Origin of the sequence: Polycladomyces subterraneus, assembly GCF_030433435.1 — a bacterium.
Classification (GTDB): domain Bacteria; phylum Bacillota; class Bacilli; order Thermoactinomycetales; family JIR-001; genus Polycladomyces; species Polycladomyces subterraneus.
The window spans coordinates 57,672-241,781 of record NZ_JANRHH010000047.1 but is presented as its reverse complement, the minus strand read 5'-3'; the positions used below and the strand labels follow the sequence as shown (position 1 = coordinate 241,781).

Annotated in this window: 196 protein-coding genes, 6 tRNA genes, 1 other RNA gene, 1 pseudogene, 1 riboswitch and 1 other annotated feature (1 of these 206 cut by a window edge); of the genes and pseudogenes, 34 read left to right on the top strand and 170 right to left on the bottom strand. The window is 53.1% G+C overall.

Features of this window, described 5'->3' with window-relative positions; genetic code table 11:
* Positions 1-237: 237 nt before the first annotated feature.
* The 23 genes from pyrE to spoIIGA all read right to left on the bottom strand — a co-directional run bounded on the left by pyrE (position 238) and on the right by spoIIGA (position 23,874).
* A complete protein-coding gene (gene pyrE, locus NWF35_RS14070) occupies positions 238-816 on the bottom strand; it encodes an orotate phosphoribosyltransferase (protein WP_301239929.1) in 579 nt (192 codons plus the stop codon).
* A gap of 2 nt (positions 817-818) precedes the next feature.
* A complete protein-coding gene (gene pyrF, locus NWF35_RS14065; RefSeq protein ID WP_301239928.1) occupies positions 819-1,562 on the bottom strand; it encodes an orotidine-5'-phosphate decarboxylase in 744 nt (247 codons plus the stop codon).
* A gap of 45 nt (positions 1,563-1,607) precedes the next feature.
* A complete protein-coding gene (gene carB / locus NWF35_RS14060) occupies positions 1,608-4,832 on the bottom strand; it encodes a carbamoyl-phosphate synthase large subunit (protein ID WP_301239926.1) in 3,225 nt (1,074 codons plus the stop codon).
* Positions 4,825-5,925: a glutamine-hydrolyzing carbamoyl-phosphate synthase small subunit gene (gene carA / locus NWF35_RS14055; protein WP_301239924.1), complete on the bottom strand. Its 1,101-nt coding sequence runs from the start codon at positions 5,923-5,925 to the stop codon at positions 4,825-4,827. The genes carB and carA overlap by 8 nt, the downstream gene beginning before the upstream one ends.
* A 23-nt stretch (positions 5,926-5,948) precedes the next feature.
* Entirely contained in the window at positions 5,949-7,253 is a 1,305-nt protein-coding gene (gene pyrC, locus NWF35_RS14050; RefSeq protein WP_301239923.1) for a dihydroorotase, read from the bottom strand.
* Positions 7,253-8,179 carry an aspartate carbamoyltransferase catalytic subunit gene (locus NWF35_RS14045; protein ID WP_301239921.1) on the bottom strand — a complete coding sequence of 309 codons (927 nt, stop codon included), beginning with the start codon at positions 8,177-8,179 and terminating at the stop codon, positions 7,253-7,255. The genes pyrC and NWF35_RS14045 overlap by 1 nt, the downstream gene beginning before the upstream one ends.
* Before the next feature lie 143 nt (positions 8,180-8,322).
* A complete protein-coding gene (gene uraA / locus NWF35_RS14040) occupies positions 8,323-9,714 on the bottom strand; it encodes a uracil permease (RefSeq protein ID WP_301239919.1) in 1,392 nt (463 codons plus the stop codon).
* A gap of 150 nt (positions 9,715-9,864) precedes the next feature.
* Positions 9,865-10,443 carry a bifunctional pyr operon transcriptional regulator/uracil phosphoribosyltransferase PyrR gene (pyrR, locus tag NWF35_RS14035; RefSeq protein WP_435873906.1) on the bottom strand — a complete coding sequence of 193 codons (579 nt, stop codon included), beginning with the start codon at positions 10,441-10,443 and terminating at the stop codon, positions 9,865-9,867.
* A gap of 164 nt (positions 10,444-10,607) precedes the next feature.
* A complete protein-coding gene (locus tag NWF35_RS14030; protein WP_301239972.1) occupies positions 10,608-11,540 on the bottom strand; it encodes an RluA family pseudouridine synthase in 933 nt (310 codons plus the stop codon).
* A complete protein-coding gene (gene lspA, locus NWF35_RS14025; protein WP_301239970.1) occupies positions 11,533-12,018 on the bottom strand; it encodes a signal peptidase II in 486 nt (161 codons plus the stop codon). The genes NWF35_RS14030 and lspA overlap by 8 nt, the downstream gene beginning before the upstream one ends.
* Before the next feature lie 184 nt (positions 12,019-12,202).
* Positions 12,203-12,901 carry a TraR/DksA C4-type zinc finger protein gene (locus NWF35_RS14020; RefSeq protein ID WP_301239918.1) on the bottom strand — a complete coding sequence of 233 codons (699 nt, stop codon included), beginning with the start codon at positions 12,899-12,901 and terminating at the stop codon, positions 12,203-12,205.
* A gap of 18 nt (positions 12,902-12,919) precedes the next feature.
* On the bottom strand, positions 12,920-13,243 hold the full coding sequence (locus NWF35_RS14015) for a DUF5665 domain-containing protein (protein ID WP_301239916.1): 324 nt from the start codon (positions 13,241-13,243) through the stop codon (positions 12,920-12,922).
* Positions 13,244-13,594: 351 nt separating this feature from the next.
* Positions 13,595-16,372, bottom strand: a complete 2,778-nt coding sequence (gene ileS / locus NWF35_RS14010; protein WP_301239914.1) for an isoleucine--tRNA ligase — start codon at positions 16,370-16,372, stop codon at positions 13,595-13,597.
* Between the two features lie 46 nt (positions 16,373-16,418).
* Positions 16,419-16,656: a binding site (T-box leader), on the bottom strand.
* A gap of 118 nt (positions 16,657-16,774) precedes the next feature.
* Positions 16,775-17,587 carry a DivIVA domain-containing protein gene (locus tag NWF35_RS14005; RefSeq protein ID WP_435873905.1) on the bottom strand — a complete coding sequence of 271 codons (813 nt, stop codon included), beginning with the start codon at positions 17,585-17,587 and terminating at the stop codon, positions 16,775-16,777.
* 133 nt (positions 17,588-17,720) lie between these two features.
* The gene (locus NWF35_RS14000) at positions 17,721-18,500 is read right to left on the bottom strand and encodes a YlmH family RNA-binding protein (protein WP_301239911.1); all 780 of its coding nucleotides are present in this window, start codon (positions 18,498-18,500) and stop codon (positions 17,721-17,723) included.
* Positions 18,497-18,772, bottom strand: coding sequence for a YggT family protein (locus tag NWF35_RS13995; RefSeq protein WP_435873904.1), 276 nt, complete (start codon positions 18,770-18,772; stop codon positions 18,497-18,499). Before NWF35_RS13995 ends, NWF35_RS14000 begins: the two co-directional genes overlap by 4 nt.
* Before the next feature lie 4 nt (positions 18,773-18,776).
* Entirely contained in the window at positions 18,777-19,190 is a 414-nt protein-coding gene (locus NWF35_RS13990) for a cell division protein SepF (RefSeq protein ID WP_301239910.1), read from the bottom strand.
* A gap of 26 nt (positions 19,191-19,216) precedes the next feature.
* Complete coding sequence (locus NWF35_RS13985; RefSeq protein ID WP_301239908.1) at positions 19,217-19,942, bottom strand: YggS family pyridoxal phosphate-dependent enzyme; 726 nt, start codon at positions 19,940-19,942, stop codon at positions 19,217-19,219.
* A complete protein-coding gene (gene pgeF, locus NWF35_RS13980; RefSeq protein WP_301239907.1) occupies positions 19,909-20,721 on the bottom strand; it encodes a peptidoglycan editing factor PgeF in 813 nt (270 codons plus the stop codon). Before pgeF ends, NWF35_RS13985 begins: the two co-directional genes overlap by 34 nt.
* Before the next feature lie 62 nt (positions 20,722-20,783).
* Positions 20,784-21,095: a YlmC/YmxH family sporulation protein gene (locus NWF35_RS13975; RefSeq protein ID WP_301239905.1), complete on the bottom strand. Its 312-nt coding sequence runs from the start codon at positions 21,093-21,095 to the stop codon at positions 20,784-20,786.
* A 223-nt stretch (positions 21,096-21,318) separates the two neighbouring features.
* Positions 21,319-22,095, bottom strand: coding sequence for an RNA polymerase sporulation sigma factor SigG (sigG, locus tag NWF35_RS13970; protein WP_301239903.1), 777 nt, complete (start codon positions 22,093-22,095; stop codon positions 21,319-21,321).
* Between the two features lie 82 nt (positions 22,096-22,177).
* Positions 22,178-22,900, bottom strand: a complete 723-nt coding sequence (gene sigE, locus NWF35_RS13965; RefSeq protein ID WP_301239966.1) for an RNA polymerase sporulation sigma factor SigE — start codon at positions 22,898-22,900, stop codon at positions 22,178-22,180.
* 65 nt (positions 22,901-22,965) lie between these two features.
* The gene (spoIIGA, locus tag NWF35_RS13960) at positions 22,966-23,874 is read right to left on the bottom strand and encodes a sigma-E processing peptidase SpoIIGA (RefSeq protein ID WP_301239901.1); all 909 of its coding nucleotides are present in this window, start codon (positions 23,872-23,874) and stop codon (positions 22,966-22,968) included.
* A gap of 201 nt (positions 23,875-24,075) precedes the next feature.
* Here spoIIGA and NWF35_RS13955 point away from each other — a divergent pair, with 201 nt between their 5' ends.
* Positions 24,076-24,834 (top strand): glucose 1-dehydrogenase, encoded by a 759-nt coding sequence (locus tag NWF35_RS13955; RefSeq protein ID WP_301239900.1) that lies wholly within the window; start codon positions 24,076-24,078, stop codon positions 24,832-24,834.
* A 103-nt stretch (positions 24,835-24,937) separates the two neighbouring features.
* On the opposite strand, the gene ftsZ is transcribed toward NWF35_RS13955, so the two are convergent.
* The 25 genes from ftsZ to NWF35_RS13830 form a co-directional block, all read right to left on the bottom strand.
* Positions 24,938-26,032, bottom strand: a complete 1,095-nt coding sequence (gene ftsZ, locus NWF35_RS13950) for a cell division protein FtsZ (RefSeq protein ID WP_301239899.1) — start codon at positions 26,030-26,032, stop codon at positions 24,938-24,940.
* Between the two features lie 46 nt (positions 26,033-26,078).
* Positions 26,079-27,317: a cell division protein FtsA gene (ftsA, locus tag NWF35_RS13945; protein ID WP_301239898.1), complete on the bottom strand. Its 1,239-nt coding sequence runs from the start codon at positions 27,315-27,317 to the stop codon at positions 26,079-26,081.
* 204 nt (positions 27,318-27,521) lie between these two features.
* On the bottom strand, positions 27,522-28,271 hold the full coding sequence (locus tag NWF35_RS13940) for a cell division protein FtsQ/DivIB (protein WP_301239897.1): 750 nt from the start codon (positions 28,269-28,271) through the stop codon (positions 27,522-27,524).
* Between the two features lie 165 nt (positions 28,272-28,436).
* On the bottom strand, positions 28,437-29,723 hold the full coding sequence (gene murA, locus NWF35_RS13935; RefSeq protein WP_301239895.1) for a UDP-N-acetylglucosamine 1-carboxyvinyltransferase: 1,287 nt from the start codon (positions 29,721-29,723) through the stop codon (positions 28,437-28,439).
* A 14-nt stretch (positions 29,724-29,737) separates the two neighbouring features.
* Positions 29,738-30,646, bottom strand: a complete 909-nt coding sequence (gene murB / locus NWF35_RS13930) for a UDP-N-acetylmuramate dehydrogenase (protein WP_301239894.1) — start codon at positions 30,644-30,646, stop codon at positions 29,738-29,740.
* 108 nt (positions 30,647-30,754) lie between these two features.
* Complete coding sequence (murG, locus tag NWF35_RS13925) at positions 30,755-31,870, bottom strand: undecaprenyldiphospho-muramoylpentapeptide beta-N-acetylglucosaminyltransferase (protein ID WP_363321622.1); 1,116 nt, start codon at positions 31,868-31,870, stop codon at positions 30,755-30,757.
* A gap of 27 nt (positions 31,871-31,897) precedes the next feature.
* A complete protein-coding gene (spoVE, locus tag NWF35_RS13920) occupies positions 31,898-32,995 on the bottom strand; it encodes a stage V sporulation protein E (RefSeq protein WP_301239892.1) in 1,098 nt (365 codons plus the stop codon).
* 41 nt (positions 32,996-33,036) lie between these two features.
* On the bottom strand, positions 33,037-34,407 hold the full coding sequence (murD, locus tag NWF35_RS13915; protein ID WP_435873903.1) for a UDP-N-acetylmuramoyl-L-alanine--D-glutamate ligase: 1,371 nt from the start codon (positions 34,405-34,407) through the stop codon (positions 33,037-33,039).
* A complete protein-coding gene (gene mraY, locus NWF35_RS13910) occupies positions 34,404-35,426 on the bottom strand; it encodes a phospho-N-acetylmuramoyl-pentapeptide-transferase (protein ID WP_301239963.1) in 1,023 nt (340 codons plus the stop codon). The genes murD and mraY overlap by 4 nt, the downstream gene beginning before the upstream one ends.
* 10 nt (positions 35,427-35,436) lie before the next feature.
* Positions 35,437-36,831, bottom strand: coding sequence for a UDP-N-acetylmuramoyl-tripeptide--D-alanyl-D-alanine ligase (locus NWF35_RS13905; protein ID WP_301239891.1), 1,395 nt, complete (start codon positions 36,829-36,831; stop codon positions 35,437-35,439).
* Positions 36,832-36,848: 17 nt separating this feature from the next.
* A complete protein-coding gene (locus tag NWF35_RS13900) occupies positions 36,849-38,321 on the bottom strand; it encodes a UDP-N-acetylmuramoyl-L-alanyl-D-glutamate--2,6-diaminopimelate ligase (RefSeq protein WP_301239890.1) in 1,473 nt (490 codons plus the stop codon).
* 114 nt (positions 38,322-38,435) lie between these two features.
* Positions 38,436-40,364, bottom strand: a complete 1,929-nt coding sequence (locus NWF35_RS13895; protein ID WP_301239888.1) for a stage V sporulation protein D — start codon at positions 40,362-40,364, stop codon at positions 38,436-38,438.
* A gap of 157 nt (positions 40,365-40,521) precedes the next feature.
* Positions 40,522-42,267, bottom strand: coding sequence for a peptidoglycan D,D-transpeptidase FtsI family protein (locus NWF35_RS13890; RefSeq protein ID WP_301239886.1), 1,746 nt, complete (start codon positions 42,265-42,267; stop codon positions 40,522-40,524).
* Between the two features lie 14 nt (positions 42,268-42,281).
* Entirely contained in the window at positions 42,282-42,695 is a 414-nt protein-coding gene (gene ftsL, locus NWF35_RS13885) for a cell division protein FtsL (protein WP_301239885.1), read from the bottom strand.
* Between the two features lie 11 nt (positions 42,696-42,706).
* The gene (gene rsmH / locus NWF35_RS13880; RefSeq protein WP_301239884.1) at positions 42,707-43,639 is read right to left on the bottom strand and encodes a 16S rRNA (cytosine(1402)-N(4))-methyltransferase RsmH; all 933 of its coding nucleotides are present in this window, start codon (positions 43,637-43,639) and stop codon (positions 42,707-42,709) included.
* 19 nt (positions 43,640-43,658) lie between these two features.
* A complete protein-coding gene (gene mraZ / locus NWF35_RS13875; RefSeq protein ID WP_301239883.1) occupies positions 43,659-44,096 on the bottom strand; it encodes a division/cell wall cluster transcriptional repressor MraZ in 438 nt (145 codons plus the stop codon).
* Between the two features lie 141 nt (positions 44,097-44,237).
* A complete protein-coding gene (locus tag NWF35_RS13870; protein ID WP_301239881.1) occupies positions 44,238-45,497 on the bottom strand; it encodes an adenosylhomocysteinase in 1,260 nt (419 codons plus the stop codon).
* A gap of 255 nt (positions 45,498-45,752) precedes the next feature.
* Complete coding sequence (gene bshC / locus NWF35_RS13865) at positions 45,753-47,387, bottom strand: bacillithiol biosynthesis cysteine-adding enzyme BshC (protein ID WP_301239880.1); 1,635 nt, start codon at positions 47,385-47,387, stop codon at positions 45,753-45,755.
* A gap of 75 nt (positions 47,388-47,462) precedes the next feature.
* A complete protein-coding gene (locus tag NWF35_RS13860) occupies positions 47,463-48,851 on the bottom strand; it encodes an MFS transporter (RefSeq protein WP_301239878.1) in 1,389 nt (462 codons plus the stop codon).
* Between the two features lie 243 nt (positions 48,852-49,094).
* Positions 49,095-50,027: a ketopantoate reductase family protein gene (locus tag NWF35_RS13855; protein ID WP_301239876.1), complete on the bottom strand. Its 933-nt coding sequence runs from the start codon at positions 50,025-50,027 to the stop codon at positions 49,095-49,097.
* Between the two features lie 391 nt (positions 50,028-50,418).
* Positions 50,419-51,954, bottom strand: a complete 1,536-nt coding sequence (locus tag NWF35_RS13850) for an acyl-CoA carboxylase subunit beta (RefSeq protein ID WP_301239875.1) — start codon at positions 51,952-51,954, stop codon at positions 50,419-50,421.
* A gap of 30 nt (positions 51,955-51,984) precedes the next feature.
* Positions 51,985-52,761 carry an enoyl-CoA hydratase gene (locus NWF35_RS13845; RefSeq protein WP_301239874.1) on the bottom strand — a complete coding sequence of 259 codons (777 nt, stop codon included), beginning with the start codon at positions 52,759-52,761 and terminating at the stop codon, positions 51,985-51,987.
* Entirely contained in the window at positions 52,761-53,678 is a 918-nt protein-coding gene (locus tag NWF35_RS13840) for a hydroxymethylglutaryl-CoA lyase (protein ID WP_301239872.1), read from the bottom strand. Before NWF35_RS13840 ends, NWF35_RS13845 begins: the two co-directional genes overlap by 1 nt.
* A gap of 211 nt (positions 53,679-53,889) precedes the next feature.
* Entirely contained in the window at positions 53,890-54,102 is a 213-nt protein-coding gene (locus NWF35_RS13835) for an acetyl-CoA carboxylase biotin carboxyl carrier protein subunit (RefSeq protein WP_301239870.1), read from the bottom strand.
* Positions 54,099-55,451: an acetyl-CoA carboxylase biotin carboxylase subunit gene (locus tag NWF35_RS13830; RefSeq protein ID WP_301239962.1), complete on the bottom strand. Its 1,353-nt coding sequence runs from the start codon at positions 55,449-55,451 to the stop codon at positions 54,099-54,101. The genes NWF35_RS13835 and NWF35_RS13830 overlap by 4 nt, the downstream gene beginning before the upstream one ends.
* Before the next feature lie 208 nt (positions 55,452-55,659).
* Here NWF35_RS13830 and NWF35_RS13825 point away from each other — a divergent pair, with 208 nt between their 5' ends.
* Positions 55,660-56,133, top strand: a complete 474-nt coding sequence (locus NWF35_RS13825) for an N-acetyltransferase (protein WP_301239868.1) — start codon at positions 55,660-55,662, stop codon at positions 56,131-56,133.
* Positions 56,134-56,454: 321 nt separating this feature from the next.
* Here the strand turns inward: NWF35_RS13825 and NWF35_RS13820 are convergent, their stop codons facing one another.
* Entirely contained in the window at positions 56,455-57,075 is a 621-nt protein-coding gene (locus NWF35_RS13820; RefSeq protein WP_301239867.1) for an RsfA family transcriptional regulator, read from the bottom strand.
* 550 nt (positions 57,076-57,625) lie between these two features.
* Positions 57,626-58,393 (bottom strand): enoyl-CoA hydratase/isomerase family protein, encoded by a 768-nt coding sequence (locus tag NWF35_RS13815; RefSeq protein WP_301239866.1) that lies wholly within the window; start codon positions 58,391-58,393, stop codon positions 57,626-57,628.
* A 194-nt stretch (positions 58,394-58,587) separates the two neighbouring features.
* On the opposite strand from NWF35_RS13815, the gene NWF35_RS13810 reads away from it, so the two are divergent.
* A complete protein-coding gene (locus tag NWF35_RS13810) occupies positions 58,588-58,821 on the top strand; it encodes a DUF2626 family protein (RefSeq protein ID WP_301239865.1) in 234 nt (77 codons plus the stop codon).
* Positions 58,822-58,863: 42 nt separating this feature from the next.
* On the opposite strand, the gene NWF35_RS13805 is transcribed toward NWF35_RS13810, so the two are convergent.
* The 4 genes from NWF35_RS13805 to resA are packed head-to-tail and all read right to left on the bottom strand — an operon-like array spanning position 58,864 to position 61,842.
* Complete coding sequence (locus NWF35_RS13805) at positions 58,864-59,994, bottom strand: class I SAM-dependent methyltransferase (protein ID WP_301239864.1); 1,131 nt, start codon at positions 59,992-59,994, stop codon at positions 58,864-58,866.
* 10 nt (positions 59,995-60,004) lie between these two features.
* Positions 60,005-60,979, bottom strand: a complete 975-nt coding sequence (gene cysK, locus NWF35_RS13800) for a cysteine synthase A (RefSeq protein ID WP_301239863.1) — start codon at positions 60,977-60,979, stop codon at positions 60,005-60,007.
* Positions 60,952-61,281, bottom strand: coding sequence for a rhodanese-like domain-containing protein (locus tag NWF35_RS13795; protein ID WP_301239862.1), 330 nt, complete (start codon positions 61,279-61,281; stop codon positions 60,952-60,954). The genes cysK and NWF35_RS13795 overlap by 28 nt, the downstream gene beginning before the upstream one ends.
* Before the next feature lie 24 nt (positions 61,282-61,305).
* Complete coding sequence (resA, locus tag NWF35_RS13790) at positions 61,306-61,842, bottom strand: thiol-disulfide oxidoreductase ResA (RefSeq protein WP_301239860.1); 537 nt, start codon at positions 61,840-61,842, stop codon at positions 61,306-61,308.
* 263 nt (positions 61,843-62,105) lie between these two features.
* On the opposite strand from resA, the gene NWF35_RS13785 reads away from it, so the two are divergent.
* Positions 62,106-62,417 (top strand): HesB/IscA family protein, encoded by a 312-nt coding sequence (locus NWF35_RS13785; protein ID WP_301239859.1) that lies wholly within the window; start codon positions 62,106-62,108, stop codon positions 62,415-62,417.
* A 28-nt stretch (positions 62,418-62,445) separates the two neighbouring features.
* Here the strand turns inward: NWF35_RS13785 and NWF35_RS13780 are convergent, their stop codons facing one another.
* The 8 genes from NWF35_RS13780 to NWF35_RS13745 all read right to left on the bottom strand — a co-directional run bounded on the left by NWF35_RS13780 (position 62,446) and on the right by NWF35_RS13745 (position 68,596).
* A complete protein-coding gene (locus NWF35_RS13780; RefSeq protein ID WP_301239856.1) occupies positions 62,446-62,712 on the bottom strand; it encodes a metal-sensitive transcriptional regulator in 267 nt (88 codons plus the stop codon).
* 30 nt (positions 62,713-62,742) lie between these two features.
* Entirely contained in the window at positions 62,743-63,123 is a 381-nt protein-coding gene (locus tag NWF35_RS13775; RefSeq protein WP_301239851.1) for a rhodanese-like domain-containing protein, read from the bottom strand.
* A 248-nt stretch (positions 63,124-63,371) separates the two neighbouring features.
* Positions 63,372-64,088 carry a cytochrome c biogenesis CcdA family protein gene (locus NWF35_RS13770; RefSeq protein ID WP_301239849.1) on the bottom strand — a complete coding sequence of 239 codons (717 nt, stop codon included), beginning with the start codon at positions 64,086-64,088 and terminating at the stop codon, positions 63,372-63,374.
* On the bottom strand, positions 64,085-64,702 hold the full coding sequence (locus NWF35_RS13765) for a redoxin family protein (protein ID WP_301239847.1): 618 nt from the start codon (positions 64,700-64,702) through the stop codon (positions 64,085-64,087). Before NWF35_RS13765 ends, NWF35_RS13770 begins: the two co-directional genes overlap by 4 nt.
* A 123-nt stretch (positions 64,703-64,825) precedes the next feature.
* Complete coding sequence (locus tag NWF35_RS13760; protein ID WP_301239846.1) at positions 64,826-64,987, bottom strand: hypothetical protein; 162 nt, start codon at positions 64,985-64,987, stop codon at positions 64,826-64,828.
* Positions 64,988-65,566: 579 nt separating this feature from the next.
* On the bottom strand, positions 65,567-65,773 hold the full coding sequence (gene copZ / locus NWF35_RS13755) for a copper chaperone CopZ (protein ID WP_301239844.1): 207 nt from the start codon (positions 65,771-65,773) through the stop codon (positions 65,567-65,569).
* 13 nt (positions 65,774-65,786) lie between these two features.
* Positions 65,787-66,113 (bottom strand): metal-sensitive transcriptional regulator, encoded by a 327-nt coding sequence (locus NWF35_RS13750; RefSeq protein WP_301239842.1) that lies wholly within the window; start codon positions 66,111-66,113, stop codon positions 65,787-65,789.
* A gap of 32 nt (positions 66,114-66,145) precedes the next feature.
* On the bottom strand, positions 66,146-68,596 hold the full coding sequence (locus NWF35_RS13745) for a heavy metal translocating P-type ATPase (protein WP_301239840.1): 2,451 nt from the start codon (positions 68,594-68,596) through the stop codon (positions 66,146-66,148).
* A gap of 243 nt (positions 68,597-68,839) precedes the next feature.
* Between NWF35_RS13745 and NWF35_RS13740 the strand changes: the two genes are divergently transcribed.
* On the top strand, positions 68,840-69,415 hold the full coding sequence (locus NWF35_RS13740) for a TVP38/TMEM64 family protein (protein WP_301239839.1): 576 nt from the start codon (positions 68,840-68,842) through the stop codon (positions 69,413-69,415).
* A 192-nt stretch (positions 69,416-69,607) separates the two neighbouring features.
* On the opposite strand, the gene NWF35_RS13735 is transcribed toward NWF35_RS13740, so the two are convergent.
* On the bottom strand, positions 69,608-70,240 hold the full coding sequence (locus NWF35_RS13735) for an MBL fold metallo-hydrolase (RefSeq protein WP_301239838.1): 633 nt from the start codon (positions 70,238-70,240) through the stop codon (positions 69,608-69,610).
* Between the two features lie 290 nt (positions 70,241-70,530).
* On the opposite strand from NWF35_RS13735, the gene NWF35_RS13730 reads away from it, so the two are divergent.
* On the top strand, positions 70,531-71,106 hold the full coding sequence (locus NWF35_RS13730) for a YhcN/YlaJ family sporulation lipoprotein (RefSeq protein ID WP_301239837.1): 576 nt from the start codon (positions 70,531-70,533) through the stop codon (positions 71,104-71,106).
* Positions 71,107-71,185: 79 nt separating this feature from the next.
* On the opposite strand, the gene NWF35_RS13725 is transcribed toward NWF35_RS13730, so the two are convergent.
* Positions 71,186-71,494, bottom strand: coding sequence for a hypothetical protein (locus NWF35_RS13725; RefSeq protein WP_301239835.1), 309 nt, complete (start codon positions 71,492-71,494; stop codon positions 71,186-71,188).
* A 16-nt stretch (positions 71,495-71,510) separates the two neighbouring features.
* On the bottom strand, positions 71,511-71,975 hold the full coding sequence (locus tag NWF35_RS13720; protein WP_301239834.1) for a pyridoxamine 5'-phosphate oxidase family protein: 465 nt from the start codon (positions 71,973-71,975) through the stop codon (positions 71,511-71,513).
* A gap of 471 nt (positions 71,976-72,446) precedes the next feature.
* Here NWF35_RS13720 and NWF35_RS13715 point away from each other — a divergent pair, with 471 nt between their 5' ends.
* Entirely contained in the window at positions 72,447-72,791 is a 345-nt protein-coding gene (locus tag NWF35_RS13715; RefSeq protein WP_301239832.1) for a DUF5665 domain-containing protein, read from the top strand.
* Positions 72,792-72,821: 30 nt separating this feature from the next.
* Positions 72,822-72,995 (top strand): DUF2197 domain-containing protein, encoded by a 174-nt coding sequence (locus NWF35_RS13710; protein ID WP_301239830.1) that lies wholly within the window; start codon positions 72,822-72,824, stop codon positions 72,993-72,995.
* Here the strand turns inward: NWF35_RS13710 and NWF35_RS13705 are convergent.
* From NWF35_RS13705 to NWF35_RS13665, 8 genes are all read right to left on the bottom strand, one after another.
* Complete coding sequence (locus NWF35_RS13705) at positions 72,985-73,257, bottom strand: hypothetical protein (protein ID WP_301239827.1); 273 nt, start codon at positions 73,255-73,257, stop codon at positions 72,985-72,987. The two genes, NWF35_RS13710 and NWF35_RS13705, sit on opposite strands and share 11 nt — an antisense overlap.
* Before the next feature lie 421 nt (positions 73,258-73,678).
* A complete protein-coding gene (locus NWF35_RS13695; RefSeq protein WP_301239825.1) occupies positions 73,679-73,975 on the bottom strand; it encodes a YlaH-like family protein in 297 nt (98 codons plus the stop codon).
* Positions 73,976-73,991: 16 nt separating this feature from the next.
* A complete protein-coding gene (locus NWF35_RS13690; RefSeq protein WP_301239824.1) occupies positions 73,992-74,837 on the bottom strand; it encodes a deoxyribonuclease IV in 846 nt (281 codons plus the stop codon).
* Positions 74,838-74,927: 90 nt separating this feature from the next.
* Positions 74,928-75,656: a glycerophosphodiester phosphodiesterase gene (locus tag NWF35_RS13685; protein ID WP_301239823.1), complete on the bottom strand. Its 729-nt coding sequence runs from the start codon at positions 75,654-75,656 to the stop codon at positions 74,928-74,930.
* A gap of 42 nt (positions 75,657-75,698) precedes the next feature.
* Positions 75,699-76,010, bottom strand: coding sequence for an iron-sulfur cluster biosynthesis family protein (locus NWF35_RS13680; RefSeq protein WP_301239821.1), 312 nt, complete (start codon positions 76,008-76,010; stop codon positions 75,699-75,701).
* A gap of 45 nt (positions 76,011-76,055) precedes the next feature.
* The gene (locus NWF35_RS13675; RefSeq protein ID WP_301239819.1) at positions 76,056-76,700 is read right to left on the bottom strand and encodes an endonuclease III domain-containing protein; all 645 of its coding nucleotides are present in this window, start codon (positions 76,698-76,700) and stop codon (positions 76,056-76,058) included.
* A 35-nt stretch (positions 76,701-76,735) separates the two neighbouring features.
* Entirely contained in the window at positions 76,736-77,512 is a 777-nt protein-coding gene (locus NWF35_RS13670; protein ID WP_301239817.1) for a fumarylacetoacetate hydrolase family protein, read from the bottom strand.
* Positions 77,513-77,616: 104 nt separating this feature from the next.
* Positions 77,617-77,847 carry a YkzI domain-containing protein gene (locus tag NWF35_RS13665; RefSeq protein WP_301239816.1) on the bottom strand — a complete coding sequence of 77 codons (231 nt, stop codon included), beginning with the start codon at positions 77,845-77,847 and terminating at the stop codon, positions 77,617-77,619.
* A 327-nt stretch (positions 77,848-78,174) separates the two neighbouring features.
* Between NWF35_RS13665 and NWF35_RS13660 the strand changes: the two genes are divergently transcribed.
* A complete protein-coding gene (locus tag NWF35_RS13660) occupies positions 78,175-78,807 on the top strand; it encodes a YktB family protein (protein WP_435873901.1) in 633 nt (210 codons plus the stop codon).
* Between the two features lie 319 nt (positions 78,808-79,126).
* Here NWF35_RS13660 and NWF35_RS13655 read toward each other — a convergent pair whose 3' ends face one another.
* Positions 79,127-79,990 carry a 2-oxoacid:ferredoxin oxidoreductase subunit beta gene (locus NWF35_RS13655; protein ID WP_301239813.1) on the bottom strand — a complete coding sequence of 288 codons (864 nt, stop codon included), beginning with the start codon at positions 79,988-79,990 and terminating at the stop codon, positions 79,127-79,129.
* A 1-nt stretch (position 79,991) separates the two neighbouring features.
* Positions 79,992-81,749, bottom strand: a complete 1,758-nt coding sequence (locus tag NWF35_RS13650; protein ID WP_301239812.1) for a 2-oxoacid:acceptor oxidoreductase subunit alpha — start codon at positions 81,747-81,749, stop codon at positions 79,992-79,994.
* A 443-nt stretch (positions 81,750-82,192) separates the two neighbouring features.
* Between NWF35_RS13650 and NWF35_RS13645 the strand changes: the two genes are divergently transcribed.
* The gene (locus tag NWF35_RS13645; protein WP_301239960.1) at positions 82,193-83,647 is read left to right on the top strand and encodes an aminotransferase class I/II-fold pyridoxal phosphate-dependent enzyme; all 1,455 of its coding nucleotides are present in this window, start codon (positions 82,193-82,195) and stop codon (positions 83,645-83,647) included.
* 295 nt (positions 83,648-83,942) lie between these two features.
* Here NWF35_RS13645 and NWF35_RS13640 read toward each other — a convergent pair whose 3' ends face one another.
* From NWF35_RS13640 to NWF35_RS13630, 3 genes are all read right to left on the bottom strand, one after another.
* Positions 83,943-84,083, bottom strand: coding sequence for a GapA-binding peptide SR1P (locus NWF35_RS13640; protein ID WP_212772656.1), 141 nt, complete (start codon positions 84,081-84,083; stop codon positions 83,943-83,945).
* A 240-nt stretch (positions 84,084-84,323) separates the two neighbouring features.
* A complete protein-coding gene (locus NWF35_RS13635) occupies positions 84,324-84,626 on the bottom strand; it encodes a DUF3055 domain-containing protein (protein ID WP_301239811.1) in 303 nt (100 codons plus the stop codon).
* 274 nt (positions 84,627-84,900) lie between these two features.
* A complete protein-coding gene (locus NWF35_RS13630; RefSeq protein ID WP_301239810.1) occupies positions 84,901-85,338 on the bottom strand; it encodes a hypothetical protein in 438 nt (145 codons plus the stop codon).
* 229 nt (positions 85,339-85,567) lie between these two features.
* Between NWF35_RS13630 and NWF35_RS13625 the strand changes: the two genes are divergently transcribed.
* Entirely contained in the window at positions 85,568-85,969 is a 402-nt protein-coding gene (locus tag NWF35_RS13625) for a DUF1885 family protein (protein ID WP_301239809.1), read from the top strand.
* 83 nt (positions 85,970-86,052) lie between these two features.
* Entirely contained in the window at positions 86,053-87,270 is a 1,218-nt protein-coding gene (gene dinB / locus NWF35_RS13620; RefSeq protein WP_301239807.1) for a DNA polymerase IV, read from the top strand.
* Positions 87,271-87,370: 100 nt separating this feature from the next.
* Here the strand turns inward: dinB and NWF35_RS13615 are convergent, their stop codons facing one another.
* The 8 genes from NWF35_RS13615 to NWF35_RS13580 form a co-directional block, all read right to left on the bottom strand.
* A complete protein-coding gene (locus NWF35_RS13615; protein ID WP_301239805.1) occupies positions 87,371-87,904 on the bottom strand; it encodes a phosphatase PAP2 family protein in 534 nt (177 codons plus the stop codon).
* A 96-nt stretch (positions 87,905-88,000) separates the two neighbouring features.
* On the bottom strand, positions 88,001-89,119 hold the full coding sequence (locus NWF35_RS13610; protein ID WP_301239803.1) for a M23 family metallopeptidase: 1,119 nt from the start codon (positions 89,117-89,119) through the stop codon (positions 88,001-88,003).
* A gap of 134 nt (positions 89,120-89,253) precedes the next feature.
* Positions 89,254-89,328: transfer RNA gene (locus NWF35_RS13605), tRNA-Val, on the bottom strand.
* Positions 89,329-89,346: 18 nt separating this feature from the next.
* Positions 89,347-89,422, bottom strand: a tRNA-Ile gene (locus NWF35_RS13600).
* 8 nt (positions 89,423-89,430) lie between these two features.
* Positions 89,431-89,507, bottom strand: a tRNA-Asp gene (locus NWF35_RS13595).
* A 5-nt stretch (positions 89,508-89,512) separates the two neighbouring features.
* Positions 89,513-89,588, bottom strand: a tRNA-Met gene (locus tag NWF35_RS13590).
* A gap of 79 nt (positions 89,589-89,667) precedes the next feature.
* Entirely contained in the window at positions 89,668-89,862 is a 195-nt protein-coding gene (locus tag NWF35_RS13585; protein ID WP_212772663.1) for a hypothetical protein, read from the bottom strand.
* A 282-nt stretch (positions 89,863-90,144) separates the two neighbouring features.
* On the bottom strand, positions 90,145-90,675 hold the full coding sequence (locus tag NWF35_RS13580; RefSeq protein WP_301239802.1) for a phosphatidylglycerophosphatase A family protein: 531 nt from the start codon (positions 90,673-90,675) through the stop codon (positions 90,145-90,147).
* Between the two features lie 246 nt (positions 90,676-90,921).
* Here NWF35_RS13580 and NWF35_RS13575 point away from each other — a divergent pair, with 246 nt between their 5' ends.
* From NWF35_RS13575 to NWF35_RS13560, 4 genes are all read left to right on the top strand, one after another.
* Positions 90,922-91,431, top strand: coding sequence for a YjcG family protein (locus tag NWF35_RS13575; protein ID WP_301239801.1), 510 nt, complete (start codon positions 90,922-90,924; stop codon positions 91,429-91,431).
* Between the two features lie 145 nt (positions 91,432-91,576).
* The gene (locus NWF35_RS13570) at positions 91,577-92,011 is read left to right on the top strand and encodes a GNAT family N-acetyltransferase (RefSeq protein WP_301239799.1); all 435 of its coding nucleotides are present in this window, start codon (positions 91,577-91,579) and stop codon (positions 92,009-92,011) included.
* A gap of 100 nt (positions 92,012-92,111) precedes the next feature.
* Positions 92,112-93,511, top strand: a protein-coding gene (locus NWF35_RS13565; protein WP_301239797.1) for an IS1182 family transposase whose coding sequence is annotated in 2 segments (ribosomal slippage) — positions 92,112-92,634 and positions 92,634-93,511 — 1,401 coding nt in all. Because the reading frame shifts where the segments join, the coding sequence is not laid out codon by codon here.
* 109 nt (positions 93,512-93,620) lie between these two features.
* Positions 93,621-94,064 (top strand): GNAT family N-acetyltransferase, encoded by a 444-nt coding sequence (locus NWF35_RS13560; RefSeq protein WP_301239795.1) that lies wholly within the window; start codon positions 93,621-93,623, stop codon positions 94,062-94,064.
* Positions 94,065-94,149: 85 nt separating this feature from the next.
* Here NWF35_RS13560 and NWF35_RS13555 read toward each other — a convergent pair whose 3' ends face one another.
* The 5 genes from NWF35_RS13555 to NWF35_RS13535 form a co-directional block, all read right to left on the bottom strand.
* Entirely contained in the window at positions 94,150-94,986 is an 837-nt protein-coding gene (locus NWF35_RS13555; RefSeq protein WP_301239793.1) for a PHP domain-containing protein, read from the bottom strand.
* A complete protein-coding gene (locus NWF35_RS13550; protein WP_301239791.1) occupies positions 94,983-95,684 on the bottom strand; it encodes a hypothetical protein in 702 nt (233 codons plus the stop codon). The genes NWF35_RS13555 and NWF35_RS13550 overlap by 4 nt, the downstream gene beginning before the upstream one ends.
* Positions 95,685-95,811: 127 nt before the next feature.
* The gene (locus tag NWF35_RS13545) at positions 95,812-97,254 is read right to left on the bottom strand and encodes a YecA family protein (RefSeq protein ID WP_301239790.1); all 1,443 of its coding nucleotides are present in this window, start codon (positions 97,252-97,254) and stop codon (positions 95,812-95,814) included.
* A gap of 178 nt (positions 97,255-97,432) precedes the next feature.
* On the bottom strand, positions 97,433-98,449 hold the full coding sequence (locus tag NWF35_RS13540; protein WP_301239789.1) for a 3D domain-containing protein: 1,017 nt from the start codon (positions 98,447-98,449) through the stop codon (positions 97,433-97,435).
* A gap of 536 nt (positions 98,450-98,985) precedes the next feature.
* Positions 98,986-100,068 (bottom strand): VanW family protein, encoded by a 1,083-nt coding sequence (locus NWF35_RS13535; RefSeq protein WP_301239788.1) that lies wholly within the window; start codon positions 100,066-100,068, stop codon positions 98,986-98,988.
* A gap of 176 nt (positions 100,069-100,244) precedes the next feature.
* Here NWF35_RS13535 and NWF35_RS13530 point away from each other — a divergent pair, with 176 nt between their 5' ends.
* Together NWF35_RS13530 and NWF35_RS13525 are read left to right on the top strand one after the other, a co-directional pair.
* On the top strand, positions 100,245-101,573 hold the full coding sequence (locus NWF35_RS13530; protein WP_301239787.1) for a cytochrome ubiquinol oxidase subunit I: 1,329 nt from the start codon (positions 100,245-100,247) through the stop codon (positions 101,571-101,573).
* Between the two features lie 18 nt (positions 101,574-101,591).
* A complete protein-coding gene (locus NWF35_RS13525; RefSeq protein WP_301239785.1) occupies positions 101,592-102,620 on the top strand; it encodes a cytochrome d ubiquinol oxidase subunit II in 1,029 nt (342 codons plus the stop codon).
* 192 nt (positions 102,621-102,812) lie between these two features.
* Here NWF35_RS13525 and NWF35_RS13520 read toward each other — a convergent pair whose 3' ends face one another.
* From NWF35_RS13520 to NWF35_RS13470, 11 genes and pseudogenes are all read right to left on the bottom strand, one after another.
* Complete coding sequence (locus NWF35_RS13520) at positions 102,813-103,529, bottom strand: gamma-glutamyl-gamma-aminobutyrate hydrolase family protein (RefSeq protein WP_301239784.1); 717 nt, start codon at positions 103,527-103,529, stop codon at positions 102,813-102,815.
* Between the two features lie 148 nt (positions 103,530-103,677).
* The gene (locus NWF35_RS13515; RefSeq protein WP_301239783.1) at positions 103,678-103,896 is read right to left on the bottom strand and encodes a DUF378 domain-containing protein; all 219 of its coding nucleotides are present in this window, start codon (positions 103,894-103,896) and stop codon (positions 103,678-103,680) included.
* Between the two features lie 99 nt (positions 103,897-103,995).
* A complete protein-coding gene (ispG, locus tag NWF35_RS13510) occupies positions 103,996-105,090 on the bottom strand; it encodes a flavodoxin-dependent (E)-4-hydroxy-3-methylbut-2-enyl-diphosphate synthase (protein ID WP_435873899.1) in 1,095 nt (364 codons plus the stop codon).
* A 319-nt stretch (positions 105,091-105,409) separates the two neighbouring features.
* The gene (locus NWF35_RS13505; RefSeq protein WP_301239781.1) at positions 105,410-105,658 is read right to left on the bottom strand and encodes a YkuS family protein; all 249 of its coding nucleotides are present in this window, start codon (positions 105,656-105,658) and stop codon (positions 105,410-105,412) included.
* A 79-nt stretch (positions 105,659-105,737) separates the two neighbouring features.
* Complete coding sequence (locus NWF35_RS13500; protein ID WP_301239779.1) at positions 105,738-105,896, bottom strand: hypothetical protein; 159 nt, start codon at positions 105,894-105,896, stop codon at positions 105,738-105,740.
* Positions 105,893-106,078, bottom strand: coding sequence for a YqzE family protein (locus NWF35_RS13495; protein WP_301239778.1), 186 nt, complete (start codon positions 106,076-106,078; stop codon positions 105,893-105,895). The genes NWF35_RS13500 and NWF35_RS13495 overlap by 4 nt, the downstream gene beginning before the upstream one ends.
* Before the next feature lie 20 nt (positions 106,079-106,098).
* Positions 106,099-106,644: a shikimate kinase gene (locus NWF35_RS13490; RefSeq protein ID WP_301239777.1), complete on the bottom strand. Its 546-nt coding sequence runs from the start codon at positions 106,642-106,644 to the stop codon at positions 106,099-106,101.
* A 111-nt stretch (positions 106,645-106,755) separates the two neighbouring features.
* Positions 106,756-107,184, bottom strand: coding sequence for a hypothetical protein (locus NWF35_RS13485; RefSeq protein WP_301239776.1), 429 nt, complete (start codon positions 107,182-107,184; stop codon positions 106,756-106,758).
* 319 nt (positions 107,185-107,503) lie between these two features.
* Positions 107,504-107,725, bottom strand: a complete 222-nt coding sequence (locus tag NWF35_RS13480) for a type II secretion system protein (protein WP_301239775.1) — start codon at positions 107,723-107,725, stop codon at positions 107,504-107,506.
* Positions 107,722-108,123, bottom strand: coding sequence for a hypothetical protein (locus NWF35_RS13475; RefSeq protein WP_301239774.1), 402 nt, complete (start codon positions 108,121-108,123; stop codon positions 107,722-107,724). The genes NWF35_RS13480 and NWF35_RS13475 overlap by 4 nt, the downstream gene beginning before the upstream one ends.
* A pseudogene (locus NWF35_RS13470) lies at positions 108,114-108,727 on the bottom strand (GspE/PulE family protein). Before NWF35_RS13470 ends, NWF35_RS13475 begins: the two are co-directional and overlap by 10 nt.
* Before the next feature lie 212 nt (positions 108,728-108,939).
* Between NWF35_RS13470 and NWF35_RS13460 the strand changes: the two are divergent.
* Together NWF35_RS13460 and NWF35_RS13455 are read left to right on the top strand one after the other, a co-directional pair.
* A tRNA-Gln gene (locus NWF35_RS13460) sits at positions 108,940-109,014 on the top strand.
* A 178-nt stretch (positions 109,015-109,192) separates the two neighbouring features.
* The gene (locus NWF35_RS13455) at positions 109,193-110,026 is read left to right on the top strand and encodes a metallophosphoesterase (RefSeq protein ID WP_301239769.1); all 834 of its coding nucleotides are present in this window, start codon (positions 109,193-109,195) and stop codon (positions 110,024-110,026) included.
* A gap of 55 nt (positions 110,027-110,081) precedes the next feature.
* Here NWF35_RS13455 and NWF35_RS13450 read toward each other — a convergent pair whose 3' ends face one another.
* The 3 genes from NWF35_RS13450 to NWF35_RS13440 all read right to left on the bottom strand — a co-directional run bounded on the left by NWF35_RS13450 (position 110,082) and on the right by NWF35_RS13440 (position 112,541).
* The gene (locus tag NWF35_RS13450) at positions 110,082-111,197 is read right to left on the bottom strand and encodes an MGDG synthase family glycosyltransferase (protein ID WP_301239768.1); all 1,116 of its coding nucleotides are present in this window, start codon (positions 111,195-111,197) and stop codon (positions 110,082-110,084) included.
* Positions 111,194-111,769 carry a YkoP family protein gene (locus NWF35_RS13445; protein WP_301239767.1) on the bottom strand — a complete coding sequence of 192 codons (576 nt, stop codon included), beginning with the start codon at positions 111,767-111,769 and terminating at the stop codon, positions 111,194-111,196. Before NWF35_RS13445 ends, NWF35_RS13450 begins: the two co-directional genes overlap by 4 nt.
* A gap of 112 nt (positions 111,770-111,881) precedes the next feature.
* Entirely contained in the window at positions 111,882-112,541 is a 660-nt protein-coding gene (locus tag NWF35_RS13440; protein WP_301239766.1) for a TerC family protein, read from the bottom strand.
* 118 nt (positions 112,542-112,659) lie between these two features.
* Here NWF35_RS13440 and NWF35_RS13435 point away from each other — a divergent pair, with 118 nt between their 5' ends.
* From NWF35_RS13435 to NWF35_RS13425, 3 genes are read left to right on the top strand one after another with little or no spacing between them, the layout of a single operon-like run.
* Positions 112,660-112,935: a 4a-hydroxytetrahydrobiopterin dehydratase gene (locus tag NWF35_RS13435; RefSeq protein ID WP_301239764.1), complete on the top strand. Its 276-nt coding sequence runs from the start codon at positions 112,660-112,662 to the stop codon at positions 112,933-112,935.
* Positions 112,936-112,950: 15 nt separating this feature from the next.
* Positions 112,951-113,268, top strand: coding sequence for a hypothetical protein (locus tag NWF35_RS13430; RefSeq protein ID WP_301239762.1), 318 nt, complete (start codon positions 112,951-112,953; stop codon positions 113,266-113,268).
* Positions 113,256-113,645: a 2-phosphosulfolactate phosphatase gene (locus NWF35_RS13425; protein ID WP_301239760.1), complete on the top strand. Its 390-nt coding sequence runs from the start codon at positions 113,256-113,258 to the stop codon at positions 113,643-113,645. Before NWF35_RS13430 ends, NWF35_RS13425 begins: the two co-directional genes overlap by 13 nt.
* 208 nt (positions 113,646-113,853) lie before the next feature.
* Here NWF35_RS13425 and thiI read toward each other — a convergent pair whose 3' ends face one another.
* From thiI to NWF35_RS13405, 4 genes are all read right to left on the bottom strand, one after another.
* On the bottom strand, positions 113,854-115,053 hold the full coding sequence (gene thiI / locus NWF35_RS13420) for a tRNA uracil 4-sulfurtransferase ThiI (protein ID WP_301239758.1): 1,200 nt from the start codon (positions 115,051-115,053) through the stop codon (positions 113,854-113,856).
* 13 nt (positions 115,054-115,066) lie between these two features.
* On the bottom strand, positions 115,067-116,218 hold the full coding sequence (locus NWF35_RS13415; protein ID WP_301239957.1) for a cysteine desulfurase family protein: 1,152 nt from the start codon (positions 116,216-116,218) through the stop codon (positions 115,067-115,069).
* Between the two features lie 117 nt (positions 116,219-116,335).
* Positions 116,336-117,358: a LacI family DNA-binding transcriptional regulator gene (locus NWF35_RS13410; protein WP_301239756.1), complete on the bottom strand. Its 1,023-nt coding sequence runs from the start codon at positions 117,356-117,358 to the stop codon at positions 116,336-116,338.
* Positions 117,359-117,668: 310 nt separating this feature from the next.
* Positions 117,669-117,980: a winged helix-turn-helix transcriptional regulator gene (locus tag NWF35_RS13405; protein ID WP_301239956.1), complete on the bottom strand. Its 312-nt coding sequence runs from the start codon at positions 117,978-117,980 to the stop codon at positions 117,669-117,671.
* A gap of 193 nt (positions 117,981-118,173) precedes the next feature.
* Here NWF35_RS13405 and NWF35_RS13400 point away from each other — a divergent pair, with 193 nt between their 5' ends.
* The 3 genes from NWF35_RS13400 to NWF35_RS13390 all read left to right on the top strand — a co-directional run bounded on the left by NWF35_RS13400 (position 118,174) and on the right by NWF35_RS13390 (position 120,751).
* Entirely contained in the window at positions 118,174-118,686 is a 513-nt protein-coding gene (locus tag NWF35_RS13400; protein ID WP_301239755.1) for a type 1 glutamine amidotransferase domain-containing protein, read from the top strand.
* 23 nt (positions 118,687-118,709) lie between these two features.
* Entirely contained in the window at positions 118,710-119,447 is a 738-nt protein-coding gene (locus NWF35_RS13395) for an NADPH-dependent oxidoreductase (protein ID WP_301239754.1), read from the top strand.
* A 401-nt stretch (positions 119,448-119,848) separates the two neighbouring features.
* Positions 119,849-120,751, top strand: coding sequence for a DMT family transporter (locus NWF35_RS13390; protein WP_301239753.1), 903 nt, complete (start codon positions 119,849-119,851; stop codon positions 120,749-120,751).
* A 256-nt stretch (positions 120,752-121,007) separates the two neighbouring features.
* Here the strand turns inward: NWF35_RS13390 and NWF35_RS13385 are convergent, their stop codons facing one another.
* The 7 genes from NWF35_RS13385 to NWF35_RS13355 form a co-directional block, all read right to left on the bottom strand.
* Positions 121,008-121,184: a hypothetical protein gene (locus NWF35_RS13385; RefSeq protein ID WP_301239752.1), complete on the bottom strand. Its 177-nt coding sequence runs from the start codon at positions 121,182-121,184 to the stop codon at positions 121,008-121,010.
* Between the two features lie 357 nt (positions 121,185-121,541).
* Positions 121,542-121,973, bottom strand: coding sequence for a preQ(1) synthase (queF, locus tag NWF35_RS13380; RefSeq protein ID WP_301239748.1), 432 nt, complete (start codon positions 121,971-121,973; stop codon positions 121,542-121,544).
* Positions 121,974-122,258: 285 nt separating this feature from the next.
* Complete coding sequence (locus tag NWF35_RS13375) at positions 122,259-122,399, bottom strand: hypothetical protein (protein ID WP_301239745.1); 141 nt, start codon at positions 122,397-122,399, stop codon at positions 122,259-122,261.
* 617 nt (positions 122,400-123,016) lie between these two features.
* On the bottom strand, positions 123,017-123,814 hold the full coding sequence (locus tag NWF35_RS13370; protein WP_301239743.1) for a DUF2935 domain-containing protein: 798 nt from the start codon (positions 123,812-123,814) through the stop codon (positions 123,017-123,019).
* A gap of 272 nt (positions 123,815-124,086) precedes the next feature.
* Entirely contained in the window at positions 124,087-124,458 is a 372-nt protein-coding gene (locus NWF35_RS13365; protein WP_301239742.1) for a hypothetical protein, read from the bottom strand.
* Between the two features lie 25 nt (positions 124,459-124,483).
* On the bottom strand, positions 124,484-124,699 hold the full coding sequence (locus NWF35_RS13360; protein WP_301239741.1) for a hypothetical protein: 216 nt from the start codon (positions 124,697-124,699) through the stop codon (positions 124,484-124,486).
* The gene (locus tag NWF35_RS13355) at positions 124,696-125,505 is read right to left on the bottom strand and encodes a ParM/StbA family protein (protein ID WP_301239740.1); all 810 of its coding nucleotides are present in this window, start codon (positions 125,503-125,505) and stop codon (positions 124,696-124,698) included. Before NWF35_RS13355 ends, NWF35_RS13360 begins: the two co-directional genes overlap by 4 nt.
* A gap of 140 nt (positions 125,506-125,645) precedes the next feature.
* On the opposite strand from NWF35_RS13355, the gene NWF35_RS13350 reads away from it, so the two are divergent.
* On the top strand, positions 125,646-125,978 hold the full coding sequence (locus tag NWF35_RS13350) for a hypothetical protein (protein ID WP_301239729.1): 333 nt from the start codon (positions 125,646-125,648) through the stop codon (positions 125,976-125,978).
* Between the two features lie 33 nt (positions 125,979-126,011).
* On the opposite strand, the gene NWF35_RS13345 is transcribed toward NWF35_RS13350, so the two are convergent.
* A complete protein-coding gene (locus NWF35_RS13345) occupies positions 126,012-126,458 on the bottom strand; it encodes a class I SAM-dependent methyltransferase (protein WP_301239727.1) in 447 nt (148 codons plus the stop codon).
* Positions 126,459-126,576: 118 nt separating this feature from the next.
* A complete protein-coding gene (locus NWF35_RS13340) occupies positions 126,577-126,804 on the bottom strand; it encodes a hypothetical protein (RefSeq protein WP_301239726.1) in 228 nt (75 codons plus the stop codon).
* A 110-nt stretch (positions 126,805-126,914) separates the two neighbouring features.
* Here NWF35_RS13340 and NWF35_RS13335 point away from each other — a divergent pair, with 110 nt between their 5' ends.
* Positions 126,915-127,166 carry a PGPGW domain-containing protein gene (locus NWF35_RS13335; protein WP_301239724.1) on the top strand — a complete coding sequence of 84 codons (252 nt, stop codon included), beginning with the start codon at positions 126,915-126,917 and terminating at the stop codon, positions 127,164-127,166.
* A 38-nt stretch (positions 127,167-127,204) separates the two neighbouring features.
* On the opposite strand, the gene NWF35_RS13330 is transcribed toward NWF35_RS13335, so the two are convergent.
* The 5 genes from NWF35_RS13330 to NWF35_RS13310 all read right to left on the bottom strand — a co-directional run bounded on the left by NWF35_RS13330 (position 127,205) and on the right by NWF35_RS13310 (position 131,256).
* Complete coding sequence (locus NWF35_RS13330; RefSeq protein WP_301239722.1) at positions 127,205-127,840, bottom strand: O-methyltransferase; 636 nt, start codon at positions 127,838-127,840, stop codon at positions 127,205-127,207.
* A 97-nt stretch (positions 127,841-127,937) separates the two neighbouring features.
* The gene (locus NWF35_RS13325; RefSeq protein WP_301239720.1) at positions 127,938-128,477 is read right to left on the bottom strand and encodes a GNAT family N-acetyltransferase; all 540 of its coding nucleotides are present in this window, start codon (positions 128,475-128,477) and stop codon (positions 127,938-127,940) included.
* 62 nt (positions 128,478-128,539) lie between these two features.
* Positions 128,540-128,613: transfer RNA gene (locus tag NWF35_RS13320), tRNA-Gly, on the bottom strand.
* Between the two features lie 291 nt (positions 128,614-128,904).
* Entirely contained in the window at positions 128,905-129,318 is a 414-nt protein-coding gene (locus tag NWF35_RS13315) for a DUF308 domain-containing protein (RefSeq protein ID WP_301239718.1), read from the bottom strand.
* Between the two features lie 324 nt (positions 129,319-129,642).
* Entirely contained in the window at positions 129,643-131,256 is a 1,614-nt protein-coding gene (locus NWF35_RS13310; RefSeq protein ID WP_301239717.1) for a peptide ABC transporter substrate-binding protein, read from the bottom strand.
* Positions 131,257-131,444: 188 nt separating this feature from the next.
* On the opposite strand from NWF35_RS13310, the gene NWF35_RS13305 reads away from it, so the two are divergent.
* Positions 131,445-132,410, top strand: a complete 966-nt coding sequence (locus NWF35_RS13305) for a C40 family peptidase (protein ID WP_301239716.1) — start codon at positions 131,445-131,447, stop codon at positions 132,408-132,410.
* Here the strand turns inward: NWF35_RS13305 and dacB are convergent.
* From dacB to rodA, 6 genes are all read right to left on the bottom strand, one after another.
* Positions 132,369-133,703, bottom strand: a complete 1,335-nt coding sequence (gene dacB / locus NWF35_RS13300; protein ID WP_301239715.1) for a D-alanyl-D-alanine carboxypeptidase/D-alanyl-D-alanine endopeptidase — start codon at positions 133,701-133,703, stop codon at positions 132,369-132,371. The genes NWF35_RS13305 and dacB overlap by 42 nt on opposite strands.
* Before the next feature lies 1 nt (position 133,704).
* Positions 133,705-134,085, bottom strand: a complete 381-nt coding sequence (locus NWF35_RS13295) for a hypothetical protein (protein ID WP_301239714.1) — start codon at positions 134,083-134,085, stop codon at positions 133,705-133,707.
* 24 nt (positions 134,086-134,109) lie between these two features.
* On the bottom strand, positions 134,110-134,406 hold the full coding sequence (locus tag NWF35_RS13290; protein ID WP_301239712.1) for a DivIVA domain-containing protein: 297 nt from the start codon (positions 134,404-134,406) through the stop codon (positions 134,110-134,112).
* 135 nt (positions 134,407-134,541) lie between these two features.
* Positions 134,542-135,039 carry a YhcN/YlaJ family sporulation lipoprotein gene (locus NWF35_RS13285; RefSeq protein ID WP_301239710.1) on the bottom strand — a complete coding sequence of 166 codons (498 nt, stop codon included), beginning with the start codon at positions 135,037-135,039 and terminating at the stop codon, positions 134,542-134,544.
* A 103-nt stretch (positions 135,040-135,142) separates the two neighbouring features.
* Positions 135,143-135,826, bottom strand: coding sequence for a zinc metallopeptidase (locus NWF35_RS13280; protein WP_301239708.1), 684 nt, complete (start codon positions 135,824-135,826; stop codon positions 135,143-135,145).
* An 874-nt stretch (positions 135,827-136,700) separates the two neighbouring features.
* The gene (gene rodA / locus NWF35_RS13275) at positions 136,701-137,855 is read right to left on the bottom strand and encodes a rod shape-determining protein RodA (protein ID WP_301239706.1); all 1,155 of its coding nucleotides are present in this window, start codon (positions 137,853-137,855) and stop codon (positions 136,701-136,703) included.
* A gap of 95 nt (positions 137,856-137,950) precedes the next feature.
* Here rodA and ftsW point away from each other — a divergent pair, with 95 nt between their 5' ends.
* Positions 137,951-139,093 (top strand): putative lipid II flippase FtsW, encoded by a 1,143-nt coding sequence (ftsW, locus tag NWF35_RS13270; RefSeq protein ID WP_301239704.1) that lies wholly within the window; start codon positions 137,951-137,953, stop codon positions 139,091-139,093.
* A gap of 112 nt (positions 139,094-139,205) precedes the next feature.
* Here the strand turns inward: ftsW and NWF35_RS13265 are convergent, their stop codons facing one another.
* The 15 genes from NWF35_RS13265 to NWF35_RS13195 form a co-directional block, all read right to left on the bottom strand.
* Complete coding sequence (locus NWF35_RS13265) at positions 139,206-139,973, bottom strand: thiazole synthase (RefSeq protein WP_301239703.1); 768 nt, start codon at positions 139,971-139,973, stop codon at positions 139,206-139,208.
* A gap of 4 nt (positions 139,974-139,977) precedes the next feature.
* On the bottom strand, positions 139,978-140,181 hold the full coding sequence (gene thiS, locus NWF35_RS13260; RefSeq protein WP_301239701.1) for a sulfur carrier protein ThiS: 204 nt from the start codon (positions 140,179-140,181) through the stop codon (positions 139,978-139,980).
* Positions 140,182-140,188: 7 nt separating this feature from the next.
* The gene (gene thiO, locus NWF35_RS13255; RefSeq protein WP_301239700.1) at positions 140,189-141,313 is read right to left on the bottom strand and encodes a glycine oxidase ThiO; all 1,125 of its coding nucleotides are present in this window, start codon (positions 141,311-141,313) and stop codon (positions 140,189-140,191) included.
* Positions 141,295-142,023, bottom strand: a complete 729-nt coding sequence (locus NWF35_RS13250) for a thiamine phosphate synthase (RefSeq protein WP_301239698.1) — start codon at positions 142,021-142,023, stop codon at positions 141,295-141,297. The genes thiO and NWF35_RS13250 overlap by 19 nt, the downstream gene beginning before the upstream one ends.
* Before the next feature lie 17 nt (positions 142,024-142,040).
* A riboswitch (TPP riboswitch) is annotated at positions 142,041-142,144 on the bottom strand.
* Positions 142,145-142,223: 79 nt separating this feature from the next.
* Positions 142,224-142,448 carry a hypothetical protein gene (locus NWF35_RS13245; RefSeq protein ID WP_301239697.1) on the bottom strand — a complete coding sequence of 75 codons (225 nt, stop codon included), beginning with the start codon at positions 142,446-142,448 and terminating at the stop codon, positions 142,224-142,226.
* A gap of 17 nt (positions 142,449-142,465) precedes the next feature.
* Positions 142,466-142,672, bottom strand: coding sequence for a hypothetical protein (locus NWF35_RS13240; protein ID WP_301239696.1), 207 nt, complete (start codon positions 142,670-142,672; stop codon positions 142,466-142,468).
* Positions 142,673-142,694: 22 nt separating this feature from the next.
* The gene (locus tag NWF35_RS13235) at positions 142,695-142,904 is read right to left on the bottom strand and encodes a hypothetical protein (RefSeq protein WP_301239694.1); all 210 of its coding nucleotides are present in this window, start codon (positions 142,902-142,904) and stop codon (positions 142,695-142,697) included.
* 137 nt (positions 142,905-143,041) lie between these two features.
* Positions 143,042-143,251 (bottom strand): spore germination protein, encoded by a 210-nt coding sequence (locus NWF35_RS13230; RefSeq protein WP_301239692.1) that lies wholly within the window; start codon positions 143,249-143,251, stop codon positions 143,042-143,044.
* Between the two features lie 204 nt (positions 143,252-143,455).
* Positions 143,456-144,064: a DedA family protein gene (locus NWF35_RS13225; RefSeq protein ID WP_301239691.1), complete on the bottom strand. Its 609-nt coding sequence runs from the start codon at positions 144,062-144,064 to the stop codon at positions 143,456-143,458.
* 477 nt (positions 144,065-144,541) lie between these two features.
* Complete coding sequence (locus tag NWF35_RS13220) at positions 144,542-145,474, bottom strand: 1-phosphofructokinase family hexose kinase (RefSeq protein ID WP_301239690.1); 933 nt, start codon at positions 145,472-145,474, stop codon at positions 144,542-144,544.
* On the bottom strand, positions 145,471-146,352 hold the full coding sequence (locus NWF35_RS13215) for a class II fructose-bisphosphate aldolase (RefSeq protein WP_301239687.1): 882 nt from the start codon (positions 146,350-146,352) through the stop codon (positions 145,471-145,473). Before NWF35_RS13215 ends, NWF35_RS13220 begins: the two co-directional genes overlap by 4 nt.
* Before the next feature lie 27 nt (positions 146,353-146,379).
* The gene (locus NWF35_RS13210) at positions 146,380-147,480 is read right to left on the bottom strand and encodes an NADH-quinone oxidoreductase subunit D (RefSeq protein WP_301239685.1); all 1,101 of its coding nucleotides are present in this window, start codon (positions 147,478-147,480) and stop codon (positions 146,380-146,382) included.
* A 112-nt stretch (positions 147,481-147,592) separates the two neighbouring features.
* Complete coding sequence (locus NWF35_RS13205; RefSeq protein ID WP_301239683.1) at positions 147,593-148,327, bottom strand: isochorismatase family protein; 735 nt, start codon at positions 148,325-148,327, stop codon at positions 147,593-147,595.
* Between the two features lie 315 nt (positions 148,328-148,642).
* The gene (locus tag NWF35_RS13200; protein ID WP_301239682.1) at positions 148,643-149,194 is read right to left on the bottom strand and encodes a DJ-1/PfpI family protein; all 552 of its coding nucleotides are present in this window, start codon (positions 149,192-149,194) and stop codon (positions 148,643-148,645) included.
* 92 nt (positions 149,195-149,286) lie between these two features.
* The gene (locus NWF35_RS13195; protein ID WP_301239680.1) at positions 149,287-150,357 is read right to left on the bottom strand and encodes a M42 family metallopeptidase; all 1,071 of its coding nucleotides are present in this window, start codon (positions 150,355-150,357) and stop codon (positions 149,287-149,289) included.
* 122 nt (positions 150,358-150,479) lie between these two features.
* Between NWF35_RS13195 and NWF35_RS13190 the strand changes: the two genes are divergently transcribed.
* Both NWF35_RS13190 and NWF35_RS13185 read left to right on the top strand, forming a co-directional pair.
* Positions 150,480-150,779, top strand: a complete 300-nt coding sequence (locus NWF35_RS13190) for an MTH1187 family thiamine-binding protein (RefSeq protein WP_301239679.1) — start codon at positions 150,480-150,482, stop codon at positions 150,777-150,779.
* Positions 150,780-152,483 carry a hypothetical protein gene (locus NWF35_RS13185; RefSeq protein ID WP_301239678.1) on the top strand — a complete coding sequence of 568 codons (1,704 nt, stop codon included), beginning with the start codon at positions 150,780-150,782 and terminating at the stop codon, positions 152,481-152,483.
* Between the two features lie 53 nt (positions 152,484-152,536).
* On the opposite strand, the gene NWF35_RS13180 is transcribed toward NWF35_RS13185, so the two are convergent.
* The 6 genes from NWF35_RS13180 to NWF35_RS13155 all read right to left on the bottom strand — a co-directional run bounded on the left by NWF35_RS13180 (position 152,537) and on the right by NWF35_RS13155 (position 157,293).
* A complete protein-coding gene (locus tag NWF35_RS13180; protein ID WP_301239676.1) occupies positions 152,537-152,815 on the bottom strand; it encodes a hypothetical protein in 279 nt (92 codons plus the stop codon).
* A 110-nt stretch (positions 152,816-152,925) separates the two neighbouring features.
* Positions 152,926-153,459 carry a hypothetical protein gene (locus NWF35_RS13175; RefSeq protein ID WP_301239674.1) on the bottom strand — a complete coding sequence of 178 codons (534 nt, stop codon included), beginning with the start codon at positions 153,457-153,459 and terminating at the stop codon, positions 152,926-152,928.
* A 237-nt stretch (positions 153,460-153,696) separates the two neighbouring features.
* Positions 153,697-154,527 carry a GDSL-type esterase/lipase family protein gene (locus tag NWF35_RS13170; protein WP_301239672.1) on the bottom strand — a complete coding sequence of 277 codons (831 nt, stop codon included), beginning with the start codon at positions 154,525-154,527 and terminating at the stop codon, positions 153,697-153,699.
* A gap of 252 nt (positions 154,528-154,779) precedes the next feature.
* Positions 154,780-155,202, bottom strand: an RNA gene (rnpB, locus tag NWF35_RS13165) — RNase P RNA component class A.
* An 88-nt stretch (positions 155,203-155,290) separates the two neighbouring features.
* On the bottom strand, positions 155,291-156,394 hold the full coding sequence (locus tag NWF35_RS13160; RefSeq protein ID WP_301239671.1) for a Nif3-like dinuclear metal center hexameric protein: 1,104 nt from the start codon (positions 156,392-156,394) through the stop codon (positions 155,291-155,293).
* Complete coding sequence (locus NWF35_RS13155; RefSeq protein WP_301239955.1) at positions 156,370-157,293, bottom strand: tRNA (adenine(22)-N(1))-methyltransferase; 924 nt, start codon at positions 157,291-157,293, stop codon at positions 156,370-156,372. The genes NWF35_RS13160 and NWF35_RS13155 overlap by 25 nt, the downstream gene beginning before the upstream one ends.
* Between NWF35_RS13155 and NWF35_RS13150 the strand changes: the two genes are divergently transcribed.
* Positions 157,286-157,504, top strand: a complete 219-nt coding sequence (locus NWF35_RS13150) for a spore germination protein (protein ID WP_301239669.1) — start codon at positions 157,286-157,288, stop codon at positions 157,502-157,504. The two genes, NWF35_RS13155 and NWF35_RS13150, sit on opposite strands and share 8 nt — an antisense overlap.
* Before the next feature lie 234 nt (positions 157,505-157,738).
* On the opposite strand, the gene NWF35_RS13145 is transcribed toward NWF35_RS13150, so the two are convergent.
* From NWF35_RS13145 to ccpN, 9 genes are all read right to left on the bottom strand, one after another.
* Complete coding sequence (locus tag NWF35_RS13145) at positions 157,739-159,178, bottom strand: M1 family metallopeptidase (protein ID WP_301239667.1); 1,440 nt, start codon at positions 159,176-159,178, stop codon at positions 157,739-157,741.
* A gap of 97 nt (positions 159,179-159,275) precedes the next feature.
* Positions 159,276-160,388 carry a 4-hydroxyphenylpyruvate dioxygenase gene (gene hppD / locus NWF35_RS13140; protein ID WP_301239665.1) on the bottom strand — a complete coding sequence of 371 codons (1,113 nt, stop codon included), beginning with the start codon at positions 160,386-160,388 and terminating at the stop codon, positions 159,276-159,278.
* Between the two features lie 484 nt (positions 160,389-160,872).
* Positions 160,873-162,516 (bottom strand): AMP-binding protein, encoded by a 1,644-nt coding sequence (locus tag NWF35_RS13135; RefSeq protein WP_301239663.1) that lies wholly within the window; start codon positions 162,514-162,516, stop codon positions 160,873-160,875.
* Positions 162,517-162,533: 17 nt separating this feature from the next.
* Complete coding sequence (locus NWF35_RS13130) at positions 162,534-163,673, bottom strand: acyl-CoA dehydrogenase (protein WP_301239662.1); 1,140 nt, start codon at positions 163,671-163,673, stop codon at positions 162,534-162,536.
* A gap of 211 nt (positions 163,674-163,884) precedes the next feature.
* Positions 163,885-164,976 (bottom strand): RNA polymerase sigma factor RpoD, encoded by a 1,092-nt coding sequence (rpoD, locus tag NWF35_RS13125; protein ID WP_419179836.1) that lies wholly within the window; start codon positions 164,974-164,976, stop codon positions 163,885-163,887.
* A 62-nt stretch (positions 164,977-165,038) separates the two neighbouring features.
* Positions 165,039-166,856: a DNA primase gene (gene dnaG, locus NWF35_RS13120; protein WP_301239660.1), complete on the bottom strand. Its 1,818-nt coding sequence runs from the start codon at positions 166,854-166,856 to the stop codon at positions 165,039-165,041.
* A 545-nt stretch (positions 166,857-167,401) separates the two neighbouring features.
* On the bottom strand, positions 167,402-170,053 hold the full coding sequence (gene ppdK / locus NWF35_RS13115; RefSeq protein WP_301239659.1) for a pyruvate, phosphate dikinase: 2,652 nt from the start codon (positions 170,051-170,053) through the stop codon (positions 167,402-167,404).
* The gene (locus NWF35_RS13110; protein ID WP_301239954.1) at positions 170,050-170,877 is read right to left on the bottom strand and encodes a pyruvate, water dikinase regulatory protein; all 828 of its coding nucleotides are present in this window, start codon (positions 170,875-170,877) and stop codon (positions 170,050-170,052) included. The genes ppdK and NWF35_RS13110 overlap by 4 nt, the downstream gene beginning before the upstream one ends.
* An 18-nt stretch (positions 170,878-170,895) precedes the next feature.
* Positions 170,896-171,531 (bottom strand): transcriptional regulator CcpN, encoded by a 636-nt coding sequence (ccpN, locus tag NWF35_RS13105; protein ID WP_301239953.1) that lies wholly within the window; start codon positions 171,529-171,531, stop codon positions 170,896-170,898.
* Positions 171,532-171,923: 392 nt separating this feature from the next.
* On the opposite strand from ccpN, the gene NWF35_RS13100 reads away from it, so the two are divergent.
* Positions 171,924-172,844 (top strand): apurinic/apyrimidinic endonuclease family protein, encoded by a 921-nt coding sequence (locus NWF35_RS13100; protein WP_301239658.1) that lies wholly within the window; start codon positions 171,924-171,926, stop codon positions 172,842-172,844.
* 35 nt (positions 172,845-172,879) lie between these two features.
* On the opposite strand, the gene glyS is transcribed toward NWF35_RS13100, so the two are convergent.
* From glyS to yqfD, 11 genes are all read right to left on the bottom strand, one after another.
* A complete protein-coding gene (gene glyS / locus NWF35_RS13095) occupies positions 172,880-174,970 on the bottom strand; it encodes a glycine--tRNA ligase subunit beta (RefSeq protein ID WP_301239657.1) in 2,091 nt (696 codons plus the stop codon).
* Positions 174,957-175,850: a glycine--tRNA ligase subunit alpha gene (gene glyQ / locus NWF35_RS13090; protein WP_301239656.1), complete on the bottom strand. Its 894-nt coding sequence runs from the start codon at positions 175,848-175,850 to the stop codon at positions 174,957-174,959. The genes glyS and glyQ overlap by 14 nt, the downstream gene beginning before the upstream one ends.
* A 392-nt stretch (positions 175,851-176,242) precedes the next feature.
* Positions 176,243-176,998 carry a DNA repair protein RecO gene (gene recO, locus NWF35_RS13085; protein WP_301239655.1) on the bottom strand — a complete coding sequence of 252 codons (756 nt, stop codon included), beginning with the start codon at positions 176,996-176,998 and terminating at the stop codon, positions 176,243-176,245.
* A gap of 15 nt (positions 176,999-177,013) precedes the next feature.
* Positions 177,014-177,151, bottom strand: coding sequence for a YqzL family protein (locus NWF35_RS13080; protein WP_301239654.1), 138 nt, complete (start codon positions 177,149-177,151; stop codon positions 177,014-177,016).
* Between the two features lie 103 nt (positions 177,152-177,254).
* On the bottom strand, positions 177,255-178,154 hold the full coding sequence (era, locus tag NWF35_RS13075) for a GTPase Era (RefSeq protein ID WP_301239653.1): 900 nt from the start codon (positions 178,152-178,154) through the stop codon (positions 177,255-177,257).
* Entirely contained in the window at positions 178,151-178,543 is a 393-nt protein-coding gene (locus NWF35_RS13070; RefSeq protein WP_435873896.1) for a cytidine deaminase, read from the bottom strand. Before NWF35_RS13070 ends, era begins: the two co-directional genes overlap by 4 nt.
* Positions 178,544-178,708: 165 nt before the next feature.
* Complete coding sequence (locus NWF35_RS13065; RefSeq protein ID WP_301239649.1) at positions 178,709-179,398, bottom strand: diacylglycerol kinase; 690 nt, start codon at positions 179,396-179,398, stop codon at positions 178,709-178,711.
* A gap of 10 nt (positions 179,399-179,408) precedes the next feature.
* Entirely contained in the window at positions 179,409-179,876 is a 468-nt protein-coding gene (gene ybeY, locus NWF35_RS13060) for an rRNA maturation RNase YbeY (protein ID WP_301239648.1), read from the bottom strand.
* Positions 179,873-182,005 (bottom strand): HD family phosphohydrolase, encoded by a 2,133-nt coding sequence (locus tag NWF35_RS13055; protein ID WP_301239647.1) that lies wholly within the window; start codon positions 182,003-182,005, stop codon positions 179,873-179,875. The genes ybeY and NWF35_RS13055 overlap by 4 nt, the downstream gene beginning before the upstream one ends.
* A gap of 28 nt (positions 182,006-182,033) precedes the next feature.
* Positions 182,034-182,972 carry a PhoH family protein gene (locus NWF35_RS13050; protein WP_435873908.1) on the bottom strand — a complete coding sequence of 313 codons (939 nt, stop codon included), beginning with the start codon at positions 182,970-182,972 and terminating at the stop codon, positions 182,034-182,036.
* A 26-nt stretch (positions 182,973-182,998) separates the two neighbouring features.
* Positions 182,999-184,110, bottom strand: partial view of a sporulation protein YqfD gene (gene yqfD, locus NWF35_RS13045; protein WP_301239645.1) — the 3' portion only. 100 nt of this gene lie beyond the right edge of the window; the window shows 1,112 of its 1,212 coding nt (coding positions 101-1,212); its start codon lies off the right edge, out of view — the gene reads right to left on this strand; it ends in the stop codon at positions 182,999-183,001.

The window sequence follows — 184,110 nt, the reverse complement described above, 5'->3', positions numbered from 1 at the left end:
TAGCTTGAGGGTTGCTCGAAACAGAAATGGACTGAGGGCTTTTACCACTCAAGAATCCCACGGCTTTAGCCGTGTGGAGTGTCAAGAAAAAGACTGCTGACAAAACCTCGTGGAAAGCCGTTTCCCGCCTTCGCTCTGTAACCTGGCGCTAATGCCGGGAAACGGTTTCCTACTCTTCATGACAGTTTTTAGTCAACACCCTGGGGAGAACATCCGTGTTCTCCCCCACTTTCCTTCTCACCCCGCCTTGACCATGCGACTGCCCGGTTTGATCGCGGGGATGCCTTCCTTGCACAACGGGCATGCCTCTGGATTGTAGCTGGGGATTTCATACGGCAGCAACGCCCGATACGGCACGTCAAACGGAGTGCTGCCGCCACTACGGTCGACGATGGAGCCGATCCCGACCACCCGTCCGCCCGCCGCTTGAACCAGACGCACCACTTCCATCACCGATCCGCCCGTGGTCACTACGTCTTCGACGATAAGAACACGCTCGCCGGGTTGGATTTTGAAGCCACGGCGCAGAGTCATTTCCCCGTTTTGTCGTTCGGCGAACAGACACCGTACCCCGAGTGCCCGCGCCACTTCGTGGGCGATGATCACACCGCCCAACGCCGGTCCGATCACCAAATCCACCTTTTCATCCCGAAACAGATTGGCCAGTGCCCTTCCAGCCTGCTCCGCCTCCTCCGGGTGTTGCAACAATTGTGCGCACTGCATGTATTGGGCGCTGTGCCGGCCGGAGGAGAGAAGGAAATGGCCTTCTTTCAACACGCCCGTCCGCTGAATGGCTTCACGTACATCCCACGCCATCGTCATATCCTCCTCGCTTTTGTGATATCCTGTTGGATCTGTTCGTATGCGCGCACCGGATCATCCGCTCGCAAAACAGCCCGGCCTACCACCAAATAATCAGCGCCGTTCTGTACTGCCTGCTCCGGTGTCATCACCCGTTTCTGGTCATCGGATGCTACCCCCTGTGGCCGGATGCCGGGCACCACCGCGATCCCTTCCACGCTCGCTTCCCGCATGGCTTGTTTGACCATCGGCACTTCCCAACCGGAACAAACCACCCCGTGCAGGCCCGCTTGGGCAGCCAGCCCCGCATATCGCCGGACGCAATCCCCCACTGTGCCCGGAATGCCGATCTCCTCGTTCATCGTCCGGCGATCAGTGGATGTGAGTTGGGTGACGCCGACCAACCGCATGGTGCCCGCTCCAGACGCCTCTGCCGCTTCCCGCGCCGCGGCCATCATGGAGACGCCGCCTCCCACATGGAGGGTGAGCATATCCACTCCCAGGTTGGCGACAGATTTCACGGCATGATAAACAGTATGGGGAATATCGTGCAATTTCAGATCGAGAAACACCGGATACCCCCGCTCTTTCAATCTGGCCACCCATGCGGGACCCGTGGCGTAAAACAACTGCATGCCCACTTTGAGAAACGGACGTTTCTCCCTGGGCCACCGTGACAGGAACGATTCGGCCGCATCCTGCGTCGGCAAGTCCAGTGCGATGATGATGGTGGGAACGGATTGGCCGGTTGAAGCTGTCATCGGATGTCTCCTTTCCGAATCTGATATTCTCCGGGTGTGCCGGATTTAGCCCACCAGCACACCCATTTTCTTCCGACCCGTCACCGGCTGACCGATCGGGTCCGCAGTCAGGTAGATCGACTCCAGCGTGGTGAGGAGCGCTTCCACCGTATCCAGCGACGTGAGGCAGGCAATGCCGTGTTCCACCGCTTCGCGCCGGATGCGGAACCCGTCACGTTGCGGCGTTTTGCCGCGCGTCCACGTGTTGACGACCAAATCGGCTTCGCCCCGACGGATCAGGTCGACGATGTGCGGTGAACCTTCCTTGATCTTGTTCACCCGTGTTACGGGCAAACCTTCCCGCTCCAGCATGTCCGCCGTGCCGTGTGTGGCCACCAATCGGTATCCTAGGTCGGAGAAACGGCGGATCAATGGGAGTGCCTCCTCCTTATCCTTATCGCTGATGGTGACGACGACGGTACCGAATTGTGGAAGCGAAATGCCAGCGGCCAACAATCCCTTGTAGATGGCTCGTGCCGCGTCGCGATCCCGTCCCATCACTTCGCCGGTCGATTTCATCTCAGGCCCCAGCGTCACATCAACGCGACGCAGTTTGGCGAAGGAGAAGACTGGCACCTTGACAGCCACCTCTCCGGTCTCCGGCCACAATCCGCTCGGGTATCCCTGATCAGCCAGTGATTCACCCAACATGACGCGCGTGGCTACCTGTGCCATCGGGATTCCCGTCACTTTGCTCAGGAACGGTACCGTCCGCGAAGCGCGCGGGTTGACTTCCAGCACGTAGAGATCGTCTTGGTGTAAAACAAACTGGATATTGACCAGTCCGCGAATCTGAAGGGCACGGGCAATCTGGGTGGTAATCTCGATCAGTCGCTCTTTTTGCGATGCGGTGATCGATTGGGCCGGATAGATGGCGATTGAATCACCTGAATGAACGCCCGCCCGCTCGATGTGCTCCATAATACCGGGGATCAAGACCGTTTCACCGTCGGCGATGGCGTCCACTTCCAGCTCTTTCCCCCTGAGGTAGCGGTCCATCAGTACCGGGTGTTCCGGGTTGACTTTGACCGCTTCCGACATGTAGGAAACGAGCTCCTTCTCGCTGTACACGATCTCCATCGCTCGACCACCCAACACATACGAGGGACGCACCAACATGGGGAAGCCGATTTCTTTCGCTTTTTCCATCGCTTCCTCCGTAGAGGTGACAGCATAGCCAGGCGGTTGCGGCACGCCGATCGACGCCAGCAATTGCTCACATTTTTCCCGGTCCTCAGCCCGGTCGATCTCCGCCAGCGGCGTCCCCAGAATCGGAACCCCCGCTTTTTCCAGATGACGCGCCAGGTTGAGTGCCGTTTGTCCGCCGAATTGTACGATGACGCCCATCGGTTGCTCTTTGTCGATGACATGTAACACGTCTTCGATGTGCAGCGGTTCAAAGTACAAGCGATCGGAGATGTTGAAGTCGGTAGAGACCGTTTCCGGGTTGTTGTTCAGAATCACCGCCTCTATCCCCGCTTCGCGCAATGCTTTGATGGCGTGCACCGTGGCGTAGTCAAACTCGACGCCTTGACCGATGCGGATCGGCCCGGAACCGAGTACCAGCACTGACCGTTTGCCGCTGAGCACCACTTCGTCTTCCTGCTCGTAGGTAGAGTAATAGTACGGCGTCTCGGCCGTAAATTCGGCCGCGCAGGTGTCCACCATCTTGTACACCGGCAGAATCCCCCACTTTTTGCGAAGCCTGCGCACTTCCTCTGCCTGCATCCCGCACCAGCGGGCCAATGTCCGGTCGGTCCAGCCCATCCGCTTGGCTTGCCGCAACATGTCCTCATCCAGCGAGCCACGCTCACGCACCTCCCGTTCGAAACGGACCAGGTTTTCGATCTTGTGCAGGAAGAACCGGTCGATGCGCGTCAGTTCCGCCGCTTGCTCCAACCCGTACCCGCGTCGCAACCATTCCGCCAGGAGGAACAATCGCTCATCATCCGGTTGGACCAATCGCTCTTCCAATTGTTCGCGGGTCAAGAGAGCCGCACTTGGCAACTCCAGGTCTTCCATGCCGATTTCCAGCGAACGGACTGCTTTGAGCAAAGACTCCTCCACTGTACGGCCGATGGCCATCACTTCGCCGGTCGCTTTCATCTGCGTGCCCAGCTTCCGGTTGGCAGAGGTGAATTTGTCAAACGGCCAACGCGGGATTTTGCAGACCACATAGTCCAGCGTCGGTTCGAAACACGCGTATGTTTGTCCAGTGACCGGGTTTTTCAACTCGTCCAGCGTGTAGCCGATGGCGATCTTGGCTGCGATCTGGGCGATGGGATAACCGGTCGCTTTGGACGCGAGTGCGCTGGAGCGGCTCACACGCGGGTTCACTTCGATCACGTAATATTGGAAGCTGTGCGGATCGAGTGCAAACTGCACGTTGCAGCCTCCGCGAATATCCAGCGCCCGGATGATCTTGAGCGCGGACGACCGCAACATCTGCACCTCGCGGTCGGCCAGCGTAAGCGTGGGCGCAAACACGATGCTGTCGCCAGTGTGGACGCCGACAGGATCGAAGTTTTCCATGTTGCAGACAACGATGCTGTGGTCGGCCGCGTCACGCATCACTTCATATTCGATCTCCTTGTAGCCGGCGATACTCTTTTCGATCAGGCACTGGTGAATAGGGCTGTAGCGCAGTCCATTTTCCACGATTTCTCGCAGTTCCGCTTCCGAATGGGCGATTCCGCCTCCCGTGCCGCCCAGTGTATACGCCGGCCGCACAATCACCGGGTAGCCGGTCTCACCGGCGAAACGGACCGCTTCTTCCACCGAGTGAACGATTTCACTTTCCGGCACCGGTTCGCCGATCTCCTTCATCAATGCCCGGAACTGCTCCCGGTCTTCCGCACACGTGATCGCGTGCAGTTCCGTTCCCAACAAGCGGACACCCTCTTTTTCCAACACGCCCCGCTTGGCCAGTTCAACCGCCATGTTCAGTCCGGTCTGTCCGCCCAGAGTCGGCAATAGCCCGTCCGGGCGCTCTTTGCGGATCACTTGAATCAAAAATTCAGGTGTAATCGGCTCGATGTACACCTTGTCCGCCATTTCCGTGTCGGTCATGATCGTCGCCGGGTTGGAATTGACCAACACCACTTCCAACCCTTCCTCTTTCAGCGCACGGCACGCTTGCGTTCCTGCGTAGTCGAATTCCGCCGCCTGACCGATGACGATAGGACCGGAACCGATGACGAGAATTTTTTTCAGGCTGGGATCTTTAGGCATGCTGTATTCCCTCCTTGCTCGCTCGTTGGCGGTGTGTCTCCATCAAGTCGAGAAACTGGTCGAACAGGTAGTTGGGATCGACCGGTCCGGGTGCTGCTTCCGGGTGGTATTGCACCGAAAATGCCGGGTATACCGTGTGACGCAACCCTTCCACCGTTCCGTCATTCAGCGCGATGTGCGTCACTTCCAGGCCGGTACCCGCCAACGATTCGGCGCGCACAGTGTAGCCGTGGTTTTGTGAGGTAATGACTGTTTTTCCGGTGGCCAGTTCCTTCACCGGATGGTTGCAACCCCGGTGACCAAACTTCATCTTGACCGTATCCGCACCGCAGGCCAACGCCAGCAGTTGGTGTCCCAGGCAGATGCCGAAGATCGGATAGCGACCTAACAGGCGTCGAACGGTCTCCACCGCCTCCGGCACATCTTTGGGGTCACCTGGGCCGTTGGAGAGCAAAATACCGTCCGGATGGAAACGGTCGATTTCCTCGGCCGTCGTGTTCCACGGAACTACAATCACATCGCAATTCCGCCGCACCAATTCCCGCTGGATGCCATATTTCGCACCGAAATCCATCAGCACGACCCGTTTACCATAACCTGGAGCCGTATAGATACTTTTGGTACTCACCTGGGCCACCTGGTCACGACGAAGCGGCACATTCAGCCGTTCCTGCAACACTTCGATCGGCTCATTCCCCGTGCTGATCAGTCCTTTCATCGTGCCGTGCACGCGGATCTTACGCGTTAGCATCCGGGTATCCACGCCAGCAATCCCGATGATGCCCCATTCTTTCAGCCAATCGTCAATCGCTGTCTCACACCGCCAGTTGCTGGGGTGTTCCGCGTATTCCCGCACGATGAACCCCCGGACAAACGGGCGCAGGGTTTCCATGTCGTCACGGTTGATCCCATAATTGCCGATCAACGGGAATGTCATTGTCACGATCTGCCCGCAGTACGAGGGATCGGTCAACACTTCCTGGTATCCGCTCATTCCAGTCGTAAACACCACTTCGCCCACTGTCTCGCCCGTGGCGCCGAAAGAGACCCCTTCCATCCACGTTCCATCTTCCAGCAACAATCGTGCCTTCATCTGTTTCCCTCCACTTCTTGAACTCACTGCCCGTTTCGCACCAAATCAACCGACTCGCGCCACGCCACACGTCCCTTCACCAAGGTCAAGACAGGCCATCCTTTGGCCCTCCACCCGGCAAACGGTGTGTTTTTCCCTTTGGAGACGAAGTTGTCCGGATCGATCGTCCTTTCTTCATCCAAGTCGATCACAGTGATGTCCGCGGTTTGTCCTTCAGCCAGCCTTCCCCAGGGCAAACCGAACAATTCCGCCGGACGGCGCGTCAATTTCTCCACCAGCTGTGCCAAGGTCAGATGACCAGTCAACACCAGTCGGGTATATAGCAGCGGAAACGCTGTTTCCAGCCCGACGATCCCGAACGGTGCCTGCCGGATGCCCATCGCCTTTTCTTCCGCCGTATGCGGAGCGTGGTCGGTGGCAATGATGTCGATCGTGCCGTCTTTCAGCGCTTCCAGCAATGCGGCCCGATCTTCGGCGGAGCGCAGAGGAGGATTCATTTTATACATCGGGTCCGGCCCCGGAATGTCTTCGTCGCTCAGGAGCAGATGATGCGGCGTCACTTCCGCCGTTACGCGCAACCCTTTTTGTTTGGCCATCCGGACGAGATCGACCGACGCTTTGGCACTGATATGGCACACGTGGTAATGGACCCCCGTATCCTCGGCCAAGACGATATCCCGGGCGACATGCACCGCTTCGGCCGATCCGAGAATACCGGGAAGATCGAGTTTGGCGGCGAAGATCCCGTCATGGACGCAACCACCCTTGGCCAGTGAATTGTCTTCGCAATGGGCGACGATGGGCAGGTCCAGCTCGCACGCCCACGCCATCGCTTGTTTCATCATGCGGGCGCTCTGCACACCCACACCGTCGTCGGACAAGGCGATCGCACCCGCTTCCTTCAAAGCGGCAAAATCGGTCAACTCTTCACCCAGCTCCCGTTTGGTAATTGCGGCGATGGGCAGGACACGCACCCGTCCCTCCCGGTGCGCCGTCTCGCGGATGCGACCGATCACTTCGGGGGAATCCGCCACCGGCCGTGTGTTGGGCATGCAGGCCACCGTCGTAAAGCCGCCTCTGGCCGCTGCAGCCGTTCCCGTCGCGATCGTTTCCTTATGTTCGAACCCCGGTTCGCGCAAATGGACATGCATATCGATCAATCCGGGCACAATCAGCCGTCCGGCCACATCGACCGTCTCCGCACCCGACTCCGGCAACTCCCGACCGACGGCCGCAATCACGCCGTTTTCAATCCGCACATCCGCCGGAGCCATTTCCCCCGTTTTCTCATCCAAGATCCGTCCGTTTTTCAGCAGGATGTGGTTCATCACAGATTTCCCCCTTCTAGAACACGTTCCAACACCGCCATGCGAACCCATACGCCATTCTTCATCTGCTCAAACACCTTGGAGCGCGGATGCTCCACCAGCTCGTCCGCCAACTCCACATCCCGGTTGACCGGTCCGGGGTGCAGGATCACCGCATGATCCCGCATGCGTGCAAACCGCTCCAACGTCAGTCCGTAATGCTGATGGTATGCTTCTCTAGTGGTAAACAACCGTTCGCGGTGCCGCTCCAGTTGCACCCGGAGCATCATCACGGCATCTGCCTGTGCAATCGCTTCGTCGATCGGCAGATACGGCGCGTGTTCTTCCAGATCCGGCGCCCGCATCGTTTCTGGTCCGCTGAACACCACCTCGGCTCCCATCGTGGTCAGCGACCACAGATTGGAACGCGCTACCCGGCTGTGGCGCAAGTCGCCGATGATGGCCACACGCAATCCGTTCAAATCTCCGAAGTGTTTGTGCAAAGTGTAGAGATCCAGCAGTGCCTGGGTCGGATGGGCATTGTGGCCGTCTCCGGCATTGACCAATCGGACACCGTTGTTTTGTTTGACCATTTCTTCTGCGATCCCGGACTGGCTATGACGGATCACCGCCACTTCCACTCCGATGGCAGCCAAGGTTTTCAACGTGTCGGCCAATGTTTCTCCCTTAACGGTGCTGGAAGTTTCCTCCGAGAAATTCAACACTTCCAAGCCCAGACGTTTCTCCGCTACCTCAAAGGAAAACCGCGTCCGCGTGCTCGGTTCGAAAAACAGGTTGGCGGCAAACCGCCCGAGATAACGCGGCGGTACCATCCCCTTTTGGTTTTCGTAAAAACGAGCCCGTTCCAAAATGTCCATCAACTCGCTTCGGGACAATCCGTTGGTGTCGATCAGATTGGTATCGTTGGATCGAACGGCGATGTTCATCCTGCTCCCCTCCTCATGTTATGTAAAAAGGCTCCACCCAAATGGATGGGAGGAGCCCCCACCAATCCGCACCCTGCCAAAAGGGTGCAGCTCGGCTGTGCCGCTCCTTCCCAGCCTCACGGGACTGGATTAAAGGAACCTTTTTATCCGGAAACCGGCCGGTTAACCGCCAGTTCACCTTGGGTATCATCCGATTCTTCTGTTCGCTCGCCGTTCTTTGGCAGCACCAGATTGAGAAACATCCCGACCAGCGTCGCCAACGCCATTCCTTCAATCTCCAGATGGATGCCCACCAATTTCAGTGCGGCACCGCCAACACCGATCACCAGCACCACCGAAGCGATCACCAGGTTGCGCCGATCATTGAAGTCAACACCGTTTTCCACCAGCATCCTCAAGCCGGCCGAAGCGATGATGCCGAACAGGAGGATGGAGACGCCACCCATCACCGCCGGCGGAACGGTGGAAATCAGCGCGGACAATTTTCCTATGAAGGAAAACGCCATCGCAAACACGGCCGCACCGCCGATCACCCAAACGCTGAAGATGCGCGTGATCGCCATCACCCCGATGTTTTCTCCATATGTGGTGCTCGGAGGCCCGCCGATCATTGCGGCGATCGAAGTGGCTACGCCGTCACCCAGCAGAGACCGGTGCAATCCCGGATTTTTCGCCAAATCCCGGTCCATGATGCTAGAGGTCACCATCAGGTGGCCGATATGCTCGGTCAGGGTAACCAGCGTGACCGGCACGATCACAAACGCCGCTTTCCACGAGACGGTCGGGGTGTGGAAATCCGGAAGCGCGAACCAGCTGGCTTGCTTAACGGGAGTCAAGTCAACAAGTCCGGCAAAATACGCTACGATATAGCCACCCACAATCCCCACCAACACCGGGATCAAATTGAGGAACCCCCGGAACACCAAGCTGGCCAAAATCGCGATCGCCAGCGTCGCCATCGCCACACCGAAGTGTTTGAGCGAGTACACTTTCAATGTCACCGTACCCGCTTGAGGGTCCACACTTTCCACTTTCCCTGGCAAGGCGGACAATGCCTGCGCGGTTTTGGGCACTTCCTGTACCACTTTCGTCGTGCTGGCCATATCAACGGCCACTCCGGCCAGGGCCAACCCGATCACGATGATGATCGAACCGATCACGACCGGGGGCAGCAAGCGGTCCAACCAGCCAACCCCGTATTTGGAAACGGCCAATGCGACCACACCGTACACCAGGCCAGAAAGAAAGCATCCGAACAGCGCTGCACCCACACCCTCGGCTTTGGACACAGTGATGATCGGAATGATGAAAGCGAAGGAAGAGCCGAGATAGGCGGGTATTTTTCCTTTCGTGACGATGAGGTAGGCGATCGTCCCGATCCCGCTCGACAAAAGTGCCACTGACGGTTCTAGTCCCGTCAACAACGGCACGAGAATGGTCGCGCCGAACATCGCAAACAAGTGTTGCAGACTGAGCGCCAGCCATTTGAGTGCCTGGGGACGTTCGTGTACATCCAACACCATGTTCCGTTTCATCCATTTCTCCTCCTTTTGACCGATAAAAAAACCTCTTTGCCCAAGCCGGCAAAGAGGTTTCGCGCCCCATGCGCACACGAATGGCACTGCCTCCCCTTGCCGGCCTCACGGGACCGTCTTTAAAGGGTGGATCCTGTTTTTTCAGATTCATTATTTTTTCGGTTGTTTCCGGATTTCCACCGCATCAAGTCCGTCTGATTCCTGAAGCAGAACCGCCACCAGTTCGTTCTGAGAAGTGGGGACGTTTTTGCCGACATAGTCCGGCCGTATCGGCAATTCGCGGTGACCGCGGTCGATCAGGACCGCCAGTTGGATCATGCGCGGCCGCCCCATATCGATCAAAGCATCCATCGCCGCGCGAACCGTCCGCCCGGTGTAGAGAACGTCATCGACGAGAATCACCTTTTTGCCGTGAATCTCTACCGGGATCTCAGAACCCCGCACTTCCGGTTGCTCCGCTTTTTCAGTCAAATCATCCCTGTACAGGGTGATGTCCAACTCTCCTACCGGAACGCTGACTCCTTCAATTTGCTGAATGCGCTCACTCAAACGCCGAGCCAGATAGATGCCCCGCGTTCGAATTCCGACAAGCACCGTATTTTCCACGCCTTTGTTCCGTTCCAGAATCTCGTGTGCGATACGGGTCAGTGCCCGCCGAATCGCCGCCTCATCCAAAATGGTTTTCGCTTCGATGACGAATCCCTCCTTGGCACAAAAAAAGCTTCTCACCCGGGCCGGGCAAGAAGCGCTGTTGGCGTTCCTTCACGAAACAGGAATCAGAAGTCCGATGATGGTTAGCCGCGCCCTTGCCAGCCTCACGGGACTGGATTTAAAAGGCCCTATTAGTGTTCCCCCGTATTATGAACGATCGGGTACCGAATGTCAATCCCATTTCAATGATTTTCCGCGCGAAATAAGCTAATTAATTTTTCCATATCCTCCGGCAGCTCCGCTTCCAAACGAATTCGTTGACCGGTACGGGGATGGTCAAAGCCCAGCACTTTAGCGTGCAGGGCCTGTCCCTGGATCGGATACCGGTTCTTTTTAGGTCCATAAACCGGATCACCGATCAACGGGTGGCCGATGGAGGCCATATGTACCCGGATTTGATGGGTACGCCCCGTCTCCAGCTTGCATTCGATCAAAGACGCTTGTTGCCAGTGCTCCAACACGGCAAAATGGGTGACGGCCGGCTTGCCGTTTTTGTGGTTGATCGCCATTTTTTTGCGGTCATGCGGGTCCCGTCCGATCGGTGCATCAACCGTTCCACGACTGTGCGGTATGTTGCCGTGCACAATGGCGAGATATATGCGATCCACACTGTGCTCCTTCAACTGCGCTGCCAGCGATTGATGGGCCATGTCGTTCTTGGCCACCATCAATAGTCCCGACGTATCTTTGTCGATGCGGTGAACGATGCCCGGACGCGCCACGCCACCAATTCCGGACAGGTCTTGGCAGTGGGCCAGCAACGCGTTCACAAGTGTGCCAGAGGTGTTACCCGGCGCCGGGTGAACCACCATGCCCCGCGGTTTGTTCACGACGATGACGTCTTCATCTTCATACCGCACGTCCAACGGAATCGGTTCCGGTTCCACCGCCAACTCCTCTACCGGCGGGACGGAGACGATCACCTCGTCCCCCGTCTCCAATCGGTAATTGGCTTTCACCGTTCGACCGTTGACCGTGACCCGTCCTTCTTTGATCCATGCTTGAACTGCAGAGCGGGACCAGTCGTCATCCAAAGAAGTAACCGCCTTGTCGATCCGCTCCCCTTCAGCCGATTCATCCGCCCGCCATACGATGCGGGTTTCTTCCTCAATCATCGGTCGCACTCGCTTTCGCCGCCGATTCTTCCGATTCGTTCCCTTGACGGAACGTGTCGATCACCAACAGAATGACACCGATGACAATGGCGGAATCAGCCACATTGAAGATGGGGTAATGGATCAACCGAAAGTCAAAAAAGTCGACGACTTCCCCGAGGCGTACCCGATCCAGCAAATTACCGACCGCTCCCCCCAAAATGAGGGCAAACGACCACGAAGCACCGGCTCGTTCCCTACCCAAGCGGTGCAAATACACCAGCAAAAAAGTGATGACAACCAACGTCACAGTGATAAACAACCACTGCTGATTTTGCAGGATGCCGAATGCCGCCCCGCGGTTACGATGAGATGTGATGTAAAACACCCCTTGAATCAGGGGGATGGACTCATATAGCGACATTTTGGTCGCAACCAACCATTTGGTCAGTTGGTCGATCACTAACACGGTTATTGCGATCAAATAATACCGTAACACCAAATGTTTTCCTCCTGTCCCTTCGCACGTCCATGCCTGCATCTTCCATTGATTGTAGCACAGTGGAATGGGCGGACACAATGACAGGGATTTGAACGAGTGCAGAGCAACAAGCGAAAAACCGAACCATCTCATAGAAAAACTTCAAATCAACAGGACGAATAGATGTCCGATCATGATGGAGTCATTTTTTCCGCCGTTTTTCCCATGACTCCTCTGCGCGTTCATAGGCTTCATTGTGCGTGATGTCCGTAATCTCTTCAGTATTGCCGTGTGCATCCGTAATCGTGAAACCTTCGAAGTCGTCAATATAACCCCGTTTTTCATCGTGATCGATTGTCAACTCATTGTAGCTCTCGCCATCGCGGAAATAGTCCGGCGGGTTGGATGTACCGTAACGCTCCACTTCCTGCCATGCATCCTCGGCATCATAAGCGCTTCTTTCCTCATTCCCGTCGTTAAAATGCTCACCGAAAGGTGGGTGAATCACTTGTTCTTCTACTGGCCGGCGGTGGGAGACATCTCCGCCCGGTTGGTGTTCCTTGCAATAGGCGGTGGCGGGTACCGCTTCTAGCCGCTCGTAGGGAATCGGGTCCCCGCATACGACGCATCGACCATACGTACCATCTTCCATGCGCAATAATGCCAGCTCGATCTCCTCCAACTGGTGTTCGGCGGCCTCATTCAACGCCAAATCCTTACCCCGTTCGTACAGCTCCGTGCCGATATCAGCGGGATGATTGTCATAGCCCGACAACTCACCGATGGAATCGTTCATCCCTTTTGACATTCCGAAATGATCATTGCTAGTAAGCCGCTCTTGCAAACGACGTTTTTCCTCCAGCAATTGCGCCCGCAACGCGGACTGTTGTGCTTCCGTCATGGAGAAGTTGCCTCCTTTTCAATATGTGGGCCGGTTTAAATCCAATTCTGCCTGGACGATCTTGGCGATTTCCGCGACAAAATTACCAATGACAGGGAGGTTGAGTGCCCCGATTCTTTGCAGGGCATACACGATGAATGCAGCGAACAGGGTAAATCCGATCGCAATCCCGATACCGCGTGCTATGCCGGTGAAGATGTTGATCAGGATCAGACGGAGCGGGTGATTTAACAACTGTACATATTCCGCAATCTCAGTCGCCTCCAGCCGACGAGCCAGGATCTTCAACTGTCTGTCGATCCGCCCGAACCAACGGCGGTTTCCCTGTACACGTTCCCCCACATCCATCCCTCCGAACCTTTTCCAATAGCTTCTCCATGACGTCGAACGTTGTTGCATACAAAAAAAGGCGATTCCAAAATAAAAAAGCTGTTTCCCGCTTAACGGGAAACAGCTTGAGAATGCCGCAGTGTTGGGACGTCGCTTAGCAGGAGACCTTGCCACTAGAAGCGTGTCTGGTGAATACTGTCCGTTCCGCTCCACGGAGCACAGGACAGAGCAAAGTACGCTTCGCTTATGCCTACGCTTTCGGGTCTTCGCTCGGCTGGGCTTAGGTTATTGCTCAACCGGAAAAACATGGTCCCCTTGCGGAAAAATGGCCAGACACACACCCTAGATTCTTTCCGCTCATGATCACGCTATGCCGGTATCCAACTTCCGCACGATTTCCGCACAACGGGCACAAATCGTCGGATGATCCGGATCCTGCCCCACTGTCGGTGTTACCACCCAACAACGCTCACATTTTTCGCCCGGCGCCACTTCCACCTTGACTGCGATTCCTTTCCCGACCACAGCACCCTCTGCCGGTTCGGTACCGGGTGCATGCAGTTCGGTGTGGGAGACGATGAACAAGGCGGATAGATCTTCAATCTCCGACAACAACCGATGCGTGCCTTCATCCGGATACAGGTGTACGGACGCACCTAGCGAATTACCGATCACCTTGTTTTGCCGCGCTTCCTCCAACGCTTTCAGCACAACGTCACGTACCTCGAGGAAGGCATTCCATTTTTTCTCCAATGTATCGTCCAAAACACTACGATCCACTTGCGGCAGATCGGTCAGATGAACACTTTCTTCCGTTTTGCCCGGTGTGTGTTGCCACACTTCCTCCGCCGTATGCGGCAGAATCGGGCTGATCAGCGGGTTGAGGGTGGTCAGCATACGATACAGCACAGTTTGCGAAGCCCGTCGTGTTTCGGCATCGGCAGGCAATGTGTACAGGCGATCCTTCAACACATCCAAATAGAACTGGCTCAAAAACACGGTGCAGAAATGATGGATCGCATAGTACACTTGATGGAACTCGTACGCCTCATAAGCCCGTGTGACTCGCTCGATCAGCCGTTGGAGCTGAATGTAGGCGAATCGATCCAACTCCGGCCATTTTTCAACAGGGACACTGTCCTTCGCCGGATCGAAATCGGCCAGGTTCCCCAGCAGGAAGCGGAATGTATTGCGGATTTTTCGATACGCCTCCGCGATTTGCTTCAAAATCTCATCGGAGACACGTACATCGGCCTGATAATCGACCGAAGCCACCCACAGACGCAGAATGTCCGCACCGTATTGTTGAATTACTTTTTGCGGCTCAATCGTATTGCCGAGTGACTTGGACATTTTCCGCCCTTCGCCATCCAACGTGAACCCGTGGCTCAACACTTCCCGGTACGGTGCCTGCCCGGTCGTGGCCACTGCCGTCGACAGCGACGAGTTAAACCATCCGCGATACTGGTCCGATCCTTCCAAATACATGTCGGCCGGCCACTGGAGTTCTTCCCGTTGTTTCAAAACAGCCCGGTGGCTCGAACCGGAATCGAACCATACATCCATCGTATCCGTTTCTTTGCGGAATGAAGTGTGGCCGCAGGATTCACAAGCCGCTTGATCCGGCAACAGCTCGTCGACATCTTTTGCATACCAAACAGAAGAGCCTTCCCGTGCAAACAGGGCAGCGATGTGCTCGATCGATTCTTCGGTGATATAAGGCTCTCCGCATTGTTCGCAATAGAAAATGGGCAGCGGAACGCCCCAAACGCGTTGCCGAGAAATGCACCAATCACCGCGGTCTGCGATCATGTTGTGCAAACGGTTTTCTCCCCAAGCAGGCGTCCATTTCACTTTCCGGATCGCTTCCAGCATCTGTTCGCGGAATCCGTTGATCGAAGCGAACCATTGATAGGTCGCCCGGAAGATCACCGGCTTTTTCGTCCGCCAATCATGGGGGTATTGGTGGGTGATAAACGACAATTTCAACAAGGCGCCCACTTCTTCCAGCTTCTGTGTCACCGCTTTGTTGGCGTCGTCGTAAAACAGTCCTTCAAATCCGGGGGCTTCCTCCGTCATCCGGCCTTTTTCATCCACGGGACACAATACGCCCAAATTGTATTTTTGCCCGAGGAGGAAGTCCTCTTCTCCGTGGCCAGGAGCCGTGTGAACGCAACCGGTACCCGCATCCAACGTCACGTGATCGCCCAGAACCACCGGGGATTTCCGGTCGTAGAAAGGATGACGGCATACAACGCCTTCCAGTTCGCTCCCCTTCCACGAACCTACCCGTTCGTAATCGGTGATGCCGCAAGTCTTCATCACTTGATCCACCAATTCATCTGCCATCAGCAATTGTCGGTCTCCCGCCTTGACCAGGGTGTACTGGAAATCGGGATGAATGGCAATACCCAGGTTGGCTGGGATCGTCCACGGGGTGGTGGTCCAGATGACGACCGCCGTGTTGGCTTCAGGCAACACGCCATTTCCGTCCTGCACCGGGAACGCCACATAGATGGAAGGCGAACGCTTGTCCTTGTATTCGATCTCCGCTTCCGCCAAAGCCGTTTCCGAAGAAGGAGACCAATATACCGCCTTCAGCCCGCGATAAATAAAGCCTTTGCGGACCATTTCACCGAAAACGCGCACCTGTTCCGCTTCATATTCCGGTTTCAAGGTAATGTACGGGTTTTCCCAATCCCCTTGCACGCCCAGGCGCTTAAATTGCGCTTTTTGTTTTTCCACAAACGACAGAGCGTATTCCTTGCACAACTCGCGGAATGTAACAGGATCCACCTCTTTGCGGTTGACCCCTTTTTTGGTGATGATGGCGTGCTCGATGGGCAGTCCGTGTGTGTCCCATCCTGGGACATACGGGGCATCATATCCTTGCAGGTTTTTAAACCGGACGATGATGTCCTTCAAGATTTTATTCAACGCATGGCCGATATGGATGTCGCCGTTGGCGTACGGCGGTCCGTCGTGCAGGATGAATTTCGGACGGCCTTTTCGTTTTTCACGTGTTTTCCGATACAGATCAATCTCATCCCACCATTTTTGCCAATCCGGTTCCCGTTTGGGCAGATTAGCCCGCATGGGGAAATCCGTTTTCGGCAGATGTAGCGTTTTGCTGTAATCCATATAGGTCACCTCACTCTTCTTCCAAAATAAAAAACCTTCTTCATCCGCTAGGGACGAGAAGGTTCCCGTGGTACCACCCTAATGAGCCGATTTTGTCGCCAAAAACGGCCCACTCTCTCATTCGTTAACGGGAATGACACGGTCCACCCTACTCTCGTCACTCGTGATTTCGGGCGACGGCTCCCGGGGGATTTTCGGAACGGAGGTCCGGATTAGGCTCGCACCATCCCTAATTCGCTGTCACACGGACACATCCGCCTACTCTTCCCGTTCTTCGCCGATGACAATGTTCGTTTATTCTAGAAAAATTCTCCTCACGAAGCAACACATCATCGCAGCCATAAGGAAGGCATATGTACTTCCTGAATCCTCCATGACCTATGATGTCTTGCTTCCTGACGATTAAAACATCGCTTTCTTCTTCAGCTTACGAGACGTGCGACGCAATTCACGACGCGGTTCGTCCTCTTCTTCCAGCTGATAAGAGGGTTCATGTTGATCCATCGGATCTTGGTACTCTTCATGATGGTTATGATGATATTCATCGAAATCGTGATGGAGCTCCTCTTCTTCCATATCCGGTTCAGACGGTTGGGCCAATTGCTCCAGTTGTTTGCCAGTTTCCTCCAGTCCTTCTTCCAGCTCCTCGAGAGACTCCCAATCGCTATTCTCCAGAATATCCAAATGAGATTGCACCAACGTACGGAAACGGGCGCGGTAAATCGTCGCTTTTTGCTTCAGGCCGACCAACTCGCTGTGGATGGCGCGCGCTTTTTGCAACGCTTCGTTGATGATGCGGTCGGCATTTTTCTCCGCTTCCTGCACGATCAGTTCCGCTTCCTTCTTCGCGTTCAACCGCACTTCTTCGGCCACTTCCTGGGCCACGCGGATCGATTTGTGGATACTTTGTTCCATCGAGGTCAACGCGGCCGCGGACGGCTGTTGGTACATCGGTTCGGGTTGATAACGCGGCTGCGGCGGCTGCGGCGATTGCGGCTGAGGAGCTTGGACCGGAGACATGGTTTGTTGTTCCATTAACCGCTCCAATTCTGCCTGCAATTCTTCCACTTGTTCTTCCAGCTGCTGCTTTTCGCGGATCAGGAATTCAAAGTCTTTAATGATCTGATCCAAAAAATCGTTTACTTCATCTACATCGTAACCACGGAAAGATCGGCTGAATTCCTTATTGTGTATATCATAAGGCGTAAGCGGCATAGCCGGCACCTCCTCAATAGATTGCTTCTCCTCTCTATTCGACAATACTAACAAAAATCCTTCCGGAAAGCTACCTCTACTTGTCACATTGGAGAAAAGTTTATTGCTAATAATGGGATTGTTTGTATATGGTTTATCTCATTTTCAGGACTTCGACCCAGAACCTCCCCTTTTTTGTCCTCCCATCTATCTTTTCCACAAGCAGGCGACCGAATCCCCGAAGCGAGATCATATCCTGTTCGGCAACCGTTTCGGCAGGGTTATCAACGACCTTCCAGTTCACTTTGCATTTGCCGCTCTTAATCGACTGTGCCGCTTTAGAGCGAGAGAGGCGGAAACCTTCGGCGCACACGGCATCCACACGAAGCGACGCTACCGTGATGGACTGAGCGATCGCCTCGCGTTCCGGGATCACCAAATCCTCCCGGCCGATCTCCTCGACGGATACCGTCTCCCTGCCGACACGGCTTAATTGTAATCTGATATAATCGGCCAATTCATCCGCTACGATCGCATGGCAGCCTTCCGAATGCAGAAGCAGATCCCCCAACTTCTCACGCTTGATCCCCAATCCCAGCAAGGAACCCAATACGTCTGGGTGCTTCAGCTCTTTTCCCGAAAGCGGGCGAATGGCAAGAAAAGCCAAACCGGACGGCAATTCGTCCGGTGGGAAATGAGGGGGATGCACCCACATGCGACACCGTTCCGCTCCTTCATACCCTCCGTCGGACCACACCCCGATATCCGGCTCCCGATTGACCAAGGACCGGACGATAAACTGCTGGCGAGGGTCCAAAAACGGTGTCTGCACAGGTTGATACTTCTCCGCAGCTCGGTAAACCCAATCCAGGACCCTCTCCGCGAATGGTCGTTCCTCCGGTCGAAAATGAGCGAACAACGCTTCGCGATTCATGTCAGCCAGCCGATCACCAAGCTCAGGATGTAGAAAACGCCGTACTCCATGAAATGGAGCGCGATCAGGGCCACGATCGGGGAGATGTCCAACATGCCAAAGGGAGGGATCAAATTTCTGAAAATGGACAGGTACGGCTCCACCAACCGTGCCAAAAAATAAGCGATCGGCGTCTCTCGCGCTTGGGGAACCCACGAGAGCAAAATATAAATGATGATCAGGATATAGTAGAGGTAAAAACCCCAATGAACCAACTCATACACTGCGTTCATTCGTTCACCTCAGCAGTTCTTTGGCGTCATCGGATACCAAATCCGATATGGTTCCTTGCACGTCTACATTGGCCGGTGTGCACATAAAGATGTTGGGGCCCAATTTTTGGATGTTCCCACCCAGTGCATACACCGTTCCGCTCAAAAAGTCCACAATCCGGACAGCTTGATCCTTGCTCACGCGCTGCAAATTGACGACGACCGGGCGATGGCTTTTGATATTGTCGGCGATTTCTTGAGCATCTTCGTAGGTGCGGGGTTCTATCAGCATCACACGGATGTTTTTCTGGGTGTGCAACGATACCACATGCCCGCCACGTTCCCTTGTCAATACCGACTCGGCGTCCTCCTCATGGTATTCCACCACATCATCCTCTGTGATCCCGAAAAAGTTCATCACCCGTTGGATGAAACTCAATCAAAATCGCCTCCTCACCGGCCGTCTTACTTCTGCCGCCCCACCAACACCGATCCCAGACGCAGGAATGTTGCGCCTTCTTCGACGGCGATGGGATAGTCCTGCGACATGCCCATGGACAAATGCGGGACCTTCAATCGGGTGTCCCCGAGCTTTTGCAACTCGACCTGTAACTGTTTCAATCGCCGGAAAAACGGACGGACCTCCTCGGGTTGATCCGTTTTAGGCGCCATTGTCATCAATCCCACAACTTGAATACGAGGACATGTCTCCACCACTTCGCGGGCGAAATCCGTCAACTCCTCAGGTGCGATACCGTGCTTGCTCTCTTCACCGGACACATTGACCTGGATGAAGCACTTCACCTGCTTGTCCGCTTTTTCTGCGCGGGACTGGATCTCCTTCGCCAGCGAATATCGGTCGAGGGAATGAATATATGTAAATCGACTGATGACGTCCTTCACCTTGTTCCGTTGCAGGTGACCGATGAAATGCCACACTCCCCGACCTTCAAGCGCTTCATATTTGGGTACGGCTTCCTGCGCCCGGCTTTCGCCGATGTCTTCGATTCCCGCATCCAATACTGCACGGGTGGTGTCCAAATCCACATATTTGGTGACCGCGACCACGCGCACTTCGTTGGGGTCACGACCAACCCGGGCGCAAGCGGTAGCAATGGTTTCCCTGATCTGTTCCCAACGTTGCCGCAACTCGTCCATCAGCCATCTCTCCCGTCCCGTTTCACGATCCATGCCACCATGCGTCCTGTTTTTCCTTTATCACGCCGGTACGAAAAAAAATATTCTGGATGACAGCTGGTGCACCAATGCGTCAATTCCACATGCTCCGGCAGAATTCCTTCCAAAAGCAACATTTCCCGATTGGCCAATCGCAAATCCAACTTCCATTTTCCGGATTGAGTCGGTTTCAAGATGTCATTGGACACGGATGGCAAAACTTCCAGCAAAGCATTGGCCACCCGATCCTCCACTTCGTAACAACACCCCCCGATCGACGGTGCAATCGCTGCGCGGATACGGCCGACATCGGCTCCCATCTGCACCATACGACGCACCATCCGCGGGCCGATCCCGCCCACTGTACCACGCCACCCCGCATGGGCGATGCCGATCACGTCGGCATCAGGGCTGTAGAAAATCAGTGGTACACAATCGGCATAAAAAGAAGTCAACCAAACACCGGACGACTTGGTCACCAAGCCATCCGTATCAGCGAAGGCCGTTTGGCGGGAATCACTTCCACGTCCCCGATCCTCTGCACGAACTTCCCGGATGGCCACGCCATGGACTTGTTCACCGCAGGTCCACCACGAAAACGGCAGATTCAACGCCTTCGCCAACGCTTTTCGATTGACGATGACACGATCGGGATCATCCTCCACGTGGAGAGCATAATTTTTGCCACTTCCTCTGGCGCTCATCCCTACCGACAGGTGAGGAAATTCCTTTTCCCACTTGGAAAGGAAAAAGCAGGGAACGCCAGCACCATCGTGAAACTGAAATGGTTCCATTCGCTCCCCTCCTCTCACCATATTACCACATTTCGGTGAAGAGACAAAGAGACTCTTATCTGTCAATCCTCAGGTGACGGTGGCAAAAACGGCGGCTGTGAAGAAGAGGGGTTGTCATAATATTCGTGGGGTGACGTGGTGGAATGTAATCGCACCAAGATGACGTCCGTTCCGATTTTCACGATTTGCCGCCATGGAATGACCCACTCTTTCCCTCCGGAAAAAAGACCGAACAGCCGGCTTTCCGCCGGCACCACAATCGCCTTAATCTGACCCATCTTCAAATCGATCTCCACATCGTGGATTTGCCCCAGTTTTTGTCCGTCCTGAACATTTACCACATCTTTGGCCTGCAACTCGGAGATTTTGATCACGGGGTGATCCCCCTTCATCGCAAAGTCAACGTTACTTTATATATATGAGACAGGGAGGCAATATGTACAGTGGTGTGTCTGCTTTCAACACCTCTTATGAAGGGTTGCCGTACTTTACGAACGGGAAAACAATGTCCCTTTATGAAATACAGACACTCCCTTGGTCTGGCCACACAAAAAACCGCCCTTTTCGGGCGGTAAGGTGGTGACGTCGGTCAGTGATTCATTGGACAAATTTTTGCATCTGATGAATAGCGGCTTTTTCCAGTCGAGAGACCTGTGCTTGGGAAATTCCGATCTCATCGGCCACTTCCATCTGGGTTTTCCCCTCAAAAAAACGCATGGACAAAATCAATTTTTCCCGTTCGTTCAACTTGTTCATCGCTTCGCGGAGGGCGATCTCCTCCACCCATTTGAAATCCTTCTCCTTGTCGTCACTCAACTGATCCATCACATAGATTGGATCTCCGCCGTCCTGATAAATAGGTTCAAACAATGACACCGGGTCCTGAATCGCATCAAGTGCAAATACCACGTCTTCCTTGGGTACGTTCAGCTCTTCCGCAATCTCCTGTACAGTAGGTTCACGGGAATGCCGGTTGGTGAGCGTATCCCTTACGTGCAGCGCTTTGAACGCGATATCCCGTAGAGAGCGCGACACGCGAATGGGATTATTGTCCCGCAAGTAGCGGCGAATTTCACCGATGATCATCGGAACGGCGTACGTGGAAAATTTGACGTTTTGTCCGAGATCGAAATTGTCAATGGCCTTCATCATGCCGATGCAACCGACCTGAAACAGATCATCCACATTTTCTCCCCGGTTGTTGAATCGTTGGATCACACTGAGTACCAAACGGAGATTGCCGTTTACCAACTTCTCCCTGGCGGATCGATCCCCAGCCTGTAACTGCCGAAACAGTACACGCATCTCCTGGTTGGTTAATACCGGTAGTTTGGATGTATCCACTCCGCAGATTTCTACCTTGTTCCGCGCCATGGGGTTCCCTCCTCAGGAAGCATGTATGAACAGTATCTCCTGAGAAAGGTTTTTTATAATCCATCCATCTTTGGCATATATTTCAAATCATTTTATTAAATTCTTTTCGTAGCCGCTTGATAATCCGCTTTTCCAGCCGTGAGATGTAAGATTGCGAAATACCCAAGAGATCGGCCACGTCCTTTTGCGTTTTCTCCTCTCCTCCATTGAGTCCAAAGCGGAGCTCCATGATCGTTCGTTCCCGTTCGGACAACTTGGCCAAGGCGGCACGCAAAATTTTCCTGTCCACTTGTTCTTCAATGTTTCGGTAGATCGTGTCATTCTCCGTTCCCATCACATCGGACAACAGCAACTCGTTGCCGTCCCAGTCCGTATTCAAAGGCTCGTCGAAGGATACTTCCGAACGGATCTTGTTGTTACGCCGCAAAAACATGAGAATCTCGTTCTCAATGCATCGTGAGGCATAGGTGGCCAGTTTGATCTTTTTTCCCGGATCGAATGTGTTGACTGCCTTGATCAAACCGATTGTGCCGATGGATACCAGATCCTCAATATGAATGCCTGTGTTCTCGAATTTGCGAGCAATGTAAACCACCAACCGGAGATTCCGCTCGATCAGCATGGCGCGGACGGCAGCATCTCCCCCTGGTAGACGCTCTAGCAGATGCTCTTCCTCTTCCCGTGTAAGCGGCGGTGGCAGTGCTTCACTTCCGCCGATATAATAGACTTCTTCCCCCTTTAGGCCAATCTGCATCAGCAACCGGTACCAAAACAGTTGCAATACCAGCTTCCACTTGACCCACATCCGATGTCGCTCCCCTGTCACGGCTCATCCTCCTTTGTATACTTGATGATGAAAGAATGAAAAACCTACCCTGCTTGCGGCAAACAGGAAGGATGGATGATGGCATGATACGTGCCGTCGGATGACAATCTGCCCGGATCCAGTCCGACCAACACTTTTCCGGCGGCAACCCAATCCTGTTGTTGACGGATTTCTACACGGTCCGGTTTCAGCGTCACCATCATCTCTCCTTCAGCTGTGACCCCACGAAAGGGCACCAACCGCACCCGGGTCACCCACTCTGCAGTCAGGCGATCCCAGTGTTGATGCCATGCCTTGGTCCGGACCATCTCCGTCAACGCTTCGGGAAGATATGTCTGGATCCGCTCCAGTTCCACCATCATCACAGGTGCACGGCTGATCGGATCCCGCAGTTGATTGCCGGTGTCGATCAAGCCGACGCACTCCAATCGGTGTTCGCCGATCCAGATTGCCACAGGTGTCAAATAAGAATGGATCGCTTGCCGATGTTGCAAAGAGCGGAACGATACGCGTGCATACAACCACACAAACGGAAAACTGACCAATACAAACAACCAGGAGACCGGTGACCCCCAGCCGGTGGATTGGGACAGAAAGATCCCACCGGCAACTGTTCCCTCTCCCGTCATCACATAGTGAAGCGCGAACATACCACCACCAATCACAAACGAGGTGGTGTAAAAAACCCCCAAACTACGTACAAACGCAACCGGGGTGGGATAACCAAATGTCACGCCCACCATGAGAATAGAAAACAGCACTTTTGCCGGAAAGGTGTAGGTAAAAGCAAATTGTGGCCACAAATGCAGGATGGAATACACCGCCCCGAGCAGGGCACCGCAACTCATCCTCCAAAACGGAACCCGTTGCCTGCGGATAGCCGAGGTCAACAGCAACAGTGTAAAGTCGATAAACAGGTTGAGGAGGAAGACCATGTCCGCATAGATGACCATGTCTTCATCCCCTCTCGTCCAATGTGAAAACAGTATATACTAATCCTTATTTCAAAGTCTGTTGAAACTTGCCGCCTGGGAATCACTTTTTTCGTCGAACGGACAAAGAAAAGCGGATCAGTCAATGGGAAGGAGCGAAAACTGTCGGAGGAATCCGCCATCGGATTGAGAATTCGTTCAGGGGAAAGGAAGGGAATTTTCATGCAGTCATTTGCCGGACGAGTTGCACTGGTTACAGGTGGTGGTTCAGGTATCGGCCGTGCTACTGCCTTGGCTTTTGCACGAAAAGGGGCCAAGGTGGTCGTGGTCGGCCGTACACATGAAACGATTGAAGAGACAAAAGAGATGATTGAGCATGGGGGCGGCGAAGCGATCGCAGTTCAAGCAGATGTCAGTGTGGATGGACAAGTGAGGAGCATGGTGCAGACTGCTGTGGACCGCTTCGGAAGACTGGATTTTGCTTGTAACGCCGCGGGGATCGGTGGCAAACTGGCACCCGTTGCTGAAATCACCGAGGATGAGTTTGATTCTATCGTGTCGATCAACCTCAAAGGGGTTTGGCTCTGCATGAAGCATCAAATTGGTCAGATGCAGATGCAGGGGGGCGGTGTGATCGTGAATATCGCTTCGGTCAATGGTTTGAGGGGAACACCCCAAGCGGCGGTTTACGCGGCGAGCAAATCCGGAGTGATCAGTCTCACCAGATCGGCCGCACTGGAATACGCCCAATCCAACATCCGCATCAATGCCGTTTGCCCCGGAGCTGTTCTCACCCCGATGCTGGGACAGGTATTTCATACAACTGGTATTACCAAACAACAGTATCGAACACGAATTCCGCAAGGTCGCATCGGGAAGCCCATCGATATTGCCCACACGGTCATCTGGATGTGTTCGGACGAAGCTTCCTACATCACCGGACACATCATGACAGTGGACGGTGGTGTGTCAGCCGGCTGAATCCCCAGTCGGTTGGGCGTATCTCGAAACTTGGGAACAAGAAAAGAGGGAGGCAATAGCCTCCTCTTTTCTATACTTACCGTTTGTATCCGGCAGATCGGTCTTATTTTTTCCGCCGATGACGCAGGAAGGTGGGGATATCCAAATTGTCCTCTTGTGAATTGTACGTCACGATATCCAATTTGGATGCAGCGGTTTCTTCTTCCAACCGGAATTGCGGTTTTCCAGGTGTTTTTTCCTGCTGTTTGTGATCGAATCCGGTGGCTATCACCGTGACGATGATCTCATCCTTCAGGTCTTCATTGATCACCGCACCAAAAATCATGTTCACTTCCGGATCGGAAGCGGAAGCCACGATGTCAGCCGCTTCATTTACTTCGTACAGGCTCAGGTTTGTTCCACCCGTGATGTTCATCAAAACGCCGCGCGCCCCATCGATCGAAGTTTCCAACAGCGGGCTGCAGATTGCTTTTTTGGCCGCTTCGGCCGCACGTCCTTCCCCGGCGGCCATCCCGATTCCCATGAGTGCGGAACCGCGTTCGGTCATAATCGTCTTCACGTCCGCAAAATCGAGGTTAATCAGGCCAGGAACCGCAATCAAATCCGAGATACCCTGCACCCCTTGACGCAACACATTGTCGGCTTCACGAAACGCTTCCAACATCGGGGTGTTTTTATCCACGATTTCCAGCAGACGATCATTGGGGATGACGATCAGCGTATCCACTTTTTCCTTCAAGGCAGCAATCCCTTGATCAGCCTGTAGGGAACGCTTGCGTCCCTCAAAGGTGAATGGACGGGTGACCACACCGACGGTCAACGCGCCTTGTTCACGGGCGATGGCAGCGATTTCGGGAGCCGCTCCCGTTCCGGTTCCGCCACCCATTCCAGCGGTAACGAACACCATGTCCGCGCCTTTCAACACGTTTTCCAAGCTCTCACGGCTTTCCTCCGCCGCCTTTTTACCGATCTCCGGATTGGCTCCGGCCCCCAGTCCCCGTGTCAGCTTTTCCCCGATCTGCATTTTGACCGGTGCCTTAGATCGGTTCAGTGCTTGAGCATCGGTGTTGACCGCGATAAATTCCACCCCTTGGACGCCGGCTTCGATCATGCGATTCACCGCGTTGCTGCCGCCGCCTCCTACTCCGACTACTTTTATCTGAGCAATTTGTTCAATTTCCATATCAAACTCCAACATGGCTTGTCCCTCCCGTTTTCTCTCTTTCCTGTATCCCTGCCGCGCTTTAAATGAACTCGCTCAACCAATTTTTCATCCGTTCCAGCGGTGATGGACCCTTTGGTTTCCTCGCACGTGTCGGGCTTTCGGTATCCGGTTCCACCAGGCGAACCATCCGCCGTTTCAACAGATAATGCACCATACCAATGCCGGCGGTATACGAAGGGTCCTGTACGCCGATATAGTCAGGAACAGCCACCCGGACCGCCTGACCCAGCTGATCCTGGGCCACGGTTAAGATATGGGGCAAGGACATCACACCGCCAGTCAACACATACCCGCCGACCGGATTCTTGGAAAAGCCGAGCTCTTCCACTTGTTGCTGGATAAGGTGAAACAACTCTTCGACACGCGGTTCGATGATCTGTGCGAGCTCCCACTGGGTCACGCTCTTTTCCCGCTGGCTGCCGATGGTCCGTATCTGAAACGTAACCTCTTTGGAAGCTTCCTGCACCGATGCGACACCATACTGTCGCTTGATCTTTTCGGCCGTTTCCGTATCCGTCTGCAAACCGATGGCGATATCGTTCGTAATGTTGTCCCCACCGACCGGGATGACGGCGGTGGCCGCCAAATGTCCGTGTTGGAACACGGAGATCGTGGTGGTTCCTCCACCGAGATCGGCCATAACCACTCCCAAGTTTTTCTCGTCCGCTGATAAACACAATTCACTCGTCGCCATCGGCAACAGCAGCATGCCGGCCACGCTCAACTCCGCTCTTTCCACACACCGCAACACATTGTGGATCACCGTCTTGGCCCCGGTGACGATCAAGGCATCCACTTCCAGGCGAACGCCGATCATCCCGTGCGGATCGCGGATTTCACCCAATCCGTCCACGATGAATTGTTTCGGCATCACTTCAATGATTTCCCGCTCCGGCGGCAATGCGATCACTCTGGCCGCTTGCAATACCCGTTCGATATCCTGAGAACCGATTTCCCGATCTTCGCTGGAAACCGCTACAACCCCGTGGCTGGGCTGCAACGAAACGTGGTTGCCGGAAATCCCCACAAACACTTCCGAAACCTCTATTCCCACCATTCGCTCCGCGTCATCCACCGCTTCCCGAATGGACTGCACGGCATGGTCAATATCGATGATGGCTCCCTTCTTCATCCCCCGCGAGACCGCCGAACCGACGCCGACAATATGGATGTTTCCGTTCGCATGCACTTCGGCGACGATCAATCGGACCCTGGATGTTCCAATATCTAAGGTGACGATGTATCCTCCGTTGCTCAATCTTGGGCACCTCCTTGCCCGGGAATCGATCTCTGTGTGGTGGAAAAACATTGGTACTTATTTCAAGACAGGGGGGAGTGAAGGGAAAAACATTACTCCAATAATTCAACACCCACCATGCTTTCCCCTTTTTCCTTCCCAATTTTTTCTGTTCACCATGTTTGTTTAAAAAGAGTTACAGAAGTTAGTAAATAACAACTCATTTTACCTTTTGTTATCGGTGGAACCATTCGCTTTCGGATAGGAAGGGATGAACCACGTGGTATCCATCAAGTACAAGGTGCCTCGGGGGTGATCTCGAAAAGCGGGGTATAGGGCCATTTTCTCCCGAAAATCCGACACTCTCACTTTGACCAAATGGCCTTCTCGCGTGACAACGCCAACCAGATCCGAATAGGTCGGATGCTCGACAGGTTTCACCAAAATGATGTCCTGATGAATGTCCGGGGGCAAACCGACCAACGCTTTGGCCAGCGTTGCCGCTGCACGATCGTCACGCCATCCGGTCAGCAACGGATGATGCTCCCTGGTTGCCGGGGCATGGGACCGGTGCAGGACCGTACCGTTGGCCAATACGGGAAACCGCGTTCGGCCCGCGTCCCACCAAGCTACTTGTGGATATTCCGTTACACGAATATGTACCGTTCCTGGAAAACGCTTGGAGACTTTCACCGAGCGAACCGCCTGGATCGAACGCAACCGCATTTCAACATCTTCGTTGCTCCATCCGAAAAAGGACATACCCTGCTTCAATCCCGATTGTTTCACCAAGTCCTTTTCGGAACACCACCGGTTCCCCTCGATTTGAATGCGTTCCACTTTTCCGAGTGGTGATTGCAAAAACAAGATCACCAATATCCCGGTGAAAAAACCCAATATCACCCAATTCGCCCATCGGGTAGACGGGCGATCGGAGCGGTGCGGCAGGCGGAAAGGCGGAATCCGCTGTTCCATCCAAAGTATCTCCTTTCCCGATTGGGACCCATTTGACCGCGTGGTTCTTTGGAGGTGGTGTCATTTATCTATGTTACCACAAAAAACCCGTGATCCCTGCCCTCAAAAATGAAAAAAGTTCCACATGCTCCCTTTTCGATGATGTCTCACAAAAACAGCGGCACATCACAAAGTGCCGCTTTCCATCGAAGGAATTTGGTCTGGAACCCGCTGAATCCTGCCTCCCAACCGTTGAAACATCTGGTCCAGCCTATCATATCCTCGTTCAATATGCTCAACACCATACACACTAGTCGTACCATGAGCGGCAAGACCCGCGATGACCAACGCCGCACCGGCGCGTAGGTCGGTGGCTTTCACCTGTGTGCCGCTGAGCGCACGCACCCCGCGGATTTGCACCGAATTGTCCACGACCTCAAGATCCGCCCCCATTTTCCGCAGTGCGTCAACATGTTTCAACCGTGCGTCAAAGATCCTCTCTCTGATGACGCTGATTCCTTCAGCCAGCGTCAAGAGTGACATCATCTGCGGTTGCAAGTCGGTCGGAAAGCCGGGATATGGCTCTGTATGGATTTCTCCCACGGCCTTCAGCTCTCTGCTGCCACGGACCCACAACGTGTCTCCATTCGTTTGGATCTCGGCACCCGCTTGTCGGAGCAATAACAACATGCAGTGCAGATGTTCCGGAATGGTGTGGGTGAGGGTGACTTCGCCGGATGTGGCCACGGCCGCTGCGACCAGTGTTCCCGTCACGATTCGATCCGGGATGATTTCGTAGGGAACCGGCCGCAACCGCTTCACCCCGCGGATAATGATCGTATTCGTTCCTGCGCCTTCAATGTCGGCGCCCATTTGATTCAGATAGCGTTGTAAATCCACAATCTCAGGCTCACGTGCGGCATTTTCGATCACGGTGATACCATCCGCCAATACCGCCGCCATCATCACGTTTTCGGTCGCACCTACGCTGGGGAGATCCAGACGGATCGTTGTGCCGACCAAGCGCTTGGCGGTACAACGGATCAGGTCACCCGTTTCTTCGATTTGCGCCCCCAGCATCTGCAGTCCTTTTAAATGCAAGTCAATGGGACGGGCACCGATCGCACAGCCGCCGGGCCGTGTGACGCTCACTTCCTGAAAACGGGATAACAACGGGCCCATCAAAAAGATGGACGAACGCATCCGCCGCATCAAGGTGTCGGGGATATGGGAGGTTCGAAGTGTGGTCGTATCCACCACAACACGGTTACCAAACCGTGTGACCTTCGCGCCGAGTGCTTCCAAGATGCAGCCCATCACATCGATGTCCGACAAACGAGGGACATCGTACAATTCATGTACACCGTCGGCCAGCACCGTGGCGGCCAAGATGGGAAGAGCCGCATTTTTGGCACCTTGGATGCGAACGGTTCCGCACAGAGGCTTTCCACCCTCGATGAGAAAATGCTCCAATGTTCCACCTCCGTTTACCCCTCGCCCACCACCTGAACTTCCGGCTCCAAGGTAGTTCCGAATTTCTCTTCCACCGTCCGGATGATGTGATGAATTAGGGTGAGAACATCTTTCGCCGTGGCTTGGCCCCGGTTGATGATAAAGTTCGCATGCAAGGTGGAGACTTCCGCGTCGCCCACGCGATACCCCTTTAATCCGGACGCTTCGATCAGTCGTCCGGCATGGTCTCCCGGCGGGTTGCGAAACACACTACCCGCACACGGATATTGCAGAGGTTGGGTTTTCCGACGTCGGTCTTTGTTGCGGGCCAGGATGGAGGCAATCTCCTTCCGGTCACCATATTGCAGTTGGAAAACGGCTTCGGTTACGATGCCCCGGTACTTGGTTTGCAAGGATGATGTGCGGTATTGGAATTCCAGTTGTTCATTGGTCAACGTGATCCACTCGCCCGTTTCCAATAACACCTCGGCCGACTCCAACACTCGCGACACTTCCGAGCCGTGCGCCCCCGCGTTCATGTATACGGCGCCCCCCACATTACCCGGAATGCCACCTGCAAATTCCAATCCCGTCAATCCATGTTTGGCGACCATCGATGTCAAACGGATGACGGAATAACCTCCACCGACGATCACACGGGTGCCTTCCACTTTCAAATCATCAAAACCGGCTCCCAGTTTGATCACCGCACCACGAATACCACCATCTCTGACCAGCAAATTGGACCCACGTCCGATCACGCGCCACGGCAGACCGTGTTTCCTCACAACAGCCATCGTCCGCTCCAATTCCGCCTTGTTGCGGGGAGAAATGAAGATGTCCGCAGGCCCGCCCACTTTCCATGTCGTGTGACGGGATAAAGGTTCGTTCAATGTCACATTTTGAACGCCAGCCAGTTCCAAATCGCGTACGACTTCCTTCATTCCTGTTTCCCCCCTCGACCAACCTTGCACAAAGCGTGAGCGGAGCGTGATATACGATATCTTATGCCCGCCTCCGTTTGATGTGACGACCGCCTATTAGGGATCCGTCTAATTTTTGTGATTGCGTACCAATTGTTCCAGTTCATCCACCAGCACCTCCGCTGCATCCGGTCGCCCCAGCTGACGGGCCGCCGTGCTCATCGATTGATGCCGCTCCCGATCTCCGAGAATCTCCTTGATCATGGCAAACAAGGTTTCGCCGCTGCACTCTTTTTCCAACAAGACCCGAGCCGCGCCCTTTTTCTCCAGCAGTCGGGCATTGGCTTCCTGATGGTTGTTGGTGACATAAGGTGACGGAATCAGGATCGACGGCAGTCCCAGAGCGGTCAACTCCGCCAATGTCGAAGCTCCGGCCCGACCCACGAACAGGGACGTGGCAGCTAAGACATCTGGCATGTTATACAAAAACGGGCGAATAATCAAGTTCCCGCTGGTCTGTTCACCCACTTTGGCCACGACGTCATCATAGTGAGCTTCCCCCGTGACATAAACGAATTGGATATCGGAGGCCGACGCCATCAGCGGCACCATCTGCAACACCGCCTCGTTGATCGGACGGGCACCCCGACTGCCACCGACGAACAGAACGATCGGCTTGTCCGAACCAGTGAGACCAAGCGACTCCCTACCGGCCACAGGGTCCGCATGCACCACCTCCGTCGCGCGGGGGTTTCCGGCATGAATTACCCGTTTGGCACTGTGGAGATGTTGCTCCGTTCCTTCAAAACTGATCGCCACTGTGTCGACAAAACGGGACAGAAACCGAATCGTTAAGCCCACGATGACGTTTTGTTCATGGATCAAGGTTGGAATACCCAACTGGTGGGCAGCATATACGGCCGGGCCGCACACATAACCTCCTGTACCCACCACCACGTCGGGTTGAAACTCCTTTATGTATTCTTTCGATTTTTTGACGGCACGGATAAATTTGGAAATGGTCTGCACGTTTTCCCACGTCAGTTTCCGCCGGAAGCCCTGGATTTCCACCGTAAAGAAGCGGATGTTCTCCTCTTTGGTGACGATGCGGGATTCCAATCCGTTTTCCGTACCGATATATCCCACTTCCACGTCGGGATAACGTTTGCGTACTTCCCGCATCACCGCCAAAGCTGGATAGATGTGTCCACCCGTACCACCGCCGGAAAGCAAAATCCGTTTCATATTCATCCCCCGCATTCTTTGGTGTCTTTACCTGGTGTAGCGGGACAGATTGAGCAAAATGCCCACAGCGGCAAGCGTCAGTGTCAGGGAAGAGCCACCGTAGCTTAAAAAGGGCAACGTAATCCCGGTGACGGGAAACGCCCCGGTGACGACGCCGATGTTGATGACGGCCTGAATGGTGATCATCGCCGTCACCCCCGTAGCCAGCAAACTGCTGAACAAATTGGGAGCCATAATAGCCACTCGAATCCCCCGCCACACCAGTATCGCAAACAACACAATCACCGTGCCTGCACCAATAAAACCCAGCTCTTCCGCCAAGATCGAAAAGATGAAGTCCGTATGTGGTTCCGGCAAATAAAGATGTTTTTGCCGGCTCATGCCGAGACCCAAGCCCATCAATCCGCCGGGACCGATCGCATAGAGTGATTGGATGAGATGATATCCGGCACCCAGCGGATCTTGCCACGGGTTGAGAAATGCTGTGATCCGCTTGATCCGGTAGGGTGCAGCCAACACCAACGCAGCAAACCCACCTACACCCAACAATCCCAAACCGCCCAGGTGGGAAAGACGGGCCCCCGCGGCATAGATCATGGCAATCCCCGTCCCCACCAATACGGTTCCTGTACCCAGGTCAGGCTGCATCATGATCAGGGCAAATGCCGCACCTACAATGGCCAATGGAGGGAGAAGACCCGTTATGAAGCGGTGCATACCATCAACGTGCTCAGAAAGATAGCGGGCCAAAAACGCAATCATCGCCAGTTTCATAAACTCCGACGGCTGAATGCTGAACGCACCGATCCCCAACCAACTGCGCGCACCGCCACGCAACAGGCCCACTCCGGGGACCAATACCACGATTAACAGGAGGAAACAGAGAATGATACCAGGCCTGGCCCACTCAGCAAACCGCCGGGGGTCCAGATTGGAAATCACAAACATCAGGAATACGCCCAAACCTGCGAACAACAACTGACGTTTTGCATAGAAAAACGCGTCGTCGTACCGATGATACGAATAGGCGGCACTGGCGCTGTACACCATGATGACCCCGATGGCCAGCAATAACAGAATCGCCGTGACGATCACGTAATCCGGGTTGGTTCGCATTTTGGACATGGGCGTTGTTCACCTCGTTCGTCGGATTGGGCAAGCCCTCTCTACAGCCTATGCACGGCTTGTTTAAAAATGCTTCCCCGCTCCTCAAACGAAGTGTACATATCCCAGCTGGCACATGCCGGCGACAACAGCACCACGTCGCCCGGTTGTGCAGCCCTGCTCGCTTCCGCGACCGCTTCCGCCACATCCTTCACGCCCCGACGAATGGGCACCCCGGCCTCTTCGGCACGCGCGAGCAAGATGGGAGCCGACTGTCCGTACGCCACCACTGCCTTCACTCGCTGGGCAAAAACCGGAACCAATTCGTGAAAATCCACTCCGCGATCCAAGCCGCCTCCGATCCACACGATCGGCTGCTCAAAGGATTCCAATGCCCGAATCGCGGCCTGGGCATTGGTAGCTTTGGAGTCATTATAATACGCGACACCGTCCACTGTCCCCACGTATTCCAACCGGTGCTCCACACCGCGGAAGGTACGGAGTACATTCACGATTGCATCCGTCGGACATCCGCAAAGATGGGCGATCACGGCGGCGGCGAGTGCGTTTTCCAGATGGTGTGCCCCCGGTAGTGCCACCTCTTTTACTGGAAGCAACGAGACTTCCCCTTTATCCGTCCGCAGACGAATCCACCCGTCTTCCACCATCGCACCGCGTGGGACCGGCTCCCGACGACTGAACCACCACACGCGGCTTTTCACCACCGACGCCGTTTCCCTGCATACCGGGTTATCCCAGTTGAACACAGCTACATCCTCCGACGTCTGATTCCGGAACAGACGCTGTTTGGAGGTGATGTAGTCTTCCATCGTCCCGTGATAATCCAAATGGGCTGGCACAACGTTGAGCAAGGCGGCCACATCTGGGTGGAAACGTTCCGTCCCTTTGAGCTGGAAACTGCTCAGCTCCACCACCAGCCATTCATCAGGCCGGGTTTCCTGCACCACATCCGATAACGCCATGCCGATGTTGCCGGCGACCCGGGATGGAATTCCCCCAGTCGAGAGCATCTGCCCCACTAAGGAAGTGGTGGTCGTTTTCCCGTTGGAACCAGTGATGCCGACCAACCGGGAAGCGGTTAATCCGCCCGCCACCTCCACTTCCGTGATAACGGGAATTCCCATCTCCTGTGCCTGACGAACCGGGGCAGCCGAGTAGGGAATCCCCGGGTTTTTGACGAGTATGTCCACACCATTCGTCAGCAAATCGTCAGGATGGTGACCGCAAATCACCTGAATCCCGAGCGTTTCCAGCTCATCTGCCTCGGGACATGCTTCCCGTGGCTTTTTGTCATTCACCACCACTTGCGCGCCCAAACGGTGGAGCAGCTTGGCCACTGCCGCACCGCTTTTGGCCAGACCGAGTACGACCACGGATCGGCCGGCCCATTCTTCGGCGTCGCGCAACATCATAGGAACACCTCCAGATAGATGCCCAAAAGCGCAAAGATGAACCCTGCAAACCAGAAGGTGGTAACCACACGCCATTCCGACCAGCCAGACAACTCAAAATGGTGGTGAAGCGGGCTCATACGGAAAATCCGTTTGCCGCGTAGCTTAAACGAGGCTACTTGCAACATCACGGACAATGTTTCCACGGCGAATACCGCCCCGATGACGGGCAACAACAATTCCGTCTTCGTGATGACGGAGAGCGCCGCCAAACCGCCTCCCAATGCCAATGAACCGGTATCGCCCATGAAAACCTTCGCAGGGTGCGCATTGAACACCAGGAATCCCAGCAAAGACCCCACCACGGCCATTGAGAAAATGGTGACGGTGATGTTGCTTTGCATCCAACCGATCACGGCAAAAGCGCCATAGGCGATCGCCGCTGTCCCTGCCACCAAGCCATCCAAACCGTCGGTCAAGTTGACCGCGTTGGATGTACCGATCATGATGAACAGCAGCAACGGGAGATACAACCAGTTCAGATGCCATTCCAGACCGGTTCCCGGAATGTGAACGGAAAAAATGTACCCGATGGTTCCTTCATGATACACACGAACCTCAAGCAATACCCAAAAGAGAACCAGGCCGATGAACAACTGCCCCAACAGCTTCTGTTTGGCGGTCAACCCCAGGTTCCGCTTCATCACGACCTTGATGTAGTCATCCAAAAAGCCGAGAATCCCGTATCCCAACGTGGCGAATACAAGGAAAAACAAGTCCGGATTAATTACATTCTCCACGATGTTGTTACCAAACGGGAGTGCTGCACTAAACGGAATGGCCGTCAACACGATTGCCGTCAAAAACATGATACCGCCCATGGTGGGGGTTCCCGCTTTTTTCATGTGTGCCTGCGGTCCTTCCTCGCGGATGCTCTGACCGAATTTCAACCGCCGCAAAACCGGAATCACCATTGGTCCGAGCAGGATTGTGATCCCTAGCGCCACTGCCAGCGGAATCAAAAAGAGGCGAATGTCCATCGTATCCATTTTAGTCTGTTTTCTCCCCTTTTGTTAAATCTTTCACAACCTCATCCAGTTTGACAGCCCGGGATGCTTTCGCCAATAGGATCACCTGCGGTTCCCCCTGTTCCTGCAAGGTTTGAGCCGCTTCTGATCGTGTCTTGAAATGGCGAACCGGGATGGTGGGATTGGCCGATGTCACCCCTTCACCTATCCACCGGGCTTTCTCTCCCAGCGTGTAGACGCGGGACACACCTTTTTCCGCGGCATACCGCCCGATTTCACGGTGATACGCCGCTTCTTGGGCACCAATTTCCATCATGTCGCCCAGGAGCACCCACTTCTCTTTTCCCTCATCCAGTTCCATAAGCAGGTCGATGGCGGCTCGCATGGAAGTGGGGCTGGCGTTGTATGTGTCATCGATGATTAGCATGCCCTTCGCCGTCTTCCTTAGCTCCAAGCGCATCCCTGTCAATTGTGCTTCAGACAATCCTCGGCCGATCTCTTCTTCACTCAAACCTAACAACCTGCCGACGGCGGCCGCCATCAGCGCATTGACAGCGTTGTGTCTACCCAGGAGCGGAATGGAAAAGCGCGCCCCCGTCTGTGCAGAAGTGAAAGAAATGCCGGACAACCCATCCAAGCTGATCGATTCTGGACGATCGTCATTATCGCCCCCCCAACCGATTTTCACCACTCTGCGTGATTCTCGCCTCACTCGCTCCAACAATAACGGTTCGTCCCCGTTAATCACCCAGGTGCCGTTCGGGGCCAATCCCTCGCCAATTTCGCATTTGGCATCGGCGATGGCGGAACGACTGCCCAGGTGTTCCAGGTGCGACTCACCGATGTTGGTGATGACGGCCACATCCGGTTTGGCAATCCGCGACAAGAGCGCAATTTCCCCCTTGTGGTTCATGCCCATTTCCACGACGGCTGCTTTCGCCTCCCTGGGCAAGGACAATAGAGTCAAAGGCACGCCGATGTGGTTGTTCAGATTGCCCTGTGTTTTGTGTACACGATAGCGTAGCGACAGTACGGATGCGATCAGGTCTTTGGTGGTCGTCTTCCCGTTGCTGCCTGTCACGGCGACGACCGGAATCGACCACGTGTCGCGATAGGCTGATGCCATCGCCTGCAACGCCTCCAGGGTATCCGACACCAGAATAAACGGCACTTTCGCCGTCTCGGGTACAGGCCGGTCCTGTTGCCACAAACAGGCGGCGGCTCCCTTGTCGACCGCATCCCGCCAAAAATCGTGCCCGTCAAAACGTTCTCCCACCAGCGGCACGTACAGCTGATTCGGCTGCATCGTGCGGGTGTCAGTCGACACACCCTTGAACACGAGACGACGGTCGGACACAGTCCCCACCAAACGACCGTTCGTCACCCTGGACGCCCATTCACACGTTTGTTCGATCATACTCGTTCCTCCCGCTCTCACGAACGCAGCGCTTCTCTGGCCACTTCCCGATCATCAAAATCATGGCGCACGCCGTTGATCTCCTGATACGTTTCGTGCCCTTTCCCTGCAATCAATACCACATCACCCGGACGCGCCCGACGGATCGCTTTGAAAATGGCCTCCCGACGGTCGACGATCACATCGTACCGGTCTTTCGGCACTTCTTTCACGCCCTCCACCATATCCGCGAGGATCGCCTCCGGATCTTCGGTGCGGGGGTTGTCCGACGTAAACAGGGCGACATCCGCGTAAGTTGCAGCGATCTTCGCCATGATGGGACGCTTGGTCCGGTCACGATCTCCACCGCACCCCACCACGCATAGTATGGTGCCTTCGGCAAATTCGCGAATCGTTTTCAGCACATTTTCCAAACTGTCCGGTGTGTGTGCGTAATCCACCAGCACGGTGAACGGTTGACCTTCATCCACTTTTTCAAACCGGCCGTTGACACCGGAAACCGATTCCAGGCTCCGCTTGATGTGTTCGAGTGGAATCCCCTCGGCCAATGCGGTTGCCGTAGCAGCAAGCGCGTTGTAGACGTTGAATTTGCCTACCAATTGCAAGTGGAGATCGACATCGCCGCGGAACGTGCGCAACACGAACCGCGTACCGTCCGCACCCTGGCGGATCTGTTCGGCCCGCACATCGGCGGCCTGTTCGATGCCGTATGTAATCACCTGTGCCGGGGTAATGCGGGCAAAATAAGCGGAAGCCTCGTCATCCGCATTCAAAATCGCGTACCGGTTGTCGGCCGGATCGTCTTCGTAACGATTGCCCAGCTGGCTGAACAGCAAGCCTTTAGCCGCCCGGTACTCTTCCATCGTTTTGTGATAGTCCAGATGATCCTGCGTCAGGTTGGTGAACACGGCGGAATGAAACTCGCATCCCCGGGTTCTCCCCAAATCCAAAGCATGTGACGATGCCTCGATCACCGCGTAAGCACATCCAGCGTCCCGCATCATGCGGAATCCTTTTTGCAGTTCAACGACATCCGGCGTTGTGTTTTGAACCGGGTAGGTGCGATCGCCGATCTGCATGTGGATGGTGCCGATCATGCCGGCCGGAGTGCCGGAATCGTTCAAAATACGCTGAATCAGATGCACGGTGGTTGTTTTTCCGTTGGTACCAGTCACCCCGATCAATTTCAATTCTCGGGTCGGATGGCGATAAAACGTGGCCGCCAGCACAGCCATCGCCCGCCGGGTATCCGGTACGTGTACGCTCGTAACGGGTACGTCGACGTCTTCTTCCACCAGCACAGCGACGGCACCCTGTTCGACCGCTTGGCGAACAAAGCGGTGACCATCCACGGTAAACCCGCGCAAGGCCACAAACAGGTGGCCGGGGCGTACCCTGCGGGAGTCCGTCTCGATCCCAGTAATCTCGATGTCGGCATTTCCGACCACTTTCGCGATGACGAGCGGCCGGAGCAACTCATTTAATTTCATCAAGCCGCTCCTCCTCCGATTTTTCCAGTTGAAATGAAACGACCCTGAAAAAAGAAAAAGACACGAGAAATGCCAGGTAGGTTCCTGGCATGATGATTTTTGCACATCCCTATTTTAATCCCCTTTTCCCGATTTGTCACCCAAGTAGATTCGAATCGGTGTTCCCTTTTTTACCCGTTGTCCCGGTTGCGGAAGTTGGTCCACCACATAAGATCCGCGCCCCGTCGCCAGAAGGGGGAAGGAATACAAGCTGTTGCGGATCTGGCTCACGTTTTCCCCGATCAAATCGGGAATCTCCACATAGGGAACTGAAGTAGGTGTATTTTCAGGAGGAACTTGGTTTTTCCGTTTAGGAACACCCAAATATCTCAAACTATCATCCAATATGCGCCCCACGATCGGAGCAGCGACCACCCCGCCGAACTGGATCCCTTTCGGATTGTCCACCGCCACATAGACGACCAACCTTGGATCGTCGGCAGGGGCAAACCCGATGAACGATACGATGTGATTGTTTTGCAGATATCGTCCGTCCGGTCCCACCTTTTGCGCTGTTCCCGTCTTTCCGCCGACACGGTAGCCGTCGACGAACGCTTTTCTCCCCGTTCCCTTGGCAACGACATATTCCAGTGCCTCTCTCACCTTGCGCGAGGTTTCTTCGGAGATAATCCGTTCTTTCTTCCCAGGATCCTCCTTTTCCACCACATGGCCCGTTTCCGGGTCCAACCATGCCTTGGCCAAATGGGGTACTACCCGATAACCGCCGTTAATCGCCGCCGAAACAGCCGCCACCTGCTGAATCGGCGTCACTGACACGCCTTGGCCAAATGCGGTGGTCGCCACTTCCACCGGTCCTGCTCGTTCGGGGGAGAAGAGGATCCCTTTGGCTTCCCCGTTCAGGTCAATGCCCGTTTTCCGACCGAATCCGAATTTACGGATGTAGGAAAAGAGTTTCTCTTCCCCCAGCCGTTGACTCATATTGACAAACCCAGGGTTGCAGGAGTTTTCCACCACTTCCAAAAAGGTTTGGTGCCCGTGCCCGCCATGCTTCCAGCAACGCAGCCGGGCACCGCTCACATTGATAAAACCGGGATCGGTGAACCCTTCCGTCAAGCTGATCTTTTTCTCTTCCAACGCCGCTGCCAGCGTGATGATTTTGAAGGTGGACCCAGGTTCAAAGGTTTTCCAGATCGGTAAGTTGCGGTTGTAAACCATTGGATCGGCATCCCGGTAATGATCGGGATTAAATGTGGGCCTGCTGGCCATGCCCAACACTTCTCCCGTACGCGGGTCCATCGCAATGGCCAGCACGTTTTCCGGTTGATATTGTACCATCGCCTGGTCCATTTCCCGCTCCAACACGCTCTGAATATATAAATCGATCGTTGTGACCAGATCCATTCCGTCTTTGGGTGGGGTGAACGATTCAACGCCGCCCGGCAGTTTTTCATGCCGTGCATTGGCCTTGAAGGAAACGTACCCTCTCACCCCGCGAAGACGTTTGTCGTATTCCAATTCCAAACCGGCCAGGCCCTGATTGTCGATACCGGCAAACCCCAGTACATGGGCGGCCATAGCACCATGGGGATAATAGCGTTTGCTGTCTTCCGTCACGGCAATCCCTGGCAGACGCAACGCCTGAATGTCTCTGGCCTCGTTTTCTGAGATTTTGCGCCCTTCTTTTATCCAAACGGTGAGCGAACGTTTGGTGATTTGCCGATAGATACTCTCCTCGGGAGCTTTCAGAATCCGCGCCAACAAGCGGGCGGTTTCCGCAGGATCCTTCACCTGAGCCGGAATCGCCATGACTGAAGGCGTGCTGATGTTGTATGCCAACACTTTCCCCTGACGATCCAAAATTCGCCCCCGCTTCGCCTCAAACGGAATATTACGGTTCCACAACTGTTCCGCTCGCTCCGTCAACCAATCTCCCTTGACGAGTTGTACGTAGGCCAAGCGACCCAACAATCCCGCAAACAAAACGATTACCACAATCAATGCCGCGAACAATCGACGGCGAACCATCGCGCTGGAGATGCGCAATCCGCTCCCCTCCCCGAACAGGATATCCTATGAGACAACCTATTCCCGGAATGGGAAGAACATGACAAGAAGCCACGTCAAAAAACTCCTTCAACATCATGTCCTGCTTCTTTTGAAGGAGATGACGCCCAATGGAAAAACCGCTCCCACCGATGCTTCAAGGAGCGGTTTCAGTACTCGTACGGGGCGGGATGTGCAGGACTTGAAACGCCTTTTGGAACAATTCCTTGGCGATCGGTGCCGCGACGGTGCCGCCCGTGGCACCACCTGAAACAGTTGGCGCATCAATCGCCACGTAAACCACTACTTTGGGATGATCAGCAGGTGCAAATCCGATGAAGGAAACGATGTATTCTCCCGGAATGTAACCGCCATGGGGAGATGTTTTTTGCGCCGTTCCTGTTTTCCCGGCAATGTCGTAGCCGGGCAGATCCGCTTCTTTGCCGGTGCCGTACAACACCACTCCGCGCAGCAGTTGCCTTACTTCTGCGGCAGTATTGTCGGAGATGACATTTCGGGTCCGCGGTCGAATCATTTGCATCCTTCCGTGTCGTTCGGGATCCTGGATCGCCCTGACCACATGTGGTTGGACCCATTTTCCGCCGTTGGCAATCGCCGATACCGCCGCCACCTGTTGGATTGGCGTCACTGCGATTCCCTGTCCGAAAGCGGTAGTGGCCAATTCCGACGGATACAACGGCCGGCCGTAGAAAACGCCGCGCGCTTCCGCCGGAAGGTCGATCCCCGTTTTCCGGCCGGCCTTAGCGGTGATGCGGCCGAATCCGAACCGGTCGATATACTTTTCCAACCGGTCTGCTCCCAATGCTTGCCCCAACATGACAAAGGCCACGTTGCTCGACAGATATACCCCTTGCCGGAACGGAATTACCCCCCATCCCGTCTCGTTCCAATCGTGTATCACCCGGTCTTTCACTTGAATCGAGCCGGAGGGATACGTTTCGTCCGGATGAAACACCCCTTCTTCGATTGCGGCCGCCAGCGTCACAATTTTAAACGTGGAACCGGGTTCGAATTGACTGCTGACGGCTAAATTGGTCGTGTTGATCCCTGGTTTCCATGTTTTGGCATAACGACTCGGATCAAATGTGGGACGATTGGCCATCGCCAAAATCTCGCCGGTGTCAGGATTCGCCACGATCGCGGTCGCCGCTTTGGCTTGATATCGTCGCATCGCTTGTTCCAAAATTCGCTCCACTTCATATTGCAAGCGATTGTCTATAGTGAGCATCAAATTTTTCCCGTCCCGTGGCGGTTGAAATGTTTCAACTCCACCTGAGAGCTTCCAACCGTTGGCGTCTTTTTGAAACGACCAGGAACCAGGCTGGCCGCGAAGTAATGAGTCATAACGCTGTTCAACGCCGCCAGTCGCTTGATTGTCCATATTAATGAACCCCAGTACGTGCGCCGCCAATGGACCTTCCAAATAGACGCGCATCGTTGCAGGATACGAATAGATCCCATCCAGATCCAACTTCATGATCCGATCGCGTGTTTGCGGGGAAACTTTGTAGTTATTGCCGTCCCGCAATTCGACCTGACCTTTTTTCTTAGACAGTTTGGCCACTAGTTTGTCCTCGGGAATACCCAACAGTGGAGATAATTTCTTGGCATAGGCGCGAGGATCTTTTACCAAGCTCACATCTGCGGCAATGACATAGGCGGGCATGGATTGAACCAGTACGTTGCCGTTGCGGTCCATGATGGTTCCGCGGCGAGGTTCAAGCACCTTGTTGATTCGCCAGTTGGCTTCCGCCTTTCTGCGAAGATCGGATGCGTCCACGGTCTGAATCCAGAACAGTCTACCGATTATCACCATGAACAAAAGGATAAAGAATACCCCGATCACCAGTGAACGCAACTGGCTGCTTTTGCTTTTTTCCATCTGTTTCTTCGTATTCACCCCTCATGGTTGGCTGGTTTCTGTTGCTGGGCGGCGGAAGATTGACCGGGAACGGGCAACATCTTGTAAGACTTCACCCGCTTCATCCCTTTCTGTTCCGCATATTCACGAATGCGCTCGTCGCTGGACAACTGTTTCTGTTGGATTTCCAGCTGTTGGTTTGTCTCCTGCAACTCCCGGATCTGGCGGTCCATTTGTTGGGAGGAGAGATTGAGCGCCGTCAGTTCGGCGTATTTGGAGAGGATAACAGAGGCAAGTGCGACGCAAACTACCACACTCAACAAATAGAGGAGCTTCTCGCCGGTGGTCAATCCGTGCGCCCGCTCCGTTCGGGGCTGTTTGGATTGCCGGGTGCCCCGCCGGCGCTCCTCCACAACAGCCATCGCGACGTTTCCCCGGTATTCTTTCATCTCTGACCCTCCTATAATTTCTCCGCGATGCGCAATTTGGCCGATCGGGCTCGCGGATTTTCTCTGATCTCTTCTTCTGACGGCAGGATGGGTTTTTTGGTGATCACACGCAAAACCGGTTGTTGATTGCAGACGCAAACCGGAAACTCCGGCGGGCAAGCGCAACGTTTTTCTTTCTCCTGGAACGTGCGTTTACAGATCCGGTCTTCCAATGAATGAAAGGTGATCACGGCCACCCTCCCTCCCGGGTTTAAGCCGTCAATCGCCTGCTCCAATGCCGATTGAAAGGCGTTTAGCTCGTCATTGACCGCGATGCGAATCGCCTGAAACGAACGACGCGCCGGATGAGGGCCCGTTCGACGTGCCGGTGCCGGGATGGCTACCTTGATGATCTCCGCCAACTCTCCCGTCGTCTCGATCGGGGAAACCCTTCGACGGTTGACGATCGTCCGGGCAATCCGCCGAGCAAACCGTTCCTCTCCATATTGAGATAAAATGCGCGCCAACTCCGCTTCGGGCCAAGTGTTAACCACTTCCCGGGCGGTTAGAGGCGCTTCGGGGTCCATCCGCATGTCCAACGGCGCGTCCCGGTGGTAGCTGAATCCTCGTTCGCCTTCGTCCAACTGCGGCGAAGACACGCCAAGGTCAAACAAGACACCGTCCACTCGTTCCAAACCCAGCGATGCCAATATTTCCTTCAACCGCCGGAAATTGCTTTTGATCAAGTGGACTCTGCATCCCACGTCGCGCAGTCGTTCATGCGCCGCTTGCAAAGCGGCATCATCCTGATCGATGCCAATCACGGTACCGGCTGGGCCGAGATGTTCCGCAATCAGGCGTGTATGACCCGCTCCCCCCAGCGTACAGTCGACATACACGCCGTCCGGCCGAACATTCAGCCCCTCCACCGCTTCATGTTTGAGCACGGTCTCATGTTGAAACACAGTTGTTCATCCTTTTCTCCTACAATTCCAGATTGAAATCTACGAGCTTTTCCGCGATTTCGTTGAACGAATCCTCAGAGGCCGCGTAGTAAGCTTCCCACGATTCTCCACTCCAGATTTCCACTCGGTTGGAAACGCCGATGACGACACACTCTTTTTCCAGTTTGGCATACTGACGAAGATTGGCAGGAAGGGTTACCCGCCCCTGCTTGTCCAACTCGGCTTCAATCGCGCCGGAGAAGAAAAAGCGGGTAAACGCGCGCGCATCCGCACGGGTAAACGGCAGCGACTTCAGTTTCTCCTCTAGTTGTTTCCACTCCGTTCGAGGGTATGCAAACAGACAGTTGTCCAAGCCACGGGTGATCACAAACGGCGCGCCCAACTCTTCGCGAAATTTCGACGGGATGATCAAACGACCTTTTTCGTCGATGGCATGCCGGTATTCACCCATGAACATGGAACTGCCCTCCCCTCGCTACCCCCTTCCCTCCACTTCCCCCCACTTTCCACCACATTGTAAATTATACCACGGGCATACTAAAAAATCCTGCGCATAGGCGCAGGATTTTTTGATAGGAATTCAATTTTTTGTCAACCCTTACACTTTCCAGCTAGCGAGGTACTCCTCTTGGTCTTCGGTCAGATCGTCGATTTGCACACCCAAGGACTCAAGTTTGTAACGAGCCACCTGTTCGTCCAGATGATACGGAACGTCGATGACGTGACGACCGATTTTTTCATGGTTGTCATGTACGTAAAGCAGGCACAGGGCTTGCAGGGCAAAGGTCATGTCCATGATCTCCGCCGGATGTCCGTCGCCTGCAACCAAGTTGACCAACCGGCCTTCTCCGAGCAGGTAGATCTTCCGCCCGTCTTGCATCACAAATTCCTCAATGTCCTTGCGTACAACGCGCTTACTGACCGCTTGCTCTTCCAACGCGAGTTTGTCGATCTCCACATCGAAGTGACCCGCATTGGCCAAGATGGCTCCACTTTTCATCAACGGATAATGATCACCGGTGATCACAGCGCGGTTGCCGGTTACGGTCACGAAAATGTCGCCATATTTGGCTGCTTCCATCATCGGCATCACGGTGAAACCATCCATGTGCGCTTCGGTCGCTTTGATCGCGTCCACCTCGGTGACGATCACACGTGCACCCAAACCTTTGGCACGCATGGCCACCCCTCGGCCGCACCAGCCGTACCCCACAACGACAACCGTTTTGCCGGCTACGACGAGGTTGGTCGTGCGCATGATACCGTCCCACACGGATTGTCCGGTACCGTACCGGTTGTCGAACAGGAATTTGGAGTAAGCGTCGTTGACCGCCACCATCGGGAATTTCAACTCACCCGCTTTTTCCAATGCGCGCAGGCGCAGGATACCGGTCGTCGTCTCTTCGCATCCGCCTTTGATTTGCTCGATCAAGTCTGGACGTTCGGCGTGCAGGATACCCACCAGATCCCCACCATCGTCGATGATCAGATCCGGACGGGTTTCCAGAGTGCGAATCAGATGCTCCTTGTACTCTTCCGGTGTCGGGTTGTATCTGGCAAACACTTGAATGCCCGATTCAACCAATGCCGCACACACGTCGTCCTGTGTCGACAACGGGTTGCTGCCGGTGATTGTCACTTCCGCACCAGCGTCCCGGATCACCTCCGCGAGATTGGCCGTCTTCGCTTCCAAATGAAGCGAGATCGCCACTTTCTGACCGGCCAGCGGCTTTTCAGCGATGAATTTTTCACGAATCCGGTTCAACACCGGCATGTGTTCGCGTGCCCAATCGATTTTGAGACGACCTTGGGGCGCCAAGCTCAAATCTTTCACCATGCTCGTTTCTCGTACGTTCATGAAACAGTCCTCCTTACATCATTTCGTTATGGATATCTATGTGTCATTCAGCCGTCCCGCCCCCCATTGACCGACTTCCAGTCCGCCGTATGGTAACAAGACGGTGAAAACCCTTTAGCTGAGGCTGATAGCAAAGATGCCGCGAATAGCCCGTCTTCTGCGTCTGCACAGTATCCCTATTCAGAATCGCTCAGCCGGGAGACGGCTGCTTTTCACAACTGTTCGGTCAACAGCGTGCTTTATCTGCATTACTTCTCACAAGTATACCAGCCAATGACGATCTGCTTCAGGAAGGGGTTGTTCCACCAACCACTCCAACCATTCCAAACCATATTGGTTCCAGAAGTAAACGATGTTATATACCCGTTCCTGCCATTTACCCCCGGGGAGCAACATTGTCCCCAAATGATCCCACTGACGCAGGTCAACGGCATGTCGCCGCTCAATCGCCTGGATTGTTTTCTTCTTCAGGTACTGGATCTGTTCGTGCACTTTTTCCCTGTTTTTCTCTCCCAGCGCAACCAAACCCTTTTCCACTGAAGCAATTTCTGCGATCAATGGCTCGTAGATCTGGTCGATGGCGGATTGCGCCTGAGCAAACAGCGACTCTACATCCACTGTTTGTTGCGCCTGCAACCATGCCCGCTTTTTCTCTTCCAGATGATCGACGACGTCGTCCCACGTCAGGGAGAAACGGGACAGATATTTGGCCGACGCCCGGTCCACCAATGTATAGTGCCTTCTGGGCACCAACGGCGGCATCTCCATCCCGTAACGCTCAAACAGCGGTTTGAGCAATCCCCAATAGGCGATTTCACCTGGTCCGACCACCACGGCCAATGTGGGGAACAAAAACTCCTGCATCAACGGGCGTGTGATCACGTTGTTGCTCAATCGCTCCGGATGCGTACAGGCGATATCCAATAACGCCTCTGCTGTCCATCGATGGGCACCATCCCTGGTGACAAACTGCCCGTTGTCCAGATAGAGCGCCTCCCGGTTTCCGTTCAAGTGCAAAAACAAATGAGCTTGATTGCTATTGACATCCACTTGCGATGGATACCCGGCTGCTTCAACGGCCTCCTTCTGCCGCCAGGTAGTGACGGCCAATCCCTCCCGGTCCCGAATCAACTCTTCAAAAAAAGGCACTTCCAATCGCCGGAGCCCGGGGTCAGCTGAATCGACGAGCAACAATCCCCACTGCCCGAACAGTTCATGCATCAACTGGGCAAAGTACCGGCTCCAGTTGACCCGGTTACCGCCCAGCCGCTGCAAACGGGATAACACCTCCCGTTTGTGCTCGGTGTCCGGCAGCAGGTGGGACAGTTGGTCCAACCATTCCCGCAATACGATACCCTCGATTTCGATCTGTCCGACGGACGGCCGCCCTTCGACAGAAACATGCAACCGGTGTTTGTGGATGGGATGGTGCTGATCCCCCGAAGGGAGGGTAATATGATCCACTTCATTCACATCATGGTCTTCTCCAGCTATCCAAAAAACAGGGATCACTGGTCGTCCCAGACGCGCTTCCTCACGTCGGGCCAGTTGAATCAACGTGACCGCCTTGTAAATCGTATACAACGGTCCCGTCAACAGGCCGGCCTGCTGGCCACCGATCACCACCAAGCTGTCAGGATCGGTCAACCGTTTCCAGTTTTGTTCCACAGCCGGATGGATCTCCTCATCCCTAAGATAAGACCGCAGGACATCGACCAACGCTTGCCGTGAGACCGACCGCGAACGGCTCAATATCCGTTCTGCCCTCACGCGAAATGATGATTCCGCGTACGGGTCATACCCATAGAAAGGGCGAACGGAAGGAGAACTTTTCATATAATCTGCCACCATTGGGTGGGCCGGCTTAAACTGGATGCCTTGCGTTCTCATTCGATACCCCTTTTCTCTCCTCTGACTGCTTCCAAGTATAACACGAATACTGCTGCCGGGAACAACCATCCGTGGTCAACCGGCCGATTTCGTCCGCTCTACCGACTTTCGAGGCAGTAGAAAGGTGGACAAAAAACCGATCGCCGAAACACCTGCCGCCAACTCCATCGCACGCGGATAGTGCGGATACATCGATCCGATATGGCGGTACCAGAGGTCCGGATCCACCGGTCCCAACACATACGCCAACGCAATCAATCCCAGTGCCCCACCCGCCGCACGTGACATACCGGCAGCGATCAATCCAACGCGGACTTGCCGCGAGGGGAGCCATTGCAACAACAATAGGTGAAGCGGCGCACTCAAAGTGAACCCCAGACCCGCCCCCCACAATCCCAATGCGACCCATACCGTCCAGGGCGCCTGGATTTGAGCCAGTAACCAATCAGCGATAAACAACAGCACAAATCCCAACGTAAAATTGGCATGGCACCCTTTACGGGAGGCCAACCAGCGCGACAACGGCACGGAACCACTGGCTGAGGCTGCGATCAGTGCTAAGCTCCACCCTTCTGCATTCCCGATTTCCGGCATCAAAAAACCTATCCATCCCGGAATCAGCACGACGGATGACCAACTGAAGCCGGTGAGGAAGACGAACACATGAAACAGCAACAATCGGCGATCCTGCCAGATCGTCGGTGTAAAAAACGGTGCCCCTACCAGTTTCTCCACCATAAACAGCGGGACTACCATCCCCAATGCCATGATCCACAGCGGCAACACTTGAGGCGCGATAACCGCTCTCCAACCTTCATCCGGATTCATCATCGCCATGGCCGCCATCGCAAAAAACAGCATTAAGCCGAAAAAGCTGACACCGATGATATCCAACGGTTGCGAACGTCGACCGTATCCTGATGTTGATCGCGGAACCACCCAAAACAATATGATCACCAACGGGATGGGCAGAATAAACAACCACCGCCAGTGAAAAAAGCTGGCCGTCCACCCAGAGAGCAGGGGCAGGACAACCAGCACACCCGCCAACAACAAAGTGAGCCCGATGCGGATATACGGACGGCTTGTTTGTATCCATCGACGGATCGCAACGGCAAACAGAGGGACCATTCCACCAGACCCCAGTGCTTGCAGCATACGTCCAGTCAAGAGCAAGGACCAGGAAGAACTTACGCTCACTACGAACGAACCGACTGCGTACAAAAACAGAGCCAGCAGCCACAGACGCTCCCGCGTCTGACGAACAGGCCACAGTTCCATCACCGGCAATGCAATGGAAAACACCGCCAAATATACAGCGACCATCCATACCGCCCACCGGGGTGTCAGATCAAAGTCGGCCGCGATAGAAGAAAGTATGGGCGTCACGATCTCAATGTCCAGGGTACTGAGAAAGATCGCGATCACATATGTATCCACGATGCGCGTTTTCACTGTCGGCATGGTGAAGATCGCCCCCTGTGTTGCCCCTGCCGATCCTTGACTTTCTTAATTGAAACGAGTGTTTCTCTCATTGATGACAAGATTATATCAGAATGGTTGTCAGTCTTATGGGATCGTTGCCCCCTGCACCCGACTCCGCGATCCTCCACACTTATACGGGTAGATTGAGGTAATTTGACTGCATTATCCATTTCTTATGATATCACACGGTGAATGGAAATGAAAAAGCGATATCGATTGTCGCTAACGACGGTTTCTTTTTTCTTTGATATGAATCAACCGAATCAGGGTTTCATGAATAGGGGTTGGGATCCCGTAAGCGCGTCCTTCCTTGACGATTCCCCCGTTGATCCAGTCTATCTCCGTCAATTGCCCTCGCATCAGATCTTGATACATCGAGGACCGGTTGGTGGCCGTCTTTTCACAAACCACTTTCACCTCATTGAAAATATCGTCAACCTCCAACCGAAACCCTTTCGCCCGCACAACCGCGACTCCCTCCTCCAGCGCTTCCCGGATCAATGCTACGGCGTCCGGCAGACGGAGCAGTTCGCCGTTTTCTATTTCCAACAATGCTGTCAACGGATTGATCACACTGTTGATGATCAATTTTCTCCATATCCGGGGTTGTATATCATCCTCTAACGCAACCGGGCACCACCGGCGATCCACCCGATCGATGAACGATCGCAATGAAGACGGATGATCCTCTCTTTTTCCGAGAAGCGGTCCCATCCACGTTTGCCCGGTACCGGTATGACGGACGGTTGTCATACTCTCCCGCCAAGCCCCTTCGGTGGTGACAGCTCCATATACTTCTTGAGTGTGATGAGTTTCCTTCGCGACGGCGTCGTGGCCCACACCGTTTTGCCAGCAAACAACCACCCCATCCGGTGTGCAGGTGGACAGCGCCTGATGAAATGCCGTGGTGAAATCACGTTGTTTTACCATCAACATGATGACATCAAACGAGTCGGTCACTTTGTTTGATTCCACCGCTTGCACCGGAATCTGCTCCACATCTCCGTCCTGCCCAATGACGTGGATCCCTTCATATTGGACGGCATCAGCCTGTTCCCGTGTTCGCGTCACCAATACCGTCTCCGGATATAACGTAGCCAGACGTGCAGCCCACAACAGCCCCAACGCCCCGCCACCCCACACGCCGATCCGCATGCACACCCCTCCTTTCGATCATCCGAATGATTCGGGAAGGACTACTGACGTATCGCCGTCCTTTTCCCGCATCCGTCAATCATTATTTTCTCATTTTACTATCAGCGGACATGCCTTGACCATCCTACTCAAAGTCTAATTTCTCCAGCTGTAATGGAAACAACAAAAAACCGCCCAGACTTAGGGCGGACTAGCGTAACAAAATCTGCGGGCTCCGATTTCCCGTCTCCGCTTCGTAGCAACACAGCTAAAATATGTCAGGTCAATCCGTTAGGGGCAACGTTTTCCAAGTGATCGACCTTTGAGCCTGACGACAGAGGAGCGAGAGGGAAAACGGCACACCCAGAGTTGTGAGTGGTTAAAATCGCTCTTATGGACGTATTCCAGACGTTTATACCGGATAAACCGGGTGCTTGCGGTCGCTGAACGTCATCACCTTATCCGCGTACGCTTCCAAACGGTCAATCAACTCCCCGCGCAACCGGTCCGGTTCGATAATACCGTCGATGATCAATTCGGAAGCCAAGCGGTAGATGTCGATATCCTTTTTGTACTCTTCCCTCTTCTGCATGATGAATTGGGTTCGCTCCGGCTCCTCCAATTCGGCGATCTTGTTGCTGTACACCGCATTAACCGCCGCTTCCGGACCCATCACCGCGATCTGTGCAGTGGGAAGGGCCAGACAGCAATCCGGTTCAAAAGCGGGACCCGCCATCGCGTACAAACCGGCACCGTAGGCTTTGCGCACGATGATTGAAATTTTAGGCACAGTTGCTTCCGACATCGCTGCGATCATTTTGGCTCCATGACGGATGATACCGGCCCGTTCCACATGTGTGCCGATCATGAAACCGGGGACATCAGCCAAAAAGATGAGCGGGATGTGAAACGCGTCGCACAGCGTGATGAACCGCGCGGCTTTGTCGGCCGAATCAACGAACAACACACCGCCTTTGACCTTGGATTGGTTGGCGATGATGCCCACAACACAGCCATTGATACGGGCAAATCCGGTGATCAACTCCCTGGCGAACAGCTTTTTCATCTCAAAAAACGAATCCTCGTCCACAATGGCTTCAATCAGCTCCATCATGTCAAACGGCGTATTTTGGTTGTCCGGTACGATCTCGGATACCGGCCGTGCTTTGACGGAAGGGGCTTTCGGACTGGCCGTGGGTGGCTTCTGCGCATAATTGGCCGGAAAATAGCTCAGGTAGCGACGCGCCGCCGCGATGGCTTCCTCTTCGTTGGCAGCCAATACATCTCCACATCCGCTGACGGTACAGTGCATCCGAGCACCACCCATTTCTTCCAGCGTCACTTTCTCTCCGATCACCATTTCGGCCATCCGTGGCGAACCCAGATACATGCTGGCATTCTGATCGACCATGATCACCACATCGCAAAATGCCGGGATGTACGCTCCCCCTGCGGCAGATGGACCAAACAGAACACAAACTTGCGGAATCTTGCCTGACAGTTTCACCTGGTTGTAAAAGATCCGGCCCGCTCCCCTTCTCCCCGGAAACATCTCGATCTGATCCGTGATCCGGGCGCCGGCGGAATCGACCAGGTAAATCATCGGGATGCGCAATCGTTCGGCAGTTTCCTGGATGCGGATGATTTTTTCCACCGTGCGGGCACCCCATGAACCAGCCTTCACTGTAGCATCATTGGCCATCACGCAAACCTTTTGCCCGTTTACCTTGCCGATTACCGTCACCACACCGTCGGCAGGAAGCGATTCGTCCAGGCAATTGGCAAACAAGCCGTCCTCCAGCTGAAAATCGTCGTCAAACAGCAACTCCAGCCGTTTGCGGACAAACAGTTTGTTTTGCTGGGCCAATCGGTCGTGATATTTGGGGGCGCCTCCCTGTTTGATCTTCTCTGCACGCTGTGCCAGTGTTTCCACTGTCGTTGTTTGCATCGTATGGTCCCTCCTCCCAATGATGAAACCTTACTCACCCAGATAGATGGGCTTTCTTTTTTCTCTGAAAGCCTGTAATCCCTCCAACCGGTCTTTGGTTGGAATCAGCACTTCGTACGCTTTGGTTTCGAAGGCCAATCCGGATGCCAAATCCATCTCGAAACCATAATCGATTGCCATTTTCGCCTGCGCCAGGGCCAGCGGTGCTTGTTGGTTGATTTTCTCGGCTATCTCCAATGCTGCCGACAACGCTTTCCCTTTTTCAACCACACGATTGACGAGTCCGATCGCATCCGCTTCCTTGGCCGAGATCCGGCTGGCCGTGAAGATCAACTCCTTGGCTTTGGCTTTGCCCACGATGCGCGGCAGACGCTGTGTCCCCCCCGCGCCCGGGATGATACCGAGAGAAGTCTCCGTCAAACCGAACACAGCCCTTTCGTCCGCCACACGGAGGTCACAAGCCAGTGCCAACTCCATTCCACCACCCAACGCCACTCCGTTTACTGCAGCGATCACCGGCTTGGGTAGCCGTTCCACCATCGTAAATGTCTCACGAATCAGATGGATGAAACGCCGAACTTGATCTTCTGACATCGTGCGCCGTTCCTTCAGATCCGCACCGGAACAGAAGGCCTTCTCACCCGCTCCGGTAATCACCACCACCCTGGTGGCTTTGGAATGATGCAACTCCTGGAGAATACGGTTCAGCTCCTGCAATGTCGGAAAGTTCAGCGCGTTGTACACTTCAGGTCGATTCAGCGTCAATACAGAGATGCCTTCTTTTCGTTCCCACTCTACCAGGCCCATCACGCTTCCCCCTTCCCTACCGACGACCACTCTGCGATCACGCTTTGCAACACCTTGGAGGACAACGGTCGACCAAGCTGCTTTTGCACTTCCACGCTGACCCGGCAGAGTGCTTCCAGGTCGATGCCCGTTTCGATCCCTTCTTGTTCCAAAAAATAAACCAGCTCTTCCGTGGCCACATTCCCCGACGCACCCGGCGCATACGGGCAGCCGCCCAGACCGCCGAACGCACCATCCAAGGTGCGGATCCCCATTTCCAGCGACACGTACGCATTGACCAGTGCTGTTCCCCGCGTATCGTGAAAATGACCTGCCAAGCGTTCCACCGGCATGTACCGGAGCAGCACTTCCAGCGTTTCTTTCACCTTTTTGGGCGTGGCCACGCCGATCGTATCTCCAAGGGAGATTTCATAGACACCCATTTCGAGCAGGCGTTCACATACCCGCACCACTTGAGAAACCGGGACGTCCCCCTCGTAAGGACACCCAAACACCGTCGACACATATCCGCGCACCCGCTTGCCCGCCGCTTGGGCTCGTTCCACCACTTCCGCCAGCACCGGGTAGGTTTCGTCAATTGATTTGTTGATGTTTTTCCGGTTATGGGTTTCACTAGCGGAAAGAAAAACGGCGTATTCGTCGATCGGGCTGGACAAAGCCCGTTCTAACCCTTTGGCGTTGGGAACTAGTGCGCGGTAACGAACACCTTGTCCTCTCGGCAATTGGGCCGCCAACTCCGCCGCATCAGCCAGTTGAGGAACCCAGCGAGGGTGAACGAATGAAGTAGCTTCAATCTCCTTGACCCCTGCCCGGATCAATCCCTCGGCGATACGTCGCTTCACATCGACGGGCAGAATGACCGATTCGTTTTGCAGTCCGTCCCGTAGTCCGACTTCCACGATGGTTACCCGAGTCAAGTTGTCACCTCCCGTTTCCCGGCCCCGGGACAAAAGTCAATCTCTCAGTAAAAAACACTATTCTCCAAGGCTGTTGACAACGCTCCGGGAACAATCTTCCCCACCTTCGCCCCGTCCTCTTATGGCTAGAGCGTGTCTGATCGATATTGTCCACGTCCCTTCTGTCAACAACCCAATTCCCCTTGGACGATGGTGGACCAACCACCCCCGATCACTCCAGCTCTACCAACACGTCTCCTTCGCCCACAAAGGATCCGATCTCCACCGGTACGGATTTCACTCTACCGTCGGCTTCGGCAGCGATCGGGATCTCCATCTTCATCGATTCCAGAATGACGACGTCCTGACCCGATTTCACTTCGTCACCCGGTTTTACCAACACCTGCAATACGGTCCCCGCCATATTCGACTGAATCGTTTTCATCGTTTGACGCCTCCATCTACTCGGAAATGTTGCAGCAACTGCGTATCGTACTGCCCGTCGACAAATTCAGGGTGATCCAGTAACGCACGTAACAAGGGCAAATTGGTGCGGATCCCTTCCACCTGAAATTGTTCCAATGCCGCGCGGCTTTTTTCCAACACCGTTTCTCGCGTCGGGCCGCTGACGATCAGTTTGGCGATCATTGGATCGTAAAACGGGGTCACCTGATTTCCGGCTTCCACACCCGCATCCACGCGAATACCCTCTCCTTCCGGTACCGTTATCGCATGGATTGTTCCCGGCGACGGCAGGAAGGTCGTCGGATCCTCGGCATAAATCCGATATTCCACTGCATGACCCCGGGCCTTGATTTCGTGTTGCCTCAATGGGAGCGGTTTTCCTTCTGCAATATCCAGTTGCCAATCCACCAGATCCTGACCCGTCACCATCTCGGTCACCGGGTGTTCGACCTGAAGGCGCGTATTCATCTCGAGAAAATAGATGCGTTCCTGCTCATCAACCAGAAACTCCACTGTACCGACTCCGGTATATCCAACCGCCTCTGCGGCCCGCACCGCCGCCTCGTACAGTCGCTCCCGCGTTTCGGGACGGATGGACGGGGAGAGGGACTCTTCCACCACTTTTTGATTGCGCCGCTGGACGGAACACTCCCGCTCAAACAGATGGACCGTATTCCCTTGCGAATCGGCGGCCACTTGCACTTCCACATGGCGCGGTCGTTCGATCAACCGCTCCAAAAAAACGGCAGAATCGCCGAAATACGCTTTTGCTTTGGACTGCACGATGGGAAGCGCTTTCTTCAGTTCATCAGGCGTTCGGCACACTTGCATCCCGATTCCGCCACCACCTGCGCTCGCTTTGATCATCACGGGATACCCGATTCGCCCTGCTTCTGCCAGCGCTTCCTCCTCCCCGCTTATGCCCCCTTCCGTTCCGGGGACGACGGGGACGCCGGCCTCCTCCATCGTGCGACGCGCCGTCACCTTGTCGCCCATTCGTTCGATCACTTCCGGCCGCGGACCGATAAACACGAGGCCGGCCGCCTGCACTTTTCGCGCGAAAGTCGCATTTTCGGAAAGCAAACCGTAACCGGGATGGATCGCATCGGCTCCCGATTGTTTTGCCGCCTGGATGATGGCGTCTATATTCAAATAACTTTGCGCCACCGGAGGCGGACCGATGGCGATCGCCACGTCAGCCTCCCGAACAAAGGGCATGTCCTGATCCGCCTCGGAATACACCGCGACGACGCGGAAACCGCGTGCACGGCATGTTCGAGCGATTCGTCTGGCAATCTCTCCACGATTGGCGATGAGGATGGTTTGAATTCCCATAATCCACCTCTCATGTTGTTGTATGTGCTTTCATCACCGGAGGCGATGAGGGATGAAATTTTCTCTTCATTACCACTATACCGAAAAATAGATCCCTTTCACAACATTGGATTGCGATTGGCGTCAAATCCTTCTGGAATTGTGTATAATGAGAAGGAAAGCCGGACCGAATTTGAGGAGGGGAAAGGAGGCGTCCGCCACGATGAGCAATTACCAAGTAGAACGGCTCAAGATCAATTATAAAACACTGGAAGAATTCCAAAAGTTCCGTGAGTACGGGTTGCAAGAATTGTCCATGTTGGAAGATTTGCAAGCCAACATCATCGAGAACGACAGCAACTCCCCGTTTTACGGCATTTACTTGGACGGCAACCTGATTGCCCGAGCCAGTTTGTACCGTATTGACGCCAAATACGACCGTTATTTTGATCCGCCGCAAGATTACTATGAGCTTTGGAAGTTGGAAGTGCTCCCTCAGTATCGACATCAAGGCTGCGGCACAGCACTGGTGGAACACGCCAAAAGCTTGGGTTTGCCGATTAAGACCAACGCCCGTTGTCGATCTGATGAATTTTGGAAGAAGATGGGTTTTGTGCCTGTCAAATACGATCCGGTAAGAGATCGGGGAGAAAACCCTTATGTCTGGACACCGCCCGGTGTCAGCCTCAAGGAATGAATGGGCGAATGCCATATGATTCCTGATCGGGTGCACCGAAATCCGGGGGAATCCGAACGTCGCTTCCAGGCAAAAAGAAAATGGGACCGTTTTCATTGAAACGGTCCCCCATTGAGACTGCTGCCAACGTTCACGAAAAGCCGTCTCCCACCTCCGCTCCGTATCCTTACGTTGGAGTTGGTGCCTGGGAGACGGTTTCGCTTATCGCAACCATCCCGGGTGATGACAAAGCCCGTCGGTTCCGATTCCCTCATTGCGTTGACCGAATTCCTGCGAGCGCAGGAGCGGAAAAAGGTCACCCTTCTTCAGGTGCACAACCGTTTATTTGTCGATCCGCTCCAGATTTCCGTTTTCGTCCATTTTAAACTTGGTTTTCAGCTTTTCGTCGTCTTCTTCCTCCAACAGCGCCAACTTCCTCGCCCTGTCCATGATTTGAATCAGGGCTTTGTAATCGTCGTTGACAACTTGGTAGTCGGTCTGCACGTGATTGAGTTGGCTCTTCATCTCTTCGTTTTCCTTTGACAATTGCCGAATCTGTTCTTCTCGCTCCTTGATTTCCTGTTCCAATTGTCTTTGTTGACGCTTTAACTCAGCCACTTCGTTTTTGTGTGTGCGCAGAAAACGGATGATGGAATCCAGGGACAACAGATGGTCTTCCCCGTGATCCAATTGCTCGCTCAATACGCGTACACGTGAGATACGACCTTTTTCTTTGTTTCGTTTTTGCCGCTGCGATTTAGCAATCTGAATGGCCGCCTCATACTTTTTCCTCACAAAGCTGTTCCAGCGGAATCCGCATGCAGCCGGCGTCCGTCCCAGCTTCTCTGCCACTTCTTCAAAAGCGGCCAACTGTGTACTACCCTCACGAATATGACGCAATGTCACCTCTGCCAGGACAAGATCGTCATCCGGCGTCCATGCGTCTTGTCTTTTCACCACCATGATAACCCTCCCTGATCAAGCTTCCCACAAATCAATTTGTTCTATCTGTATGCATTTGGTATAAAACGTAGTATATGTAACTAGTAAATTTTATAACCGAATTGTCCATTTGGTATACATGCCGTCCGCAGACATAAGAAAAACAGAAAAACCGCCCATGATGGACGGTGAGCCTGAAAGTTCACGAACAACCTTATACCGCCTGTTTCCGCTCCCTCCAGCTAGGGCATGTCTGGTAAATCCGGGAGGGAGCATAATGTTCCAGATGATCGACTGACCAAGACCAACCGAGCGAAGACCCGGAAAGCGCAGGGATGACCTCCTTCCTGACAGGGCGCAGATGGAGCGAACGGGGAAAGCAATTGAACAGTATTCACCAGTAACGGTCTCGAATCGCTTCGTCTTCGCGCCTTGCTGCACATGGTCAATGTACCAGAGGATTCTTTGGTCGCCGTTGGCTTCTCGCTTCACATGGCGTAGTAACCCACTTCCCTCCACGGGACTTTGTCCAAGCACGCGCTCTGTATAACCTGTCTCCCTAGATGGACGACTACAATCGGCCGGTCCGACGCAAGAAAGCTTCAACCGCTTGATGGTGTACATCGGACTCCCACAGACGGGAACAGGTCCTGCTCTCCCACTCCGTCAATTCCTGCGGGTCAGCACCGTCTCGGATCCGGTTGGCCAATTCCATATACGCCTCAATAACCGACAACGGCGTGCGGGCGATGGTTTCTGCAAACCGTTGGACTTCTTCCTCCAACTGATCCGACGGGACCACTCGATCCACTAACCCGTACTGAAACGCCTGGATGCTGTCTATTCGCTTCCCTGTCAAAAGCAGTGCCAATGCGCGGCTTCGGCCCACCAGGCGGATTAACCGTGAACCGCCTCCCCATCCAGTCGTAATCCCCAAGCCAGCCTGAATAAATCCGAACTGCGCAGTATCTGACGCAAACCGGAAATCACAGCTGACCGCGATCTCACATCCACCTCCCACAGCCGCTCCCCCGACGGCAGCAATCGTCGGTTTTCCCAATCGCTCCAAAACATCCAACAGCCGTCCCATCCGTGCATGCACCGGTTGAATCGCATTTGCAGTCTTCAGCTTGTGAAACTCTGCTAAATCACCGCCGGAAACAAATGCTCGTTCATCCCCCGTAAGCACCAATACTTTCACATCGGAATCCATTTTCCACTTTGCCAACACCTCTTCCAGCTCCTGCATCATTTGCAGGTTGACCGCATTGCGCACATCGGGGCGATGAAAGCGAATCCAACCGACGCGATTCTTTTGTTCGGTGATCAATGTCTGCATGTTCTCATCCCCTGTCTGTTTTCCCTTTGCCCATCAACACAGAATGTATCCGCTTTTAAAAAACGTTCACTTCGTATATAATAACCTCTGTGATATGATGGTTCCGATCAGTGGCACCGTCCCGTAAAGTGTTCGATCGCAGACTTAACGGGCACGCGTCCAGAACGTACTGAATCGCGGAAGGAGTGGGAAAAATGGATCGGATGTTCCGGGTGCTTGGGTTCTGGTGCCTGGCCATGGGTATCATGTTCTTGGCTGGCGACATGTACTCGTTGGCGCTGCTCTTTTTCGCCCAAACCGCATTGTTCGTCGTGCTGGGCTTCATGGGGTTCACCGAACGGACGTACATGTACCTGTTCTGTGGTTATATGGTCATCGCATTTATCGGCATGGTCACCTATTCATTCTTCTTCATGCCGCAAGGATGACGCATCTGCACCCCAAACCTGCTCCCGAACAGGGGGCTTTTTTTATTCCCCGGTACGTAGGCGTTCTGCCAGCTCATCGATCTTAACCCCTTTTGCCTGAATCAACACGCGGAACCGTTCCCCCATCCCCTCGGATAGAACGAGATGACGGATGGACCGGTTCCGACGGGCGGATACACTGAACGGATCTGGGTCATGGTGTTCGGTCAATAAGCGCAAAATGCCGGTGGCGACAAGAAAACGCGATTGTGTGCCATACCAGACCGTCTCCAGACCTGCTTTCCTCCCCCAACGCATCAAATCGTCAAAATTGACGTCAGCGGTGATGTCCGCTTCGCCGGGATCATCATACAAGCGCCGATGCACATGATGCCGGGAATAACAGCGAATCGTTCCCTGCGGTCGATGGGGTCCGCGCACTTCTTTTTCCCTTCCGCCATAGTCGAAGGTGACGATATACCCCTCCCACAAATTTTCGGCCATTTGATTGAGCCACGCCCGTGCCCGGGTGTTGACCTCGGTTTCCGTCCCGTCCGGCCACGATTCCTGCCATTGCCCCACGTAACGGAGCAACGCGGGATCGGTGATCGGACGCGTGACCTCATGCAGGCGACGCCGCTCATCCCAGGAGATGTGAATTTCCCGCCACTGTCCGTTTTCTTTGCGCAACCGATGTACAGGAAACGCATCGATCAGTTCGTTACTAAGTATGACGCAGGGAACGGAGCTGAACACAGCTTCCGGTCGCTCCGTCCACACGATCTTTGAACCGAATCGGGCCAGCCGCTCCCGTTGCCGACGCCGATGATCCGCACTTGTCTCCACCATGACATAGGTGAGAGATGAAAATGCTGCTGATTCCCTCAGTCCTTCCAGCAACTGTTCTGCCCAGCGGCCGTCCCCTCCGCCGAATTCAACAACCGCCCAAGATCCTGTCCTGCAAAAAGAGCGGTGCATCGTTTCAAGGACACCGCTCATGACACGACCAAACACGTCCCCCACCATCGGACTGGTGTAGTAATCTCCATGCTTGCCCCATTTCGGCCATTTCTGTTGATAATACCCCCAAAGCGGATGGTACAAAGCCAGCTCCATAAACCGGATAAATGGGATCGAACCGCCGGGGGCTCGGCTAATTTCTTCCACCAATATCTTCTCCAGAGGCCGCATCATCCACAATCCCTCATTCCAATGCGAACAGATCAGTGCTCAAATACCGTTCACCGGTATCCGGGGCGATACAAACAACCCGCTTGCCTTTGCCCAACCGTCTGGCCACTTGCAATGCAGTCCATACCGATGCGCCAGAGGACGGCCCCACCAAGATGCCTTCCAGTCGGGCCAGTTGCCGGGCCGTTTCTGCGGCATCCTCGTCCGTCACGTGGAAAATCTCGTCATAAATGTCCTGGTTCAAAATCGGCGGGATGAAACCGGGGCTCGTTCCCGGAATCTTGTGCGGCCCCGGCTTTCCGCCGGCCAACACAGGTGATCCCTTCGGTTCGACCACGGCGATAAACAGGTTGGGATAGTGCTGTTTCAACACTTCACCCGTACCGGTAATGGTCCCCCCTGTTCCAGCCGTCGCCACGAACGCATCCAGACGATCCCCAATCTGTTCGATAATTTCCCGTGCGGTCGTCCGCCGATGGACTTCGGGGTTGGCTTCATTTTCAAACTGTAGCGGCATGAATGCACCGGGCGTTTTCTCCAAAATTTCTTTGGCAACACGGATCGCACCGGGCATCCGTTCATGACCGGGAGTGAGGACAACCTCCGCTCCGTACGCCTTCAAAATGTTGATCCGTTCTTGGCTCATCGTATCCGGCATCACCAAGATGGTCCGATACCCGCGCGCCGCTCCCACCAGTGCCAGCCCGATGCCGGTGTTGCCGCTGGTGGGTTCAACGATGGTGGCACCCGGTTTCAGTTTCCCCGCCTCTTCGGCAGCCAAGATCATGCTGTATGCGGTGCGGTCTTTCACACTGCCGCCGGGGTTGAATTTCTCCAGCTTCACATATACCTCGGCGTCACCGGGCGAAGGGAGCCGATTGAGCCGGACCAACGGCGTTTTCCCGATCAGATCGGTAATATGGTCCACAGCCCGGGAAAACGGCCCCTTCAGCCTAGTTTTCACTCCGTTGTCACCGGTCCGGTCCATTCCAACATTCCTCCCTCTAAGTTGAACAATCGGCGAAATCCTTTGTCGGCTAAAACGTACGCGGCAATGACGCTACGGCGTCCGCTTCTGCAGACCAGCAAAATATCCCGGTCTTTGACCGATTCCAATTCATGTGCCCGCTCTTCCATTTCATCGTGGGGGATGTGAATTGCCCCCGGAATGTGGCCGGATTGAAACTCCTCGTCTGTCCGGACATCAACGACCACAAACCGTTCCTTTTCATGCGCAAAGGTTTGGCTCAACTCCTCGGCAGCAATATCCTGATACACTTTTTCGCTCATGTTGTTCCTCCTCCACCAAAAAGCTCATTTGTCTGGAGACATCACTTGCTGAACCATTAACCGGGCAAAGCCCGTATCCATCGGTCGGACCACTTTTTTCCGAATCCGACCATCTGGTCCGATGAAATAAGAAGTAGGAATCGGTCCCACATGATAGCGTTCCGTCACACTTCGATCAGAGTCGAGGACGATCGGGAACGTGACCCCTTGCTGGCGGACAAACCCGCCTACCGTCACATTCGTTTCGGCGATGTTGACCCCCAGGACGACCCAACCCCGATCGCGATATGCTCGGTACGTCTTCTCCAATGCGGGCATTTCCTCCCGACAAGGCGGACACCATGTGGCCCAGAAATTGAGCAGTACATACCGACCACGGTAATCGCTCAGCTTGACGGGTTTTCCGTCCAAAGAAGTCAACTGAAAGTCCGGTGCGGGATCGCCGACTTCCGGTGCATCATCGCTTTTCTGATTCACTGTTTGATAGACGGCAAATCCGATCATCACCGCCATGATCAGGAGCAGGATTCGCCGGGTCCAGTATCTGGCCTGATTGTTCAATCCAATCACCCACTCGTTGGCAACATCTTACGCGGATACCGCAAGCAACCCGATTGTATCGAATTTACCGCTTCCCCACAAGGAATAATCCGCTACCCGCCCGACTTGTCCTTTCTATACATACATTATTTGCTCTATCGCCGGAAATTGTATTGTTGAAACGGACAGTCCCCATCTATAATACTTCTTGAAAGGACCGCGAAGATCCGTTGCCCCCTGATTGGAATGACCAGACACGCCCTAGTGAGAAAGGAGACCCGTTTATGCTGGAACTGACCCGAGCCGCCGCACGCCAACTCCATGCATTGCTTCAGGAGAAGGGCTTAAGTCCTCAAGAAGTATACCTTCGTTTTACACACTCCGGGGTCGCTTGCGGCGGGAGGTTCGGATTTCAAGTAGAAACCTCCCCCCAGAATAAGGATCAAGTAATCGAACAAGAGGGCTTGCGTTTTTTAGTGAGTGAAACCGATCGTCTGTTGTTTCGCGAAGCCCATATCGACTACTCTCCTTCGCTCTTGCGAGGCGGTTTCCGCATACGGACCCGTGGGGGTTTTTTCGGCGACACCTCCTCCTGACGGTTCGATCCAAACGGATAAGAGCAGCCTAGCGGCTTTTCACCAACAGTTGAATTGCTTCTTTCACAACTTTTTTCGCCCCTTCTTCATCGCCTTTCTGCAGCTCTTCCCGGATGCACCGTTCCAAGTTGGAGCTGACGATCACAGCGATGGCACGGTCGACGGCGGAACGCACCGCCGACAACTGGGCGACTACGTCTTTGCAATGCGCTTCCTGTTCCATCATGCGCAATACGCCGCGCACCTGACCCTCGATCCGTTTCAAGCGGTTTCGCATCTCCGTCGTGTATTCCATGGGCTGATCCCCCCTTCACTTGCAACCTCCTTATGATTCGCGTGTCGTTTGGTACGGCCATCCGAAGAGACCACCACGCAAATGATACACTTCCTTAAACCCCTGTTTTTTCAGCATCCGCGCAGCAATACCACTGCGATTGCCGCTCTGGCAGTAGAGAAGCACGGGTTTTTCTTTGGACAATTGCGGGAGATGATGTGACAGACGCCCGACGGGCACGTTGATCGCCCCCGGAATGTGTCCGTCCCGATACTCCTCCGGTTCCCGTACATCAATCAATTGACTGTCTGACTGCTGCATCGCTTGGTAAAACGCATCCGGAGAGAGGGTTTTCACTCCGTGGGTCTGAAGCCATCGCACCCCGATCCAACCCACCAACCCGATGACAAGTAACCATACCCAGCCGTCCAATAACATCCCCTCCCTCATTGAGCGAACGACACTGAAATGAATCGATTTCTAATATTTTCCGATTTACACGGATGTGTTGAACTGCAAAGATCTCCCGTATATACTTATACCACTATAGGTATATTACCCAACTATTCATTGGTTCGTCCACGGATCATTAAGACCAATAAAAAATACGGGCCATGTCGCCCGCAAGGAAATTGCCCTTAATTCACCGTCCAACGGATTGACCGTGAAATTCCCGCGCTTCACACCCCGACAAAATCGCCGAAGACCTGAATCAGCCAAACGGTGATCTTGGACATTTGGTTGAAATACAACAACACTCCCAAAACCACCATCACGCCCCCGCCCACTTTCATAATGCGTGCAGAGTGACGCAGTATCCACCGCGTTCGCCCCAGGAAAAACGCCATGACAAAAAACGGGATAGCAAACCCCAGTGTATAAGCGGTGATATATCCGAGCCCCGCACTGGGGTTGGAAGCGGATAATGTCAATACTGAAGCCAAAACGGGGCCGACACACGGTGTCCATCCTGCGGCAAAACCGATCCCGATCAATGTCGAGCCGAAATAGCCCATTTTTCGCCCCGAAATTTCCAGTCGCTTTTCCCGCATGAGAAAAGCGGGTTGAAAGACCCCCATCAAAAAGAGGCCCATCACAGCGATCAGCACGCCGCCCAGCATCCGGATCGTCTCTTTATACGACTCGAACAACTGCCCCAGCCACGTCGCCGAAAAACCGAGCAGGTAAAAAATGATGGAAAACCCTAAGATGAAAAACAAGGTGTGCAACACAACCGCCCGCCGCACATCCGCCGTTTGTTTCTCCCTCAATTCACTGACCGAGATCCCCGTGATGTAGGACAGGTACGACGGATACAGCGGAAGACAACAGGGGGAGATGAACGAAAGCACACCCGCTCCGAATGCCAGCCACCACGACAAATCCGACATGCTCATCCCTCCGGTTTGATCAGCGAATCCAGCACGTCCGTCACTTCTTTCTTGGTGACGGCGCCTGTTTTACTCCACACGATGACCCCGTTGGCATCCACAATATAAGTGGTCGGAATAGCCAAGATCGAATAGGTTTCCGCCACTTCTCCCGTCTCATCCTTCAGCACGGGGAAGGTCAGCTTGTGTTGTTGGAGAAATTGGCTGACGCGTTCTACATTGGTTTCCTCTGTGGTGAGATTCACCATGAAAAAGTCCACATGTTTCCCGTACCGCTTGTACATCGACTGCAAAACCGGCATCTCCTCACGGCACGGCGGGCACCACGTCGCCCAAAAGTTGATCAGGGCCGGCTTGCCGTTCCGTTTGGCCAAATCCATCGTCTGCCCGTCCAACGTTTGCAAGGCAAAAACGGGAGCGGAGTCCCCCTTTTTCAATCCCATATTCCTTTGAGGGGGCGCTTGATTTTCCCCGGCCTGCTGCTCGGATGGCGTTGACGATGGTTGTATCGTCCGAGCGGAACGGTCCTGTTTTCCGCCATACCAAACAGCTCCAATCAACGCTGCGACGATCAACAGCCCGATCAGCCCGGTCCGCCAAGCTTGGGGTTGCCCTGTCATGGCTTCACCTCCTTGTCTCAATAGGGTGTGTCTGGTGAATACTGTCTCATTTTTTCCCGACTCGACCCACCTGCGCCCTGCAGGGAAGCTTCGCGGCATATCCTCTTTGCCTCCTTGACGGTATTACCCCCTCAGTTTTCTCATGAGGTAACACAGCGGGCAAAGAAAACGGAGATTTTCCCCGATATACGCCCAGCCGCCTTTTTCCTTCTCGTCGTCCTTGAATTGAATGACCAAGTCATCGGGTATATCTTGACCACACCCGTCACAGCTTTTCGGTATCATATGTACCTCCTTGGCCACGAAGGCAACAAAACAAAACACCCTGGCAGACCTCTTCTTGTAGTAATTCCATCACCTTTTCCAAATTCAACGTGAGAAGATGCTTTGATCCCACCCTGAGTACATTCGCCCATGACACACCCTAGAGTGTGTCCTTTCCCTCTCACTTTTCGGATCGTTGACACCCTGACAAATAGCCTGTGATGACCCGTTTCTTAATCAGAGCGTGTCCGTTGAATATTGTCCACATTGTGTTCCCGACTCGCTCCATCTGTGCCCGGTAAGGGAACAGGTAATGACTGGTTCGACCCGAAGCGCAGGACGTGGGCAAAGCACGCTTAGAGGAAATTGCCCGCGATTTCATTCCTGCGCTTCCTGAGTCTTCGCTCAGCCAGGGCATGGTCGGTCTCTCGCCCGGGAAAGCATTTGCTCTCTCACGGATTTACCAGACACGCCCCAGGGGACATACCCTGTTACCAGTATATCTCAGGAATCTACGAAATTTGCTAAAAAAGGGGATAGCAAAAAAAGAAGGGGTATCCCCCGAACCTTACCGACAAAGACGACTACACCACCTCTTCATCACACCACATCATATCCTTGATCTTCAATCGCCTCTTTCATTTGCGCTACCGTCGTCCGGTTCTCATCGTACCAAACGGTGACGCTTTTCTCCACGAGGTTGACTTCCGCCCGCTCTACACCCGTCAATTTTTTGAGCGCACCTTCGACCGCCTGTTTGCAATGATCGCACGACATACCTTCCACTTGAAGCGTGATCGTTTGCATCGTCAAATCCTCCTCACTTTTTCATCAGTTTGTGTACAGTGGTCAACAGCTCTTCGATCACCGCGAGATCGCCTTCCTGAATCCGCTCGACCACACAGCTTTTCATATGTCCTTCCAACAACAGCTTGCTCACGCCGTTCAAAGCGGATTGAATCGCCGCAATCTGATTCAGCACATCATCACAATAGGTATCGTTCTCGATCATGCGGCGTACCCCCCGCACCTGCCCCTCAATGCGGTTCAGACGGGTGATGAGATTGTTTTTGAATGTTTCCGTATGATGACTTTTCCTTGACGGCTTCAACACGTGGGGTTCCCGGCTTTGATCCGTCCTGTCCATCTCATCGATCTCCTTTCGCCATTTTCACTATACTATACCCCCTCCCCCCTTGGAAAGGAGATGGAGCTGTGAAGGGAAGGCCGTTTGGCCCGTTGCAAGCGAAGCGCGTTCAGTACGACTGACACCGAGCTGAAGGCCATCGCCGCTCCCGCCAGCCAAGGTGCCAACCATCCGGCAGCGGCCACCGGAATACCGACGGCATTGTAGACCAATGCCCAGAACAAGTTTTGCCGGATGTTCCTCACCGTCAAACGGCTAATGACGAACGCATCGACGATGCCGTTCAGATCACCCCGCATCAACGTGATATCCGCTGCTTCAATGGCCACATCGGTACCTGTTCCGATCGCCATACCCACGTCCGCTGCCGCCAAAGCCGGAGCGTCGTTGATGCCGTCGCCCACCATGGCTACTTTTTTCCCTTCCGCCTTCAACTGTTTGACCGTTTCCGCTTTTTCTTCAGGCAACACTTCCGAGATGACCTGTTTGATCCCCAATTCGTGGGCGATGGCCTGAGCGGTACGTGTATTGTCTCCCGTGAGCAAGACCACTTCCAGTCCCATCGCCTTCAGGCGTTCAATCGCTTGGCGGGAAGTGGGTTTCACCGGATCGGCCACCGCGAGCGTACCGGCATATTTGCCGTCAATCGCCGTCAGGATGGCCGTTTTCCCTTCTTCCTCCCACTTTTGCAACATGGTTTCCGCCTTGGAAAAATCCACATCGTGCCGTTTCATCCATTTACGATTGCCGATCCACACATCGTGTCCTTCCACTCGGGCACGAATCCCATGACCGGGAACCGCTTCAAAGGATTCCACAGTCGGAAGGACCTGTCCATTTTCATCGACACCTGCCACCACCGCTTGAGCCAGCGGATGTTCCGACTTCTTCTCCGCTGCGGCCACTAAACGCAACCATTCTTTTTTGTCCCAGGGCTCCTCCGCCATCGCATCCACCAATACCGGTTTTCCTTCCGTGATCGTACCCGTTTTGTCCAACACCACCGTTTGGATACGGTGAGCGGTTTCCAGATGCTCACCGCTTTTGAATAAAACCCCCCATTCTGCGGCACGTCCCGATCCCGCCATGATCGAAGTGGGGGTGGCCAATCCCAATGCGCAGGGACAAGCGATAACCAGTACTGCGATCGCTTTTTCCAGAGCGGAGGCAAATTGACCGGGTTCCAACCAAACGTACCATAACCCAAATGTGACCAACGCAATTCCGACGACAATGGGCACGAACACACCTGAAACAGCGTCGGCAATGCGCTGAATGGGTGCCTTGGCCGCTTGGGCTTCTTCCACCACCCGAATGATCTGCGCCAGCACCGTGTCTTTCCCGACTTGGGTGGCCCGTACAGTCAATGATCCGTTGCCGTTAACCGTACCGCCGATCACCTTATCCCCGATCGTTTTCTCTACGGGAATACTTTCCCCCGTCAACATCGACTCGTCCACGGAGGAGGTGCCTTCCGTCACTTCGCCATCTACCGGAACCTGCTCACCCGGTTTGATGAGTACTTGATCGCCAACCTCCACTTCGGAAGCTGGAATGCGCAGTTCCTTTCCATCTCGGATGACCGTCGCCATCTTCGGTGTCAGGTTCATCAATTTGCGAATCGCTTCCGACGTATGCCCCTTGGCCCGGGATTCTAACCATTTGCCGAGGAGAATCAAGGTGATCAACACGGCGCTGGTTTCATAGTACAGCTCCGCATGACCGCCTCCCATGGTGCGAAGCGTCTGAAACAGACTGTAAAAATAGGCGGCCGACGTTCCAAGAGCGACCAGCACGTCCATGTTGGCACTACGGTTGCGCAACGCTTTGTATGCCCCTTTGTAAAACTGCCATCCGATTCCCAGTTGGATCGGTGTGGTCAGGACCAGTTGTACCCATGGATTCATCAACGGCTCCGGTACCCACAGAAAAGAGAGAAATGCGAAATGTCCCGCCATCGCCCACAACAACGGCAGCGACAGTAGAGCGGACCAGATGAATTGGCGTTTGCGCCGGACGATGTCCAACTGCCGAAGGTCACGATCTTCCGGTTCTGCCGAACGGAGTCTTGCCTGATAACCCAGCTGTTCCACTTTGCGGATCAAATCGTCCGCGTTCACCGACGCAGGAGAGTACGTCACCCGCGCCGTCTCCGTCGCCAGGTTGACATGAGCTTCCCACACACCTGGGATGCGGGACAACCCTTTTTCAATGCGGGTAGCACACGCAGCACATGTCATTCCCGAGATGGCCAAATCGACGGACTCCTTCACCGTCCCGTAACCCAACGCTTCAATTTTTTCCTCTATTTTCTCCACATCCAGCCGTTCCGGATCAAAAAGGATTGTGGCTTGTTCCGTTACAAGATTGACGTTGGCATCCTGTACCCCTTCTAAGCGCTTCAACCCTTTTTCAATCCGAGTGGCGCATGCGACGCATGTCATCCCCGTGATTCGGACCACGACTTGCCTTTCCACGTTCATCACCTCGATGGGATACCGGGCATCCGTATCCTCATTCAGTACGATTCCCCTGATGGTCTTGTTTCTACACCAACATGTTCGATCTCAGTCGAATTATACTATACCCCCCTATAGTATGTAAAGCGGAAAATGAGATGACATGGACACCCATTCGTGCTCCTTCGACGATTTCGTTACAATGGAAACGGGATATCAAACCTATTTTTACGGATGTATGTAAAAGGATGGAGAGAGGAAGATACGATGGTTTCATACTGGGTGGATCGATTTACCGACTGGGGATGGTGGGCCGTTTTGGTCAGTATCGCGGTCAACGGCGGCATCAATTTGGTCGGGTTTTTCCCTTCCGTCGCGATTACTGCGGCCAATACACTTGTCTGGGGTCCCTGGCTGGGGGGAATCGTCTCGTGGTTGGGGGAAATGCTGGGCTCAGCTGCTGCTTTTTTTCTGTATCGCTTAGGTGTGAAAAAAGCGGGCCTTACCCGACACCGGGATTGGAAATGGGTTCATTCTCTCAATCGGATGCCCCGACAGCAGCAATTGCTCTCCCTGATCCTGATGCGGTTCACCCCGTTCGTCCCATCCGGGTTGGTCAACATGGCCGCCTCCCTGACCACCATGCCTGCGTGGATCTTTTTGGTAGCAACTGCCACTGGAAAAATCCCATCTATCTCGCTTGAGATATTGATCAGTTATGACGTGATCCACATAGAAGCCAACTATTTCCGCTTGGGTATCACTCTGGTGGTGTTGTCGGTCGGATTCTGGGTTTGGAAACGGGTACGGGGGCCGGAGGAGCCACAGAACGAAACCAGATGAATACCATCTAAAAAATATGATGCAGAAACTACATCTAAGCAATCGTGTTCAACTTGCACGGTATGCTTACAAGAACGGTTGGATCGAGTCGTGACATACGCCTCCGATTCGGTCCATAAAAAAGGGTGGCCTTTTTGAAAAGGAAAAAGGTCCACCCGTTATTCTCTCAAAAAAGACCGCCCCTAGATCCCGTCAACCCATCATCCCCGTCACAAACGGATTGGACGCCTGCTCACGGCCAATCGTGGTAGTCGGACCATGTCCGGGATACACACGTGTCTCTTCCGGCATCTCCATCAACACATCATGGATGGAACGCATCAACGTTTCATAATCGCCCCCCGGCAGATCAGTACGACCGATCGATCCGGCAAACAAGACATCGCCGCTGAACACCTGATCGTCGAACTGGAACGTCACACTGCCCGGCGAATGGCCCGGTGTATGGTAGACGCGAAATTCTCTGCCGATTAAGTTTAATGTCTCCCCACCTTCCAACAATTGATCCGCCGGGTTACAGCGAATCAGCTCCAATCCCGGAAACAGGCTGGATCCGTTTTTTTGTGGATCGGTAAGCCAATCCGCTTCCGCACGGTGCACATAAACCGGCGCCCCGGTCGCGGTGCGTACGGCTTCCACCCCACCGATATGATCAAAATGCGCATGGGTCAGCAAAATCGCCTGCACGTTCAATTGTTCCGACTGCATCCATTCCAGCACCGGGTCGGGACCCATACCCGGATCAATCACCACTGCTTCCCGTCCTTCGGACAACACATAACAATTGGTAGCCACGGGGCCGAGTGTAAAGGAACGCACGTTCATTTTTCCTCCACCTTTCCGCATGGATGGACTCATTCTTTTATTTTACACCGAATCGTTGAATCACACACATTCCAGGGTGTGTCTCATCTCTATTTCACTCCACCTGCACCTTTCAAAGAAGCAGCCGTTGCCCGCGATCCTTTTTCTGCACTTTCGATATCGATGCCCGGCCAGACTTGGGGTTTCGCTCACCCGGGAAAACAATGCCCTTTACGGTAGCATACATCGGATCATGTTTCTGCGGATACACTAACGGCAACTGATCACCTCACGGAAAGGAAGGAACGCCATTGATTCGTCTCTTGTTCATCGTGTGTACGATTGGGCTTTTGGCATTCGGATGTCAACCAGCCAATAAGCCGCCGGCCAACCAAGCGGCACCTCCGCCCCACATTCCCGAAACCATCCATGTCAAGCAAACGGCGCCGGAATCCGGACGGCCTGCCAATCCGCAAGCGATCGCCCGCAGATTGACGCAGATCGCCACCAGCCAGCCGCAGGTAAGCGGAGCAACTGCCGTTGTCGCAGGGCGGTATACAGTTGTGGGCATTGATGTCGACCCCGCATTGGATCGCGGGCGCGTCGGCACCATCAAATATTCTGTCGCCCAGGCGCTCCGCAAAGACCCCTATGGTGCGCATGCGCTGGTTACAGCCGATGTGGATCTGGTACAACGATTGCGCGAAATGAGCGAAGATGTTCGTCAGGGACGACCGGCCGTCGGTGTGGCGCAGGAGTTGGCCGAAATCGTCAACCGTTTGATGCCGCAACCATCCAAAACTGTTCCCAAACGGGAACAACAGAACACCAAGCTGAATCAGGAAAAAATCGATCAATCTCCGTCCGCACCTTCCCCCCGTCGGTGAGGTGCGAGCTTCGTCCATTCAATAAAAGGACCGGTATCCGTCGAGCAACCCGAAACAACGGATACGGTCCTTTTCCCTCTCACAAACGGAATATCAGGTACTCAAACACCACGTAAGACAGGACAGGGATGACCACACTGATCAAGATCAATGTCCGCGGCGGGCGATTTACTTTCATCACGGCATTGATCACGGAATGGACCATCAATAAAATCACCACCGCCACCACCAACAACCCCGTCACTATCCATCCCGACGGTCTGGACGATTGGGCCATGAATGCGTGCACCTCTTGAAAAAAGGCCCACATGTTGACCACCGGACCAATAGTGAGAAACGCCACCACGTTCACCAACCAATACGCGATGTTTCCCCATCGGCGTGCCAACTCGTTTCCTCCTCTATCATGCTGTTCCGTCTTTTTTCAACGCGCTCATCACTTGGTTGTCCAATTTGGCTGCAGCGTCTTCGTCATAGGTTTTCACATAGGTGGGCTCTTGATCGATTTTGGCTCCGTAGAACATCACGTCACGCACTGCCGTCACATCCACTTCCACTTTGGCCAGTTTAATCTGAACATTGGCCATCGGCTTCTCCACCACGCGCGCTTTTCCCTCGATCGCATAGGTGGAACCTGCGCCGATCAGCGTGATGCTCACATCCGGGTTCGCCTCGATGTTTTCCACGATGCGGGAACGCTGCCCCACCGCAAACCGGATTTGATTCGGATTGGGCGCATATACCCAGGATACGGCGTGGACGCTGGGCGCTTTCGTTTCCACATCCACAGTAGCCAACAACACGTATTGTTCCTTCTGCAGCTTAGCCAGCAACGTCTCAGGCAATGCATTCGCCACCTGATCCGACATCTACATCTCCTCCTGTTGATTCTTATTCACGATAACCGATCGCGACCGGCAGAAAAATGTTTTGAGGCCACCCATCCGTTTACTACTATTCCCCACTTTGACATACGGCTTGTTCGGAAATGTATACGATGCTGGACGACATCAGCATACACGAGAAAAAAGCGGGTCACAACCCTATTCATCCTGTTCTCGACACGACAAACAGCCGCCGTGGGCAGCTGTTTTATCATCGACAGATACATAACTTTTTCAATTTACAACAAGGATGGCGCCCAACATTTCTTGGGTTGAACCACTGAAAATGTGATACACTGTTCCATGAAAACAAATATTGGCCCGTTGGTCTACAAATGTTTGCAAACGGGCTTATCTCGTGGTGACACGTCGCTGAGACTCTGACAAAATAAAGGTTCTAACAAACGCTCCCCTTTTAGTAGTATACTAGTGTGGAAGGAAGGGGAAGATCGAACCATGAAGCGGCAAAAAACGGTCACCTACCACCCCGACATGATCGAGCGGGTGGAAAAACTAGCAGACCAAACGGAACACCTCAACGCCCGGCTGGACCGGATCACCTTGTGGATGGAACAATCCCGCCTGCAGGATCTGCTGATGAACTACACCCAGCCACGCCGCGTGTTTTGGCTCAACCTGTTGGCCGGACTGAGCAGAGGACTCGGTCTCACGCTGGGGACAGCGATTGTGATCAGTATGCTCAGCATTTTGCTGTCGGAACTCTCCCACATCCCCTATATCAGCGACACCATCCAGCAATTGAAGAAGATCGTGGACCATTCTTCCCCGCACACCCGTTGACGGGAGAGGAAAGGAAAAGGAGATAGTCCCATGAAAGTGATTTGCATTTTATGTGAACAGCCATTTGTACCTACCAAGCTACAAATGAAAAAGATTCGCAAACACCCGCACAAAATCATCATTTGTTCGGACTGCTACGAACGGGTGGGAAAAAAAGCCCTTGAACGCCGGGCAAAATCAGGAGCTTCCCCGGCTACTGATTGAATTTGGGCTCTGACTCGATAAACGACAACAATTGCTCCACCGCTTCCCGTTCGAAGCGCTGTTCGCTCGTCTGCCCGTCCTTTTCAAACTGGACAAGGTAGTGATCCCCTTCCAAAGTGACGCCCGTCACTTCCACACCATGATCTTCCCGCAACATCTGTGCAAAAAACTCCACCGTATCCTTGGCAGAACGATCCGCAGGACGAGCGTCCCACACCACCTTGATCTGCAACCAATTGAACAAGGCATCCATCAACTGCATCTGTTCTCCGACACCCTCTTTCCTTCCGGTTCCACCAACAATCCCGATCGAAAACCCTGACTCCACCAACGAACCAATATTGTCCCCAGTGCATGTCCGTCAAAATGACGGGCAAGCACCAGCGCGGCATCTCCTTCCAACAGCGATTCTGCCCATCGGCATGCACAACCGGACGGGGACCAAGGTTTTTCGTTCAGCACGATGGGACCGTCCGCCTCCAACCGTTGCGGCAACCTCCCGCACGTATCTTGTTCCTGTTGGATGATGTGGGTGATTTTCATTGGCAAAATCAGACGTGGGTGCGCCCCGCGGGCGATCCTTATCAACCGCTCCGCCGCCGTTTGATCCAATCGGATGCGTTCTTCTCCCAATGTCAACGGTGTGAGTCTCGTCACCGGCACCAGCCAATAGCGCGCGGTCATCAGGGACTCTCCTGGTTGTGCCGCTCGGCATTTTGTTTGACCGTCATCGCCATACGGATCCGTGCCACAATCATCAGGATGACCGTGCCGATCAGGATGGGGATGATCGGAAACCCGAGAAGATGAAAGACCAACAACAGGAAACATCCCGCCACCAGTGCCAAATAGACGATCAACTGTTTCAGCAGCGGGAGGGGTCTGGCAAATACGACTTTGTACACGATCGCCGTCAGTACGAGAATCACTCCGTACGCGCCCCAAAACGATTGATGTAACCACGCGTTGATCGCCGCCATGTTTGGTTCCCCCTTCTCAAGCCCCGATGGCCTGCGCCTTTAGCTCGTGCAAGTAACGGATTTCATCCGCGTATTCCGCTTCGTCTTCCACCGGTGTTTCCAAGATGATCGGCAATCCTTCAAAAAGGTCGCAATGCAGAAACAGGGCCAAAGCGGCGGAACCGATTTCACCCTTTCCTATTTTTTCGTGCCGATCCTTCCGACTGTTGAACGGTGCTTTGCTGTCGTTGAAATGAATGGCGACCAAATGATCCAAATAGCCGGTGCGTTCCATCGTCTCCACCATCTGGCCAAACGTCTCTTCCGACCAGACACCTGCTGCAAACGCATGGCACGTGTCAAAGCAGAAGCCGATTTTCTCCGGATGGTCGGTCGCTTCCCGAATGGCCACCAAATCCTCGATGGTCAGACCCAATTCCGAGCCCTGACCGGCAGTGTTTTCTAACAACAGTTTCACTGGTCCGTCATACTCGGACAAAATGATGTTCAGCGTCTCGATCATCCGTTTTGTGCCGTATTCCACACCTTCGCCCACATGCTTGCCGCAGTGGACGACCGCCCCGATGGCCCCGTACGCTTCGGCAATCCGCAAATCCTCGCGGATGGAGCGAATCGTCACCTCGTGCAGATCCGCTTTGGGTGTGGACAAATTGGTGATGTAGGGTGTGTGCGCCACCAATGTGATATCGGCTTCACGGCAAAATCGGACACCCGCTTCCGCATCTTTGACGTCCACCTTTTTGGGACGAAGTCCTCGCGGATTTTTCGTAAATACCTGAAATGCGGTCGCGCCCAGCTCTTTCGCCCGTTGCGACGCTTTCAAAAATCCTTTGGCCACACTGATGTGACAACCGATTTTCATGTTTTTCGCCTCCCGAAACCAAAAAAGCGCCTGCTTCCAATTGCGGGCGCCATGAACCTCTTTCATCATACCATTTTTGCAAATCGACCTTCAACTTTTCATGCGCCGGCCATCCAATACTTGGCGGCATCGTTCAGGCAAATTGGTGATGATGCCGTCCACACCCCATTCAATCAACTGTTTCATCATTTCGGTATCATCCACCGTGTATGGCCGTACAGCGATCCCCACCGATTGGCACCCTTTTACCACCTTTTCGTCGATCGCACGCCAATCCGGATGGATCGCATGCACTCCCACATGACGGGCATAGACCCACGGTTCGTACAAGCCCGATTCATACAATGCCGCTAAGGAAAGCTCCGGTCTCATCCCGTGCAACATGCGCAAACTGTGATGGTTGAACGATGACACAATCACGCGGTCGGCCATGCGGAACCGGTCGATACACGCCAACACTGCGGCTTCCAACCCCGTATACCGAACCCAGCTGTTTTTCAATTCGATGTTGATGATCATGTCAGTATCGGATAACATGTCCAACACATCTTCCAACAACGGGATTCGTTCCGTTGAGAAACGGGGGTTCCACCACGATCCCGCATCCAGCCGCCGCAATGTTTCCCAATCATGGTCTTTCACCCAGCCGGAGAAGTTCGTTGTGCGGTCCAACGTCTCATCGTGGATCACCACAACCCGGCCGTCCCGGGTGAGTTGCACGTCCAGCTCCACTCCGTCCGCCCCCGCTTTGACCGCCTGTTCAAACGCAGCCAATGTATTCTCCGGCGCCGCCTTGGAGCTTCCGCGGTGGGCAAACACGAGGGTACCGATAGCGATTCCTCCTTTGATTCGGGTGACATCCTACAAGCGGATGTGCATCAGATAGATCTGTCCATCGCTTTGCACCGTGAACGAATCCCGGGTAGAATCGTAGTCGATCTTCACCCGTGGATCAAAATAGGCTTCGCTGTCCGGGTCATATACCAATGTGAACCCATCGAAAGCGATGTGCACATCCTCAGGTCGGGGATGGTCCCAATTGAACTCATATAATATGGTCGCTCCACACCCGCAACCCTCGTCCGTCGCAGAAAGCCGCAACACGGCGGGCGACTCTTGCGGCTTTTTTCTTTGGATCGCCTGTTCCGCTTCTTTGCTGATCAATACCTGCATGATGGTTCTCCCACTCCCAACTCCATCATCACCCATAGGGGTGTGTCATGCACTCTGGACTTGATGTTGTGAACAATTTCCGTGGACGGGGCAGGTGATACAATCAGGGGTGTTCTTTTTGCAGTGTACCTTACCCAATTCCACCAACAAGGCGTGGAACAACTGCAACGCCGACAAATCGGGAAGCGCCTCCAGAACCTCCGTTCGAATGGTTTCGTAAGTGGGCGGCGGGCCGCCAAACCAGCGGGCAGCGATGCGCCGGGTGTACGTGTCGCCAATGAACGTCTTTTTCTCCAACATATACAACAGCAACATATCTGCCGTTTCCGGTCCGATCCCCCGTATCGCCAGCAACTGTACACGCAGGGTGGAAGCAGATTGTTTCTTGGCCCTCTCCCATCCTCCAGCAGTGTTCAGCCACGTGAACAACCCCCGCAACGCGGCTGATTTCGTACGGTAAAACCCCGCCGGGCGAATCGCTTCCCACAATGTGTCATTGGATGCCTGGAGCAATGCTGAAGGTGTGGTCATGCCCCGTGCACACAGCCCATCGATAGCGAGACGCGCATTGTGCCACGAGGTATTTTGCACCAACACGCATCCGGCACTTTTGTAAAACGGATCTGTCACTCCCCACCATCCGTCCACGGTCAGATCCGGCTTCCACTTGCGCAATGCCTCATAAAGCATGACCCATTTCCGCTTCAGCTTTTCTCACCCCTCCGTCACAGCGCCATGTCATCCAATGGTCCCAATACACGGTTGGTAAGCACACCAATTCCCTCCACTTCCACCTCTACTTGATCTCCAGGTGAAAGCGGACCGACACCGCTCGGCGTACCGGTCAGGATCACGTCACCGGGTTCCAGCGGAAAGACGGTCGAGATGTGTGCGATTAACTCCGGTACAGTGTGGATCAGGTCGGACGTTCTCCCCTTTTGCCGGACCTCGCCATTGACGCGACAAACGACTTCCAGATCGGACGGATCCAGTTCCGTCTCGATGATGGGGCCGAGCGGTTTGAATGAGTCGAATGACTTGGCGCGAGTAAATTGTCCGTCCTTCTTCTGCAGGACCCGATTGGAAACATCGTTGGCACAAGTATACCCCAATATATAATCCAACGCACGTTCTGCAGGGATGTTCTTGCCTCTCTTTCCGATCACCACGGCGAGCTCTGCTTCATGGTCGATTCGGTCATCCACATTGGGCAACACAATCGATGCCTCTGGTCCGATCACCGCAGTGGGGGAGATCATGAACATCATTGGCTCATCCGGAATGGGCTTGCCGGTCTCCTCCGCGTGTGCGGCATAGTTGAGACCGATGCCGATCAATTTGTTGGGAATGAGCGGCGCTAACAATTGGACATCCCCGGCCGCAACCGTCTCACCCGTTTCCTGCCATGTCTCATACAGAGAGCCTTTGATCGGGTGAATCGCATCCCCGCGGACAATGCCGTACCGGATCTGTTTTTGATAAAGGTATCGAACGATTTTCATGACGTTTCCCCCTTTTTGGACATAGAAAAAAGTGCATCCCCATAGGAGATACACCGATATTCTTCGACAAAGGTCAGAAATGTTCCTTTTCAGTTGACGTTCCTTCACAAAGCCTCCAACATCATCATTTCGCGACGAAGTTCACGCAAGCGCGTTTTGCATTGATCGATCCGGTGGGGATCGTTTTCAACCATTGCCTCATGCAACAGGGCCAGTTCGTAATCCAACTCCATTCTCAGAACCGGTATGCGCTTCTCAGGTTCCCGGCATTTGAACGCACGGATCACTTCTTCCACGGTTACGCTGCACCCCTTCTCTCGCTGGTATCTTCCCATGAGATCCCACCCCGTTTTTTGATGAAGGAAACGCCATCGGTGCTCCAGATTTTGGGACGGAAGGGAATCTGGCTACAGGATGCCCTTCCAAACTAGGAAATAAACCTATCCGTTCCGATCCAGTTTTCGATTCCGCCAATCGAACTTGTTACCTACAACGTACGCAGGTTCTTCGAATTCGGTCACGGTTCTCCGCTGATATGATTTATTTTTCGCAATTTTTATCCATTCAGACATAGGCCATTTCGTGATTCTATCAACATTGTGCTATTATGAAGAATAAGCTTGACTTCTATGAATGAATCCACGGACGGTGAATGAACATTGATGTTTTCCGGATTTACTGATAAGGATTTTGACGTGTTTGCCATACCCGGACTGGAACCGAGAATGGAGGCGCTGAGAGCGCAAATCCGGCCCAAATTGGAGGCGATCGCCGAAGCGGCGATTCCGCTGTTGGAGCAAACGATTGGAGAACCCTTTTACGTGCATGTGGCGAAACACGCCCGTCGCACCGTCAACCCGCCGGATGAAACATGGGTGGCTTGGTCGACCAACAAACGCGGTTACAAGGCGTATCCCCACTTCCAAGTCGGTCTCAGGCAATCGCACGCGTTCATCATGTTGGCCATGATCGAGGAATGCAAAAGCAAAAGCGCGTTCGCACGCGGCCTTTTGAAACAACTGGATGAGGTGTGGCCGACGGTACCGGATGGATTCGTCATTTCGGAAGACCATACGCAACCGGAAACCAAGGCAAAAAATGAACTGGGGTTAGATGGAATACGCCGTGTTTTGGAGCGATTGGAAAAGGTGAAAAAAGCAGAGTTTCTGTGCGGAGTCCTGTTGAATCGCCGCGATCCAGTTGTTCAGGACGGTCAAGCGTTTCTCCGTTCGGTACAAACGACGTTTGAACGCCTGTTGCCGTTGTACCGTTTGGCGGAAACGGCAGGGCACTGATCTTGTCGGGGATCCGGAATAAGTTCTTCGCTAACCTGGGGAAAACATGGCCCCCTTGCAGAAATGACCAGACACACCCTAGAAAACCGTTTTTCTGCCCAGCAACGAGTTGAGCCGAGAGCGTGTAGGTTCACCCGGTGTAAATGATGCTGAGGCGGAGAGACGGTTTTTTGTTGATTTTGTTATGAAACGGTTGATTTTGTACTATAACAGTACTATAATATATCTGAAAATTATATAACAGGCCCTGTTTTCAAAAAAAAAAAAAAAAAACGCTCCGTTCAACGGAGCGGAAAATCCTATTGCTACCCCCCGGGTTTCAACGAAACGACTGCAACAGGGCCTGTTGTTCTTCTTTTGGTAAACGCAGATCCAACTTAGCGGCGGCGACATCGCTTGCTCCCGACATCACTTCGTGGTATACCGGTCGCTTTTGTTTGTACAGGATACCAGTCACCGTCCCTTTCGTTTCGGCCAGCACGCGTAGGGCGCGATCGGCGTCTTCCGGTTGGTATTCCTCCAACTCATCCACGTTGACCAATTTTTCTTTGAACCATTCGTACGTATTGACTTTATTGAAGGTGACACACGGGCTGAAACAGTTGACCAGCGCAAATCCTTGGTGACTGATCGCCTCTTTGAAAATCTGGGTCATCTGTTTTACGTCACCGGAAAACGCTTGGGCCACGAAGCTGGCACCGTTCACGATCGCCGTTTCTACCGCTTTGACCGGCTCTTCGGCGGCACCTTGCGGCGAGGTTTTGGAACGGAAGCCCCGTTCACTGGTCGGGGAAGTTTGACCGGTGGTTAACCCGTAAATATGGTTGTCCATCACGATGTAGGTGATGTCGATATTACGGCGAACCGTGTGGACAAAATGACCCATACCAATGCCGTAGCCATCTCCATCACCCCCGGCGGCGATCACCGTCAGATCCTGGTTGGCTAGTTTCACGCCGGTAGCCATGGGCAAAGACCGTCCATGCAGGCTGTGAAAACCATAGCTGTTGAAGTATTGGGATATTTTTCCTGAACAACCGATTCCCGATACCAAGGCCACTTGTTCCGGCTCCAATCCCAACTCGACAACAGCTTTCTGCAAAGCCGCCAAGACGGTGAAATCCCCGCAACCCGGGCACCACGTCGGCTTGTTTTTCGTTCGGAAGTCCTTCATTGTCGCCATCTTACATCCCCACTTCCTGCTCCAGTTTGCAATGCGCCAAAATCTCCTCCACCGTAAACGGGTCCCCACTGAATTTCAAGCAGGATTGGATTTTGTTATGGAATCCGACGCGTGCACGGATCAGCTCCGCCAACTGGCCTGTGGCATTGTTTTCCACGACGAGAATGCGTTCTGCACCGGACAGATACCGTTTGACCATCGCATCCGGGAACGGTTTGACCACCTTAATCTGCAGGTGACCCACCTTTACTCCATTTTCCCGCAACTGCTTGACAGCTTCTCCGATCTGCGCGCGGGTGGAGCCGAAACCGACCAGCGTCAGCTCCGTCGTCTCCGAGCCGTCGTATTCCACACCCAACGCGGACGGGTCGAAGGCATCCAGTTTGCGCATCCGTTTGGCCATTTGTTGGACGCGGGTTTCCGGATCTTCGATCTCCTCGTTGGCTCCCTCATCGTGCTCGTTGCTCATCGCCACGAACCGGCCGTATTTCTGCCCGGGAATCGAGCGTTTGGAAATCCCCGACTCGGTGACGGCGTAACGGCGGTATTCGCCGGGTCCCAAGGCCAGCAACTCTTCTTCCGAAATCAATTCGCCCCGGTCGATGGTCACTTTTTCAAAATCGATCGCGCCAACCGGCACCGATTGTTTGGACATTCCCAGATACAAGTCGGTGGCCACAATCACCGGGCATTGGTATTTCTCCGCCAGATTGAATGCTTTAGCCGTGTAGTAGAAACACTCCTCCACCGTCGAGGGCGTCAGTACAATGCGCGGGATTTCCCCATGCGAACCGTAGACCAGTTCATTCAGGTCAGACTGCTCTGTTTTGGTCGGCAACCCGGTTCCCGGACCACCCCGCATGACATCGACGATCACCAAAGGCGTCTCCGAAATCCCTGCGAGGCCGATTGCTTCCTGCATCAACGACAGTCCCGGACCCGAAGTGGAAGTCATCGCGCGCACACCGGCATAGTTGGCTCCGATTGCCATAATACAAGCAGCAATCTCATCTTCGGCCTGCAATACTTTTCCTCCGTATTTGGGGAAATGCGCCAGTGCGGTGTACATGATTTCCGTGGCCGGCGTGATGGGATATGCCGCCAAAAACCGGCACCCTGCGGCCAACGCACCCAATCCCACAGCTTCGTTCCCGGAGAGAAACAAATGACCGCCGCCGTCTTCGGCCGGTTGCGGGTTGGGCAACTGTTTCAGCACGCCGTACCGTTCCATGGCAAATTCAAATCCGGCTCGGACAGCCGCCTTGTTGCTCTGTACCATGGATTCCCCTTTCTTGCCGAACCGCTCTTCGATCAGAGAGTCAAATGCATCTGCCGACAATCCGACGATCGCCGCAGAGACCCCGCCAGCCACCATGTTTTTCATAATCGGACTTCCCAGATCTTTGGCCATATTCGTCACGGGAACGGGGCACAGTTTTACCCCATCCGGTATGACAGGGGACTTCAATTTGCCGGAATCATAGATCAATACGCTATCTTCCGTCAGTTCATGGGCGTTTTCGTCGATGGTCCGTTGATCGAATGCGATCAAAATATCCAAATCGTCGCCATGGTATCCCACGGGATGATCTGCCACCCTCACTTTGTAGTTGGTGTGACCCCCTTTAATGAGCGACATAAAATGGCGATACGCAAACAGATAATAACCCAAACGGTTGAGTGTGGTGGCAAAAATGTCCCCGGTGCTGTCAATCCCTTCCCCCTGGGCGCCGCCCACTTTCCATGTCAATGTCGCCAAAGTATTCACCCCTTTACATGTTTATTCATCTCGGACACAAGAAACGCCCCATCCCTCGGGCTCTCCATCCCCCCCTACAGATGGTTTTATTATTGATGCTACTGAAAAGCCTCAGAAATTTCAAGTCAAATCACAAAAGTCATTTTTCATCATTTATTCTGTCAAAAAATCTCAACAAACGCAACTACTTCCACACCCATACGTTTCGGCCATCATCGCTCCAATCAACGCCGCGGACCAGCGCTTCGCCGATTATCAGCAAAATCCTGCCTGCTATATCCAACAGCCACTTTCTCGCAATCTTCACACATCTACTCACCCACGGGATTTCGATTCCGACGAAAAAAATTCCTCCCATCCTGTATTTTCTCTCTTCAGTTTGCGATCTGTTTTTGTTATACTTGCCGAGTGAATCTTTATGTAAAGGCAGGCATGTAACCATGATGCCCAGACAGTATCAAACACCGCTATTTACCAAGCTGAAAGAACACGCGGCAAAGAATCCAATTCAATTTCACATACCCGGACACAAAAAAGGGCATGGCATGGACCCCGAATTTCGCGATTTCATCGGCCCCAATGCGCTCTCCATCGATTTGATCAACATCGCGCCCCTGGATGATCTGCACCATCCGCACGGTGTGATCCAGGAAGCGCAGGAATTGGCGGCGGAAGCGTTCGGGGCGGATTACACTTTTTTCTCCGTTCAGGGAACCAGTGGTGCCATCATGACGATGGTGATGTCCGTCTGCACGCCGGGGGACAAAATCATTGTCCCGCGCAATGTTCACAAATCCGTGTTATCCGCCATCATTCTTGCCGGCGGCCACCCGGTATTCGTGCATCCGGCCATGGATGATCAGTTGGGCATCGCGCACGGCGTCACCGCCCGTGATGTGGACAAAGCCCTTCGCGCTCATCCGGATGCCAAAGCGGTGTTGTTAATCAATCCAACCTATTACGGTATCGCCGGCAATTTGGCCGAAATCGTCGATTTGGTGCACCGTTGGGACATTCCGGTACTGGTAGACGAAGCGCACGGCATTCATACGCATTTCCACGAACGGCTCCCCATGTCCGCAATGCAGGCCGGTGCAGACATGGCTGCCACCAGCATGCACAAACTGGGAGGATCACTGACGCAAAGCTCAGTCCTCAACGTCAAGGGCAACCGTATCAATCCCAATCGGGTACAATCAATCATCAGCATGTTGACAACCACATCTACATCATATTTGCTCTTAGCTTCGCTGGATGCGGGGCGACGTTTTTTGGCCACGCAAGGTCACGCTCAATTCGAGCTGGCGTTGAAGTTGGCCGATCAGGCGCGCAAACGGATCAACGAAATCCCGGGCATCGTCTGTGTAGGCCGAGAAATTCTCGGTACGGACGCCACATATGACATGGATGAGACCAAGTTGACCATCCATCTCAAACATTTGGGCATCACCGGCTATGAAGCGGAAAAATGGCTGCGTCAGAACTGGAATATCGAAGTGGAACTGAGCGATTTGTACAACATCCTGTGCCTCATCACCCCGGGCGACTCAGAAGAGACGATCAACATATTGGTAGAAGGTCTGCAGGATTTGTCCCGGCATTTTTATTCGCCCGACCGGAAAAACGGCGGTCCGATCCGTCTGCCGGATATCCCGGAATTAGCGGTATCACCGCGGGACGCGTTTTATGCGGAAACGGTCACCGTTCCGCTGGAGGAGTCGGTCGGTCGCATTATTGCCGAGTTTATCATGATTTATCCCCCGGGTATCCCGGTGTTGTTGCCCGGGGAACGCATCACGCAGCAAAACATCGACTACATCCGTGAACACTTGGAAGTGGGATTGCCCGTCCAAGGTCCCGAAGATCCCGATATCCGAATGGTGCGCGTAATCCGCTAAAACCCACCCATGATGAACGGGTGGGTTTTTTTTATCATTTTCGTCGGATGAACCATTTCCCTTTCATGTAAAAAAGAAACACCACCCGTGACGGGCGGTGAGACCGCTAGCTCCACTTGCATCTATTTCGTCAAGTGCAAAGATCGCTGTTAGGAAAACGGCCACGCTCTTTCAGAGGAACGGGTCCGAATCTCTCGTCGGGTGTCGTGCTTTACATCAGAGCCCACATGTCAACAGCCGGACTACCTGTATTGATGTATGGTGAATCCTAGTGCTGTTGGTTTCAGGTATTCAGTCACGCGGTTTGCGATGCCCTACGTTGTCCGCGCTGTTTTTCCTCACCGCATCCAGGACATTTGCCGTACAACACACCAGTTTTCTCGGCTTCCGTGAAGGCGATGATCTTGTCGCACGTTTGGCAGACAATCACTTCCATGAAAAATCCCCCTCACGCGGAAATGTAACCGCTTCAATTAATGTGTCACTATTAGTATAATGTGATATCATATTTATGTCAATGCCCCTTGAATGATTAGGCTTATTTCACCAAAATGAAACCGCGAGGCACGGGATTGATTCACACTTTCTCCCGTTATACCTCGCGGTCGGTTTCACTCCTGCGATGAGCGGCACTATGTGATGGTTCAACCAAATCAGACATGACGGTCATCTCCGTTTAATGCTCGGCCTCGGCTTCCAAGGTCAGTCCCGGAAGGTTGTTACTGAAAAAGACAGCCAACTCCTCCGCTTCTTCCTTGGACTTCAAATTGTACACCTTTTGCAGATATTCCAGGTTCTCCACATCATCTTGTGACAACAGAGAGGAGCGTCCCGTCTGCATACAAACGACCAATGGCTTTCCAAAAAACATGTTGGTATACACGATCCCGAAATCATATCGACCGTGTTCCGAAACAAATCCGACAAAACGCACCTTGACTTGTTCCGCTTCATCGTACAGCCGTTCATAGAGACTCATGCTGATCTCCTCCTTTACAAAAGTCTGTCACGCCAAAAGGAAGCCATATCTTTTATAATATGTCTCTCCATCGGAATTGATACTTCCGTTGAGGAAAAAAGCGGTATCTATTGACACAAAGACAGGGTTAGGGGTGTATTACCCGTTTCTCGTAATCTTCAAACCTGCTCAGCCTTCTCTCATAGAGTCGGATACAGGGTTGAAAAGATAGGAGTGAGGACTTCTGATGGGGTCTGATCAAGGCCGTGGAACCTGACTGGCGTTCACGACGTGATCATTTGCACTCTTCCGACTTCGACTCAAACAAAGAAGCCAATTCACAGAAAAACGCGATATCCTCCTCATCGATCTGGTCGCTCGGCTCTCCAACCACCACCAGCTCTCCAATTAAGTGATGGCCACGATAAAACGGGACGAACACTTCGATGCGCTTGCCCCTCTTTTCCCGGACGACACCGCCCCGGGCAGCTGCCAGGCTGTGAAGTCCTTCACCGAAACGAACCCGGTAGGGATACGGATTGGCTCCTGCATAGCCCAGACATTCAAACATGTACGGCTTGGTGAGGTAGATGCCGACAAATTGATATGCCTCCACTTTTTCATACAAACATTCGATAACAAAATGGTACAGTTCTTCGATTCCTCCGTCCATTTTGTCCGACATGACACCGATTTCTGAGCGGAGTTCATCCAACAGGTCCGATTTTCGCATGCACATCTATCCCCCATCGGACACTGAAAGTTAGATATTAGTGTATCATAAGGGAGTGTGCAAGACAACATATTTTCACAATATTTTATAGTTTTATTACGAATAAACCAATGTCCGTTTTTTGTGGAATGGCATGATTCTGATTTGTTTGTTCAAATATCCCGGAACGTGCTAAGATGATTATGTTGCAGGAGATGGAAAAGACCAACATATGGCAGAGGTGACATGTATGAACCAAGTAGCGACGATCCGCCTGGTGGAAGGTTCGATCCAATCGAAAATCGAGTTGCATCAGGTGAGGGAACATCTGGAACGTTACCGGAAGATGAGCGCCTATACTGGTCAACAGTTGGACTGGGACTACGCCGCTGCTGCGTTTCCGTACCGGATCGAGGAAAAATCCAAAGATGGACGGTCATGGTTGGTGTTGACGGGTACCAATCCCAACCTGTACAAATACTTGGTAATCGGTGTGGTGGAACCGGATCGGATCCAAATCATCCTCCCCGCCGATTCAACCCATGGAGACAAAGCCAAAGCCAACGAATTGTCCCGGTATCTCGCCCGTTCCCTGAAAGCTGAACTGCATCTGTTCAACGGACGGGTCATGTATTTCTATCCCAGAAAATAGCGCATGCAAATCCATCATTTTCTTCTCCTCATCTGTTTGTTCCGTGGTAAAATAAGAACAAACGTTCGTGAGGAGGGGACGGAATGACTGCCCGACGCACCGTATTGTTGGCCGATATGAATGCCTTTTACGCCAGCGTGGAGCAGATGCGCAACCCACATCTGCGCGGACGCCCTGTCATTGTCTGCGGTGATCCGGCCCGTCGGCGCGGCATTGTGCTGGCCGCTTCGTACGAAGCAAAAAAATACGGTGTGAAAACCGGGATGGCCGTTTATCAGGCCAAGGAGCTGTGCCCCCATGCCTGTCTGGTCCCACCGCGCATGGAACGGTATTTGCAAGTATCGGTACGGATCGTCGAAATTCTGAAACAATTTTCGCCGCTGGTCGAACCTTTTTCGGTAGATGAGGCGTTTGTGGAAACCACCGGATGTGAAGCCCTCTTCGGTGACGGAAAGACAACGGCCCGGCTGATCAAGGAACGTATCTTTCGGGAAACGGGTCTCCGCTGCTCCATCGGAGTCGGTCCCAACAAGCTGATGGCCAAGATGGCTGCAGGGTTGGAAAAACCGGACGGATTGACCGTGCTGACGCCGGAGGACCTCCCCCGTCGCATCTGGCCCTTGCCGGTGATCGAGTTGTTCGGTGTCGGGCCGCGCATGGAGCGGCATTTTCACCGGATGGGGATCCGGACGATCGGTGATTTGGCCCATGCCGATCCGGAACTGCTGCAACACCGCTTCGGTGTGATCGGACGCGTGTTGCACCAATCAGCCAATGGTATCGATCACAGCCCGGTCGATCCCCATTCACTGGATGAAAACAAATCGATCGGACATCAGTTCACCTTACCCCGAGATTACGAGACCGAGTCGGATATTCGTGTCGTCTTGCGGGAGCTGGCGGAGGAAGTTGCCAGTCGGGTACGCCGAGCGGGTGCCACCGGACGAACGGTGTCACTTACCTTGAAGGGGATGGATTTCACTTCCATTCACCGCTCGTATACCCTGCCGGAACCCACCAACATCGGGCGGGTGATTTTTGAAGGAGCCTTGCATCTGTTCCGCCGGCATTGGAACCATGCTCCCATTCGGCTGGTGGGGATCAGCCTGGGAAACTTGGAACCGGAACGCAGCCTGCAGCTGGACCTGTTCGGTCGTACGGCCAAAGACCAACAGCTGGCTGATGCGATCGACCGGATTCGGGAACGGTTCGGCACGACGAGTATTTTATACGCCCGTTCACTCACACCCGCCAGCGTTTTCTATGACCGCGCGGGCAAAATCGGTGGCCACCACAAATAAAAAAGCGCACCCTTCTTCATTGCGGGTGCATTGTAGGATCGAAATTACTTATCATTATCCGTATCGCTTTCCGGTTCTTCGCTCACTCCATCCGAATACCTCAACCAGCGCCCAGCAACGCATAGACGCCCAGTGCGAATCCCGTGCCCAATACGCCCCCCATCACCACATCCGTCGGGTAATGGAGCGCGAGATACATCCGGGATAGACCAATCAGACAGGCCAACGGCAACCAAATGACTGCCGACCACGGCGCATGGAGCACAAACACGGTGGCGATGGAAAATGCGGCCGTCGTGTGCCCGGAAGGAAAGGAATAGTCCGTCAAAGCATCGGGAAACGCATACAACTCACTCAATCGCAAATGAGGGCGGATGCGGGGAAGATAATGTTTGCAGGCCCGTACGGCCAAGTGACTGCCCGCCAGTGCAGCGAACCCCTCCACCGCCCATTGCTTCATCGAAGAGGAAGTGAACAACCACCAGACAACCAAAAACGTGATCGTGCAAAAAGCACCGCCCAAATGGGTCAACCGGCACATCAGCCAGTCCATCACCCGAGACTTCCACTGGCGGTTGACATAACACACTAACCAAACATCCATCCTCTGAATCCGATGGACCAGACGTTGCATCTGTCGCCCAACCCCCGTCAAGCGTCTTCCTATTCAGCCTAAACGACACAGATGAAGAAATGATAAACAACATGTGAACATTTTATGGAGCCTAGTTCAACGATTGAACACCTGCTCCAAGATGTACCGGCGCTCAGCCGGTGTGAAATACTTCCAAAACCAGTCCCCGTAAATCAAGAGATCCAGATGCAGGTGAAGATCATTGACGTTGTGTTCCACTCCCGAATGCGTGCCCGAATTGCCGACATAGCCGATCAGTTGACCTTTTTTTACGTGTTGTCCCACGTAGAGGCCATCCGCAATCCGGCTCAAATGAGCATAACGGGACATCACGCCTTTGTCATGCTGAATCCAAACCGTCCGGCCCCGCATCTTATCCAAAATGTACTGAGGTGTCTGTCCATCGTTTTGCTCACCGATCCGCAACAAACGATTCCGCTCGGCATCGGACATCTCTCGATAATCCTTGTCCGCCCTGACCACGATTCCGTCCGCCACCGCATAGACGGGGGTCTGGGAATCGATCTTCACCCCGCACGCATAACCATACCAGTCGATCCCTTCGTGTACACCATGACGATACTTCCGCGGCGCCCCCGGCAAATGAGATTCGCGCTCACTCACTTTGGCTCCCCGGATGGGTGGTTGCAGGAAAGACAAATATCGAACCATTTGGGCGGGCGAAAACGACGCGCTCGGATCTTTCATTGGAGCCGATTGAACCGGCACCGCATCCCTAACACTGATCCAAGCAGTGGTTCGTTGGAAGCGGATGGTTTTTCCCAAGCCCTCTTTCAGAGCAGACGAGGGAATCCACACCTCATTTCCCCAAACTTCAGGCCGTTCTGTCATCGGCAGGTAGATTCCGTTGCGTTTCAACACAGGTGCCGATCGCAACATCTCCAAGACCGCATTGCCTTCACGGATGGTGATGATGCCTTCCTTGGCTTGGTAAGAGACTTGAATATGTAGCCGTTTCAGGTCGTTCAAACGAAAATAGACCGTTCCATTCACCGACCGGAACGGCAAAGCGACTTCGGAGGAGGAGCGGTTGGCTTTGGAAGCAGGTAACCGAAAAATCGAGGAATGTTCTTCCACCTGTTGATGCCATTCCCGCACCCATTTACGCCACCCCGCGTCGTCCCCCTGCTGTGTGAACACGATCAACAACACCGCCAACAATGCGGCTGCGATGAGGACGATTGGTCTTCCCATGACGGTCTCCCTCTACTGTTTTCAAAAGATCCCCTACATGGACAATCCCATTGTACCACACGACTCGCCCACACCTTCAAGATTGGGGGATGTTTTTCACACAATAGAAAAAACACCTCTAAACGAGGTGTTTTTGGTGGGCAGTATAGGAATCGAACCTACGACCTCTTCCGTGTCAAGGAAGCGCTCTCCCTCTGAGCTAACTGCCCAAGTGAAAGTATTCATACTGGTGGGCCCAACAGGACTCGAACCTGTGACCAATCGGTTATGAGCCGACCGCTCTACCAACTGAGCTATAGGCCCATTGAGAATGGCGGAGCTGACGGGACTCGAACCCGCGACCTCCGGCGTGACAGGCCGGCGTGAACTCCAACTTCACCACAGCTCCATATTTGGTTGCGGGGGCAGGACTTGAACCTGCGACCTTCGGGTTATGAGCCCGACGAGCTACCAACTGCTCCACCCCGCGTCATCTCTTCATTTATGTCGTTTTCGCTGACGACAACTATAACTATACAACAGGTCCGAGAGGAATGCAAGAGGTTTTTTTATTTTTTTTTCCGAACCTCAGTTCTGTCCCACAAGTAACGTACGCCATAACGACCGCGCCTCGATTGAAACACTTCGACTTCGGCAGGGCTGTCGTAGCCGTAGACCCACCAATCCTCCTGGATGCGGGCGGCCAAACAGCGTGCCTGAAACCGCGTATCATACAATTTGGCCCAATAAATCCAGCAAGACATCGGTGTTCCCTCCTGCGGATGAACTTCTTTAGGTATTGTGCCTAAACCTCGCTCTATTCATGCCACAAGGGCAAAGGCACATTTTTTCCGCGGAGGATACGAAGACTCGTCTTGGCGCATAAGATATAGCACAAACGGTTCCCCCGTTTGTTTAGGCCATCTGATCTGCCATTGGACAGATGTTCCCTCCTCTAATAAACCCGGGCGCCAGGTAGCGCTTGGGTCTTTTTGATGCGGAACAAAAAAGCCCCGCGCTGTTTCACGCGGAGCAAGGCTATACATTTACTTGGATGGAGATACAACCGCTTTTTCCTCTTCATCGCGCAGCCGGTGCGCCAGTCGGCTGGATGCGGCGGCCGCCACGCTGGCGACCAAATCGTCTATAAACGTGTGGACAGGACCAGATCCATCTTTTTTCGTATCCAGTTGTTTGATCAATCCGATTTTTTGTTTGTCAAGATGACCAAAAGTGGTGACAGCGATGCTTCCGTATCCCAACACAGACCCAAGGGCCAGCGTTTCATCGCATCCAAACAAGCCTTCATCCGTTCTCACTAAGGTTTGAAGGGGTTCTGACAACATCCCCTTTTCCGCCAACATATCCAATTCAGTTCCCACGAGAATGGCATGCTGGATCTCCCGTTTTTCCAATACGGCCCGTACGCTTTCCACGCATAAATCCATCGTCAGGTTTTCGTTGTAGGGAGCTTGCATCTGATATACAATTTCGGCAATCCCTTCGATGGTAACGCCGCGTTGTTGCAGTCGTTCCATCGCCGCCTGTTTCACTTCCCGGCTGTGAACACGTTTCACGATCCGGTATCCCTCCTCTCCTTCTCCCTTGCGGGAGCCTATGTTCATCATAACACACACCGTGATCAACGTGTACGCGCGAAATCTTTCTTTCGCAGCACTTTATCAGCAGTAAGAAAAGAGGGTATAATGAATATACATCGTGATGCATGTCCCCTTGTCGTCTTTATTCGTGTGAAATTTCAGAAAGAAATACACCGCAGTCGAGGTCAGCTCTTGTAAATTTGTCAAAAGGAGGGAGTCCATATGAAATATGGCATTGCGATATTCCCGCAAAAACACGTCCAAGATTTTGCCAACTCCTACCGCAAGCGATATGACCCGCACTATACACTCATCCCACCGCACATCACATTAAAAGAAGCATTTGAAATGGATGAGGCCAAAGTGGACGAGGCGGTCGACCATCTGGAAAAGGTGGCCAGAGAGTCTCAGCCTTTCGAAATCTTTTTTCATAAAGTGAGTCACTTCCATCCGACAAACAACGTTATCTACCTGGCCGTGAAGAATGATCAACCGCTCCGCAAACTGCATGAAAAAATCAACTCCGGTATTCTGTATCACCCCCATCGCTTTCCGTTCACTCCTCATTTGACCATCGGGCAGAATATGTCCACCGACGAATTGCATGACGTTTATGGGAGTCTGCGGATGCGTTCATTGGATCTACATACGGAAGTGGACCGTTTTCATCTGTTGTATCAGCTTGAAAATGGCTCTTGGAGCGTGTATCAAAGCTTTCTTTTGGAAGGGTAGTCGTTCGACGAGATAGGTGGTTCCCTTTCAACGGTAAGACATGAACAGGGCAAATGCCCTGTTGAGACTGCTGACAAAGGTAGCAGGTCAGCAGTCTTTTTTTGTCGAAATTTTTGTCGAAATTATATTAGCGAGGTGATCTTCATTGGATGTCAAAATAAGATGTGCTAACGTTTCAGACGCTGGCTATATAGCAGCTTTGTCAGGCCAGTTGGATTACCCCACGAGTCAAGAAGTAGTTAGTATCTGGTTACAGCGGTTTTTGAATCATAAGGATCATGCTGTTTTTGTCGCGGAAGTTGGCCAGAAAATTGTGGGTTGGGTACATGCGTATAAGACTTATTATTTATATGGACCTGTATTTGCTGAAATTGGGGGGATTGTAGTAGACAGTAACCATAGAGGCACTTCAGTTGCACAACAATTAATGCAAAGTTGTGAAGAGTGGGCGAAAAATAACGGCTGTGCTTACGTTCGTGCACGTTCAGGTTCTACTCGCTTAAGAGCTCATGCATTCTATACAAAAATTGGTTATGAACAGTCAAAAACCCAAAAGGTATTTACGAAGTACCTTATTTAATCGAAATCAAAAGATAACCAAGGGCAAAGGACGGAATCATATGTTTCAAACCCACTCCACCCGGCAAGGCAGTATTGAGTTGGTCAACATCGAGGATTAGGTGCCACAGGATCACTTGTTGCGGAAGATCGACGCCACCATCGATTTTTCGTTCATCGCGGAAAAGACCCGACCGTTATACTGTGAGGACAACGGGCGTCCCTGTGTGGACCCGATGATGTTGTTCAAAATGTTGTTCATTGGGTATTTGTACGGTATTCGTTCCGAACGGCGTCTGGTGGAAGAAGTGCGGGTCAACGTGGCATATCGCTGGTTTGTGGGACTTTCCTTGACGGACAAGGTGCCGCATGCCACCACATTCAGCCAGAACCGACGCCGCAGGTTCAACGGAACGGCCATCTTCCAAGAGATTTTTGACGAGATCGTCCTACAGGCCATCAACCACGGCTTGATCGAGGGGAAAGAATTGTTCACGGACTCGACGTTTTTAAAGGCGAACGCCAACAAGAACAAATTCAGCCGTCAGCTGGTCCGTCATTCCACGGAGAAGTATGTGGAGGAATTGGATCGTGCCATCGACGAGGATCGCGAAGCGCACGGCAAGCGGCCGTTAAAAAAAAAAAAGACACTCCTGAGGTAGAAAAGGAAATCCGCGTCAGTACCACTGATCCGGAAAGCGGCTACATGGTGCGGGAAAGCAAACCGGAGGGGTTTTTCTATCTGGATCACCGGACGGTAGACGGCAAACACAACCTCATCACGGACGTGTACGTGACACCGGGAAACGTACACGACGCCAAACCCTACCTAGCTCGACTGAAACGGCAGAAGGAACGCTTCGGCTTTGAAGTGGAGGCCGTAGCGCTGGATGCCGGATACCTGACGAGTCCGATTTGTCATGCCTTAAAAGAGCAAGGGATCTTTGCCGTCATCGCCCATCGCCGTTTTCACCCGCAAAAAGGATTGTTCCACAAATGGCAGTTCAAGTACGACGTTGAGCGTGACGTATACATATGTCCGGGAAAACACGAACTGACTTACCGAACCACTAACCGCCAGGGATACCGGGAGTACAAGTCCGATCCGCAAACATGCCGGGATTGCCCGTTTTTATCCCGGTGCACCCGTTCGAAGAACCATGTGAAAACCATTACCCGTCACGTATGGGAAGATGCCAAGGAGTGGGTTCGTCAAAACCGGTTAAGCGAGCGGGGAAAAGCGCTCTACAAGCGAAGGAAAGAGACGATCGAGCGGAGTTTTGCAGATGCGAAGGAACTGCACGGACTTCGCTACGCACGGATGAGGGGGCTTGCCAGAGTAACGGAGCAATGCCTCCTTACTGCCGTGTGCCAAAACATCAAGAAAATGGCCTTGCTCCTCTGGAAGAGGAGCAAGGGGCCCGAAGGCGGGCCCTTTCTCCGTGATCTTTGTCCGATTTTCTCTATTTTCTTCCAATCCCTATACAAAACCCAGCTGTTTTTCCGCTGGGTTTGTCAATAGCCTCAACAGGGCAAATGCCCTGTTTTTTCTTTTTTGATCGGATTTTTCCTGTTGCATGCAGCGGAGGATCGGGAATACCAATAACGAGTGCAAAGGAGGTATTTTCATCATGAAACAGACCGAAACCGACATCCGAGAGGCACGGACACCCGAAGAACACGCGGAAGTACAACGTATCCGTCGCAAGGTGTTTGTTCACGAACAACAGATGCCCGACGTCATGGAAAAGGATCGGCATGATGAGTCCGCAATCCAACTGTTGGCTTATGAAGCGGACCGGCCGGTCGGCACTTTGCGCCTTCGTTGGATGGATCCAAAAACGGCTAAAATCGAACGAGTGGCGGTGCTTCCGGAACTTCGCGGTACCGGGATCGGCCGCTCGATGCTGGAATCTGTTGAATCTTACGCAAAGCGGAAAGGGGCCAAGCGCTTGGTGTTGAGTGCCCAATGGCATGCACGACCGTTCTATGAAAAATTGGGCTACCGCACCGAAGGAAAACCTTATGAAGAGCTGGGCGTGAAACACATTTGGATGAATAAAAAGCTGGCGTAACACTTGACCGGAAAAACGGGCCCGGCATCGATGATGGAATCATTTACAGGGGTTATGGAAGAATGCGGGTCATCCGCACTCATTTTTACTTTCTTGCGGCCGATTTGAGCCGTTCCACCTGTTTATAGACCACCGTCTTCGTGCCGATCGGTGCATGAAACATCGAACCGTGCCGTTCACCATGAAAATCGGATCCGGCGGTAACAATCAACCCGTGCCGTTCGGCCATCTCCCGGTACCGTTCGGTGCGCTCCTCATCATGATCGGGATGGTACACTTCCAATCCCACCAAGCCGTGGGCGATGATCTCCTCCACCAACTCATCGTTCTCATACAATCCAGGGTGAGCGAGTACGGGAACACCTCCAGCTTCCTTGATCAAGTCGATCGCTTCAAACGGGGTGATCCGTCTCGTGGTGACGTAGGCCGCTCCATCTTTACCCAGATAACGTTCAAACGCCTCATCCATCGAGCGAACGATCCCCTTGTCCACCAATAATTCGGCTATATGAGGACGGCCGATATTCTTCTCGGGTGAGGCGCCTCGCTTTTTGGTCTGCACCTCTTCCCACGTGATCGCAATGCCCAATTCGTTCAACTTCTCAATGATTTTGCGGTTGCGCTCTTCCCGGGTGTTTCGAAGGGATTGCAACCTCTTCAAAAACCATTCCTGCTTCGTATCCACAAAATACCCCAACACATGAACGTCCTGCCCGTCGGCCAACGTGCTGATCTCGATTCCGGGCACCAGTTCTATACCCAGATGGGCCGCCGCGGCCGCAGCTTGAGCCACTCCGCCTACGGTATCGTGATCCGTAATTGCAATTGCCCGAAGTCCCTTATCTTTGGCCATCCGTACAACCTCTTCCGGGGAAAAAAGCCCGTCCGATGCTGTCGTATGTATATGTAAATCCGCACTCATGATTCAACACTTCCTCCCGATTCCAATTGACTTAACCAACCCAAACCATGGCGTTGCATGAACACGCGCCATGGCAAATGGGGTTGATCTAATTTCTTTGTGGCGTAAACCCGTTCCAGCCAACGTCGCACATCGTCCGTCTCTTCTGGCGACATCATCCGTATTGGTCCGATGGGCAAATAATGGACTCCCACTTTGACCGGTCGGGCCATTACAGATGCCCCTTCCTGCCATCCTTCTGTCGGCCAATAACGAGGATCGGCAGTCAACGGTGGTAAATCCGATGCCATTTCTTTCAGAATCCAGTCTTCACCTGAACGTGTCAAGAAAAAAATAGAGTAAAAAGAAGCGATCAGTGTACTCGCCCAGATCAATCGGCTTTTTTTGTCCAACCATGTTTCACCGCCGGCGTCGAGAAACTCTTGAATCAGTCGCCGATGTCGGATATTTATATAATCCAAGGCATACCAGATACGAAATACCTGTTCAGCCAATCCGGACAATGCTCCCGGCTGATCCGGTTTCTGACCGGTTAGTTGTTGAAAGATATGGCGGGCACGCACTTTTTCACGCATCAGCGTTCGCTTTTCCGCAAATGTCAGCACATCGTCCAACAGCCGGTAAAACTGTCTTTCTTTTTGCCGCTGGCGGACTCTTCTCCACCGCAAAAAATCAACATGGTGTTCCTCTTTAGACAAAAACCGATCCCCTCCTCTTTTCATCATACCCTACTTTACGCCCACATAGGACGAAATCGATTGTTCATTTACCATCGTATGACGGGTGCACAATAAAAAAAGCGGCCCGTTCCCCTTGGCCGCTTTTTCACCTTTCTTCCATCGTTTGGCCCAACGATTGATCCCAATCGTCCAACAACACCGGATACACCGCTTCCACGCGATGAAGTGATCCGTCGCTTGCGACCGTTCCTTTCAACCAAAACCGGTATTCCGACCAGTTCGGCGGAAAGCCCCGCAAATTGAGCGGCAACCACTTTTTCCCCACTAACAGCACAGGGCCGGACGGCGGAACGGCCAACAAATAGGTACCTGTCATCGTCGTTTCTTCGACTGTTCGTTCTTGAACCCCATGTTGCACTAGCCATTTTCTCACCTCAAACGCCAAGGGCAATGACTGGATCAAGGAAGGATACACTTTACGGTAAGCGGCATACACGGTTTCGATCCCTTCGCCATCCAACCAGCGGAAGAGATGTTTGATCGTGTTGAGAAAAATCTTGGCTTTCACCGCATTGCCGCCAACACGGTCGACATACCAAACACCGCAAAAATGGGCGAGCACATCTTCATTGAATCGGGACCAAGTAAACGATTTCCCAAAATACAGGGAAATGTATTCCACCAAGTACTCCAATGAGCGTGTAAACAACTTCTGTGTACGCGGTTGGTATTCAGAGACCGCATTCATAAAAAACAGCTCCAATTGCTGGGTGACCAAATCCGGAAGCCCTTTTTCTTCTTCTTTCAACGACGGCAGAGAAGGCAGGGCACGGACTTCAGCAGTTGGAGCCACTTCTTCCCGAGAGGCCTGTGCGGTGGAGAGCTGGTCCCATTCTTTGGCACGATGCATGGCCCAACCCAACACATGCAACCCGTTTTGCCGCCAGAACTCCCGCTCTCCTGCCGGATTCCGGGGCACTTGTTCCTCCAGATGCATCAAGATCTCCCCTCTCATCTGTTGTGTAAACGCGGTGTAGGGGCCAAACAATTCGTAGCGATTTCCCAATCGAGAGAGACGTCCGATCAACACATCACCTTTATGTAAAGGTTCAAATACCTTGGTAACGTACGTTTCCTCACCAAGAATCGGTCGGAGCAACACTTCCCGATCTCCGGTGTGACACACCTCGTAGCATCCGAGATGAACATCCCGCAACTGATCGGCCACCTCCAACCGATCCGCTTGCAGATTCGTCGTCTCTCTCCATACATCAATCGGCCGACGCCCGTCGACACACGGTGCGTCCAGCATCAACCAAAATCGATAAGCATGAGTGAAATGCGAAGGGAGAGGTTTGTTGGATGGAAAACGCAGAATCTCTTTAAAGCGTTCCTCCCATTTTTTCTCTTCTTCCCTCGAAACGTGTCGTCGAAACCATTCCGTGAGATCCTTAAGGATCTCGTTTTTGACCTGGATTTCCCGCTTTTCACGAAGTTGTTCGGCCGCCTGAATGGCCACGACACGTTCGCAACATTTTTTGTATTTTTTTCCACTACCGCAGGGGCATGGATCATTTCGACCAATCATAGTTCACACTCCAAAAGGATATTCCTTACACTCAGTATATCGGAAATGGGTACAAGAGACAAAAGAAAATTGCAAAAAAATCCATGAAATGACGTTACAGGGAAGCATTGCAGTCCACTCTCGACAATGTTCTCCAGAAAAAGAAAACCTGCAGCAACTTTGCTGCAGGTTCCTACGTCTAATCTTTTAGAATGTAAATCGTCACATTCCGACGACCCCATTGGATTGCATCCTGCTCCGAATCGAAATACAGATCGATGATATTCCCTTTGACTGCGCCACCAGTATCTTCAGCCACACCCACACCGTAACCTGGGATATACATTTTGGTTCCCAGTGGAATCACATCCGGGTCAACCGCGATCGTTCCGTGATGAGGGGTGGTCCCGGTCGCAGTTTTGGCGTTGCCGGTAGAAGTGTATCCTGTCGCTTCCACGTCCATCGTCTTTGTATACTCCATACCGGCAATTTTGGAAGAACCGTGTTCTTCGGCCACTTGCGTGTCCTGTTTTTGTTCTTCCGGTATCTCTGTTCCAGTCCCGACGGCGACAAGCATATGTACTGGAAGAATTTCTTCGATTAAGCGTTCATCCGTTACCAAAGGTTTGCCGTTTTTGTAGATCAGTGCCACTTCGTAAATCCTTTTTCCGTTGACGCCTTTTTTAAGGACTTGCTCTTTGCCTTTTTGCAATTTGGGGTCTTCTTTTTTCACCGTCTTATACGGCGTGAGTTCCACTTTCTTTTTGATCCGTTTTTCAATCCGGTCTACGACCAGCAACATGTTGTCGGTGATTTTGGCATTCAGCGGGGCGTTCACCTGATCCCAACGATTCAGCTGAATATGGCGCTCCGCCAAAAACTGCCCTACCGTGGGTTGCTTCGTCGTATAGGTTCCCGAGTTTTGGCCTCCGACCTCCAACTGAACCTTGCATTGGCACAGCAGTTGGACTTTTGCATTGTCGGTCAGTGTCTGGTTCCACGGAATACTGGGAATATATTTCTTTTTCAGTTTTTGGATGTCATACCCTTCATTTTCCAATGCTTCTTCCAATGTGCCCCCCATCACACTGGTGACCAAGGGGTGATCTTTATCGCTGAAGGTGATGGTTACATCTTCTTGCATCGCATAAACCAGTGTTCCGGAAAGGAGCAGGATGGACACAATCCCGATTCCGATCAGAAGGATTTTTTTCATCCAACGCCTCCTTTACTGAAAGTACCCAAAAACACGTTTACTATTATAGCAGATACGACAGATGTCCAGCCATGAAAATTTTCCCCGTGATTTTCCATCTCCTTACTGATGCTACCGAAAAACTAGGATCTCTCACTTATCCTTCAAAATACTCCTGATGAAAAATCGGAAACAAAAATCCCGCCCATACTGAGCGGGATTTCTACACAGCGGATGCTTCATTTTCCTCTTATCAGGACGAGTCTGGTTAACTTTTCCCAGCTCGTTCTAACCGCGCCTACAAGAAGCACACCTCGTTCCCGGAGGCGCTGAAAACATGGCCCCTGAACCTGATTCATTAGTTTGTGCTGGTTATCGTGTACACATTGCTTTCCCGGCTCTCTCCACCTGCATTCAACTCATGACCGCTCCACCCCGGAGCCCAGGACGCGGGCAGTCGATCCCATTCCTGCGCTTTCCGGGTCTTCGTTCAGCCGGGCTTAGTTCTTCGCTCACCTGGGAAACAATACCTCTTTAAGGAAATGACCAGACACACCCTAGTCAGCCACAGTGGCATTTCCACGCGAGCTACTTTCCGCCCCTTCGCCATAAGAGCGAGGAAGCTGCGCCGGCGGAATCGGCGATTCTTCATACTCCGATTTCTTTTCCAACGGTTGCGGCTGGGTCGGCGGCACTTTTTCCGATTCCGGTACCTGCCGTGGCGCTTCGGGTACCGGGTGCGGCTTGTTCCGTATTTCTTCCGGTCCGTAAATCGACACGGTTAACCTGCCGTACCGGGCATTCGTCACAATCAGTACCGGTTGATTCAACTGATTTTGAAACCGGAAATCGGGTCCACCCCACGAGACGGTTGCATCGCGGCCGATCGGGACATAAGTTACCTCTTTACTGTGACTCACTCGCTGGATGATACGCAAACCCGCTTGGTCGACAGCGTTGAACAAGGTACTGGACGTTTGACAAATGCCTCCACCGATGCCTTCTGTGTACTCACCACGCACAATGATCGGCGCCGGTTTGAAGCCACGGGCTTCCGTACGTGGTCCGACCGCTTGGTTGAAGGAAAACACTTCCCCCACATCCACCACATGATAGTCGATGGCTTTGGCTGACAACCAAATGTTGTGTGAGCGATTGGCATGATTCGGATTGTACAAGGTGGAATAACGTCCGATTCGTTTTTCTTTGATCTGTTCCAATATTTCCGTGGTGATGGATGGAAACAGCGTTCGGTACGGTATAGGCTGAGGTCGGTTGACGTATTCATGAATATTGTCAAGCCAGTCGTCAATTTTCTGTTGATCCAGTTTACGACCGTTCCGGTGAGGCTGAATGGTTCGGTCGACAAAACAGGCGTTTCGCGGTGCTTGGTATACACGTTCCTCAACCTGTTTTAACCACTTATGGAACTCTCCTCGGTTCAACGTCGTCGGATCGATACCATCATATCCAAACCTACGCAGATCCACGGACCATCGTTGTCCATCCGTTTCCAAAATGAACATTTGCGGTGTGGGGGCCGCTTTTGGATGTGACTGGCCCGACTTCAGAGGTTCCTGGGCGATGCCACAGCCATACACCAACAGCAGCACCACCGTGATCATCACCGCTCGTTTCATGGTGATCCCCCTCTCTTCGTCTTTTAGTGTGCATCATTCACTGGAGGATACTTGAAGAAATAATCACCAATCATCTGTGACAATTCCGCCATTCGTTGTTTCGATTTGGTGACATCCACCTGAGTATAGGAAAAGAAGGGTATGATAATACAGAGATCATAAAGGAGGGAAACCGCGTGGACGGATTGACGATCAGTCGGCTGTTGACGGCTGAAACGCTGGGTTTTCACATCATTTGGGCAACCATCGGTGTCGGCTTGCCCATTTTTATCTCCATCGCGGAAGGATGGGGGATTTACCGGAAAGATCCCCACTACATCCTGATGGCCCGCAGATGGACACGCGGGTTTGTGATCACCGTCGCCGTCGGGGTTGTGACGGGTACGTGCATCGGCTTGATGCTCAGTCTCTTGTGGCCCCGGTTCATGCAAGTGGCCGGCAATACCATCAGTTTGCCCCTGTTTATGGAGACGTTCGCGTTTTTCTTTGAAGCGATCTTTCTCGGCATTTACCTTTACACTTGGGACCGTTTCCGCAAACCGATCTATCACTGGCTGACATCGATCCCGATCATCATTGGTTCAACCATGTCGGCTGTATTTATCACGACAGTGAATGCTTGGATGAATACACCGACAGGCTTTACGATTAAAAATGGTACGTTGACCAATATCCGTCCGTTGGAAGCCATGTTGAATCCAGCAACACCGACCAAAGTGGCACACGTGCTGTCTTCCGCTTACCTGACAGGAGCGTTTCTGCTGGCTTCCATCGCTGCTTATTCCATTTTGAAGGGACGTCAACACATTTATTTTCAAAAAGCACTCCGATTGACGATGGTCTCCGGATTTATCCTCGCCATCGCCACCTTGATCGCCGGGGACCTGTCCGGAAAATTCTTGGCTAAACATCAACCGGAAAAACTGGCTGCCGCCGAATGGCATTTTGAAACACAACCACATGCACCGCTTATTGTAGGCGGCATTCTGAACCCAAAAACATTGGAAGTCCGATACGGGATTGAGATTCCGTCGGCTCTGAGCATTTTGGCAAAGGGGAGCCCTTCTGCGGAAGTGATCGGGCTGAACGATATTCCACGACACCTCTGGCCGCCGCTGTATGTACATTACCTGTTTGACATGATGGTAGCGATCGGTTTCTACCTGATTTTCATCTCAGCTGTATTCCTCTTCCTCTGGGCAAAAAAAGGATGGAATGAATGGCACCCATGGGTGATGCGCGGCATACTCGCCGGTGGTCCCTTATCCTTCCTCGCCATCGAATTGGGTTGGATCTACGCGGAAGTTGGGCGACAACCATGGATGATCCGTGGGATAATGACGGTAAAAGAAGGCGTGACCACATCGGAGCACACACTGCCGGTGTTTTTGATCTTCACTTTCCTCTACGTAGCCCTGGGCATCATCGCTGTGACCGTATTGAGCCGTCTGTTTCGAAACAAAACACCGGAATCGGAACTGGCTGACCGCAACATCATTCTATAGAAAGGGGGGTGAATGACCGTGCATTTGGAATGGATCGGGATCACGGTGCTGTGGACCTTTTTGTACGGCTATTTGATCGTGGCGTCCATCGACTTTGGAGCCGGATTTTTTTCCTATTACAGTGCGGTAACCAAACAGGAACACATCATCAACCAGATCATCGACCGATATTTATCCCCTGTGTGGGAAGTTACCAACGTGTTTCTGGTGTTCTTTTTCGTCGGATTAGTCGGTTTTTTTCCTGAAACGGCGTATTACTACGGAACCACCTTGTTGCTCCCCGGCGGAATCGCCCTTTTGTTGCTAGCGATCCGTGGTTCGTTTTACGCCTTTGCCAATTATGGCGCGCGGAAAAGCCGGTTGTATTTGTTTCTGTACGGCGCAACCGGACTGTTTATCCCTGCCTCTCTGTCTACGGTGCTGACCATATCCGAAGGGGGATTCATCCGCAAAGAAGGCGATGATGTCATCTTTTTACCGGATCGGCTGTTGACCAGCCCGTATTCCTGGTCGGTCGTCTTCCTCGCCTTGGTCAGTGTACTTTACATCAGCGCCAGTTTCCTTACGTTTTATGCACACCGTGCAGAAGACCGTCCCGCCATGGAGCTGTTGCGTAAATATGCACTCGCTTGGAGCGGACCGACGATTCTGGCCAGTTTCCTCGTCTTTGTCGGATTATCTCAGCACAATCCTCAGCATTTCGCCAAAACGTTGGAGCTGTGGTGGATGTTTGCCTTATCCCTGCTTTGCTTCCTTGGAGCGGTCACCCTGATCTGGAAGCGTAAAGCGCTGGGATGGGCGTTCATCCTCGTCATGCTTCAGTTTGCATTCGCGTTCTACGGTTACGGTATCTCCCACCTGCCATACCTGTTGTATCCGTATGTGACGATTCACTCCGCATTGACCAACTCCACGATGGGAGTGGCGTTGGTGACCGCGTTTATTGCTGGCCTGTTTTTGCTCATTCCGTCATTGTATCTCTTGTTGCGCTTGTTTCTGTTCAATGCAAAATACGTTCGCGGTGAAAAAGGAGGCCCCCGCTCTTAAAGTGGGGGCTGGGACTACTGACAAAGTGGTCGTGGTCTAGGTAGCCATTCGTGATTTCGGGTGCACTGTTTTCCTTCTCGCTCCTGTTGCTCTAAGGTCGCTCGTGGGAAAATGGCCCATTTAATTCCTGGCTTTTCTGTCGGACTTTGTCCTCCTCTGGTTTCATTCTCCCTCGGACATCACAGCACCCTTTCAAATCCGTCCTGAGCGACGTCCAGCCGTTTCCACCAATGCTTCAAACAATCTTCGGGAAAAAGCGTCCGTCTCTGCCATGCATTCGGGATGCCACTGTACGCCCACGACAAACCGGTGTCGCGCACTTTCGATTGCCTCGATCACACCATCGCCCGTCCGTGCGGCAACCCGCAGCGGAGAGAGGACTCTGCGAACGGCTTGATGATGAAAGCTGTTAACCCGGACAGTATTTTCCTTGGCCAAACGATGCAGCAAGGTGCCTTCCACGAGCTGAATCGCATGCGTGGCATGGTAACGGGGTGATCGCTGACGATGCTGTAGTAGACCCTCGCGTTGAGTGTACAAATCTTGATACATGTCGCCACCCACAGCGATGTTCAATACTTGACATCCCCTGCAGATGGCCAGAAGCGGTTTGTCCCATTCCAAGAAAAGACGGATCAGAGCCGTCTCCATGCGATCCCGTTCCGGCACAATCTCTCCCAAGCCGGGTAACGGTTCTTCCCCGAACAATGACGGATCGATATCCCCTCCGCCGGTCAACACCACGCCGTCTAAGCGATGAGCCATCTCAGTTACGACCTCCGGATCTTCACAGAACGGAATCGCCACCGGTATTCCTCCTGCGCTACGGACCGCATCGCTGTAATCGCGTGACAACGTCTGCACCCGTTCTTCCCTCAGGGACATCGTCAACCCGATCAACGGCCTCATATTTCTGCCCCCTCCCCTTTTGATTCAATCCGGTATCACTCATTCAATCGCTGTTTCAATATACGCATCTGCAGACAGCAACTGTACTGCGGGAATGGCCGATTCAAACAAAAAACAACACCGGTGTATCCGGTGTTGAGACTCCCATTTATTCTGCTTGGCGGGTGGGTGCCCGATCTTCAAACAAGTATTTGATGGAGTAAATTCCCGCCACCCCCACGAGGCTATAAATGATCCGACTGATGATCGATGAATCGCGCGTGGCGTCTCCTCCAAAGATGGCGGATACCAAATCCCATTGAAACAGTCCGATCAGCAACCAGTTCAAAGCACCGACAATCACCAATATGAAAGCCAAACGGCCCATCATGATCCTCCTTTCTGCAATTCAGCTTCAGTATTTCAATATTTGTGGGGATGTATAACAAAAAAACTCCGGGATTCCGGAGTTTGTAGAGATGAATTCTCAAGCACCTTGTTCCGCTTGTTGTTTACGGCGATATTCTTCCGCCAGCTTATCAATCTCTTTCTTCAGTTCCTCCACCATTTTCTCTTCCGGGATTTTGCGGATGATCTTTCCATGTCGGAACAACAATCCCTCTCCGCGTGCACCGGCGATGCCAATGTCGGCTTCTTTGGCTTCCCCTGGACCGTTGACCGCGCAACCCAAGACGGATACCTTGATCGGCGCTTGAATTTTGGAGATGTATTCCTCAATCTCATTGGCGATACTGATCAAATCAATCTCAATGCGCCCACAAGTGGGACAGGAGATTAACGTAGCGGCATTGGCGGCCAATCCGAAAGCCTTCAGCAATTCCCGGGCCACTTTCACTTCTTCCACCGGATCAGCGCTCAAGGAAATCCGAATGGTGGAACCGATCCCCATCGCCAACAGCGCTCCCAGGCCGGCGGCGCTTTTCACTGTGCCCGAGAACAAGGTTCCCGATTCGGTAATGCCGAGATGGAGCGGATAACGGAACGTTTCAGCCGCTTTTTTGTAGGCCTCGATCGCGAGACGCACATCGGACGCTTTGAGCGATACGACGATGTCGTGGAAATCGAGCTCTTCCAAAATGCCAATATGGTAGAGGGCGCTTTCGACCATTCCCTCTGCAGTCGGATAGCCGTATTTCTCCAAGATCCGTTTTTCCAATGAACCGGCGTTAACCCCGATGCGGATGGGAATGCCCCGTTCTTTTGCAGCCTTGACCACCGCTTCCACTTTTTCGCGTCGACCGATATTACCGGGGTTGATCCGGATCTTGTCGATACCGCCTTCGATCGCTTTCAACGCCAATTTGTAATCGAAATGAATGTCAGCCACCAATGGTACGTTTACTTCTTTTTTGATCAACGGAATGGCTTCCGCAGCCCGCATATCAGGCACTGCAACACGGACAATCTGGCAACCCGCTTCCGCCAGTCGATTGATTTCCTCCACTGTTGCTTTGACATCATGCGTTTTGGTGGTGGTCATGCTTTGAATGACCACTTGATCATTCCCGCCGATTTGGATGTTCCCAACTTTAACCGGTCTGGTTTCCGTTCGATGGAACATGGATCTGATCGCTCCTTTGTATCGATCCGTCAAATGGTGGCATTAGGAAAATCATGGATGAGTCCTACATTCCACCTATATGAGTATACCATATTTCAAGCTGACGAAAAGGGAGCCTTTTGGCTCCCCGTAAACAGCTCATCAAGTTTGCAAACAGACGCTTGGGTGCGTCTCATCAATCCCTTTTGTCCGAGGTTAGCTAGCCTGTTTCCCTCACGGTTTCACATCAGCTCCAAGGTCGTTCATGGAAAACGGGCCGCCCTATCGTGAGGTCTACCGCGTTTCACACCGTTTGTCAAACATCCTGATGATCAGGTGATCAAATTCCCACACGTTCCTGGACTGCGCGGTATACTTCTTCCACCGTCTGCCCCTTGACACTGATCACCGGTGCGCCCGTATCAATGTTTTGCATGCCCATCACATCTTTGTCCACACCTGAAATCACACAGCAATCGCAAGTGTCAAGCTGGGTCGACGCGTTCAAAGGAACGACTTCATAACCATTGTCTCGCAAAAATTCCTGTACGTGTTTCAAATGATCTTCCACAGCGATGCGTTTCGCCATGACGGACACCTCCTTCATGGACCATAGGTTTTCACATACGGTCCCGGGATATGCGGTCAAATTTATGGTGCTGCGATTATTACGAATCAGCCTGACGAACGTAGGCGACCAACGCGACGTCTTGCTGCAGTAAGCGGTGTAACTCTTGCTCCGCCTGTGAGATCATCCGCATCACATCCGGACGATCTTCCAGGTTGACCAATCGGTACCCTTTCTTGCTTTGATCATACGTGTTCATGATCTCCTGATCCGTTCCTTTCCTTTGTTCATCATCATGCTCAACGAGATGGGAAGCATGCCGAACCATCGCACCGTCCACGGTTCCTTCTTTTTCTGCAATTGTTTGCGTTCCTGCCTCGGGGTTTCCACATACCAGATCATCCGTTCCAACATCATGCGTACCAAATCTTTGGAAGACAAAAACAACACCCCCTACGGTCTTAGGATGACCGCAAGGGGGCATGTTTAAACGCGACGTCCATCTCCCTACGCCACCACTGTTCAATTTCCTCCGCCACTTCAGATGCGGTTCGGCCCGTGGTCTCCACTTTCCAGTCGGCAAAATCGTATTTACCCGCCCGCTCCTGCATCAATTGTCGGACACGCTGTTTCAGATCTCCATGCAACAACGGCCGATTGGTATCACCTGCCAACCGTTGGCAAATCTCTTCCGCTGAGGCTTGTAGGCAAACCACCCAACCGCGCTGCTTCATCCGTTCGACGTTTTCATCTCGGAGAACGATGCCCCCTCCCGTGGCGATCACTCGGGGGGCCTCCGCCAACACTTGAGACAACACTTGTGTTTCGATATCACGAAAGCCCTGCTCACCCTGTTCCTTAAACAATTGGGTGATGGTTTGTCCCGTGGTTTGCTCGATCATACGGTCGGTATCCGTCATCGGAAGTCCCAGGCGTTCAGACAGCGCCCGTCCCACCGATGTTTTGCCGGTCCCCATCATGCCGATCAAAATCAGGTGCTGTTTCATTTGCTCTGTGTTCTCCTTTGATGCTGCATCTGCATGTATCACTCACTATATTACTTGATTGCTCTGACGTCTGTCGAATGGGTTCCGCATCAGCGTGTCAACGACGTTGGGTTATCGTTCCCATCGGACGATGGTCCATCTCCGGTTTTCCAGCACAGCGCGGACGGTTTGTACGATCCCGTATCTCCGCTCTCCAACGGCAGTCACATTCCAATACCCAGTCGGGCCCGGTTGGGCCCGGACCCGCACTTTCGTCCCATCCCAGGTGAAAGAAAGAGTCCCTCGAACGGTTCGCCGTTCGGCCAGCATCAACTGAATCCGGGTAATCCCTGTTTCCGCCGCATATTGCGCCTGTGTCATTTCCCACTGCCACATCGTATCATCCCTGTTGTCGGCAAAACTGCTCACAGCAGCGGTCAGCAACAAAAAGAGCATCATTGTAACGGCCAATACCATCGGCAACGCGAAGCCGTTATGCCGACTACGGCCTGTCTGCAGGTGCGCGACATCGGATAAACGTAAACACTTCCAGGTCGGCATACCAGTTTTGCAATCCCACCTCTACCTTCACTCCATCCTCTACCTGAACGAAAGAAAGGAAATACACTTCGTGCAACATCACAGTAGTCCCGGAAAAGAAACGATCACCGGGATGACGAACATCCCGAATCACCGCCGTTTTTTAACTGGTAACACACGATGCTCCCGTCGGGGCGATCCAACCATAACGCACCTTCCGTTCCGCTACGAACCCTGACAGATCCTCCCGCCATCGTATCACCACTTCCGACTCCAGCAAACGGGAATAAATCAACCTTTTACGGAGAGTGACCCGAAACATCGTCTTGGCACGGCTGATCTACATCTTCTTGTTGAACGGCGGCACGACCCGTTCCCGTTGGAGGCGTTCCATTTGTTCCTGTATCAACAGAACGGCTTCAAAACGCTGATCCTGTGCCTGATGTCGGATGCGCAACTCTGCAAATGCCGGAATGGCCGTGACAGCCAACAGACTGAGGATCATCAGTGCCGTCAACACTTCCGCCAACGTGAAACCACGTTCACTCCCAAATGTCTTCACGGCGCCGTCTCCACGCAGACACGCTCCGATGCCACCTGAACGATCACCATCCCCCGGACCGTGTTCCCCTCCAACAGGTGAATTGTTCCGCCCCGCACCTGCCCGCTTCGACGGAATACCAAAATCCCGCACGGATAATTGCTGACCAGTCGGTATCTCCGCGGTACCTCACCTGTCCGCCATACGTTGGAACCGGAGCGAATCCGATAATGCCGGCCATCTTTCATCAACTGTACAACCACCTCCCGTTCGCGGCTCACCGCCCACCGCTGTGACATACGCAAATCCGATTGCAGACGGGACAAAGTCATCTCCCGATCCACCCGTTCCCCGATTTGCGCCGCGGCCGGAATGGCCAACGCGGCCAACATCCCGATGCATGCCAGGGTCAATGCCATCTCCAATAAAGTCCCTTGTCCCGTATTTCACCCACCATGATCACGTTGGGATCTTGGCGGAGTACGGCGCGCAAACCCGCAGCGAAGGTGAAGCCCGCTTTCGGGTGAATCTGAATCTGGTTTACCCCCGCCATCTGAAACTCCACCGGGTCTTCCAATGTCACGATATTGGTCTTGGGGCGGTTCAACTCGCGCAACATCGCATACAGCGTCGTCGTCTTCCCTGATCCGGTCGGACCGGTGACCACGATCAATCCATGCGGTCTGGCAATCAAACGCGACACCCGAGACAGCTCCGGCTCGTCCATTCCCAATTCAGCCAACAGCCATCCGTCCGGACGATCACGCAACAAGCGGAGTACCACCTTTTCCCCGTGCACGGTCGGCATCGTGGATATGCTCACATCCACCTTTTCACCCCGATGCCGGATCGTCATCGCCCCATCCTGTGGTAGGCGTTTCTCCCCGATCCTTTCAAGCGGGACACGTATCGCAACACCCACTCGGACAGAATACGGTCAACCACTGTCAATAAACCGTCGATCCGAAACCGGATGCGCAAACCGTCCCCCTGTGGCTCCACATGAATATCACTGGCGCGCATGTCAATCGCCCGCTCCAGCAATTTCGCAATCGAAGCCGGAATATCCATCTCCCACCACCTCACCTTTTATACCCAGACACCCCCTTCTATTCTACAAATTTCATCATTTTCCTCTTTTTTACGACAATTATTGCTGTATAAAAATACCTTCACTGTGGCAATATATCTGTAGCTAGTGAAGAGTGACCTTCTGATTCTCAATATGAATGTGATGGGGAGTAGCCAAGCGGTAAGGCAACGGACTTTGACTCCGTGATGCGCAGGTTCGATTCCTGCCTCCCCAGCCATGACAAAAGCCCTCGAGACGCTGAGACGCTCGGGGGCTTTCTTTTGGGACGATTGGTGAATGGTTGGGGGAAACCCCGTGATTTTGCGATTTCTTTCCTTGATTTACTATAGACGAGAGAGTGTAGAGCCAGTATGCTAGAAAAGAGTCGGGAAAAGTAGAAGGTGGTGATTGCCAACATGTCCATCATCGCATGGATCGGGGGCGCCATGGCGATGGCGATCGTCACGCTATGGATCATCGCTCGTCGAAACACGTATAAACCGATGGTGAAACATGTGAACCTCAAAATTCCTCGCCCGGTTCTCGCTTCTCCATTGATGATTCTTCATTTAACCGACTTGCACATGGAGAAGCTGTCGATTTCACCCCAAGCGTTGCTTGCGCAAATCGGGGATACGAATATCGACTTGATCGCATTGACGGGTGACTACCTGGACACTCCGCGGATGACTGACCGCTTTCTGGAATATATGGACGTTTTGGCTTCATTGAAACCTCGTTACGGAATGTACGCAGTATTCGGCAACCATGATTATTGCATCGAAAAACTTTTGCCTCAGTTGAAAAAAGAGATGGAGAAGCGCGGCTGCTCCGTACTGCAGAACGAACACCGTACGCTGCAGTTGGAAGACGGTGTTCGGCTCAACATCATCGGTGTGGATGATCATTACACCGGACGCAGTGATTTGGCTCGCGCATACAAAGATGTCCCGGACGGCATCAACCTCGTGTTGACACACGATCCCAACATTGTACTGGAGATGGCCGATTATCCGTTTGACTATCTGCTTTCCGGTCATTTCCACGGCGGACAGATTCACTGGCCCAAACCGTACCATCTGAAAAAGATGGGACAACTTCCGCACCTTCGCATTTTCCGCGGACTGCATTTTTACCAGAACCGTGCATACTACATCAGCGAAGGACTGGGGCAGACGGCCCTCAATCTCCGCCTGCGTTCCCGTCCGGAGATTACATTCCACACTTTGAATACACCGACAGCTAGTTAAAAGTGGTTTAACTTGGCAGTTAACCGATCCGAAACATTCGGATCGGTTTTTTCCTTCACAATGTGTTCAGGATCACATCCGCCGCCCGCAGAGCAGAATCCGGCCTACCTAGCTGAAGGGCCTTTGCGCGCATTCGCAGCCATTGAGTATGATCTGTTTGCATGGATTGCATCTGTCGGGGAATGGCGGAAGGAGAGTCCTGACGAACCGCCACCCGCTGATGCAACAGAAAACGAGTGTTCCGCTCCTCTTGGCCGGGGATCGGACGGCAAATGATCAGCGGTAGCCCGGCGGCCAACGCTTCGGAACTGGTCAATCCTCCCGGCTTGGAAACAATCCAGTCTGACGCGTTCATCCATTGAGCCATCCGGTCCACATATCCCAACACGCGCACTTGATCCGCATCGCCGAAACGATTATTCAACCGTCGAAACAGGGATTCATTTTTTCCCGTCACAACCACCAACTGCACCTCTGGCCAATCGCGACAAAACGATGTCAAGCACGCTTCCATCGGCCCCAAGCCAACACCCCCGCCCATGATCAGCACCGTCAGACGATTCCCATCCAGCCCCAGCATGTGCCGAAGCTCGGACTTGGCCGGTTGTTGCACGGAAAAAGCAGGATCGATGGGAATGCCCGTGACATGAATCCGGCTGGGAGAGATGCCAAAACGCTGACGCAGGCGTTGTTCCACTCTTTCATGGGCCACAAGATAAAAATCGATAGTGGGGTCAACCCAAAAACCGTTAACATCGAAATCGGTGATGGCCGCACCCAATGCAAACGGCCGCTTCATTCTTTCCTTGATTCTGCCCATTGCACTTAAACATAACGCATGCGTACAAACCACGGCACGGGGTTGTACTTGTTCGACCCAATCTTTGAGCCGCTTGGCCACCACTTTCCCCAACGGCGTTTTGAACCAGTGGCTCAGTTCCCCTTCTCTTCGGTATGCCGCTCCCCACAGATGTGGTGCATACTGCAGGGTGTGAAGATAACATTTGCGGACCATCTGCTCCAGAGAAGGGTTGACCAACGGCAGACCGCAGGCGATTTCCGTTTGGAGCTGGGGAGCCGCGTATGCCAGCCCTTGTTGAATCGCCTGCGCCGCTTTGAAATGACCGTTGCCGCCGATCTGTTCTGTCAAAATCAACACTTTGTCCGTCATGGCTCCTCACCATCAAGATAACGCCGAAACAAGCGCGCTTTGGAAATGTAGACTCGTTTGGGGACCAAGGGGCTATTGCCCGTTTTCAGCCGCTTCCATCCTTCGGGATGGCAATTGGACAAAATGAATTTAAAAAACCAGGTTTTGTAAGCGGCATACCAAGTGTCGGGCAGATCCGTCACGTCAAATCCCAGGTGTTGCGATCCACGGTGCAAAAATGTTGTTCCCATCAATACCCTGATTTGACCCGATCGCGGATGATCGGCAACGAAACGCGCCAATGCGGGGAGTGATTGGCGTACTTCGGTCAGCACCCGCAACGCCATTTGGACGTCGTCTCCTCTATAACGACGCAAGATGTGAGCCAGCAAACAATTGTGCAAATGCAATTTGGCATACCAGTCCCCCCGATGTAAAACCACCCCGTCGGATGTCGTCAGCGTCGGTCCATGATACGGTTTGATCACCACACGGAACAGGTTTTGATTTTCCCTGTCAACGTACTGCAAGCGGGTACAGTGATAATACAGTTGATCCCACATACGCCAAGCCGACAATAAACCGCCACTCATCCCACCAACGCCTCCGATTCGAACTCTGCCCTGTTAGTATGGATCGGGGACGTAAACGGCATGCACACACAAAAAAAGCGCTCCGCAGTCGCGGAACGCGAACCATTTTTTTTCATTTGGCGGCACGTTTGAGCGCGCCACCGGCAATCACGACCAACAGAGCCAAAGCGAGCGGCACTGCCCAGGACAAAGCAGACACTGACTCGATGAACTGTTCATGGATGATGGGATCTTCCACGATCAACTGTCCGGCGGTATATCCCAAAATGGCGGAGCCGACATATACCAACCATGGCAGTTTGTTCATCATCACGGCGATGATCCGGCTTCCCCACATGATGATGGGGATACTTAACATCAAGCCGAACAGCACCAGCCAAAAATCGCCGTGCGACGCTCCCGCGACCGCCAGAACATTATCCAAGCTCATCACGACATCGGCGACGATAATCGTTTTGATGGCTTCCTTCAATCCCCGGCCGACATGGACTTCCGTCTCGTCATCCTCTTCGGAGACCAGTTTCACCGCAATCCACAGCAAGATCAATCCACCGATGGACATCAACAACGGGATATTCAATAAATAGGCGGCAATCCCGGTCAAAGCGACGCGAAGCACAATGGCAGCACTGGTACCGAAGATGATCGCTTTTTTTCGCTGTCGTTCAGGGAGCGCTCTTGCCGCCATACCGATAACGACGGCATTGTCCCCACTCAATACCAAGTCGAGGATGATGATATTTATAAATCCAATCAAAAATTGTGTATCCAATCCGACTCCATTCCTTCCCGTCTTGCAAGGTTTAGACTTTGATAGATTCCCCCCATACGATATCATAAACTAAGATGTAGTTGTACCCTACAACAGGAAAAGGAAGGGGAACCTGATCATGAAGCTGTCCCGTCAGGAGATCGGGAATGCGCTGACCCGTTTTCCGGGTTGGGGTTGGGAAAACGAGGCATTGGTCAAAACGTTCTCGTTTTCCACTTACATGGAGGGTGTCCAATTTGCCGTACGTGTAGCCGAAGAAGCCGAGCGCCTCGATCATCATCCGGACATGCTGATCAGCTACCGGACCGTCACCCTCACTTGCACCACACATGACGCCGGTGGCGTGACAGAACGTGATGTAGCATTGATCGAGCGAATTGAGCGGCTGCTGTAACAAGGGGACTGCTGAGTGTTTGACCAATCACCTTTTGAGTGTAGAGTAGAGTGGGGGTTTCGTGGTGCAAGGGATGCTGCCGAACGCGGTGATATTACAATCATCGTTGATGTTCTGAGTTTTTCTTCAACAGTAGTCACGGCTGTAAACGTTGGAGCCCTGATGTTCCCACATCCACCACCACTGAATGATCAAGCCAAGGCTTTTGCAGACAAAGTGAAAGCTGAACTGATTTTCGGCAGAGCTGAAGCAGCCAGGCTGGGAAAACCTTCTTTATCTCCTGTATCATTTGACCCGTTCATGCGGGAAAAAAATTTGTTTTGTGCTCCTTAAATGGAGCCGCCTGTTCCTCCATCGCATCTAAAGTGCCTGCTCTCTTGATCGGCTGTTTGTTAAATGCCTCGGCAGTCGCCAAAGTTGCCAACCGACTCATCTTGGAAACGGGAGCAAACGTTACGGTTATTCCATGTGGTGAACAATGGAACGATGTCAGAATTGGAGAAAATCGGCTCAGACCATCAATTGAAGATTATTTAGGGGCGGGTGCCATTCTCACTCAACTAAAGGGCAATAAATCCCCGGAAGCTCAAGTTTGTATGGGCGCGTTTCACTATACCAAATCAAATATAAGAGAATTACTTTGGGAATGTGGCAGTGGACGCGAATTGCGCGCACGAGGATTTGGAAACGATGTAAGACATTGTTCTTAAGTCGATATTTATCAGGTTGTTCCGATCCTGCATCATGATCATTTTGTCGATGTTTTTCGTTCATATGCATAGAAAAAGGGGCCCGATTTCCCGCAAAGGAGCGTGCCGCTTCGGCCGGGATTACGGGTCCCTGATTTGTGTGCTTTCCGTTCAATATTCCCCTGGAAGATGACTTTCGCGTTCCACTCATTAGGACCAAACACCGGGATCAGAAAAACGTAAACTCTTCCTCCCGTTTGTCCGGTGACAGGTCCAATACTTCCGTCGCATCCACCGCTTCCTGCACCAGCCGATCCACGTCGAGATGGGATTCCATCCGCTCCGTCGTGTTCAAATCGGGACGGGTTTTCGGTGATTTGGGGAGAAAAACGGTACAGCAGTCTTCATAAGGCAAAATGGAGGTTTCATAGGTACCGATCCGTTTGGCGATGTTCATGATCTCCTGTTTATCCATACCGACAACGGGGCGCAGAACCGGCATCCGAATCACGTGATTGATCGTGTACATGCTCTCCAGCGTCTGACTGGCCACCTGTCCGAGATTTTCACCCGTGACCAGCGCCAGTGCTTTCTCCTTGTGAGCGATTCGCTCGGCGATGCGGAACATCATCCGGCGCATCACTGTCACCGAATACGATTCTTCGCATTTTTGTCGGATCTGCGTCTGAATTTCGGTGAACGGCACCACATGCAGACGGATTTTTCCTCCATAGCGGGTCAGAATTTGCGCCAGGTCGATCACCTTTTGTTTGGCCCTTTCACTTGTGAACGGATAGGAATGGAAGTGGATCGCCTGCAATTCAGCTCCACGTTTCAATGCCAGATACCCCGCCACCGGCGAATCGATCCCACCTGACAAGAGCAGTGCCACTCGACCGCTGGCTCCGACGGGCAAACCGCCCGGGCCCGGAATGTCATCACCGTATACATAAGCAGCTTCGGCGCGCACCTCCACATGAACGGTGAGTTCGGGATGATGGACGTCCACTTTGATCCCGTCTACATTTTTCAGTACGTAACCACCGATCAGATGGTTCAATTCCATCGATTTGTACGGAAACGATTTGATGCTTCGCTTGGCGGCAATTTTAAAAGTAGCGGGGCGCGTTTGCCGCTCGCAGATCAGTGCCACGGCTGCTTGTTGGAGCGCCTGAAGCTCTGTGGGGACGCGCTTGGCCGGGCTCACCCCGACAACACCGAAAACTTCCTGAAGCCGCTCCACGACAGGCGGATGAGCTTGTCCGTTCAGCTCCACCAACATGCGGCCATACGTCTTTTTCACCTTTACGTCTGGAAAATCTTTCAACTTGTTGCGGATATTCCGCAAAAGGCGGTCTTCGAAATCAGACCGGTTCTTTCCTTTCAACGCCAATTCGCCATATCGAATCAAAATCACATCATATCCCATATGCGTCGCACCCTCACGTCATGATCTTTTGCAGTCGGGTAACCACTTGACACAGTGCCTGTGCACACCGTTCCACTTCTTCTTCTGTGGTATGATACCCCATGCTGATGCGGATTGAACCAACCGCAGCAGCCGGATCCAGCCCCATCGCCAACAGGATGCGGCTCGGTTTTTCTCCTTTGGAAGAACAGGCTGATTTGCTGGAAACGAACACATTTTCCTCCTCCAATGCGTGCACGATCACTTCCGAGCGTAGCCCTGGGAAGGAGAAACTGACGATATGAGGCGCACCGCCTTCAGGAGAAGGGTCACCGTTGACCCGGGCACCTTCCACCCGGCTCATCACCTGTTCGATCAAGTCCGCTTTCCAGCGTGCCCACCGACGAACCGCTTCTGGTTGCCGTTCTTTGGCCAGCAGTGCCGCTTTGGCAAAACCGGCGATACCAGGGACATTGTGCGTCCCGGAACGAAGTCCGCCTTCCTGTCCGCCGCCTGTCAAAAGCGGTGCCAATGATACCCCCTCCCGGACATAAAGGCATCCCACACCCTTGGGACCGTGAAACTTGTGTCCGGATAGGGTCATCAGATCCACACCCCATTCTTTGGGCCGCACATCAATTTTGCCGAACGACTGCACCGCATCCACGTGGAACAACACTTTGGGATAACGTTTCAGCAGTTTCCCGATCTCAGCGATCGGCTGAATGGTACCCACTTCGTTGTTGACGTGCATGACTGTAACCAGAACCGTTTCGTCGGTGATGGCCGCCTCTACGTCCGCAGGACGCACCCGGCCGTACGCATCCACCGGCAAATAGGTGACGCGCCAACCCCACTCTTCCAGCTGTTTGCACACACCGTAGACGGAAGGATGCTCCACCTGGGTGGTAATCAGGTGGCGCCCCCGATCACGGTATTGGAAAGCTACACCTTTGATCGCCGTATTATTCCCCTCCGTTCCACCGGAGGTAAACACGATCTCCCCGGGGGATACGCCCAGTGTGCGCGCCGTCGCTTCACGGGCCTGGGTGACGAGCCGTTCTGCCTTGGCGCCCAGTCCGTGAAGCGAAGCAGGGTTTCCGTATATGTTGTTCATCACATCAACCATCACCCGCACCACTTGATCGTCAGTCCGGGTGGTGGCGCTATTGTCCAAATAGGCCATCTCATTCATCCTTTCGCTCACGTCCGCATTCCCCCCGTACCGGGTCCGTGAAACTACAACCATATCCCTGTTGCTCCGCAACTAGTTTCCACATGGGTCATTTTATTAGCTTACACCTTACAGACGATCGGGGCAACTGGACTTGCGCACGATCAGTTCCGACGGCAACAGGATCTCTTTTTTGGTTTGCGCCTTTTCAGGGTGTTCCAAACCCTCGAGCAATAATTCCATTGCTTCGACACCCAGTTGGTAGGAAAGGATGCGGACACTGGTCAACGGCGGATGGGTATATGACATGATCGGCGTGTCATTGAAACCGACAATGCCCAGCTCATCAGGCACATGAACCCCCTGCTCATGTGCATAGCGAAGAGCGCCGAGTGCGAGCAAATCATCTGCCGCCACAATGGCATCAAACAGTACCCCTTTTTCCCGTAAATGATACATCGCCTGGGTTCCGCCCTCCTCTGAAATCTCTGCCACTTCGATCCGTTCGGGCACAACCGGGATGCCCCGCTCGATCAGCGCTTGTTTATACCCATTCAAACGATCCACGCTGACCACCAAATCCTGTGGTCCACTGAGATACGCGATATGGCGATATCCTTGATCCAACAGGTGCAACGTTGCTTGATACCCTGCTTTGACATTGTCGTTGTTGACGGATCGGACAGGTTGATCCGCACTGCGCCCGATCACGACAAATGGGGCGTCTTCTTTCACCAACGCTTCGATCAACGGGTCCCGTACCCGTGAAGTGGATAGGATCAACCCGTCGACCCGTCGCTCCCGTACCAGTTGCAGACACTTTTTCAACTCTTCTTCCGGGGTCAGGCTGATCGATAGCAAGATGTTGTAATCCTTCTCCTGTGCCACTGCGGACATCCCGCGAATCGCTTCCGGGAAAAACGGGTTGGAAAATACCTGGTCCGCACGCCGGCACATCGTAAATCCGATCGTATGGGTGTTGCTGCGGGCCAGGCTCCGGGCGATTGCATTGGGCACGTATCCCAACTGTTCCATCGCGCGACGCACGCGCTCTTTCGTCTCCTGGCTGATCCGGTTACTTCCCGCGATCACGCGTGAAACCGTCGACGGCGACACACCCGCTTTTTTGGCGACATCCTTGATGGTAGCCATGACGATATCCCCTTTGTTACAGCTTTTGCGCAATCGTTTTCATTGTTATCATTATACACAATCGGGGACCATTTTCCTCGGAAATCTTCATTCATGTGAAGTTTGTCCTTTGCCCTCTGCTATAATATTGGAACTCCGAAGTGAACCCATGGATCGACACAAATGGATTGAACCAGCTTCCCTCCAATACCGGGTGGGATTCTGTGCAACCGCCTGCACAGACAGGGAAAACAGCGACCATCAAGAAAACGGGTTGAAATAAATCATACTTCGATATTTTATCCCCATGATCATATGGATGTTGAATTACTCACTTCAACCATTTACAACCCCACTTTTTCATTTCCCGGAAAATAGGCTTTAGGTCCAAACCTTTTTCCGTCAGTGCATATTCCACTCTGGGCGGTATCTCTGGATATACCGTGCGAGTGACGATACCGTGCCGTTCCAGTTCCTTCAAGCGGACGGACAACGTTTTGGGGCTGGCTCCCTTAAGCGATTGCAGCAGTTCTCCGAAACGCTTGGGCCCCTCAATCAAATCGCGCAAAATGATAAACGACCACTTGGCTCCGATCACATCCAACACTTCTTCCACTGAACACTGCATCCACTCCGCATCCATATCTGTACACGCTTCGTTTTTGTTTTCCGTTGGCTTGGTTTGTTCCATCCCGATCCCTCCAAATACTTTCCTATAGGAAATTATATATCCCAATCGAAATTATGTGTAGAGAAAATCACTACTTTAAAAAAGTCTGTGATGGGTATATCATGTAAGTGTCTAACAGAAAGAAAGCACGAGGAGGAGAGCATGCATGGCAAACATCGCAGTGGTTTTGGGCAACATGTACCACGATAAAGAATTTGAGGTGCCGGCGGAAGCCTTCAAAAAAGCTGGCCACCAGGTAACCTTGGTCGGAGCGGAAGCAGGGAGCACCGTCGAAGGTTTGTACGGCGGTAAACAGAAGATTGAGCTTTCCGTAGACGATGCGAAAGCGGAAGACTTCGACGCATTGTTTATCCCGGGTGGATTTTCCCCCGATATCCTGCGGGCGGATCAACGTTTCGTGGCATTTGCGCGGAAATTCGCCTACCTCGAAAAACCGATTTTCGCCATCTGCCATGGCCCGCAACTGCTGATCAACGCCGAAGTCCTGAAAGGACGCCGGGTGACCGGTTACACCTCGATCCAAATTGATTTGAAAAATGCAGGAGCGCAAGTATTTGATGAAGAAGTGGTCGTAGACGGCGGATTGGTCACCAGCCGGACACCGGATGATTTGGACGCTTTCACCCGAGCCTCGCTCGATGTTTTGGCAAGTCGATAAGATACAGGAAGGTTGTCTGAAAGATGAACGACGTGATTCGCACGCTCACGAAACACCGTTCGATTCGAAGCTACACCTCCCAAGAAGTGTCCGATGAACAGCTGAATCACATTTTCCGTGCTATTCAAGCAGCTCCCAACTCGATCAACGGTCAACAGGTTACAGTAATCGTGGTCAAGGACAAGGAGCGGAAACGGAAACTCTCCCAGCTTGTCGGTAACCAGGTGTGGGTGGACCAAGCTCCCGTATTTCTCGTATTCTGCCTTGATTTCTACCGGGCTAAACTGGCTGCAGAGATCAACGGCGAGGAACTCGCCATCACAAACAGCATTGAATCGATTATCGTCGGAGCCACCGATGTGGGAATCGCCCTGGCCAATGCGGCCGCGGCGGCTGAATCAATGGGATTGGGGATTGTCCCTATCGGCGGTATCCGGAGAAATCCGGATGAAGTGATCAAATTGTTGGAACTGCCCAAGTACGTGTTCCCCGTCTCCGGTCTGGTGATTGGCCACCCTGCCGATCCCTCAGCGCAAAAACCCCGTCTTCCACGGGAAGCGGTCATCCATCAGGAAACCTACAACCGAGATCAGCTGGATTTGATCCGGCAGTACGACGAAACGATGGCCGAATACATGCGTCAGCGTACAGGCGGGGGAAGCGACCGCAACTGGTCACAAACCGTCTCCTCCTTTTACAACAAAATCTATTATCCCAAAGTACGTCCAGCTTTGGACCAGCAGGGATTCAAATATCATTGATCATTTTTGCAACCTTTTCACCCATTGCGCCGTCTGTTAAGATGTCAGGGCAATTTCCCGCCGTCACCTTCAGGGAAGATGCCCTGCCGCATCGGTTTATGTTACACCTCCTTCACCTCTGTACCTGGAACGTCAACCGGCCCGATCATCGGGCCGGTTGATCGTTTATTGCATGGAAACCAGCTTTTTGTGATATATTGATTTGATAGGGCGTGTCTGGTATTAGCGAAGGGTGGCCGTTTTCCCACGAACGACCTTTGAACTTGTCGAAACAGGAACGAGCGGGAAAACGACTCACCCGAAGAAATGGCCTTACCGCCCTCTATGGAAACAGAACAGGATTCCTCCAATGGGGAAATCCCGCTTTCCGGCAACTTTGCGGTGACAGGGAGAGAAAACCGATGCGGATCAACCGTTCGATCGCAAGTTTATTCGTACTAACAGCCGCCGCCAGCTACGGTTTGCTGTCGCCACTCGTCAAAATGGCCTATGCCGACGGCTTACATCCCACCGATTTGACTGCCGCCCAGGCGGTGGCGGGTGCCTTGGGTATCTGGATTGTCTGTCTGGCGGCCACCCGGCAGGTGCCGAAGTTATCCGCACGCACGGTGTTGGCTTTGTGCGGTTGTGGAGCGATGGGCGGTCTGACCGGTGTCTTCTATTTCACTTCATTGCAGGACTTACCCGCTTCGTTTGCCATTTTGCTGTTGTTTCAATTTACGTGGATGGGTATGGTGCTCGAATGGCGGATCACCCGTCGCGCTCCCTCACGCAACCAGCGATGGGCATTGGCGCTCATCTTGGCAGGAACGGTGCTGGCCGCTGGATGGACGGATACACTTCCCTCCACGATCTCCATCTTCGGTGTCACCATGGCCCTGCTCTCGGCTATCTGCTACACTGGATACATCCATCTGAGCGGCCACATCGCCGTCGACGTTTCCCCCTGGTGGCGCAGTGCGTGGATTTCCACGGGCTCTGTTGTCGTCACACTGCTCGTGTTCCCGCCGCGTTTCCTGTGGGATGGTGCGTGGCAAAGCAGCTTGTGGGAATGGGCCGGCTGGATCGCCCTGTTCGGTACGATCCTGCCGTCGATTCTGTTTACCGCTGGTGTTACCAGGATCGGCACGGGGTTAGCGTCAACGCTCGGCTCGTTGGAACTGCCCGTTGCCGTCAGTTTGTCCGCCTGGTGGCTGGGCGAACCGGTCACACCCGCACAGTGGATGGGGGTGTTGCTGATCCTGGCCGGTATCCTGATGGCTGAGGTAAAACTGAATGTCCACAAAGAAAAAAGCTGGCTGTAATCCGGCCAGCTTTTGAATATCCCGCCTCAAATTCCTGTGGAGATTGCAGTGATGGTTTGGAACTGGTCTTGCGTCTGGAAGTATAGACCCCTTGAATGGGATTTCCAGATTCGTTTTTCGATCAAAATTGAATGTGGCATCCGTTGTGACGTTGCTGATCTGGATCTGGAAAGCGTCTATAGGAAGACCTGTAGCAGGATTGAAAGTCGGTACGGTTTAGGTGCGAGTCAAGACCGAGTTGGCCGCTGTGTTGGCATTAATGGGGAACGTCTCCGAAATGAACAGCTGATTGCCCGTTGTCGGCACGGAAAAAGCCTCGGATGTTGATCGTATCCGCGCCCGTGGCGGTGGCGAAACGGATCTGGATCGTCGACACCGGACGAACGCCGCCGACAGGCGTATTATCGATTATGCCGATTGTAAACGTAGGCACCTATTATCCTCCCTTTCTAGTGAAGATAGTATAGCTATGTCGGCACGGCCATTTCATAAAAGACATCTCACGGATGGGAATCACTGATTTTACGGAGAATCTCCCCGTCGCGGCTTATTGGGCACCCTCCGATGGACAGTAGACTCCGGATCACACATGAGTGGGCAGATTGTCCCTCACCCGCTCTTCCACTTCATCGAATTTACCAGTCTTGGATAGAAAAAAGGGAGCGTTTCCGGCGCATGAGAGGGAAACGCTCCCTTTTTCAGGACGTAACTTGCTCTTATGTTTTTCCTGTCTTGAAACGGGAAAATCGGCACAAAGCCGCATCATGATCCGTCATTGCCTTCCCAGCCATTATTTGCGGACGTAGCCTTCTTTCGTATACTCCGCCACCACGCGGGTACCCAAGCCGCCGCGCGGGTTCCACACCGCTTCCACCTTCATGTATTTCGGCTTGATCAGGTTAACCAAGTCCTCCAAAATGCGATTAGTCGCATGCTCCTGATAAATTCCAACGTTTCGGTAGGAAGTCAGATAATATTTGAGCGATTTCATCTCCACCAACAATCGGTCGGGGATGAAGGTGATGGTCAACTCAGCAAAATCGGGCAGACCCGACCACGGACATACGGAGGTGAATTCACTGGTCGGGATGACCACTTCCGTATCTTTTCCGGGATATTCGTACGGGATGGTTTCCAGGATATCCACCATGATCGCCGATTCGTCTTGTGTGTCAAAACGAATGTTGGCGTATTTGCTGTGATCATGCGTCACTTTCCCCATTTGGTACACCTCTCCTCGATTCGATCCGTCGTACGGATCGGTCCTTCATATCTCAAACAATTTCATTATACCGGACCTTCCGCTTTTTTTCACTTGGGATCTCCCGACACATAGGTCAAATGATGTAGAATGTTAACCGGAGGTGTACCTACTTTGGAAGAACGTAACCTACGAACCCATCCATCTCGGATGCGCTGTCCCCAGTGCGGCGGTCTCCATTTTCTCGAGACCGGCCAGCTTTTCGCGCTGACTCCTATGTCCAAAACCGCGGACGGACAGACGCGCTTACATACAGAAGACGCCGTACCCGTACTCAATTACCTGTGCAGACAATGCGGCCACATTCTGCTTTACAGTGCCAAACACCTCAAACGGATCTAGTGGCCCTTCCCGCGGAAAGGAACCGGCCACGGGTCCGTCCCGCACCGTTTGGCAGCCAATTCATATTGGGTTAACCCTTGTCGTCCTTCTGTATGCTTGTCCCATGGTTTTAGTTGTATCAGTATTTTATTAATACTGCAACAACCAAAACAAAAAATGTTGCTCTAAGCGCCCTCTTCAGAGGGCACCGAGCAACGCCCCTTTCATCCCACGATTGAAACCGTGGGCTTTCAGGCGACTTTTTCTGTAAGGAACTGTTAGTGTGGAAACAAAAAAAGCCCTCTTGGGCATTGAGACTTGTGACAAAGTATGTAGCCACCCCGGTCGGAGTGTATGAATCCGACAACAAGTGCAAGGCATCGAAGCGCATGGCAATGGAACGGGTCTCTTCCCCCACCTGTTTGACGATTCGCCCCATGCCCCAATTATAACCGCACCAAACCCCATGACGGCTACACCGAGGAGCAGAAGATGAACGAGTTTACCGATTCCCTCATGATCAAAATCCCGGCCTCGAAAATCAACAGTATTTCCAACGTCCCAAAGAGGATTTCACTTCGTCGTTTTGCAACACTCGAGCTATCGTATTTGTACTGGAAAAATTCGAGGAATATACACTCATTTTCTTTCTGAGCTTCGGTAATAGCTCGCTATCCTATGTCTCACCGGGTCTTAGCATTTAAATGCTGTTCAAACATATCAATAATAGTGAGAAACCTTTCGGCTTCGCGAAACACGTGATCTGCTAATAAAGGATGAATAATGCTTTTTATTCGGCACGCTTCAATTAGTTCGCGTGCTGTTTTTTTGAAGTCACGAAGTGATTTTACAGATACTCTGTTCTGATCAAGAAATTGATCTAAGAGAGGAACGGTTTGTGATTGAGGACGCATCGATTCTAAATCTCTGGCTTGGAATAGTAACTGATCAAAATCATGACTGAAGCTTCGTGCTTGTTCAACCAGCTTGCGTTCGGATGGATCAAGTAAATGAGCAATGAATTTTGCATGGTCAGCCATAATCCGCAAGAAAAATACATTTTCATCAATAATTGCATCAGGTAGTGGTTCTAATGTTCCTGTATTGAGTTCTTTCAATCGCTTTCTGAAATAATTGGCTTCTCTGCTTACATGGTCGATTAATAAGGGAAAGTTGTTTGCACCGGGCATTTGACATGTGAGCACTAAGCCCAATACCTTTCTTTTGAATGCCCAAATCTGTGAGGCCGCATTGTAAACCTTTGCATTAAACCGTTTAATGACCTCAGGATCTGTTTTGAATGAGTAGGAATGCGATTTGTTTTCTATATCCTGAAATAAAGCATAAAAGTAGTCTGCTTCCTTAATTAGTTGAGTATCTTCACATCGAAAACCTAATTTAAGAAAGAGTGAATGTTCCTTCATGATACGTGACCAAAATCGTATCTCATCTAAAGAACGCGCTACAAACCCATCTGACATAATCTCTCCTCACTTTAACTTTGTAATAGCGCCCATTCTCTCAGACGATAATGTACAAAGAGTCAAACTTTTCCGATCTCCGCGGCAACAGATAGAGTCGCTCGACGGGAAATTCGGATCCGTTCTCCTAAAAGAGGGTGTCCGAATTCCTGCGAGCGACCTTTGAGCGCAGCGATTCATGAACGAGTGGGAAACCGGCGCACCCGAAATCACGAGTGGTGAAACCACTTTGTCAGCAGCCTCGATGCCTCCCTGGGCATCCGGGATGTGCTTCACACTTCCGTACGGCTTTGACTGTCTGTTTTGGGACTTCGAAGTGACAATGCACCGGAAATGATCAGCAACACGCCGGGAATCAGCCACAGAATAAACGTTACAAAAAAGCCAAGAATGCCGGTGGCCAATGTCACGCCGCCACTCCATTTGTGATGCTTCCGGATTTGCGAAGGTGCGGAGAGAATCATGGAGGCGACCGAACCAATCAACAGCAGGATTCCGGCCACCGTGATCACTATACCGCCTTGTTGCGCTTCCTCCACCCCCGAAACCAGTCCAACGCCGCCGACCAGCACATAGGAAAGGGACAAGAGCAGCCCGAAAATCCCACCGATCAAAGCTAACACAAATTCCGTCGTTCGATTCAACCAGGATTCCTCCATTCTTGCATGCTCATCCAAAAGGAAGGCCGCTGTTGCGGATTACTTGTGCAGCATCGGGCTGAGACGTTTCCCATTTTCCGTCCGGTTCCAGATAACCGTAACGCCACGCAAACAGCAAATGTTTGACCAGATCGCCGAAATTACTTGTCTTCCTTTGCGCAAACTGAAACAGATCTTTCTCCATCGGATCAGACAGATCAAATGACACGGCCACTGTCTTTTTCATACCCGCACTCCCTCAACTCCCTCAATCATCGCTTTCCCCACTGCGAAATATCCCCGAACATTGGCGGTTTGCGGATATTTGACCGACAATGCGCAACGGAAATGTTCCTGTATGTGCGGCTCCATCTTTTTCGCCATGCCCCCCACCAACAGTACAACGTCGTCCGCTCCCCATTTTTTGGAGACACTGCTGGCGATCAAATCAGCCATCTCTCTCACATTGGATTCCTTGGCCGTTTCCCAGCCGATCGGAATTGTACCCGATTCCCGGTCGATGAACACCCGGTCCTTAAATGTCGCATAGTTGGTAGTCTTGGCTCCGAAATCGATGATGCGTACCAATCCCATACGCGGTTCGGCGAAAAATGCGCTCCCCCCTTCAATCGTCGTATAGACGCGATCGATGTGAAAATGTTTCCACCGGCCGTTTACTTCCACGTGATGATGCCCCTGCAACAGCTGTTTTACTGCGTATTTTTCCTCTTCGGTGAAATTGACAATCGGCAAGCCCGTCACCAGCGTGACGTTTCCCTTTCCTCCCGCCAGGTGAATGGCGGTCAGCGTGAGCAGCAGCGTCTCCTCCACCGCTTTGGTGTCCTGCATCGCTTGGCGGGTAAACTCTCCTTCCCGTTCGGCCAGTTGACCCACAAACCATTTTCGGCCCCGATACTGAAGCTCGATATCCCCATCCACTTCCTGTCGGTAGTTCCGTTTGCGCCACCCGCTCACTTTGCTGGGAAACAGAAACGTCTTTTCTTCCGTCATCACTTTGACATAACTGCGCCCGCAATCCACCGCGATGATCATCTGCCATCCCTCCGCAAAACAATATACGCATCCGGCTTCCGCTTTAGTATCCTTTGGTAAAAAACGGGACAACCGCTGTGTTCAAAAACTATGGACCAACATAGGGATGAAGGAATGGGGTATAAAGGGAGACACTGTGCTTGACCATTATTCTCGGCGGACAATCGACCAAAAAGCCTGCGTCCGGTGATTGGCCCAGCGGTAACGATCAGCTTGGGTATGATTGTCAAATGAGGCATTTGGCTGTTTTGAATTGGCCGTCGGATTGGAAAAGCAGGATCGATTGTGGGGCCATTGTGAAGAAGCATATTGGACTTGGTATCCCCATGACCAGTAGTGCATCTGTTACGCCCAAAAGGGAGCTATCAAAAGGCCTACGAACAGGCCCATACGATGAAAAAATGCTGGAGTACAAAACATGGTTGGAGCAACAAGTGAACGGATTTATAGAAGGGGACACCGGTGACGTGTAAGCCAACCGTGTGCCCCCTCTACCCGATGCGGGATCATACTCTCGATTTCACCCCACGCACCACCCGCACCGGAGGGTAAATCCAGAAATACAGCCCAGACCGTTCTGCTTCCATTCCGCATGCTTGTAATTCGGACAAGAATTCACCCGTCCGACCGATATCGCACAGCACGATTCGACCACCCGTTTTGAGGACACGGACCAATTCGCGCACCGCCCGCTTTCGCTCTTCCCTGCCCTTGATGTTGTGTAAGACCAGATTGGAGACCACCACATCCACCGATGCATCCACCAGAGGGAGAGAACGGAGATCTGCTTCGAGGATCTCGATCCGAGATTCAACTCCTTCGATCCGTGCATTGGACCTTACTGCCTCCGGCCCGTTGCCGGACTGGTCTTGCTGCAGCCACACATCCACCCCGATCGCCTTCCCTTCAGACAATCTGCGGGCGGCACCGATCAGAAGGACCCCCTCCCACATCCAGCATCCAACAACGTCTCATCACCACGAAGTTCCGCCTGATCCAATATGATCTCCCGCATGCGGAGTTTTCCCACTTTACTGCTCCACACCATCAGTGCTGACGTCAACAAGTAGATCACGCCAAAAAAAGAAACGGACGCCAACTCGGGTTTTCGATCCACCATCTGATGCTGACCGCTAAAATGGTCAGCACTCCTCCCAACAAACCGAAACCCACCACCACTGCCGGGGCATCCAGCCCATAATTGGGACGAATTCTTTTTCTCTCTCCGTTCATACACGCCAACCCCATTTCATTTGTTTGCCATTCACCGATCCTGACATTCGCGAGACCAATGGTCATTTCCTCCCGACGAGGGTGTTACTTTCACCCACCGTCAATTCGTGTTAGAATGGCGGTAAGATGAACAGCGCAAACTACATAACAAAAATCATGCGAATGGGAGTTGCTTCATGAACTCGAATGTCAAACGGATTTTGCTGACAGTCGGCGGCTGGTTCTTCCTGTTTCTCGGTGTACTCGGCCTCTTTTTGCCCGTGTTGCAGGGTGTGCTGTTCCTGTTGATCGGTTTGTACTTGCTGTCCTTTACTTCGCCATGGGCCCGCCGTTTATTGATGAAACTGCGCGCCCGCTATCCCAAGCTGGCGGAGCGGATCGACCGGTTCAAAAAGACACGGAAAATCCAACAGCTGTTCCGACCGTGAACGAACCCCGGCTTAGCTTGCCGGGGTTTGGTTTGGCATCAGTCCTTCACCTGCGCTACCAACAAACCATCACCGAAAGGCAATAACATCGCTTCCACCCGATCATCCCGCGAAACAGCCTCATTAAAATGAAGGATGGCACGGGCGCGCTCGTCCTCGACGTTTTCTTCAAAAATGAGGTCATGAAGCAGAGCATTGTCCGCCGTGATCACCGCACCGGGGCGAGCCAGCCGGATCGCCCATTCCCAATAAGTCAAGTAACTTTCCTTATCCGCATCGATCAGGAAGAAGTCAAAGGTTTCCCCCTCGTCAGCTAACTGCTGCAAGCTTTCCTTGGCATCCCCGACACGGATTTCCACCCGATCGGCCAATCCGGCACGTTCCACGTTTTCACGGGCAAACGCCGCGTGATCAGCACTCAATTCCAACGAAACCAGACGACCCTCTTCCGGCAGGGCGCGGGAGAGCCAAATGGTACTATACCCGCCCAGCGTCCCGATCTCCAACACCCGTCGGGCACCCGTGATTCGAACCAGCATATGCAAGGTTTTGCCTACGTGAGGGGACACCGAGATCTTTGGCATGCCCCTCTCAGACAGACCCGGTTCGATCGAACGGAGCACCTCGTCTTCCTTGACAAACAACTGTTGCACATACGCTTCCCGTTTATTCACCATTGACTCCCCCTATGCAAGCGGTTATTGAGATGAGCCCGTATCCAGTTGCCGGTGAAAGAGATCCGTGTACCCCTGAATTTCCCTCATGACCCATCTACTGTCCAGCCCGATTTTTTTCCCAATCTTCCCGCAACAGTCCCATCACGATCTTGTCCCGGTAACCATGGGTGGTCCAAAACGCTTTTCGCAAAACTCCTTCCCGAACAAATCCGCATTTTTTGTAACAACGGATCGCTCGTCTGTTTTCGTCGAACGTATCCAGCTGAATGCGGTGTAGATTGTACCGCTGAAACAGCAGGTCCACAAACACCCTTAGCGCCCGTGTGCCGTACCCTTTGCCCCAATACGACTTTTCACCGATGGTAAAACCGATGATCACCGAACGGGATACCGCGTCAAAATCGCGAAAAGAACAAGCACCGATCGGTTTCCATCCCCCATCTTCCCTGATCTCCACCATGAACATCAAACTACGGCTATCCGAGCGCTGCCCACGGATGCGTTCCAACAATTGCGAATACGTGACAGCCGAATAACCGTGCCCGCCGGAAGCCCAATACGCAACTTCTTCATCCTGCCTCCAACGATAGATCAGCGACACATCCTCCTCCGTCGCCAACCGAACCCGGACCAACGATCTTCTCCCCTTCCCTAAAAATGAAAAACCCGTTGCACGCAGGTGCAACGGGTTTGTACTGGAGCGGATGACGGGAATCGAACCCGCGTTCCTAGCTTGGGAAGCTAGTGTTCTACCATTGAACTACATCCGCGCGGTGCAGGAATTATTTTAGCACGTCTCCTTTTGTTGTGCAACCCTTTTTTGCGGCTGAGAACCAGGTTCACTCTGCTCCTGCTTCTTTCGGCCAAACCGCGGCACAAGACCTCGATTTCACCGTCTGGCATCGCGCTGATGCCAGTTTTGTCCCAAGCAGACTAAGGCATGTCTGTTAAATCCATGAGGGAGCGGGGTGAAGCTAACCGGTTTGGACAATATTTCACCAGACATGCTCTTAGCCGCCCGAAACAGAAAGCGCTCCGAGATCGGAGCACTTTCGAACAAATCAATACCGCATGATCGGCGTGATAAACATGGATAGGGCAATGGCGATGATCGACAGCGCCAACGCCCACCAACCGATGCGACTGCCCCTCGCCGCCGCAAACACGCCTAAAATGATACCGACAGAGCCGAACAAAAACGGGAGCAAAAAAAAGGAAATCAGTGACAACACCAATGCGATGATCCCCATGGTGCGCCCGTCGGACACACCTTCTTTTCTGCGTTCCCGCCAGTTGTTTCGGCGGACGGGCTCGGCTAATTCGGAAGCCGCTTCCACATCCACCGGCTCCGTGTTGGCGTAACTCCACTCCGAAGAAATGCGGCCCGCATCCTCCTCCTGGTCCCGCTCGTCCTGAAGGGAGGCTTCCAATCGCCGCATTTCCTCCTTTTCGTTTTCTTTGTGACGTTTCGCCACAGAAATCCCTCCACTCGTGTGAGCCTGCATTTAGTATGCGACAGTGGAAGGGACGGTATTTTGACAGTTTCTACATCACCTGAAACGCCCTGCCCAAACGGGAATTCTTCTCCACAACCAAGGAACCGAACGCCAACTGAACAACCCCGTACAAAAAACGTCACTCACCAACATGATCCATGCCATCCATCCTGCACCGGGCAGATCCCACTCCCCGATGGCTCATTTCCATGTGATGGAACAACTGCTGGTTCCTCCCTTCGAATGACCAACATCCCTAAAACAACTATCCCCCGCACGAAGGCGGGGGACATGCAAGTTCGATTATTTGTCCAGCACCGTGAACCGGTAATCACTTGGCCCGACCGGATGGCGGATGATGTTTTTCACGTAGTCCTTTTGCACGTTTACCTGATTGTAGTAGTACAACGGGAAAATCGGCATTTCGTCGAACAGGATCTTTTCAGCCTGGTGGAGGTATTCCATCCGTGTGGTGTCGTCCGGTTCGGTGAAAGCTTTTTTCAATAAGGCATCATATTGCGGGTTGCTCCAACCCGTTCGGTTCATCGGATGATCAGTTTGGAAACTTTCCAGATAGTTGTACGGGTCGTTGTAATCGGGCAAAAAGGTGGAGCGGGACAATTGGTAATTTTTTGCCTTCTGGTTGGACAAAAACACTTTGGTTTCTTGGCTTTGCAACTGGACATCTACGCCCAGGTTTTGTTTGAACATCGCCTGCAGCGCTTCCGCTACGGCCTTGTTTTTCTCGTTGCTGTTGTAGAGCAGGGTGACGGGAGGCAGTGTTTTCCATCCTTCCTCCTTCATTCCCTCTTGCAATAATTGTTTGGCTTGTGCGGGTTGGGCCGTCAGCGGTACAAATTGCGGTGCCGTTTTGCGAAAATCACCTTGTTGGGACATAGTTCCCGGTGAGACGAACGCACCTGCTGGCAGTTCATTCCCCTGAACCACTTGTTTCACGATCGCGGTCCGATCCACTGCCAGAGCGAACGCTTTGCGGATCTTCGCATTGTTGAACGGCGGTTTGGTGACATTGAACCGGAAAAACTCCAGACCTGATCCTGGCTTGACCTTGGCCTCACTTTTTTTGATCAATTCAGCCAAGATGTCAGAGGGTACCGACTTCCGGCTCAACATGTCTAATTGACCCGATTGATACATTTGATAGGCCGTTTTCTGTTCGGTGACCATCGTCCACGAAATGCCATCCAGCTTCACTTGATCCGCCAGACGGTAATGTTCGTTTTTCACGACTTCGATCTTCTGGTCATGTTTCCATGTTTTCATTTTGAACGGACCGTTACTTACATAGCCGGCTGCATCATTGTAAAGGTTCGGATTTTTTTCCAACCCTTTTTTGTAGACGGGTGAATATACCGGATAACAGGTCAACTGCTTGAAAAATGGTGTTGGTTGCTTCAGTTTGACCACCAATGTACGGTCGTCCGTCGCTTTCACCCCGACTTGATCGGCTGTTGCTTTTCCAGTGTTGTATGCTTCGGCGTTTTCGATGAAATACAGCAAAAATGCAGCTTCCGAAGCGGTCTGGGGATTGAGCACCCGTTTCCACGCGTATTCAAAATCGTGGGCGGTCACTTTCTCCCCGTTGGACCAGTAGGTGTCCCGCAGATGGAACGTATACGTCCGTCCGTCCGGCGATACATCCACTTTTTCGGCTACGGCGGGTTCCGGCTGATGTTGGGCATTGAGCCGCATCAACCCTTCAAACAGTGAACCGACCACATCCATGGAGTCTTCGTCAAATGCTTTTGCCGGATCGAGCGAGGAGGGTTCGCCCGAAGCACTGTTCTGCTTTAAAATTTTCTCTCCGGTCCCTTCCACCGCACCACTCTGACACCCGACGGCTAACAAACTGATCACGAGTACGAGTATGAGCATTAGTCTCCCATTACGCCCCATAGCACATCCCCCTTGAGATTCACCTTTTCCTACGAATGAATAACGGTATCCATCCCTGGTGATACGATTTCGATCATGGCGTAAAAAATTCCTTTTTCCCGAAATCCCAAGGATCTCTCATGATGTGATCGAATACATCACTTAGGGATAGATGTTTTTTTCCACTATATCGCAAGAGGAGGGAAAACATGACGATCGCCTATGTCCGTGTTCCGGTCGCCAACGTATGGAAAGATCCGGACCGACCGCGGGAAATGGATAGCGTAGTCCTGGAAAGGCATCCGAGTGTTTCCAACTGGTTGTCCCTACTGGATGAGGAGAAAGATGGGCGTTTGGGGCTGGTCGGTCGCTTGGAAACCCAACTACTGCTAGGAGAACCGGTATGGGTGAAGGAGGAAATCAAAGGCTGGGCGCACGTATTCATTCCCGGACAGCCGCATCACGAAGAACAACGAGGTTACCCAGGCTGGGTCCCCGCTCATCATCTGGCTTATCATCCGGATTTCCACTATGCGTGGGAGAGCCACCCATTTGCGATCGTAACCGCTCTGAAAACCGGACTGTTGATCGACGGCTCCCAGCGAACGATGGAAATCGGGTGGCTGACCCGCTTGCCCTTTGTCGGGGAAGCCAATGGTGACGTCATTGTGATGACCCCATCCGGCATACCGGGACGGGTTCCAGCAGAACACGTTTACATCGGTCACACACTACCGGTGACCACAGTGGATCGACGCATCGAAACGGCCCGCGGTTTTTTGGGCCTCCCTTATCTATGGGGCGGCACTTCCGTGTATGGGATGGACTGCTCGGGTTTCGTCTACCGAGTATTTGAAGCCTGTGGTATTCGCATTCCCCGCGATGCCCATGTTCAAGCCGTATTCGGCCAGCGCATCGAGCGAGACTCACTGGAACCGGGCGATCTGGTCTTTTTCGCTTACGAGCAGGGCAAAGGACGGATTCATCATGTGGGGATGTATGTGGGGGATGACCAATTCATCCACGCCCCGCGAACGGGATTGCCCGTTCAGGTCCAATCGCTCAGCCAAGACACCCCGTATGCGGAGGAATTTTGTTTTGGCCGGCGGTATAACGGCTCTGAGTTCCCGGCCTCAATTCCTCTCATGACGGATATGGTCGGCGAGGAGACGTAAAAACGCATCCTGCAGGTTTTCCACGTTCCGTTCTTCCCGCACGCCGTTCACCATCAATGAAAACACGTATACAGGTGTCCGACCGTCAAACAGGTATCCTGAGAGCGTTTTGACTCCGGTGAGGGTACCCGTCTTGGCGCGAACGGTGATCGGCGGCGGGAGCGGATTCCGTTTCTTCAACGTACCAGTTTGTCCGTAGACCGCCAAACTTTCCACAAAAACAGAGAATGCGGGATGATCGACCATGAAGCGTAGCAATCTGCACAATTGGCGAGGTGAACTGCGATTGTACATGGACAGACCTGATCCGTCTACATATGCCGCGGGCGGTTCCAATCCCCACCGTCGCAACGTTTGTTCCACGATGTGAATACCTTGCTCCACCCAGTCCTTCCCACCCGATTCGCACCCAATCGAATGCAGGAGAATCTCCGCCACCAAGTTTTCGCTGTCGGCATTCACCAACGGCAAGCACGCTTTCAGCGGTGGAGAGTCCACACCCACACTCTGCATTCGGCCACTGATTTTCCGCCGTCGGCGTCCGGTCCATGTTTCCGGGACGGTCAGGCCTTGTTCCTTTGCAAACCAACGCAAACGCTCTACAAAAAAGTGTGGAGGCGACCACACCGCTCCCGTCACCTGTGGATCTTGGCGGGAAAGCACCCCCTCGATGCGAAAACGGTTGGACCGTTCGGCCCGCATCACACGTACATCTGATTCTTCCTCCTCGGTCCACGACAAACGGCTTCGCCATTGTACAGAAAGTCCCTCATATGACGGTGACAACCGAAGACGGGGATCGGGGTCTCCCGGATCGGCAGTCCAAGCAATCCGGTTCAGTTCCATATTGAGCGCGTGGACAGGGGCAGCATATCCTTCCGATAAATCATCCCGCGCCCAACCGGTACCCCATCGCCGCGTCGGGAACGCGCTGTCGTCCCAGTCGATACGCCCGGGCATGCGCTGAATACCGTGTCTTTTTATTTCCGTCAACAGCTCTTCCGCCTGTCGCTGGCCGAACACGGGATCACCGCCCCCCACGATCAACCAACGATCTTCCGTCCATTCCAGGAACGTATGCCAACGATACTCCGCTCCCAATCGCTCCAATGCAACAGCGGAAGTCCACAGTTTGTTGTTGGATGCGGGAATCATCCATTCTTCATCCCGATAACCGTACATCTCCTCCCGTCGGAGCGAAAAAAGGGCACACCCGATTTGTGCCCCCTTCTCTCCTGATTCCGACTTCCAATGCTCCCACAACGAGTCGAGTCGAACGCGCCATGTCCGCATGTCATGCCCCCGATACCCTTGGATGGATAGTATCCAGGTGTTGATAAATGGCTTGTACGCACTTTTTGTTCCAACCCAGATCGATCATTTTACCCCGGGTTGCTACATGGATATCCACCGCAACCCTGATCGGAGAAACCGCAAACAGCGTGACCACCACATCGTGTTTCCCGCCCAGCGGGTTACGATACTCCAGCATGATTTCGTGACGATCCCGATCATGATGAACCATGCGGAACGATGAGATCCGTGCCGGCAACTGTTCCAGTGTTTCGCCCACTTCCTTGACAGGTGCACGATAATACCGTGTGCGCAGTTCCGGATCGGGATCACGTTCCCCCGTCTCAGTCACGCCGCTGAACATTCGGCGCAAAAATGACATCTCGTTTCCTCCTTCAATGAGGCATTATGGCCGAGTGCTGAAAAAGCGCTGTTCCAATCGCTCCAAACGGCGCAGGATGTCTTGGATTACGGGGTCATTCGGGGAAATTTCCGTCTTGGCGAGGCGGGGATGAGTCGTGTGGCCAAGTTGCCCGGATTGGGCTTTTTTGAGCTCTTTTTTCAAACGTTCGTTTTCTTCGATCAACTCTTCGAAATTCTTGATCACCAAATCCAAAAACTGGTTGACTTCATCTATATCATATCCTCGGATGGCATGTTTGAAATCTTTTTTGTATATGTCCATCGGCGTCAAACGTTGCATCGATGAAGCCCCTCCTAAAAAACTAATGATTTCCCTATGTATAAATAATACTATAATGAACCGTCATGATGAAGGAAGACCGGTTTCTTGACGATTTTCCCACGATTAAAGGCCCCTGAATTCAGGGGCCTTCGGTTAGCGTGCCGTCGGGAACGTGCGTTGAATCATTTTCCTGAAATTATCGATCAACCCTGCGATTGGATGTCCTTGTTGGACATCACGTGCATAATTCCGCATCCGGTTAACAAAATCCGGATTGGCGGACACATACACGGTCCGTACACTCGGATCGATCCTTCTCACCTGCTTGGCGACTTTAGACTTCAAACGCCCCGTCAAACCAGCGCGGTAGTCTTTTTCCAATACGACCGCCACGTATGCCGTGCGATCGGTCAGAAAAACGACGGCCGAATTGATTTCCTTCAGACGGGAAACTGCATTCGCCACATTGTTGGCCACCCGCAGATTGGTGACATTATTGGGTGCAGTGGCTGGCGTACGGTAAGTGATTGGATGGGTTCTGGAGCGCATATCGGGCTGGGATTCCGGTCTACGTTGCGTAGCGCATCCCACCATCCCCAGGACCAACGCGAGCGTCAGCGTTCCCGCGATCCATTTGGTCAACAGCCGCATGGCCGTATTCCCCCTTTGATTGTATTCTCCACTTAGTATCCGACGCTCGCGATGGAAATATGTAAAACAAAAGACAGCCGCGTTTTCCGCGGCTGTCTGCTTATCAATCATCGTTTTGCGAAACCACCAACATCGCCACAAACCGGAAAAGCTCCAACAACGCGTACAACGCCGAAGCCACGTAGGTCAACGCGGCCGCATTCAGCACTTTGCTGACGCCTCGTTCTTCCAGATTGCGAATAAATCCTTCGCGAACCATGATCTGTTTCGCGCGGGAGCTGGCATTAAACTCCACCGGCAGGGTGACCAACTGAAACGCCACCGCAGCCGAGAAAAACACGACCCCCAATGCAAACAGGTTGAGCATATGCAGGAAAATCCCGCCCATCAGCAAGAACGGAGCCACGGAAGAGGCAAAGTTAACAACCGGAAACATGCGGTGTCGCAATACCAATGCACCGTACGCTTCTTTATGCTGAATAGCGTGTCCGCACTCGTGAGCCGCGACGGAAATCGCAGCGATGGAGCTGTCGTAATAAACCGGCTCCGACAAACGGACCACTCTGTGAATCGGATCGTAGTGGTCAGTCAATTCCCCAGGTACCGGTTCGACCGCCACATCGTACAACCCGTTTGAATCCAAGATGCGTCGGGCGACTTCGGCTCCGGTCAACCCGGATGAAGCCGGCTCCTGCGCCCATTTACGAAATGTGCCCTTTACACGGAACTGAGCCCAAAATGTCAAGCCCAACGCTGCCAAAGACAAGATCCACAGCAATGTCACCATAGGCTGATTCCCCCCATCGCATCATTCTGCAGCAACGGCTGAAACATCTGACTTCTTGATTTGAAGGCCAAAAGTATCGCTCTGAAACTGACGGGGCAAAATCCATCTGCAATGGAGTCGCCAACCAACGGCGAGAAAGTTCCATAACCAACGGTTCATCGCCGCTTTTACACGCGAGCGACATCTATATTCCACATTGCATTTAATCCAAGTCTTTGCTTTCTTTGGTCGATGGGTAATCCATTCACGCTCCCATCGAACTGTCGCGCATTCTACGGGTATCATCCCGTCACATGCACACATCGGAACCAATAGGAACAACATCGCACTGATAAGCGATAAAGGAATCAAACTTGAACACCTCGTATCATCAGGGTGCCCGTTTTTCAATATTATACCACACCCCGCGATATGCTGGGGAAATTTAGACTCATCGCCACAAAAAGGTCACGATGTCTGAATAAATGCGTGCACCCGTCCACCGGTTAGCGTCTAGTGAATACTGACTACATGTTTTTGTTCGCTCCACCCGCACCTCTTTGAAGCACCCGAAACGCAGGACGCGGGAAAAGTACGCTTCGCTGAGAGGAAATTGCCCGTGCTCCATTCCTGCGCTTTCCGGGTCTTCGCTCGGCCGGGCTTCAATCTTCGATCACCTGGATAGTATCTGCTACCTCACGGATTTACCAGACACACGCTGACACATCTCCAGATCCCAACAGCCTAAAAATTCATCGAATATTCCGCCTTTTATATTGATAAGAATTTCAGCCCACACTCGGGCTGAAAGATTGACGAAGTCTACGGACTTCGATATCCCAACCCAGCTTTGTACCCCGCAATCAGAGTCAGCTCGACCGGGAAAGTCTCTTCATCAGTCCATGAACAAAAACTCTCTTTTTTGCTGCATACCCACATTCAACACCAGTCCCACCGCCACCATCTGGGTTAATAGTGAACTGCCGCCGTAACTGATAAACGGAAGGGGCAAACCGGTAACCGGCATCAAACCGATGGTCATGCCAATATTTTGGAACACTTGAAAAACCAGCATCCCGACAATCCCAGCGATGATGCAGGAACCGAAACGGTCCTCACAACGCAGAGCGATACGAAGCATCCGATAAACGACAAAGATAAAGATGCACAACAGGATACTGGCGCCGATAAAACCGAATTCCTCGGCAAACACGGCAAAGATGAAGTCGTTGTGCGGTTCGGGAATCCATTTTCCCTGCGCTTGCGTTCCGTGATGAAATCCTTTTCCGGACAATTGACCGGAACCGACGGCAATCATCGATTGGGTCAATTGATACCCCGCTCCGGTCGGATCGGATGCCGGGTCCAAAAAGGTCTGAATGCGTTCGATCTGGTGAGGTTTCAGTATGACGTGGATCAACGGACTTTTGGCAACGTACAATCCCAACACCGTACCGACAACGATGGCCACCATCACTACACCGGTGAAAATCCATCGCCAATCCAGACCACCCACCAACAGCATGCTGCCCAAAATCCCCACCAGGACCAATGCGGTTCCGAGATCGGGCTGTTTCAGGATGATCAAAAAGGGCACGGCAAACAACAAACCGATTTTGCCCAGGGTTTTGAAATCGCGCAGGGGGAGTCGCTTCACTTCCGCCAAATGTTTGGCTATGGTGAGAATCAAAATGATCTTCATGAGCTCCGACGGTTGGAATTGAAACGAACCGATGCGAATCCATTCCTGTGCTCCCTTAACCTTGGCGCCCAAGCCGGGGACCCAGACCAACATCAATAAGATCAATCCCAAACCGTACAACACATACACAAACCTGCCCTGCGCCAAAGTGCGATAATCAAACAGGAGAACGGCCGTCATAAACAGAATACCCAGTACATACCACCCGATTTGCTTGCCCACATAGGAAGGGTCTGACGTGTAGGTGGCGCTGGAAATGGAGAGAATGCTAATAACTGCCAAAAGCAGGATCAATACAATGAGCGGGTAATCAAGTGATAAGAGAGATCGCTTCCATTTGTGCGCCATCTGCTCACACCTGCTTTTTCATATGATTCTTCTGCATGTCCATGCTAACATAGGATGTGACTACTTTTAAATACATAACATCGAGGGGATTTGCCATGAGACGAGGGAAACCTGATTTTTGGCTGATCCTGATCGCGTTCATCCTGATAGGATTCGGCTTGGTCATGGTATTCAGCGCAAGCTACTATAAAGGATTAACCGATTATGGCGACAGTTACTATTTTTTTAAACGGCAGTTAATCTGGGCAGTGGCCGGATTGTTTCTCTTTTTTGTGACAGCCAACATACCCTACACCATTTATCGACGATTTGTCGGTACGATTTTGTTGATCAGCATCCTGCTCCTGATCGCTGTGCTCATTCCCGGCATCGGTGTCGAGGTGAAGGGAGCTCGCCGCTGGATCGAACTTGGACCCATGAGTTTCCAACCGTCGGAGCTGGTCAAATTAAGCGCGTTGATTTATACGGCATCGATCATGACCAAGAAACAACCGGTCATGGACAGTTTCAAACGCGCTGTATTGCCACCTTTGATCGTATTGGGTCTGCTCTGCTCCCTGATCGTTATCGAACCGCACTACAGTACCACCATCATCATCCTAGCCTCCTGCATGGTGGTCATCTTTTGTGCGGGTTTGCGATTCCGCCATTTTTTGTTTCTCGTATCGACCGGTATACCATTCCTCATGTGGGTGATGATCATGGAGCCGTACCGAATCAAGCGGCTCACCACCCTGTTCAACCCGTGGAAAAATCCCACTGCGGATGGCTATCAAATCATTCAGTCCCTTTATGCGATCGGACCCGGCGGATTGTCCGGCTCCGGATTGGGCAACAGCATTCAAAAGATGGCATACCTTCCTGAAGCGCACACCGATTTCATCTTCGCCATCGTGGCGGAAGAGCTTGGCTTCATCGGTGGAACGCTGCTGATCGCCCTGTTTATCGCACTGATTTTGCGTGGGATTCGTATCTCCCTGCGGGCACCCGACCAGTTCGGCATGCTTCTCGGAATCGGCATTACCTCACTCATCGGGATCGAAGCCTTGTTCAATCTCGGTGTCGTGACCGCCATGCTCCCGGTCACTGGTGTACCGCTGCCGTTCATCAGTTATGGCGGTTCCTCATTGATGCTGGGCATGGCCTCTTTGGGCATCTTGCTCAACATCTCCCGTTACACCAACATTCAGGCCAAACAGAAAAAACCCCGAGAACCTATTTCCGTTCCGGGAAGGTAAAACGTGAATCAGGGCTGTTCCCCTAGGAATAGCCCTGTAGACTTTGATAATCCCGCGGCCGCTCCCATCCAAGAACAGCCTTGTTTGTCAACCATACCATATCATATCTTGCTCACGCCGTCACCATGCCCTCCATCGGACTGCTGGCACTGGCATAACGTTTTTTGGGGATGCGCCCCGCTTCGAAGCCCAGACGCCCCGCTTCAACGGCCAATCTCATTGCACGGGCCATTTTTACCGGATCTTCTGCACCGGCCACCGCAGTGTTGAGCAATACCCCGTCTGCACCCAATTCCATCGCTTGCACCACATCAGCCGGAGATCCAATACCCGCATCGACGATGACCGGCACTTGGGATTGCTCAATAATCCAACTGAGATTGTACGGATTGAGTAGACCCAGACCCGTTCCGATCGGTGCCCCGCCCGGCATGATCGCATGGGCTCCTGCTTCTTCCAACTTTTTGGCCATCACCGGATCGTCGTTCGTATAGGGAAGTACGGTGAAACCTTCTTCCACCAAGATTTTGGTCGCCTCCAGCGTCGCCACCGGATCGGGCAGCAGCGTTTTCGGATCAGCGATAATTTCCACCTTGATCATATCGCACAGTTTGGATGCACGAGCGAGCCTGGCAACCCGTACCGCTTCGTCCACGGTCTTTGCACCTGCCGTATTGGGCAACAGGGTGTACCTGCTCAAATCCAGGTTCTCCAAAAAGTTGGGCTGGTTGGGATCACTGATGTTCAATCGACGAACCGCAAAAGTTAACACTTCTGCTCCAGATACTTCCACCGCTTCCCGTTGAACGTCCAAGGAAGAAAATTTTCCCGTACCGAGAAACAACCGGGATTGAAACGTGTACTTGCCTATAGTCAACATACTTTTAGCCTCCTCCTACAAAATGGACGATCTCCAATACATCTCCTTCGTGCAAAACCGCCGATGGATGGTCTTCCTTCTCCAACACGTGCTGATTGTGTTCCACTACCACAATCCGCTGCTCTAACTGAAGGTGCTGAATCAATCGCTCGACCGTGTCCACCTCTGCGGGTAAGTCATAGGGCTGTCCATTTAACTGAATGCGCACTCCTGCATCACCTCCTTACCGCTGATCCCAAGAAACGATCCGGCGAAAACGGCGCCAACTCCGGGACAGCCGTACCGGCAATCAACTCCGCCATCAGTGCGCCAGTGATCGGGCTCAGCAAAATCCCGTTGCGGAAATGGCCGGAGGCGACGTACAGACCACGAACAGCCGCCAAATGACCCATCAACGGCAACCCGTCACCGGAACCGGGACGTACGCTCGACCAATACGACAATACTTCCGCTTCAGCCAATGAAGGAACTAGTCGTGTCGCTTCATGCGCCAACTGGTGGATCGCCCCTAGCTCAACGCCCGGGGAGAAATCGTGCTCCTTCTCCGTCGCGCCTACGACGATGCGACCGTCCGCTTTGGGTACCAGGTAACACCCGTGAGCAAACAGCGTCTTCCGATGCGGCAGCTGGTTCGGACGTAGGGCGAGCGATTCCCCTTTCACCGGGTATACCGGTAAGTTAATCCCCAGTCGTCGGGCCAACACACCGCTCCACGCCCCGGTAGCCAACACCACGGCACCTGCGCGGAAAGTCCCATCCACGGTTTCCACTCCCGTCACTTGGTCACCGTCGATGAGAAAGCCCGTCACCTCACATCCTTCCAGAAACCGGGCTCCCAACGCTTGTGCGGCCCGAGCAAACGCCATCGTCAGCCTGGGAGCCGACACCTGGGCATCATCAGGCAAAAACAGCGCGCCAGTGATGTCAGCACCCACTTCGGGTTCGTCCTCGTGAACCGAACGGGTCTCCCACCATTCCGCGCGACCGCCCAATTCCCGCTGCCAACGCGCACGGTCGCGCAATTGTTCCGCTTCCGTCCGATCCCATGCCACCCGCAATAGCCCGGCGGTGTTCAGCTCAATGTCCAAACCGGTTCGTTTATATAATTCACGCCCCAATTCAGGAAACATCGCCCGGCTGCGCAAGCAAAGTTCGATCATGGGGCCTGGAAACGACATCTCCACCTGTGCACCCAACATTCCTGCCGCCGCGGATGAAGCGTGGGCACCCACGCGGTCCCGCTCCAAGACCACGACAGCGGCCCCTTTTTGGGCCAGATGATAGGCGATCGAACACCCAATCACGCCGCCGCCGATGACAATTACGTCCTGTGTTTGCACCGTTTTCTCCTTCCTTTCGATTTGGGAGTTTCCCCGTCGGTTTCCTTGAAGCACTGGGCGATTTCCCGCAGTTTGCGGGCTTGCTCTGCCGGCCAGGGATGATCCATCACCGCCGAAATCACGGCAATCCCAGCGCATCCTGTTTCCGCCACTTCAACCATATTTTCGACCGTAATCCCACCCACGGCGATAACCGGTATGCGCACCGCGCGGACGATGCGAGCCAATTCGGCACATCCCCGCGGGGGAATACCCGACTTAGACGCCGAGTGATACACATGGCCGAACAATATGTAATCCGCCCCCATTCTTTCAGATCGAAGTGCTTCTTCGAGCGAATGAACCGAACGACCCACACGCAAGCCGCTCGCCAACGGTTTGACCGCCGACAGCGGCAATCCCTTTTCCGGCAGATGTACCCCCTGACATCCAAGTGAAAAGGCGACATCGATCCGATCGTTCACCACCAGCTGGTCACGTGTGAGCCATCCCTCTTCCAACAGTCGTTTGCCCCAGCTCCAAATCTCTCGGGCCGTTCTGTTTTTCAACCGCAAATGGAAGCGGTCGACATACGGCCCCGCCTGCCTCGCCACTTTACGAATTTGTTCCCAGGTATGCCGCTGGTCCGTGATCACATGCACTTCCATCGGAATGTCACTTCCTCTGACCATAAAAAAACCGGTATCCATGGGGATACCGGTTGGATGCACGTAAACCTCTCCTGAACATCAACCTTCCCCCACTTCCTTTCGCTGGCATTACCCAGGTCAAGTTCAAAGGGTTAAGGCTTGCGCCTTTCTCAGCACCCATGGTGCACCCCTAGTGGTGGAAACACAACGTATCACATTTTTCTCCATTCTAACAATCCCGTTCACCCGACGTCAACTGCAATCAGTGACACTGGACGACGTCAAACCGCTTTTACCTGAATGATCGCCGTATCCACGATATCCCGGTCGTTGATCGGAGACACGATTTGATGGACAGAAGCGTCTCCGATGTGAAAGTTGGTCACATTCGCTTTAATGAAGCTTCTATTGTGGGCAGAAAAATTCAAAAAATGGGAAACATTTACCTTGCCCACGTTGGAAATATCGTTGACGGACAAGGCCCCGATCACTATGGGGGAAATCAAGGCATTCCCTCCTTTGCTCAAACCCCTTTGACTTGAAAAATGGGGGTATCAACCACATCGGAGTCCAATAACGGTCCGAATACGATGGACACCGTCAAATCGCCCGAGTTGCTGTTGGTCTCGTTGGTTTTCGAGAAACTCTCCTGATTGACCAAAAAATTGACCGGCGCCACATTCAGTTGACCGGTGCTGGAGACGGTGTTGATTTTAAGCACGAACGGCATGCGTCTTCCCCCTTTTCGTTGCTTATTTGCGCTGTCCCCATAAACACTCCTTCAAATCCTCGTCCGTGATTGACGCCCACTCTTCCAACCATCTGTTATCCCCATAACCGACATGAGCAATGTTTTCCTTGATAAAGCTGAACGGCGCCCATTCTACCGTCAAGGGTGCCATATGAACGTTGGCATCGTTTGTCACGGTGTTCACCTTAATTCCGCCAATCGAGATGGGCATCGAATTTCCTCCTTGTCTGAAATGTAGCGTGTTATCCCTATCGCGTGCATCACTTTCCCGGCTCGCTGCGTTTTCTGAGTCAATGCTCGGTCTGGCTTGGTGGTAAAGCCCCACCTTGTGGAATAACTGACATTCCCTTAGACCTGTTGAATGAGAACAGGGTGATCGTTCACGTCCGGATCGACGATCGGGTTGGCCGTGCGGATCACCGCGTGGTCACCCGTTGTCGATGTTCCCACGTTATTCTTTTGCAAACTGAACGGATAATAAGTCAAGTGCGTTCCCACCGTGATAGATGAGGTCGTCGTCACGGCATTTACCTTCAATACCCCTAGCTTGATAATCAATGGGAAGTCCTCCTCATCTCAGCCATCGCCTATATTACAGTATGATGGGCGTCCCATTTCGAAACATGGGAACACCAAATTGGGCATTCGCCCAAACCAAATAAAAAAGTCCACCCTCCGGTTTTTCCGGCAATGTGGACTCTTGCAGGAATGGTCTCTTCTTTCCTTCACCTATGACTTGGAATTCCGCCTTGACACGATCAATCACTTCGCGTCGGAATCCATCCGACTCTGCCAAATCGCCCAACCAATCCAGACCAATACAAGGGGAACCACAATCCACAACAAATCCCTACCATAGTGATGCAACAGATGGAGCGCGTTCTCCCAATTGGCACCTACCTGATAACCCAAGCCGATAAACGTAAGGCACCAAATCAGCCCGCCGGTATAAGCGTACAGGCCAAACCTGGGCCACGGAAGGTTGGAGATCCCCGCCAAATAAGCCGTCACATGTCGAACACCGGGGATAAAGTAACCGAAGAACAACACCCAATTGCCGTATTTGCGAAATAAAAACTGCGTGATGCGCAACCGACGACGTGTGATGAAAAACTTCGGTCCATACTTTTTCAAAAACGGATATCCCAAACGCCAACCCAATAAATAGCTGACAGTAATCCCGCACAGAGAACCGATCAGCGCACTGACAAACGCCAAATACAGATTGAGTCGGCCGATGGAAGAAAGATATCCGATAAACGTCATCATGATCTCATCCGGTAACGGCAATCCGACAATACCGAAGACCAGAAACAGAAAAATGCCGATATAGCCGTATTGCAATAACCATTCCATCAACGTTTGTTCCATGTTTCAACCCCGTTTGAGAACCGTTCGCGGCGTTCGCGTCAAATATTAGGATACCATACTTTCTTTTGATTCAAAAGCAACGTGATGTTAACAGTCTGTAGTGAATCCCTTGACCGAAGACTGGAGTGAGCGATCATCACCAAACACACTGCTTCACGAACATGGTCCGCCAGATCATACGCCATCGTTTCTTCTCGGAAACACTAGTCCGCGCCCAGACGATGTTGCAACCTGTTGCATACTCCATCAAGATGATCGGAAGATTGGATTCGTACCCCGTACGCCCTTTTCCATTCTATTATTGGCTCCAAAAACAGAAAGTCATCGCCCATCGTGTCCAGGATGGTAAAGAAGTCCATACGCTCCGCTTAGGGAACTTGACCATTTCTGCGCTTTCCGGGCCTTCGCTCGGACGGGTTTGGTAAGACGCTCATCAGGGGAAAGCAATTGCTCCCTCACGGATTTACCAGAAATCCCCTAGTCCATCACTTTTTCCACACGAACTTCCTTTAATAACGCCAATACCTGTTGTTTCTCGATCCCTGCCGACTCCCGCAGCACATTGGCGGCGGCACACGCCGTCGCCAATGCCAGCGCTTCCTCCCCGCTTTTCCCCTGATGGGAGGCAGCAAGCCAACCGGCCAAAAAAGCGTCCCCACTCCCTACGGGATTGACAGCCTGAACGGTGGGCGGCGTTACCCAAAATGTCTCTCCACCGACCACTGCCGCCAATCCTTGGGAACCGGCGGTGACGATCACTGTTTGCCCCATGTCCCGAACCAACGCCCGGGCCGCCGCAATGGTTTCTGCACGGGACGAGACCATTTTCCCCAATAAGTGCCCCGCTTCCTGTTGATTCACTTTAATGCCGTCCGGCCGGGCTGCCCATCCATGGTGCAATGCCTTCCCGCTCGTATCCAGCCAGACGGCCGCACCACGTGAACGGGCGATTCCGATCAATTCACCGTATGCATTCTCCGGGACCCCTGGCGGGAGACTCCCGCTACAGGCGACAAAGGATGACTGCTCCGCCCATGTTGCCACTTTGGCCACCAGTTGGTTCCATTCCGCTTCGGATACCGTCGGTCCCGGCTCCAACACCTCTGTTTGCGTACCGTGATCCAGGTCCAACAGGGTCAGACATGTTCGCGTCTCTTTCCCGATCCAAACGAAATCGGACGGGATCCCGTCCGACTCCAGAACTTTTGTCATCCATCGTCCGTTTTGTCCACCAACAAAACCCGTAGCGCAAACGTTGATGCCCAACGCACTCAAAACCCGGGCGACGTTGACCCCTTTACCGCCAGGCTGCCGAATCACCCGACGACTTCGATGAATGGCATGAATCCGAAAATCGGGCACAATCCAGGTTTGGTCGACTGCAGCATTTAAGGTGACAGTGAGAATCATGTCGGCATCGCCCCCGTTGTTGCCGTCGCTTCGGCACGTCCCGCCGATCCGGAGAGACGCAGTTTCTCTTCCACCACTTTTTGCACTGCACGCTTCCCGTTTTGTACGTATTTCCGTGGATCGGCTTCCGACGGATGGTCGTGCAGATACGAACGGAGCGCAGTAGCATAGGGCAGTTTCAATTCGGTGGAAATGTTGATTTTGGCGATGCCCCTTGCGACTGCCTGGCGAACGGATTCGTCCGGCAAGCCGGAGGCGCCGTGCAACACCAGCGGTACCGGCACTTCACGAGCGATGGTTGCCAAACGGTCCAAGTCCAGTCTGGGTTTGCCTCGGTAAACCCCATGCGCGGTTCCTATGGCAACGGCCAACGAATCACATCCCGTTTCTGCCACGAAACGTGCCGCCTCGAAGGGATCAGTGTATGTATCTTCCGCTGTTGTGGATACATCCGCTGCATCCGGCACTCGCCCCAGCTCAGCCTCAACAGGCACGCCCACCGCATGGGCTGCCTCTGTTACCTTTTTGACGAGCGCTGCATTTTCTTCCCACGGTAATCGGGAACCGTCGATCATGATCGAGGTGTATCCCGCCCGTAAACAGCGTAACGCCGTTTCGTAATCCCGTCCATGATCCAGATGCAGTACAACGGGTATAGATACCGACTCCGCAGCTGCCCTTGCCAGATGAACCAAGTAGTTCAACCCGACCGCTTCGATGGTGGCGGGTGTCGTTTGCAGGATCACCGGTGCCCGCATCCGCTCCGCCCCCGCGACGACAGCCTGCAACAGCTCCAAATTGTGAAAAGCAAAACCGCACACCGCATACTGTTTGTCACGCGCCGCTTCCAACAATCCCTTCGAGGTGACCAAACCCAAATCGGCTCCCTCCCTGCGGGTTTTTTGTCAAGCGTCCACGTCACCCAACACAATGTCGATCGCACCCAGGATAGCGACCAGGTTGGCGATGTTCTCCCCTTCCAACAGATGCGGAAGAATCTGGAGGTTGTAGAAGGAAGGTCGACGCCAATGAATGCGCCATGGTTTGTCTTTCCCCTTGCTGACGAGATGCACGCCCAATTCTCCCCGCGGATTTTCCACGGCCACATACACCTCGCCTTCCGGCGGCCGGATGACGCGCGGTACTTTACCCATGATCGGTCCGCTATCCGGGAATTGCTCCACCGCCTGCTCCACGATGCGCAAGGACTGACGGATTTCCTCCATGCGCAGAAAAAAGCGGTCGTAACAATCGCCGTTGGTCGAGATCGGCACATCGAAATCAAACCGGTCATAAATCGAATACGGCTGATCTTTGCGCAGATCGCGCTGAATCCCGGTACACCGCAGGCACGGGCCGGACAATCCGAAGGAAGCAGCCGTCGCTCGATCATAACGACCGACGCCTTTCACCCGAGCCAGGAAAATCTCGTTGCCCGCCACCAGATCCAGGTACTCTTCATGACGCTCTCGGAGATACGACACCAGTTCCTTCACCTTGTCGATCCAGCCTTCCGGCGCATCCCACTTCACGCCGCCCACTCGCATGTAATTGTAGGTGAGCCGGGCCCCGCACAACTCGTTGAACAGGTCGATTATCTTCTCTCTGTCGCGAAAAGCATACAAAAACGGGCTCATCGCGCCGATGTCCAACAGGTACGTGCCGAACCAAACGAGATGGCTGGCGATCCGGTTCAGTTCCATCACAATGACGCGGAGGTATTCCGCCCGCTCCGGAATCTCCAGCCCCATCAATGTTTCCGCGGCATGCACAACTGCATAGTTGTTGATCATGGCCGACAGATAGTCCATCCTGTCGGTATAGGGGATGATCTGCGTGTAATTCAGGTTTTCGGCCAGCTTTTCCGTCCCGCGGTGCAAGTAACCGATCACCGGCTCGGCGGAACGGATGATTTCCCCGTCGATCCGCAGGATAATGCGCAAAACACCGTGTGTACTCGGATGCTGCGGACCGACGTTGAGCAACATTTCTTCCGTTCGCAACACGATAGCCCCCTTTGGCTGGTCACAACATCGATCACGTGAAGAATTTTTCCTTCCTGGAGAAAGGATTGCCTCGCCCCGACCAAGTGTCCCACCCATTCCTGTTGGTCAACCCTTATTCCGGTGTTACCGTTTGCACGATCTCCACACCGTTGAGCCACATGTGATAGGTAAACAGTTGATCCATCACATCGCCGTCGTGAGGCAGGGCTCCAGTCGCATCCGCCGCTTCGACGGGCAAATTATACGTCCGGACGTGTTCACGGGAGACCAAAACCCGCACATCGGCATTCCGCTCATTGGCCAACAAACGGATGCCCAGTGCATTTTGATAGATGCACAGATCGGTGCAATCTCCCATGACCAAAAAGGTGCAATGTCCCTCCCGGAACCGGTCGGTCAGAAATGCATGAAACACTTCATTCGCATCATTCACCCCAAACAATCCGTTGGTCGCGTTCTTCCGAAAGCGCATCACTCCTTGCAATTCCCAAAACGGTTGGAGTTCATCCACCACTTCCGACTCCTCCGTCCCCCGGACGCAATGCGGGGGAAACGCGGCAAACTCGACGGCATGTTCGGGGTGTGCATCATGAAGAAACAGCAAATTGCGCTCCGGAAGGCCCTTTTCCAAGCAAACAGATGTTAAACGCCTCACCGGCTCCACCATCTCCCGGACGCGTGTGCTGGATAATGGACCCGTGTCACAAAAACCTTTGAGAATATCCACCAGCACGAGGAACACTCGTTCGATGCCACCGGCGCTCTCTATCACCGACGATAGTGATACGCGCGGCAGATCACGCAGACGACGATCCACCTCATCAAAAAAAGCCAACCGCCGATCCACGACACTCCCTCCCGGGGCACCCGTTTGTAATTCCGCTTGCAGCCAGAGTGTATCCGGTCAATCCATTTGGCCCGAGTGTGCTTGCTTCCCTCTTGCTCGCAAGCCGGAAACAAACCGCTCTTCTCTCAGTCGAGAAATACCGGATACACTCTTGGCAATCGGCGAAAGCATAGTAATTTTCCCAACAATCTAATCTTATCTTACCACGAAAACCCCACAGGCAAAAGCATGGGTGGAGGTGGAGAAGTGTTGCCAGGGATGGATCACGCCAATAAAAAAGCCCGCCCAGTTTGGGCGAGCCTACATATGATCGCTTCACCGATTCAACAACTTCAGGAACTCTTTCATCAACCCGGGAAGGTCCGGCCAAGCGTGCCCCGATACCAGATTGCCGTCGACGTGCAGGTTTTCTTTCACATACTGCGCACCGGCCGATTCCACTTCCGGACGGCAGGCAATGTAAGCCGTCATTTTGCGGTTTCGGACATGTTGCGGGATCACGTTAAACACCAGTGCCGCGTGACAAATCGCAGCGATCGGTTTGCCCGTTTCAAAGAAGTGACCCACGATGGAGGGGATTTCCGGTTCGAGGCGGATGTATTCCGGAGCCCGTCCGCCAGGGATGATCAATCCGTCATATTCGGCCGGATTCACTTCTTTAAAGGCGATATGCGCATCCAGACCGTAGCCGCGTTTTTCGGAGTAGGTCTCCATCGACGGTTCAAAATCATGAACCACGGTTTGCAGTTTCTTCTTGTTGGGAGCGGCGATGACCGCTTCGTGTCCTTCCTCCAACATTCGATAATATGGATAAAACACTTCCAACGCTTCCACGGCGTCTCCGGTCAAAATCAACACTTTGGCCATATCCGTTCCCTCCCTGTCAATATTGAATTGTCCATTACCCATTATTACACAGGAAAAAACGGGAGTCTAGATGGGGAAAACGGACTGTCCGTTCAGATTTGGTTATAAGCGGTGAGTGATTCCACCGTTTCCCGATTCAATTGTTTGATCACTTCCACCAACAGTTTGACGGCGTTTTCCACGTCTTTTTTGCTCACCATCGACACATGACTGTGAATGTACCGTGCGGCCACCCCCACTACCAATGTGGGTACCCCCTTGCGGAAAAGATGAAACTGACCGCCATCCGTCCCGCCGCCCAGCATGGTGTCGATCTGATAAGGGATCCCGTTTCGCTCGGCAGTGTCTATCACCAGGTTGCGCAATCGGACGTTGGGGATCATCGTCGCATCGAGGAACGTGATGAGCGGTCCCTTACCCAATTTGGCTTTGCTGTTCCCCTCACTGCCAGGCCCGTCTTCAGCTACCCCTACATCCAACGCAAATGCCACATCCGGCTCTGCGACATGTGGTGTGGTAGTGGCACCCCGCAATCCTACTTCCTCCTGCACAGTGGCACCGCATATGACAGTGTTGGGATGTTCGGTGACTCGCAATTGATCGAGCACTTCCAGTGCCAGATAACACCCGACCCGATTATCCAGCGCTTTGGCCAAAATCGTGTCGTCATCGGGCAATATCTCAAAAGGGCACATCGGTACGACGGGATCGCCCACGCGAATGCCCCACTCTTTGACCTGCTTGTCCGAATGCGCGCCGACATCAATATACATCTCTCGCATCGGGTATACCTTGTTCATTTCTTCCGACGTCATCACATGCGGCGGCTTCGAAGCGATCACACCGATGAAATTCCGCTTTTCGGTCATGATGGTGACCCGCTGGGCCAACAGCACCTGGCTCCACCAACCGCCCAACGGGGAAAAGCGGAGATACCCCCCTTTGGTGACCTCGGTCACCATAAAACCCACTTCATCCAAATGACCGGCCAACAACACACGCGGAGAGGTTTCCGTTCCCTTTTTCTGACCGAACACGCTACCCATCCGATCCCACAACAGCTCCGTATTCCCTTTCTCTAATTCCCGACGCACGATGGCGCGCACGTCCCGTTCAAAACCGGGGACTCCATTGGCTTCCGACAATTCTTTCAACAGTTCCATTGCATTGTCTTCCTTTCCACCAAATTCATCCGCTTTGTATTATGTCTGAAATGTTTTCCGTTTATTTACGTACATATTTCCACCTCTGCTTCTTCACACTACTGAGGAAAGGAGGAACAACAATGCCATTGATGGAAATCAGTATCGTTCCTGTTGGAACCAATACGCCCAGCTTCAGCAATATGGTCAAGGATGTTTGCAGAATGGTGGAACGGAGCGGCCTCAACTATCAGATTACCCCGACAGCCACCGTCATCGAAGGGGATCTGAACCGATTGATGGATGTCGCCCAGGAAATTCACCGTTCTTCCATGCAAAACGGAACCAATCGAGTGATCACACAGATTACAATCGACGATCGCCGCGACCAGCCGATCAGTCTGGAGTCCCAAGTGGCGAAAGTCAACGGGGACGTTCATTAGGTGATACCCTCGTTTTGGGGCAGTCGATCCTTCCTGGCTGTCATCCTGACATTGGGGTTAGCGGCGAGTCTGTGGCCGTCGCGACCGGACGTCACCGTTTCAGTCATATCGGCCCCATCTCGCCCTCCCTCTTCTTCCGCCATGATCGGTGACTATGGCGGGGAAATCCGAGAGGTGAAACCACGGAAAGACGGAATCCATCACATTGACACGCCAAAAATGATCCAACGGCTGCGGGAACTGAAGGTGAACACCTACTTTTACTTGATTTGGCACGAGCCGACCGATTGGGACGATTTGCGCCGTGAATTTTTGCCTGCCGCCCAAAAAGCCGGGATACAGGTGTGGGTTTATCTCGTACCGCCGAGTGAAGCGATGGAGAAAGCTTCGGAACCGTTTGGTACCGATTATGTAGCTTGGTTTCGGGCGATCGGTCACCTGTCCCGTTCGTTTCCCAACCTTAAAGGCGTTGTGATCGACGACTTCAACGACAACCGGGGATTTTTCACCCCGCAATATACGGAACGGATCCAGCAGGCGGGAAAAGCGGAAAACCCCGATCTGCTTTTTTATCCGCAGGTTTACTTTCCCGGCATCACGACCGATTTCATTGAGGGGTATCACCACACGATCGACGGCGTGGTCATGACTTTCCGAGACGACAAATACAGAAACACGCACCGTCTGCAAAGCCTGCCGGGACAGGTGAAACAGGCGCGCCAACTGTTGGCCCCCCATGGGCTGCCATTGGTGTTGATGATACATGCGAGCAAATTGTCGGCCACCCCGGCCAGTCCCACCGTCTCATACGTGGACAAAGCCGTGCGCTATGGAATGGATGCGCTGCGGAACAGACGTATTCAAGGTTTGATCACCTATGTCCTGCACAAAGTGTGGTTTCCGGAAGTGAAAGAACATCTGGCACGATCAGGGACAGGATACGCCAGTGTGTTCGTCTCGCCCAATAACCTGACCCAAACTGGAACATCGGCCGGTTTCCGGCAGAGAATCCGCCTTTCCCCATCGTCACGCTACCGATTGGCGTTCTCGTATATGAGCGTTTACCCGGATCAAGTGCCCCTTTCTCAAATGACTGGTCAATACCAAATGCAATTGTGGGTGGACCAACAGATCGTGTGGCGCAGAGATTTGGTGACACAGGACCGGGAACGGTGGGAAGATCAAACCGTCGATCTCACCTCTTACCTCAGAGGGAAGCCGTCCGCTTTGATCACATTATGCCTGACACGCATCAAAAACGGCCCTCCTGCTTGGATTTACATGGGATTTGACCGGCTGAAAACCGAGGGATTTACATTAGATAACCCGGACTTTGAATCGGTTAAAGCATGGACCGCGATCAGCACCAGTCCCGGGATGATCCCCTCTATGCTGCGGTTTGATCCCGGTAGACGAATCCGTGTCTATATCACCGTCATGCGGTTGTACCGCGCCTTTGATTTGTATCAACGACTCCGATCGGAAGTTCATAGGCCGCTCATCCGCGACTTGACAGAGCAATGGATGGGCAGCATGGTGGCAGGAAAAATAGAGGAATCTATCCGCCAATTGGAGGAAATGATGCGCTTTTTGGCCATCGAACGCGAGCTTACGTCCCAGAAAGGACTGCTCTTGCAATGCCGTGAGATGCTTCACCTTTTGAAAGTGATGGAATCCCCATCCGTACTGGATCGATCAGACTAAAACACCCTGCGGGGCCGCTTCCGCAGGGTGTTGGTTTTGGTTAAACGTATTATTTATTGATTTTCATCATCCATTAAGAAATTATCCGCTCCATCCGCAATGGCCAACTCATTTTCCAATGGATTGATCACATTGAGATAGTAATGAGCTGCCTCTGACTCCTGTCCACCGCGAATCATTTCCCAATAAGTCCGGTAGCTCTCTCGCAGCAGTTGAAATTTTTTAAGGAATTCCGCTTCAGATAGAATGGGAGGGCGTCCGTCCCCTTCCTCGGACCAAAACATCTTGTAACGTTCAATATACGCTTCATAAGAAGAAAAAGGATTCATCATGCCTTTTCAACCTCTTCCATCCGTTTGGATTAGCCTTTCCCGTTGATCACGGTTCCATGCATCTCGGCGATTGCCGGTCGGGATTCCAACCATGGATGGAATATGGTTCGTCAAAAGCGATCTTCCCAATTTAAGGATACTTTCAATGATTTCCCCTGCTGTGTGGTGATCAAAAGACCTGCTTGGGTCTCCATCTGCTCGAAGAAAAAACGGGTTTCTTCCGATCGGTTAAAACGTGCGGACAACCAGCCCGGACAGCTTTCGTTCCCTTCCACCCGGTACATGCTAAATAACTTTCCCTCATGCCGATCCACCGGCCGGATGCGATACTCCCGACCACGATCACGCAATGTCAGCCACGCATCCGTCACTATGATCGGACGAGCCGATCGGTTTATCCACACCACATCTACTTCCATCAGAGCGATCTGCGCTTCCTTTCGTCGTCCTGTGCGGCTTCCCCATCCCCCCTTTCCGGTATCAACGAATCGATAATAGTAGGCCCGAACCCGTCTCACCTGTACATCCAACCGCCCCCTGCCCTGAAACCATGTGGACAACAGGTCCTTCACAAAAGAAAAAAACAGGCTGATCAGCCCACCGACAAAAGCAGTGATCGCGATACTCAGCCATTTTGCCGCCACGGCAGCGCCTCCTTGTGCGGTTTGGCTGGATCGAAGAAAAACTGCTTTGACTCATATTTATGGCAATAGGCATTTCCACATGAAAGAACGACCTATCGTCGCAAAATTGTTGACAATGTCTGCGGGATCCGATTTCCCGTCTCCGCCCCGTAACCACAACTAGAGTCACAGGACGGGAAATTCGACCCGCTCCCAAATCACTATGATTAGACCACTTTGTCAAAAACCTGCGGATCGTCAGTTGCCCCTGGCATCGGCCACCTGCGATCCGGTATCGTCCAGTCCGATGGCATTTAGAATCGCGTGAGCGATTAACCGGTGGCCGCGGGTGTTGGGATGAATCTGATCCGCCAACCAATCGCGGTGCTCCGGTCTCAACAGATCGTCAATCTGAACGACGATGCACCCCGGTTGGGTGGAAACGGTTTGAGCCAACGCCGTATTCCAGTTGTCCAGCAGTTTTTCGGTAAGAGGGAAATACAACGCATCCGGCGGTACCGGGTTATACAAGGAAGTGACGAGAACAACGGCAGTGGGGTTCTCTTTTCGAATCAGTGTCAGGATTTGATTCAGATGATGGACAAATCCGTCCCTGATTTCGTCAAAAGAAGAGATTGCTTCCCACGGTTGGGAGCGCCTCAATGCCACCTTCAACACATCGTTTCCGCCAATGGTGATGGTGATCAGATCGGCTTGCCGGATTTTTCGCTTCATCTCGGGATGGTGCAACGCTATCCATAATTGTGATGAGGTTTGGCCGGACACACCCTGATTGTCCAGCTGCACCGGCAATTGATGTCGTTTGAGCCGATCTGCCACTTCCGCGGCGTATCCGCGTGGAGCCCCTTTCCCCAATGCGACCGAATCGCCCAACGCCAGATAATGCAGGCTTCCCTCGCGGCTCGCACGCGTCTTCAATGTTTGCAACACGGAGGGAGCTTCATGAACAATGCCGGTATCGAGAGAACGTGCAGAGACCGACGGATGCGATGCTTGAATCCATTCCCAACCGGCCCAACTGGAGACGCTGACCCAAACGGCCAGGATCACCGCCCATACTTTGTTCACGTCACTCACCTCCCGATTCCGTCTTCATCTAAGTATACGGGAGCAAGATCACACTCCCATTTCATCCATATAAAAGGAATGTAATAGGAATATTACATATTTTTTGCATGGAAACATGTTATTCCGATCAGATTTCCTGCTTTATTGAAATGCAAACAAAATCGGCGTTGATCGTTCCACTGAATGAGTGGAATGACCAACGCCGAACCGATTTCTGGGGAAAAGTCAAATCATGATCTCCGTACAAGCTCCGCGGAAAGCAAACCATAAGCCGAGTTCTGTACTCCGAGCGGTACCGACGGCGGCTTGTTCGCCTCCCGCCCATTGGAGTGGCAATCATCTGTCTAGGCTGTACATTGCTGCACAGCTCCAGCGACCTACCCGGGATCACTGCGGGCCACAGTTGCGTGCCAAGCACGCTGATCCCCTATCAGGTCTTGCTCCGGGTGGGGTTTACCTAGCCGGCATGTCTCCATGCCGCTGGTGCGCTCTTACCGCACCGTTGCACCCTTGCCTGTGAAGTGCCGAAGCACTTCCATCGGCGGTCTCCATTTCTGTGGCACTAGCCTTAGGGTCGCCCCCACCGGCCGTTAGCCGGCACCCTGCCCTATGGAGCTCGGACTTTCCTCCCGTGGCGCCTTGCGGCGATCCACCGGCGATTGCCTGGTTTACTTTCCGCTCTGCAACGGAGATCCGTTATATCAAATCGGAGATTACATTGTAACAAATCCTGCGCTCCGCCGCAAGTGGTATTCATTGACAATCAGGCGAAGCGAAAGGGATTGGTATCCACTTGGGAAGGTGTAACCGTCACATCCGGCAGTGCCGAACGCAACTTTTCACAGACCCGCGGCACAACCCAGCGCTCTACGTGATGCCCCGGATCGATCAGGCACAATCCGTCGGCCAATGCATCTTGCGCCGTATGGAAATCAACGTCCCCGGTGATGTAGACATCAGCTTGTTTGTCCAATGCCGCGGAATAAAAGCGTCCGCCAGATCCGCCCATGACCGCCACACGCCGCACTTGTCGATCCGGGTCGCCCACAAACCGTACTCTCTCGATTTCGTATGCGGATTTGACCTGTTCGGCCAATTCCCGCAGGGTGACTGGTTGCGTTAAATCGCCCACGCGTCCCAGCCCCATGGCCGGTCCGGGATTATCTAAGGGATAGAGGTCGTAAGCCACTTCTTCATAGGGATGTGCATCCAGCATCGCCTGAATGACTCGTGACTGGATCGATTCCGTGATGATGGTCTCCAGCCTGATTTCCTTGACACGCTCCAATTTTCCCTGTTCACCGATATAGGGGTTTGTTCCCTCCCGCGGAAGGTACGTACCGGTACCGTTCATGTTGAACGTACAATGGCTGTATTGGCCGATCCAACCGGCACCCGCTTCGCACATGGCGTTTAACACCGCTTCATGGTGATCTTCCGGTACAAAGACCACGATTTTTTTCAGTCGTTCATGAACATGCGGAAGCAATACTTCCGTCTCCTGCAAATCCAACCGCTCCGCCAGTACGTCGTTGACACCGTCATCCGCGGTGTCCAGATTGGTATGGGCGATGTAAACCTGGATCTGATGCTGTAACAGTTTTTGATATAAACGACCTGCAGGTCGGTCCGTCCGTAGAGATGATACCGGTTTGTAAATAACCGCATGATGGGCCACGATCCAGTTCGCCCCAAGACGAATCGCTTCATCCACCACGTCTTCATTCACATCCAACGTGACTAAAACCCCGCGAACCTCGGCATCCGGATCTCCCACCTGCAATCCGATCCGATCTTTTTCCACTGCCAGCCGCGGCGGAGCCCATGCCTCCATGGCCCGAATCAATTCGCGTCCTTGAATCCCCATTGCTCGATCCTCCTCCACTCTTCGATTTCACGGGCAATCTCGGCTCTGCGCTTCAGGCCTTCTTCCGACTTCGCCGCCTGAAGCCGATCGGCGATTCGCTGTTTCTCCTCCAATATTTCCCGAATCCGTCGTTTGAGCAACGGATGTCTTCGTTTCCATAACCAGGGCCCGAGAATCATCAGTTGTTCGGACGTCAACGGGGGTTGGTGGTAAAGCTCCGGATTCCCCCCTGGCTCCGCAATGAGGATTTCGTACAGAATCCCCCCGTCTTCCACCAACTCTTCCTCTGTCAGCGCCCATCCGTTGTCCACAAGCCACCGGCGAACATACCGGCCATCGGTGTTGGGCTGCAACACCAATTGGCGCACACCGGTCAATTTCTCTTTCCCTTCCTCCAATATGCGGGCGATGAGAGCACCGCCCATCCCGGCGATCGTGATTGCATCCACTTCCCCCGGACGCAAAACGGACAAACCATCTCCTTGCCTAACTTCGATCTGTTCCTGCCGTCCGGCTTGCCGCACACGTCGGCGCGCGTTTTCCAATGGGCCTGTATGTATTTCCCCGGCGATTCCGCGAACCAGTTTTCCGGAGTCCGCCAGTGCAATCAACAATAAGGCGTGATCTGCACCAATATCTGCCACCGTTCCCGGCCTGACCTTTTGCGCGATCACGCCCAACCGCTTGGACACTTGGACGGAAGGTGCATTCTCATTTGGTTGCACCATGAATGCATCCTCCTTCAGCAATCCTTCGTCTTTCCCATTATAACGAATCGAACTCAACTCCGCGATGCCGTTGTCCATGAACGCTTTTGAAGTGATGTGGATAAAATGAATGAGCGGGACGTTCGCCCTACGTCCCTGCATTCGTTTATGGGAGGCGAACAGATTGCCCACCGCCAATCAGATTTTCCATGCCAAGATCGGCCAGGTTGACTCGACTGCCACCATCAATTTGGGTGACACCATGAATGTCGGCTCGTCGTCCAACGACAAGGATATCGGCGGCTCATTTCCCATCGGAGATTTTTCTCTCAATATCACTGGAAGCCCCAACCAGGCGATTGACCCGGATATTATCGATCAAGCCGGGGAGGTACGTATTTAAGCTATCCTCTTTCGACGCCATGTCCGTCCATTTATGGGCCAGAGGAAAGGGCGGCCTTTTTCCCACGAGCCAAGTTACCAGGAGCGAGAGGAAAAACCCTCCCTTCAGGGTAGGTCAAACGCGGGAGTGCTTTCGCCCTCTCGCAATCCTTACAGAATATGGATTCACCCAGAAGCCAGCCACATCTGATCCATCCATTGGTTTGCAGAAGGTCGACAGTGGCCAGCTTTCATTTTATCGTGTTTTAAAGTACAGCCACTTGTCGAAAAACGGGGTCAGGTCTTTGCCAGCCACTTCATTGGCAACCTGGATAAAATCCTTAGTGGTAGCGATTTGATACTGATACCGTTGATAATACGTTTGCAGAATCCGCAACACCTTGTCCTTGCCGATTTCGTCCGCCAGTTCCCACATCATGGCCGCCGGGCGGGTATACACCATCAATCCGTAAACGAGATCCGAATAGCGGTACAGAGATTCAACCGAGGTGACGCCGGTTTTCCGGTTGATCCGGTTGCAGTGCTCCGCGGCACGAACAAGGAGATCTCGCTCATCTTCTCCCATTTGGTCATGCATGTAGAGAAACTCAGAAAATGTGGTCAAGCCTTCGTCCAACCACGGTTCCTTTACTTGATTGTTGCCCACCACTCCATACCACCACTGATGGGCCAGCTCGTGAACGACCACATTGACGGCGGGCCGTTCCCCTTGTCGTGTGGGTATCTTGGGGATCGATGTAACCAGTCCGGGATATTCCATCCCCGCGATTCCATAGCCTGTTTCTCCCAACACCACATCCACTTCGTCATACGGATAGGCGCCAAAACGTTTGGAGAAAAACTTCATTCCGGATACGGCGGCATCGTGCAGCTCCTGTGCCACATCTTCCATACCGGGCAAATACCAAAGCCGTACGCGTACGGAACCGGCCTTCCCCTGCACCTCCTCGTAATCTTTGGTGATGACAGCAGCAAAATCCCGCACATTGTCACGGCGAAGGGTGACGACCCCTTCCACCGGATCTTCCGGGTCACGAGCCGAAGTGATCAATCGATATCCCGAAGGCACATGAAACGTGATCTCAAAATCGGACATCCGGGTGTAAAACGGATCACCGATGGTCGTATACGGTTCAGTATGCCAACCGTCTTGATCCTTCACCGCCAGCATCGGATACCATTGTGCCAAGAAAGCGGTTCGTTTAAAAGTGTTTAACCGGGTGCCGCCCTTGGGCAACTGCAACCGGTAATCCATATCGATCCGCATTGTTTTCCTTGTTCCCACTTGTTTGGGCAACGGTACCTTCATTACCGTCTCCTTCACTTGGTGGGCAACAGAATTACCGTCCACTTTCACATGGGAGACATGGAGGTACCCCGGTTGCTTTGGTTTGGTATGAGCTCCCCATTTCCAATGGGCGAAAGCGTTCGGATACAAATGAAAATAGACTTCCCGCAAACCGCTTACTTGTTTGGCGGGTAATGTCACCGTGACATGACCGGTAACCTGTACCGATTCGTCATGATAGTGGGCTGTGATCCGGTAATGCGGACGCTCCTTTTTTTCCGCAGATGGAGCCGTCCGCGACACATTCATCGGACGGGGCGACCAACCGGTCACAATCAGACTGATCACTGCCAAACAACTGAACCAAAAGAAAAAACGGCGTTTCATCCGTTCATCCACCCATTTCTGTTGGAGATTTTCCTCTATAGGATGATCCAACCAAAAGGGAAATATGAACGGCAAACGCCATCAATCAAAACGGGGGCTACAGGTTGCCACGCCGTGCTTGTTCACGTTCGATCGCTTCAAACAGCGCTTTGAAGTTTCCTTCGCCGAATCCGCGTGCTCCCTTGCGCTGAATGATCTCAATGAAAAGGGTGGGCCGGTCAACAATCGGTTGTGTAAAAATCTGCAGGAGATAACCCTCGTCATCCCGGTCTACCAGAATGTTGAGTCGACGCAAATCCGCGATCGATTCGTCGATGCTTCCCACACGTTCGGTCAGGGCGTCATAATACGAATCGGGAGTAGACAAGAACGCCACCCCGTTATGTCGCAGGGTTTCCACGGTTTTGACGATGTCGTTGGTCAGCAAGGCCACATGCTGCACCCCTGCACCGCGATAAAACTCCAAGTACTCCTGAATCTGCGATTTCCGTTTGCCTTCGGCCGGTTCGTTGATCGGGAACTTGATTCGTCCGCCGTTGTGCATCACCTTGGACATGAGTGCCGAGTACTCGGTACTGATGTCTTTGTCGTCAAAATGGATCATTTGCTTGAAACCCATTACGTTTTCATAATAGGCAACCCACTCCTCCATTCGTTCCACATTGCCCACCACATGGTCAATGGCCACCAATCCGGCGTCATGATGGGGGATGCCGCATTCAGGTGAAGCAAATCCAGGGGCGAACAAACCGTTATATTGATGCCGTTCGATCAGGGTATGAACGGTGTCCCCGTATGTGCCGATGACCGCTTTTTTGATCACACCGTGTTCATCCCGCAATTCATGAGGTTCTTTTATCGGAATGCCACCTCTTGAAACCGCTTCCAAATAAGCGCTTTCAACATCATCCACCAACAGCGCGATATCCTTGACCCCGTCACCGTGTTGTTTCACGAATTCGGCAATCGGATGATCCGGACCATACGCACCGCTGACAACCAGGCGGATCTTCCCTTGCTCCAGTACATAGGAAACTTGATCCCGATTTCCCGTCTCCAACCCGCTATAAGCCACAAGACGGAACCCAAATGCCCGGCAAAAGTAATGCATCTCTTGTTTTGCGTTGCCCGTATAGATTTCCAAATAATCCACATCACGGATCGCAAAGAAATCCCGATCCGTCGAAGCAGCTTGTAATTGCTGCACCATCAATCGCCACCCCAGTCAGAATCTTATTTACCTTCAGGTTATATCCATTTCCGGAGAGGAGCAAGCACACGCAGTAACGCTGTTGTGTACTGCATAACTGAAGAAACCCCCAGGGACACGAGCGTTTTTTGCAACTGATGATGGACACCACCTCCCATACGGGTACCAATCAAAAGTGATTTCACATCAAATCTCTTCATCTGGACTTCTCTGCCATTCCAAGCGTGGCAACTGACAATCAATCGGGCACAACATCTGCTCAAGAGGGGTGTTAAGCGGATGGAGGATGAACCGACGAAACATCGTGAAGGGGTGTTTGGAAAAACGCGATAAACCGTTCACAAAAACGGTACTAGATCTCTGTTCGGGCTGGATAAATCGGGAGTGGAAAAAGACTAATTCCCACAAAAAAACCGCCTCCCGCTGAGCGAGTGACGCAGAGGCGGGAGACGGTTTCCGATTTTTTGGCATGGGGAGGGATTCTTCAAATGTGGGATTGGCGCATCTGTACAGCCATCTCCCGCAACTTGTACTTTTGAATTTTCCCGCTGGCCGTCATCGGATACTCCGTCACGATTTGAAGTGCCTGCGGAATTTTGAAGTGGGCAATCTGCCCCCGACAAAAATCCTGCAGTTCCTCTAGTGTCAATGTTTCTCCTTCTTTGATGCGGACAAATGCCATCACCTGTTCCCCATATTTTTCATCAGGCACACCGACAATCTGCACATCGAGGATTTTGGGATGAGTGTAGAGAAACTCCTCGATTTCCCGCGGGTAAATATTTTCCCCACCGCGGATGATCATATCTTTCAACCGACCGGTGATGCGGACGTACCCGTCTTCGTTCATGGTTGCCAGATCGCCCGTGTGCAGCCACCCGTCATCATCTAAGACCTCCTTGGTGGCTTCGGGCATTTTGTAGTATCCCTTCATCACATGGTAACCTCTGGTACACAATTCGCCCTGCACACCCGGCTCCACTTCGGCCCCCGTATTGGGATCCACGATCTTCACTTCCACATGGGGTAAGGCCCTTCCTACCGAAGCAACGCGCAATTCGATCGGATCATCCGTCCGTGTCTGTGTGATTCCAGGCGAGGATTCGGTTTGACCGTAAACGATGGTTATTTCCCGTGCGCCCATCACGTCGACCACTTTTTTCATCAGTTCGATCGGGCAGTTGGAACCAGCCATGATGCCCGTACGAAGGGAAGATAAATCAAATCGATCGAACTCGGGATGATTCAGCTCGGCGATAAACATGGTCGGCACCCCGTGCAAACCGGTACAGCGTTCCTGTTCCACCGCTTCGAGCACCCGGAGCGGATCGAATTCCGTAATCGGAACCATCGTAGCGCCGACGGAGACACAGGCCAATGTACCCAACACACACCCGAAACAGTGGAAAAACGGAACCGGGATGCAGAGGCGGTCCTGATGGGTCAACCGCATGCACTCGGCGATGTTGCGGGCATTGTTGACAATGTTGCGATGGGTGAGCATGACGCCTTTGGGAAATCCGGTGGTACCCGATGTGTACTGCATGTTGATCACATCTTCCGGATGCAACGACTGCTGCCGCTGCACCAGTTCCTCGTCGGTCACTTCATCTCCCATTTGAAGGATGTCCTCCCACAAAAACATGCCCGGCTTGCGCTCTCGCCCCAGGAGGATGACGTTTTTCAGCTTGGGCAAGCGGTCGGAACGCAATTCACCCGGCAAGCAATCATTCAATTCGGGACAGATCTCCATCAGCATCTCGACGTAATTGTTTCCTTTGAACTGTTCCATCAGGATCAAGGTTTCCGTATCCGACTGGCGCAGCAGATATTCCAGCTCTCGAGTACGGTAGTTGGTATTGACTGTGATGAGGACGGCACCCATCTTGCCTGTAGCAAACTGAGTCACCAACCACTCCGGCTCGTTTCGCGCCCAGATCGCCAGATGATCTCCCTTTTTCAATCCCAATTTCATCAAGCCGCGCGCAGCCCGGTTGCATTGCTGCTGGAATTCCCGGTAACTCCAACGCAACCCGTACTCCGGATAGACCACCGCAGGATGATCCGCCAACCGATCTGCCATTCGATCTAACAGATCACCCAACGTGATTTCGAGAAGTTCCGCCACCCGTTGCCCTCCTCGTTTCAACACCCGATTTCCCGGGCGATGATGTTTCGCTGGATTTCCGAAGTTCCTTCTCCGATTTCCGTCAATTTGGCGTCGCGGAAAAAGCGTTCCACCTTGTAGTCATGCATGTATCCATAGCCTCCATGGATTTGAACCGCTTGATTGCATACCATCATCGCCACCTCGGAGGCAAACAATTTGCACATGGATGCTTCTTTGGTGAATCGGCGCCCCTGGTCTTTCAGCCAAGCTGCCTTGTACACCATGTTGCGGGCCAATTCGATGTACATGGCCATGTCGGCCAGCTTGTGCTGAATCACCTGAAACTTCGAAATAGATTCTCCAAACTGCATCCGTTGCTTGGCGTATTGCAATGCCGCTTCATACGCCCCCTGTGCAATTCCGACCGCCATCGCCCCGATACCGATCCGTCCACCATCCAGCGTGATCAGGAACTGTTTAAACCCTTCCCCGATCTTGCCCAGGATGTTTTCATGCGGCACACGCACATGATCCAACACTAACTCGGTCGTGTTGGAACTGTGCAGACCCATTTTGTGATATTGATCGATCACTTGAAAACCTTCCGAATCCGTTGGTACGATAAACGCGGTGATCTCGGGTCGCTCCCCTTTTTTCCCCGTCACTGCCGTCAATGACACAAAACGGGCGTAACTGGCGTTGGTGATGAAACATTTGGAGCCGTTGATCACCCATTCATCTCCCTCACGCACCGCGGTCGTCTTGGTTCCTCCCGCATCCGAACCGGCATTGGGCTCGGTCAGTCCGAATGCCCCGAGCGTCTCCCCACGACAAAGCGGAACCAGATATTTTTGTTTCTGTTCTTCGGTACCGAACAAATACAACGGGGCACAACCCAACGAGATATGAGCAGAATATGTGATGCCCGTCGAGGCGCATACTCGGCTCAGCTCTTCCACTGCGATGGCGAAGCTGACCGTGTCTGCTCCACCGCCGCCGTATTCCTCAGGAAACGGCAACCCCATCAGATTGAGCTCCGCCATTTTCTCAAACACCTCTCGAGGAAACCGCTTGGTTCGATCCCGCTCGTCGGCGGTAGGAGCCACCTCTCCTTCGGCGAAATCACGCATCAATTTGCGGATCATTTTCTGCTCTTCCGTCAGGTCGAAATTCATGTTCTCCCACTCCTTCTTTTATGTTAGAAAGCGCTATCAATACCATTATAGGTGGATCCTTCTGTTTTCATCAAGAATTTTGGCAATGAACACTTTTTTCTGTCGTTTAAGGCGCGGAAGAGCGTTTGCATTGTGATTTGAAAAGGGATAAAATTGAGTCAGTATCCGACAAGAAAAAAGCACCCGTGTAGGATGCTTCCCTCACGGATGCTTATTCGAGGAAATCTTTGAGCCGTTTGCTCCGGCTGGGATGGCGCAATTTGCGGAGCGCTTTGGCTTCGATCTGCCGAATCCGCTCCCGGGTGACGCCGAACACCTTGCCCACTTCTTCCAGTGTGCGGGTGCGGCCGTCGTCCAAACCAAACCGGAGGCGCAATACGTTTTCTTCGCGCTCGGACAGGGTGTCCAGCACTTCTTTCAGCTGTTCTTTCAACAACTCATAGGCGGCTGCATCCGCCGGCGCCTGCGCGTCGTCGTCGGGGATGAAATCCCCCAGATGGGAGTCGTCTTCTTCCCCGATTGGCGTTTCCAGCGAAACCGGTTCTTGAGCGATTTTCATGATTTCGCGAACCTTTTCGGGGCTGAGGTTCATCTCCTTGGCGATTTCTTCCGGCGTGGGTTCGCGTCCCAGTTCCTGCAACAGCTGACGGGAAACCCGAATCAGTTTGTTGATCGTTTCGACCATATGCACCGGGATTCGGATCGTGCGGGCCTGATCGGCAATCGCACGGGTGATCGCTTGGCGAATCCACCACGTAGCGTAAGTACTAAACTTGTACCCTTTGCGATAGTCGAATTTCTCGACGGCTTTAATCAGACCCATATTGCCTTCTTGGATCAGATCCAGGAACAGCATGCCCCGGCCCACATACCGTTTGGCGATACTGACCACCAGACGGAGGTTGGCCTCGGCGAGGCGCCGTTTGGCTTCTTCGTCCCCCTGTTCGATCCGCTTGGCGAGCTCGACTTCCTCCTCCGCAGACAACAACGGTACACGTCCGATCTCCTTCAGGTACATCCGAACCGGGTCGTTGATTTTGACGCCCGGAGGCACACTCAGATCATCATCCAGATATTCTTCTTCAGGATGCGTATCATCATCATCGAAGACCATATCATCATCAACGTCTTCGTTGATCACTTCGATCCCCTGATCAGCCAACTGCTCAAAAAATTCATCGATTTGTTGGGAGTCCTGATCGTAGGCGGACAATTTTTCCATAATCTCTTTATAGCTGAGAACGCCCCGTTTCTTGCCGAGGTCGATCAGTTGTTCCTTCATTTGTTCCAAAGAAAGATCCATCTCGGTGTCAACATGTTGCTCCTTTGCCAATGTCAGTTCCCTCCTTCCCTGATTTCACCGCTTCAGGCCAGCATTTTCTTTTTCTTTTCCAGTTGTAGAAGCTCGATTCCCAACTGGGCCGCCTTTGCGGTGTCACCAGCACGTTCTGCTTCTTCAATCTGACGTTTGATTTCTAATAATTGAAGATGAATGGAATGATGGCGGATGCGTCGGATGCAGTCGTCCACGGCTTTACCGGGAATATCGTCCGGGATGTCCATCATCGCCAGTTCACTGATGTACGATGTCAGCTCGGCATCCTTAACGTAATGTAAGAACCGTCCCGGATCGGCCGGATAACCCTCGGCATAATATGCATACAGGCGTGCAACGATAGCTTGGTATTCATCAACGTAAAAGTCCGCGCCGATCGCTTCCTGTACATACATAGCGATTTCCTTGTCACGGATCATCATGGCAAGCAACTGTTTTTCCGCCTCATGCGCAGCAGTGCGTCTGTCTGGACCGACCATGTGTTTGGTATTATGATATTCATTATTCCACTTTGTTTGACCTTTATCCCTTTTGTTTTCTCTTTGTTTGCGACGACGGATGCGCCTGAGCTCTTGTTTCAGGGCATCCAGGGACAACCGGTGCTCTTCTGCCAAACGACGGACATAATGGTCCTGCTCGATGGCAAGGGGAAGGTCAGCGACCACTTCCAGTGCCTGCGTCAAATATTTCAACCGTTGCGGTTCATCCCGGAGATCGAAATCTTTTTTTAAACGCTCCAGTTTGAACGCAGTCAACGGGAGAGCGGAACCAATGACGTCCCGGCGAAATGATTCGGCACCTCGTTCACGGATATAATCGTCGGGGTCCATCCCTTGCGGCAGTTGTGCCACCTTGACGATAACCCCTTGTTCGTGGAGTAGTTCCAGACCGCGATCGGCCGCGGATTGACCGGCATCATCGGCATCGTAGCAAATGATGGCCATCTCCGCATTGCGCCGGATCACACGGGCTTGCTCCTCCGTAAGCGAAGTGCCCAGGGACGCCACACCGGAACGAATCCCAGCCTGCCAAGCAGCGATCACGTCCATGTAACCTTCAAACAGGACAGCTTGCTGATCTTTGCGCATCGCTTGACGGGCACGGTGCAGGTTGAACAGATTACGTCCCTTGTGAAAGACAGGTGTTTCCGGGCTGTTCAGGTATTTGGGCCGACCTTCGCCCAATAGCCTGCCGCCGAAACCGATCACACGACCTTGCGCGTCATGGATGGGAAACATGATCCGTCCACGGAACCGGTCATAGTAACCGGACCCGTTTTCGCGCACTGAGATCAGCCCCGCTTCCTCAATCTCCTGCACCTGATATCCCCTTCCTTTGAGAAACGACAGGAGGAATTGCCGAGAGGCAGGTGCATATCCGATCTGAAACTCGCGGATCGTCTCCATGCTCACCCCCCGACGTTCCAGATATGCCCGTGCCGGCTGACCATGATCCGTATTCACCAGCAAGTGATGGTACAATCTTGCCGCCAAGTCCAACGCCTGACGCAAACGGGTGCGCCTGTCATCCTCTGGCCGGTCCTCCCGCTCCGTCTCGGGCAGGGCGATCCCGGCCTGATCGGCCAGATGGCGAACAGCTTCGATAAAGGTGAGCTGTTCAATCTCCATCATGAATTTAATCACATCGCCGCCTGCACCACATCCGAAACAATAAAAAATCTGCTTGTCGGGAGCGACGGAAAAGGAAGGGGTTTTTTCTGAGTGAAATGGGCATAAACCGAAATAATTACGCCCACTTCGCTTTAGTTGCACATATTGACCCACTATGTCCAAGATATCAAAATGCTCTCGGACTTGGTCGATGACTTCGTCAGGGATGCGTCCCATCAAGAAATCACCGCTTTCCCGTCTAGATGATCCGTTCCTTGCAGCAGAACCAGGGGTTGCGCCTTTACATCCTCTTTGTATTCGACAAAATCCGTCAAAATCCTGCACAACCCCCAATGATAACCTATAGTAATATTTGGTTTAAATGGATGGAAAAAAAAGAAGGAAACGTTGCCCAACCCCCTATCCCTTTATTCTACACAGAGCACGCGAATCCTTCCATACCCTTGGTGGATTTCTTTATCGACAAAATTGTGTCGAATTTTGCAAGATCAATCCAAAATGATACACCTGTAGTATTATACGCTGACAAATGGAAAAAATCCTGCCCCAACCTTGACATCTTCTTTTTTTTCTATCTTAGAATCATTATTATCTGATACGGATGACAAAAGGCCCGCGAACATGTCAGGACGGGCCTTTTGTCTTCAGTAATTCTATTCCCCTATGACAGACAACCAAACATCGTAGGACGGACGATTGGGATTCCCCTTTCCTACTTCGAAGGGTCTAGGGGGTGTGGTACCAACCACACGCTTCTTGTATCAGGAGCGCTCCGCCGACAAAGCAGCTTGCGCAGCGGCCAGACGGGCCAAAGGAACCCGGAACGGTGAACAGCTGACGTAATTCAGTCCGGTGTCATGGCAGAATTGAATGGAACGCTTTTCACCGCCGTGCTCACCGCAGATTCCCGTTTTCAGATCAGGTTTAGTCTGGCGGCCCAGCTGGACGCCCATGGAAACCAGCTTGCCCACCCCTTCGGTGTCAAGGGTGATGAAGGGATTATCGGGTAAGATTTTTTGGTCCACATACTGATGCAGGAATTTGCCTTCGGCATCGTCACGGCTGTAACCGAACGTCGTTTGCGTCAAGTCGTTGGTACCGAAGGAGAAGAAGTCCGCTTCCTCGGCGATCTGATCGGCCGTCAGCGCTGCCCGCGGCACTTCGATCATTGTACCGATGGTATACGAAATCGAAACACCCGTCTCCTGTTGAACTTGTTCCGCCACTTCCTCTACCAGTTTGCGCATCTCATGCAGTTCGTTGACATGACCGACCAGCGGTATCATGATCTCGGGCTGCACATCAACCCCCTCTTTTTTGACAAGGGAGACAGCTTCAAAAATGGCCCGTACCTGCATCGCATAAATTTCCGGGTGGATAATGCCCAGTCGGCAACCACGGTGCCCCAGCATCGGGTTGAACTCATGCAGTGCCCGTACCTTGCGCAACAGGTTTTCTTTTTTCAGCAGTTCCCGCTTGTCCGCATCCGGCGTCATCCGCAGTCGGGTGATTTCCACTAACAACTCTTCCACGTCCGGCAAAAACTCATGGAGCGGCGGGTCCAAAAGACGGATGGTGACGGGCAGACCGTCCATCGCCCGGAAGATACCGACAAAGTCCTCGCGTTGCATGGGAAGGAGTTTGTCCAGTGCCGCCTGACGCTCTTCCAATGTTTCCGCCAGGATCATCTCCTGGACGATCGGAACACGATCGGCCTCCATAAACATGTGCTCAGTCCGACACAGACCGATCCCTTCGGCGCCAAATTCCCGAGCTTTAGCCGCATCATGCGGATTGTCCGCATTGGCTCGAACTTTCAGCTTGCGCACCTCATCCGCCCAGGTAAGCAACGTCTGGAATTCCCCGGAGAGTTCCGGATCGATGAGGGGTACTTCACCCAGCAACACCTTTCCGGTGCCGCCGTCGATGGACAGGCGATCTCCCTGACGAATCACAGTGTCCCCGATGTGCAGTTCTTTCTGCTGCAAATCGATCTTCAACTCTTCGCAACCGCAAATGCACGGTTTACCCATCCCACGCGCCACCACAGCCGCATGACTGGTCATGCCGCCCCGGCTGGTCAATACACCTTCGGCGGCGATGATACCGTGAATGTCTTCCGGTGTCGTTTCCGGTCGGACCAAAATCACTCGATGTCCCTCGTTGGCCCATTTTTCCGCGGTGTCAGCATCAAACACCACTTGTCCGGAAGCGGCACCAGGGGATGCCGGCAACCCTTTGGCCACCACTTCCAGCTGAGCATCAGGATCAACACGGCGATGCAAGATCTGGTTCAACTGATCCGGATCGACGCGCAACAGAGCCGTCTGTTTGTCGATGATGCCCTCCTGCACCATATCGACCGCGATCTTGACAGCTGCATGGGCCGTCCGTTTACCCGCGCGGGTTTGCAGAATGAACAATTTGCCCCGTTCCACCGTAAATTCGATATCCTGCATATCGCGATAATGATGCTCCAGGCGTTGGCTGATTTCCTGGAACTGCTTGTAGATTTCCGGCATTTGTTCGGCCAGTTGGGCAATCGGTTGGGGGGTGCGGATGCCGGCGACGACGTCTTCCCCTTGCGCATTGATGAGAAATTCGCCGTAAAGTGTTTTCTCTCCGGTCGAGGGGTTGCGGGTAAACGCTACACCAGTGCCCGAATCGTCTCCCATGTTGCCAAACACCATCATCTGCACGTTAACAGCCGTTCCCAAATCATCGGGGATTTTGTGTAGCTTGCGATAGATGACGGCACGCTGGTTGTTCCAAGAGTCGAATACAGCGATCACCGCCCGGCGCAGTTGTTCATGTGGATCCTGTGGAAATGCCGCACCGGTCTGTTCCTGCACGAGCTTCTGGAACGAAGCGATCACCTGTTTCCAATCGTCCGCTGACAATTCTGGATCGTGTTTGACGCCCCGCGATTCCTTCACGTTTTCGATGATCCGCTCAAAACGGTAGTGGTCGATCCCCAAAACCACATCACCGAACATCTGGATGAACCGGCGGTAGCAGTCATAGGCAAACCGGGGATTTCCGGTCAGTTGCGCCAATCCTTCCACCGTTTCGTCATTGAGTCCCAGGTTCAGAATGGTGTCCATCATACCGGGCATCGAGTACACTGCGCCAGAACGCACAGACACCAACAACGGATTGAACGGATCTCCCAATTTTTTCCCTGTTTGCGTTTCCAATTCTGCCAATGCTTCTCGAATTTCATCCAGCAGCCCTTCGGACAATTGTTTCCCACGAGCATAGTAATCATTGCACGCTGCCGTGGTAATCGTAAACCCCGGAGGAACCGGGAGGCCGGCGCGGGTCATCTCGGCCAGGTTGGCACCTTTGCCTCCCAACAGGCTCCGCATTTGGGCGTTTCCTTCATGAAACAGGTAGACTCGCTTCTCGCTCATACAGCAGTGCCTCCCTTGCGCAGAATGTCCAGAATCAGGTTGGCCGTTTCTTCTACCGCTTTGTTGGAAACGTCGACGATCGGACAACCAACCCGTTTCATAATTTTTTCCGCGTACTCGAGCTCTTGCAGAATCCGCTCCATATTGGCGTAGTTAGCTCTTGAAGTCAACCCGAGCGCCTTGAGACGTTCACGCCGGATATTGTTCAATTGCTCGGGTTGAATGGTGAGTCCAATACATTTTTTGTTGTCGATCATAAAGAGCTCCTCCGGAGGCTCCACTTCCGGAACGAGCGGTACGTTGGCCACTTTCAGCCGCTTGTGCGCCAAATACATGGAGAGCGGCGTTTTGGAGGTGCGCGACACGCCGATCAAGATCACGTCTGCGCGCAACAGTCCACGCGGATCGCGACCGTCATCGTACTTGACCGCAAATTCGATGGCTTCCACCCTGCGAAAATAATCTTCATCCAGACGGTGGACCAGTCCGGGCTCCCGTTTGGGCTCCTGTTGGAATAAACGCGATAGTCCATCAATCATGGGTCCCATGATATCCACGACGGGAATACCCGCTTTGCCCGCCTCTTCCAACAAAAGCTGCTGCAACTCCGGAACCACCAGTGTGAACGCAATCATACCGTTCACTTCTTTGGCCGCTTGAACCGTTTCCAAAATTGTGCCCTTATCGTCCACATATGGGATACGCCGAATGTCGATATGACCGCCATTGAACTGGCTGGATGCCGCACGGACCACAAATTCGGCCGTTTCCCCGATGGAATCGGAAACGACAAAAACAATCGGCTGTTGGCTTTGACTGGATATGGTTCTTCCCCTCCTACCTCAGACATCTGTATGTTGTCCCAGCTCCACAAACGCTTTGGTGATCGTCGTTTTGGTGATGCGTCCGATCACTTCCACCCCGTCGCCATCCTCCATCTGGCGCACCACTGGAAGCGCGTCGACCTGATACCGCATCAGCTTGGCCGCTGCGTCCAACAACGAGTCATCCAGCGAGCACGTGACGATGTTGGGCATCCGTGTCATGACAATGCTGACGGGGATCGTTTGCAAGTCCTGTTTGCCCATGGCCGTTTTCAACAAATCTTTCCGTGAAACAACGCCGGCTAGCTGTTTATTATCCTTGACAACGAACAAGGTACCGACATCTTCGAGAAACATGGTGCAAATGGCGTCATATGCGGAGGTTTCCTCTTTGACCACGATCGGCAGTGATTTGTAATCCTTGACCATCAACTTGCGAACATGTTCGCCGAGGAGTTGATTGGCTGATTTGCCGGCATAAAAATACCCCACTCGAGGTCGCGCATCCAAAAATCCCGCCATCGTCAGGATGGCCAGATCCGGACGTAACGTAGCCCGCGTCAGATTGAGCTTCTCGGCGATTTGCTCACCGGTGATCGGCCCTTCGTCTTTGACGATTTGCAAGATCCGTTCTTGGCGTTTGGTTAGCTCGATCTCCCCACACCCCCAGTACGATCCGAACCCTTATTATGTCATACTTAATTGTTTGTTTCACCATTTAGTATATACTATATCCCATTCCCAGTTTGTCTGCAACCAATTTCTTCACAGTTCCTTCATGAGTTTTTTCGTTTGGGGAACACTAGCGCGTGTCTGATCCATATCGTGCGCGTCGCTTTCCTGGCTCGCTCCACCTGCGCCCCGGCAGGGAAGCAGATTATGGCTGGCCGCTTTGAACCGGAGAGCACAGGAAGCGGGCGAGGATATCGACCACGCTTCTATCCTCAGGATTCCAATTACCTGCCACTCTTTGAATATTACGGCTCTGATTGTGTTTTTCTTTTGAATAGGTGAAAAAACCAACTGGTCAATGGAGGAATTCTCTCATGCTGTTCTCCAATCCGGTGGCGGTGACAAGCCCGCCTGATCTCCATCAACTGCATACCATCGGCAAATTGGGCATTCGCCGGGTGGAATTGCAACTTTCGTCCACACGATACACATCGGAGGAACTGGCTGACTTGTTCCGAACTTCCGGCACGGAGCCAATTGCCTTTCGCGTCCCTCCGCACATGGGGTTGGGTACCCCTTCCTTTGATCTTGAACATTGGCGATATTGGCTGGAAACCGTTGCTCCCCTGTTTCCGGAACAACCCAAATGGGTGATCGGATTCGGTGCTACCGTTTCATTGGGAGAAATATTCGAGTTCCTGGACGAGCGACCCCATGATTTCAACGCCTTACATGACTTCAAAACGGAATACGTGGAAACAGTGATCAACCAGCTGCGCCAGATCGAGGAGATCGCCCAACCGCTCCATATCCAACTGCTGATAGAAAATGCACCGATGGGAGGTTCCCTGTATTTTGAACCGGGACAAGCCCGCATCCACCCAGCTTTGCGCACACCTCGCCATCTGCTGCAAATCGCGCAAGCGACCGGTGTGAAACTGTGCTTGGACACAGCTCATGGGCGTATCGTATCCAACGTTCTGTCCTATATGCACCGTTCCCGCAGTCTATTTGCAGGCGCAACGGAAAAGGAGATCCTGAACGCACCGCGTTCCTGGCAGGAATTCTACAAACAAACCCGGGACCATATCGAGTTGATCCGACTTTCCTATGCGGTCAGCTGGGGGGACACCCCACAAACAGCACATATCCCCTTTCCGAAGGAAGCACACTCGGAATTGCTCGATTTTGCCGAAGAAGTGGATACCGCTACACCGATCACTTTGGTTGCCGGAGAAACGTCAGAACAGCTGCCATCGTTCCTGGATACATTACGCCAATTGAAAAAACGATAAAGGAAAAGGCCGTTCCGTTATGGAACGGCCTTTTTTTACGTCAAAACCAATTGATCGAACCGGGCGAACTGATGCACCAGATCCGTGATTCTGCGCAACAAACCCAGTCTGCGTGTCCGGACGGTTTCGTCCTTCACCATCACCAAGACTTCATCAAAGAACCGATGGATGACGGGAACCATCGACGCCAACGCTTCATACATACCGTCTGCATCCTGTTGGGACAAGCTCGCCGTAAAGGCTTTTTCGGCCTCCCGATAGGCTTTGTACAACTCGCGCTCGGCCGTCTCCGTCATGTCAGTTTCATCCAACGGCACATCGGCCGTCCCCTTTACACCGAGATTGGCCGTGCGGGTGAAACCCTCTACGGCCAGTTTGTATGTTTCGTATGCGTTCGCCCGGTCGATCAATACTCTTGCTTTGGCCAACACCAGCTTGGGCCTGGAAATGTCCGCCCCCAGCACCGCATCGATTACATCGTAACGAATGCCTTCTTCCTGCAGAACAGTTTTCAAACGTTGTGCAAAGAACGAACGCAATTCTTCTGCGATTTCCTCCGGCGATTTTTTCAAAAGCCCATCCGAGTTCAGGCGCTCCAGCGAGATGGTCCACAACTGATCCAGCGTTAACTGAGACCAACCGTGATCCAGCAGGATTTGCACGATGCCGGACGCCCTTCTCCGCAGCCCGTAAGGATCTTGGGAACCGGACGGCTGGATGCCAATTCCAAAACAAGCGGCGATGGTGTCCATTTTGTCGGCCAACCCGATCACGGCACCAATCGCGGACTGCGGCGTCTCATCCCCGGCATGGCGCGGCTGGTGATGTTCCCTGATCGCCCGTGCCACTTCTTCGTCTTCCCCGGCTTTACGCGCATACTCCTCGCCCATGATTCCTTCCAGCTCGGGGAACTCGTAGACCATCTGCGTGGACAGATCGAATTTGCAGATCTGAGCCGCCCGTTTCAATACCCGTCGACGGTTTTCTTCCCATTGCAACGCATCGGCCAGACGATCCGCCAAATGCACGATCCGCCGCACTTTGTCGCCCACGGTACCCAATTCTTCGTGAAACACGACCTGATCCAGTTTTTCCATCGCCTGATGAATCGGCAGCTTCAGGTCCTCGTCATAGAAAAATCGCGCATCGGCCAAACGGGCGCGCAATACCTTTTCATTCCCTTTGGCCACCACGTCGAGCGAGGTTTCGTCCCCGTTCCGCACAGTAACAAAATGCGGCAACAAGCGGCCGTCTGCTGATTCCACCGGGAAGTAACGCTGATGTTCCCGCATCGTAGTGATCAGCACGGCACGCGGTAACACCAGAAAATCTTCATCGAACGAACCGGCAAGTGCCGTCGGGTACTCCACCAAGTTCGTCACTTCGTCCAACAGATCTTCCGCGACCGGTATACGCCATCCGCGTTTCGCTTCCATCTGCTGCAACTGATCCAAAATCATCCTCCGCCGCTCATCAACGTCGGCGATCACCCATTGCTTGCGAAGGGTTTCCAAATATTGGCCCGGATGAGACAACGTCACTTCTTCCCCCAAGAACCGATGGCCCCTCGTCCTGTTGGCAGCCGTCACACCGGCCCAAGAAAACGGAACGATCTCTTCGCCAAAAAGACACACCAGCCAGCGAACAGGGCGGATAAAGCGGGTGCGCTCCGTTCCCCAGCGCATCGTCTTGGGGAAATGGAGCGAAGAGAGTACTGACGGCAAACCTTCAGCCAAAAGGGTCGCCGTCGGTTGTCCTTCCACCCGTTTGCGGACGAACACATACGTTTCTCCTTTGAACTCATCAAACACCAACGCATCGACCGGGACGCCCTGTTTCCTAGCGAACCCCTCCGCCGCTTTGCTCCAGCTGCCGTCAGGCGTAAGGGCGATGTGTTTAGCCGGGCCACGTACCTCCTCATCCATGTCCGCCTGCCGTTCAGCCACATCGCGGACCATAACTGCAATCCGGCGTGGTGTTGCGTATGTAACCGCCTCTTTTGCCTCGATGCGTTGTTCATTCAACCAATTTTGTATCCGATCGGCCAATTGATGACGCAGGTCCTCGATAAACCGGGCGGGAATTTCCTCGCAACCGATTTCCAGCAACAAATCACGCTTCGACACGCTGATTCCCTCCTTTTTTCAGCAAGGGATACCCCAGTGCCTCCCGGGACTGAACATAGGCACGGGCACATTGTCGGGCCATGTTGCGCACACGGGCCAAATAGCCGGTCCGTTCGGTCACACTGATCGCACCGCGCGCTTCCAACAGGTTGAACGTGTGGGAACATTTGAGTACATAATCGTAGGCGGCGTGTACCAACTCCGCTTCCAGCGCCCGTTTCGCCTCGTTTTCATAGGCGTCGAACAGGCGGAACAGGAGATCCGCACCCGAGATTTCAAACGAGTATTTGGAATGCTCGTATTCCGGCTGATGGAACACGTCGCCATAGGTGACGCCGTTCACCCACTCCAGATCGAAGACGCTCTCCTTCTCCTGAATGTAGGAAGCCAACCGTTCGAGACCATATGTCAGTTCCACCGAAACCGGATCGACATCCAGCCCCCCCACTTGTTGGAAATAGGTGAATTGGGTAATTTCCATCCCGTCGAGCCATACTTCCCATCCGAGGCCTGCCGCCCCCATGGCGGGGTTTTCCCAGTTGTCCTCGACAAACCGGATGTCGTGATGACGCGGGTCAATGCCCAGCGCACGCAAGCTGTCCAGGTAGATTTCCTGGATATTGTCCGGTGATGGTTTCATGATCACCTGAAACTGGTGATGCTGATACAAGCGGTTCGGGTTTTCCCCGTAGCGGCCGTCAGCCGGCCGGCGCGAGGGTTCCACATAAGCCACGTTCCAAGGTTCCGGCCCCAGCGCACGCAAAAACGTCATCGGATTCATCGTCCCGGCCCCTTTTTCCACATCGTACGGTTGGACCAGGACACAGCCCTGTTCAGCCCAAAACGACTGCAAACGCAAAATCATCTCTTGAAAGTTCATCATTCCACCTCCATCGTCATCATGGCATGTTCTCGCACATGGCTGGCATGACTTTTACCCACGTGGTGAAGTCACTCGGGGTTCACCCGATTTCACCATTTGATGAGCTCCGGGTGAACAATTCTGCGGAGAACGACAAAAACCCCCCTGTCCCCTTTCACATAGGGACGGGAGGTTTCCCGCGGTTCCACCCTATTTGACCGACCGCCTTTTCCGGTCGATCCCCTCTTTAGACTCGTGCTCGAGACTGCCCTTCACCAGGTTCCGTGGCCGGGCTTCCACCCTCCCCGGCTCGCTCACACACGAAAGATCCGGTTACTCCTTTCTCTCATCGCACTGCCGTTGTTCAATTTTGGAGATAGACTATTTATACCAAAGAAAAAAGGACCTTGTCAATCTCGGCTCCATCCGCTTCGCATCTGATCCAGAAATGCGCGCGACCGCAAACGAACGGGAACATACTCGTCGATGAACGCACGCAATGCGTTGTCCAGTTGTTGCTTGGTCTCTTCCTTAACCCGAACTTCTCCCAGCCGGTCCGGCACAGCCCGTTGCAATAGCTTCAAAATGCGGGCAGACGCTTCGGACAACGGCAATGAGGTGGGGTCATGCGACGCACAATCCAAACAGAGAAAACCCCCGTGCCGAACACTGAACCGAACAGGCAGTTCCGCCCGTTTGCATCGGGTGCACCCGTCCAGATAGGGACGGTATCCTGCAGTCTCCAACACCTTTAATTCAAAGATATGGCGCAGGATGTCCGCATCGGTTTCCGTTTCCAACAACGACAAGGTGGACGTCCACAATGCAAACAAATGCGGGTATGGTTCCTTTTCTTCCGTCAGGCGGTCCAGCAATTCGGACAGATAAGCGGCGATCGCTGTTTTTTCCAGATCGGAGCGAAGCAAATGATGAGCATGAATAAGATCTGCTTGCGACAAGGTGGGCAACCCGCTTCCTCCCGAAAACCATACATATTCGCCATGGGTAAAAGGTTGGGTCACCGCACTGAACCGGCTTTTTGGTTTTTTGGCGCCGCGGGCCATCACCGAGATCTTTCCCTGTTCCCGTGTAAACAACCAGACGAGCTTGTGACTTTCCCCGTAATCGCGGGTGCGGATCACCACGCCTTCCGTTTTGATCAGCATACGCCGCGTCCTTCCCTAGGTTTCTTCTCCCTCATCCCGATCATCCGGCATCTCTTCGGCGGAATCGTTCGCTAATGCCTCCGCATCCTTGTATAACAAGTATGCGTCAACACTGCCAGTTACGGCAAAACAGTTCCAAAAAAAATGACGCAACCAGCATCATCCTTTCCGCTTTGTTTGTCACCTATTAGGATGACCGGGAACGGTAGGAGTATGTGCGAATGGCGGTATATCCGCCAGAACTTTTTCTTCCAGTTCAATCCTCTTCCCGATAGCCGAACTGCCGCAGGAGGAACTCTTCGTTGCGCCAGTCCCTCTTCACTTTCACCCACAAATCGAGGAATACCTTGCTGCCGAAGAGACGCTCGATCTCCTCTCGCGCCAGTCTGCCCACTTCTTTGAGCATGCTGCCCCGTTTGCCGATCAGGATACCCTTTTGCGAATCCCGCTCGGTGTAAATGGTGGCACGCACGTAGACTGCTCCGTTTTCGCGCTGTTTCATTTCTTCCACGATCACCGCGACAGAATGCGGGACTTCCTCACGTGTAAGAAACAGCACCTTTTCCCGGATCAGTTCACCTACGATAAATCGCTCCGGGTGGTCCGTCACCTGGTCGGCCGGATAGTAGGCCGGTCCTTCCGGCAAGCGTTCGAAAATCAGCCGTACCAATGTGGACGTGTTGTTCCCCTGCAACGCGGAAATAGGGACAAACTCCGCGAAGTCGTGCAGTTGCCGGTACTGGTCGATCAGCGGCAACAGATCGTCGGGATGAACCTGGTCGATTTTGTTGATGACCAGAAAGACCGGTGTATTGATTCCCTTCAGGTGTTCGATGATGTAACGATCACCGGGGCCCAGCCCTTCGCTCGCATCAACCAGAAACAGCACCAAATCCACTTCATCCAACGCGTTCTGCGCCGTTTTCACCAAGTATTCGCCCAGTTTGGATTTGGGTTTATGGATACCGGGCGTATCCAAGAAAATGATTTGTCCGCGTTCGTCGGTATATACGCCGCGAATCTGGTTCCGTGTCGTCTGAGGCTTATCCGACATGATCGCCACTTTTTGGCCGATAATGTGGTTCATCAGCGTCGATTTCCCTACGTTGGGACGGCCGATCAACGCCACAAAACCCGATTTATACCCATCACTCATTCGTGCAAATCCCCCTTTCCGAACGCGCCGGGCAATAAAGCCCCCACGGTTGTTTCCGTCACGTCTCCTTTGAGATTAGCCAACCACACCTTCATGTCAGGAGGGCACAGTTCGAACATTACTTGGCGGCAGGCACCACAGGGGGAAACCGGCCCCTCCGTATCCGCTACCACAGCGATTCCGGTAAATCTGCGGGCGCCTTCGGACACCGCTTTGAACAGCGCCGTCCGTTCTGCGCAATTGGTCAGGCCGTACGAAGCGTTTTCTACGTTGCACCCTGTGAATATGGTTCCCTCGTCCGTTAGCAAAGCGGCTCCGACCCGGAACCGCGAATAGGGAACGTAGGCTTGCTCGCGCGCTTGTTTCGCTGCTTCGATCAATCGCTCCATGTCCAATCTCCTTTACCTTCCCACCGTTTTACTACATTGTATCTTTAACCACCGTTTGTAACCCGGATCATCTCCAGGTTACCCAGGATTGCTGACAAAGTTACGCGAACAGCCGCCCTCTCCAGAGTATCTCGGTTGGATTTACCACCCACTCCACAGTCCACCCTACAACAGATGCACGCCGAAAACCGCTACCACGATTCCCAGCAGTGCACCTAGGATCACCGGTTCTGCTCGGTCGTGCATGCGGTATCTTGTCCCCGTGAGCAAGAGGGCCATCAAATACACCAAAATCGTAACCAGCAATTGACCAATAATCAAGACCAGTGAGGTGGCGATGCAGAAAGCGAGGGAAGTGGTAATGCTGGGTTCCCAACGTGCACGATCCAATCGATGCATCCATCCCTTGATCATGAGCGTGAGGAAAAAGTCAAACGCAATAATCGCGGCAAGACTGATGTTGAGCGGATAATGGGAGCCTTTGAAATATGCGGAGAACAGTTTGTCCAGATAGGGCCAGAATACACTGACGCCGACCACCACAGCCAAACCGGCGCACAACAATACAGCGCCGGCGGCGACGTCTTTGGCCACTTTGGCCAACGGGTGGAATTCTTCGGTGATCATGTCCACTACCGACTCAACGGCAGTGTTAAACAACTCGGCCACCAATACCAGAATGATGGTGACGAAAAGCAACAGCGCTTCCGCCTTGCTTAACGGCAGGTACAAACTTAACAGCAACACGCCCAGTGCACTGAGAAAGTGGACGCGCATATTGCGCTGGGTAACCAGCGTGTACCGCAATCCTTCCAGCGCATACCGAAAACTTCGGATCACTTTGCCCAACCACATAAGGGAACCCCTACCTTTTCAAGCCGACTCGCTCCAAAATCTCCTCCTGACGTGTAAACATCTCTTTTTCTTCCGCTTCCGTGCCGTGATCATACCCCAAGAGATGCAAAAAACCGTGTACCGCGAGAAATCCCAGTTCCCGTTCGAATGAGTGTCCGTACTCCGCTGCTTGCTCCTCTGTACGCGGGATGGAGATGAAAATGTCGCCCAACGGAACCGGGTCCCCGTCCGTGGTTTCCCATTCCTCATCCGGCTCCCACAACGGAAAGGACAACACATCCGTGGGCCGGTCCACATCCCGGTATTCACGGTTGAGCCGGCGAATCGCCTCATTATCCAATAACGTGACGGACACTTCGGCCGGCGGCAATTGTTCGATCTCCGCCCCCGTCGCCAGACACCGTTCGATCCATACCAGCGCCGCACGCTGGGATTCCGTCAAATCAGTTTCCACATTGAGGTCAATGGTGATACTCATGCCTGTTTCACCCCTTTATTCGGCCATTCGTCCGGATATTCGATGCGTGAATGGAAAATACCGTTTAAGGTTTCACACATCGAACGGGCGATCACGTCCAATTCTTTCAATGTCAGATCGCACTCGTTGAATTGACCGTCTTCCAGGCGATCCTGTATGATCTTACGCACGATCCCTTCTATGCGGGCCGGTGTCGGACGAGCCAACGAACGGACGGCCGCCTCCACGCAATCGGCAATACCGACGATGGCCGCTTCCTTAAATTGCGCTTTGGGCCCCGGATAGCGGTAATCTTCTTCCAACACCTTCCCTCCGTCGCTTTGTTTCATCGCCTTGTGATAAAAGTATTTGAGCAAGGTCGTACCGTGGTGTTGAGCCGCGATGTCCCGAATCGGTTTGGGTATGCCGTGTTCCTCCAACATCTCCACACCGTCCTTGGGATGGGACAGGATGATGGTTTTGCTTAAATTGGGCGAGAGTTTATCATGCGGATTTTCCCCCATCTGGTTTTCGATGTAAAACTGAGGGCGTTTGGTTTTCCCGATATCGTGGTAATATGCACCCACACGCGCCAAGAGACCGTTGGCCCCGATGGCTTCTGCAGCCGCTTCGGACAAATTGCCGACAATGATCGAATGATGGTAGGTTCCGGGCGTTTCGATCAGCAGTTTACGCAACAACGGATGGTTGGGATTGGACAACTCCAGCAGTCGGAGCGGGGAAAGGATTTCAAAGACCGTTTCAAAATAGGGCAAAAAGCCGATTGTGAGAACAGCGGAGAACAACCCGCTGGCAAAGCCAAACCCGATCGACCAAAGCCAGTCTACCCAACCGCTTTCGATCGGCGCCAGCAGAAAAACCGCCGTGATCGGCACTATGCTGGCCAATGACGCGATCAGCCCGGCACGCAGAATGGAAGTGCGGTTGTGAACACCGGCCAATCCCCACGCACCAGCCATTCCAATCACCAATGACACTAAGCCGTAACGGAAATCAAACAACAGATGACTTTCAGTGTTGAACATCACACTGGCCAAAATGGCGAACAGCACCGCGCAACTCAGCGCCAAATGGATGTCCAACAGCAATGTAATCAGCATCGTACCGAAAGCGACGGGGGCCAAATAGCCCAACGTGCTCCATTCCAAATTTTGCCCTACCGCCACCACCTTCATCCCCGCAGCCGTTAGCAATACGATGGTGGCCAACATCAAGAGCCGTGCGTTGTCCCGATGCACCTCAGGCTGGTAGCGATGTACGAACCCGTACAGCATGACCAACAACAAAAAGACAAACAAACCCAATCCCAAATGCGGCCATGGGTTCGTATAATCTTGTATCAAACCGAGTTCCTTCAGTTTGCGATGCTGATCGGGAGTGATCACTTCTCCGGCGGAAACGATGATCTGTCCCTTTTTGATCGGCACCGGCTCCACACTGTCCCATGCCGCTTCCCGAAGCGCCTTGGTCCTGGCCTCATCGTAAAATTCGTTGGGCACAATGCTCGCCCGAACCAATTCCCGTATGACACTGCGGGATTGGGCATTGATCGACGATGCCAACAGCTCGCGGTCCACCTCGTTCCGCTTTTGTTCCAATTCGGACTGGCGAACGCCGGATGAGAGGATGTTGCGAGCGATCTCCCGGCTCACGAAGCGCATTTCCGTCAGTTGGTCGGGAGAGGTTCGCACGAGTTTAGTATAAAAGGCATCCGATAAACGATAGGGGATTAACTCCCGCACGCTTTTGATTTTCTGCTGCTCCGTCAAAGAAGTATCGGCCACGATTCGGCGCGCGTCCGTGAAGATGCGATCCAACCGTTCGATCAGAATCCCCGTCAGCTCATCATCCCGCCGGTACTGCTTTTCAACCGCGTCCGCCGCCTGTTTGCGGGCCGCTTCCGTCGCCTCCGAGTCCACTTTGGTGACGGGTGACACGATTGTTTCCTTGCTGATCGAACCCGGTGACAACTCATATTGCTTGGGCAACACCGCATTCATCATCATCAGGTATAACAACACACCGACCGTAAAGTAGATCAACAGGCGGACGCGGACGCTGGTTTGCGTGCCCGCAGGGAGCCGTATGTGTCGAAACCTTCTAGATGGAGGTTCATTGGTGGATATCATCTTTGATCGACTCCTTCACGTTCTCCCGCTAGGCATAACGATCGTAAGCATCGATGATTTTTTGCACCAACGTGTGACGGACAACATCTTCCTGCCCCAAATAGACAAACCGGATTTCCGGTACCGATCGTAACACGCGTTGTGCTTCTTTTAATCCGGATTGTTTGCCCTTGGGCAAATCAATTTGCGTAACGTCACCGGTCACGACCATTTTGGACCCAAACCCCAACCGCGTCAAAAACATCTTCATCTGCTCGGGCGTCGTATTTTGGGCTTCATCCAAAATGACGAACGAATCCTCCAGTGTCCGGCCCCGCATATACGCCAAGGGCGCCACTTCGATTAATCCGCGTTCCATCATTTTGGTCACCTGTTCCGCTCCGAGCATGGTGTATAAGCTGTCATACAGCGGTCGCAAATACGGGTCCACTTTTTCCTGCAGGTCTCCCGGCAAAAACCCGAGGCTTTCTCCCGCTTCTACCGCCGGCCGCGTCAGCACGATCCGCTTGACGCGATGCGACTTCAGCGCCGTCACCGCCATGACAACTGCCAAAAACGTTTTCCCCGTCCCGGCAGGACCAATACCGAAGACGATATCATACTTCCGGATGGCGGAGACGTAATGACGTTGCCCCAACGTTTTGGCCTGAACGGACTTCCCTTTGTAGGTGATGCCGATCTGCTCGTCAAACAGCTCCAGCAACTCATCGACCATTCCCTGCCGGGCCAAACGATGAGCGTATACGACATCCCTCTCGGTGATGGGAGTCCCCCGGCGAATCAATGTCAACAAGACGCGGAACAGATGGCCGAGCACCGCTTGTTCCTCCGGCGATCCGGAGATGACGACCTCTTCTCCGCGCGCAACGATTTTGGCTGTTGTGTTGGCCTCGATCCGTTTCAGATATGTATCGTGAGGCCCAAACAAACTCAGTGCTTCACCTGCATCACGCAAACGAATTTTCATCGGCTGTTGACTTTGTTGCAAATGGCTCATTCTCCTTGCAAAATCGGTTGTGGCACCGCAATGTTTTCGACTGCATTGAAGTGTATCTTCAAATAAACTTTACCATTGTCCAGTCGCTCGTGCAAAACTTTTTCCTCCAGTACCCTGCCGTCGTGCCCCAGGCGGGTCAGCAAATCATCACGGGCCCGCTCCATTCCCAATCGGACCGCTTCTTCCCTCGTCAAGGTGCGTCGTACCCATTTCATCTCCAGCCGTTTCTCGTTGACCCAACCGATGGGCAAACGCCAGTTGCGCACCCGGATAGCGTGGAATTCCTGCATGGTCTCATATCTCTTGAAGGGAACGGGATTCCACAAGAAAGAAAGCCGTAAGACATGGGAACCTACGTACAGATGGGTAGAAACGTGACGTTCGCCGGTGAACACTTTTCGTTTTTGCGTGAGTGGAACGACCACATCCGAGTCGTACCACATGATCCCCAGCACTTTTCCCTTTGCCCCAACCAACCGGAGCGATCCTTTCTCCTCGGGGTTGCCGTAATAACCTGAAATCAATACCTGTCCCTTGCGCACCATGTCGGATACACCCACCATGGGACGCCCCCGCTCCACACGCAAGTCGTATACCATGGCATCCCGCTTGGCAATGAAGTTGACGGGACCACGTTCATCGCTTCGTTCTCTGGGATCCACCCGTTTTTTTTCCACCACGGTGATAATCGCTCGCGTTCCCTCCAACCGAAATCCCACCCAGGAAACGCCTGAAAGATGACGGGACAATCGATATTGTACCGATTCCGTGTCAGGAAGGCGGTATTTCACCTGACCGACGTACACGCCCTCCTGCTTGGCCAACTTAAGAATCTGTTCATCCGGGATGGTCTCATTTCCTTCTACATCCACCCGCCACACGATGGAGGTCATGACAAACAGCATCGCCAAAAATAGCACGATGCCCGCCGTGAAGAATTTCCGCCGCTCCATCTTGTACAACCAAAACGGCAATCCTTTCTTGCCGACAATGCGCATGGAGATTCCCGTACGCCGCACCAGCGGCACCATACGATAAAAATCTTGGACCGCTAGGGTAAACCGCAGTCGCTCTTGATCCACCCAACGAATATTTTTTAGCTGGATAC

What these genes read in the sequence shown, in the direction of transcription:
- pyrE (WP_301239929.1), bottom strand. Translation starts at nt 816, where the DNA reads ATGGCGTGGGATGTACGTGAAGCCATTCAGCGGACGGGCGTGTTGAAA.
- pyrF (WP_301239928.1), bottom strand. Translation starts at nt 1,562, where the DNA reads ATGACAGCTTCAACCGGCCAATCCGTTCCCACCATCATCATCGCACTG.
- carB (WP_301239926.1), bottom strand. Translation starts at nt 4,832, where the DNA reads ATGCCTAAAGATCCCAGCCTGAAAAAAATTCTCGTCATCGGTTCCGGT.
- carA (WP_301239924.1), bottom strand. Translation starts at nt 5,925, where the DNA reads ATGAAGGCACGATTGTTGCTGGAAGATGGAACGTGGATGGAAGGGGTC.
- pyrC (WP_301239923.1), bottom strand. Translation starts at nt 7,253, where the DNA reads ATGAACCACATCCTGCTGAAAAACGGACGGATCTTGGATGAGAAAACG.
- NWF35_RS14045 (WP_301239921.1), bottom strand. Translation starts at nt 8,179, where the DNA reads ATGAACATCGCCGTTCGATCCAACGATACCAATCTGATCGACACCAAC.
- uraA (WP_301239919.1), bottom strand. Translation starts at nt 9,714, where the DNA reads ATGAAACGGAACATGGTGTTGGATGTACACGAACGTCCCCAGGCACTC.
- NWF35_RS14030 (WP_301239972.1), bottom strand. Translation starts at nt 11,540, where the DNA reads ATGATTGAGGAAGAAACCCGCATCGTATGGCGGGCGGATGAATCGGCT.
- NWF35_RS14020 (WP_301239918.1), bottom strand. Translation starts at nt 12,901, where the DNA reads ATGACGGAAGCACAACAGTCCGCGTTGCGGGCGCAATTGCTGGAGGAA.
- ileS (WP_301239914.1), bottom strand. Translation starts at nt 16,372, where the DNA reads ATGGATTACAGCAAAACGCTACATCTGCCGAAAACGGATTTCCCCATG.
- NWF35_RS14005 (WP_435873905.1), bottom strand. Translation starts at nt 17,587, where the DNA reads ATGCCGCTTACGCCTTATGATATACACAATAAGGAATTCAGCCGATCT.
- NWF35_RS14000 (WP_301239911.1), bottom strand. Translation starts at nt 18,500, where the DNA reads ATGAATCGCGAAGCGTTGTTCGCTCATTTTCGACCGGAGGAACGACCA.
- NWF35_RS13995 (WP_435873904.1), bottom strand. Translation starts at nt 18,772, where the DNA reads ATGAACGCAGTGTATGAGTTGGTTCATTGGGGTTTTTACCTCTACTAT.
- NWF35_RS13985 (WP_301239908.1), bottom strand. Translation starts at nt 19,942, where the DNA reads ATGGATCGTGAAACGGGACGGGAGAGATGGCTGATGGACGAGTTGCGG.
- pgeF (WP_301239907.1), bottom strand. Translation starts at nt 20,721, where the DNA reads ATGGAACCATTTCAGTTTCACGATGGTGCTGGCGTTCCCTGCTTTTTC.
- sigG (WP_301239903.1), bottom strand. Translation starts at nt 22,095, where the DNA reads ATGGCGCGGAACAAGGTAGAAATCTGCGGAGTGGATACATCCAAACTA.
- sigE (WP_301239966.1), bottom strand. Translation starts at nt 22,900, where the DNA reads ATGTGGGTCAAGTGGAAGCTGGTATTGCAACTGTTTTGGTACCGGTTG.
- spoIIGA (WP_301239901.1), bottom strand. Translation starts at nt 23,874, where the DNA reads ATGGTCATCTATGCGGACATGGTCTTCCTCCTCAACCTGTTTATCGAC.
- NWF35_RS13955 (WP_301239900.1), top strand. Translation starts at nt 24,076, where the DNA reads ATGCAGTCATTTGCCGGACGAGTTGCACTGGTTACAGGTGGTGGTTCA.
- ftsZ (WP_301239899.1), bottom strand. Translation starts at nt 26,032, where the DNA reads ATGTTGGAGTTTGATATGGAAATTGAACAAATTGCTCAGATAAAAGTA.
- NWF35_RS13940 (WP_301239897.1), bottom strand. Translation starts at nt 28,271, where the DNA reads ATGGAACAGCGGATTCCGCCTTTCCGCCTGCCGCACCGCTCCGATCGC.
- murB (WP_301239894.1), bottom strand. Translation starts at nt 30,646, where the DNA reads ATGAAGGAAGTCGTACGCGATTTGGAACTGGCTGGCGTTCAAAATGTG.
- murG (WP_363321622.1), bottom strand. Translation starts at nt 31,870, where the DNA reads ATGAAACGGATTTTGCTTTCCGGCGGTGGTACGGGTGGACACATCTAT.
- spoVE (WP_301239892.1), bottom strand. Translation starts at nt 32,995, where the DNA reads ATGTCCAAAATGCGAACCAACCCGGATTACGTGATCGTCACGGCGATT.
- murD (WP_435873903.1), bottom strand. Translation starts at nt 34,407, where the DNA reads ATGATGTTGCGCGACGCCGAAGAATGGGCCGGCCGATCCGTGGTCGTA.
- mraY (WP_301239963.1), bottom strand. Translation starts at nt 35,426, where the DNA reads ATGGACATTCGCCTCTTTTTGATTCCGCTGGCAGTGGCGCTAGGGATC.
- NWF35_RS13905 (WP_301239891.1), bottom strand. Translation starts at nt 36,831, where the DNA reads ATGATCGAACAAACGTGTGAATGGGCGTCCAGGGTGACGAACGGTCGT.
- NWF35_RS13900 (WP_301239890.1), bottom strand. Translation starts at nt 38,321, where the DNA reads ATGAAATTAAATGAGTTGCTCCGGCCGCTCGTCATCGCGAAAGTGGTC.
- NWF35_RS13890 (WP_301239886.1), bottom strand. Translation starts at nt 42,267, where the DNA reads ATGGAAAAAAGCAAAAGCAGCCAGTTGCGTTCACTGGTGATCGGGGTA.
- ftsL (WP_301239885.1), bottom strand. Translation starts at nt 42,695, where the DNA reads ATGAAAGAATACCGGGGAAACGTCGCGATGGCTGTTGTGGAGGAGCGC.
- mraZ (WP_301239883.1), bottom strand. Translation starts at nt 44,096, where the DNA reads ATGTTCATGGGTGAATACCGGCATGCCATCGACGAAAAAGGTCGTTTG.
- NWF35_RS13870 (WP_301239881.1), bottom strand. Translation starts at nt 45,497, where the DNA reads ATGAACGTACGAGAAACGAGCATGGTGAAAGATTTGAGCTTGGCGCCC.
- bshC (WP_301239880.1), bottom strand. Translation starts at nt 47,387, where the DNA reads ATGAGAACGCAAGGCATCCAGTTTAAGCCGGCCCACCCAATGGTGGCA.
- NWF35_RS13860 (WP_301239878.1), bottom strand. Translation starts at nt 48,851, where the DNA reads ATGCCGACAGTGAAAACGCGCATCGTGGATACATATGTGATCGCGATC.
- NWF35_RS13855 (WP_301239876.1), bottom strand. Translation starts at nt 50,027, where the DNA reads ATGCGGATCGGCGTGTGGGGTGGCGGGGCGTTGGGGCTGTTGTGGGCT.
- NWF35_RS13850 (WP_301239875.1), bottom strand. Translation starts at nt 51,954, where the DNA reads ATGCAAACAACGACAGTGGAAACACTGGCACAGCGTGCAGAGAAGATC.
- NWF35_RS13845 (WP_301239874.1), bottom strand. Translation starts at nt 52,761, where the DNA reads ATGGGCCTGGTAGAGTGGGAACGAAAAGAAGGCATCTCTGTATTGACG.
- NWF35_RS13835 (WP_301239870.1), bottom strand. Translation starts at nt 54,102, where the DNA reads ATGAAAACGATTCAGTCGAATATGGCGGGGACCGTATTGCAGGTGTTG.
- NWF35_RS13825 (WP_301239868.1), top strand. Translation starts at nt 55,660, where the DNA reads ATGAGCAATTACCAAGTAGAACGGCTCAAGATCAATTATAAAACACTG.
- NWF35_RS13820 (WP_301239867.1), bottom strand. Translation starts at nt 57,075, where the DNA reads ATGGTGGTGAAAAGACAAGACGCATGGACGCCGGATGACGATCTTGTC.
- NWF35_RS13815 (WP_301239866.1), bottom strand. Translation starts at nt 58,393, where the DNA reads ATGCAGACATTGATCACCGAACAAAAGAATCGCGTCGGTTGGATTCGC.
- NWF35_RS13810 (WP_301239865.1), top strand. Translation starts at nt 58,588, where the DNA reads ATGGATCGGATGTTCCGGGTGCTTGGGTTCTGGTGCCTGGCCATGGGT.
- NWF35_RS13805 (WP_301239864.1), bottom strand. Translation starts at nt 59,994, where the DNA reads ATGATGCGGCCTCTGGAGAAGATATTGGTGGAAGAAATTAGCCGAGCC.
- cysK (WP_301239863.1), bottom strand. Translation starts at nt 60,979, where the DNA reads ATGGACCGGACCGGTGACAACGGAGTGAAAACTAGGCTGAAGGGGCCG.
- NWF35_RS13795 (WP_301239862.1), bottom strand. Translation starts at nt 61,281, where the DNA reads ATGAGCGAAAAAGTGTATCAGGATATTGCTGCCGAGGAGTTGAGCCAA.
- NWF35_RS13785 (WP_301239859.1), top strand. Translation starts at nt 62,106, where the DNA reads ATGCTGGAACTGACCCGAGCCGCCGCACGCCAACTCCATGCATTGCTT.
- NWF35_RS13780 (WP_301239856.1), bottom strand. Translation starts at nt 62,712, where the DNA reads ATGGAATACACGACGGAGATGCGAAACCGCTTGAAACGGATCGAGGGT.
- NWF35_RS13770 (WP_301239849.1), bottom strand. Translation starts at nt 64,088, where the DNA reads ATGAGCATGTCGGATTTGTCGTGGTGGCTGGCATTCGGAGCGGGTGTG.
- NWF35_RS13765 (WP_301239847.1), bottom strand. Translation starts at nt 64,702, where the DNA reads ATGACAGGGCAACCCCAAGCTTGGCGGACCGGGCTGATCGGGCTGTTG.
- NWF35_RS13760 (WP_301239846.1), bottom strand. Translation starts at nt 64,987, where the DNA reads ATGATACCGAAAAGCTGTGACGGGTGTGGTCAAGATATACCCGATGAC.
- copZ (WP_301239844.1), bottom strand. Translation starts at nt 65,773, where the DNA reads ATGCAAACGATCACGCTTCAAGTGGAAGGTATGTCGTGCGATCATTGC.
- NWF35_RS13750 (WP_301239842.1), bottom strand. Translation starts at nt 66,113, where the DNA reads ATGGACAGGACGGATCAAAGCCGGGAACCCCACGTGTTGAAGCCGTCA.
- NWF35_RS13745 (WP_301239840.1), bottom strand. Translation starts at nt 68,596, where the DNA reads ATGAACGTGGAAAGGCAAGTCGTGGTCCGAATCACGGGGATGACATGC.
- NWF35_RS13740 (WP_301239839.1), top strand. Translation starts at nt 68,840, where the DNA reads ATGGTTTCATACTGGGTGGATCGATTTACCGACTGGGGATGGTGGGCC.
- NWF35_RS13735 (WP_301239838.1), bottom strand. Translation starts at nt 70,240, where the DNA reads ATGAACGTGCGTTCCTTTACACTCGGCCCCGTGGCTACCAATTGTTAT.
- NWF35_RS13720 (WP_301239834.1), bottom strand. Translation starts at nt 71,975, where the DNA reads ATGTCGGATCAGGTGGCGAATGCATTGCCTGAGACGTTGCTGGCTAAG.
- NWF35_RS13715 (WP_301239832.1), top strand. Translation starts at nt 72,447, where the DNA reads ATGAAGCGGCAAAAAACGGTCACCTACCACCCCGACATGATCGAGCGG.
- NWF35_RS13710 (WP_301239830.1), top strand. Translation starts at nt 72,822, where the DNA reads ATGAAAGTGATTTGCATTTTATGTGAACAGCCATTTGTACCTACCAAG.
- NWF35_RS13705 (WP_301239827.1), bottom strand. Translation starts at nt 73,257, where the DNA reads ATGCAGTTGATGGATGCCTTGTTCAATTGGTTGCAGATCAAGGTGGTG.
- NWF35_RS13695 (WP_301239825.1), bottom strand. Translation starts at nt 73,975, where the DNA reads ATGGCGGCGATCAACGCGTGGTTACATCAATCGTTTTGGGGCGCGTAC.
- NWF35_RS13690 (WP_301239824.1), bottom strand. Translation starts at nt 74,837, where the DNA reads ATGAAAATCGGTTGTCACATCAGTGTGGCCAAAGGATTTTTGAAAGCG.
- NWF35_RS13680 (WP_301239821.1), bottom strand. Translation starts at nt 76,010, where the DNA reads ATGCAGGTATTGATCAGCAAAGAAGCGGAACAGGCGATCCAAAGAAAA.
- NWF35_RS13675 (WP_301239819.1), bottom strand. Translation starts at nt 76,700, where the DNA reads ATGCTTTATGAGGCATTGCGCAAGTGGAAGCCGGATCTGACCGTGGAC.
- NWF35_RS13670 (WP_301239817.1), bottom strand. Translation starts at nt 77,512, where the DNA reads ATGAAAATCGTTCGATACCTTTATCAAAAACAGATCCGGTACGGCATT.
- NWF35_RS13665 (WP_301239816.1), bottom strand. Translation starts at nt 77,847, where the DNA reads ATGGGAAGATACCAGCGAGAGAAGGGGTGCAGCGTAACCGTGGAAGAA.
- NWF35_RS13660 (WP_435873901.1), top strand. Translation starts at nt 78,175, where the DNA reads ATGTTTTCCGGATTTACTGATAAGGATTTTGACGTGTTTGCCATACCC.
- NWF35_RS13655 (WP_301239813.1), bottom strand. Translation starts at nt 79,990, where the DNA reads ATGGCGACAATGAAGGACTTCCGAACGAAAAACAAGCCGACGTGGTGC.
- NWF35_RS13645 (WP_301239960.1), top strand. Translation starts at nt 82,193, where the DNA reads ATGCCCAGACAGTATCAAACACCGCTATTTACCAAGCTGAAAGAACAC.
- NWF35_RS13640 (WP_212772656.1), bottom strand. Translation starts at nt 84,083, where the DNA reads ATGGAAGTGATTGTCTGCCAAACGTGCGACAAGATCATCGCCTTCACG.
- NWF35_RS13635 (WP_301239811.1), bottom strand. Translation starts at nt 84,626, where the DNA reads ATGAGTCTCTATGAACGGCTGTACGATGAAGCGGAACAAGTCAAGGTG.
- NWF35_RS13630 (WP_301239810.1), bottom strand. Translation starts at nt 85,338, where the DNA reads ATGCGAAAATCGGACCTGTTGGATGAACTCCGCTCAGAAATCGGTGTC.
- NWF35_RS13625 (WP_301239809.1), top strand. Translation starts at nt 85,568, where the DNA reads ATGAACCAAGTAGCGACGATCCGCCTGGTGGAAGGTTCGATCCAATCG.
- dinB (WP_301239807.1), top strand. Translation starts at nt 86,053, where the DNA reads ATGACTGCCCGACGCACCGTATTGTTGGCCGATATGAATGCCTTTTAC.
- NWF35_RS13615 (WP_301239805.1), bottom strand. Translation starts at nt 87,904, where the DNA reads ATGCAACGTCTGGTCCATCGGATTCAGAGGATGGATGTTTGGTTAGTG.
- NWF35_RS13610 (WP_301239803.1), bottom strand. Translation starts at nt 89,119, where the DNA reads ATGGGAAGACCAATCGTCCTCATCGCAGCCGCATTGTTGGCGGTGTTG.
- NWF35_RS13585 (WP_212772663.1), bottom strand. Translation starts at nt 89,862, where the DNA reads ATGTCTTGCTGGATTTATTGGGCCAAATTGTATGATACGCGGTTTCAG.
- NWF35_RS13575 (WP_301239801.1), top strand. Translation starts at nt 90,922, where the DNA reads ATGAAATATGGCATTGCGATATTCCCGCAAAAACACGTCCAAGATTTT.
- NWF35_RS13560 (WP_301239795.1), top strand. Translation starts at nt 93,621, where the DNA reads ATGAAACAGACCGAAACCGACATCCGAGAGGCACGGACACCCGAAGAA.
- NWF35_RS13555 (WP_301239793.1), bottom strand. Translation starts at nt 94,986, where the DNA reads ATGAGTGCGGATTTACATATACATACGACAGCATCGGACGGGCTTTTT.
- NWF35_RS13545 (WP_301239790.1), bottom strand. Translation starts at nt 97,254, where the DNA reads ATGATTGGTCGAAATGATCCATGCCCCTGCGGTAGTGGAAAAAAATAC.
- NWF35_RS13540 (WP_301239789.1), bottom strand. Translation starts at nt 98,449, where the DNA reads ATGAAAAAAATCCTTCTGATCGGAATCGGGATTGTGTCCATCCTGCTC.
- NWF35_RS13535 (WP_301239788.1), bottom strand. Translation starts at nt 100,068, where the DNA reads ATGAAACGAGCGGTGATGATCACGGTGGTGCTGCTGTTGGTGTATGGC.
- NWF35_RS13520 (WP_301239784.1), bottom strand. Translation starts at nt 103,529, where the DNA reads ATGAGGCCGTTGATCGGGTTGACGATGTCCCTGAGGGAAGAACGGGTG.
- NWF35_RS13515 (WP_301239783.1), bottom strand. Translation starts at nt 103,896, where the DNA reads ATGGGCCGTTTGGCTTTCATATTGGTGATTGTCGGTGCTTTGAACTGG.
- ispG (WP_435873899.1), bottom strand. Translation starts at nt 105,090, where the DNA reads ATGTTCCATCGAACGGAAACCAGACCGGTTAAAGTTGGGAACATCCAA.
- NWF35_RS13505 (WP_301239781.1), bottom strand. Translation starts at nt 105,658, where the DNA reads ATGGCGAAACGCATCGCTGTGGAAGATCATTTGAAACACGTACAGGAA.
- NWF35_RS13500 (WP_301239779.1), bottom strand. Translation starts at nt 105,896, where the DNA reads ATGAACACGTATGATCAAAGCAAGAAAGGGTACCGATTGGTCAACCTG.
- NWF35_RS13490 (WP_301239777.1), bottom strand. Translation starts at nt 106,644, where the DNA reads ATGAAACAGCACCTGATTTTGATCGGCATGATGGGGACCGGCAAAACA.
- NWF35_RS13485 (WP_301239776.1), bottom strand. Translation starts at nt 107,184, where the DNA reads ATGCCGACCTGGAAGTGTTTACGTTTATCCGATGTCGCGCACCTGCAG.
- NWF35_RS13475 (WP_301239774.1), bottom strand. Translation starts at nt 108,123, where the DNA reads ATGGCATTGACCCTGGCATGCATCGGGATGTTGGCCGCGTTGGCCATT.
- NWF35_RS13455 (WP_301239769.1), top strand. Translation starts at nt 109,193, where the DNA reads ATGTCCATCATCGCATGGATCGGGGGCGCCATGGCGATGGCGATCGTC.
- NWF35_RS13450 (WP_301239768.1), bottom strand. Translation starts at nt 111,197, where the DNA reads ATGACGGACAAAGTGTTGATTTTGACAGAACAGATCGGCGGCAACGGT.
- NWF35_RS13445 (WP_301239767.1), bottom strand. Translation starts at nt 111,769, where the DNA reads ATGAGTGGCGGTTTATTGTCGGCTTGGCGTATGTGGGATCAACTGTAT.
- NWF35_RS13435 (WP_301239764.1), top strand. Translation starts at nt 112,660, where the DNA reads ATGAAGCTGTCCCGTCAGGAGATCGGGAATGCGCTGACCCGTTTTCCG.
- thiI (WP_301239758.1), bottom strand. Translation starts at nt 115,053, where the DNA reads ATGGGATATGATGTGATTTTGATTCGATATGGCGAATTGGCGTTGAAA.
- NWF35_RS13415 (WP_301239957.1), bottom strand. Translation starts at nt 116,218, where the DNA reads ATGGCCTATTTGGACAATAGCGCCACCACCCGGACTGACGATCAAGTG.
- NWF35_RS13410 (WP_301239756.1), bottom strand. Translation starts at nt 117,358, where the DNA reads ATGGCTACCATCAAGGATGTCGCCAAAAAAGCGGGTGTGTCGCCGTCG.
- NWF35_RS13405 (WP_301239956.1), bottom strand. Translation starts at nt 117,980, where the DNA reads ATGGATGCGGAGTGGATGCAGTGTTCAGTGGAAGAAGTGTTGGATGTG.
- NWF35_RS13400 (WP_301239755.1), top strand. Translation starts at nt 118,174, where the DNA reads ATGGCAAACATCGCAGTGGTTTTGGGCAACATGTACCACGATAAAGAA.
- NWF35_RS13395 (WP_301239754.1), top strand. Translation starts at nt 118,710, where the DNA reads ATGAACGACGTGATTCGCACGCTCACGAAACACCGTTCGATTCGAAGC.
- NWF35_RS13390 (WP_301239753.1), top strand. Translation starts at nt 119,849, where the DNA reads ATGCGGATCAACCGTTCGATCGCAAGTTTATTCGTACTAACAGCCGCC.
- queF (WP_301239748.1), bottom strand. Translation starts at nt 121,973, where the DNA reads ATGGGGAAAGTGACGCATGATCACAGCAAATACGCCAACATTCGTTTT.
- NWF35_RS13370 (WP_301239743.1), bottom strand. Translation starts at nt 123,814, where the DNA reads ATGTCAGATGGGTTTGTAGCGCGTTCTTTAGATGAGATACGATTTTGG.
- NWF35_RS13360 (WP_301239741.1), bottom strand. Translation starts at nt 124,699, where the DNA reads ATGAAAAAGACAGTGGCCGTGTCATTTGATCTGTCTGATCCGATGGAG.
- NWF35_RS13355 (WP_301239740.1), bottom strand. Translation starts at nt 125,505, where the DNA reads ATGATCATCGCGGTGGATTGCGGGCGCAGTTATGTCAAAGTGATGACG.
- NWF35_RS13345 (WP_301239727.1), bottom strand. Translation starts at nt 126,458, where the DNA reads ATGTGGGAGGGGGTCCTTCTGATCGGTGCCGCCCGCAGATTGTCTGAA.
- NWF35_RS13340 (WP_301239726.1), bottom strand. Translation starts at nt 126,804, where the DNA reads ATGACCATTGGTCTCGCGAATGTCAGGATCGGTGAATGGCAAACAAAT.
- NWF35_RS13335 (WP_301239724.1), top strand. Translation starts at nt 126,915, where the DNA reads ATGAACTCGAATGTCAAACGGATTTTGCTGACAGTCGGCGGCTGGTTC.
- NWF35_RS13310 (WP_301239717.1), bottom strand. Translation starts at nt 131,256, where the DNA reads ATGGGGCGTAATGGGAGACTAATGCTCATACTCGTACTCGTGATCAGT.
- NWF35_RS13305 (WP_301239716.1), top strand. Translation starts at nt 131,445, where the DNA reads ATGACGATCGCCTATGTCCGTGTTCCGGTCGCCAACGTATGGAAAGAT.
- dacB (WP_301239715.1), bottom strand. Translation starts at nt 133,703, where the DNA reads ATGCGGACATGGCGCGTTCGACTCGACTCGTTGTGGGAGCATTGGAAG.
- NWF35_RS13295 (WP_301239714.1), bottom strand. Translation starts at nt 134,085, where the DNA reads ATGTCATTTTTGCGCCGAATGTTCAGCGGCGTGACTGAGACGGGGGAA.
- NWF35_RS13290 (WP_301239712.1), bottom strand. Translation starts at nt 134,406, where the DNA reads ATGCAACGTTTGACGCCGATGGACATATACAAAAAAGATTTCAAACAT.
- NWF35_RS13285 (WP_301239710.1), bottom strand. Translation starts at nt 135,039, where the DNA reads ATGCGGCTGTTGACCAAATGGATCGCGGGAACGCTGACGCTCGCGTTG.
- NWF35_RS13280 (WP_301239708.1), bottom strand. Translation starts at nt 135,826, where the DNA reads ATGGTGACATTGCTGTGGATCTTGTCTTTGGCAGCGTTGGGCTTGACA.
- rodA (WP_301239706.1), bottom strand. Translation starts at nt 137,855, where the DNA reads ATGGCGCACAAATGGAAGCGATCTCTCTTATCACTTGATTACCCGCTC.
- ftsW (WP_301239704.1), top strand. Translation starts at nt 137,951, where the DNA reads ATGAGACGAGGGAAACCTGATTTTTGGCTGATCCTGATCGCGTTCATC.
- NWF35_RS13265 (WP_301239703.1), bottom strand. Translation starts at nt 139,973, where the DNA reads ATGTTGACTATAGGCAAGTACACGTTTCAATCCCGGTTGTTTCTCGGT.
- NWF35_RS13240 (WP_301239696.1), bottom strand. Translation starts at nt 142,672, where the DNA reads ATGCCGTTCGTGCTTAAAATCAACACCGTCTCCAGCACCGGTCAACTG.
- NWF35_RS13235 (WP_301239694.1), bottom strand. Translation starts at nt 142,904, where the DNA reads ATGCCCATCTCGATTGGCGGAATTAAGGTGAACACCGTGACAAACGAT.
- NWF35_RS13225 (WP_301239691.1), bottom strand. Translation starts at nt 144,064, where the DNA reads ATGGAACAAACGTTGATGGAATGGTTATTGCAATACGGCTATATCGGC.
- NWF35_RS13220 (WP_301239690.1), bottom strand. Translation starts at nt 145,474, where the DNA reads ATGATTCTCACTGTCACCTTAAATGCTGCAGTCGACCAAACCTGGATT.
- NWF35_RS13200 (WP_301239682.1), bottom strand. Translation starts at nt 149,194, where the DNA reads ATGGCCAAAGTGTTGATTTTGACCGGAGACGCCGTGGAAGCGTTGGAA.
- NWF35_RS13195 (WP_301239680.1), bottom strand. Translation starts at nt 150,357, where the DNA reads ATGGAACTGTTGAAAGAATTGTCGGAAGCCAATGGAGTCCCCGGTTTT.
- NWF35_RS13190 (WP_301239679.1), top strand. Translation starts at nt 150,480, where the DNA reads ATGCCATTGATGGAAATCAGTATCGTTCCTGTTGGAACCAATACGCCC.
- NWF35_RS13180 (WP_301239676.1), bottom strand. Translation starts at nt 152,815, where the DNA reads ATGATGAATCCTTTTTCTTCTTATGAAGCGTATATTGAACGTTACAAG.
- NWF35_RS13160 (WP_301239671.1), bottom strand. Translation starts at nt 156,394, where the DNA reads ATGGGGATTCAAGGACGCGAATTGATTCGGGCCATGGAGGCATGGGCT.
- NWF35_RS13145 (WP_301239667.1), bottom strand. Translation starts at nt 159,178, where the DNA reads ATGAAACGCCGTTTTTTCTTTTGGTTCAGTTGTTTGGCAGTGATCAGT.
- hppD (WP_301239665.1), bottom strand. Translation starts at nt 160,388, where the DNA reads ATGGTGCAGCAATTACAAGCTGCTTCGACGGATCGGGATTTCTTTGCG.
- NWF35_RS13130 (WP_301239662.1), bottom strand. Translation starts at nt 163,673, where the DNA reads ATGAATTTCGACCTGACGGAAGAGCAGAAAATGATCCGCAAATTGATG.
- rpoD (WP_419179836.1), bottom strand. Translation starts at nt 164,976, where the DNA reads ATGGATCTTTCTTTGGAACAAATGAAGGAACAACTGATCGACCTCGGC.
- dnaG (WP_301239660.1), bottom strand. Translation starts at nt 166,856, where the DNA reads ATGGGACGCATCCCTGACGAAGTCATCGACCAAGTCCGAGAGCATTTT.
- ppdK (WP_301239659.1), bottom strand. Translation starts at nt 170,053, where the DNA reads ATGAGCGAGAAGCGAGTCTACCTGTTTCATGAAGGAAACGCCCAAATG.
- NWF35_RS13100 (WP_301239658.1), top strand. Translation starts at nt 171,924, where the DNA reads ATGCTGTTCTCCAATCCGGTGGCGGTGACAAGCCCGCCTGATCTCCAT.
- glyQ (WP_301239656.1), bottom strand. Translation starts at nt 175,850, where the DNA reads ATGAACTTTCAAGAGATGATTTTGCGTTTGCAGTCGTTTTGGGCTGAA.
- recO (WP_301239655.1), bottom strand. Translation starts at nt 176,998, where the DNA reads ATGCTGATCAAAACGGAAGGCGTGGTGATCCGCACCCGCGATTACGGG.
- era (WP_301239653.1), bottom strand. Translation starts at nt 178,154, where the DNA reads ATGAGTGATGGGTATAAATCGGGTTTTGTGGCGTTGATCGGCCGTCCC.
- NWF35_RS13070 (WP_435873896.1), bottom strand. Translation starts at nt 178,543, where the DNA reads ATGGAGCGATTGATCGAAGCAGCGAAACAAGCGCGCGAGCAAGCCTAC.
- NWF35_RS13065 (WP_301239649.1), bottom strand. Translation starts at nt 179,398, where the DNA reads ATGTGGTTGGGCAAAGTGATCCGAAGTTTTCGGTATGCGCTGGAAGGA.
- ybeY (WP_301239648.1), bottom strand. Translation starts at nt 179,876, where the DNA reads ATGAGTATCACCATTGACCTCAATGTGGAAACTGATTTGACGGAATCC.
- NWF35_RS13055 (WP_301239647.1), bottom strand. Translation starts at nt 182,005, where the DNA reads ATGATATCCACCAATGAACCTCCATCTAGAAGGTTTCGACACATACGG.
- NWF35_RS13050 (WP_435873908.1), bottom strand. Translation starts at nt 182,972, where the DNA reads ATGAAAATTCGTTTGCGTGATGCAGGTGAAGCACTGAGTTTGTTTGGG.